This window comes from Corallococcus caeni (assembly GCF_036245865.1).
In the GTDB taxonomy this organism is placed as follows: Bacteria; Myxococcota; Myxococcia; order Myxococcales; family Myxococcaceae; genus Corallococcus; species Corallococcus caeni.
The window spans coordinates 57,672-261,630 of the sequence record NZ_BTTW01000012.1; the positions used below are offsets into that span (position 1 = coordinate 57,672).

Below are 203,959 nucleotides of genomic sequence, written 5' to 3' on the forward strand. Positions count from 1 at the left end.
GAGCAACTGCGCACGTCGTTGATCCGCTGCGGGACCGGCGGGGGACACGGCGGCTGGCGGTGGACGCAGCCGACGCCGGAGGAGGCCGCGCGGTGGTTCGACGCGTTCCGCGCGGGCTCCGTGCCGCTGGGCGCGGTGCTGCGCGCCCAGGGCTTCGGGTGAACGTCAGGGCGCCGTCGACCCCTTGAAGAGGAAGTCGTCGTCGAAGCCGCGCGAGACCAGGTTCCTTCCCAGGTGGAGCGTGCCGGAGAAGTAGCCAATGCCCACGAACGCGCCCTGCTTGTTCACCGCCACGTCCGTGAAGAACGGTCGCCCGGTCGAAGCGTACGTGTGCCGCCACTGCTGCTGGCCCTCGATGCGCTCCAGCCTCGCGGTGAAGAGCGTGTAGCCGGAGGCTGAGTCCGGCTGGATGGAGGCACCGCCCACGACCACGGCGTCGTCCTCGGCCATGGCGACCGCGCCCACGGCCTGCGGGTAGGCGCGCGCCCAGCGCTCCTCGCCTGCGCGGGTCCACGCGACGAGGAAGCCGGCGCCCGAGGCCGGGGGCGTCACCGTCTGACCCCGGAACGTGAAGGTGCTGCTGAACTGGCCTCCCATCACCACGCGGTTGCCGTGCACGGCGATGGCCGCGGCTCCTCCCGACGCGCCCACCAGCGAACGGGTCCACACCACCGTGCCCGAGGGGCTGACCTTCCAGGCCTCGGGGTCGGGATACCGGATACCGCCGAAGTAGAAGGCGTCCGTTTCATCCACCGCGACGCTGGCGCCGCTGCTCAGGTCCAACTGTTCCCGCACGGTCCACTGCGCGGTGCCGGCGGCGTTGAACTTGGTGAGGAAGGCGGTCACGACGTCCGTCACCATCGAGTCATTGGGGCCCAGGCCGAAGTCCACCGTGCGGAAGGCATTGCCCGTCATGGCGATGGCGTCCTGCGAGTCGGTGACCAGGTCCCGCGGCGAGATGTTGCCCGTGAAGTGCCGGGCCCACTGGAACTGCCCTGTCTTGCGCAGCTTCAGCAGGAAGGCGCCCGGAGGCTGCAGCCCCCCTCCCAGGTCGATGGACTCATTCGAGGTCCCCGCGACGAGCACGTTGCGCTCCCGGTCCACCGTGAGTGCCACCGCGTTGACGAAGTTCTGCCCGCCGGGAGGAAGCACGCCCTCGTAGGTGCGAGTCCACAAGAGCGCGCCGCCCGTCGTGTACTTCGCCACCGCGAAGCCGAAGCTGTCGGGGTTGCCTGAGCCGACGGGGCCCGCGCCCAGGTCCACGCTGCCTTGATAGAGGAACAGCGCGAGGATGTTGCCGTCGCGGTCGAAGGCCACCGCGTGGGCCTGGTCGGGCCGGCTGGAGCCCAGGTGCTTCACCCAGACGAGGCCCCCGCCGGTGAGCCCTGACTCCTGGGTCCCAGGGGAGGCCTCCGGCGCCTCCACGGGGCCGCACCCTCCGAGCGCCATCACCACCAAGATGCTCCCGAGAAGCCGCCAGCCCATCGCCCTGTGTGTCCTTCCCATGTGCACCCCCGGCTGTCCGCAAAGACAGACGGTGCGAGTTAGGAACGACCCGGACCCTGGGACACTGCCCCGGAGGGCAGTGTGGCTTTGACGCTTGAACAGTCGTCAGCGGCCGGAGAGCAGCTCGGTGCTGAAGGAGAAGCCGCCCAGCAGGTAGGGCATGGCGTTCACGCGGTTCTCATGCTTGAGGTACCAGCCGGCGATGAGCAGCACGGTGGGCTTGGTCATGAGGCCGCCCGGCTTCGTGTCAAAGGCATACGCGACGATGGGGCCCACGCGGACGTGCTGGTTGGTGGGCAGGCTGCGCCCGGGCAGCGGCTCCACCGCGGTGGTGTCTTCGTCGTAGCGGGGCCACACCGCGGACAGCCGGGCGCCCAGCGTCCACTGTCCGGCCAGCCAGAGCAGGTCCGTGTCGTTGGCCAGCACCCAGCCCTTGCCGGGCACCAGCGTGTCCAGCGTGGGGTCGTAGAAAGTGCCGCGCGTCCCGCCGTCGCGCAGTGACACGTTCCAGTACTCGATGGCCAGCTTCGTGCGCAGCGCCACGGACTTCACCTTCGCCTGGAGCATGGGCTCCACGAAGAAGTGGTGCCCGGAGGTGCCGTAGGCGGCGTCGTTGGTCTTGCTGCGCAGGTCGTCGTCGTAGGGCTGGAAGGAGTCCGGGTACGACTGGATGCTGCCGAAGGTGCCGAAGTACTGGATGTATTCGTAGCCGGCGCGGACGTTGAACATCGCCACGGGCTGCAGCTCCACCACGGGCCCCAGCTTGAAGAAGGCGGGGCTCAGCTTGAGGCTCGCGGCGGCGCTGGCGTACGTGTCGCGCAGGAGCATGGAGGGGCTGTCGAAGAGGCGCTTCTGGTAGACGAGCCGGTTCTGCGACTCCAGCCCCAGCGGGTTGTAGCGGACCACGTTGAGCGTGGTGAAGAAGACGCGGCGCTCGGGCAGGGACGGCTGCACCGGGGGCGGCACGTCCTCCGTGACGGGGGGCTGGGGCTGCTGCGCGGCCCCGGGCGCGCCCAGGCCCAGCAGGGCGAGCAGCGCGGCGCGCGTGAGCCCCTTCGACAGGGACGGGGAGCGGACAGACGTCGGGCGCTGCGGGTACACGTTCGCGGGCATGCGTCCTCTCGGCGGGAGTCCGCGAAGGAGGGCCCCCGGGCAAGGGCCCCGCGTCGCGGGCAGCGGGAGCGTCGTGCACCTGACGCACGCGCTTCAAGACGCACCAGGACGAAGCCCGCCGTGACACCCGGCGTCACCGGAGGTTCCAGGGCGCGGGCCGGCGTTCAGAACGTGAGCTGGAAGCGGGACAGGAGGGCGTTCTCCGGAGGCCGGTCGCCCTCCGGGGCGCCGCCCTCGTAGTTCGTGCGGTGGAAGTTCAGGGCGAAGCGCACGCGCCGGTTGAAGGCGAAGGTGGTGGCCACGCCGAAGCCCTTCGCGTGGCTCACGGACCGGGAGGGGTTGGCGAAGCGGGGGAAGGAGGCGTCGTCCAGGTCCAGCGCGTGGTAGCGCGCCGCCACCTCCAGCGCGCCGCCCTCCAGCGTCTTCGGGTTGAACGGCCTCGTCGGCCGGGCGCCCTCGAAGGAGGCCTTCCCTCCGAACACCCACGACACCGCCGTCTGCCACGCGTGGTGGTGCAGCCTCGCGCGCGCGTCCCCCCGCTGGACCTCCTGGGACGAGCGCACGTACTCCGCGAGGAGGCCGAAGTGCCCCCAGTAGAAGTGGCCCTGGGGCGCGAGCCGCAGGTGCAGGCCGTGCGCGGTGACGGTCTCCCCGGTGTCCGCGTTGCTCAGGTAGCTGAAGATGGTCTCCTGGCCCGTGCTGCGCGCGGGCGCGAGGCCGGTGTTGGTGTCCGTGCCGAACTGGAGGCCGCGCGTCGCCGCGATCCCCAGCCCCAGCCCCTGGAGGAAGGACGGCTCACGCCCCTTGAAGGGCAGGGCGAAGACGCGGGCGACCAGGTCGAAGCTGTCATCGATGTTGGCGTCGGTGCTGGCGCCGTCGGGGTCGCCGTTCACCACCGCCAGCGAGTACTGCCACCGGCCGCCTTCGCCCTCGCCGTGAAGCTCCAGGCCCTCGTCGCGGTTGGGGACCAGGTCCACCGTGAGCGAGCGCTCGATGAAGGGGTTGTCCATGTCGGACTGGAGCAGCTCCAGTCCGAACGGCGTCTTGAACCGGCCCGCGCGCAGGCGGACCCACTCCCCCGGACGGAAATCGATGTACGCGTCCTGGATGATGGACTGCCCATAGCCGAAGTCCGGCATGAGGCGGAAGTCGACGAAGCCGAAGAGCGTCCCCTCCAGGATGGGGCGCATGCGCCGCACGATGAACGTGTTGGTGCCGGTGCGGTCCGTGTCCGCCAGGTAGAAGCGCCCGTCACCCTGGAGCTGCCCGCGCAGCTTGAGCACGAAGGCCTTGTCCGCGGACGACAGCGTGAAGCCTTCTTCCGACACCTGGACGACCGGCGGCTCCGCGGCCTGGGCCCGCGCCTGGGTCGAAGCGAGCAGCAGGCGCGTGGCGGCTGCGAGGGCGGCGGTGGGGAAGGCGGACACGCGGGGACCTCTTGAGGGAGGGACGGGCGCCAGGGGCAGGAGGCCCCGAACCGGAGGGGCGCGACCGGGAAGCGGGCGGGCACGTTGGAGGTGGGAAAGTCTTGCTGTCAAGAATCGCAGGGAAGACCTGTTGTCACCTTCACTTGCCGGAGCCGGGGAGGTCTGGTTCATGCTGGGCGGCATGTCCGTGACCAAGCCCCGCGCCGCATCGATGTACGTCGACCTGGACCGCGACGCGTGGCGCGAGCTCCGGGACTCCACGCCGATGACGTTGACGGCGGAGGAGGTGGAGAAGCTGCGGGGGCTGGGCGACCGGCTGGACATCCACGAGGTGGAGGACGTCTACCTGCCGCTGTCGCGCCTCCTGCACCTGCAGGTGGCGTCGGCGCAGTCGCTGTGGGCGGCGCAGCAGGCGTTCATGGGGCACTCGGTGCGCAAGGTGCCGTTCATCATCGCGGTGGCGGGCAGTGTGGCGGTGGGCAAGAGCACCACGTCGCGCATCCTCCAGGCGCTGCTGGCGCGCTGGCCGGATCATCCGCGCGTGGCGCTGGTGACGACGGACGGCTTCCTGCATCCCAACCGGGTGCTCGCCGAGCGGGGCATCATGAACCGCAAGGGCTTTCCGGAGAGCTACGACCGGCGCGCGCTGGTGCGCTTCCTGGCGGAGCTGAAGGCGGGGCGCGAGGAGGTGACGGCGCCGGTGTACTCGCACCTCGTCTACGACATCGTGCCGGAGGAGGCGCAGTCCATCCGGCAGCCGGACATCCTCATCCTGGAGGGGCTCAACGTCCTGCAGACGGGGCCGGTGGAGGGCGGGCGGCTGCCGCAGACGTTCCTGTCGGACTTCTTCGACTTCTCCATCTACGTGGACGCGAACGAGACGGACATCCGCCACTGGTACGTGGAGCGCTTCCTGCACCTGTGGGAGACGGCGTTCCGCGACGAGCGGTCCTTCTTCCGGCGCTTCTCGGAGCTCACGCGCGAGCAGGCCATCGCGAGGGCCGCGTCGGTGTGGGCGGAGATCAACGGGCCCAACCTGGCGGAGAACATCGCGCCCACGCGTTCACGGGCGCGGCTCATCCTGGTGAAGGGCAGCGACCACAAGGTCCGCCGCGTGCGGATGCGCAAGCTGTAGCCGAGGGAGGACGGACATGGCGCCACGAATGGGGTTGCTCTGGGACGCGGTGGGGAACACGCCGCTGTTGCGCATTGGCTCGCTCAGCCGCCAGACGGGCTGTGACATCGTCGCCAAGGCGGAGTTCATGAACCCGGGCGGCAGCATCAAGGACCGGGCCGCGAAGGGCATGATTCAACGCGCGGAGGCCACGGGGCAGCTGAAGCCCGGCGGCACCATTGTCGAAGGCACCGCGGGCAACACGGGCATCGGCCTGGGGTTGCTGGGGCGCGAGCGCGGCTACCGGGTGGTGGTGACGATGCCAGACAACCAGGCGCGAGAGAAGTACGAGCTCCTGGAGGCGATGGGCGTGGAGGTGCGGCGGGTGCCGGCGGTGCCGTTCTCCAATCCCTCGCATTTCTTCCACCAGGCGCGGGTGCTGGCGGAGGCGAACGGCTGGGCGTGGATGAACCAGTTCGAGAACACGGCGAACGGCGACTTCCACTACGAGACGACGGGGCCGGAGATCTGGGAGCAGGCGGAAGGCAAGGTGGACGTGCTGGTGGCGGCGGTGGGCAGCGGCGGCACGCTGTCCGGGACGAGCCGCTACCTGAAGGAGAAGAACCCGGCCCTGCGAGTGGTGTTGGTGGATCCGCCGGGGTCGGGGCTCTACTGCCAGGTGCGCACGGGGAAGATGGAGACGGCGGGGAGTTCCATCACGGAAGGCATTGGCATCATGCGGCTGACGGAGAACTTCCGGCAGGCGCGCGTGGATGAGGCGATGCGCCTGGAGGACCAGGACATGCTGGAGATGCTCTACCACCTGGCGCGCGAGGACGCGCTGGTGGTGGGCACCTCCGCGGCCCTGAACGTGCGGGCCGCGTGGGCGGTGGCGCGCAAGCACCAGGGACAGGGCCTGCGCATCGTCACGTTCCTGTGCGACCACGGCAGCCGCTACGCCTCCAAGGTGTTCAACCCGGAGTTCCTCGCGTCGAAAGCGCTCACGGTGAAGCCGCTGCCGGCGGTGTGAGGCCTACTGGCTGGCGACCACCTTGAGGGTGGGCTCCGCGGGCGCCTCCTCCTTGGCGGTGAGGGACAGCTCCAGGCTCCGGGCGACCAGCGCCTTGAGCGCCCACACCTCTGGAATCGACTGGATGTAGACCCGGCTCACGCCAAAGGCGGCGGGGGACGCTTCGACCTCGAAGCCCGCGGCGAGCGCCTTCGCCTCCTCCACCGGGACCCAGGTGGCAAGGCTCTTGCGCTTGCCATTGCCGAAGAAGCGCACGAACCACTTCGTGGGCTTCTTGAACGACACGTTGAAGTAGCTCGCGGTGTCCCGGTAGAGGACGTCCTCCGCCGCGTGGCCGTTCTTGGTGCAGATGTCCCGGATGATGCCGAAGAAGGACAGCTCCTCCTCGGTGGTCTCCACCGGGGGGCGTGCCTTGTCGTCGCCCGGGGCGCGGGACTCCGTTTCGAAGGGCTTCGCGCTGTCGGCCTTCACGACGTTGGCGCCCTCCTTGGCGGTGGACGGCTCCACGCCTTCGTTCAACCGCTGGATGCGCTCCTTGAGCTTGTCGAGGAAGTCATCGCCCATGACGCGGAGGAGGGTGGGCTCGATGGCCTCCTTCGCGACCTCCGCGAGGCGTTCCATGACGGCGGTGGTCCGCTTCCCCTTGTAGATGTCCTCGGTGAGCCACTTGAGGAAGCCCTCGTGCTCGCCGGGGGACTTCAGGGCGGCGGACAGCTTGTCGATCATCCCCTGGCGGTAGCGGCTGTTCTCCGCGTCGGTGATGAGCGTCGTGGCGTTGAAGGACTCGCGGCTGAACTTGGAGAGGAACTTCGCGACCTTGGCCCAGTCCGACTTCGTGTCCTCCAGGGAGAACGTGAAGAAGGGCTCCGGGTCCATGACGTTGGGGTTCTCCAGGTCACCGAAGAACAGGTAGTGGCACCCATCCGTGATGATGCCGAAGTGGAGTTCCGGGAGCTGGGAGAGGTAGCGGGCCAGCTGCTGGGCGCGGGACTTCAGGTCCGTGCCCAGGGGCTTGGTCTCGATGACGATGAGAGGCTTCAGTCCCGTCTGGTCGAAGATGGCGAAGTCCATCCGGTCCGGGAGCTTCTTGCCGTCGCCCTGGACGAAGTCCGCCGAGTATTCCAGACGCACCTCCCGTGGAAGGCCGGGGTCGTAGCCAAGCAGCCGGATGAAGGGGACCACCAGCGCCTGCTTGGCGGTCTCTTCGTTGGTGATGAAGTTCCTGGAGTCCTGATAACGCTTGACCAGCTCCAGCAGTTGATTCGCGTCCACGGCGTTCCCCCCTGCGACCCGTCGAAGTCGGGCTCCGGGAACAACAATCCTGGGCAGTGTCTTTGTCCATACCTCCTTCGAGTGAGTAGGCGGTATGACGGCTCGGTCCGGCCAGCTTCTGCAATGGCTCCTATTGCTCTCGTTCGACGTGCTCACCGCCGCTAGAACAGGCAGTTATCGGTGCAGCGGTGTCCGCAGAAACAGGTGGATGGAGGCTCGGACGGGAGGCCTCCCTCTGGATTGAAATTGTCCCAAGCTGCCCGACAGTCGGAGAGGGTTCCCAAGACTGCGCCCACTACGTCCTCCGCAACGCGCTCACGCCCCGGCTTGCTGGAGGCGAGCTCCAGGTCGGTTTGAGGACACAGCGCCACGCGGTCCGGCTCCATGGGAGGGGACTCTCCCTCATTGGGGCAGGATGCAGACTCGAGCATCTTGTTGTCCTCGACGGTGGACGCAAGGCAGTCGATGCCGCCCTCGTCCACACAGGGGCGTGGCTCCAGTGCCTCGTCCTGCGCGGCGGTGGACGCGCAAGCTTCGGAGTGGCTCTCCTGCGCGCGGGAGTCCTCGGAGGGCGCATGCTCCCGAAGAGCAGGGGCGAAGGCGTCCAGCACGCCCTCGTCGCACGCCTTCAGCAACGCCGGCAGTTCGTGTGTCAGCGCCCGCACGTCGCGATCGCCCAGGGCGTGCATCGCGCAGATGGCCCACTGGCGCAGCGACTCTCCGCCCATGAGGAACTGCAGCCGGGCCGCGTTACCCCTCATGGCCCGCTGCAGCGACTGAATGAGGAGCAGGTGCCCGGGACGGGCCGCCGCGTGGGCCGCCAGTCGTAGCAACTCGAATTCCAACTGTGCGCAGCGTGCACCCGGCTCCCAGCGCGCCGCATCCCAGAGAGCGTAGCAGGTGGACTCCAACTGGCTCACCTGGGCCTCGGAGGCATTCGCACAGCAGTCGGCCAGCAGTTCCACCAGCACCTGCCGCTTGAGGCTGAAGTAGCCCTCCAGGAGCCGCCGGCACTCCTCCGAGCGCTCGTCATGCAGAGCCAGGCCCAGGTTCTCCAGCGTCAACGACTCATCGAGCGCCACCGCGCGCGTCTTCCGTCCGGAGCGCTGCACCACCAGGCCTCGCGCCGCCAGCCGTCGCAACGCCTCCCGAACGGTACCCCGGCAGCACCCGAACTCACGCGCCAGCTTCTCTTCCGAGCCGAACTGCCCCCTCGGCAGCATCCCCAGCGCAATCGCGCGCTCGAGTTGCTCCTCCACGTACGCCACGAGTCCCACCCGCACCATCACCATCCTCCTCGCCCAAGCCACGCCCATCCAACCAGATGGGTCTGACATGGACGCGAGCGCCCACGGTCTTCATCAACTGCCGGGACAGCGCGGGCTTGGGCCCGATGCGGCGAAAACCTGTCCGACAGTCGGACAGGTTCGCGCAAGAGCCCGCCCGGCAGGCGCCCCTGACCGTGGAACCCTGCTCACGAGGCGGCGGCGTTCCAGGAGTCGCTTCAATCCGTGGCGTTGGCGTGGATCGTGAATAGCAATTCCGACCTGATTCCCAGCAGCGTGGCCAAGGGGTTGCGCGGAACGATGCTCCAGGGAGGCCTCGGTGTCGGCCAACCGGAGGACGAGCAAGGACGGCTTCAGCGCACGAACGAGGTCGCGAACCCCTGAAGTGCCGCGGCGGTCGAGGTTGACGTTGAGGAGCCGGGTCTCGGAAGAATCCTTCGTTGCTCCAGGGAACCGCGCCCCCAGGAGAGCGGGCACGCTCGGCATACGGAAATCCAGAGGGGTCGTCTAGGATGCGCGCCTTCTCGCTTCCTTCACGGAGCTTCGATGGTGCGCACCCGGTTCGTAGGTCTCCTGGCGTTGCTGTTCGTCGCGGTCCCTTTCGTGTCGGGGGCGCAGGAGGCCGTGGCTCCGGCGGCGGTGGCCTCTGGTGACGAGGCGACGCATCAGGCGCTGCGCGCCATCAAGCAGGACATGGAGGACGCGCTCAACAAGCAGGACCTGGACCGGCTGCTGTCGCACCTGCACCCGGACGTCGTGTTCTCCACCATGAACAACGACGTCCTCGTGGGGAAGGACGCCATCCGCGCCTACTACGCGCAGATGCTGGGCGGCCCGAACAGCGTCGTGAAGAAGGTCACGGCGAAGTTCGACGTGGATGCGCTCACCCGCCTGTATGGCAACTCGGGCATCGCGTATGGCTCGTCCCTGGACCACTACATCCTGAACGACGGCACCGACCTGGTCATCAACGGGCGGTGGACCTGCACGCTGGTGAAGGAGGGCGACCGGTGGCTCATCGCCGCGTTCCACTACTCCACCAACGTGTTCGATAACCCGTTGCTCACCAAGGTGAAGAACGCGGCCCTGGGCTTCGGGGCGCTGGTCGCGGTCGCCGCGCTCGCGGCGGGGTTCTTCATTGGACGTCGGGGACGCCGGCCGGCGACGGCTTGAGCGCGAGCCGCATGGGCTGGCGCTGGCCGTAGGTGAGCGAGCGCCACAACCACTCGGCCGGACCGAAGCGGAATCGCGACAGCCACGCGTGGCTGAACGGAATCTGGAGCGCGAACACCCCCATCGTCAGCGCCACACAGGCGGATGGCGTGAGCTTGCCGACGAGCCCCAGCCCCCAGCCGTCGTAAAGGCAGAGGCTCACCACCGTCTGCAGCAGGTAGTTGGTCAGCGCCATGCGCCCCACCGGCGCCAGCACGCCCAGCCATCGGCGCCAGCGCTCCTTCTGGAAGAGCAGGGCGAAGGCTGCCACGTAGAACGCGGCGAGGCCCAGGTAGCCCAGCTCCTGGATGGCGGACAGGGTGAACATCCAGTGTGCTTTCGACGGGTCGAGCAGCCCCGCGAGGCGCAGGTGCTGCACCACCACCCCCGCGCCATTTCCCAGCACGCCCAGCACCAGCCCCCAGCCCAAAAGCTTCCGGTGCCAGGCGCGGTGGCGCTCCACGTCCTGGAGCAACAGGTGCCGGCCCGCCAGCAATCCCAGCAGGAAGCGGCCCAGGATGAAGATCATCCACAGCAGCCGCTTGAGCGTGGGCAGCATGTACTGGAGGAAGTGCGCGTTCGCGGCCTGCGTCGTCCAGAGCGAGTCGCTCTTGAGCCCCAACAGCAGCTGCCCTCGCGTCTGGGCCTCCATGGCCTCGGTGGCCTTCGCGGCGTCGGCCGCGGCCTGCGCGCCGTGGAGCAGGATGGGGCCGAAGTGCAGGAGCGCCGGCACCAGCAGCGGGACCACCACCACCGACAGGCCCACCCACATCCAGAGCATCCGGTCCGAACGGTCCCGGAAGAGGAGCAGCGCGAAGCCCAGCAGCGCGTACGTGGAGAGCACGTCTCCCGCCCACAGCGCGGTGAGGTGCACCACGCCGATGCCCAGCAGCACCAACAACCGGCGCGAGTACACCGGGACGACGGAGGCCCCTCGACCCTCGGCTCGCTTCAGCTGGATGGAGAACCCCAGCCCGAAGAGGAAGGCGAACAGCGTGACGAACTTCTGGTTCACGAAGAAGTGGTAGAGCGCCGTGACGGCCGCCTCGAAGGGCGGTGCAGCCAGCGCCTGGGCCTGCTCGCGAGGCATGAGCACGCGACCGCTGAACCACGCGAAGCTGTTCGACACGAAGACGCCCCACAACGCGAAGCCGCGCAGCACGTCCAGGAGTGGCAGCCGTTCGGAGGCGTCCACCGGGCGGGCGCTGGAGGCGGAAGGGACGGAGTCGGACATGCGTCCAGCAGATGCCTCCCTCCGGCTCCCGTCAACGCATGCACAGAGTCGTCCGCGGCGACCGCACCCCACGCACGGGTGTGACGACCGCGAGTGAAGGACTCAGGAGGTTTCGAGGACCGGCGCCTCGCGCAGGAAGGGCATGCGGCGCGGCAGCTTCCGGGCCCAGAAGGCCTCCACCGACCGGTGGAAGAGTCGCAGCAGCGCGACACCGGGCCTGCCCTCCAGGTTGGCAAGCTCCTTCGCGGAGCGGTCCAGCAGGGCGCGGGCGCGCTGGTACTCGCTCCGCGCCCACGTCCGTCCGGCTTCGGCTGCGAGCAGGGAGTCGAAGTCCTCCGGCTCATGCCCCTGGGCGCGCACCTCCGCCGCGACGTCAGCGGGGACGTTGAAGAGGCCCTGGGCCAGATCCTCGCGCAGGTCGCGCATCACGGAACACCAACCCAACGCCGCGAGCAGGGAAGGCGCCTCCTCCGCTCGCACCTGGGCATCCGCGACGTGCAGCATCAGGCCCACGGACAGCCGGAAGGTGTCGCCGAGTTGGTTCTGGAGTGTCGCCGCGTCCCACCAGCGCCCATCGCGCACCCGCTCGCGGTCCCGGCGCATCGTGCGCACCAGCTCGAACACCTGCTCGCGGGCCGTCGGGTCGGTCAGCTCCGTGAGCAGCACCCGGCCGAGTGGGGTCGCGGTGTCATGGAGCTCCGTCGCGGGAGCCGGTGCTCCAGTCTCCAGCGTGCGCAGGAGCGCGTCGATGGCGTCCAGCGGTTCGCCATCGACAGGACGATCTCCATCCAGCACGTCATCCACGAGTTGGAGGAAGCAGAACCCCACCCGCGCCCTGCGCGCCTTGCTCCAGCGCCCCAGGGATTGTTGATACAGCGCGAGCGCGATGAGACCGTAGCGCGGATGCCTGCGCGCGAAGCGGGACAGCTCGCGCGCGCAGAGGGCCTCCACCCGCACGGCTTCGACGAATGCTTCCTTCCGGACCCTGGGCGCCACGACATGCCACGTGCCCCAGGCGAGCAGCGCTCCCGCGAGCACGTCCACCAGGTGGTGCTCGTGGATGAGCAGCGTGGACGCCGCGATGGCCAGTGCCCACAGCGCGAACACGGTACTGGCTACCGGACCTGAACGTTCGCGGTAGGCCAGGGCCGCCGTGCACGCGAAGGCGACGTGGAGTGACGGCAGGTAGTTGCGCTCCAGGTTCATCGTGTCCGCGGCCTGGAAGACTGATGTCCACCCGCCGGTCACGGCGCGCGTCGGCCACGCCACCTCCACCGGCAGGACGAGGAAGCAGAGCGCTCCCAGCACCGTCTCCGCGCACAACGCCAGCGCGAAGGGGAGCAGCTGCCGCCAGGTCCGGAAGATGAACAGGGACAGGAGCAGCAGCACGTCCATGCTGACGTAGACGGCGGCCCACCCGGGCATGAACGGGATGTGCTGCTCGAACGGTAGGTCTACGCGCAGGCCACCGGGATAGAAGCCCGTCACCCAGCTCGCGCCGCCGTACACCGCGAGGAAGAACAGCGCGAAGCCGAACGTCATCGCGCCTGTGCGCTTCAACTCCTCCCGCGTGGGCCAGCCGAACAGTGGACCCTCCGCACGCGCTCCCTTCCCGGAGCTGGGCCTGCTCGATGGCGCACTCACTTCGTCTGCTCCGGGAACGGCCGGGGTCCCCGCCACATTGCCAGCCAGACCCGCAGGAAGGACGGCCGGGGGACGCGCTCATCCACGTAGCGGCCCAGGTAGAGCCAGGGCACCTGCGGGTGACGGTGGTGCGCCCGGTGGTAGTGGTAGTTGAGGAACACCCAGCGCACCGGCGCGGCGACCTTCAGGTCCCATGCGCCTTCGCGCACGTCCAGCGGCGACCACGCGTGGTCCGCGTACTGGAGCGAGCTCCAATTCACCGCGAACGCCGCATAGCAGAGCGCCCACCCCACGAGCGTCAGGTCCAGCGCGTACGCCAGCCCCGCCTGCACCGCCACCATCCCCAGCACCTCCACGCGGATGGCCGCGCCCGGCGCGTCCTCCAGCCGCCCCAGGTACGCGTCCGCGCCCGTTTGCTCCCCGTAGCGCGTGCCCGGGCCCCTCAACCTCCGCAGCAGCCCCGGCACGAGCGCGAACACCAACGCGCCCAGCGGCACGAACAACCAGTAGACGCCGGTCAGGATGACGTACCACTGCGCATACTTGAGGAAGCGGTGGTCGCCCGGGTGCAGGTAGTCGAACTGCTCGCGCGCCGTGCGGTTGTGCCGGTGATGCGTGAGGTGGAACGCGCGCTGCAACGTGAACGATGTGGGAAAGAACGTCGCCGCCAGCCGGCCCAGCCCGTCGTTGAGCCTCCGCGACGGGTGCAGCACGCCGTGCGTCGCTTCGTGCAACAGCGAGAACACCGTGTTGTTCACGTAGGAGAACACCCCGGCCGCCACCAGCCGCACCCAGAGCCCCTCCGCGTGCGACGCGGCCCACAGGCACAGGGCCCCCGTGCCCATCGCCGCGACGAGCAACAGCGCATTGAGCGCGGCGGGAATCGGCGGAGCGTCATCGGCGCGCATCGTCCCCGTCCTCGGGCAGGCCCACGGCGAAGTCGAGCAGCTGGCGCATCACCGGATCCGCCGTCGCCGTCGCGACGTTGAAGCGCATGCCGTCCAGCACGGACAGGTCCCGGCGCAGGAACGACGTGTAGAGCCACCGCGACACGCCGAGCACCAGCGCCGCCGCGCCTGGAACCGGCCCCCGCCGTGCCGCGACGGCGAGCCGCACCGACGTGCCTTCCGCCACCGGCGTCAGGCTCGCGAGCAGCAGGCCCCGCGTCCGGCCCAGGTCGCTCTTCACCGACATCAGCGTGCCGCCGTGCATTGTGAGCTCCACGCGGATGCGGTTGCCCGACAGCGCCTTCATCAGCCGGTCGCTCGCGCCCGTGCCGATGACGCGCGACGTGTAGCGCAGCCGCAGGGTGTACCGGTCCGGCGTCTCCCAGGTGGGCGTGTCCCACAGCTCCCGGTGGTGCACCGTGCGCAGGTGCTCCAGGTCGAAGGCGTTCGCCGCCAGCGGCAGCCAGGGACATCCCACCGTCACCGGAGGCCCCACGTTCCAGACGTGCTCCCCACCCGTCAGGTCGGGCGGGGGAAACAGCGCCTCCGCCCCGTTGAAGACCAGCACCCCTCCAAAGCGCTCCTCCACCGGCCAGGTCCGGGGGCCGGGCAGGGCGGACACGTCGCTGCGTCCCGGCGCGGCGCGGCAGCGGCCCCCTCCGTCGAAGCTCCAGTGATGCAGCGGACAGCGCAGCAGCTCGCCCTGGACGGTGCCGTGCTTCAGGTGGGCCCCCAGGTGGGGACAGTGCGCGGACAGGGCGTGGACGCGCCCCTCGTGGCTCCGGAACACCACCACCTCGTGGCCTCCCACCTGGACGCCCATCGCCTGGCCGGGGCGCAGGGCCGCCGAAGGGGCCACGAGGTACCAGGAGCGCGGGCGCGAGGGCCCGGGGAGGCGGTCCGGAGACACCCCGGCCGGGACGGGAACAACCATGCCCGGACCCTACCGGACCCGGTGTCTCCAGGGCCACGGGGGGGCCGGTGGAGGCTGGCTTTACGCTCGGGTTCCTGGTTAGTCAGGCGCTTGTGGAACCGGGCGCGTCGCCCCGACGGGGCGGGCCTGGGAAGGGACGTGTGAGATGGCAGGCGAAACTGCGGGCAGCGGTCGGGGCGGTTCGGCGCGGGGCGGCACGCTCCAGGTGGTGCAGTCCCTGGCGGCGCAAGGCGAGCCGGAGCGCGCGGCGCAGCTCTACGAGGAGCTGGGCGCGGCGCAGCGCGAACGCCTGCGCAAGGAGGCCGCGCAGGGGTCGGTGAAGGAGCGCCACTGGCTGGTGGACGTGCTGCGCCGGGCGCGCGACTTCACGGGCGCGGCGCGGCTGCTGGACGGCAGCGGCGACGACGTGTCGGTGGCGGACCTGTACGCGCAGGGCGGCCAGCACGTGGCGGCCGCGGAGGCGTACCTGCGCGCGGGCGAGGTGGAGAAGGCCGCGGCGGCCTTCGAGCGGGGTGGGGCGCTGGAGCGCGCGCTGGAGGTCTACCGGGGCCTGGGGGCCCGCGAGTCCATGGCGCACTGTCTGGTCCGCCTGGGTCGTCCCTTCGAGGCCGCGGACCTGTACCACGAACTGGGACAGGCCCACGCGGAGGCCGAGGCGCTGGGCGGCGTGCTCGCGGAGGATCCGCGCTACGTCGAAGCGGTGCTGCGCACGTGCAAGGTGCTGGACGCCGGAGGCTTCACGCACCGGGCGCTCGCGGTGCTGGCGGACGCGCTGAGCAGCTCCGAGCTCTTGCGCGCGGATCCGGTCCTGGTGACGGAGAAGGCGCGGCTGTTGCGGCGCATGGGCCTGGACGTGGAGGCGGAGGCGCTGCTCGCGCGGCTGGCCGCGGGCGCGACCGTGCCGGAGGCCAGCGGCTACCGCTTCCTCAAGGCCATCCCCATCTTCGGCGAGCTGACGCTGGAGGACATGAAGGACCTGTACCGGCTGGCGCGGCCCGTGACGGTCACGCCGGGCTCGGTGCTGCTGGAGAAGGGCTCCCCTGGCACGGGCCTGCTCGTGCTGCTGGAGGGCACGGTGGACGTCTTCTCCGGCAACGAGCCGAACGCGCGGCACCTCAACACGCTGGGGCCGGGCTCGTTCCTGGGAGAAATCTCCCTCGTGCAGGACGGCCCCGTGTCCGCGAACGTGCGCGCGAAGACGGCGGTGCGCGCGCTGCGCATCACCCGCGAGAGCTTCCAGCACTTCCTCACCACGCACGACGCGGCCTCGCTGCACATCTACCGGCTCTTCACGCAGAACCTCGCGGCGCGCGTGCGGGCGCTGAGCGGCTGAACGCGGGGAGGGCTCCGGTCCTCGTCCTTGCCGCCCCGCACCACCGCCCTGCCCGTGAGGAGGCGGGCGAGCACGGCGCGGGGGCCTTTCATTGGACCCGGGTCCATCCCCATCCTCCTGGACAACCCTCCTGTTCGGAAGGACGTCCCGATGGCTTCAATCGACGCACTGAGGCAACAGGCTCGCGCGAACTGGCGCACGTGGCTGGCGTGGGTGGCCACGCCCATCGCCGCGCTCCCGCTCCTGGGGGTGGGCGGCCTTCGCCGGGTCGGCCTCGTGGACGAGCTGGCCGCGGGGGCCGTGGGGCTGGGCCTGCTGTCGCTGACGCTCATCGGCCTGGGACAGCTCCCTCGGACGGCTGCCCGCCCGGCGGCCGGGAAGGCGTGGGAGAAGGCGCCGAGGGACTTCCCCATCTCCGGCGCGATGGTGCCGGAGGAGTTCGCCGCGTCGACGGCGTCCGGCCACTGACCTTCAGGGCCGGCGCTCGATGCCGATGGCGATGGAGGGGCCAGTGAGGGCCTCGCCGGTGCCGTCGGAGAGCGACACGATGCCCAGGCTGGCGGAGAGCACCGTGGTACCGGAGCCGCCGGTGCCCTTGAGGAAGCTGCGCACGCCCAGCTCGCCGAAGCCCCATCCGCTGGCGGAGCCCCCGCCCGCGCCGAAGAGGGAGAGGCTGGGCGTGAGGGGCACCTGGACCTCGCCGCGTCCGGAGCCGAAGCGGAACTGGTTGTCGCGCGAGAGGATGGCCGAGTTCCAGGCGATGTGGAACCCGTCGAGCGCCCCCAGCCGCAGCACCTGCTGGAAGGACGGCCCCGCGTTGGAGTCGCACACGGTCCGGCCGTTGATGGGCTCGTAGGTGATGGGGTCGTACTCGAACTGCGTGCCGCACTCCTTCTGACCGAACAGCGCGCCCGCGCCGAGACCGACCTCCAGGAAGGCGGTGGAGTAGGCCACCGCGACGTACGCGGAGCCCGGCGTGTGGCGCAGGCCCGTGCCCAGGCCGAAGCCCACGGGGTCGAACTGCGCGCTCAGCACCAGGGGCAGGTCGCCCGGGCGCCACGCGATGAACGCATCCAGCAGCAGGCCGCCCGCGCGCGCGGAGTTGCCCAGCCGCGTCTTCGCATCCAGCGCGAGGAAGGGCCGCGCATGGAAGCCGTAGCGCAGGCGCGGCACGCCCGGTTCGGGGAAGAAGAGGCGCGCGGTGACGGGGGCGTCCGTGACGACGGCGGTGTCCCCCACGCGCACGTTCTCCCCGCGGCCCAGGCGGGCGACGGCGGTGTCCTCGCGCGATTCGACGACCCGCAGCACCACCTCGCGGGAGTCCTGCGTGCGGATGCGGACGCGGGTGTCTTCCCCCAGGCCCGCCGCGTGGCCCCCGGAGAGCATCACGTCGCCATCGTTCACGGCGGTGACGGTGACCCGGGTGGAGGCGGGGGCCGCCGGGGCCTGGGTGGGCGGCGGCGTCTGGGTGACGACGGTGAGTTCACGCGTCGCGCCCAGCGCGGAGGCCAGCGAGTCCGGCCGGGGCTGCTCCGGCGTGGCGAGGGAGAACGCATGGGCCTCCTCGCGCTGCTCGATGGCGAGGAGGGACTGGCCCACGACGACGAGCCGCACGAAGCGCCGGCCCTCTTCGATGCGCCGCACGAGCTGGGGCGCCGCGCCGTCGAGCCTGAGCACGGCGATGCCGCCCCGCCCGAGGGCGGCGTAGGTCACGCCCTGGTGGACGACGGAATCGAGCACTGGGCCCAGGCCCAGCGTCTCCGCGGCAAGAGAGGCCGGGGACGCGGGAGCCTGGGCGACGATGACGGAGGCGAGGAGCGCGGAGACGAGCATGGCGGCTCGCTCTATATCGCTCCTGCCTCCCGGCGTTCCTGGCCTTCGGGTGACTAATCGACGAGCAGCCGCATCACGGGCGCCGGGTCCACCGCCACCATCAACGGCCGGGTGAAGCTGCTGAAGGACACCAGCGCCTGCCCTGGCGCGAGCCGGGAGACGCGGTTCCACAAGCTCTCGTCGATGCTGCCCACCGATTTCTGCATCCGGCTGATGACCGCGCCGTCGGTGATTTTATGGATGATGAAGTTGTTGAGCAGGGCCAGCACCTCGTTGGGCAGGTGCTGCGGCAGTTGCGTGACGAAGACGAGGCCCAGCCACCGCTTGCGGCCCCGCTTCGCGATGCGCGAGACCTGCTCGAACAGGACGGGCATCTGCGAGATGCGGCTGGCGGACAGGAACTCGTGGGCCTCCTCGATGATGATGAGCACCGGCGTCACCTCGCCGCCCTCGCGGTCGGCCTTCTCGTAGGCCTCCTCCTGCCGCTCCTGGATGCCGCGCAGGATGTCCGCGATGACCAGGTTGTTCAGCTGCGGCGAGTCCGTGTCCGACAGGTCGATGACGGACACCCGGCCGGGGCTGAGCATTGCGTCGTACTTCACGCCCGAGGACGTGCCCCGGTCGAAGATGTTGAGCCGCTTCAGCCGGTAGAGCTTGCTGGCCAGGGCCTTCCAGCTGATCTCCGTGCGGCTGCTCGCGGCGTACACCCGCTGCATCACCATGCCCGGATTGCTCCTGAACTCGCTGTAGAACTGCGGCCCGGAAGGCGCCGCGGCCGGTGTCTCTTCGGGCTCCTCGCCGAGCCCCAGGTCCCCCTGCGTCGCGGCGCGCCTGCGTGAACCCGCTCTGCTGCCCGTGCTGCGGCCCTCCGACCTGCCTTCGTCGCTGAGGCTGTAGATGTAGGCGCTCACCACGTCCAGCACGTGCTGGATGGTCATGTGCGGATAGCCGGTGGTCAGCTCGTCCACGTCCATCACCTGCCGCTGTTGCTCCGCGTCCCTGGAGTCGGTCGGGAAGATCTTGAAGTCCTGGAGCAGCAGCTTGGTGACGTCGTAGGCCTTGATGAACCGCTCGTGCTGCGCTTCGGACAGCTCCAGGATCTCCGCGAGGGCGTAGGGCGACAGGCTGGAGAAGTTCAGGGAGAAGCGGTGCAGCGCACGGTGCCGGGGGTTGCGCGTCTTGCGCCCGTCCAGGTGATGGATGTGCAGATCCTTCACGCCTTCCGCCTTGTACCCCCGTCGCCGGAGCGCCTCCAGCATCGCCTCATGGTTCGTGGGTTGATGGATATGGGTGTACTCACCCTCCACGTCGAACACGATGGTGGCGATGTTCGCGAGCTGCGCGCGGTGGATGAGCGTGGCGACGGTGGTGGACTTGCCGCCGCCCGTCGTTCCGATGATGCCTGTGTGCCGGGGCAGGACGGACTTGTCACGCGGGTTGAGGCGGGCCTCCATCCCCTCGTAGCCCACCACCATGCCCAGGCTCAGGTCCCCGCCCACGCCCAGCACGCGCGCGCTCTCCTTCTCATCCAGGATGAAGACGGGGCTCTGCGGGCGGGGCCGGAAGCGCGGCGGGTGCAACGTTCCCCGGACCTCCTCGCCCAGCAGCTCCACCTCGGCGCGGCCGTGATAGTCGAACGTGTACGTCAGCTTTTTGCCATGGGTGACCACGCCAATGGCCATGGACGAGTTCGCGGGCACGGCGTTGGGCTCCGCGAAGGGCCCGCTTACGACCACCCCCAGGTAGGAACGCCCATCCTCCCGGGACTTCACGCGCACCAGCGTCTGGGAGGCCAGCCGGGGCAGGTCCTCCTTCGTCGACAGCACGGTGATGAGGTTGTCGTGGCTGGAGGAGGTGTCGAAGTGGGTGAAGCCCACGGCGAATGCCAGCTCGGGGTCGGCCTTCACCGCCTCCTGGGCCTCCTTCTGCGCGGCGGCCAGTGCGTGGATGACCTCCGGCGGCGTCTCCTGGACGATGTTGTTCCTCCTGGGGGGAGGAGGCCGGTTCCCCGGCGGAGGCGCCGCGGGCGGCGTCTGCACGGGGTGCGCCTGGGGAGGCACGGCGGTCGCGGGCGCGGGGCGTGCACCGGCGGGGCCCGGGGGCCGGATGGCATTGCTGGCCGGGCGGAGGTTGCCGTTCAGCGGATGCGGCGCCTGCCCAATGCGGAGGGTGTTGCCATTGTGCGGCGGATACGGCCCCGGGTTGCCAGGGCCTCGGCCATTGTCAGACATGGATGTGTTCCCCCTCGGTGGGACTAGCGGCGCATCTTGCGGACGTTCAGGTACTGGAGGCTGGGATCGGCCTGGGCGTAGGCGTCCTGGACCAGGCCATGGAAGCCGTCCTCGCCAAAGACGCTGTGGCAGGTCATCGCGGCGACATCCAGGAGCATGGGGAAGCCCTGCTCCGGCCGCAGGATGCTGTCCGCCATGGCGACGCGCACCGCGAAGTGGACATGCTCCTGGTGCGCGTAGAACAGGCGGGGAGGGGAGTTGTTCGACGCGCGGTACAGGCCCATCACGACCTGCGGGCAGTACCTATGGACGAAGCGGCTCGCCTTCGCGAAGCCCTCTTCGTCATAGCGCCACCCTTCGAGGATCTCCTGTCCGTAGGACTCCAGCGTCTCGAGGATGGCGTACTCGCCCGTGTCGAGCGAATGCCCCAGCGTGAGGAACCCCCGGTGCTCGAGCTTGTCCGTGACGAAGACGAACTTCTGCTGCCGGTCGACGAGGTTCGCGAGCATCTCGAGCGAAGCGTCCAGGAGCCCCCGGTAGCCGGAGCCGGTGACAAGCTCGTACGCCAGCGGGTTCCCCAACCCGATGCGCCATTCCGCCTGGAGCCGCTCGGCCAGGATGGCCCGCTCCGCGTAGGTGCGGATCCCCCGGGTGGCCAGCTTCGACAGGCTGTCCTTGTTTCGCGGCGCCTTGCGCGAGCGAAGCTCCCGCCGCTCGACGTACTCGCGGGCCTGCTTGAAGGGATCGTCCATCTGGAACGTGACTTCCTTGCGGAAGAGCCGCTGGGAGAACGTTCCCGAAGAGCCGCCATAACCGACCGCGGCGATGCCCAACTGCGTGATGCCCAGCGCCAGCGTGTCGTGTGACACCGCGCGCCCGTTGACCGCCTCGACGTTGCCCCGGAACAGGTAGCCGTCGTGGACCGCTCGCAGCTGCGCCTCCGTGGCCTGGTAGACGCCCGCGCCACTGGGCGCGTGAGGGCCGGTCTTCAAGAGGGGCAGCAGCTGCTGGCGCACGGTGGCGCGGAGCACGTCCTCCTTGCGCATGGCGCCGCCAATCTGCTCCCGGAAGACCCGCATGATGTCTTCCAGGTCCAGCCCGTGGGCCCACCGCTCCAGGTTGAGCGTGTCGGCCAGGGTCTCACCGAAGGACGAGAGATAGTCTCCGTCCCCCGCGAGTTCGCTGTCATCCAGGGGATCCGCCATGGCTAACCCGGGTTCCTTTCACCCAGCACCGAGGACAGGACGAAGCGCGGCGCTCCCTCCCGTTGAGCCAGCACCCGCGCGTAGGTTTCAGCCTTCCTCAAGGGAAGGCCGAACGCGCGTTGAAGCCGGGCGGCCCGTTCCTCGCGCGGGCCTTGTTTCAGGACCTGCGTCGCGACGGCTTCGGGCGCAAGCCATTCAAAGGCAAGGCGGTCCGCGCGTTGTTCCACGCGCAAGACGTCCCCGGTGCCGATGTCGCCCAGGTCGTCCCGTTCCATCAGGTGGACCTGGGGCTTCATGGGAACGCCGTCCAGCGCGGAGGTCAGCAGTTGCTCCGGCGTGGGCTTCTCCTGGAGGTCGAGGACCGGAAGGATGTTGTCGCCAAAGAAACGCAGCGCCTTCTGGCGTGGAACCAGGTGGTCGAGGACGAAGTGCGCCAGCTCGTGCGCAGCCGTGAAGCGCTGCTCCTCGAGCGGGTCCTTGCGCGAGTAGAAGAGGAAGGCGGTGCCGCGCAGGGCCACGATGCACCCATGCATGTCCCGGTCGTCGCCTTCCGGCATGGACTTCCATCCGCGTCGGGAGAGGTAGGCACGGACGGTGTGCACGGTGACTTCATCCAGGGCCACGAAGCTGACCTGCAGGACCTTCTGCGCGTCCGCGACGATGGGGCGAGGGAAGGTCCCGGGTTCGGGAAGACTGGCCACCTGGAGGGCGTCCCGCAGCCAGCGTTCCCTCATGACTTCTTCTCGCGGTCGCGTGCGGCCAGGAGCACGGCGCGCGCTTCCGGCGCCAGCGGGCTGTTCTCCGTCGCGATGAGCGCGGCGGTGGCCTCCATGTCGCGCAGGACCCTGGAGAGCTCGAACCCGTCGATGCCGAAGTGCTCGGCGATCTGGTTCACGTGCTCGGAGAACGCCGCGCCTTCGGGCCTCCGGCACAGGGACACCCAGTGGAGCGTCTCCACCGTGCAGCCCAGCTTCTGGGCGAAGGCCTGGACCGACAGGTCCTCCAGGTCCCGGTACCACGCGAACACGGAGCCCAGCATGTCGGGTTCCCGCGCACCACGCTCGGCCGCTGCTTCCAGCCAGTCAGGATTCGTCATGGGTGTCCTCCTCCTTTCCGAGCCGCCTCAGCTGCTTGAGGAGGCGGTCGCGGTTCTGCTTCACCACCCGCTTGCGTTCGGGCTCGGGCAGCCCTGCCTTGCCCAGGGGGCGGGCCAGCTCCAGGGTGGAGCTTTCTCCCTGGAGGATGAGCCGGAGGACTCCCTGGTCCTGCTGCGTCAGGTTGCGGCGTTCGAGTCTCTTCAGGGCCAGGGCGGTTTCCACGGCTGCCTCCATCTCTTCATTCGGAGGCCTCGCCTGGAGTTCGATTACGTCCGCGAATTTTTGTTCGCGCAGGACCCGGCGCTGGTGGGAACGCCGTGAATCCAACACGTTCCGCCTGGCCACCAGCATCAGGTAGCTACGCAGCAGGGACTGGTCCCGGTCGTAGCCGTCAGGCCGGCCCAGGTACTCGATCACCGCCTCCAGGGCGCACGTACGGGCCTCCTCGGCTTCGCACTTCATCTCCGCGGTGAGGGTCTTCAACATGAACGGCACGAAGAGCTCGAAGACCTTCGCGTTCGCGACAGGCATCCGCTTCAAGACCTGATCGTGAAGCGCCCACTCCTCTTCCCTTGATGGGTAACTCATCCCCCGCACCTCATTGACATGCGCACGCCCGCTTTCGGGTTGGCTACGGTCCGTCTGGACTTTCGCTACAGCCCTGTAGAGTTCGACGGCGGAGCGTCTCCGTCCGAGCCGGGAGGTTGGCGGCAAGGAGGATCGGTGTCTCTACCTCTGAAGTGGTACTGCCTTTGAGGACAATGGGTCCTTCGCGATCCCCCTGGATCGGAAAAGACACCTGTTTCAATGCAACGCGGGCGGCTCTGCGTGTGGTTGGCAGGGCTCATCGGAAAAAGACACCCCGTGCGCGCACTCGGGCGACCAGCGACGAATGAAAGGTCGGGGCCGGACACACAGTCCGGCGAGCACCAAGCGAGACCCGTCATGTCTTCATGGAGTTGCCGTGTCGCGACAGCACAGCGTGAACTGGATGACGCGCTCCGCGTCCGTTACCAGGTCTTTGGCGAGGAGATGCGGATGCTGGGGCCCAAGCGCCCGCGTGCGCCGCGCGAGGCGGACTGCTTCGACACGCTCCGCACCACCGCCCATGTCGTCGTTTATTCAGACGCGGAGCCGGTGGCGACCGCCCGGCTGCTGATGCCCAACGCGGAGGTGGCCGCGTTCGCGGACACGCTCGTGGGGCTGGACATCGAGAAGAAGCTCGACCTGTCGGAGCTCCTCGCGCCGGGCCACGTGTTCGCGGAGACCACGCGCTACTGCGCCACCCAGCGCAGCCCCCACTCGACGGCGCTGCGCCTCCAGGCGGGCCTGTACCGCGAGAGCCGCCGTCGCGGCGTCACCCACTGGATCGCCGCGGCCAACATGGAGACGGACTCGCAGGAGGAGGCGGACCTCTACTACCAGGCCGCGGCGCGCCGGGGCTGGGTGAGCGGCGAGTTCCGCGTGCGGACCCGGGAGTTTCCTCCGCCGCCCACGCAGCCCCTGGCGCCCCGCCTCACGCCGGAGCAGCGCGCCCGGGCCCGCCAGGGCCAGTTGGAGTCGCTGCGCATGCCGCGCATCGTGTCGCTGTTCGCGGACAAGATGGGCGCGCGCTTCATCGGCCCGCCGCACTTCGACCCCGCCTTCAACCGCTTCACCGTGCCGCTCGTCGCCGCGCTGGATGCGATTCCCCAGCGGACGCTGGACCTCTTCGCCGCGCTGGACGCCGACGCCGCCTGACGCAAGGCCGGCGCGCTCCTTCCCCCCTTCACCTCAACGCAACACCCAACGGGCCTCCACGGGCCCCTGTCAGGAGACGTGTATGTGCAAGCAGCCCAGGCATGAGCAGACGGCGAAGACGGACTGGCTGGATTCCCTGCGGCACGAGGCGCGGATGCTCGTGCGCGAGCTGGACGCAACGCCGGGCGCCCAGCGCCTCTTCGAGGGGCGCATCCGCCAGGATGACTACGCCTACTACCTCATCCAGACGTATCAGTACGTGCGCTGGAGCACGGAGTTCCTCACCGAGTCCGGCGAGCGCATGAAGCGCGAGGGCCAGCACACCGCGCTCGCGGACCTGTTGCTCCAGAAGTCGCGCGAGGAGAACGGCCACGAGAAGTGGTTGCTCCAGGACCTGGCGGCGCTGGGCTGGACGAAGGAGCGGGTGGAGCGCGCGCCGGTCTGCTCCGCGGTGCGCGCCTACGTGGAGTGGAACCGCTTCACCACGCTGTCGGGTGTGCCCACCGCCTTCCTGGGCACGGCCTACGTGCTGGAGTACCTCTCCGTGAACCGGGCCACGGACGCCAAGGACCGGCTCATCGCGGACAGCGGCATCCCCAACATCCACAAGGCCGTCCTCTTCCTGCGCGGCCACGGCGCCGCGGACGGCGACCACGTGGCGGAGCTGGAGTCGGTGCTGCGCACGCTCACGTCCCCGGAGGAGCAGGCCGCGCTGCTGCTCTCCGCCCGCACCACGCGCGCCCTGTTCCCGAAGTTCTTCCGGGCGCCCTGAGCGCGACTCCGGACCTCCTCACCCCGGCTTCTGCCTCCAGGCGGCCTGGTAGAGGAGGTCCGTGCGGCTCTCGATGCCCAGCTTGGGGAAGATGTTGCGCAGGTGCGTCTTCACCGTGTTGAGCGTCAGGCCCAGGTCCTCGGCGATGGTCTCGTTCGTCCAGTTGCTGAGGACCCCCTGGACCACCTCCACCTCGCGCCGGGAGAGCTTCAGGCGCCACGCCTCCGGCATCGGGATGGCTCGCGAGCACTCCTGCAACACCAGCACCCAGGGATGGCTGCCGCGCTGCTCCGGCAGCTCCACGAACGTCACCTTCAGGTCGTGCTTCCCCCCGGAGCGCGTCCACGTGTCCACGCCCGGGACCCGCTTCGTCCCTGGCGCCCGGAGGCGGGTCAGGTGCTCTCGCAGCTCCTGGGGCAGCCGCGCGTCGTTCGCCTTCAGCTCCTCCGGGTACCAGCGCCGCAGGAGCTCCGTCGCTCCTGGCGTCCGCAGCTTCTCGTGCTCGGGGGGATCCATCACGACGCACTCGGCGCCCTGGTGGCGGAAGAGGGCGTCCAGCAGGTCGCCCCGCGTCGCCTCGTTCCCGAACAGCAGGCAGTTGCGCACCGTGTTCGTCAGGTAGGGCGTCAGGTCATCGAGGAGGGCCTGCTCCCGCTCGGAGAAGGGCAGGGTGTGCTCCCGGTACAGCGTGAAGCCTCCATGCCAGTCCTGCCGCAGGTCCAGCAGCACCGCCATCACGTGCTCCAGCGGCAGCCCCAGCTCCCGGCAGCGCAGGTACAGGAGGCTGCGCTTCAATTCCTTGTGCGACAGCCGGTTCGCGTCGGACGGCGGCGCGTCGGGCTGCTTCACCCCCGGCTCGCGCCCGAGCTCCACCGCCGCCAGCTCCGGGTAGTGGGCGAAGAGGATGCCCGGCGCCCCCAATCCCATCCATTCGTAGTCCCCGGGCCGCTCCGGCCTGGAGACGCACAGCGCCGCGTAGTCGCAGGGCAGGAGCCGCGCGAGGGTCCCCTGGGCCCGGCCCAGGACCTCGGTCAAGTCCAGGGAGCTGGAGAGCACCTGGGTCAGCTCGAGCAGGAGCGCCTGTTCGCGCGCGGTGAGATCCATTCGACGGGGCCTCCTTCCATCCGGTCCGTGCAAGGACATACCGGTGGTGAGGCCTGGGGGTCTGTACCCCGCAATGGGTAGGGATGGGCTTCGCTCACACGAAGCCCATCCACCCGTGGCATTGATTGCGATGTCTGTCGATGCCGGGGCGGCGCTAGTTGCCCGCGCTGCCTTCCACCGGCGGCGTGCCCGTGGTGGGGCTGGCGGAGCTGCCCATCTGCTTGTTCTGGTCCCAGGCCGGCGGCGTCACTTCCATCTTCGCCCCCTTGTTGCCCGGGGTCCCCGAGTTCGGGGCGCCCGGCTCCGCGGCGGCCGAGTGGTCGCTCGTGCTGTTGCTCCCCTGCTCGGTGGAGCCGGAGCCGCCGACGCCTTCATCCACGCTGCTCGGGGCCACCGCGTTGTCGTCGGCCTCGTCCGCCGGCTTGAGGTCCTCGGAGTCCGAGGTGCCCGCGGCGCCCGAGCCGCCCGTGGCCTTGTCCCAGCGCTCCGCGCTGTCCTGGGGCGCGTCCGTGGACGGCTCCTGCGCGGGCGGAGTCTCATGGTCGGTGTGGCTCTGCGCGAACGCCTGGCCGGAGAAGGCGAGTGCTGCCAGTGCTGCCATCAGGGGGAGCTTCATGGGTGGCTCTCCTTCGAAGAACGTGTGTGCTTCGAAGGTGGCGACCGTTGGGTGGGAAACAAGCGCTTGACGCATACCCGGCCCCCAGCCGCATCCCCGCTCGCAGGGCGGACAGGCGGCCTTCAGCCCGTCAGCGCGCGCGGGGGCACCGTGCCCACGGCCCAGGCGGTGAGCTTGCGCAGGAGCTCCGCGCGGTCCTCCGGCACGGAGAAGAGGTGATCCGCGCGCGGGTAGAAGGCGTAGGTGACGCGGCCCTCCAGCTTCAGCGGCGAGAGCATCTCGTAGAACTGGCGCTCGTGGTTGAAGGACAGCCCCATGCCCCCGGAGAACACGAAGCACAGGCTGACGCCGCGCTCCAGCAGGTGCTGGTAGTCCTGCGTCAGCTGGGAGCGCTCGGGGTACTCGCGCGTATAGACCTCGTCGGCCTCGCCGGCCTCGCGCAGCCGGGCGGGCAGCTTGCGCTTGCGCAGGAAGCGGGTCCACCGGCGGGGGCTCAGGTAGCGCAGGTGGAAGCGCAGGTGGTAGCCCAGCGTGCGGTACGTGTACCCGTCGATGAAGGCCGCGGCCACCACGCGCTCGTCGGCCACCGTCACCGCGTGCGCGCTGTCCACGCCGGAGCACAGGCCGATGAGCGCGAAGCGCTTCTGGCCCTTCTTCTGCTCCAGGTAGTCGAGCGCCGCGCGCGTCTCCTCTCGGGCGCGCTGGAACTCGTCGGAGCCGCCCTCGCGGCGCGGGCGGCTGTCGCCCAGGCCGGACAAGTCGAAGCGCAGCGTGGTGACGCCGCGCCCCGCCAGCTGCCGGGCCAGCTCCACCCACAGCCGGTACGGGCCCACGTGGTGGTTGAGCCCCACGTTGGACAGCACCACCGTGGGCGCCTCCGGCAGGACCTTCGCCGGGTCGGGCTCCGTGAGGATGCCCACGAGGCTCTGCTCGGGGCCGAAGGTACAGATGCGCTCGCGCATCACGCGGCCTCCTTCAGGAGCGTGGTGATGGTCTGCAGGATGCGGTTGGACAGGAGCGCGGACTCCTGGCCTCCCGCGCCCTCCTCGGGCACCAGGTGGTGCTGGAAGGGCAGCCCCGTCGCCTCCAGGCGCTCCTGGAGGCGCTGGTACTCGGGGCGGGGGGCGCCGGCCACCAGGTGCGTGCGCGTCGCGGGCCACGCGGGCAGCGCGGCCAGGTCCAGCGCGAGGATGTCGTCGCGCAGGGCGCGCGGGAACGCGAAGCCCAGCAGCTCCTCGCGCACCTCCAGCGGGCTCTCGGGCTGGGGAAAGAGCGTGCGGGTGGCCCGGCGCGCCTGGAGCAGCTCCAGCTCCTGGAGCCAGGCCTCGCCCCGCACCAGCGGCTCCCAGAGCACCAGCGCGGCGGTGGACAGCCCCTCCAGGGCGGCGCGCACCGCGAGCGCCGCGCCCAGGCGCAGGCCCACGAGCGCCACGCGCTGCACGCCCGTCACGTCCTGCAATTCATTGGCGGCGTGGCGGATGTCCTGGACCCACGTGGCCACGCGGCCCTCGTGGACCTCACCGGCCGAGTCCCCCGTGCCGTAGTAGTCGAAGCGGAAGACGTGGAAGCCTTCGCGCGCGAGCATCCCGGCCAGCTTCCGGAAGGCCCAGTGCGTCAACATGTACTCCTGGGCGGCGGGATGGCAGAGCACCACCCCGGTGGCGCGCTCGGCGCCCTGCGCGGGGTGGTGCATGCCGAAGAGCTGTCGTTCGGAGGTGCCGAAGAAGCAAGGCGTCACGGTCTGACCATTCTCCTCGGAGGGCCGCTCAGTCCGAGCGCCCCGGCAGGTTCCGCTTCAGCTTATTGAACAAGCGTTGCGCCAGGGGAACAGAAGTCTCCTGGGTGGCAGTCTTTGGCGGAGTGACGGGCTGCGTCCTGGCGGTGGTTGTAGCGGCCGGCGCTACAACCGCGAGCTGCGAGGCCACCTGCTCCAGCGTGTTGAGCAGCAGCGTGCGCGGGTGCAGCTCCTGGTTCAGCTCCTTCCGGACGCGCATCACCACCTGGAAGGACAGGAGCGAGTGCCCGCCGATGTTGAAGAAGTTGTCGTGCACGCCCACCTGCGCGATGCCCAGCACCTCCCGCCAGATGCGCGCCAGGTGCTGCTCCGTCGGCGTGCGCGGCGCGACGAAGGCGTCCTCGACGGGACGCGCGGTGCCCGCCGGGGGAGGCAGGGCCTTGCGGTCCACCTTGCCGTTCGGCGTGAGCGGCAGCGCCTCCAGCTCCACGAAGTGCTGCGGCACCATGTACTGCGGCAGCTGCGAGCGCAGGTGCTTGCGAAGCTCCGTGTCCGTGTAGGCCTGTCCCGGCTTCGTCACCAGGTACGCGACGAGGCGGCGGTCGCCGGGCCTGTCTTCACGCACGAGGGCGACGGCCTGGGCCAGGGAGGGATGCGAGGCGAGCGCCGCCTCGACTTCGCCCAATTCGATGCGGAAGCCGCGCAGCTTCACCTGCGAGTCATTGCGGCCCAGGTACTCCACCGTGCCGTCGGCCAGCCACCGGGCCAAATCGCCCGTGCGGTACATGCGCTCGCCGGGGCGGAAGGGATTGGCGAGGAAGCGCTCCTGCGTCAACTCCGGGCGGTGGAGGTAGCCCAGCGTCACGCCGTCTCCGCCGATGTACAGCTCGCCCGCGACGCCCACGGGCACGGGGGCCAGGTGGGAGTCGAGGAGGTAGAGCTGGGTGTTGGCGATGGGGCGGCCGATGCGGATGGAGGAGAGGGGAGGCTGCACGCGCCAGGTGGTGGACCAGACGGTGGTCTCCGTGGGGCCGTACATGTTCCAGAGGCTGGCGACGCGAGCGAGCAGCGCCTCGGCCAGCTCCCGGGGGAGGGCCTCACCGCCGCACAGGGCCTTGAAGCCCGGACGCGGCTGCCAGCCGGCCTCCAGCAGCAGGCGCCAGGTGGAGGGCGTGGCCTGCATGACGGTGACGGCGTTGGACTCCAGCGCGGCCTTGAGGAGCGCACCGTCGGAGGCCGTGTCACGCGAGGCGAGCACCACCTGGGCGCCGGTGGTGAGGGGCAGCAGCAGCTCCAGCACGGCGATGTCGAAGGAGAGCGTGGTGACGGCCAGCAGCACGTCCTGGGAGGAGAGGCCGGGGGCCTCCTGCATGGTGCCCAGGAAGTTCACCACCGCCCGGTGCGGCACGCGCACGCCCTTCGGCTTGCCCGTCGAGCCCGACGTGTAGATGACGTACGCCACGGCTTCGGGCGTGACGCCGGGAGCCTCGGGGGCGGTGTCCGCCTGCGACGTGGTGTCCTCGACGAGGAGGGCCTTCGCCGTGGTGGAGGGCAGGGTGCCCTGGATCGCGCGCTGCGTGACGATGAGCGACAGCTTCGCGTCCTCGACCATGAAGGCGAGGCGCTCGGGCGGGAAGCCGGGGTCCAGCGGGACGTAGCCCGCGCCCGCTTCCAGGATGCCCAGCAGGCCCACCACCATGTCAGGGCCGCGCTCGGTGAACAGGCCGACGAGGCCTCCGGGGGCGACGCCCTCCTGCTTGAGCGCGTTCGCCACCTGATGGCTGCGCTGCAGGAGCTGACGGTAGGTGAGCGTCACGGCGCCGGAGCGCAGGGCCACCGCGTCGGGCGTGGCCTGGGCCTGCGCGGCGACGAGCGTGTGGACGAAGGCGTTCCGGTCGAACGGCCTCTCGGTGGCGTTCCAGTCAACCAGCACGCGCTGCTTCTCTGTCTCCGGCAGCAACGGCAGGCGCGACACGGGGACTCCCGCGTCGGACACCGCGGCCCGCAGCAGCGTGCGGATCTGCTCGAGCATGCGGACGACGGTGTCCCGCTCGAACAGGTCGGTGTTGTAGTCCATGCCGCCGACGATGCCGTTCGCCGTCTCCTTCACCCAGAAGCTCAGGTCCAGCGGCGTCGCGTGCGCGTGCACGTGCACCTGACCGTAGGTGAGGTCGCCCAGGCCGGAGCCTCGGTTGCGCACGTCCTGGAAGGTGAAGAACGTCTGGAACAGCGGCGTGCGGCTCAGGTCGCGCTGCACACCCAGCTGCTGCATCAGCAGCTCGATGGGCATGTCCTGGTGGCCGAACGCCTCCATGCACGTGGTGCGCACGCGCTCCAAGAGCTGCCGGAACGTCAGCTCCGGCGCCAGCTGCGTGCGCAGGACGAGCGTGTTGACGAAGAAGCCCAGCAGGTCCTCGACCTCCGGATGCGAGCGGCCCCGGATGGGCGTGCCGACCACCAGGTCCTCCTGGCCGCTGTAGCGGTGCAGCAGCGTCTTGAAGGCCGTGAGCAGCACCATGTACAGCGTGGCGTTGGACTCGCGGCCCAGCTTCGTGAGCGCGTCCACCTCCGCGCTGGTGAGCACGAAGGGCTCGGTGCCGCCCTTGAGGCTCATCTGCGCGGGGCGCGGCTTGTCCGTGGGCAGCTCCAGCGCGGGCAGGTTCCCGGAGAGCTTTCCCTTCCAGTAGCGCGCCTGCCGCTCCAGCTCCTCGCCCTGGAGCCAGGCGCGGTGCCACTCGGTGAAGTCCGCGTACTGGATGGGCAGGGCGGGGAGGTTGGGCTCCTGGCCCCGGGTGAGCGCGGAGTAGATGATGTCCAGCTCGCGCAGGAACACGTCGAACGACCACCCATCCCAGATGAGGTGATGGGGCATGAAGAAGAGGACGTGCTCGGTGGCGCCCAGCCGGAACAGCGTCAGCCGGAACAGCGGCGGTGCGGTGATGGGGATGGACTCGTCCGCCAGCGCCTGGAGGCGGCGCAGCAGGTCCTCCTCGCGCGTGTGCGCGGGGACGGGCTCCAGGTCCACCGGTTCCAGCTCCACCGTCAGAGACGGGGCCACGTGCTGCACCGGCGTGCCCTCATCCCACCGCACGAAGGTGCGCAGGGACGTCTGGCGCTCCAGCAGCTTGTTGAAGCTGAAGCGCAGCGCGCCCACGTCCAGCGCGCCGTGGAGGCGGAACGCGGAGGGCAGGTTGTAGACGGCGGTGCCCGGGTTGAGCTGCTCCAGGAACCACAGCCGCTGCTGCATGAGGGACAGCGGCGCGGGCTCGGTGCCGACGCGGGGCGAGATGCGCTGCGCGGGGCTCGTGGCCCCGTCGTCGCCGCGCACCAGCCGGGCCAGCTTCTCCACGGTGGGGGCCTCGAACATCCGGCGCAGCGTGAGGCTGACGTCCAGGTCCCGGCTCGCGCGCGTGAGGGCCTGCGACGCCAGCAGCGAGTGGCCGCCCAGCCGGAAGAAGTCCGCCGTGACGCTCACCCGGCGCAGCCCCAGCACGTCCGCGAAGATGGCCGCGAGCTTCTGCTCCGTCTCGTCGCGAGGCGCGACGTAGGCGTCCTCCTGCGACTCCACCTGCGGCGACGGAAGGGCCTTGCGGTCCACCTTGCCGTTCGGCGTGAGCGGCAGCGCGGGCAGGGCCACGAAGTGCTGCGGCACCATGTACTCCGGCAGCCCCTGCTTGAGGTGCGCACGGAGGACTTCATCCAAGGGCGTCGTCTGCCCGGGCCGAGCGATGAGGTACGCAACGAGGCGACGGTCGCCAGGCCTGTCTTCACGCACGAGGGCGACGGCCTGGGCCAGGGAGGGATGCGAGGCGAGCGCCGCCTCGACTTCGCCCAATTCGATGCGGAAGCCGCGCAGCTTCACCTGCGAGTCATTGCGGCCCAGGTACTCCACCGTGCCGTCGGCCAGCCACCGGGCCAAATCGCCCGTGCGGTACATGCGCTCGCCAGGGCGGAAGGGATTGGCGAGGAAGCGCTCCTGCGTCAACTCCGGGCGGTGGAGGTAGCCCAGCGTCACGCCGTCGCCGCCGATGTACAGCTCGCCCGCGACGCCCACGGGCACGGGGGCCAGGTGGGAGTCGAGGAGGTAGAGCTGGGTGTTGGCGATGGGGCGGCCGATGCGGATGGAGGAGAGGGGAGGCTGCACGCGCCAGGTGGTGGACCAGACGGTGGTCTCCGTGGGGCCGTACATGTTCCAGAGGCTGGCGACGCGGGCGAGCAGCGCCTCGGCCAGCTCCCGGGGAAGGGCCTCACCGCCGCACAGGGCCTTGAAGCCCGGACGCGGCTGCCAGCCGGCCTCCAGCAGCAGGCGCCAGGTGGAGGGCGTGGCCTGCATGACGGTGGCGGCGTGGGACTCCAGCGCGGCCTTGAGGAGCGCACCGTCGGAGGCCGTGTCGCGGGAGGCGAGCACCACCTGGGCGCCGGCGGTGAGGGGCAGCAGCAGCTCCAGCACGGCGATGTCGAAGGAGAGCGTCGTGACGGCCAGCAGCACGTCCTGGGAGGAAATGCCGGGGGCCTCCTGCATGGTGCCCAGGAAGTTCACCACCGCCCGGTGCGGCACGCGCACGCCCTTCGGCTTGCCCGTCGAGCCCGACGTGTAGATGACGTACGCCACGGCTTCGGGCGTGACGTCCTGCGCCGGCAGCTCGGACTCGGGCTGCGAAGCGGTGTCCTCGAGGAGCAGGGGCTTCACGCTCGTGGACGGCAGGGACGCCACCAGGGCCTGCTGCGTGACGATGAGCGACAGCTTCGCGTCCTCGACCATGAAGGCGAGGCGCTCAGGCGGGAAGCCGGGGTCCAGCGGGACGTAGCCGGCACCCGCTTCGAGGATGCCCAGCAGGCCCACCACCATGTCCGCGCCGCGATTCGTGAAGAGGCCGACGAGGCTTCCGGGGGCAACCCCTTCCTGCTTCAGCGCATGCGCCACCTGGTGGGCGCGCTGGAGCAGCTGCTGGTACGTGAGCGTCACGTCCCCCGCGCGCAGGGCCACGGCGTCGGGCGTGGCGCGGGCCTGGGCGGCCACGAGCGTGTGGACGAAGGCCTCGCGGTCGAACGGCTTCGCGGTGGCGTTCCAGTCCACCAGCACGCGCTGCTTCTCCGCGGCGGGCAGCAGCGGCAGGCGCGATACGGGCACTTCCGCGTCGGCGACCACGCCGCGCAGCAGCTCTTCGTAGCAGGCCATCCAGCGGCGGACCGAGGAGCCGTCGAAGAGGTCGGTGTTGTACTGGCACTCCAGCACCACGCGGCCATGGGCCTCGGCCGCGTTGATGAAGAGGTCGAAGTTCTCGAAGTGGCGCGGGTTGCTGGCCAGGGTGCAGGTGAGGCCCTGGAACGCCAGCTGCTCACCCGTGACGGCCTGGTCCACGTTGAACAGCACGTTGACCAGCGGCAGGCGGCTGGGGTCGCGCGGTAGCGCCAGTTGCTTGAGCAGCGTGCCGAACGTGTACTCCTGGTGCTCGTAGGCATCGAGCATCGTGGTGCGCAGCTGCTTGAGCACCTGCGTGAAGGGCGCCTCCGCGGCGACGTTGCTGCGCAGGGGCAGCGCGTTCACGCAGTGGCCCACCAGGTCCTTCAGCCCCGCCACGGACTGGCCCGCGGCGGGGATGGCCACCACCACGTCCTCCAGCCCCGTCAGCCGGTGCAGCAGCGCCTTGAAGCCCGCCAGCAGCGTGGTGAAGAAGCTGCCGCCGTGGCGCGCGCCCACGCGCTTGAGCTGCTCCACGAGCGCGGGCTCCAGGACGTAGTCCTCACGCCGCGAGCTGTACGTCTTGGACGGCGGACGGCGCCGGTCCAGCGGCAGCTCCAGCACCGGCAGCGCGCCGGAGAACTGCTTGAGCCAGTAGCGCTCGTGCTCCGCGTACTCCGGCGTCGTGGCCAGCTGGGCCTGCGCGCGGGCGTAGTCGCTGAACGTGGGCGCGGGCGCCAGCGTGTGCGGCGCCCGCCGCGCGTGCGCCGAGTAGAACGTCGCCAGGTCGCGCAGCATCACCGCCATGGACCAGCCGTCGCACACGATGTGGTGCGCGGTCAGCGTCAGCAGGTGCTCCTGGGCGGACAGCCGCGCGAGGCGCGGGCGCAGGAGCGGCCCGGTCTCCAGGGACAGCGGCGTCTCCACCTCGTGGGCGACGAACTCGCGGACGCGGGCGTCGCGCTCGGAGGGCGGCAGCGCGTCCAGCGACACGACCTCCAGCAAGAGGGGCGTGGCGGCGGCGACGCACAGCGTGAGGCCATCCGCGCTGAACGTGGTGCGCAGCGCTTCGTGCCGCGCCATCAGGTCCTGGAGCGCGGCGCGCAGGGACTCGACGTCCAGGGAGCCGTGCAGCCGCACGGACATGGATTCATTGAAGGCGCACGAAGCGTCCGGACCCATCTGCACGCCGGTCCACACCTCGCGCTGGGGCTCGGTGGACGGCGCGGTGAGCAGCAGCGCGGGCCCGGCGAAGGGATCGAAATCGTCGGGCAGGTCCTGCGTGGGGGAGGCGGGGGTCTTCATCGGGTCTCACTCAGCTTGACGAACTTGCCGGGCACCGTGGGGTGCGGGACGAACCAGGCGGGGTTGCCCTGCGGATCACGCCCCAGGCGGGCGCCAGGGACGGGGGGCTGGTTGGAGTCGAAGGCCGCGGGGGCCTGCGGCTGGGGCCGGGCCGTGCCGGGCAGGAAGCCCGCGTCCTGCAGCTCCGTGACGCTGTCCTGGAACGCGGTGATGAGGCGCCGCAGGTCCGCGTCGGAGTGCGCGGTGGTGAAGAAGCACGGGAAGCCATCCCAGATGTGGATGCCCTTGTCGCGCAGCAGGCAGAACAGCAGGTCCGCGTTCGCGACGTCCGCCGTGACGAACGTCTTCCACAGCGACCCGAAGTGCTTGATGCGCAGCGGGGCGCCCACCTCGTCGAAGAACGCGTTGAGCGTGCTGGCCAGCTGGTCCGCCTTGGCGCTCACGCTGCGCTGGAGCTCCGGGCCCGCGGCCTTCATGTGCTCCAGCGCGGCCTTCGCGGCGGCGAGCGCCAGCGGGTGGCGCACGAACGTGCCGGCGAAGTACGTCACGCCCACGGTGGGCACGGAGTCGTCGCCGAACTGCCAGTGGCCGCCGTCCAACGCGTCCATGAACGGGCGCTTGCCCGCGATGACGCCGATGGGCATGCCGCCGCCCACGACCTTGCCGTAGGTGGCCACGTCCGCCTGCACGCCGAACACCGCCTGGGCGCCGCCCGGGTGCATGCGGAAGCCGGTGATGACCTCGTCGAAGATGTAGACGGAGCCGGACTTCTGCGTGAGGTCGCGCAGCTGGTGCAGGAACTCGCGCGGCTGGAAGTCCGGGCGGCGGCTCTGCACGGGCTCCACCATGATGGCCGCCAGCGAGTCCGCGCGGGAGCGGAGGATTTCGAGCGACTCCGGCGTGCCGTAGTCCAGCACGAGCACGTCCTGCACCGCGCCCGCCATGATGCCCGGAGCGGCAGGCACGGTGCGCAGGCTCTTGGTGCCACGCACCAGCACCTCGTCGAAGATGCCGTGGTAGCTGCCGGAGAAGATGGCCACGGTGCTGCGGCCGGTGACGGTGCGGGCGATTCTCAGCGCGCCCATCACGGCCTCGGAGCCGGTGTTGCAGAGCGCCGCGCGGTCCGCGCCGGTGAACTCACAGACGAGCTTCGCGACCTCGCCGGCCAGGGGGTGCATGGGCCCCAGCTCGTAGCCGTCGTCCACCTGCTTGTGCACGGCCTGGGTGATGAAGTCCGGCGCGTGGCCGAACATCACGGAGCCGAAGCCGTTGAGCGCGTCCAGGTACTCGTTGCCGTCCACGTCCCAGAGCTTGGAGCCCTTGGAGCGGTTCACGGCCAGCGGGTAGATGAGCTCCTTGATCAGCGGCCGGAAGCCCGTCACCACGCGCGGATCCGACAGCTGGCTCCGGTTCTCCTGGGCGGAGCGCTTGGAGCCCTGCGTCTTCGCCGTGTAGCGGCGGGTGAAGTCCTCCAGGAACGTCTGCTGCCGGGGCGTGAGCGCGTCCTTCGGCGCGAGGCTGATGCGCGCGATGGCGCCGAACGCCTTCTTCACGTCGTACTTCACCGGGCCCTTGAGGTCGGCCTCATCGGGCGCGGCGGCCGGGGTGGCCACCGCGGCGGGAGCGGACGGCGCGGGCTGGGCCTGCTCGGCCTGCGGCTGCGCGACGGGAGCCGGAGCAAAGGCCTGCGGGGCCACGGCCTGCGCGGGCTGACCGGACAGGAGCGCGAGCTGCTGGGTCATCAGCCAGAGCTGCTGCGCGACGACCGCCTGGAGGCTCCCGGCGGGGGCGGCCATCGCCTGGGCCTGGAACGCGGCGCCAGCGGAGGCGAACTGCGACGGGAACGCGGCACCCACAGGCGCTCCCTGAGCGGGCGCGGCCTGGACCGGGAACTGAGCGCCCGTAGACGCGGCGACCTGTGGCTGGCCGAGGATGTTCGCGGTGAGCTGCGCGGTCGGCGCGGCGGCGGCCACCGGCGCGGCCTCCGGAGGCATGCGGCCATCGAGGAACGCGGCGAGCTGTCCCAGTGACGGGACCTCCTCCAGCAACTGCCGGAACGTCACCTTCACGCCGAACTGCTTCTGCACCGCGAGCGCCGCCTGCGTGAGCACCAGCGAGTCGAGGCCCAGCTCCAGGAAGCTCGCGCCCGGATCCGCGTCGGCCAGCTCCAGGCCGCTCAGCTCCTCGAACAGGTTGCGCAGGGTGGGGACGAGACGTTCGGCACGGGGAACAGGGGCGGGACTCACGGCGGCTCCGGTGGAGGGTGTGGGGGCGGGCATGGCCGCCCGCTCGAGGTCGATCCAGTGGCGCTGCCGCTGGAAGGGATACGTGGGAAGGGTGACGCGCTGGCGCTGCTCGTCGGCGTGGAAGGCCCGCCAGTCCAGGGCCACGCCCCGGCGCCAGAGCTGGCCCGCGGCGTTCAGGAGAGCGTTCCAGTCGGCGGCGTCGCCGCTGGACTCGCCCAGGGACGTGAACACCCGCGAGCGCTGGTCGGCCGTGGCCTGCTGCCGCGCCAGCGTGGCGAGCGTCACGCGCGGGCCCACCTCCAGCAACAGGTGCTCGCCCCGGTCCCAGAGCGTGCGCAGCGCGGGCGAGAAGCGCACCGTGTCGCGCAGGTGCCGCGCCCAGTACTCAGGCGACGTCGCCTCGGAGGCCTTCAGCCACGTGCCCGTCGCCGTGGAGACGATGGGGATGCGCGGCTCCGACAGGCGCATGCCCTTCACCGTCTCCAGGAACGGCGCCACCGCGGCGTCCATCATCGGCGAGTGGAACGCGTGCGACGTCTGGAGCATCCGGCACGCGGTCCCCTCCGCCTCCAGCGCGGCCTGGAGGCGCTGCACGGCCTCCGTGGGCCCGGACACCACGCACAGGCGCGGCCCGTTGTCCGACGCGATGGCCAACCCGTCCTTCAGCCGGGGCGCCACCGCCTCCGCGGACAGGCGCACCGACAGCATGCTGCCCGGCTCCCGCGCCTGCATGAGCAGGCCGCGCTTCGCCACCAGGTGCAGCGCGTCCTCCAGCGTGAAGACGCCCGCGAGGCACGCGGCGACGAACTCGCCCACGCTGTGGCCCACGAGCGCGTCCGGCCGCACGCCCCAGCTCCACCAGAGCTGCGCGAGCGCGTACTCCACGGTGAACAGGGCCGCCTGCGCGAACGACGTCTGGCGCAGCGCCTCCGCGGCCTCGGGCGACTCGGGGTCCTTCGGGAAGAGCACCTCGCGCAGGTCGCGCCCGAGCAGCGGCTTGAGCACCTCCGCGCACGCGTCCACCGTGGCGCGAAAGGCCGGCGCGTGGCGGTACAGCCCGTGCGCCATGTCCGGATGCTGCGAGCCCTGACCCGGGAAGAGGAACGCCACCGGCGGCGTGGACTCCAGCCCCGGGGCCTCCGGCTCGGCCGCCGTCAGCGCCCGCACGGCCTCTTCATGCGTGCCCGCCACCACGGCGCGCCGGAACGGGAACGCCTTGCGCCCCGTGGCCAGCGTGTACGCCACGTCCGCGAGCGATTCCTCCGGATGCGCCTGGAGGTGCGCGGCCAGCCGCTGCGCCGCCTGCGTCAGCGCCGCGGGCGTCTTCGCCGACAGCGTCAGGAGCTGGCGCGGCTTCGAAGGACCGGAGACCGGACGCTCCGGCGCCTCCTCCACCACGACGTGCGCGTTGGTACCGCCCACGCCGAACGAACTCACGCCCGCGCGCAGGGGGCCCGTGCCCTCCGGCCACGCGGAGCGCTTCGCCTGCACGAAGAAGGGGCTGCGCGGGAAGTCGATCTTCGGGTTGGGCGTCTGGAAGTGCAGCGTCGGCGGCAGTTCGCGGTGCTTCAGCGCGAGCACCGTCTTGAGCAGGCCCGCCACGCCCGCCGCGGCGGTGAGGTGGCCGAAGTTGCTCTTCACCGAACCGATGGCGCAGAAGCCCGTGTCCGAGGTGTGCGCGCGGAATGCCTGCGACAGCGCCTCCACCTCGATGGGGTCGCCCAGCGGCGTCGCCGTGCCGTGCGCCTCCACGTAGCGGAGGGTGCGCGGGTCGATGCCCGCGTTCGCGTGCGCCGTCGCGATGGCGGTGGCCTGGCCCTCCACGCCCGGCGCCGCGAAGCTCACCTTGGCCGCGCCGTCGTTGTTGATGCCCACGCCGCGCAGCACCGCGTGGATGACGTCGCCATCCGCCTGCGCGTCCGACAGGCGCTTGAGCACCACCGCGCCCAGGCCGTCGCTGAAGAGGGTGCCGGTGGCGTTCGCGTCGAAGGGCCGGCAGTGCCCGTCCTGGGAGAGCATGCCGCCCTCCTGGTACAGGTGGCCGGACTTCTGGGGCACCGTCACGGACGCGCCGCCCGCCAGCGCCACGTCGCACTGGTGCGTCTGGAGCGCCCAGAACGCCTGCGCCACCGCGACCAGCGACGTGGAGCACGCGGTGTTGAGCGACAGCGCGGGCCCGCGCAGGTCCAGCTTGTGCGCGACGCGGGTCGCCACGTAGTCCTTCTCGTTGGCGACCATCGCCTGGAAGGCGCCCACCCGGCCCACGATGTCCTGCCGGGGCAGCACGTGCAGCGGCCCGTAGCTGTTGTTGTGCGTGCCCGCGAAGACGCCGATGAGGCCGGGGTAGGCTTCCGGCACGCAGCCGGCGGACTCCAGCGCCTCCCACGCCGTCTCCAGGAACAGGCGCTGCTGCGGATCCATCACCTGCGCCTCCTTCGGCGTGATGCCGAAGAAGGCCGCGTCGAACAGCTCCACGCCGTCCAGGACGCCGCGCGCCCGCACGTACTCGGGGGCGTCGCGCTCGGCGGCGGGCACCGACGGGTCCACCTCCTCGCGCGTGAAGGTGGTGACGGACTCCACGCCGCCCACCAGGTTCTTCCAGAACGTCTCCACGTCGGGCGCGCCCGGGAAGCGGCCCGCCATGCCGATGATGGCCACCGGCTCCGCGCCGCCCGCCGCCTGCTGGCGCTTCGCCTGCCGCGCCTCCGCCAGCTGCTTGAGCGACGGGCGCGACGCCTCCCCGCTCAGCGCCGCCGCCAGCTGCGCCACCGTGGGGGACTGGAACAACTGGACGATGGGGAGCTCCAGCCCGTGCTCCTGCCGCAGCCGCGCCACGCACTGGAGCGCGAGCAGCGAGTTGCCGCCCAGCTCGAAGAAGCTGTCGTGCACGCCCACCCGGTCGATGCGCAACAGCCGCGCCCACGCCTCCGCGAGCGTGCGCTCCAGCGGCGAGCGCGGCGCGACGAACGCCTGCTGCAGCTCCGGCCGCGTGGGCAGCGGGGCGGGCAGGGCGCGGCGGTCAATCTTTCCGCTCGGCGTGCGCGGCAGGGCCTCCAGCGTGACGAACGCGGAGGGCACCATGTAGTCCGGCACCCGCGTGGACAGGTGGCGCCGCAGCGTCCCGGCCGCGTGCTCCAGCGTGCCGTCCGGGACGACGTAGGCGACCAGCCGCTTGTCGCCGGGCACGTCCTCGCGCGCCACCACCGCCACCTGCTTCACCGCCGGGTGGCCGCCGAGCGCGACTTCAATCTCGCCCAGCTCGATGCGGTAGCCGCGCACCTTCACCTGGCCGTCGATGCGGCCCAGGAACTCCACGTTGCCGTCCGGCAGCACGCGCGCCAGGTCGCCCGTCTTGTACGCGCGCTCGCCGGTGCCGGGCTTGAGCGGGTGCGGCACGAAGCGCTCCGCCGTCAGCGCCTCGCGGTGCAGATAGCCCCGCGCCAGGCACACGCCCGCGAGGTACAGCTCGCCGGACTCCCCGTGCGGCACGGACTGCTTCTGCTCGTCCAGCACCAGGAGCTCGCAGCCGTCCAGCGCCTTGCCGATGGGCGGCAGCGCGGGCCACGCATCCGGGGCACCCCGGAGCACGTAGCTGGAGACGACGTGCGTCTCCGACGGGCCATAGTGGTTGTGCAGCGCGCAGCCCGGCAGCGCGGCGAAGAACGCGCGCAGGTGGTGCGTCACCTGGAGCTGCTCGCCCGCGGTGACGACCTCGCGCAGGGACGGCGGCACATTCTGGTGCGAGGTGGCGATCTCCGCCACGCTCTGCAGCGCGATGAAGGGCAGGAACAGCCGCTCCACGCGCTCCTCCGCCAGCAGCTGCAACAGCAGCACGGCGTCCAGCCGCAGCGCGTCCCGCACCAGCACCAGCGTCCCGCCGGAGCACCAGGTGCCGAACAGTTCCTGGAACGACACGTCGAAGGACAGCGGGGAGAACTGCAGCGTGCGCGTGCCCGGCCCCGCGATGGACTGGCCCAGCTGCCACGCGATGAGGTTGGCGAGCGGCCGGTGTCCCATGGCCACGCCCTTGGGCGTGCCCGTGGAGCCCGACGTGTAGATGGCGTAGGCCAGCCCCTCCAGGCTCGACGCGTCCACCGGCGAGGCCGGGGCGTCGGAGGCGAAGAGGGCAGGGGCTTCATCCAGGCACAGCACCGGCCCCGCGAAGGCGGGCAGGCCCGCGCGCAGCTTCGCCTGGGTGAGCAGCACCGGCGCCTTCGCGTCCTCCAGCATGAAAGCCAGACGCGGCGCGGGATAGGCCGGGTCCAATGGCAGATACGCGCCGCCCGCCTTGAGCACGGCCAGCACCGCCACCACCATCTCCACCGACCGCTCCAGGCACACGCCGACGAGCACGTCCGTGGTGACGCCCAGGCTCCGCAGGTGGTGCGCGAGCTGGTTGGAGCGGCGGTCCAACGCCGCGTATGTCAGCCCCGCGCCCTCGAACCGGACCGCCTCGGCGTCAGGGGTCCGGGACGCTTGCGCAGTGAAACGAGCCACCACTGTCTGCATGAGCGCTGCATCCACGGACATATCCCCCAGGGCCATCCGACCTTCTGGTTCCGAACGTTTGAAATAGAAGAGGATGGGAACGACGGACCAATGCAGTCCCCGAGCATGCCATGCCTGGAAAGGAATGATCGCGCCCGGGCAGATTCCTTACGGCCGGGCGGCCCCTTGGCCGCTCTCCAGCCTTCGCATTCAGAGAAAGCGCGAAAAGAACGCCAACACCCTGCGTGGATATTCTTCCGGCGCGGCCTGGAGGTAGTTCTCATGGCCCGCCCCCGGGACGCGCCACTTCTCCCAGGGGCCTTGACCCTGGCGCAGGAGGTCCTCCAGCGCGGCGTCCGGCACCCACGGGTCCATCGCGCCGGCCATCAGCAGGACGGGGCGGCCCGCCAGCGCGGCCATGTCCCGCGCGGGTTGGACGGCGTTCACGTCCACGCCCGCGCGCTTCATCACCCCCAGCGCCGGCCACAGGCCCAGGGGGCCCCAGTGTCCCAGCTCATCCTGGAGCGCCTGCGCGGGAGCGACGGCCGCGGCCTCCACCACCACGGCCTTGAGGCGCGGATCTTCCGCCGCCGCCTTCAGCACCGAGTAGCCCCCCAGCGAGAACCCGAGCGCGCCGACGCGCTTCGCGTCCACCTCCGGCTGTCTCGTGGCGAAGTCCACCGCCGCCCGCACCTGGGCCGCCTCGCGGTCCCCATAAGTCGAGACCGTTCCGTCACTCTCCCCATGGGCGCCCAGGTCGAAGAGCACCAGCCCGTACCCGGCCTGCGCCAGGAACCGGGCCTCGGGCAGCAACTGGGTGCGGTTGCCTGACAGGCCATGGACCAGGACGACGAGCGCCCCGTCGCGCGGCGGCAGGTACCAGCCCTTGAGCTGGAGGCCGTCGCGGTCCTGGAACGCCACGTCCCGCAGGCCGGCGAGCTCCGCTTCCCGCGGAGGGCTCCCCACCGGCTGCCGGGGCGGGTGCACCTCCTGGGAGATGTAGCGCGCGCTGCGCACCGCGACCCAGGCCGCCATCGCCAACAGGGCCACGCCCCCCAGCACCAGCCCGGCGACGAGCGGACGCTTCACGCGGACTCCCGCGCCACCCACGCGTCGATCTTCGCCTCCAGCACGTCCAGCGGCAGCGAGCCCGTCAGGAGCACTTCATCGTGAAAGGCCTTCACGTCGAAGCGCTGGCCCAGCGCGGCCTCCGCCCGGTCGCGCAGGGCGCGGATCCGCAGCTGGCCGACCTTGTACGCCAGCGCCTGGCCTGGCCACGCGATGTAGCGGTCCACCTCGTTGGTGACGTCCAGCTCCTGGCGCGGCGCGTTCTCCATGAAGAAGTCCAGCGCCTGCTTCCGCGTCCACCGCTTCGCGTGCAGGCCGGTGTCCACCACCAGCCGCACCGCGCGCCACATCTCGTAGGCGAGCTGGCCGAACTTGTCGTGCGGGTCGTCGTACAGGCCCAGCTCGTCACCCAGCGACTCGCTGTACAGCGCCCAGCCCTCGTCGAAGGCCACGTAGGACGTGTAGCGGCGGAAGTCCGGCACGTCGGGCTGCTCGGAGGTCAGGGACACCTGGAAGTGGTGGCCGGGCACGGCCTCGTGCAGCGTCAGGGGCACCATCTCCCAGACGGGCCGCGTCTCCGGCCGGTAGAGGTTCACCTGGAAGGTGCCCGGGCGCGAGCCGTCCGCGGAGGCCGGGAAGTAGAACCCCGTCGTCACGTCCGGGGCCATGGCCTCCGGGATGGGTTCGACGACGTAGGGCTTCCTCGGCATCGTGCGGAACAGCCGCGTGAGCAGCGGGTCGATGCGCTTCGCCAGCGCCCGGTAGCGCGCGAGCAGCGCCTCACCCGTGGGCTCGTAGAAGCGCGCCTCCGTGCGCAGCTTCTCGAAGAACGCCTGCCGCGTGCCGGTGAAGCCCGTGCGGGCCATCACCCCGTCCAGCTCCGCGCGCAGCCGCTGGACCTCCGCGAGCCCCATCGCGTGGATCTCATCCGGCGTCAGCCGCGTCGTCGTGTGCCGGCGCGCGAGCACCGTGTACAGCGCCTCGCCGTCCGGGAACTGCCACACGCCCACGGTCTCCGGGGCCGCGGGCAGGTACTCCGTGGTGACGAAGTCCAGGGCGCGCTTGAGCGCGGGGACCACGGTGTTCGCGATGGCGTCACGGCCCGCCTGCTGAAGCCTCCGCGCGTCCTCCGCCGGGAAGTCCTTGGGCATGCGGGTGAAGGGGCCGTAGAAGCCGCTCTGCGTCGGGTCCTTCACCACCTGCCGCTCCAGCTGCGGCGGGATGCGCTGGAGCACGATGCGCGGGTGGATGCGGTGCTGGCGCATGCCTTCGCGCATCAGCGCCACCACCTGATCCGCGTAGGCGCCGAAGCCCTCCAGCCGCTTCACCCAGTCCTCGTAGTCCCGCACCGTCTCGAAGCGGAGGGTGTCCGCCAGCTGGTACGCCGTCTGGAGGCCCGGCGGCTGCTTGAGCCCCTCCGGCAGGCCGCCCATCTGGTTGAGGGGCAGCAGGTGCCACTTCACCCCGTACTCTTCAATCCACGTCTCGTGCATCCGGCGGAACAGGTCCAGGTGCAGCCGGTCCGCGTCGCTGTCCAGCCCGGCGCGGTCCACGTCCTGGAGCCGGCGCAGCACGTCGTGGCTGTGCCGGTGATCCGCCTCCAGCGCGGCGAGGCTCAGGTCGTCCCACTTGTCGTTCCAGCGCCGGTCCCCCAGCAGCGACGCATAGGTGGGGTACTGCTGGAGGGAGTACTGCCACTCCGCTTCCAGCAGGGCATGCAGGGAAGCGGACATGGCGCCGCGCCGGGGGACGGACTCGGATGACATGGACGGACTCCGGAGTGGGAACCGCGACTAGACGAACAGCGTGGGATCGAACTCGTCCACGTTGACCGGCAGGAGCCGGGGCAGGGGACGCTGGAAGACGCGGGCGTTGAGCTCCAGGTCCACGACCTTCAGGCCCAGCGGGGTGAGCTCGCGGAACCTCTGGCTCACGTACTCGCGCAGGCCCAGCACGGCGACCTGGCGCTTCTCCTCCAGCAAGGGCTTGAGCGCCTCCGCGAAGTCCGCGCCGTCGTGGCTGGCCAGGCCCACCGCCGCTCCCGGGCGCTGGGTGCGGATGTTCTCCAGGAGCTTGAGGATGCCCAGGTCCACGACCTTCTGGTCCGGCCGGCCGTGCAGCAGCGCCACCTCACAGCCCGCGGACTTCAGCGCGCGCACGAAGCCAATCATCGCGTCCGGCAGCTGCTCTCCGCGTGCGTTGAGCACCACCACGCAGCGCACGGGCTTGGGGAAGTAGGTGTCGCAGAAGGCGACCAGCCGGTCGAACTGCACCCGGTCCTGGGGCTCGGGCTTGCGCCCGACGATGTTGGAGACGGCCCAGTCGACATTCTCGGCGTCGATGAGGACGTAGGATGCGGCGGCGGGACGGACGGATTGCATGGCGGGGACAATACGCGGGCTGCCGGCCGTTGTGGGTTTTCATCGACCCACGCGAATCCGTTGGAACTCCTCCAACAGCAGCTCCGACACGCGCCGCACGCGGGGAATCTCCAGCGCGGACCTCGCGCACACGAGGTGCGTCTGGCTCCGGGCGAACGGGCCCAGGTCCAGCTCCAGGGGGACGAGCCGCGTCGGGCGGGTGAAGCGGTGCGCCATGCGCGCCATCACCATCGCGCCCAGGCCGGCCTCCGCCGCCGCGAGCATCACCAGGTAGCTGTCCGCCGTGAAGGACGGGCTGAAGCCGGGGATCATCGACTCCAGCTGGGGGTTGGGCGGGACGGCTTCGAAGGGCGGCGCCCAGGCCACCCAGGGCAGCTCCTGGAGCGTCACCTTCCTCGGCAGCCGGGCCTTCAGGGCCCTGGACACGAAGACGCTGTTGGGGACCTCCAGCGTGTCCACGAGCTTGAGGTCCGCGCTGGTGGGAGGCCGTCCGCGCAGCGCGAGGTCCGCCTCGCCGCGCCCCAGGTCCAGGTACTGGATCTGCGACTGCACCTCCAGCCGCAAGCCCGGGTGCTTCTGCGCGACGAAGGCGGCGAAGGGGGCCACGAAGTCGAAGCTCAGGTAGGGCGTGGCCGTCACGCGCACGATGCCCCGGGGTGAGCTGTCCGCGGACTCCGCCGCGCGGTGCAGCTCCCCGGCCCACTCCGCCATCTTCTTCGCGGGCACCAGCAGCCGCTCCCCCGCGGACGTGAGCGCCGCGCCGTCCACGCTCCGGCGGAACAGCGCCGAGCCCACCGCGTACTCCAGCGCTGCCAGCCTCCGGCTCACCGTGGGCTGGCCGATGCGCAGCCGCCGCGCCGCCGCGCTGAAGCTGCCCGTCTCCGCGATGGCGAGGAACAGCCGGGCGTCGTCCCAGGAGATATCCATGAATGGATGGCATCATGCCGTTTTCGCCAATTTCCATCCACGGGCGCATCCCGCATCCTGCCTCCTGTCCCGAACGCCCGGTGCTCCGGGTCCGGCAAGAACAAGGAGTCCCCGCCATGAAGTCGTCCCTGCTCGCGCTCTGTCTGTCCGTCGTGGGTTTCACCACCGGCTGCGCCACGTCCTCCCACGGCGTCCAGAAGTCCGCGCTCGGCGTGACGCGGCCCGCGGACACGCTGCTCGCGCAGTTGGACGTGCCGGGCCCGGTGGAGCTGGAGACCGTGACGTCGTGCGACTGGGCCGTGGATCGGAGCGGCCTCATCAACCTGGACCACCCGACGGCGAAGGCGGCGCACCTGGAGGACGGGGACGAGCCCGTCCAGGTCTTCTTCCATGCGCTGCGCCACCCGACGCACGGGCTGTACATCGTGGACACGGGCGTGGAGACGGCGCTGCGGGACGCGCCCGACCGCTCGGCGATGCGCGGCATCGTGGCGAGCGCGATGCACATGGAGAAGATGACGGTGCTGGCCCCGCTGGGCGAGTGGCTGGCGAAGCAGCCCCAGCCGCTCTCCGGGGTCTTCCTCACGCACCTGCACCCGGACCACATCAGCGGCATGGCGGACGCGCCGGCGGGGACGCCCGTCTTCACCGGCCCGGGTGAGGCGGGCAGCCGCGCCTTCGTGAACCTGCTGGTGCAGGGCGCCACGGACCGCGCGCTGGAGGGCAAGCCGGCGCTGTCGGAGTGGAACTACACGGCCGACCCGAAGGGCCTCTTCGACGGCGCGGTGGACGTCTTCGGGGACGCGTCCGTGTGGGCGCTCTGGGTGCCGGGGCACACGCCGGGCAGCACCGCGTACCTCGTGCGCTCCACGAAGGGGCCGGTGCTGCTGCTGGGCGACGCCAGCCACACGCGCTGGGGCTGGGAGCACGACGTGGAGCCGGGCACCTTCACGCAGGACGGGCCCCGGAGCGTGGAGAGCTTCAAGAAGCTGCGCGCGTTCGTCGCGGCGCACCCGGAGGTGGAGGTGCGCTTCGGCCACCAGCACTGAGGCCCTCCAGGCCTCCGCGAAACGCGCGGCGGTACGCGAGGGGGCTGGTGGCGACGAAGCGCTGGAAGTGTTCGCGGAAGGTGGTGATGGATCCGAAGCCCACCTTCTGCGCGATGGCCTCCACGGACTGGCTGGTGGTCTCCAGCAGGTGTTGCGCGCGGCGCACGCGGGCGTGGAGGAGCCACTGGAGGGGCGTGGTGCCGGTCTGTTCCCGGAAGTGGCGGCTCAGGGTGCGCTCGCTCATCGCGGCCTTCCGGGCCAGGGCCTGGAGCGTGAGCGGCCGGTGCAGGTGGTCCTCCATCCAGTGCAGGAGCGGCTCCAGCGACGCGCCTTCGGGCGCGGGGGGCACGTGGGTGATGAACTGGGACTGGCCGCCGTCGCGCTCCAGCGGCATCACGGCCAGCCTCGCCGCGTCCGCCGCCACCGCGGCGCCATGGTCGCGCCGCACCAGGTGCAGGCAGAGGTCCAGCCCCGCCGCCGCGCCCGCGGAGGTGAGGAGCTGGCCGTTGTCGACGTAGAGGACGTTCGGATCCACCTGGATGGCGGGGTGGCGCCGGGCCAATTCCTCCGCGGCCATCCAGTGCGTGGTCGCGCGCAGCCCGTCGAGCAGCCCCGTCGCGGCCAGCAGGAACGCCCCCGTGCAGATGGACGCGATGCGCGTGCCCCGGCTGGCCGCCGCGCGCAGCGCCTTCAGGAGCGCGGGAGGGACGGGCGCGGAGAGGTCCATGATGCCGGGCAGGAAGATGGTGTCCGCGCGCGCCAGCGAACCCAGGCCATGGTGGGTCTTCACCCGGAACGCGCCCGCGTGGACCTCCGGGGTCAGGCCGCAGACGCGGACCTGGTAGCCGGGGCCGCCGAAGGGCAGCCGCACGTGGCGGAAGACCTCGGTGGGAATCGAGAGGTCGAAGGGCACCACTCCATCCAGCGCGACGATGGCCACGGTGTGCATGGCGGGAAGATGCCAGGACCGGGGTGTTCCCGCCAGGAGGGGCTGTGGCGGGAAGTCGTCGAAAGATGGCGTTTCCGCCACTCACGGCGCCGGGGGCGCGCATGGCATACGGGCGGGGTGCGTGACGGATGCACGGTGAGGGTTTCCGCGTGTTGATCTACCGCTTGCTGCTCCTGCTGAAGTTCGTGGGCGTGGTGCTGTACGGGGGCGGGCTCGTGGGGGCGCTGGCCGCGACGACGTCGCAAGAGCGCAAGCGCGCGGTGCACGCCATCGCGTCGCCGGGGCTGGTGGTGACGTGGACGGCGGGCTACCTGCTCACGCTCCAGTTCCAGCTCGCGTTGACGGAGGCGTGGATATCGGGCGGGCTGGCGCTGTCGCTGGTGTCGCAGCTGTCGCTGGTGGCCATGGCGTCCCGCGAGCGGCGCACGCTGGCGGGCGCGCTGATGGCGGCCGTGCCGTTCTTCCTCGTCCTGGTGTTGATGATCTTCCGGCCGCGCTGGCCTTGGGTGGACACATGAGTGCGCTGCGACAGCTGAGGTGGGTGGCCTTCCTGGAGGGGATGTCCTTCCTGGGGCTGCTCTTCATCGCGATGCCGGTGAAGTACCTGCTGGCGCAGCCGCTGGCGGTGCGGGTCGCCGGCAGCGTCCACGGGCTCCTGTTCCTGCTCTTCGTGTCGTCCCTGTTCCGCGCGGCGTCCGAGCACGGCTGGACGGCGCGCCGTTCGCTCGCGGCGTTCGGCGCGTCGCTGGTGCCGTTCGGGACCTTCGCGCTGGACCGCGCGCTGCGGCGGGAGGAGCGGGGAGGGGAAGGCTGAGGCCATGCTGGCGATGGCCTCACTCCGGTTCAAGCTTGAGGACTCTGTCGACAGCACCTCGCCGTGCCTTCCGCACGGCGAGCATCCAGTCCGCCCGGCCGGCGGGGTCCGGGGGCGCGGTGCTTTACGGACGGGCGGCCTCCTGGGTGATGAGCATCAGCTTCAGGGCGGGCTGTGCGCTGATGCCGGCGGCTCCGAGGTTGAAGCCGACGATGCGGGTCATCTCCGTGGTGTAGTTCGTGAAGGTCTGGTCGATGGACTGGGCCAGTGCTTCCGGGGAGCTGCTGGAGACGTCCTGTCGGAGCAGCTCCGACAGGACGACGCCCAACGTCGCCCCGATGCCGCTGGCCGCCTGAACGAGCGACCGCATGGTTTCCCTGTTGGCGCCAGCATCCTCGGCCCACCGGTAGAGGACGGAGTCCTCCGCATCCAGGATGCGCGCACGGTACGTGGTCCAGGCCTGAGCGGCATTGGCGGGGGATGTGGCCAGGTTCGAGAACAGCTCCGAGGCGGCTGCGTCCGCCGAAGGCTGCAGCGCGGAGGCGCCTGCCTGCCCGAGGACGAAATGCACCGCCGCTCCAGTGGCATGGATCTCCGCGAGGGAAGTGTCCCACTGGCAGTCATTGCCTAGGCATGCCTGCTTCGCGATCGCCCGGAACACCATGCCGGCGTCGCGCTCCGCCTTCTGATGCTCGAGCGCCGAGTGCATGGGAAGCGCGGCGTCCCGCGCGGCAAAGAAGTCCGCATAGGCCTTCGCCGCGGAGGTCGTCCCTGAATCCAACGCGAGGTCCAACGTGGAGGCTGCGTCCCGGGGAGCGCTCAGCAGCTCGGCTTTATTGAAGTACACGGAGCCCGGCGCTGCGTAGGCGCTGATACGCGCCTGCTGCGCGGCTCGCACCGCCATGCTGAGTGTCCGCAGCGCTCCCGGAATATCGGAGGACAGCCGAACCGCCCGGGCCCGCCTCGAGGTGAGTCGCAGGCGCAGGTCCACCGTGTCCACGTTCCCCGGCTCGACACCGTCGCGGACCATCTGGACGTAGACCTCCGCTTCAAGCGAGGTCTCCGTGCTCATGGGAGGCGCCGTGCGCACGTCCTGGCCGGGGGCGGGCTGCGTGGAGTCCAATAGGGCGGACGCCCGCGTCCGTCCGGTAGGGCCCACCGCTTCGAGGATGACGCGGACGTATGACTGATCCAGCTTCAGGCTGTATCCGCCCTGGTCGTCCACGTCCGCCTCGGCGATCACCTTCGCCTGGCCGTCGACCTCCAGGACGCTGGCCCGGACCTTCGCCGTCGCGGCGGTCGTGCCCGGGCCACCCCACGCGTCCTCCGCTCCGCTGAGCTCCTGGCTCGCCGGCCCTGACCCGTTGGTGATGCGTCCCCGGACCTCGACCTCATCTCCAGTTCTACAGGCGATCAGCATTCCGCACATCAGCCCGACCTGAACCACATTCCCAACGTTGCGCATCCGCATTCGTGGCCACCCCAGGGACGCTCCGGCCAGCGACCCGAGGGGCCTCTTCTAAGGGTGGGGCGAAGGAAAGCGAAACCCGTGGTCCAGATGCTTGCCTAGCGCAACGAAAAGGAACCCTCGGAGATGATCAGCAGCTCCACGCCGGTGTTCGTCCTGGCGCCAAATCCCGTCAGGGTGGCCGTGGCTCCGCCGCGCACCGCGGCGTCATAGGTGGTGAAGGCGTTGACCACCGCCTCCGACAGCACCGTGGCCGAAGCCTTGCCGGACTGCTCCAGCACCGTGCCCAGCGTGGTGTCGAGCGTCGCGCCCGCCTGTGCTCCCACGTTCACCGCGGAGTCGAAGGCGAGCTGGTTGCTGGTCGTGACGCCCAGGTACGCGCCCATCACGGACGCGCTGCCGCTGGTGGTGAGCTGCGCGTTGTAGTTCGTCCAGGCCGTCGCGGCGGCACTGGCCGACGTGGCGCTGGAGAGGTTCGTGCGCAGCGTCGTGGCCGCGGTGTTCGCCTGGGCCAGCAACGTGTCGGTGGCACTGGCGCCCTGGAGCACGGCCTTCACGGCGGCCTCCGTGGCGCGCGCCTCCAGCGCGGCGGCGGCCCGCACCGACGCGTCCACGACCGCGATCCCCGCGCCAGTGGACAGCCGCGCCTCCACCGCCATGCGGTAGGCCACGCTGGCCTCGCGCTCCGCCTGCTGGTCCTGCGCGTCGTTCACCTGGGGCGTGGCCGCGCGCACCTCCGCGAAGAAAGCGTCATACGCCTCCACCGCCTGCCCACCCGCGTCCAGCGCCGCGTCCAGCTTCGCCGCCGCGTCCAGCGACGCGCTGAAGAGCTGCTCCTGCGTGACGACCACTCCCGCGCGGGCATACGCCTTGATCCGGGTCGCCTGCGCCGCGCGCACCGCCGCGCCGAGCGCCTCCACCGACTCCGTCGCCGTCTCCTTGCGCTGGCCGCGCACCGCCGTCGCCTGCTCCACGTTCAGCCGCGTGCGCAGGTCCACCGTGTCCACGCTGTCCGGCGCGTCGCCGTCCCGCACCATCTGGACGTAGACCTCCGCCTCCAGCGACGACTCGCTGGTGATGGGCGGCGCCGTGCGCACCTCCTGCCCGGACAGCGGCGCCGTGGAGTCCAGCAGCGCGGAGCCCACCGTGATGCCGGACTTGTTCACCGCCTCGATGACCAGCCGCTGCCCCGCGTTGTCCAGCTCCAGCGTGTAGCTGCCATCCGCCGCGACGTCGGCCTCGGCCAGCGTCGTCAGGTCACCCGCCGCCAGCACGCGGCTGATCCGCACCGTGGTGGTGGCCGACGCCGTCCCGTCTCCCCCCAGCGCGGGCGCGCCGTCGACGAGCCCCTGCGACTGCTGGCCGCCGCCATTGGTCACGTGTCCCCGGACCTGCACCTTGTCGCCACCACAGGCGGCAAGCCACAGACCGACGACTGCACCCAGCACCACTTCACCCGCGCGACGCGTCCGCATGTGTTGAGAACCCCCGCCGGGCGCAATCCCGCCTCGGCATTGGATGGGGAATACACCCAGGGGTCACGCGGGATGCAAGCAGCCGTGCGTGCTGCCATCCCAGGCCGCCGTCAGCTCAGCTTTTCGAGCAGTCTCCCGAGCTCCGCCTGCTCCGCCGCGCTCAAGCGGCCAAGCCGCGCGCCGAACGCGTCCGACAGCAGCGCGAGGCCCCGCGACGTCACCTTGCGCCCGGCGGGAGTCACCTGAAGCCGATGCCGGCGCAGGTCCGCGGAGTCGATCTCCCGGCGCAGGAAGCCCGCCGCCTCCAGCCGCTTCACGTACACCGTCACGGTCGGCTTGGGCATGCTCAGGGTCGCCGCCAGCTCCGCGGGGTAGGGGTGCTCCTCCACCTGCGACAGCACGAACAGCTCCTTCACATCCAGCCCCAACTCGGAGATGTCGGCGGAGACACCGGAGATGACCGCCATCAGCAGGTTGTAGTTGAGCGACCAGATCTTCGCCGCGTCGATTTTCGACATGGGCCCTTGCGCGGAAATTGGTACAAAATTAAATCAGTTCAAGGCTGAACCAATCCGGCCTCCCCAAAACGGTAGCACATCCCCAGGAGCCCCCATGTCTCTGGACCACTACGTGACGCTCGGCCGCTCAGGCCTCCGCGTGAGCCCGCTGTGCCTTGGTGCGATGACGTTCGGTGAAGATCTCGGCTGGGGCACCAGCGTGGAGGAGTCCGAGCGGATCATCGACCGCTTCATCGAGCTGGGCGGCAACTTCATCGACACCGCGAACTTCTACACGAAGAGCCATTCCGAGAAGATCATCGGCGACCACGTCGGGCGGAACGCGGCCCTGCGCGACCGCCTGGTCATCGCCACGAAGTTCAGCGGGAACCTCTACCCCGGGGATCCGAACGGGGGCGGCTCCGGCCGCAAGTCCATCATCTCGGCCTGCGAGAACTCGCTCCGCCGCCTGCAGACCGACTACATCGACCTCTACTGGCTGCACAACTGGGACAAGCACACGCCCATCGACGAGACGATGGCCGCGCTCGAGGACCTCGTCCGGGCCGGCAAGGTCCGCTACCTCGGCGTCTCCGACACGCCGGCGTGGAAGGTCGTCGAAGCGAACGTCACCGCGCGCTTCCGGGGCTGGTCGGCCTTCATCGGGTTGCAGATTGAGTACTCGCTGCTCGAGCGCAGCGTGGAGCAGGAGCTGGTGCCCATGGCCCTGGAGCACGGGCTGGGCATCACGCCCTGGTCGCCGCTCAAGAGCGGCGCGCTCAGCGGCAAGTACACCCGCGCGAACGCGGGCCAGCTGAAGGGAGACCGGGGCGTCTTCCTCGAGCCCTACCTGAACGAGAAGACCTACACCGTCGTCGACGCGCTTGAGGCCATCGCCCGCGCGCATGAGAGCACTCCGGCGCGCGTGGCGCTGGCCTGGGTCATGGCGAAGCCGGGCGTGGGCTCCACCATCATCGGCGCGCGGCGCATCTCGCAGCTCGAGGACAACCTGAAGGCCGCCGACGTGAAGCTCACGGCCGAAGAGCTGAACCGGCTGGACGAGCTCACGAAGCCCACGTTCGGGTTCCCGCAGAGCATGGAGCCCATCTTCCCCGCCATCCACAACGGCGGGACCCGGGTGAACGGCATCCAACTGCCGGCCTCCCCCTTCGGCGTGCAGAAGGGCGACAAGGTCTACTGACCGCCGTCACCGCCGGGGCCGGGGCCGTGCGCCCGGCCCCTTCGCGGGGGAGCGGAACAGGCGCCGTGCCCGACAAGCCACTACCCGTCCACCGGGGAACAGCGCAGGTTTCCTCCCATTCACGGGAGCGGATCATGAAAGTCTTCGTGTTGGGCGCGACGGGGTACATCGGCGGGTCGGTGGCGGCGCGGTTGATGGCGGCGGGCCATCAGGTCCTGGGCACCGCCCGGACCCCGGACAAGGCGCGGGCGCTGGAGGCGCGCGGCATCCAGGCGACGGTCGCCTCGTTCGACGACCTGGATGCGCTCGCGCGGCTGGCGAGGGAAGCCGACGCCGTCATCAACGCGGCGTCCGCGGACGAGCGCAAGGTGGTGGAGGCGCTGCTCGCCGCGCTGAAGGGCTCCGGCAAGCACTTCATCCACACCAGCGGCTCCAGCATCGTCGCCACCGACGCGGGCGGCGAGCTGACGGCCGGCGTGCACGAGGAGGACACGCCCATCGAGCCCGTGCCGGAGAAGGTGGCGCGCATCTCGCTGGACAGGACGGTACTGGACGCCGCGAAGGACGGCATCCACACGAACGTCATCTGCCCGTGCCTCATCTACGGCAAGGGACTGGGCCTGAACCCGGACAGCGTGCAGCTGCCGCCGCTCATCCAGTACGCGCGGGAGACGGGCACGGCGCGCTACATCGGGAAGGGGGAGAACGTCTGGTCCAACGTGCACATCGAGGACCTGGCGGACCTCTACCTCCTGGTGCTGGAGCGAGCCCCGGCCGGGACGTTCTTCTTCGCGGAGAACGGTGAGGCGAACTTCCGGGACGTGGTGACGGCCATCGGCAGGAGCCTCCACCTGCCCGTGGCCAGCATGCCGCTTCTGGAAGGGGAGCAGCGCTGGGGCGTGGAGCTGGGGCGGCTGGCGCTCGCGTCCAACAGCCGCATCCGCGCGAAGCGGGCCCGCGCCCTGGGCTGGAAGCCGCACCGGCCCTCCGTGTTCGACGTGCTCGCGGAGCTGAAGTAGCCGCGGACCCGCTCCGGGCCCGCGGCCTTCTTCCGTCATGCGGCCTTCACGTCAGTCCGCCAGCATGAAGCCGACCTTGTACTTGCGGGCCTGCGCCGGGAAGCTGCGCGCCACCGCGTCCGCCACGTAGCCGGCGAGGTTGGGGAACACGTAGTCGCGCTCCACGGCGGTGTTCAGGCCCAGCCACGAGGCCAGCGTCCAGCCGTACTGCTCCACCGTGAGCGTGGGAATCCAGCGGCCCCGCTCGTCCGTGGAGCCGTCCAGCGAACCCGACAGGTCCAGGCTGGGGAAGGTGCCGTAGAGCGCCTTGCCCGCGACGCGGTTGCCCAGGACGATGGCGTGGCCACCCCAGGCGTGGTCCGTGCCGCTGTCGCCGTTCTCCAGCAGCGTCCGGTTGAAGTCGCTCATGGTGAAGAGCGTGGCCTGCGGCGCGTTGGAGCCGAACGCGGTCTGCGTCTCCAGCAGCGTCACCGCCTTCTGGAAGGCGTCGAGCGCGAAGTCCAGCTGCTCCAGGAGCTTCGGCTGGTCCACGTCCTCGTCATGGTGCGTGTCGAAGGAGCCGAAGCCCACGGAGAACACCTGGCGCTTGAGGCCCAGGCCCGCGTTGCTCACCGGCATCGCGCCCGCCACCAGGTCGCGCACCACCTGGTAGAGCTGCGTGTGCAGCGTCCACTTCGCGGTGTCCTCCGGCGGCAGCGTGGGCACGAAGTAGCCGTCGATGGCGTCGCGGGTGGCCTGGGGCAGCTGCGCCCACGCCGCGTCGCGCGCGGCGGCGCGGGCGGAGGCGAAGGTCTGCGCCGTGGTGAACACGCCCGCGTAGGCCGTCTCCAGCACGTTGCCGTCCTGCACCGTCATCACGTCCGCCAGCGCCGCCTGCTGGAGCAGGTCGAAGTCCGACGGCGGGGTGGCGACGGTGCGGAACGCGAGCGTGCCGTCCGGCGCCACCACCATGGGCTTGCGCTCCACGCCCGCGCAGAAGCGCGGCTTGCCTCCGAACGACGTCACCTCCGGGTAGTCCGGCGGCGTGCTGGTGTTGAGCACGTGGAGCTTGTCCGCCGCGCGGCCGCCCCAGCCCGTGACCTTGATGTCGGCGGTGACGGTGCTGGAGCCGGGGTTGGCCAGCGCGCTCGCCCAGGCGTCCTGCTGGTCGCTGTGGGAGAAGAGGTTCTCCGGCACGGCCGTCCCGCCCGCCAGGTAGTCCGCCTTGGTCAGCGGGAGTACCAGCGGCCCCACGTTGCACACGAACGCGGCGCGCCCCGCCTCGAAGTGCGCGCGCAGCTTCGACAGCGTCTTGGGCAGGGCGAAGGACCCGGCGGCCATGCCCGTGGGGTTGATGAGATCCAACTGGTCCGCCTTCAGCCCGATGGTGGGCCGGGCGGCCAGGTACTGCGCGTAGGCGTTCGTCTCCCGCGGGATGAGGATGTTGTTGCTGTCGTTGCCTCCCAGCAGGAAGACGCAGACGGCGACGCGGCTGCCGGAGTAGCCGTTGAGGGTGGCGGCGTGGGCGTTGCCCACCCAGCGGGGGAGGGCGGCGGCGGCGGCCAGGAAACCCAGGCCATGCGTGGCGCGCCGGAGGAACTGGCGACGGGTGGTGGTCATGGGGTTCACCGCTGGATCTGGAAGGAGGGGGAGAGCAACGTCAGGTAGAGCCCGAGCTTCTTCTTGCGGATGGCCGAGTTCGCCCGGCTGTCACCCATGGCCGTCAGCAGCTTCTGCTCCAGCTCCGGCGCCATCGTGCCGTGCAGCCAGTAGCGGCCCAGGTACGTGACCAGGTCCGCGTTGGTGGCGGGCAGCAGTTCGTAGTCCACGGTGATGCCCGCGTTGGCGGTGCTGCCCGAGTAGAGGAACTCGTGGAGGAAGTTGGCGCGCGCGGTGATGGTGGCCGTGTCCAGGATGGCGAACTCCGGCCCCACCAGGCCGTCCGCGCCCGGCAGCGGCGCGTTGGGCGGGTAGAAGCTGAAGACGGAGGGCGGGCGGGTCACCCACTGGTTCATCGACTTGCTCCAGTTGCTCAGCTTCAGCCCCGGGTCCTTGGTGGCCGTGTCCAGCGTGGGGTCCAGCCAGCGGACCACGTTGGTGACGAACAGCGCGGGCGAGCGCAGGTGGCCGAAGCCGGGCCGCAGGTTGAGGGGCGGCAGGGCGCCGCGCGCCTCGTCGTCCTCCAGGATGGCGCGCACCACCGCCTGGAGGTTCCCGCGCGCGCCGGTGCCGTCGTTCTTGAAGACGGTGGCCACGCGCTTGACGTAGCCGGGCGTCGGGTTGCTCGTCACCAGGTGCTGGATGAGCTGCTTGCTGATGAAGGGCGGGACGTTGGGGTCGTTGAAGACGTTGTTCAGGGCCTGCGTCAGGTGCGTGGTGATGCTCCCGCCCGCGGCCGTGAAGACGCCCCGCAGGAGCTCCTGGCGGCTCGTGTCGTGGTTGTCGTTGCAGGGCATCAACGGGTTCTTGTAGTCGGGCGTGTTGATGGCGGCGCCCTTGGCCGGACAGGCGGTGGCGTTCCACGTCCAGCCGGACAGCGTGTGCGCGAAGGCCTTCACCTGCTCCTCGCTGTACGCGCGCTGCCGGTTGCCGTTGACGTCCAGCGCCGGGGTTCCGTCCAGGTTCAGCTTGTCCGTGCCCAGCGTGAAGAGCTGGAGCATCTCCCGCGCGTAGTTCTCGTTCGGGTCAATGGGGTTGCCCTTCGAGTCGAAGGCGCGGTTGTTCGCCATGTCCAGGTAGCGGCCCATGGCGGGGTTCTTCGTCACCTCCTCCAGCAGCACGCGGAAGTCGCCGAAGGCGTGCTGCGACAGCAGGTTCATGTACCCCGCGAGCCCCACCTTGGAGTCCACGTACGGCGTCCTCGCGGAGTCCGGGATGCCGTTCTGGGAGACGACGAGGATCTGACTGAGCGCGAACGCCACGCGCTGGCGGAGCTGATCCTCCCCCGTCACCGCGCGCTGGAAGAACTGCGAGCCCAGGTCCTGCGCGCTCTCCCCGTCGAACGGCGTGGCGGGCTGGAGCGCGAACTGCTCCGTGAGCGACTGGGTGATGCCCACCGCCATCACGTGCTCCACGGTGCCCACGGGCGCGGGGGCCACGCCGCGCGCGAGCTTCGGGCCGAAGGACGCCTGCTCCAGGAAGCGGATGCTGTTCGCTTCGCTGGGCGTCTCCAGGGACTCCACGGCCTGTTCGGCACGGCCCAGGACTTCTTGTTCGGGGGGAGGGGACTCTGCTGCGGAAGGCCCGTCGGCCTGTGTGCAGGATGTGGCGCACAGGACGAGGGCCAGGGCGGTGCGACGAAGCATCCGGTACCTCCTGGTGACTACGGGGGGTGATCGACCCCGGCAACGCCGGGGCCGCGACGTCGCAAAAGATTCTAGGAGATAGGTAAATTCAATGAAAGCGGGCTTTTCTGGTAGTGCCGCAACCATGGGACGCCGGAGGTTTCGCGGGACGCTACCGGGAGCGCCGCGCGGGCTTCGGGCCGTGCACCAGCGTGGCGACGAGCGTCTTCACCAGCGCTTCGGCTGGCGCGCCCTGGAACCCGGAGCAGGTGAGCTTGAGGCTGATGATGCCGTGCAGCCCCGCCCAGAACACCTCCGCCAGCCGCTCCGCGGGTGTGGCCTCCAGGGCCCGGCCGTCCGCCTTCAGGTCCTCGAAGGCCCGCACCAGCAGGGCGAAGGACTTCGGGCCCGCGCCATCCTGCTTGTCCTGGAAGAGGTCCGCGGACAGCTTGGGGTCCTCCATGAAGATGAGGCGGTAGGTCTCCGGGTGCTTCAGGCCGAAGGACAGGTACGCGTCCGCCAGCCGTGACAGCCGCTCCGCGGGCTCCTTCACGGCGGCCGCCGGCTCCAGCACCGCGAGCAGCTCCTGGAAGCCGCGCACGCACAGCTCACGCGCGATGGCGTCGCGGTTCTCGAAGTGGAGGTAGAGCGTCGCGGGCGCGTACTCCACCGCGTCCGCCAGCTTGCGCATGGAGAGGGCGCCGAAGCCCTCCTTCATCACCATGTCGCGCGCCACCTGGAGGATGTGCTCCCGCAGCTCCGCCCGCTGACGCTCCTTGCGCTCCGTGATGCCCATGTCACGAGGTTAGGGCTTGACGAACCGAACGGCCAGCAATAGATGAACGGTGTTCACCGAACGGCGTTCAGAAAAATATCAGCCGTTCATTCCCGGGAGGACGACATGGAGACGGTGGCGTTGTTCGGCGCTTCGGGCGTCATTGGGCAGACCGTGGCGCGGACGCTCCAGGCGCAGGGCCGGCCGTACCGGGTGGTGGGGCGCTCGGAGGGCAGCCTGCGCAGGGAGTTCGGCGCGGATCCGCGGGCGGAGGTGGTGACGTGGAACCCGGAGGACCCGGCGTCCATCCGGGCCGCTGCGCGGGGCGTCCGGACGCTCATCTACATGGTGGGGGGGAACTACTGGCAGTTCCACCTGCACCCGGAGCTGATGCGCCGCACGCTGGACGCGGCCATCGCGGAGGGCGTGGAGCGGGTGGTGCTCATCGGCACGGTGTACCCGTACGGGATGCCGCGCACCGCGACGGTGACGGAGTCCCATCCGCGCGAGCCGCACACCTTCAAGGGCCGCATGCGCAAGGCCCAGGAGGACCTGCTGCTGGAGGCGGACGCGGCGGGCTCCATCCAGGGCACCATCCTGCGGCTGCCGGACTTCTACGGGCCGGGCGTGGAGCGCAGCTTCCTGTACCGGGCCTTCGTCGCCGCGAACCAGGGCAAGCGCGCGCCGCTCATCGGGCCGCTGGACACGCCGCATGAGTTCGTCTTCGTCAACGACGTGGGCCCCGTCGTCACCGCGCTGATGGACGAGCCCCGCGCGTACGGCCGCTTCTGGAACCTGGCGGGCGCGGGCGCCACCACGCAGCGCCAGATGGTGAAGGAGATGTACGCGCAGGCGGGTCACCCCCCGAAGACGATGACGATGGGGAAGACGCTGGTGCGGCTGGCGGGCCTCTTCGACCCGTTCATGAAGGAGCTGGTGGAGATGTACTACCTGCTCACGAACCCCGTGCTGCTGGACGACTCCGCGCTGCGCGGGCTGCTGGGCACGGTGCACAAGACGCCCTACGCGGAGGGCATCCGCCAGACGCTCGCGGCGCTGCGCGGGGAACCGGAGGCGAACGTGCGCCCGGTCCCCGCGACGACCTGAACCGCCGCGCTCAGGCGGGCCGTGGGGATGCAGGCCGCGCGCCGCCGATGCCGCGCTCCCGCGTGCGGGCGTTCGTCAGCCGCTGACGGTGGCCCCCGAGCAGATCGCTTCGGGTGAGGATGCCCACGACGTGCTCCGGCCGTGCGCGGGAGACGACGGGCAGGCGGCCCACGCCCTCGTCCATCATCAGGTCCGCCGCCTCGCGCAGCGAGTTGTCGTCGAAGACGACCGCTGGGGCCCGCTTCACCACGTCCTTCATCCGCCGTCCGGCGCTGTCCTGGCCGTCCAGCAGGTCCCTCCGGGTGACGACGCCCACGAGCGCCCCTTCGCGGGAGACGACGGGGAAGCCCTGGTGGCGGGAGCCCGCGGCCTCGGTCGTGAGCCACGCGCGCACCTCCTCCAGGAGCATGTCCGCCTGCAACGTCACCACGGGCTTGAGGCCGTGGTCGCGCACGAGCGCCTGGCCCAGCGCGTCCGCGCCCAGCTCCGTGGGGATGCGGACGCCGCGACGGGCCAGCTTCTCCGTCATGATGGAGTGACGCATGAGCAGCGCGGACACCAGGTAGGACGCCGCGCAGCCGGTGAGCAGCGGCAGCAGGCCCATGGGCTGCCGCGTGGTCTCGAAGGCGAACACCACCGACGCCAGCAGCGCGCGGGACGCTCCGGCGAAGAGGGCGGCCATGCCCACCAGCGCCGCGACGCGCACGTCCACGCCCAGGCCGGGGAACAGCTGCGTGGCGAGCAGCCCCAGGCCGGAGCCCAGGCCTCCGCCCAGCGTGAAGAGGGGCGCCAGCGTGCCGCCGGACGTCCCGCTCCCCAGCGCGACGGACCAGGAGATGAACTTGAGCGCGCAGAAGACGAGCATCGCCGTCCCCACGAAGCGGCCGGACAGGATGTCCTCGATGTTGGTGTAGCCCACGCCCAGCGTGCGCGGGGACAGCAGGCCCACCACGCCCACGACGATGCCGCCCAGCGCGGGCCACCACATCCAGTGCAGGGGCAGCTTCTCGAACGCGTCCTCCAGCCAGTACACCGCGCGCGTGCACACCACGGACGCGGCTCCGATCACCAGGCCCAGCACGCCGTAGAACACGAGCGCCGTGCCGGACGGCGTGGTCAGGTCCGGGATGGCGAACGCGGGCGCGCCGCCCACGAAGGCGATGCGCACGCCCGTCGCGGTCGCGGTGGCCAGGGCCACGGGGATGACGGAGCGGGGCTTGAACTCGAAGAGCAGCAGCTCCACGGCGAGGAGCACGGCGGACACCGGCGCGCCGAACGTGGCGGCCATGCCCGCGGCGGCGCCCGCGGCGAGCAGCGCTTTGCGCTCGTCCGCCGTGACGTGGAGCCCCTGTCCCAGGAGCGACCCCAGCGCGCCGCCCGTGGCGATGATGGGCCCCTCCGCGCCGAACGGGCCGCCCGTGCCGATGGCGATGGCCGACGACAGCGGCTTGAGCAGCGTCATCCGGGGCGGGATGCGGCTCTGGTTGAAGAGCACCTGCTCCATGGCCTCCGGGATGCCGTGGCCCCGGATGGCCCGCGAACCGTAGCGCGCCATCAGCCCCACGATGACTGCGCCCGCCACGGGCACGAGCACCACCCAGCCTCCCAGCGTGTTGTCGCCGGGAGACACCGGCTGCACGGACAGGCGCCCGAAGAAGGCCAGGTTCGTCACGAAGTGGATGAGCGTGCCCAGCCCCTGCGCCACCAGGCCGGCGGCGACCGCGAGCCCCACCGCCAGGACGCTGATGAACACCGTGCGCGAGTCCACCGCCACGGAGGCGGTGGGGGTGCGCAGGCTGGCGAGCGCGGGGCCCATCGACGGGGCCACGGGGAGGCCGGACCGTTCCTCCGGCCGCTCGCCCAGGCCCTCCTCGATGCGTTCAGCGTCAGGCTTCTTCATCCGTAGGCTCCTGTGTCTTGCCGCGCCGCTTCGGGCGCGAGGATTCGTCTTCGAAAAAGAGCGGGGCTTCGTCCCCGTGCAGCCCCAGCGCGCGCACCCAGGCGTCCAGTCCCTGGACCAGCCCCGCGCGCACGTCAGGCTCCAGGCCGCGCAGTCCGGAGATGAGCCGGGCCTGGGCCATGGGCGGCGCCTTGCGCACCAGCGCGCGGCCCCTGGGCTCCAGCGCGACCTCCACGCGGCGGCCGTCCTCGTCGGAGCGGCGGCGGCTCACCAGCCCCTGTTCAATCAGCTTCGTGACGACGACTGACACGCTGCTCTGGTGCGTGAGCGTGCGCTCCGCGAGCGCGTTGATGGAGCAGGGCCCGGACTCCGCCAGCTCCTGGAGGATGAAGAGCTGGGCGCCGCTGATGCCCACCAGCCGCTCGGAAGCACGAGCGGAGACCCGCAGCAGGCGCACCAGCCGCCGCACGCTGTCCATGGCCGCGCGCACCTCGCCCGAGACGTCCGCAGGCGGCGGCGTTCGATTTGAATGGGAGCCCATATATCTGCCCGCAACCTACGGGGCAGGGGGCACGGGCACAAGCGAAAGCGCCGGGGCTGCCCGGCTGCCTGGGGGCCGGCAGGAGGGCGGCGCCCGGCGAGGGGGCGTCACCCCGGGCTGATGACTGTCATTGAGGGGCCTTCCTGCGCGGAGGTGCGACGCCTTGGGTCGCGGCCGGAACCGGCGGGTCCGGGCGGTCGCGCTGGGCCAGGAGCCAGTCGCAGAAGAGGCGCGCGGCCGGGCGCAGCCGCCGGTGCGAGGGATGGACCACGAAGTAGCTGGCGCGGGTGGGCACGATGGGCCCGGCCAGCCGGATGAGCCGGCCGTCCGCGAAGTAGGGCGTGACGATCTTCTCGCGCGCCAGCGCCGCGCCCAGGCCCTGCACCGCCGCCATCAGCGCGCCGGTGGTGTCGCTGAAGCTGTAGCGCTCCTCGACGCGCACCCCGCGAACGTCCGCCGAGCGGAACCAGTCCTGCCAGCCCTGGCGGCTGAGGTCCCCGATGAGCGGGAGCTTCGCCACGTCCGCCGCCTCGCGCACGTGCTCGATGCCCGCGAGCCGCGGCGAGGCCACGGGGAACAGGGCGTCGTCCATCAGGGGCTGCGCGCTCAGGCCCGGCCACGGGGGCTGGCCGTAGCGGATGCCCAGGTCCGGCCCGCCCTCGTCGAAGCGGGTGAGCGCCATCTCCGTGTCCACGTGGATCCGGACGCGCGGGTGCAGGGCCGTGAAGCCTGACATGCGCGGCAGCAGCCACGCGTACGTCAGCGAGTGCACGGTGGTCACTCGCACCACGGAGTCCTCGTCCCGCGAGTGCTTGAGACTCCCGAGCACGTTGTCCATGTCCGACAGCGCGGAGCTGGCGGCGTCCGCGAGCTGGCGCCCCTCGGCCGTCAGCGCCACGCCCCGGGCATGCCGCTGGAAGAGCACGACCCCCAGCCGGTCCTCCAGCTTGCGGACGTGGTGGCTGACCGCGCTGGCGGTCAGGTGCAGCTCCTCCGCCGCGCGGGCGAAGTTCTGGTGGCGGGCGGCGGACTCGAAGGCCGCCAGGGCGGGGAGCAGGTCGGTGCGCAGGGTCATGGCCGAGCCTCAAATCTGGCTCATGTCTGACACGGAAACGATGCGCTTGTGAAGCGAGGGGTCCGGCGTGAAGAAGGGACCAGACAGAAGTCAGATTCCTTCCTCGCACGAGGGGGCCGCCATGAGCGCTTCCGTTCCCACCCATCCCCAGGCCGTGACTCCTACCTTCAACCGGGCGTGGCTCACGCCCCTGGAGTTGGGCGGGCTGGCCGCCATCTGGGGCGCGTCCTTCCTGTTCCTGCGCATCGCGGCGCCGGCCTTCGGTCCCATTCCCCTGGTGGCGCTGCGCCTGGTGCTGGGCTCGGCGGTGCTGATGCCCTTCCTCTGGCGCGCACGCTCGGCCTTCCGCCCCGCGCTGTGGCCCCGGCTGGCGCTGGTGGGCGTCATCAACGCGGCGGTGCCCTTCTCGCTCTTCGCCTGGGCCGCGCGGCAGGCCCCCGCGGGCGTCGGCGCCATCACCAACAGCATGGCGGTGCTCTTCACGGCCCTGGTGGCGTTCGTCTTCTACGGCGAGCGCATCGGGGGCCGGCGCGCGGTGGCGCTGCTCGTGGGCTTCTCCGGGGTGGTGGTGCTGGCCAGCGGCAAGGCCGCGGGCTCGAGCGTCGCCTGGGCCGCGGCGGCGGGGACCACGGGCGCGTTCCTCTATGGCATCGGCGCGAACCTGGTGCGCCGCCACCTCACCGGACTGCCGGCCGCCGCGGTCGCCGCCGCCACGCTGGCCTGCGGCGCGGTGCTGCTGCTGCCCTTCGCGGTGGCCACGTGGCCCACGGAGCCCATCGGCCCGCGGCCCTGGCTGGCGGCGACGGCGCTGGGCATCCTCTGCACCGGCCTGGGGTACGCGGTGTTCTACCGCCTCATCCAGCGCATCGGGGCGGCGCGCGCTGTCGTCGTCACCTATCTGGTGCCGCTGTTCGCGGTGGCCTGGGCCTGGCTGCTGCTGGGCGAGCCGCTGACGCCCACCATGCTGGTGGCGGGCACGCTCATCCTGGGCAGCGTGGCGCTGGGGCAGCCGCCCGCGGCGCCGAAGACGAAGTGAGGCGTCAGCTCCGCTCGAACTTCCAGATGCGGTAGCCGTCGCGGACCTGGGGCATGAACCGGCGGACGATGAACGCCGGGCCGCGCTTGCCGGCCAGCTCCAGCGAGCGCAGCGGGACGGAGGTGAATCCCGCGGCCGTGTAGCCCGCCTCCAGGAAGGGGGCCTCCGGCGTGTCCGTCATGTCCTGGAAGGACGCGCCCATGCTGGCGAGCACCGCGTGCAGGTCGCGGCTGTACTGGCGCTGGAAGGTGGCGCGCATCAGGTCGCAATACACGGCGTGGCGGGGGAACACCTGCGCGAGCACCGCGAGCATGTCCCGGCGCTGCGCGTTCGACAGGTACATGAGCACGCCCTCGATGATGACGTGCGTGCGCCGCGAGTCCTGGTAGGGCGCGAGCTTGCTCGCGAGCGACTCCGCCCCGAAGTCGATGGACAGGCGCTCGAGCGGGTTCTTCGCCTCCGTCACCGGGAGCTTCGCGTCCTTGAGCGTGATGATGGCGGGCTCGTCCACCTCCAGCCACCGGCCCCCGCGAAGCCGGTAGGCCCGCGTGTCGAAGCCCGCGCCCAGCACCACCACCCGCGCATCGGGAGCGCGGTCCAGCTCCTCCTGCACCCGCGCGTCGATGATCTGATGCCGCGCGGCGTTGCTGGTGTTGGCCTTGTGGAAGGACTGGAAGCGGGCCCAGACCTGCCGCGCCTCGTCATCCATGAAGCGGGAGGCGAAGGTGTCACCACACAGCGGCCGGGGCTGGCGTGCGTCCTCCGCCCGGCAGGCCAGGGTGTAATAGGCGGTCTTTGAAATGGCATTGGCCATGGGGAGGGCTCCTTGAAACCCGCGCGCAGCTTGCATGAGATACGCGCTTTCTCGAAAGGTGGGTCACGATGCGATTCGTGATGGCATTGAGCGTGATGGCCCTGGGGGCGGGCTGCGCGCATTCCCAGAAGCCGGCGGGTAGCGCTCCGACTGCCCAGCAGCTCTCGGCGGAGGCGGAGCAGGCCTATGCCTCGCTGGACTTCGAGCGGTGCGCGGAGCGCTTCCGTGCCTCCGGCGAGGCGGACGTGGAAGGGACGGACCGCGCGGAGTCCTTCTATCGCGCCGCGGGGTGTGCCTCGCTCGCGGGCCACGCGGACGCGGCCGTGGACGTGCTGAAGCGCGCGGTCCAGGGCGGCTACTACGACGCGGATCATCTCGAATACAACCCGGAGCTGGCGGCGCTGCACCCACTGCCCGCGTGGAGCGGCATCGTCGCGGCGGCCCGCGCCAACCTGGCGAAGGCGCCCGAGGCTCCGTTCCCCACGTTCACGCTCACGGGGCTGGATGCGTTCGGTTCGCGGAAGGTGGATCGGGAGACGGCCCGGCGCGTGCTGGGGCTGGAGATGGGCAAGCCCATCGTGCCCAGCTCCGCGGTCTTCAAGCAGAAGGAGGCGGCGCTCCGTGAGCAGTACGGCCTCCTCTACGCCCACGTGAGCATGTCCGTGTACTTCGCCGACGAGCGCAAGGGCACCGCCTTCGTGGTGATGGACATGGTGGACGCCGAGGACGCGGCCCGGGTGCGCTTCCTGCCCGAGCCCAAGGGCCACCTCGCGGATCCGGAGGGACTGGTCGCCCGGTGGAACGAGTACAATCAGCGCCTGCAGCAGCTCCAGGTGCAGGGCAAGCTCGATGAAAACTCCACCTGCAAGGTCACGCACTGCATTGGAGGGTTCGGCCATCCGGACCTCGTGGCCTTCGAGCCGGAGTTCCTCGCGAAGGTGCCCCAGCACTTGGACGCGCTGACCGCCGTCCTGCGCGAGGACGCGGATCCGAATAAGCGGAGCGCCGCCGCGCTCCTGCTGGCCTACGCGCCCACGGAGCAGGAGACGGTCCAGCGCCTGGTGCCCTTCATCCGCGACCCGGACTCCGGCGTGCGCAACAACGTGCTGCGCGTGCTGACGGCCACGCAGGAGGCCGCGACGCAGCCCCTGCTGGACGTCGCCATGGTGGCGGACGCGGTGTCGCTGCCGCACTCGAGCGACCGCAACAAGGCGACCTTCCTGCTCAGCTACCTGCTGGCGGACCTGTCGCCGGAGGCGCTGAAGGCCCAGCGGGCCGGGCTCATCCGCCAGCTGGGAGAGACGCTGGTCGCCATGTCCGCGCTCCAGCTGCCCATCAACCACGAGCCCGCGATGCTGGTGCTGAAGCAGCTCTCCGGTGAGAAGTACGAGACGGCCGACGAGTGGCGCGCGTGGCTCGCGCGTCAGCCGAAGACGGCGGGGTAGGGGACCCGTCAGTCCGCGACGACGACGGAGACGGGCGTGGAGAACTGCCGCACGACGCAGTCCTCCGCGCTCCCGTCCTCCCACGCCAGCATCGCGAACTCGGCCGGCGCGTCGAGCGCGACGATGGGGTGGTGCCACACGCCCCGGTGGTAGTTCACGCCCTGGCCGGGGCCGCAGACGAACGCGACGAGCCCGTCCAGGTCCGGCCCGCCCGAAGGCGCGGTGGGCGCGACGCACACCAGGAAGCGCGAGCAGCGCATGGGCAGGAACGCCTGGCTCGACTGGGGATGGTGTTCCAGCAGCTTCACGGTGAAGGGCAGCGGCTGCGGCACGGAGCGGAACACCGCGAGGTTGGGCTTCGCGCCCTCCCGGCCATTCTCCAGCCGCGCCGACCAGTCGAACCGCACCGCGGTGCCCTGGTTCGCCGAAGCGCCGCTCTTGAGTCCGGCGGACACGACGTCCCCGAAGGGCGCGAAGCCCTCCGGCGTCAGGGGCAGGGCGACGATGGAGCGGAGCGGGGCGGGAGCGTCCTTCATGGGAGGAAGACTATAGGGGCGCGTGCCCCGGGACGTCAGGCGGCGCCGGGCCGCGTTCCCGGCTAGGCTTCGCGTCCGGGAGGCCGCGATGCAGGCCAGGTGCGAGCAGTGTGGCACGCCACTTCCGGGCCTGGCGCCCGGCCATGTCCTTCTCACCTGCCGGGGCTGCGACGTGACGTACCACGTGCGCGACAACGGCAGCTTCCGCCGCGTGGGCGGCCCGGTCGGCTCGACGGAAGCCAAGCCGGTCGTGGCCCGGGGCTCGGTCTCCGTGGCGCCTCCCAACTTCCTCGTGGAGCGCGAGGACGGGGCGCTGCGCATCGGGTGGACCGCGCCGTCCTTCGACGCGATGTACGCGGTGCTGGGCATCCTCCTCGCGGCGGTGCTCTACGCCGTCCGGTTCCCCGACCAGGTCGCCGGCTTCGGGGTCCTGGAGTGGAGCTGTGTGGGCGGCGTCGTGCTCATGGGCCTCTACCCGGCCATCGCCCTAGCCCTCAACCTCACCTGGGTGGAGGTGAAGGGAGACACGCTGCGCATCACGTCGAAGCCGCTGCCCGTGTCCAGCGCGTCGGTCGTGGATGTGCGCACCCTGGACTCCCTCGCGGTGCACGCCTTCACGCGCAAGGGCGGCAAGGGGCTTTACGTCCTGCGTCGCTTCGCCCTGCGCGCGAGGACGCGGGACGGACGCACGCTCACGCTGGTGACGGGTTTCGAGAACGAAGGCGACGCCGCCTGGCTCGCGGACACCCTGCGCCGTCACCTGCGGTTGAAGGACGGCCCCTGGGGCGAAGCGGTCACCTCGGACGACTGAGCGGACGTGGGGAGGGGGCCGTCTGCCCTCAGTCCGCGAAGGAGTTGGGCTCCTTGCTGAACCCCTCCTTCCGGTGGTGCGTCAGCCGCTCCGAGCGCGAGGCGTTCTCCAGCGCGGCGATGACGGCCTTCTCCGCGTCCGGGCCCCACTCCTTCACCTTGGCGGGGTCCACGCCCTTCTCCTTCACGTACTTCTCCAGCGCGGCGGCGGCGACCCTCGCGCCCGACCCGGCGTTGACCGCGAGGTCGGTCATGATGGCGTTGCCATACTCGCTGGTGACGACGTCCTTGAGCTTCAGCTTCGCCGCCTTGGGTTTGCCCTCGGCGTCCTTGCCCGTCACGGACACCGACGTGTTGCGGGTGCCGGAGATCTTCCCCTCGTCGGCGTATTTGATCTGCGCCTGCTGCATGGCCGGGTCGGCGCCGGCGGCCATGAAGACGGCGGCCAGCTTCACGTCGGTGCGGATGGCCTCGGCCGCCGCCACGCCCTTGAGCACCGTGCCGTCCGGGCGGGTGAGCACCACGCCCTTGGCGTCGACGTCGAGGCCGAACTTGCCGAAGCTCTTCTCGTACTGCGCGGGGTCGGTCTTCTTCAGGTCGCGCATGAAACCGGCCAGCGTGCCGTTGCCGTCCTTGCCGAGCGTCCACTGGGTGAAGCCCCACGAGACGCGCCCGATGTCCCAGGTGTTCACCTTGCTGAAGGTGCCCTCCAGGCCGGAGATGGACGCGAGGATCTTCTGCCGGTCCTCGCTGATGCCGCTCTTCTCCAACTGGGACGTGACCTGGGTGGCGGAGTCACCCGACACGGCGCCGCCATCCACCGCGCTCCACGAGTTCGTGTACGCGGTCTCCCGGCCATCCCGCATGGTCACGGTGGTCCCGTTCACCGTGACCTCCGAACGGGTCTGCTTCACGGCGACCATGGGCGCGTAAGCGTCGACCCGTGCGAGCAGGCCGTCCTTCACCGTCTTCGCCCGGGCCTGCGCGTCGGTGACCTTCGCCTTCGCCGCGTCGAGCGCGGTCTTCTGCGCCTGACGGAACTTCTCCGCCTCGACAGGGTCCTTGGGCACCTTCGCCTTCTTCTGCTGCTTCTCCAGCTTGGAGAGCGCGCGCTCGGAGACCTTCACCGCCGCCTTGGCGTCGCGGAGGCCCTGGTTCGTGTCGATGTGGTCCTTCATCCACGCCTTGACCTTCTCGCCCTCGGCCTGGACGGCTGCGTCCGCGGCCTTGAGCTTCTCCTGGGCGGCCTTCTTCGCCGGCTCGGTGGTGGCCGCGTCGACGGCCGCCTGCGCCTTGTTGTGCGCCTCCACCGCCTTCTTGAGCGGGGCGTAGAGCTTCGCCTTCGGGGGCTTCCAGGTCGCGACGTTGCGGGGGATGAGGTCGTTGAGCTCGACGGCGTTCCCGCGCTGGATGGTGCCCTCGTCCTTGGACTTCACCTGGATGGCGTCGAGGTTCTTCTGGACGTCGCTGGCGGAGGCCGCGGAGGCCGTCGTGGTCGCGGCGGCCTTGGTGGTCGCCTGCACCGGCGCGGTGGGGGCGGCCGGCCCCTGGCGCCCGAGCGCCGTGAGCGCGCGCTTCAGGTCCGCGCCCTCCAGCTCCAGGTTGAGCGCGTCCTCCAGCGACGTGCCCGTCAGCTTCTCGTACTTCTTCGCCACCTCCTTGAGCTGGGAGGGGTCCAAGCCCTCCAGGGCCTCGAAGACCGCGGCCTCGTCGGTGCCCCAGATGTCATCCATCGCCGTCTTCAGCTTCGCCGCGGCGGCATCCGCGGCGCTGGTGGGCGCAGCGCGCTTCTGGGTCCCCGCGGCGGCGGACATCGGGTTGAAGGAGAAGCCCTGGTGGGAGGGGGGCCGCCCGCGAATCTGCTCCGCCAGCCGCTTGAGCGTCGCGCCCGAGGCGCCGCCCGCGACGGCCTTGAGGAGGAAGGTGCGCTCCGCGTCCGCGTCGGACCGGGGAGAGGCCTTGGTGCTGAGCCCGGCCTTCGCCAGGAGGGTCGACAGGTCCTTCTGCTGCGCGGGGCTGAGTCCGCCCAGGGCGGTGGCGATCGCGCCCGCGTCGGTCGGAGTCAGGCCGCTGGAGAGCGCCTTCATCAAGGCCTGTCGCGTGGGGCCCTCCGGGAGCGCGGAGAGCTGCTGCTCCATCTTCCGCTGCGCCGGGGCCTTCGCGCCCGCGGCGACTGGCGCGGCCATGGACGACGCGGCGCTGGAGCGGCGCGAGGGCGCCACGGTCGCGGCGGAGGGGGCCGGTGGGACAGGCGTGTCCACGCTCGGGACGGACGTCGGCGTCGGACCAGGGGAGCCGGAGATCTTGACCATGCGAGCCGCAGCCTAACGCACTGTCCGTGCGCCCGGCATCCCGCGGCGGTCGTGTCACAGGGGAGCGGAGGGAGCGAGCCCCGGGTTCCCGGTCGAGGAAGGGCCGGAGGAACGCGGCGCGACCCGCCTCCTTCCTGCCATCCCGAGCGCCCATCTCCACCGTGGGTGAAGGAGGCAGAGACCGTCATGGCGCAGGGGTACTCCATCAACATCGGTTTGAACGCGGTGGATCCGAATCATTACGCGGGCTGGGATGGTCAGCTGAAGGCGTGTGAAGCGGACGCCGAGGACATGATCAGCATCGCGAAGGCGCAGGAGTTCAGCCGCATCCGCCCCTTCCTCACGAAGGACGCCACGCGCGCGAGCGTGCTCGCGGAGCTGGGAGAGGCGGCTTCGGTCCTCCAGGCCGGAGACCTGTTGTTGTTCACCTACTCGGGGCACGGCGGCCAGCTCCCTGACATGAACGGGGATGAGGACGACGGCCTGGACGAGACGTGGTGTCTGTACGACGGGGAGCTCGTCGACGACGAAATCTACCAGGCGATGTCGAAGCTCAAGGCCGGCGTGCGGGTCTTCATGCTCTCCGACAGCTGCCACAGCGGCTCGGTGAGCAGCGTGGCCTATGCGGCCCTGCGCTCCAGCGGCAGCCTGCAGCTGCTGGCGGACTCGATGCGGAGCACGGAGGCCACGGAGCGGCACTTCAAGGAGATGCCGCAGGGCATCGAGCAGCGCACCTATCGCCAGAACAAGGCGATGTACGACGCCATCCTGAAGGGGCTGCCCAAGGACGACCCGAGGCAGACGCTCAAGGCCACGGTGCTGCTCATCTCCGGCTGCCAGGACAACCAGCTCTCCAGCGACGGCGTCTACAACGGCCTCTTCACGGCCAACCTGCTGCGCGTGTGGAACGGAGGGAAGTTCAAGGGCACCTACCCGACGTTCCACCGCCGCATCCTGCGCACCATGCCGCCCATCCAGTCCCCCGCGTACTCCATCATCGGAGTGCCGAGCCGCGAGTTCGAGCGGCAGATCCCGTTCCACGTCAGCTGAGCGGGAGCGACGCCGCTCCACGCGGCATCGCTCCCTTCACGTCAGCAGCAGCTAGTCCTTCGTGCAGACGACGTCGTCGACCTGGAGGTGATCGCGGTCGGCGACGCTGCGGCTCGGGTAGAAGAGCAGGCGCCAGTCACGCACGTTGCCGGTGAAGCGGAAGAACACCGGCTGCCACTCATCGCTGTCGACGGCGATGAAGTCCGTCTGCGGGCTCCAGCCGGCGCTCGAATAGAGGCGGTGGCGGATGGTGCCGTGGCCCCGCACCCGGTACGAACAGGAGTAGTTGCCAGTCGGCACGTTGAACTTCTCCAGCGAGAAGCGCTCCGCGACCTGGATGGGGACCACGAACTGCAGCGCCGCCGAGCCGCCGTGCACCGAGCTCGTGTAGCGCATGAGCCGCGAGGGCTTGATCTCCGTGCCCGGGTCCGTGATGCCGTTGTCGAGGCCGTACCAGAAGTCCGGGACGAAGTTGTTTCCGTAGTAGGGGATGGGGCGGGTGCTCCAGCTCTCGAAGCCACCATTGCGGATGATGTTCGCGGCGTGGTCGGCCGCGACGCAGCGCCGGGTGGCCGGGTCGCAGGCGGGCAGCGCGCCAAGGCAGTCGTAGGTCGTGAAGCAGGCCCCTTCGGCCAGCTCGCACACGCCCGTCGTGGGATTGCAGCTCGTCGCGGGGTTGCTGCACGTCACGCCAGCGCAAGGGTCGCCCTCGACGCAGAGGTGCCTGGAGGTGTCGCAGACAGGCGTCTCCGGAGTCCCCGCGCAGTCCGCGTGGCGCACGCAGCGGCCCTCCGCGGTCACGCACGTATGGGTCTCATCGCAGGCCTGCCACGCGTTGCAGTCCATGGCGTCATCGCAGCGGCCGGAGAGCGGCTGGCAGGTCGCGGTGGCATTGTCGCAACGCGCCCAGACCTCGCAGCTGACCTGATCACAAGGCTCGGGGGCCCGGACACAGCGGACGTCGTCGATGAGCACATGCTCGCCGCTGGTGTTCCGGACGCTGAAGATGAGCTCGAACGTCTCGTAGACGGCGTTGGCGAGGTTGAAGGTGTACGCCACCCGGGTCCACGCCTGGGGGTTGACGGAGGTGTACGACGAGTAGCTGGAGTAGTCCGTGCCGAAGAAGGCGTTGCGCACGTCGCCGGTCCCCCGAGCCTGGTAGCTGCAGGAGTAGCGGCCCGCGGGCATCGACTTCGCCACGGTGCTGAAGCGCCGGTGCGTGGAAGAGGAGTTGACCAACCGGACCGCGTTCACGCCCTCGAATGCCTGCGTCGTGACCTTCTGCACCACCTCGATGTTCGACGTGCTGCCGGACCACAGCGCCGGAAGCGCACCGGGCCACACCTCGAAGCCCCCGTTGTCGATGACGTTCACTTCGGTGGGCTGGCCTGCGTCCGGCGTCCCGGAGCCCGCATCCGGAGTCTCCGTGCCGGAGTCGGGCGTCTCGGAGCCGGCGTCGGGCGTCTCGGTGCCGGAGTCAGGAGTCTCGGTGCCGGAGTCGGGCGTCTCGGTGCCGGAGTCAGGAGTCTCGGTGCCGGAGTCGGGCGTCTCGGTGCCGGAGTCAGGAACCTCGGGGCCCGCGTCAGGCTCCTCGGTGCCTGCGTCCGGTACGGAGCCGCCCGAATCAGGCGTCTCCACGCTCGCATCGGGCCGGGACTGCCCGGCATCCGGCGTCTCCGCTGGATTTGAATCACCGCACGCGACCACACACACCAGCAGGGAAGTCAGACACACTCGAAACAACGTCAACGCGAGCCTCCGGTTTCAGGACTGGATCTTTACTACCACACTGTTCCGGGGTCTTTCCCTCCTGTGCCTGCCTCCGGGCTCAGCCCCCGGCCCTGGTGTGGCCTCCGCGCCCACCGGCAATGCCGCCACCGTCACGGTCGTCAACCCGGCACCGGGCCGGGAGACGTCCGCGCCCGCGACGTTCGGCGTGGCCAGCGAGGTGTCCACGCTGGCGTCGGACGTGCAGCCCATCTTCACGGCGACCTGCGCCACCAGCGGCTGCGCGTGCAGGCCTGTGGCCCGCTGCGTGGACAGAGCTTCCTCATCGACAAGATCCTCGCGACCAACAGCAGCCCCGCGTGCTCCGGGGGCGCCATGCCCAAGGGCAGCCCCCTGTCGGCCGCGCAGAAGCAGGCCATCATCGATTGGGTCGCACAGGGCGCACCCCGGTAGGGGGTGTGCTCAAGGACCACGATCCACGAGGGAAAGGGCCCGGGGGGCCACCGCCACCCGGACCGAAGCCTGGTGGATCACGAGCGTAGCGGCGACGAGCGCGGCCAGCGCACCTCCAAGCGCGAGCGGCCGCTCCCACCGGTTCCAGGTGCGGGCGGCGGCCTGGGGGCGCAGCTCCCGCGCCACGGCGAGCCGCAGGCGCTCCCGGGCCCGCGGAGAGGGCAGGGGGCCTTCCTCGCTCGTCTCCAGGTCGCGCTTGAGCGCGATGAACTCCCGCAGGCACGTCGCGCAGTCGGGCAGGTGGTCCTCGACGGCCTTTCGGGCTTCGGGGTCCAGGGTGCCGAAGTGGTAGGCGACCAGCTCGGGCGACACCGTGTCGCAGCTCATGGGTGCATCTCCTCGCGCAGCTGTTTCACCAGTTGGTGCATCCGGGACTTCACCGTGCCCAGCGGAAGGCCCAGGACGTCGGCCATCTCCACGTAGGACATGCCCTGGGTGCGCAGGGCATAGAGCTCGCCGAGCTCCAGGGGGAGCCTGCCCACGGCCTTGAGCAGCGCATCCCGGGCCTGCTGGTGCTCGAGGGCATGCTCGGGTCCGGGGCCTGGCTCCTCCGGTGAGTCGGCTTCCTTCTTCAAGGCCCGCGTCGCCCGGTGGGCGGACCGATGGCGGTTGAGGCAGAGGTGGCGCGCGACCTGGAAGAGCCACGCCCGGAAGCTTCGGGCGGCACGGGCTCCGGCCCGGTCGCGGAGGATCGCGAGGAAGGTCTCATGCAGGACGTCCTCCGCCTCGTGGGCATCCCCCAGGTGCTTGCGGATGAACCCGAAGAGGTGCCGTTCATAGCGCGCGTAGAGCGCATCGAAGGCCTTCAGGTCTCCGCCGAGCAGGGCTTCGTACAGTGCCTCATCCGAGAGCATGGGAGCCTGGGCGCTACGAAGCGGGCGCGCGGAACAGCCCCATCGCGCGGACGGCCCCGATGGACACGAACGTGCCGGCGATGACGAGGAGCACGAGGGCCAGCACCAGGGGATGGAGTGATTCCTCGCAGCCGAGGGCGGCGATCTGGAATTGCTCCGCGGGAGGGACGAGGTGCAGGTAGCGCAGGGAGTTCATCAGCCCCAGACAGAAGCCCAGCATGCCCGCGGCGCCCGTGGTGGCGCCCATGCCGACGAGCGATGAGAGGTAGCGCGGTTCGGGCCGGAACAGGAAGAGGATGCTGCAGGCCACCAGCAGGAACCCGAACAGCAGCGTCGGGTACATGGCAACGCCCCCCGCCACGAAGAACTCGAACATGCTTCCCTCTCCCGCGAGCGTCGCTCGCCATTGGATGCTGACGGGAGCGAAGGAACCGGTCGGCGGAAAAGGTTCGCGGGAGGGAAAAAAGAGCCCGTCCTGCCAGGCAGCCCCCTGGCTGCCGCGATGAAGAGGCGCAGGCGATGGCCACTGACGGCAGAGCGCCGGGCCATCATCAACCGCTGCTTAACAGCCCGTTCGGTCCTGGCCGCCTAGTTCCTGGAGGGCGCGCCGCGTAGTCCTTTCACCAGGCCCTGCTGCTCCAGTGAGCGCGACGCGCAGGGCACTGGCCCCGCGGACGTCGAGGCCTTCACGCGCGCCCAACACCCTGAGAGTGACCCATGTCCATCCCACTCGCCGGCGCGCCCGTGTCGCCGGCCTCGCGCTCCACGTCCTGGGGCGCCGTGTTCGCGCTCACCCTGTGCGTCTCGACGCTCGTCGCGTCCGAGTTCATGCCGGTGAGCCTGCTGACGCCCATCGCGTCGGACCTCCACCTGAGCGAAGGGCGCGCCGGCCAGGCAATCTCCGTGTCCGGCCTCTTCGCCGTGCTGACGAGCCTGTTCATCGCGTCCGCGGCCAGGTCCATGGACCGCCGGAAGCTGCTCCTGGGGCTCACCGCCGTGATGCTGGCTTCGGGCTTCGTGACCGCCCTGGCGCCGAGCTTCACCGTGCTCATGGTGGGCCGTGCGCTCATCGGCGTCGTCATCGGCGGCTTCTGGTCGTTGTCGGCGGCCACCGTGATGCGGCTGGTCCCCGAGGGCGAAGTGCCGCGCGCGCTGGGCCTGCTGAACGGCGGTAACGCGCTGGCCACCACCATCGCGGCGCCGCTCGGCAGCTTCCTGGGGCAGTACATCGGGTGGCGGGGTGCGTTCTTCGCGGTCGTCCCGCTCGCGGCGCTCACCCTCGTGTGGCAGTTCCTCACCTTGCCGCCGATGCCCACGGAGCGCACCGCTCCGCCTCCGAGCACGTTCGCCCTCCTTCGCCGCCCCCAGGCGCTGTGGGGCATCCTGGCGGTCGCGCTCTTCTTCATGGGCCAGTTCGCCCTCTTCACGTACCTGCGTCCCTTCCTGGAGACGGTCACGCGGGTCGGGGTGTCCACCCTCTCGCTGGTCCTGTTGGGGATGGGCACCGCGGGGCTCCTGGGCACGTATCTCATCGGGTTCCTCGTGGCCCGGCGGCTGTCGGCGGTGCTCATCGCCGCGCCGGTGGCGATGGCCGTCATCGCGGTCGCGCTCGTCGTCTTCGGTCAATCCCTCGCGGCAACGGCCGTCCTCCTGGTGGGGTGGGGCCTCATCGGCACGGCGGCGCCGGTCGCATGGTGGACGTGGCTCAGCCGCACGCTGCCGCGCGACGCGGAGGCTGGCGGCGGCCTCATGGTCGCGGCCATCCAGCTCGCCATCACGGTGGGTGCCTCGGTCGGAGGGCTGCTGTTCGACCGGAGCGGCTACCGGAGCACGTTCGGGGTGAGCGCCGCGCTGCTCGGGGGAGCCGCCCTCCTGGCCATCCGCGCGTCGAGGGGTGCCTGCGCTGGCGCTGACGAGGTCCGCATGGCGCCGCTGAAGAGCGTCACCTGAAAGCCAATCAACCCTGAGTGCATCCAAGGTGCGGCGCCTGTCTGGCAGGGGGCTCCGCGAAACGTTCGCAGAGGAAGTCGGTGGGCATTTGCGTACCGCACGCTCACCGCGAGCTTGTGAGGGTGGGAGCCGGTTTTATTGACGCTGATCAATGTCCGCGGCGTCCTGGGTTCTGCTTGCGAGCGCCCGGTTCCCAGTCCACGCTCGCGGGATGGAAAATCCTGCCTCTGAATGGAAGCTGCCGTGGGACGGAGGGTGTCGGTGCGGGAAGGTCCGCCTGCGTGTCACCCTGCCGCCGCTCGTCACCATGGCATGTCACTGCACCGGCTGTCAGCGCATGAGCTCCAGCGCGTTCAGCCTGACCCTGGCGGTGCCCACGCCCGGCTTCCAGATCCTCTCCGGAGAGCCGGTGGTGGGCGGGCTGCATGGGGCGTCGAAGCACATGTTCTGCGACTACTGCATGACGTGGATGTTCACGCGGCCCGAGGGCCTGGACAGCTTCGTGAACCTGCGGCCGACCATGCTCGACGACCGGAGCTGGTTCGTGCCGTTCATCGAGACCTTCACGGACGAGAAGCTGCCCTGGGCGACGACGCCCGCGGTGCACTCCTACGCGACGCTGCCGGAGTGGTCCGCGTACGAGGGGCTCGTCCAGGAGTTCGCCGCGAAGGGCGCGCGACCCCGCTAGCTTCGCCTGCCGGGCGGAGGCGCCTCAGGGCCTGCCCAGCAGCTCCATCGCGGCGGTGGTCAGCACGGTGACGCCGGTGCGCAGCGTGCGCTCGCGGTCCGGTGCGTAGAGGGGCGAGTGCGGGGAGGGCAGCGCCTCCTCCGTGCCCTTGGCGTCGGCGAAGCGCTTGGGCTCGGTGATGCCCAGCCACATCATCACGGCGGGCACGCCCGTGCGGCCGTACTCGGAGAAGTCCTCGCCGCCCATGACGGGCGGTGTCTCGCTGAGGTTCTTCTCGCCCAGCACCTTGCCCACCGCGTCCACCAGCCGCTTCGTGAGCGCGGGGTCATTGAAGGTTGCGGGCGTGCCCTCGGTGACCTTGACGTCGGGAGGGCGGGGCGCTCCGGAGGCCATCGCCTCCGCCTTGGCGATGCGCTCGATGCCGGCCAGCAGCGCCTTGCGGACCTCCGGCTTGTATGTGCGCACCGTGAGCTGCAGGCGCACCTCGTCCGGGATGATGTTGTGCTTGGTGCCTCCGTGGATGGCGCCCACGGTGATCACCCCCGGCTCCAGCGGGCTCTTCTCCCGGCTGATGAGCGTCTGCAGCGAGAGGATGGTGCGCGCCGCCATCACCACCGGGTCCACGGTGGTGTGCGGGTACGCGCCGTGCCCGCCCTTGCCGTAGAGGGTGACGTCCACCGAGTCCACGCTCGCCAGCGCATAGCCGGGAGTGAACCGCACCGTCCCCGCCGCGGCGGTGGCGACGGTGTGCAGGGCCACGGCGAAGTCCGGCTTGGGGAAGCGCTTGAAGAGGCCGTCCGCCAGCATCTGCCGGGCTCCCGCGCCAATCTCCTCGGCCGGCTGCCCCACCAGCATCAGCGTGCCACGCCACCGGTCCTTCGTCCGCGCCAGCAGCGTGGCCGTGCCCAGCCAGGACGTCATGTGCACGTCGTGCCCGCACGCGTGCATCACCGGGACATCCGCTCCGGCCGCATCCTTCGCCTTCGTCGTGCTGGCGTAGGCCAGCCCCGTCTTCTCCTCCACCGGCAGCGCGTCCAGGTCCGTGCGAAGCATCACCGTGGGCCCCTTGCCGTTGCGCAGCAGGGCCACCACGCCGTGCCCGCCAACCTTCGGGGTCACCTCGAAGCCGAGCTTGCGAAGGCGCTCGGCCAGCTTCGCCGCCGTCTTCTCCTCCTGGAGTGACAGCTCGGGTGTCTGGTGCAGGTCGCGGTAGAGCGCGTCCAGCTCGGGGTACAGCGCGTCCAGGCCGTCAATGGCAGTGGGGGAGGGCGCGGCCGCGAACACGGGGCCGCCGGGCAACGCCAGGCACGCGAAGAGCAGGGGAAGCAGGGGAAGCGTTTTCACCAGGGAGCCTCCTGTCCGTCAGGGATCCCCGCACTACAGCACGGACCGAGGCACCCGGGGGCTTCCCTCCCTCGGTCCAGAGCCCCCGCCCGTGAGGCCGGGCCCGCCGAGGACGGCACGGGCCCGACCGGCCACCAGGCCTTCGCGTCAGCGGTAGTAGGGCGAGAGCGCGGTGGTGATGCGCGCCAGCAGGTCCTCGGACTGCAACCGTTCCTCCCCCGTGAGCGAGGGAAGCTGCGCGGTGAGCGTGTCGCGGGCCTCGCGAAGCGTCGAGTACGCGGGCAGCGTCTGGAATTGCTTCAGGATGTCCACCATGGCGCGGCGGGCCGCGTAGCCGCGCACGCCGTCCACGTTGAAGAGGATGCCGCGCACATCCGCCATCACCGGCGCCGTGAACTGCGGCGTGGTGGGCGCGTTCGCGGTGAAGGTGCTGCCGCGCGACGACACCGGGTCCAGGTAGAGGCGCGAGAGGACGCGGCGGGCGAGCTCATCCGCGCGGGAGGCGTAGACCGCGGGCGCGCCCGGAGGCACGACGAGCGGCGGCCGCACCTGCGCCAGGATGTCCTGGTACGCCCGCACCTGCTCCGTCCCGGCCCTCACGAAGCCCAGGACCTGGTTGGTGCGGTTGCTGAGGGTAAGGTTGAGCCGGTTGGTGACCGTGGCCGTGGTGAGGAAGCTCTGCGCGTAGACGTTGAAGTCCGCCAGCGTGAAGCTGAACGGGTCGTTCGTGCGGTCATACTGGGCACAGCGCGGGTTGGTGAACCGGTCCTGATCCGTGCAGAACTCCCAGGTGGGCAGCTGGGAGTCCAGCCCGTAGAGGTATCGCACCGCCTGCACGTCGTAGGGGCCTGGCGCACTGTCCAGGACGGAGTCCTCGTCCACGACGTAGTCCATCACGGAGCTGCTGCGCAGGCCCGTGGGCGTGCCGTCGTACACGAGCGAGCCGGCGAAGTTGTGGCGCAGGCCCAGCGTGTGGCCAATCTCATGCAACACCACGTGCGTGAGGTAGGCCTCCACCTTCTGCTTCTTCGTCTGCGGAGTGACCGTCGTCAACGACGACGCGAGGCCGGCCTCCGGGTCTCCGAAGCGCTCGAGGACGTTCAGGTCGCACAGCGCCTCCGCCTTCATCCCGGACCAGGACATGCTCACGGGCGGGAGGGTCCGTGCCCGTGCGGCGGCGAACGCTCCGGGGTCGCTCTCGAAGCCCTCGTCCCCGAGCACCAGCCACAAGGCCGGCAGGTAGACGCTGGCGCCGCGCAGCTCGCTGGTGTTGGGGTTGATGCGGAAGTTCGCGAAGGCGTAGGGCACGCCCTCGTCCGGGTCGAAGATGAGGACGTTCTTGTCGTCATCCGCGAAGTCGAGCCCCGCGCCGCCCACCGTGACCTCCAGGACCTTGAAGCCGAACGCCTGGTTCCAACCCTCCACGCCGCGCTTGAGGGCGCCCACCAGGTCATAGGCCTGGAAGCGCGGGTCGGCCTGGATCGCGAGCACGGAGGGGGTGATGAACCAGGGGATGGGCTTCATCCCGGGGTGGATGTTCCACTTCATCGCCGGGGTGTCCGTCCAGCCACCGGCGTTGGTGATGAAGCTGGACGCTCCCGCGAAGTAGAGCGTCTGCTCGGGCATGGCCGTGGGCGTGTAGCCGGGCCCCTCCTTGTAGCGGCGCAGGGCGAGGCCGAGCGTGCCGGAGGCGCGGTAGCCATTGGGCTCCAGGTAATCCACGGCGAACGGCTCGGATGCCTCCGAGTAGCCCGTGAAGACCTGCTCGAAGGCGATGCCGTCGGTGATGGGATGGAAGCGCTGCGCGAAGCTCAGCTCCGTCTGGAAGCGCGTGGAGACGGACAACGCGTCCCCCATCACGCCGAAGCGATTGAGCCCCGCCGACGGATCGATGAGGATGTACTGGTCGGCGTTGCGCAGGCGGTTGAACGGGCCGTAGTCGGTGACGACGGGGTAGGCCTCCACCAGCACCTCTGGGTCGAACACGTCGCTGAGCCTCTTGCGGTCGTCCACATCTACGACGAAGAGCCGGCCGTTCTGTTCCTGGAAGGAGACCACCCGAGTGCCCAGGGACCGGCCAGCGCCGAAGATCACCCCTCCCGGATGCAGCTGCTTGAGGAACGCGGACAGGAACCACTTCTGGTTCAGCTCGCTGCGCTTGATGGCCAGGTAGAAGTGGGTGCCCGCGTCCTCCACGACGCCGGACAGGCGCTGCTCCACCTGCTGCCGCTGCTCCGTGCTCGTGGCCCGGGGCACCGCCACGAAGGCGTCCTCCAGGCTCACGGCCAGCGACGCCTCGGGGGCTTCCGTTTCAGTCACGGGCCCGGCGGTGTCACAGCCGCCGCTCGTCAACATCACCACCAGCGACGCGGCGCCCCACCAGCGGCGCCGCGAAGACCACGTCCGTCCAGGCATCGATTCACTCCAGGGGTTGGGGCGGCAACGCACCGCCAGTCGCACTGGAGGAACTGAATTTCGGGAGCGGCATGTCGGAAGGAATTCAGGCTTCGAAAGATGCCCTCCGCCACGCAATGACTTTCAACCCCGAGGCGCCGAGACCCTCGGGATGCCACGGCGTTTGAACGGCCTACTGCTTCGTGCCCGTGAAGACGTTATGGGTGGGCGTGTAGAACTCCCGGTAGGGACCGGGCTGACCCCCGATGGGATAGCAGCCCTGGTACATCACCGTGGTCCAGTCCAGGGTCAGGTGCTGCCCGGCGTCCCAGCTCCCCGTTCCCGTCTCGCCCGTGATTTCGTCCCCGATGAAGTAGTAGCGCCTGCAGTACTTGTTGTGCTCCGTGCTGGGCCCCGTGATGGGCTGGAAGCGCAGCGAGTCATCCGCCAGGACGTCCACGACGACCCACTCCGTGAACTGGGGGATGCCATGGATGCGGATCTGCGTGTCGCTGACCGCCTCGACCGTGAGGGTGAGCGTGGACGTGCCCGGGGTGGTGATGTCCCCTGACGTGGTCTCGTAGGCGTCCTCTCCCACGTAGGTGCCCGCGAGCAGCGCCGCGGCCGGAGCCCGCTTCACGGTCAGGGTGAAGACCGTGGACTTCGACGTGTCCGCCACGGACGCCGCCTGGACGGTCACCTCCATCTCCTGACGGGCGAACGGGGCCGTGTAGACGACGGACTCGCCCGTGGTCGCGGAGAGCGCCCCCTCTCCGGACAGGATGCTCCAGCGCACCTCCGAAGAATAGGTGCCGGTCCCGCTCACGGATGCCGTCAGCACGAGGGTGCCCTCCGATGCCACCAGGGACTCACCCGACACGGCCACGTCGGTGACCGTGGCCCCGGTCTTCGGCTCATCCCCACACGCCGTCATTGCAAAGACAGCCAGCAGCAACACGAAACGCAAGGACCGCATGCTCCCCTCCAGGGTGGGTTTCAGATGCGCCGGAACCTAACACGGTGAATCCGCGCGGCCAGGCCACCTCCAATACGCAACCTGCACGCCAACCTGGTCCTCGCGTCGGAGCGAGCCAGACGGGAAATCGAAGCGTGCTTCGGCAGCGGCGCGCTCGCGAGCGCGTGGAGCATCTTCGATGGCGAGGGCCATCACACTTCCACCGCCTGCGCTCCTGGACCCAGGTCCATGTGGCCACCGTGTCACTGCTGGATACGTTCTGAGCCCGGATCGCGCTTCCTGTCTCATGGAGTCATGCGCCCGGTGTATTGTTCGTGCATATGCACTGGCACTTGCACCTGAAGCGCGCGGCCCTGCTGGCTGTGCTCTTCGCGGCGTCCGGGCTCGCCGGAGTCGACGCGCACGCACAACAATGTGGCCCCGAAGCACCGCCCCCCGCCGTCCCTCTCAATGACCAGATGAGCGGCACGCGGGTCTTGCGCCGCCTCGTCCTCGGTCTCACGGGGACGACGCCCACCGTCGAGCAGTACGAGGCGATGGCGGCCGCGACCACGCCCGAGGCGCGGGAATCCATCCTGCGCTCCACGCTCGAGGCCGCGCTCGGCTCGCCGAAGTTCTACGAGCGGATGGTGAACTTCGGCCACGAGTGGCTCGCGGTGGGCGCATACACCACCGGCGCGGCGGGTGACGCCTACCAGGGCGACATGTCCGGCCACCTCTTCAAGTGCGACGCCAACACCGCGCACGCGGGCGCGTACTACGCCGTGCACGAGTTCGGCGATTCGAAGGACCCGGCCAGGCAGTGCCAGGACCAGGACGCCGACGGCAACCCCGCCGTGCCGGAGGTGCACCAGGTGGAGCCCTGGTGGGCGCCGGGCACCACCGTCACCGTGCTCGGCAAGGCCGGCTCCGACGTCACCCAGGTCACCGACAGCAAGGGCCAGCCGGTCGACTGCGGCCTCGCGAACGGCGGCTACTATGACCCCATGCTGCCCCCCGCGTGCGGCTGCGGCCCGAACCTGGTGTGGTGCAGCCCGCTCTACGGCCTCCAGGGCAACAGCAACCACGACTTCGGCATGCAGCGCCGGCACCCCTACGAGGAGCCCGCGCGCCTCTTCGCGCACCTCGCGTGGCACGACCGGCCGCTCTCGGACCTCATCCTCGGGAACTACTCGGTCGGCACCAACTGGCTGCGCGCGCTGTACGTGCGCTTCGGCCGGCAGATGGGCACCAGCGCGCTGGACACGAACACCACGTGGTGGCGTCCCGACGCGGACAACGCGCCGCGCGACCCGCTGCACCCCATGCCGAATGATCCGCAGGCGTGGCGCGAGTTCGTGGTCGAGGACCTGGAGCCCTTCCACCTCGCGCTCACCCCGGACCGGGCGCGCTCCGGCAGCATCGACCGCACCTACCGCTTCGACCCGCGCACCACGACCGACGCGCCCCAGGGCCTCCCCACCGCGGGCGTGCTCACCATGATCGGCTCGCTGTCGTCATTCCCTCGCGAGCGCGTCCGGGCCGCGCGCTTCCTCGAGATGTTCGCCTGCCAGAGCTTCTCGCCACCGCCCGCGGACGTGCACTTCCCGCCGCTGGAGGTGGACCCCGGCACCGGCGGCACGTGCCTGCACTGCCACCGGACGCTCGACCCCGCGGCGATCTCCTTCAAGCGCTGGGACTTCAACCCGGCCCAGAGCTTCTACGTCCCGTGGCCCTTCATGCCGGGCGTGGGCCGCTACCGCATCACCAAGGAGTGGCTGTCCGGGCAGTACCCGCACACCGGCACTTCGCCGGGCTACCGCTGGAAGAACGCGTTCGTCCCCAACACCCTTCTCACGCCCGTCACCCCCGAGCAGGTGAAGGCCAACCCCGAGGCGGTGCTGCTCGACACGATGCCCGACACGTACACGCTGCTCGGCGAGCACGGCGACGGCACCATGGGCCCGCTCGGCTTCGGGAAGCTCGTCGTGCGCTCCGGCGAGTTCGACCGCTGCGTCGCGCGCAAGATGTATTCGATGTTCATCGGCCGCGACCTGAACCCGGCCACGGAGAAGGGCTTCATCGACAAGCTCGCGCGGGAGTTCGTCGCGAGCGACCGGAAGCTGAGACCCTTCATCCGCTACCTCTTCGAACAGCCCGAGCTGCGGAGGGGCCTGTGATGAACACGTTGCGTTCGACCCTGATGGGCGCCGCGGTCGCGCTCCTCGCCGTGAGCTGCGTCGGGAAGATCTGGGACGCTCCCGGTGACTCGCCGGAGGACCCGGGCGGCGAGAACTGCGAGGCCGTGAGCAAGAACGACGAGATCCGTCTCGCGCTCGCGCCCGCGTGCCAGGGCTGTCACCTCACCGGCAACAAGCCCTTCTTCGCCTCGCTCACCGCCTTCGAGAGCGGGCTCGTCTACAACGAGAAGTACGTGAAGCGCGGCGACCCCGGGAACAGCATGCTCATCCAGCTGCTGAACGGCGTGGCCCCCGGCAGCTATCCCCAGATGCCGCCCGGGCAGCCCTATAACGAGCTTGTCAGCAGCGGCCGCGTCACGCTGACCGTCGCGCAGGTGGAGGACTGGATTCGGAACCTGCCGGCCACGCCCGCGCAACTGGAGGCCCCCGTGGCGGAGGAGTTCAGCGTCCGCCGGCTCACCGCCGAGGAGATGATCATCAGCCTGATGGATCAGCTCGGGCTCACCCTCGAGGACTTCGTCAGCACCACCGACCCCAACTGGCGCAACAAGCCGTACGTGGCGAACGGCGGCAAGTTCTTCATCTGGCCCGGGGACTGGGCCCCCGGCATCTCGGGCGAGTACGTCTCCGACTCGCGCAGCGTCGAGCGCTTCGAGGCGCTCGGCGGCGGCAATTCGCTCCTCTACCGCAAGCGGGACGTGGGCTTCGGTCCGTCCGCCGCGCAGACGCTGGTGCAGATGTCCCAGGCGTGGTGCGCGCGCGCCGTGGACAAGAAGAGCAACCCGGCGGTGCTGCGCTACGTGACGCTCGCCGACACCTCCAAGAGCAACCCGGACGCGGTGCAGAAGAACCTGCGCTCGCTCTACCTGCGCATGCTCGGCCAGCCGCCCTCGGACGCGGAGGCCCAGGCGCTGTACGAGCAGGTCTACCTGCCGCTGGAGGCGCAGAACACGCGCCTCGCCTGGATTGGCGTCTGCGCGGCGCTCATCCGTCACCCGATGTGGATCACCTACTGAGCGAGGACACCATGCCGAACACCTCTCGTCGCACCCTGCTCAAGTGGGCCCTCGGCGCGGGACAGCTCGCGCTCCTCGAGCGCGCGGGGCTCCTCGGTTCGAGCACCGCGCACGCCGCGGACGTCGACGTCCCCTCGCGCCTCGTGGTGCTCTACATCCCCGGCGGCTACCGGCCGGCGTACTACTTCACCCCGATGGAGGACGCGGACATCCCGCTCTGCGTCCCCACGCCCTCCAACCACAGCGGCGAGCCCGTCTTCTTCCAGGCGAGCCAGCTGGTGAACCTCGCGCCTCCGAACGGCTCCTACAAGCCGCTGCGGACGTGGCAGTCGTGGAACCCCGCCGACCCGGCCGCGCGTGGCAGCTACAGCCCGCTCATGTACGGCTACACGCACTTCGCGCTGGCGGATCAGCTCAGCGTGCTGCACGGCATCGACCAGGGCACCAACGACCACTCGAGCGCGTTCATCTCCTCGATGTGCGGTGTCGCCGGCGCGGACTACCGGGCGCCCGCCGTGCACTCGGTCATCGCGAACCACCTGTACGAGAAGTACCGCGAGAGCCGGCCGCTGCCCTTCGTCGTCGTCACCGGAGAGCGCGGCATGCCGGTGGGCATGGGGCTGCCCTCCCACGCCTCGCCCCTGCGCGTGCCGTCCATCGAGGCGCTCAAGCCGATGCTCTCGGCGAAGCCCTCGGACAACCCGTGGTGGACGGGGCTCGACGCGCGCACCGAGGCGCCCGAGCTGGATGCGCGCGGGCAGCCCACCGGGGGCACCCTGAAGACGACGGCCATCGAGCGCTTCTCGCTGACGCGCGCCCAGCAGCTCCTGCGCCGCTCGACGGCGAAGGTGGACAACTACCTGGAGGGGCTGCACGGCTCGCTGTCGTCGGTGTCGCGCGTGCTCGCGACGGACGTCGTGTCCGTGCTGGAGAAGACCAAGGGCATCGAGATGATGACCTCGAACCGCCCCGCGTACCTGTCGAGCTACCTGTCCAACCAGTCGTTCACGTACAGCTTCGGCCTCGCGAACTTCCACCTCACGGGGCTCGACCCGCGCATGGACCTGGCGCTGCGCCTGCTCAAGGCGGACCTCTGCACCTCGGTGCACGTCTCGCTGCAGCAGGACTTCGACACGCACAACGGCCTGGGCCATGGCTACAGCTGCGCGCACGGCCGCGGGATGATGGACAACGTCGCGCGCTTCCTCGGCGAGCTCAAGGCCGCGCCCGCGCCCGGCAAGCCCGGCAAGACGCTGCTCGACGACACGCTCGTGCTGGTGATGAGCGAGTTCGGCCGGAGCTGGGCCTCGCGGAGCAGCGACGGCACCTATTACCTGCCGGACGACCACCACCCCTACACGTCCATCTGCTTCGCGGGCGGGAACGTGGCGGGGAACCGGCAAGTGGGCTCGTACACCCCGCGCGGGCTCGGCGTCCCGGTGGACATCATCGAGGAGAACGGCCAGGCCTCGAAGCGCGTGCCCCGCTCCGCGGACGCGGTGACGACCGCGCTGCGCATCCTGGGCATGGAAACGCACGAGTTCTTCATCCCCGGCGGCTACGGCGAGGTCATGGGGCTCCGCAAGGCGTAGTCCCGACCGGGCGAGGGGATGGCGAACGGCGCGAGCGCGACCCAGGCCGCGGGGTGTTGAGGCCTACGCCGCCTCAAGACGGCCCGTGCTACTTGTTCTCGTCATTGGAGTTGGAGGACAGCGGAGGTCCTCCGCTGCCCTTCTTGGCCGCCCGGGCCAGCGACTTTCGGTTGCGTTCTTCTTCCTGCGCCTTCTTGAAATCACTGAACGTCTTCGCCTGGCGGCTCATGCCATCCACGAGCGTGAGGGTCGCGCGGGTGGTACGGGCCTCCCCGAACAGAGCGCTGTATCGAGGGTAGACGACGCTCATGAACCAGAGCATGGCGGAGAACTTCGCCTCCTCGGCCTCGTTCAAGCCGCCCAGCATCAGGAACTTCTTGGACGCCTCCAGGTTCTGCCGCAGGTAGTTCTTCTGGGTCAGCTTCGCCTTGAACACGTTGAATTCGTGCAAGGTGATGTCTGTCTTCAACCCCTTGTTCAGCACCCCGAGCAGCCCGCGAATCGTGTTGTCCAGCCGCGTTCCCGGGACCCGCACCCAGGACGCCTGTTCCCACTTCCCGGTGTGCTTATCCCGGGTCCACCCGCCCTCGGGGGCGACCCAGGTGGGTCCGATGTCGGAGTACCGCAAGAAGCCCGTGTCCTTGTTCTCGACCTGGAAGAACAGCGGAAAGCCACTCGAACCGGACGCCTCGATGGCCTCCGCATCCTTGCCGAGGTTCTGCGCGCAGGTGTCGAAGTACTCCATCAGCTTGGTGGGCCCCCCTGACTTGAAGCCGCACAACTGTTTGATGCGCTCGGCTCCCACCGGGGGCGCCAACCCCTGCACGGCTCCCGCCCTGTCGAAATAGATCGTGGGCACCCCCAGGTACATCAAGCGCTCCATCGAGCCACTTCTCATGCCCACCTGGATGACCTGGAACTCCTTGGAGAGCTGAAGCAGGAAGTTCATCTGCGCGCCCATGGGTCTTCCGGCGAAGGGCTCGCGCTTGAAGAAGTTGATGAGGTTGTGCGCCTTCCCACCCTTCGTGTACCCGAACGTTTCACCCTCACGGGTGAGCTCCTTCAGTTCGTCGCCGATGGGAACGAACAGGAAGGGCCTGTCCAGCTCCTGTCCCAGGATCTGGGTGAGGTTGCGGATGTATTTATAGAGGGTCAGGTTCGTGTGGTGCTGGGGCTTGCCGACGGAACCTTCGCCTTCCATGAAGATGGCCGCCTTCTCGTCCTGCTTGGCCCCCCGGATCCAGAAGAGGATGATCAGGAACCCGGTCTTGTCTTCAGCGGAGGTGAACTTCTGCCACGCGTAGCGCGGTTCCTGCCGCTTGTCGGTGACGTACTTCCCCACCAGCCCTTCCATGAACTCATCCAGGAAGGCCTTGTTGGCCTCTTCGTATTCCTGGGTGGAGTGCTCCACCAGTTGTCTCAGGGTGCTGGCCACCGCCAGGAAGCTCTTCTTGCGGATGCAGTCGACGATGTAGTCCGTCGACTTGCTGATGTAGGCATAGCTGACGCCGTCGATCCGCTCCGCCCTGTTCTCCTCATCGCCCTGCACCAGGCGCAGGAGCTCCTCATTGAGCCGCTGGGAGAAGGGGCCCGCCGTCAGCCTCGAATTCGACGTTTCCGGCTGGAGGCCCTCGTGCTCCAGCAGTGTCCGGGTCAGGGTCTTGACCGCCTTGGAGGGATCGTTCTCCGCGCCTGTCAGCGCCAGCGCGATGAGCCGGGGGTTGCTCTTGAAGAGGGCCTTGTTGGCGGTGACGTGGACGCAGGGCACCTGTAGACGCACGCTGAACGCGAAGGGCCTGGTTTCGATTTGGAGCGTCGGCGTGCTGTCCGAGTAGAAGCAGGCCACCACCTTCAGCCGGTCGTCGAGCAGGTTGAAGGAGCTGAAGTAGCCCAACCTCCGGAGGATCTTCTCCCGGTAGTCGGTATCGCTCTGGAACTCCTCGCCGTTGAAGTAGAGCAACCCATAGACCTTCGAATAGTCGGGGCTCTCGACGCGCAAGGCCTTGCTCAACTGCAAGGCATAGATGAGCCCGTAGGTGTCACCCTCCTGGAACAGGTGGTGGTTGATCATCAGGACGTTCATGACAAACCTCGGAGCCGCCAGGCGAGGGACGTGAGCAGCCCGGCGATGATGGCCTTGAGCAGGCCTCCGGGAACGAAGGGGAGGAAGCCCTTGTGGAAGCCGGCGAGCCCGGCACCGCGAAGAGCTGGAACAGAGCTACCTTCACGCAGCGTCCCATGCGTGTCCATCCACGCCAACGTCAATCACCGCTGGCCGTACCTGCGCTGGAGCTTCGCGACGCCGTAGCTCCACCCCTGGCGCCACAGGTCGGACGACGAACGCATCGACAAGAACTTCTTCGTCTTCCATCCGTTGCTGGGATGAAGAAGGCCCCACTCGGCGAAGCGGGACTTCGCCGAGCCCCCGCCACGGCAACGTCCAGGAAGCGACATCCGGGGCAGTCATGCCGCGCACCCTCCCGGAATGCCCCGCTCCACGTGACGTCTCGCGCCATCGCTCGTGACTCGTCAGCATTCGGCCACGTGGGTAGGGTGCGCGCCGCGGTACGCGGTTCCCCCCAACAAAGGAATGCCGATGAAGCTGAATGCTCTCGCGATGTCCGTCGTGACGATGCTGACGCTGGCCGTGGGCTGTGGTGTGGCGGATGAGAACGTGACGCAGGGCGAGCAGGTGACCGCCCAGGGCAGCACCTGTGCGATGGGCCAGCGCCTCTGCCCTACGTGTGATGGGAAGAGCACCTATTGCGCCACGATGTGCGGGGACTGCGCCGTCCCCATCGCCGCGCCCACCGTCGAGGCCGAGGGCCTCACCTGCAAGACGGGCCAGAGACTCTGCCCCACGTGCGACGGCACGGGCACCTACTGCGCCACGAGGTGCTTCGAGTGCGCTCCGCAAGTCGTGGCCAATCCGGACCCGTCCGTGTCCGCCATGGGCTCCACGAGCTGCCCGCCGCGCCAGTTCCTCTGCCAGCGCTGCGACGGCAGCTATCAGTGCGCCCCCGAGTGCGCGCCCTGCCTGTAGTCCGCGCCTCGTGACGCCCTGCAGTGCCGCGGCCGGCTCCACTCGCATGGGGCCGGCCGCCTGTGTCAGGGAAGTTGTCGCCTCGGCTGACGTGCCGAGCTGAAGACGCCCTGGGTCCGAGAGGGCATGTCAGACCGGTGATGTGGAATCTCCCCGGCGGGGGCGAGCGGCTCCGGGGAAGGCGGATCCCTCTGAGCAGCAGCGCCACGACATGAACCCCTGGAGGCGTGGGACTTGGAAACCCCTGGACGCAGATTCGGAAGCGCCGTGGTCATCGGCGGCAGCATGGCGGGGCTCCTGAGCGCGCGGGTGCTCGCGGACCACTTCGACAAGGTGACGCTGGTGGAGCGGGATGTCCGGGGGGAGGGGCCCGCCGCGCGCAAGGGTGTTCCGCAAGGGCCGCACATCCACGTGCTGTTGGACACGGGCCGGCGCATCCTCGACAAGTACTTCCCGGACCTGTTCGAGCAACTCCAGGTCCAGGGCGCCGAGTCCATCGACTCGAGTGGAGACCTCGCCTGGCACCACTTCGGGGTGTGGAAGCTGCGCCGCACCAGCGGCATCCCCGGGCTGCTGTGTACCCGGCCCCTGCTCGAGTGGAACGTCCTGCGTCGGGTGAAGGCGCGGCCCAACGTAGCGGTGCGCGAGGGCTGCTCCATCGAAGGGCTCATCTCCGACGAGAAGGGCACGGGGCGCATCACGGGCGTCCGGGTCAAGACACCCCAGGGCGAGGAGTCGTGGGATGCGGACCTCGTCGTGGATGCCAGTGGCCGGGGCTCGCGGATGCCTCAGTGGTTGGAAGCCATCGGCTACGCCCGCCCGGAGGAAGAGCAGGTCATCGTGGACCTTTCCTACACGACGTGCCTGCACGAGCCGCCGCCCCACTTCCAGAAGGAATGGAAGGCGCTCTTCCTCTATCCAAGTCCTCCCAAGGCCTGGCGCGCGGGGTTCATCTCACACGTCGAGGGAGGCCGGTGGCTCGTCACCCTCAATGGCTACTTCGGGGAGCACGCGCCCACCGAGTACGCGGGGTTCCTCGAGTACGCGCGCTCACTGACGCGTCCGGACCTGTACAACTACCTGAAAGAGGCCACGCCGATAGGGCCCATCTCCCAGCACAAGGTGAAGGACTGCCGGTGGCGGCACTACGAGAAGCTGCCCCGCTTTCCCGAGGGGCTGGTCATCCTGGGAGACGCCGCGTGTGCCTTCAATCCCCTCTACGGGCAAGGCATGTCGGTGGCGGGGCTTGGCGCCGAGTTGCTGGACACCTGCCTTCGCGAGCAGGCCGAACGAGGCGAGCTATCGGGCCTGGCGCAGCGCTTCCGCGAGCGGCTGCCTGAAGTCATCCGGCTCCCGTGGCTGTTGGGCACGGGCATGGACCTGCTGTATCCGCAGGCCGTCGGGAAGCGGCCCTTCGGGCTGGGCTTGTTGCACTGGTACATCCTGCGGCTGATGGAGCGCACGTCGACGGACGCACACGTCCATCGCCAGTTCTACCGGATCCTGCACCTGCACGCGGGGCTGGAGGCGGTTCTCCAGCCCTCCGTGGCCTTGCCCGTGTTGGGCCATGGCGTCATGTCGCTCCTCCGCCCTCTCGAGCGGCTGGCGAATACCGAGACACGGCCTCCGCCTCTCACGCCCCCGCGTCCAAGCCCTGTCCCGGTCCAGGAGTCCACGGGGTAGCGCTGTGGCCCGGGCCCTCGATGCGTCACGAGGGCCTCGTCTGGAGACGCGAAGGAGCCTGAAAACACCGAGGCCGGAAACCGCTGGGTCTCAGCGGCTTCCGGCCTCGGTCCTTCAGTGTCCCCGACGGGATTCGAACCCGTGTTACCGGCTTGAAAGGCCAGCGTCCTGGGCCTCTAGACGACGGGGACGTCGTCACTGCTTGAGTCGCGGGGGGCTCGAACCCCCGACCCTCGGCTTAAAAGGCCGGTGCTCTACCAGCTGAGCTAGCGACTCGCTATTCTTTTTTTGGCACCGACCGCGGATCCGCCAACGCTTCCGCGAGGCGCTTCCTACCAGCAGCGCCCGGGGAGTTCCACTGGCGATCGCAGGCGCTGCTTCCTGACACGCTCCGTCCTGGCCCAGGGGTGAACATCCGCCTGGCCAGTGCCCCTCCGCCCGTCAGCCTCCGGCGCTATACACAGGGCATGTCCCAGGACGTTCCCGAACCGCCCGACACCGAGGACGAAGAGGCAGGGGAGCAGGCCCCGTTCCGCCGCTACCTCACCCGGGCGGGCGCCGAGCGCATGCACCGCGAACTGCTCCAACTGCTCAACGAGGCCCGCCCCAAGGTCACCGCCGAGGTGTCCGCCGCCGCCGCGCAGGGCGACCGTTCAGAAAACGCCGAATACATCTACGGCAAGAAGCGCCTGCGGGAGATCGACCGGCGCATCCGCTTCCTCTCGAAGCGCCTGGACACGGCCACCATCGTCAACCCCGCGGAACAGGAGGACCGCTCGAAAGTCTACTTTGGCGCCACCGTGACCCTGGAGGACGAGGGCGGAATCCGCAGCACGTACCAGATTGTCGGCTCGGACGAGATCGACGCCTCCGGAGGCCGCATCAGCGTCGAGTCCCCCATGGGCCGCGCACTGCTGCGCAAGACCCCGGGCGACACCGTGGAGGTGCGGCGCCCCCGGGGTGAGATTGAGCTCACCCTGGTGGACATCCGCTACGACTAGGACACCCCATGCCCCGGACACCCGAGCTCAGCTCCCATACTCGCCGCACCTATTCGCGCCTGAGCAGCGCGGACCTGGCCGCGTCCGCGGGGGAGTCCCTGTCCCTGGACGACCTGGGCCTGGAGCCCGGTGGCGACCGCGTGGGTCTGGCGTTCGGCACCTACAGCCAGGAGGGCCTGGAGCACGCCCTCCGGGCCTACGGCTTCGCGCAGCGCCTGGAGGAGCGCGTGGGCCCCGTCGAGCTGCGCCTGTCCTGCCAGGATCCGTTCCAGCCGCGCATCACCGTCCTGAGCCGCCGCTACCACTCGGCCGTCGTGGACCTGTCCCTGCGCCAGGCCACGGGCGCGGAGGTCGGCTTCACCCGCTCGGCCGCGGAGGCGCCGCTGCTCTACGTGGACAGCCTCCTCTTGCAGCACCCGGGGCGGCCCTTCGACTGGAGCCGGCCGCCGCTGCCCGGACAGCTCCACCCCGGCCTGTCCCTGGCGCGCGACCTCCTGGAGCTGCTGCACCTCATGGCCCGCCGCATCGGCGCGGAAGGCGTGGCGCTGATGCCCGCGACCTTCTCCGCCGCGTGCGTCTACGAGCCACGCTTCACCTTCGTGGACGGCGCCGCGCAGGGGCACTTCAGCGCCCTTCGCCGCGCGGGCCGCGGCTGGCCCCGCTGGCTGTTGGCGTGGGCGGTGGAGCTGGGCTGCATGCGGGATGAACAGGGACAGCCGGCCCTCTTCACGCCCGCGCCGATGATCAGCCCCCTGTCCCGGCGGGTGGCCCGGCGGCTCGACACGCGCGGTTGGCAGCGGGCGTGGCGCTTCCACGCGAAGCAGGTGCTGTCGCTGGAGGAAGAGGCACTGCAGGCGCGCTTCCCCTGGGCCCGCATGCCCCCCGGCCCCCCGCCTGAAAGGGTGGTGGAGGTGCTCGGGTATGATCCGCTGGCGCCCGCGTCGCCGTACCAGGATGCCTGTGAGCCGGCGCCCGCTCCGCCGCGGACCGCGGCGACGTCCTGAGCGCCCGCTGTAGCGCCCTGTTCCGTCGGGAAGGGGCCGTGCTCTTTCGGACGGACGTTCCTCCTTCCCGACGGGAATGCGGCTGCTGCCCCCTCGTTCGGTGCCTATATTGAGAGGCGTCGGTCATCCACGGTCGTCGCTCGCCGTCAGCAATCGCACCCGAACCAGGTCAGGTCGCGAAGCCCTCGATGCGAAAGAACTTCATCCTCGACACGAACGTCCTCCTCCATGATCCCCGCAGCATCTACGGGTTCAAGGACAACAACGTCATCATCCCCATCTACGTCATCGAGGAGATCGATCAGTTCAAGCGCGATCTCTCCGAGCTGGGGCGCAACGCGCGACTGGTGGCGCGCTACCTGGACTCCTTCCGCGCGGAGGGTTCCCTGAAGGAGGGCGTCCCGCTGCCGCACGGCGGGATGCTCCGCGTGGCCTTCACCGACCGTTCGCTGCCGTCCTCCATGGCGGACAGCAACCTGGTGGACAACCGCATCCTCGCGGTGGCCCTGGACCTGATGGAGACCGAGCCGGAGACCCAGGCCGTCTTCATCACCAAGGACACCAACCTGCGCATCCGCGCCGACGCCCTGGGCCTGTCCGCCCAGGACTTCGACACCGAGCGCGTCGAAATCACCGACCTGTACACGGGCTTCACGGAGCTGCTCGTCCCCACGGAGATGGTGGATCAGCTCTACAAGCCCGGCGGCGAGGTGGAGGTGCCGGCCCAGGACCGGCTCTCTCCCAACCAGCTGGTGCTGCTCAAGGACGAGCTCAACCCGTCCCACACCGCCATGGCCCGCTTCAACGGCGCCAAGGCGCGGCTCGTGCCGCTCGCGCGCCAGAGCAAGGAAGGCACCTGGGGCATCCGGCCGCGCAACATGGAGCAGGCCTTCTGCCTGGACCTGCTGCTCAACGACGACATCAAGCTCGTGACCATCGTCGGCAAGGCGGGCACGGGCAAGACGCTGCTCGCCATCGCCGCGGGCCTGCAGAAGGTGACGGAGGAGGGGCTGTACCACAAGCTGCTGGTCAGCCGTCCCATCTTCCCCCTGGGCCGGGACATCGGCTACCTGCCGGGCAGCGTCGAGGAGAAGCTCAACCCCTGGATGCAGCCCATCTTCGACAACGTCGAGTTCCTCATGAACCTGAGCCGCGCGGACAAGAAGGCCGGGCGCGGCCACCATGAGCTCATCGACCTGGGGCTGATGGAGATCGAACCGCTCACGTACATCCGCGGGCGCAGCATCCCCAACCAGTTCATCATCGTGGACGAGGCGCAGAACCTCACCCCGCACGAGGTGAAGACCATCCTCACCCGCGTGGGCGACAACACGAAGATCATCCTCACCGGCGACCCGTTCCAGATCGACAACCCGTACGTGGACTCGACGAACAACGGGCTCGTGCACGTGGTCAACCGCTTCAAGAACGAGAAGATCGCCGGCCACATCACCATGGCGAAGGGCGAGCGCAGCATGCTGGCCGAGTTGGCGGCCAACCTGCTGTGAAGCGCTCAAGCCCCGCGCCTGCTAGAGACCTGTCATGACCCAGGACGGCACCGACAAGCCCGACACCCCCGGCGAGGAGAAGAAGCCACTCGTCGAGTACCCCTCCGTCTACGAGTACAAGGTGATGGGCAAGGCGACGGTCGAGGAGACGGCCGGCTTCGAGGAGCACGTGCGCTCGCTCTTCCGGCGGAAGATGGGGATGGAGGTGTCCCCGGACTCCATCCACGTGCAGCACAGCCGCAAGGGGAAGTTCGTGTCCCTGAGCGTGTCCGTGCTGCTCCTGTCCGAGGAGCAGCGCCGGGGCATCTACGAGGCGCTGCACGAGGATCCGCGCATCGTCTACTACCTGTGAGGCAGGCGGTGCGCGGGTGGATGCCGCAGGGGGGCCCGGACCCCGCCAGCGGCTGGAAGTCCGGCCAGGGTGCGTATATGAGGGTGGAATGAGTCCCGCCGAGCACTTCCCGCTGTACCACCCGCCGGGGGCGCAGCGCGCGTTCGGAACAGACGACGCCACGCGCCGCTTCGCCAAGGTGGCCCAGCTCGAACCGGGCTCGCGCGTGCTGGTGCTCGGCTGTGGTCCGGAGGGCGGCGCCGCCGTGCTGCTGGCCCAGGAGCTGAAGTGCTCCGTGGTGGCCGTGGACACGGAGGAGGCCCTGGTGTCCCCCGTGCGTGAGCGCGTGCGCTCCCAGGGCCTGTCGGATCGCATCGAGGTGCGCCGCGTGGCGCCGGACGCGCTGGGCATGCTGGACGGCCCCTTCCACGGCATCCTCGTGCCGGGGCGCGTGCAGTACCCGCTGGACGTGGCGCTGCGCGTGTTCCGCCCGCTCCTGGGCAAGCGCGGCCGCGTGGGCTTCACCTTCCCGGCGCGCGTGGGCCGCTTCACGCCCAAGCCCGTACTGGACTTCTGGGAGAAGCGCCTGGGCGCGCCGCTGCTGCTGCCGCGCGAACTGCTCCAGGCGCTGGAGACCGGCGGCTTCGAGCCGGAGTCCGTGGAGTCGCTGCACGACACGGAGCTGGACGCGCTCTACAAGGACATGGAAGCGCACCTGCCGGAAGCAGCCTCGCTGGAGAGCGCTGGCTTCCGCGAGGAGCTGGCCCTGCACCGCGAGCACAACCAGCGGCCGGGCGTCAGCTACGCGTTCGCGGTGGGACGGCGCAAGGAGCCGGGTGAGAAGCCCCCGGCGTCGCGCGACCGCGGCTGAAAGCAGGGGGCTTGAAGCGTGGGGGAGGGCCTGGAGCTTGCCGAGCCCTTCAACCGCCAGGACCTACTGCACGCCGTTGAAGTCGAGCAGCTCGATGGACTCGGGCGCCACGGACAGCGTGACCTGCTCGCGGTAGCCGGCCGCGTCGCCGCCGACCTGGAAGGGCATGGGGCGCGCGAAGCGGATGGTGACCTCGCGGGCGTGGAAGTCGTGCAGGCCTTCCGGAGCCCAGCGGCCGTTCCACAGGCGGGGCAGGTTCGCCAGCACCTGCGTGGGCGACACCTGGCCCAGGCGCAGCTGCAGGAAGCCCCGGCGGTCATTCGCGTGGGGGAACATGCGGAAGCCGTAGCCGTAGAAGGGCATGGTGCCCGCGGCGGCCATCATCAGCTTGCCCCGGAACAGCACCGCGCCCGGCTGAAGAGGAGCGCCCACGGCCTGTCCGTCCGCGCCCAGGCGGTAGGCCTCCGACGCGCCGTTGACCACTTCGCACTCCACCAGCACGGAGCTGGTGAGGTAGTGCGGCACCGTCTTGAAGGCCACCGCGGAGAAGTAGCCGCCACCGCCGGACATGACCCGCTTGAACATGCCCTTGCCCAGCGACTCCTTCACGGAGATGTAGTCGTTGAGCACCTTGCCATCCACGCCCAGGCCCGCGAAGGGCGCGCGCTGGCCGTCCACCTGCACCAGGTCCATGGTGCGCACGCCGGGCACTTCCGCCGCGCGGGCTCGCACCACGTCGTTGAGGATGCCGTCGCCCCGGGTGCTGGACGCGTTGACGAACGCCGCGATGCCGTTGCCCGTGCCCAGCTTGAGGATGCCGAAGCGCGGCGCCGTCTGGCCGGCGAACTTCCCGCGCGGGCCCACCTGCTGCAGCACTTCATTGACGAAGCCCATGAAGGTGCCGTCGCCGCCGCCCGTGAAGACGGTGGGGTAGCCCCGCTCCAGCACCGTCTGCGCGATGCGGCGCGCGTCCAGCGGCGAGCGCGACAGGAACAGGTCCTCTTCCGGCACCACGTGCGACAGCAGCTTGACCACCCGGGCATCCACCTTGCGGGCGTTCGCGTTCAGCAGCACCGCGACCTTCGGTTCGGCGGACGGAAGCGCCGCGGGCGAGCGGCGGAAGTCCGTGGAACGGAGGGGCTGAACCAGCATGGACGACTCCAGAGGGGCGGGGAGCGGTATGACAGCGCTGACGCGGTTCGGACTGTGCACTTTTCTCGCCAACCCCTGACGCGTGGCGTTAGCCGGGCGCCCTGATGTGATTTCGAGGGGTTGAACGGTCCGCTGGTGTCCAATATGCCCGCCCGGTTGCTACCGCGGGGTGACGGCAGTGTAGAGCGCGTTACGCACCCGTGGCGTGCGGATGGCGTTCAGGTGACGCGGCGCCTCCTGGACGCCTGGGGGCCTGCGCACTGCGCTACGCAGCGGCCGTCATCACCTTTGCGCTGGGTGCCCGGGCCTACGGGGAAACCCGTCCTCGCGTTTGACACGCCGGGGGGGGTGGTTACGTTGGGCATACATCGGGATTTCGCAGGAAAAACGCAGTCATTTCCAGAGGATGGGAACCGTGGGCAAGATTATCGGAATCGACCTGGGCACCACGAACAGCGTGGTGGCGATCATGGAGGGTCGCGAGCCCAAGGTCATCGTCAACGAAGAGGGAGCTCCCACCACGCCTTCGGTGGTCGCGTTCACGAAGGACGGGGAGCGCCTGGTCGGCCAGGTGGCGAAGCGCCAGGCCATCACCAACCCGGAGCAGACCGTCTACTCGGTGAAGCGCTTCATGGGCCGCCGGTTCGAGGAGACGACCGAGGAGGCGAAGCTCGTCCCCTACAAGGTGGCCCGGGGCCCCAACGGCGACGCTCGCGTGGAGATCGCGGGCAAGCAGTACAGCGCGCCGGAGATCAGCGCGCAGGTGCTGCTGAAGCTCAAGCGCGCCGCGGAGAACTACCTGGGTGAGAAGGTGACGGAGGCGGTCATCACCGTCCCCGCGTACTTCAACGACGCCCAGCGCCAGGCCACCAAGGACGCCGGTGAGATCGCCGGCCTCACGGTGCGCCGCATCGTGAACGAGCCCACCGCCGCCGCGCTCGCGTACGGCATGGACAAGAAGAAGGATGAGAAGATCGCCGTCTACGACTTCGGCGGCGGCACCTTCGACGTGTCCATCCTGGAGGTGGGCGAGAGCGTCGTGGACGTGCTCGCGACCAACGGCGACACGCACCTGGGCGGCGACAACATCGACCTGGAGATCATGAACTGGCTGATCAGCGAGTTCAAGAAGGACACCGGGCTCGACGTCAGCAAGGACAAGATGGTCATCCAGCGCCTGAAGGAGGCGGCGGAGAAGGCCAAGATCGAGCTGTCCAGCGCGATGCAGACGGACATCAACCTGCCGTTCCTCACGGCGGATGCGTCCGGTCCGAAGCACCTGAACGTGAAGCTCACGCGCGCCAAGTTCGAGCAGATGATTGGCCCGCTGGTGGAGCGTTCGCTGGAGCCGTGCCGCAAGTGCCTCAAGGACGCGGGCCTGGAGCCCAAGGACCTCAACGAGGTCGTGCTCGTGGGCGGCACCACGCGCATCCCCATGGTGCAGGAGGCGGTGAAGCGGCTGTTCGGCAAGGAGCCGAACCGCACGGTGAACCCGGACGAGGTGGTCGCGGTGGGCGCCGCGGTGCAGGCGGGCGTGCTCTCCGGCGAGGTGAAGGACATCCTCCTGCTGGACGTGACGCCGCTGTCGCTGGGCGTGGAGACGCTGGGCGGCGTGATGACGAAGCTCATCGAGCGCAACACGACCATCCCCACGCGCAAGTCGGAGACCTTCTCCACGGCGGCGGACGGCCAGACGCAGGTGGAGATCCACGTGCTGCAGGGTGAGCGCGAGATGGCGGGCGACAACCGCAGCCTCGGCCGCTTCCACCTGACGGGCATGCCCCCGGCGCCGCGCGGCGTGCCGCAGATCGAGGTGACGTTCGACATCGACGCGAACGGCATCCTCAACGTCAGCGCGAAGGACAAGGCGACGGGCAAGGAGCAGAAGGTCACCATCAGCCACTCGTCCGGTCTGTCGAAGGACGAAGTGACCAAGATGGTCGACGATGCGCGCAGCAACGAGTCCGCGGACAAGGCGCGCCGCGAGCTGGTCGAGGTGAAGAACCAGGCGGAGAGCCAGGCCTACGCCGCGGAGAAGATGGTCAAGGAGAACAAGGACAAGCTCACCCCCGACGTGGCGAAGGCCATCGAGGACGGTGTCGCGGAGCTCAACAAGGTCCGCGAGGGGCAGGACAAGGACGCCATCAAGGCGGCCCTCGAGAAGCTCCAGCAGGCCAGCTACAAGGCGGCGGAGGAGATGTACCGCGCCACCGGCGGCGCGCCGGGCGCCACGCCTCCTCCGGGCGCCGAGCCCTCCGCGGCTCCGGGCTCCAGCGCCCAGCCGTCCGCGAAGGACGACGTGGTGGACGCCGAGTTCCGCCAGTCGTAAGGCCGTGAGCCGCCCGCCACCTGGCGGGGGCTGAAGTCCGAGGGCCGGTGCTCCGATGAGGGGCGCCGGCCTTCGTCTTTTCGGACGGGTGTGCCGGACGCGGGATGAGGGCCGGGAGCAACCCCGCGATTTCACGCGGTCGCCGGTGGCGAGGGCACTGCAAGGGACGGGCGGGTTCCTCGCTGTCCTCCTCGAAGGTGTCCGCCCCATGTCCCGCATCGACTCGCTGCTGTCCGCCGTCCTCCCGGACGTCGCCGCCCCCGAAGTCACGTCTCTTCCCCCGGCCCCGCGCCAGGAGGCACCTTCACGGACGACGGCCGCTCCGGCCAACTCCGTGGAGGTGTTTCGGGGCGCCGGTTCGCCGGCCTCGAGTCCCGCGAGGGCAGCGCAGGTGGCGCCCCGGACGCGGGAGGGCAACGGCTTCGACTTCGGCGTGGGGGGCGCGTTCCCGCCGAAGCCCACGGGCTCCCTGCAGGAGCAGGTGAAGCAGGGGGCGCGGCTTTTGGAGCAGACCCAGGCCGCGGCCTTCAGCGTGGCGCTGGACAAGGGCCCCGCGATGGATGCCTACGCGCGCACGCAGCTGGGGCACCTGGACCCGAGCCCGCCCATCGCGGGCGCGCCCACGGCGCTCACGGACTACACGAGCACCATCCCCGGCGTGTCCGCGAAGGACGCCTTCGAGGCCTTCGTCAGCAACCCGGAGCTGCTCTTCGGCGCGGCGGGCATCTCGCTGCGGCCGGCGGCGAGCGCGCTGACGGATGGTGCCCGGCTGTTCCTGGAGGAGCAGGGGCCGCCGCCGGTGTGGGCGCCCATCACGGTGAAGCTCAACGAGACGGAGCGCGTCGTCCACATCACCACCCTGGACGGACACCCGCTGCGGGGCACCAACCAGTTCGTCTTCGACGACGACGGCGGCGGAGGCACGCGCATCCGACAGTACTCTGCCTTCCAGGGCAGCTCCCCGGCGACGTCGGTGGGCATGGCGCTGATGGATCCTATTGAACGGCAGCATGACATCTGGCGCAGCGTGCACGGACAACTGCATGAGATGCTCAAGCCGCGTTGACATACTGGGCCCACGGGGGAGGTGACGCATGACGACGCTCCAGACGACACCGCCGGGACATGACGTGGTCCTCTACGACAGCCACTGCCGCGTGTGCAGCGGCGCCGCGCGGGAGATGCGCAAGCTGGTGGGCGGGCAGGGCACGAAGCTGCTCTCGTTCCGCGACGAGGGCGTCCTGGACGCCTTCCCGGGGGTGAGCTTCGAGCGCTGCGAGAAGGCCATGCAGCTCATCCAGGCGGATGGCCGGGTCCTGGAGGGCGCGGAGGCCATCGTCCGCGCGCTGGGCCGGCGGCCGTTGGGGCGGCTGCTCTACGTGTACTACGTCCCGGGCTTAAGGCAGCTGGCGGACGCGGTGTATGGCGTGGTGGCCCGCTACCGCTTCCGCATCGCGGGTCGCGACTGCCCCGACGGCGCCTGCGCGGTGCACTTCAAATAGGGGGAGGGGCGCGGGTAGCATGCGTCCTTCCCCGCATCCTCCTGGCCCTCCGTGACTTCGCCTCCTCCCAACCTGCAGGCCGCCCAGTCCTTTCGCCGCTTCTTCGGGGAGCTGCGGGAGACGTACCTGGAGCGCGAAACGCTGTTCACGCAGATTGAATTGGCGCTGCTCTGCCGCGAGCACGTGCTGGTGGTGGGGCCGCCCGGGACGGCGAAGAGCGCGGTCGCCAGCGCCGTCCTGGGGCGCATCACCGACGAGGTGTCCGGGCTGCCGTCGCTGTTCTCCAAGCAGATCGCGGAGACGACGCTGCAGACGGACCTCATCGGCCCGGTGGACTTCAAGGTGCTCACGGAGACGGGCCGCACCGAGTACCTCACCGACGAGGGCATGCTGGGGGCGGTGCACGCGTTCCTGGACGAGGTCTTCGACGGCCGGGACATGCTGCTGCGCTCCATCCTCAACGTGATGTACGAGCGGGAGCTGAAGCACGGCCGCAAGGTGACGGCCGGCCGCACCGAGTGCGTGGTGATGACGAGCAACCGGTACCTCACGGAGGTGCTCGCGCGCTCGCCGGAGCTGCTCCTGGCGTTCGCGGACCGGTTGAGCTTCATCAGCTTCGTGCCCAAGGCCTTCGCCCGGCGGGAGAGCCGGGCCGCCATGCTGCACCGCTTCGTGCACGGGACGCGGCCGGACCTGCGCGCCACGCTGACGCTTCAGCAATTGGACCTGCTCCAGGACGCGGTGGCCCAGGTGAAGGTGCCGGGCCACGTGCTGGAGGGCGTGGAGATGCTGACGGACGCGCTGGAGCGCGCGCTCGTGGCGCAGGTGTCGAAGCTGCCGGACTACGTGCCCACGAAGTACTTCTCCCAGCGCTCGGTGGTGAAGGCGCTCTGGACGCTGAAGGCGGCGGTGGTGCGCGATCAGATCTACCGCCGTCCGGACCGGCCGCTCGAGGCGACGGTGGAGGACCTGGACGCGCTGCGCTGGTTCTTCCTCCTGGGCGGCCCGCCCGCGGCGGAGGCGGACGCGCTGCTCAAGGCGGCGGTAGACCCGCGTGAGCGGGCGCAGCTGGAGATCGTCCGGCTGGAGCAGCGCACCTTCGACGAGGTGCTGGGCAAGGTGCGCCAGGAGCTGGGCGGCGGCGTGGAGCGCGAGGCGACGACGCTCGCGGCCGCGGATGACGTGAACGCCGCGGAGGGCTTGAGCCGCAACTGGCAGGCGGGCGTGGTGTCCAGCACCGCGCGCGGCGTGCTGGGGAAGCTGGTGCCCGGACCGCGCCACGGCCAGAACCGGGCCCCGCTGCTGGTGGCGGCGCGCGCGCTGGTGGCGGCCCTGGAGCAGCGGCTGTCGCGGGGCATGACGGTGGGGCAGGGGGAGGGGCGCGGCGGAGTGTCGCTGCTCATCGCCATCCGCGACGTCCTGGAGCTGTGCCGCGCGGTGCCGGAGCTGAAGCCGGGCTACCCCGCGCTCTGCGAGGCGTCCGCGCGGTTCCTGGAGCAGGCGCTGGAGATGAGCGCGTCCGCGGCGGAGGGGCTCGCGTTCGAGGACAGCGTCAAGATGGAGTGGCTGGTCGGGCTCGCGGAGAACCTGGAGGAGGAGCTGGGCGTGATGGGCTCGCTGGCGTCGATGCTCAGCGAGGCCGTGCCCTCCCTTCACGAGCGGCTGCGCGACGCGGACCGGGACACGCGCCGCCGGGTGGTGGCCGCGCTCCGGCGCCGGGTGTCGGCGGCGTTCCCCGCGCAGGCGCCCCGCGGCCGCAAGGATCCGCTGGACGCGCTCGCCGCGGACTCGCGGCGCCTCACCCAGCTGGAGAACGCCCTGACGGCGTTGGACCCCTCGCAGGCCGGGTTGAAGCAGGAGCTGCTCCGGCCGCTGAGCCTCGCGTACGCGCGCGAGGTGCTGGGGGCGACCCCGTTCGAGCGCATCGAGCAGTACGGCCGCGCGGTGCAGGCGGTGGCGGAGAACCTGCGGCGCGAGGGCGTGACGGCGGAGCCGGTGCTCGCCGAGTGCCGCGACCTGATGGAGAACCGCCTCCGGGAGCACGCCCGCGTGCTGTCGCGCGAGGTGGCCAGCCCCCCACCGGCCCCCACCGCCGTGCTCAATGGCGACGCGTACACCTACTACCGGGGCGAGCTGTCCGCGCAGGCCCCCGACGGCGAGCTGTCCGCGCTGGTGGGCCTGGACGGCCAGCTGATGGCGGCGCGTCCCCCGTCGGCCTCGGCGTTCCTCTCCGACACGGTGCGCGCGGCGGTGGCCGAGGCGGAGCTGTCCTTCCTCCAGTCGCGCATCAAGTACCTGCGCAGCTGGTTGACGCAGCTGCTGTCCGCGCTGCCCGCGCCGGAAGCGCTCAACAGCCGTGCGGACGCGGAGCGCACCTTCGAACGGCTGGTGCGCAGCCGCTTCCCCCAGCTCACGCTCAAGGAAGGCGAGCTGGTGCGGCTCAAGGCCACCCTGGGCATGCTGGAGACGCTCCCGGGCGAGCTGGGAGAGAGCGCGCGCAAGCTGTCCACCCAGCTGCGCGGCATCGACGAGGACTTCGGGCGCTTCAGCCGGCAGGTGCTGGAGCGGCGGACCGCGCAGTGAGCGCCGGGGCCGTGCACGGAAGGCGGCGCTGAGGCGTGCTGGCGCGTCGGCTCACTCCCCTGCGGCAGCGCCTGGATGCGCTCCGCCAGCCCGTGGCGGCCCGCGGCGGCGCGTGGTCCTGGCCCTTCGGCCGCAAGCTGAAGGGGCCGGAGGACCTGGGCCTGCCGGTGCTCGTGGCGCTCGACCGCGAGCTGGACCGCGTGGGCATCCACACCGCCGCGGATGCCCGGCTGCTGCTCGCGCTGGGCACCCAGCGGGGCAGGGCGGGGGCGCTCGCGCAGGGGCTCTCGGCGCGCGCGAGCCAGGCCTTGGAGGAGTTCGAGGAGTGCCTGCGCCTGGTGGAGCGGGCGCACCGCTCCGGGGAGATGCCGCCGGGTGCATTGACGGCGCTCGACCGCGGCTTCGTGCGGCTGGCCCGCGCGGTAAAGGTGGCGGACCTCTTCGGCCGTCCGCTGGAGGCGCAGGGCGGGGACGATGCGCCGTTTGAAATCTTCGAGCGCCCGAACGAGACGACCCGGGAGCGGCCGCCGACCAACGCGCGCCTGGCCATCGCGGAGCTGCTGGCCGCCCGTGCTCGGGACAACGTCATCGACCTGGTGCAGAAGCGGCGCGACCTGGACCTGGCCCACGAGATGCTGCTGCGCCTGGGCACGACGGACGCGGACCGCGCGCGGAGCATGGCGCTGCGCAGCGACGTGGCGGAGGCGCGGGAGCGGGTGCGCGAGGTGCCGCCCACGCGGTCCCTGGAGGCGCTGGTGCGCGGCGTGCGGGAGTCCGCCCAGAAAGACCCTCGGGGCGCCTACCGTTCGTTGCAGGGCCTCTACGAGCGCGCCATCGAAGCGGGGGACGCGGAGCTGGCCTCGGCGGCGCGGCGCGCGCTGACGCCGCTGCTGCCCCCGGAGTCCCGGCTGACGCGGATGGTGGAGGAGGCGGAGGCGGGCGCGCGGCTGCAGTGGCTGGGGGAGGCGGACGCCGAGGCGGACTCCGGACGCGAGGCGGAGGACGCGCCGGACGAGCAGCTCGCGGACCTGGCGTTCTCCCTGAAGCCGGAACAGCTGGCCACGTTCGACCTGGCGGCCGGGTGCGCTCGCTACTTCGACGTGGAGGACGCGCTGTCGGAGGAGATCGTCGAGCAGGACGCCGCAGCGGCCCGGGCCGTCCCGCGCCAGGTGCCCTATCCGACGCAGACGATGTCGTTCGCCACGACGGGGAGCCTGGACGAGGTCCACCACTTCGTCATCACGGATCCGCGGCGCATCCTCCAGGACCTCGCGGCGCACCGGCAGCTGGTGCGCACCTACCTGGACGACGCGCCGCCGCCCAAGCCGCGCAAGGTGAAGCGCACCGCCGTGCGCGTCTACGTCTGTGACGCCTCCGGCTCCATGCACGGCGCGCGGGCTCGCTTCCGCGACGCGCTGATCATCGCGGAGCTCAACAACCTGCGCGTGAAGGCGCGGCGCGGAGAGAACTTCGACCCGCTCTACTTCAGCTTCTTCAACGACGTACCCACGGAGCTGGCCCGCGTGGACACCGCCGCGGAGGCGACGCGGCAGATTGAAAAGCTCTTCCGGGACTCGCCCGCGGAGGGGCAGACGGACATCTCGCTGGCTCTCCTGTCCGCGTTCGACTCCATCCGCGCCGCGCAGGGGCGCGACCCGTACCTCGCGCGCGCCACGGTGGTGCTGATCACCGACGGCGAGGACCGCGTGGACCTGGACCTCATCCGCCGCACCCGCGCGCCCATGGGGGCGCTGGACATCGCGCTGAGCTTCATCTCGCTGGGCGAGGAGAACCCGGACCTCAAGTCCCTGGTGCTGGAGCAGCGCGCCGCCGGAGGCCGCGCCTTCTACCACCCGCTCTCCGACGAGGAGATCCGCTGGGCGCGCACGGAGTTCGACACGCCCTGGCGCACGCTGCTGCCGCGCGACGTGCCGGCCTCGCTGGAGGCACTGGAGGCGCTGGCCCCGCACCTGGACGCGCTGGAGGCGGTGGCGGCCGGCCGCGCGCCCGGGACAGGCGTCGCCGTGGAGGCCTCCTTCGACGCGCTCTTCCCGTCCACGCCCCCTGCGCCCACCGTGCCGGAGGTGCCCGGCATGGAGCTGGTGGCGCGGGTGACGGACATCCTGGAGGCGGTGGGCGAGGCCGCGTCGCTCGCCCCCGCGGACCGGCGCGCGACGGAGAGCGTGGTGCTGCTGCAGCACCTGCTGTCCGTCTACGGACTCACGCCCGCGCGCTACCTGGCCGTGCTGTCCGGCGGCACGCGTCCGGTGGGCGAGGCGTTGGAACGGGTGCGGCTGCTCTGCCGCCCGTTCGGGTAGGCTTCGGGGCACGCGCCATGTTCGGCTTCCTCAAACGCAAGAAGACGCCTCCGGCGCCCGTGGACCCGCTGGCCACGTTCGACCGGCTCATCGAGGACCTGGAGCGCCAGGCAGCCGAGGTGCGCAAGTCCGCCGCCACGCTGCTGGCGCTCAAGGGCGAGCTCTCCCGCGGCGTGACGCGCTACACGGCCCGCCTGGGCGACATCGCCGGGCGGCGCCAGACGGCGCATGACCGGGGCGACGCGAAGGGCGTGGGCGTGCTGGAGCGCGACCGCGTGCAGACCGAGCGCCTGCTGGAGTCCACGCGCGAGTCGCTGCGGAGGGCGGAGCGGGACTCGGAGCTGCTGCTCGGCGCGGCCAGCGAGCTGGGCGAGCGCGTGGCGGACCTGCGCATCGAACGCGAGAGCGCCTCCGCGCGGATGGCCGCGGGCGGCGTCGTCACCGAGGCGCTGCGCGAACAGGTGGAGCGCTTCGACCGGGTGATGGCGCTGGAGGCCGCGCGCGACGAGGTGGAGAAGGCGCACGCCCTGGCGGACATCTACCGCGAGGAGCACCGCCCCCCCGCGACGCCCGAGCGCGCGAAGTAGGGGAGGGTGCCTAGTTGCGCCGCGCCGTCTGGTGCAGCTCCAGCACGATGTTGCCGCCCTTGAGCAGCCGCACCGCGCCGGACGTCTGGCTCACGACGAGCGCGATGCAGTGGGTGGTGGAGGTGATGCCCGCGGCGGCCGCGTGGCGCGCGCCCAGGCCCAGGGGGATCTTCACCGTGTCGTCGTTGGCGGACAGGTAGCGGCCCGCGGAGAGCACCACGCCGTCCTCGCGGATGACGAACGCGCCGTCCAGCACGGAGAAGTTCTTGATGGCGTCGCGGATCTTCGGGTCGAGCACGTTGCGCTCGGACTCCGACAGGCCCTGGAACGGGTTGATGGTGAGCTGCCGGCTCTTCTCCAGCACGGCCGTGTGGTCGCCAATCGTGATGATGGTCCCGATGGGGTGGCCCTCGAAGCCCTCCTGGCCAATCTGGAGCGCCAGCTGGATGAGCGCGTCCACCACCTGCGAGTTGAACTCCTCGCCCAGCTTCACGCCCTCGATGGCCAGCCGGTCGTCCAGCGACCCGCCGATGCGCATCTGCATCAGCGTGTCCGGCGCGCGGCCCACCTTGCCCGTCATGCAGAGCACGAGGTCGCCTTCCTTGAACGCCCCCTGCGACAGCGCGGACACGAGCGCCACCTTCACCCGCTCCGTGCGCGAGTAGTCGTACGCGGGGATGACGAGCGCGCGGAACTTCTTGTGCTGGTGCTCCTGCGCCAGCTTGTCCAGCGTCACCGCGTACACCAGCTTCTTGCGCGCGGGCTTACCCCGGAGGTCCTCCGGCGGAATCGGCGTGTCGCTGATGTAGAGGAAGTGGTCGACCTCGCTCTTGGCGGCCAGGGAAAGCGCCGAGCGCAAGAATTCCCGATCGAACTTCGTGTTGTCGCTCAAGGCGCCCCTCGTGCACCCACGTTTTGAAGCAGGTCAGCTTGACACTGGCTGCTGCATGAATAAAGCTTTCGGGCCCTTTTTTTCGGGGTCAGGCCCCCTCTACCCGTCCAACGGAGCCGCAGGCTGTGAACCAGAAAGATCTCAAGCGTTACAAGAAGATGCTCGAGGACAGCAAAGCGAGCCTGCTCGAAAGCGCGAAGAAGACCCTGGTGGAGGAATCGTCCTTCGACACGGACGACCTGCCTGACGAAATCGACCAGGCCGCCTCCGAGTACACCCAGTCCATGGTCTTCCGTCTGCGCGACCGGGAGAAGTTCCTCCTGCAGAAGATCGACGCCGCGCTCAAGCGCGTGGAGGACGGCACCTTCGGCATCTGCGAGCGCTGCGAGGAGGACATCTCCCCCAAGCGTCTGGATGCGCGTCCGGTGACGACGCTCTGCATCCGCTGCAAGGAAGAGCAGGAGAAGAAGGAGAAGTCCTACGGCTGAGGCCCTGGCTTCCCTGGACCGCACGGTGCTCCACGGCCCGTGCGGTCCACGTCTCCTGCCGCGAAGTGAAGTCGCGAAGTCGCTTCAGGCCGCCGCGGGCTGGATCTCCACCCGCAGCAGCTGACGGCCGATGAGGAAGTGGTCGCCGTTGTCGACGAAGGTCGGCCCCGCCAGGCGGATGAACGTGCCGTTGGACGAGCCCACGTCGCGCACCATCAGCCGGTCCCCCCGCACCTGCAAGAGCGCGTGCCGCCCGGACACGAAGCCGTCCGTGGGGAAGGCGATGTCGCCCTGCTCACGACCCAGCAGGTTGTCGCCGTCCTTGAGCGGGTAGGCCGCGCCGCGCAGGCCACCCTCCAGGAGCTGGATGAGCCGCAGCCGGTAGCCCGGATCCGGCGAGCCCCACACCTGCGTGCCGCCGGGCCCCAGCGCCGCGGCGGGGATGGGCTCCAGCACCAGGCGCTGCCGGCCCAGGCGCAGCTCTCCGCCGGCGGGCAGCTCGCGCTCGTTGCGCAGGCGCACGAAGACGCCGTTGGCGCCGCCCACGTCCTCGATGGCGAGCCTCGCGCCGGAGAAGAAGAAGCGCGCCTGCACGGGCATGATGAAGGGGTCGTCGTTGAGCGCGATGTCCGCCTGCTGGCCGCAGGTGAGGGTGTCGCGCTGCATGCGCACGAGCGACTCGGGGCCGCCGTCCGCCCGCACCACGCGGATGGACACCTGCGGGCGCGACGAGACGTGCGCCACGGCCATCACCATCGTCCCGGAGCGCAGCGCCGAACCACAGGCTCGGCACACAGTGGCATCCCGGGAATTCTCGGTGTCACAGCGGGGGCAATATTCCACGGCGTCCATGGGAGTTTCCCTTCTAGCAGGCCCGCGCCGCGTTGGGGGCCCGAGAAGCGCACGGCTTGCTCCCCACCCGAGGGGCATGGTGAAGTCCCGGCCCCACTGACTGGACGCTGACGTGTACTGCCCTTCCTGCGGCGCTGACGCCGAAGACTCTTCCCGCTACTGCCCCGCCTGCGGCGCGACGCTCCTGCGCTCGGCGGAGGGCGGCGACGAATACGTGGGCAAGACGATTGCCTCCAAGTACCGGGTGGAGGCCCTCATCGGCGAAGGCGGCATGGGCAAGGTGTACCGCGCCCGTCAGCTCGCGCTGGACAAGGTGGTGGTGCTGAAGGTGCTGCGCCACACGCTCTTGTCGGACGAGCGCACCGTCGCGCGCTTCCAGCGCGAGGCCAAGGCCGCCAGCCGCCTCAACCACCCCAACTCCATCAGCGTGCTGGACTTCGGCCAGGCCGACGACGGCGCGCTCTTCATCGCGATGGAGTACGTGGCCGGTCAGGACCTGCATCAGCTCCTCAGCCGCGAGTGGCCGCTGGGCGAGGCGCGCGTGGTGCGCATCGTCCTGCAAATCCTCAGCGCGCTGTCGGACGCGCACGGCGCGGGCGTCATCCACCGGGACCTCAAGCCCGAGAACATCATGGTGGAGCAGCGCCGCAACGAGCCGGACTTCGTGAAGGTGCTGGACTTCGGCATCGCGAAGATCACCGACTCGCAGGACGAGGGCCCGGCCCTCACCCGCGCGGGCTTCGTGTGCGGCACCCCCGAGTACATGTCCCCGGAGCAGGCGCGGGGCGCGGTGCTGGACCACCGCTCGGACCTGTACGCGGTGGGCGTCATCCTCTACCAGCTGATGACGGGCCTGCTGCCCTTCGAGTCCGATTCGGCGGTGGGCTTCGCCACCAAGCACCTCACCGAGGAGCCGCCCCCGCCCACGCGCCGCCGGCCGGACGCGCGCATCTCCCCGGGCATGGAGCGGCTGATCCTCCGCGTCCTGTCCAAGGACCCGGATGACCGGCCGGCCAACGCCGCGGCCTTCAAGACGGAGCTGCTCTCCGTCGACAAGGAGCGCCGCCGCGGCGGGGCCAGCGGTGCCAGCGACACCGGCGGACGCCGTCCCCAGGCCTCCGGCGTGCTGGCCCCCATCCCTCGCAGGTCGCAGGCGGCGCACAACGCCGCGCGCAACAACACGGGCTGGAACGACGTGACGGTGGAGGCCACCGTGCAGGGCCTGCCCAACTCGCGCACCCCGGTCTCCGAGGAGGCCACGCTCGCGCCCGAGGGCACCCGCACCTCCGTGGTCGCACCCGCCTCCAGTGGCGGCGACGGCATCATCCTCTTCTTCAAGGCGCTCACCACGGTGCTGGTGCTGGGGGCGGTGGGCTTCTTCGTCTACTACTTCGGCATCGGCGCGGGCAGCGGCTCCGAGGGGAACCAGTACGTGGCCCCCCCCAACGCGCCCCGGCTGCTCACGTCGGGCTCGGATCAGCCGGACTACCTGCGGCAGATCCCCAGCAACGCGCGCAACGTGGACAAGGCGCGCAAGCTGACGCAGGACGGGGACCGCGACGTGCTGGCCGGGGAGCTGGGCCGCGCGACCTCCAGCTACAAGGAAGCCTTCAACTTCAACCCGGAAGCGGAGCTGGCCCTCAAGCTGGGCGAGCTGTACTGGCAGCGCGACAACACCGACGAGGCCCGCGGCTGGTGGGTGCGCCACCTGACCGACATGCCCGACTCGCGCGCGCGTGCGTACATCGAGGTCCGGCTGGGCAGCCCGGTGGCGCGTCCCTCGGCGCCCTGAAGGCAGCTCCAGCGCCCGGCGCGGAACCGCTGGAATCAGGCCCGGCCCGGTGGGTCCGGGCCTCCTGCCCGTCAGCCCAGCGTCTCCACCTGCATGACGTGCTGGCCCAGGCGGACGCGGTCGCCCGGACGCAGGGGCCGCTCCGTCGCGGGCGGGATGCGCACGAAGGTGCCCAGGCCGCCGGACAGGTCGCGCAGCATCGCGCCCGTCGCGGTGGGGCTCAGCTCGCAGTGGCGGCCGGCGAGCCCCTCGTCATTCGGGTACGCCAGGTCGCAGTGCGCCTGTCCGATGGTGAGCAGCGCCGCGGCCGTCACCACCGCGCGGCCCGCCCTACCACCCATGTGCACCTCTTCCACGCCGTACAGCGCCTGGCCGAGCGGCACCGGCGAGCCGTAGGGGTTGGGGCGGCCGGGGACGGGCGGAGGGGCCTCCACGCGGCCGGTGAAGCGGAACAGCCGCTGGCCGGCGCTGAAGAGGGCGCGCGGCGCCAGGGGCTCCGTGCCGGCGAAGGTGACGTAGACGCCCGACGCGCTGGACTCGTCACGCACGAAGAGGGCGCCGTCCTTCACCAGGAAGGTCGCGTGCAGCGGCGACACGAAGACGTCGTCCGGGAAGAGGATGGCGCCGCGCTGGCGGCCCACCACGCAGCCGGTCACTGGCAGCTTGTAGCGCTGGCCGCGCGTCGTCCCGGCGATCACCGCCAGCCCGAAGCGCGACGCCACCGGCGCGGGCCTCGCCGTGGCGCCCGTGGGCGTGGGGGGCGTGCCACCCGGGACCGGGGCCGTGGCCCCCGTGCCGCCCCGAGGGGGCAGCGCGCTGTCCGGCACCGGGGGAGGCGGACGGGTGTTCGCGGGCGGAAGGGCAGGCCCGTAGCCTGCTCGCGGCGGGGGCGGCGGGGTTCCCGCGGGCTGCGCGGCCCGGCGGGCCTCCACCATCAGCCCCTGGGCGGCGGTGGGCGGCGGGGTGCGCGCGGAGGGCTTGAGCCCGGGCGGTACCGCGCTGGGATGCAGGGGCGGCGCGGGCGGGGCGAGCACCTCGCCAGGCCGCGTGAAGCTGGCGACGGCGGCGGGACGGCCGGGGCCCGCGGCCGGGGGCGGCGTCGCCGGCCGGGCAGGGGGCGCGGCCACCGGGCGGGGGGCCGCGGCGGCCTCTTCCAGCGCCTGGCCGCACAGCACGCAGGTGGCCGAGCGTGGCGGGTTGTAGCCGTCACAATTCGGGCAGACCACCGGGAGCGCGGACAACAGAAGCTGAGACATGGGCAGTGGGCCAATCTAGGGGGGCGTGAAACGCCGGGTCAATGAAAGCCTCGGACCCGTGTCCAAGGCGCCCGGGCTCCATCCAGGACCCGGCGGGGCACGCGATGTTCCAGGGTAACGTTGCCCCTGCTGTTTGAGGCAGTTACGATTGCCACCGCCTCGATGATTCGCCTGAACGACATCCTGCAGCGGGTTGCGTCGTACCACCCGGACCCCGACCTGGACATCATCAAGAAGGCGTACGTCTACTCGGCCAAGGTCCATCAGGGGCAGCTCCGCAAGTCCGGAGAGCCCTACCTGATTCACCCCCTGGAGGTGGCGGGCATCCTGGCGGAGCTGAAGCTGGACGAGGCGTCCATCGTCACCGGCCTGCTCCACGACACCATCGAGGACACGCTCGCCACCGCGGAGGAGCTCACGGAGCTGTTCGGTCCGGAGGTCGCCCAGCTGGTGGACGGCGTGACGAAGCTGTCCAAGTTCTCCGCGTCCGCGACGCTCTCCCAGGAGGAGAAGCAGGCGGAGAACTTCCGCAAGATGATCATCGCGATGGCGCAGGACATCCGCGTCATCCTCGTGAAGCTGGCGGACCGCACGCACAACATGCGGACGTTGGATCACATGTCCGAGGAGAAGCAGGCCCGCATCGGACAGGAGACGCTGGACATCTACGCGCCCCTGGCCAACCGCCTGGGCATCTCCTGGATCAAGACGGAGCTGGAGGACCTGTCCTTCCGCTACGTGAAGCCCCAGGAGTTCTTCGCGCTGGAGGAGCAGCTCAACAAGCGCAAGAAGGAGCGCGAGGCGTACATCGAGGACACCTGCGACCTGATGCGCGCCAAGCTCCAGGAGCGCGGCCTCAAGGGCGACGTCAGCGGGCGCTTCAAGCACGTCTACAGCATCTGGAAGAAGATCAAGTCGCAGGGCATCGACTTCGATCAGATCCACGACATCATCGCGTTCCGCATCATCGCGCCGTCCGTGCCCGCCTGCTACGAGGCGCTGGGCATGGTGCACCAGATGTGGAAGCCGGTGCCCGGGCGCTTCAAGGACTTCATCGCCATCCCGAAGCCCAACATGTACCAGTCCCTGCACACCACGGTGATTGGGCCGTTGAGCGAGCGCGTGGAGGTGCAGATCCGCACCGCGGAGATGCACAAGATCGCCGAGGAGGGCATCGCGGCGCACTGGGCCTACAAGGAAGGCCGCGCGCCCATCTCCAAGGACGACGAGAAGTTCGCCTGGCTGCGCCAGCTGATGGAGTGGCAGCAGGACCTCAAGGACCCCAAGGAGTTCCTGGAGACGGTGAAGGTGGACCTCTTCACCGACGAGGTCTTCGTCTTCACGCCCAAGGGCGACGTGCGCAGCCTGCCGCGCGGCGCGACGCCGGTGGACTTCGCGTACGCCATCCACTCCGACGTGGGCGGCCGGTGCGTGGGCGCCAAGGTGAACGGCAAGATTGTTCCCCTGCGCTACAAGCTGAAGAACGGCGACACGGTGGAGGTGCTCACCAGCCCTCAGGCGCACCCGTCCAAGGACTGGCTCACCTTCGTCAAGACGAGCCGCGCGCAGCAGCGCATCCGCGGCTTCATCAAGCAGCAGCAGCGCGACAAGAGCCTGCAGCTGGGCCGCGAGCTGGTGGAGCGCGAGTTCAAGCGCTTCCAGCTCAACTTCAACAAGCAGATGAAGTCCGGCGAGCTCAAGAAGGTCGCCGAGGAGCTGGGCTTCCGCGTCGAGGACGACCTGCTGGTCGCCATCGGCTACGGCAAGGTGACGCCGCAGCAGCTGGTGCAGCGCATCGTGCCGCAGGAGAAGCTGGCGCAGGCGGAGCCGCCCCCGCGCCCCTCGGACGGCAACGGGCCGGGCAGCGGCGCGGGGAACAACGCCTCCATGCTGCCGGGCCTGTCGCGCATGACGGACCTGGCCAAGCGGCTGGTGGGGCGCAACAGCCGCAGCGGCGTCCAGATTGGCGGCGTGGACGACGTGCTGGTGCGCTTCGGGCGCTGTTGCAACCCCGTTCCCGGGGACCCCATCGCGGGGTTCATCACCCGGGGGCGGGGCGTGACGGTGCACACGGTGGGGTGTGAGAAGGCCCTGGCCACGGACCCCGAGCGGCGCGTGGACGTGTCCTGGGACGTGAAGGGCGACTTCAAGCGGCCCGTCACGCTGCGCGTGCTGACGGCCGACCGGCCGGGCCTGCTGGCGGACATCACCAACACGTTCTCCAAGAAGAGCGTCAACATCTCCCAGGCGAACTGCCGGGCCACCGGCGACGACCGGGCGGTGAACACCTTCGAGGTCACCATCTCCGACCTCAAGCAGCTGACGGACCTGATGCGCTCCATCGAGCGGTTGACGGGCGTCTACTCGGTCGAGCGAATCTAGCCCGGTCCTGTGCTACAGCGCGCGGCGGACCCGCGGCCCCCGTCCTCCTGGACGGGGCCGCCTCAACGCGAGGTGTGCTGCATGGCGCGCAAGGCAATCCACTCGGACGACGCCCCCAAGGCGATTGGCCCCTACTCCCAGGCCGTGCAGGTGGACGCCGGGAAGATGACGTTCCTGTCCGGCCAGATTCCCCTGGACCCGAAGACGATGGAGCTCGTCCCCGGTGACGTCGTCGCGCAGGCCGAGCAGGTGATGAAGAACCTGAAGGCCGTGCTCGCCGCCAGCGGCCTGGACTTCTCCCACGTCGTGCGCTGCACCATCTTCCTCACCGACCTGGGTGACTTCGCCAAGGTGAACGAGGTGTACGGCCGCGCCTTCACCGGCTCCCCGCCGGCCCGCGCCACCGTGCAGGTGTCCGCGCTGCCGCGCGGCTCCAAGGTGGAGATCGACGCCATCGCGGTGTCCTGACGCGGACGACGGACCCACGCACCGCTGGAAACACGAAGGCCGTCGGTTCCCGCGCAGGGAGCCGACGGCCTTGTGTGCTTCAGGAGCGGGGGAGGGCTACTTCGCTTCCGCCGCCATCACGACGCCGGCCTTCTTCAGCTCCTCGTCGATGACGCGCTTGAAGGCATCGAAGGGCTGCGCACCCACCAGCGTGCGGCCGTTGATGAAGAAGGTGGGCGTGCCGTTGGCGCCCTTGGAGGCACCGTCCGCCATGTCCGCCTCGATCTGCTTGTCGAACTTGCCCGAGTCCATGGCGACCGTGAACTTGTTCATGTCCAGCTTCAGCTCCCGGGCGTACTTGTCCAGGCTCTCGCGGTCCAGCGCGCGCTGGTTGGCGAAGAGCTTGTCGTGCATCTCCCAGAACTTGCCCTGCTCGTTCGCGGCCATGGAGGCCTGCGCGGCGGCCTTCGCGTGCTGGTGGAAGGGCAGGGGCTGGTGCTTGAAGGCGAACTTGACCTTGCCCTTGTACTCCTTCTCCACCTGCTCGATGGTCGGCACGGCGCGGCCGCAGAAGGGGCACTCGAAGTCGGACCAGGCGACGATGGTCACGGGCGCGTTCTTCGGACCGCGGACCGGGGCGTTGCCGACTTCCACCTTCTGCACCTCCGGCTCGGCGGGCGCCGCGGGGGCGGCCGGAGCGGCGTTGACGTTGTCCTGGTTCAGCTTGGCGTAGAGGTCCTCCGCCTTGGTGCCGGCCGCGAGCGCCTTGTCGGCCTTGGCGATCTCCTGGTCGATGAGGGGCTTGAAGGCCTCGAAGGGCTGCGCGCCGGAGAGGAAGCGGCCGTTGATGAAGAAGGCCGGCGTGCCGTTGGCGCCCACCGCCATGCCCGCGGCGGAGTCCGCGTCGATCTTCGCGGAGAACTTGTTGGAGTCCAGGGCGGCCTTGAACTTGTTCACGTCCAGGCCGATCTCCTGGGCGTACTTCTCCAGGTCACCGCGCTCCAGGGCGCGCTGGTTGGCGAAGAGCTTGTCGTGCATCTCCCAGAACTTGCCCTGCTCGTGGGCGGCCATGGAGGCCTGCGCGGCGAGCTTCGCGTGCGAGTGCATGGGCAGCGGCTGGTGGCGGAACACCACGCGCACGTCCTTGCCGTAGGTCTCCTTGATCTTGTTGATGGTGGGGACGGCGCGGCTGCAGAACGGGCACTCGAAGTCGGACCACTCGACGATGGTCACCTTCGCGGTGGCCGGGCCGACGACGGGGGAGTCCGCGGGGACGTCCACCTTCTTCGCGGCGGCGGGGGGCTCCGCCTGCTGCTGGCCGCGGGCCGGGGCGCGCTCGAGGCCCTTCTCGATGGTGCGCGCGTACACCTGCGACGGGGCGACGCCGCTCTTCACCAGGCCCTCGGCCTTGGAGAGCTCCTCGTCGATGAGGGCCTTGAAGTTGTCGATGGGCTGCGCGCCGGAGAGGAAGCGGCCGTTGATGAAGAAGGCCGGCGTGCCGCTGGCGCCCAGCTGCTGGGCCAGGGCCGCATCCTTGTCGATGGCGGCACCCAGGCGGGAGTCCGCCATGTCCGCCTTCCACTTCGCCACGTCCAGGCCGATCTGCTTGGCGTAGCCCTCCAGGCTCTCCCCATCCAGCTTCTTGTTGTTGGCGAAGAGGAGGCTGTGCATGTCCCAGTACTTGCCCTGCTCACCGGCCGCGAGCGCCGCGAGGGCCGCGGGCCTGGCGTGCGGGTGGAAGGACAGCGGGTTCTGGCGCATCACCACGCGCAGCTTGCTGCCGTAGTCCTTCTGGAGCTGCTCGACGGTGGTGTTCGCGCGGCTGCAGAACGGGCACTCGTAGTCGCTGAACTCCACCAGGGTGACGAGCGCGTTGACGCTGCCCTTGGAGGGGGCGCCATCCACGGGCACCTTGAAGACGGTGGGGTCCACGGCGCGCGCGGGCTTGTTGGCCGCCTGCGCGACAGTGGGCGTGTTGCCGGGGGTGGCTTTCGAGCCGCTGGCGGCACGGCCGCCAACGAACCCGAGCACCAGGCCGACCAGCAAGGCCACGATGACATTGGGCTTCATGGGTTGGGAATGCTCCTGCGCCATAGGTCCGACTCCGGGCCCCAAGCGGGTGTCTGGGTAGGGAAAGGGCGGGGTACTTAACAGAGGGAATTCCAGACACGCAAGCCGCGATGACCGCCTGCGTCCGCCACGAATCCAGAGGCCTCGAAGGGGCGGACAACGACGCTGGGAGGACCAAAATTCCCTCTCACGGCGCGCATCGTGCCACTTTGGCGGTCAGGGTTTCGTGACAGGATGCGCGGCCATGGAAGCCGGTGTGCGCGTGGATACGTCCGGGGCCCTCTGCCCCGTGCCCATCCTGGAGATCGCCAAGGCGATGCGCCGCCTTGCGCCCGGGACGCTGGTGGAGCTGCTCTCCACCGACCGCGGGCTGGAGGCGGACCTGCCCGCGTGGTGCGACGCGACGGGCAACGAGCTCGTCCGCATGGAGCGCCGCGGCGCCCACTATGTGGGCTGGGTGCGCAAGGCGGGGTGAGCGTCCGTGGGGCGCGGGCCTACAGCAGCTGAAGGACGCGGTCCTCCAGACGGCGGCCGCGGCTGACGCCGAGGATGAGGACCTGGTGCTGGAGGAGGTGGCCGACGGTGCGGCTGATGACCTCCTCCGCCTTGTGGGCCTGTCCGTCGAAGCGCACGCGCAGCACGTCCGGGCCCTCCATGCGCGCGTCGGTGACGCCGGGCATGGAGGTGATCTCCGGGATGATGACGTCGCCCCGGGCAATCTGGACGCGGAACTCGGCGCCCTGGCCGGTGAGCTCGGACATGGTGCCCGCCTGCGCGAGCGAGCCCTTGTCGAGGATGGCGGCGGCGTCGCACAGCTCCTCCAGCTCCTGGAGGTTGTGGCTGGAGACGACCACCGTCTGTGTGCCCTTCATGTCCTTGATGACCTGGCGCACCTGCGCGGCGATGCGCGGATCCAGGCCGGCGGTGGGTTCGTCCAGGAGGACGAGGGGCGGGCGGCCCATCAGGGCCTGGGCCATGGCGGCGCGCTTGGCCATGCCGTGGCTGAGCGCCTGCGTCTGGACCTTCCAGGCCTCCATCAGGCCCACCTTCTCCAGGGCGCCGCGGGCCTCGTGCTCCGGCTGGGGCAGGTCCGACAGGCGGGCCCAGTACATGAGCAGCGCGCCCACCTCCCAGCCCGGGGGCAGCACCGCGTCCTGGGGCAGCGCGCCCACGCGGCCCTTGAGGGCGCCGGGCGCGGTGGGCGACACGCCCATCACCTGGAGCGAGCCCTCCGACGGGTAGAGGTAGCCGCACATCATGGAGAAGGTGGTCGTCTTGCCGGCGCCGTTGGGCCCGATGAGGCCGAAGACGTCGCCCTTCTGGACCTGGAGGCTGACCGCGTTGACGGCGACCTTGGGGCCAAAGCGCTTGGAGACGTTGGACAGCTGGATGGCCAGGTCGCTCACAGGTCCCTCGCGCGCAGGACGCCGTAGGCGCCGAAGAGGAAGACGGCCGCGAAGGCGGCGTAGGCCGCGCCGCTGACGGCGAACTCGGCGAGCCTCGGGTGCAGCAGGTTGGTCGAGTAGTAGGACGGGGACAGGTAGCGCAGGAAGCGCAGCAGGTTCTCCTCGCCCACCGCGCGCCCCACGGAGTCCATCAGCCAGAAGACGAAGAGCAGGATGAAGTTGAAGACGAGGCTCACCGCCGGGCTGCGGAAGAGGCTGGAGCACAGGGTGGTGAGGGCCACGTAGGCCAGCGAGAAGACGATGGTGGCGCTCCAGAACTTCAGGAGGTTGAGCACCAGCACCCCGAAGGCGAAGTCGTCGTTGATGATGCGCGCGTAGACGAAGATGGCCAGGTCGATGATCAGCACCAGCCCCACCAGCAGCGTGGCCTGGGAGAGGAACTTGCCCAGGAGCACCGACGAGCGGCGCGCGCGCACCGTGAGGTAGCGCATGGAGCGCGGGCCCACCTCGCCGCTCACCTGGTCGAAGCCCATCAGCGCGATGTAGGCGGGCAGGAAGAAGAGGGTGATCTTGAAGACGATGAGCACCACGATGGGCACCTTCGCCAGCGCCTCCATCATCGCGGCGTCGTTGCTGGCGAGGAAGCCCAGCACGCCCTGGTGCAGCTGCTCCGCGGCCTGCGTGGCCATCTCCGCGTCCCCGCCGGACTCAGCGAGCTTCGCGTTCACCTGGGCCTGCAGCTCCCGGGTGACGAAGCCCACCACCAGCAGCACCAGCGCGGAGAACATGCTGTAGAGCCCGAGCAGCACGATGGCCCGGCCGCTTCTCACGGCCCGGCGCAGCTCCGCTGCCCAGATCACCAATGTCTCTTTGAGTCCGTCCAAGGTGCACAGGACCCTACTGGACCTCCGGTCACCTTCCCAGGTTTCTCCCTGACGAAGGCAGCAGTCGAGGAGGCAAGCCGTGGACAGCGCGCCCTCAGCGACTAGGATCCCGGCGGTCTGCTCCCTGCCCCCCAAGGAGAGCCCCGAAGCATGACGAAGCGCCGCCTGCTCGCAGCCCTGCCGCTGTTCCCCCTCACGCTCCTCCTGGGTGCCTCCGCGCCCAGGACGGACGCGAACCCCGCGCCGTCACCCGCCGCCTCGACGGACGCCCAGACGCTGGCGCGGGCCGTGAGCGCGCTGGGAACGGACGCGGGCCCCTCGGGCGCCCGCGCGCTGGTGGAGAAGGTGGAGGCCGAGCAGCGCGCCCAGGCGGGTACTCCGGACTCAGGGACCGCGAGCGTCGCGCAGGCTCCGGTCGCCCCGGATTCCGGGACCGCCCCCGACGTCGTGGTGGCCCAGGAGGCCACGGACACGCGCCCGGTGGATGCCCGCGCGCTGGCGGAAGCGCTGGCCGCGAAGGACGCGGCCGCGCTGGAGCCCGGAATGGTGCCCCCGATGCCGGTGCCCTCGCGGGAGAAGGCGCCGCCGTTCAGCAAGCTCCAGGGGCTGCCCCGCGCGCAGGACCTGGTGGCCCGCGCGAAGCTGGAGGGCAACAAGCTGGTGGTGAAGGGCGGCAAGAGCGCGCCGGATCAGGTGCTCACCATCGACCCCGGCCTCCAGGCGTCCCTCACGAAGATCATGCAGAACTACCAGGTGCCCTACGGCGCCGCGGTGGTGCTGGAGCCCTCCACGGGCCGCGTCCTCGCGATGGCGGAGCACTCGGAGGCGAAGCCGGAGCTGCGCGGGCTGGCCGTCCGCGCGGTGTACCCCGCCGCGAGCATCTTCAAGATCGTCACCGGCAGCGCGCTCATGGAGGCCGGCGTATCCCCCGAGACCGAGGCGTGCTTCCACGGCGGCAAGCGCCGGCTGAACGAGCGGCAGCTCGAGGACACCGAGCGCGACGGCGCCTGCTATTCGCTTGCGCTGGCCATGGGCAAGAGCGCCAACGTCATCTTCGCCAAGATGACCAGCAAGCACCTGAGCGCGGACGCACTCAAGCGCATGGCGGCGCGCCTGCGCTTCAACCGCGAGATCCCCTTCGCCCAGCCGCTGGACGTGTCGCTCGCGTACATCCCGGAGGACGGCTTCGCGCTCGCCAACACCGGCGCGGGCTTCGGTGACGTGTACCTGTCCCCGCTGCACGGCGCGCTCCTGGCCGCGATGGCCGCCAACGAGGGCCGCTGGGTCGACCCGGTGCTGGTGGAGCCGGAGCCCTTCATGCCGCTGCCGGAGCCGGAGCCCGTGCTCACGCCCACCGCCGCGCACGGGCTCACGAAGATGCTGGAGGAGACCGTCACCCACGGCACCGCGCGCGGCGTCTTCCGCGAGCGCGGCTTCCAGGTGAAGGACGCCGTGGGGAAGACGGGCACGCTCGCGGACCGCGAGCCCTTCCGCGACTACTCGTGGTTCGTCGGCTTCGCTCCCAAGGACCACCCGCGCGTGGCCGTGGCCGCGCTCATCGTGAACGACCCGAAGTGGCGCATCCGCGGCTCCTACCTGGGCCGCGAGGCCCTGCGCCTGGCGCTGGAGCGCATCCCCGCGCCGGTGGAAGTGACGGCCCCCGCGGGCGCCGCCGGCAAGCACTGAGGCGGCCGTCAGGACAGCGGACGCGGGGTGAGCTTCACCAGCTCCGTGTCCACGAAGCCCTGGAAGAACTTCAGCGCCTCCAGCTCCTGGAGCGGCGACACGTGCACGATGGCCGCCACGTCCCGCCGTCCGTCGATGCGCGACAGCAGGTAGCGCTCTGGTGACGTGAGGGGCAGCGTCTTCAGGTGCGCGGGCGTCACCATCAGCGCCGGCACCCGCGACGGCTCCATCAGCGCCTTGCGCAGCTCCGTGAGCAGCCTGCCCTCCGCGTCGCGCAGCAGCTTCGCTGTGTGCTCGGTGGGGGCAATCTCATGCGCGCGCCGGGCCAGCGCCTCGCCGTCGCGCAGGTTGCCCGCGTCCAGGAAGAGCTGTGCGGCCTGGAGCACCTCGTCGGAGGAGGACTCGGAGCCGATGACGCCGCCCGCATTCAGGTCGTCGTCGTCATCGTCCTCCACCACGACGACGGTGTGCGAGCCGGGCTCCGGGGCGGGCAGGGGCGCCTCGTCCGACACGCGCAGCGCGTCCTGCCGGTAGAGCGCGTACAGCCGCTGGTAGAGGAAGAAGTCCGTGGCGTGCAGCGCCAGCGCGATGCCGTCGATGCTCAGGCCGTCCTTCGCCAGCTGCACGATGCGCTCGTCCATGCTGCCGGCCTTGCGGTCCGTCAGCTTGCGCTCGTCCACCTCCAGGCGCACGCGGCCGGAGGGGAACACCGCGCGGATGGCCTGCCACGCCGTCTCGCGGAACTCGCCCTCGCGGCTCACGTCCAGCAGGTCCACGCTGACGTCCAGGCCCTCCAGCTCCGGCGCGGCGTCCGTGGCGCGGAAGTCGAAGCCGCCTTCCTCCCAGGTGAAGGCGTCCAGCAGCATCTCCCGGAACTTGTGGGAGAGCACCGTGCGCACGGTGGCCTCCGACACCGTGCCCGTCATGATCAGGATCTTCCCCAGCAGGATGTGCGTCTCCGCCTGCGTGGCGAACGCGCGCTCCAGCTGGTCCTCCGTCAGGTGGCCCTGGTTGATGAGGAACTGACCGAAGTACTCGCGCGGCTGGTTGGAGCTGGCGGTGATGACGTGGCCGTCGCGCAGCAGGAGCTGCTTGCGCACGTCTCCCCGCTCCACGTTCAGGGTGCCGGTGGCCCGGCGATTCCCGAGGTGGACGACCAGGTCCTTGAGGGGCATCGTCGAAAAATCACCACACACGCCGCGCATCGAGCGCCCATCCTGCAACGCATGCGAGTCGATATCTACTCGAAACCCGGGTGTTCCCTCTGCGTGAAGGCCGTCGCCGTGGTCGAGCAGGTACAGACCCGGCTGCCCTTCGAGCTCTACGTCACCGACATCCTCCAGAGCCCGGACCTCTTCGAGGCCTGGCGTTACGACATCCCCGTGGTCCTCATTGATGGGGTGCCTGCCTTCAAGCACCGCGTGGACGCGGAGGCGTTGGAAGCCCGGATCCGCGAGGTGATGAATGGCATACCCATTGCTAAAACCGTGGGCCAGGATGGGTAACGAAGTGCCCTTCCCTAAGAAATCCGGGGGGATACGAAGGGCGCAAAAGTGACGAGGCTGTAAATCTGGGCGGGCGGGAGGGGTGGTGGGGCAGAAAATGCTGGAAAGGAGGGGACGACAGTGGGCGTGAAGGGCAAGCGAGCGGGAAAGTCGGGCCAGCCTCCTACGGTGCTGCTGGTGGAGCCGCGTGCGGAGGACCTGGAGCGCACCCGGGCGCTGCTGGGGGAGGCGGGCTTCCGCGTGGTGCCCCTGACGCGCTTCGACGCGGCGGTGCCCCTCTTCGAGGTGATCCGCCCGGACGCGGTGCTGCTGGCCGCGCAGCCGCCGGACTTCGCGGCGGTGCAGACGGCGCGGCGCCTGCGTCAGGTGGGCAAGGGCACGGTGCCGATGATGTACCTGGTGGATTCGCACGACCGGGACGCGTGGCGCTTCTGCGTGGAGAAGGGGCAGTGCGTGGACGTGGTGCCGCGCACGGTGGACGGCGCGGAGCTGTCCATGAAGCTGCACGCGCAGATGCGGCTGAAGCAGTCGGTGGAGCGCGCGGCGGCCGGTGAAGAGGCCGGCACGGCGCTGGCGCTGCATGACCCGGTGACGGGGCTCTACAACCGGCCGTTCCTGCTGGCCCTCATCGGGCTGGAGGCGCGGCGGACGGAGCGCTACGGCGGGACGTTCTCGGTGGTGGCGGCGGAGGTGACGGGGTGGAGCGCGCTTCGCAAGGAGCACGGCAAGAGCATGGCGGAGCGGCTGCTCGTCTACAGCGCGGTGGTGCTGGGACAGACGGTGCGCGAGGCCGACGCGGTGGCGCGGGTGGGCGACAGTCAGTTCGCCATGCTGCTGCCGGGCACGCCCGCGGAGGCGGTGCCGGAGGTGCTGGCGCGGGTGGAGGCGCGGTTCGAGGCCGCCCGTTTCCAGATGGAGGGTCGAGTGGTGCGCACGGCGCTGGAGCTGGGGGCGGTGAGCTTCCCGGACACGGTGGGGGCTCCCACCCAGTTGCTGGGCGCGGCACTGCAGACCTTGAGGCGTACACGCGAGCTTCGGCGGGCGGCCGGTCCAGCCCGTCTGATGTCGGTTTGATTCAGTTCACGAGGGTTTGATGCACAGGGCGAGCGGAGGCGTGGGGATGGATCGGATCGCGGTGCTGGTGGTCGATGACGAGGAGTCGGTGCGCACGTTCCTGTCCGAGCTGTTGGGCAGCTCGGGGTACCAGGTGCGCTGTGCCTCGAGCGGTTCGCAGGCGCTGGAGATGCTCTCTGGTGGCTCGTTCGACGCGGTGCTCCTGGACGTGGTGATGCCGGAGATGAGTGGCCTGGAGGTGCTGCGCCGCTACCGGAGCACGGGTGGCACAGCCCCGGTCATCGTGCTGAGCGCGCTGTCGGGCGCGGATGATGCGGTGCGCGCGCTGAAGATGGGCGCGTCCGACTATCTGGCGAAGCCCTTTGGCAACGACGAGCTGCAGGACGTGCTCGCGCGCGCCCTGGGGACCCGCGTGCCGGAGCGCCAGGCGACCGCGCCCGCGCCCCGCGTGGTGCTGACGCCCGCGGAGGCCGCGGCGGAGGCCCGCGTGCTCATCTCCACGTCGCCGGCCATGCGCCGCGCGCGTGCGCTGGTGGAGCGCATCGCGGACACGGACGTGCCGGTGCTGCTGCTGGGTGAGTCCGGCACGGGCAAGGAAGTCATCGCCCGTGAGATCCATGCGCGCAGCCAGCGCCATGGCCGGCCGTTCATCAAGGTGAACTGCGCGGCGCTGCCGGGGGAGTTGCTGGAGAGCGAGCTGTTCGGCCACGAGCGCGGCGCCTTCACGGGCGCCACGGCGGAGAAGCCGGGCAAGTTCGAGCTGGCGGATCAGGGCACCATCTTCCTGGATGAGATTGGCGAGATGGCCATCCGCCTCCAGGCGAAGCTGCTCCAGGTGCTGCAGGACGAGGAGTTCTTCCGCGTCGGTGGCAAGAAGAGCGTCCGCGTGGACAGCCGCGTGGTGGTGGCGACGAACCGCGACCTGGAGAAGGAGATCGCGCTCGGCAACTTCCGCGAGGACCTCTACTACCGCCTCAACGTCGTGGCCATCCGCCTGCCGCCCCTGCGCGAGCGCCGGGAGGACGTGGTGCCGCTCACCGACCACTTCCTGAAGAAGTATGGCAAGGGCTTCATGACGAACGTGTCCGAGCTGCCCTCCGAGGTGCTCCACGCGTTCACCGACTACGAGTGGCCGGGCAACGTGCGCGAGCTGGAGAACATGGTTCGCCGGCTGTGCGTGCTGAAGGACCCGACCCTGGTGCTGGACGAAATCCACGCCGGCGGCCGGACCCCCGCGAGCGCCCCGTCGCTGCCCACGTCGTTCGGGGGCGGGGACGAGTTCATCCCGCCGCCGTCGCGCCACGTGGACGAGGCCGCCCGCGTCTTCGCGGCCCCGCCGTCCTCGCATGCGGCGGTGTCGAACTCCGGCGTGCAGGTGCTGGAGATGCCCTCGCGCGGTGTGATGATGACGCCGGCCCCGGTGGCGGAGGCCTCGCCGTTCAACGCGGTGGCGCCGCAGCGGTACGCGAACCCGTTCGACGCGCCGCAGCCTCCGCCCCCGCCGCCTCCGGCCGGGGAGCTGTCGCTCAAGGACATTGGCAAGCGCGCGGCGATGCTCGCGGAGCGCGAGGCCATCCTCGCGATGCTCCAGCGCACCGCGTGGAACAAGCGCCGCGCCGCCGGCAAGCTGCGCATCAGCTACAAGGCGCTGCTCTACAAGATCAAGGAGTGCGGCATCATCGACCCTCGCGCGAGCGCGGAGTTCTAGAAGCCGGCCTTGAAGACGTGAGACGACGGCCCTTCTTCCGGATGACGGGAGGAGGGCCGTTCACTTGGGCGGGCCTTGCGCGGAGCGGCCGTTGCCCGGTATCGCGGAGGGCATGACGGCTCCGCTCCTGCTGCTCGGCTGTGGCTACACGCTCACGCGGTTCGCGGTGGCGGAGGCCCGTGCGGGCCGCGAGGTGCTGGCCACGACCCGGGAGGCGTCCCGCCGCGCGGTGCTGGAGGGCGCGGGCGTCCGGGTGGTGTCCCTCGATGAGGCGCTGTCGCGAACCGCGGGCGCGCACGTCGTGAACTCCGTTCCACCGGACGCCGGGCTGGATGTCCGCTTCGCGCAAGCGCTGTCCCGCTCGCGTCCGTCGCGGCTCATCTACCTTTCCTCCACGGGCGTCTATGGCTCCGCGCGCGGGCGCGTGGATGAGTCCACGCCGGTGGATACGACCTCCGCGACCTCCCGCGCCCGGCTGGAGGCGGAGGCCCTCTTCCTGCCATTGGGTGCGAGCGTCCTGCGCATCGCGGGCATCTACGGCCCCGGGCGCGGCACGGCCGGACGGCTGAAGGCGGGCACGCTGCGCATCCCGGAGTCGGGTGGGGGGCGGCTGTCGCGCATCCACGTGGACGACCTGGTGGAGGCGGTGCGCGTGGTGCTCGAACGCGGCGCTCCGGGCGAGGTGTACTGCGTGGCCGACCGTCGGCCCGCGACGCAGGAGGAGACGGCCTCCTGGCTCTGCCAGCACCTGGGCCTCCCCATGCCGCCGCGCGTGCCCCTGGCGTCGCTGCACGAGTCCCTGCGCGGCGACCGTGCCATCAGCGCCGCGAAGCTGGAGGCCCTGGGCTGGACGCCGCGCCATCCGGACTTCACCACCGGCTTCCTCGCGGCGATGGAGGAGGAGGCGCGCGGCTCAGCCCTGCCCGGGTGATTCCGACCGGAGGATCTGCTGCAGGTCGAGCTCCGACCAGTCCAGCTCCTGCTCCACCTGCTGGAACGCCGCGTCCCCGATGGTGCCGTCCGCCCGGAGGTCCGCCAGGCGCTTGCGCCCCGCCGCCATCGCGGCGCGCACCATGTCCGCGTCCGCGGTGGGCGGACCCCACGGGGAGCTGGGGCCCGCCTGCGTCCCCGGGCCCGCGTGCGAATGATCCTCGAGCGTCTGCCGCGCGCGCCGCAGCTGCAACTCGTACCGCCGCCGGACCAGGGTCGCCAGCTCCGTCGTGCCCGGTGCGTCCTGCGTGGCTTCCAGGCCCGCGCGCAGCGTCTCCACCCGCGCGAGCCGCACCTCGTGGTCCACCTCGCCGTCGTCGTCCAGCTTCAGCCGCGTCATCAGGGGCCGCAGCGTCATGCCCTGCACCACGAGTGTCCCCAGCACCACGGAGAAGGACGTGAAGAGGATGAGGTCCCGGTAGGGGAAGGCCGCGACCCCGTCGTGCCCCGTGGGCAGCGCCAGCGCGGCGGCGAGCGTCACGATGCCCCGCATGCCGCACCAGCCCACCAGCACCGCCGCGCCGGGCGAGAGCGTGACGGCGGTGGACTTCGACTTGCGCTGCCTCCAGCGGGTGAACGCCCCCGCGCCCATCACCCAGGCGAAGCGCGCGAGGATGGCCGCGCCCGTCACGACGCCCGCGATCGCCCCGTACTCCAGCCACGTCTCCCGGTCGAAGCGCGCGACGATGGTCTTCAGCTGGAAGCCCACGAGCACGAAGGCCAGCACGTTCAGCACGAACGTCGCCACCTCCCACACCGCGTAGGACGGGATGCGGATCCGCGCGGGCGTCAGCGTGGAGGCCGTCCGGGAGATGGTCATCGCGTAGACGACCGTCGTGAGGATGCCGGACAGGTGCAGCCGCTCGGCGATCATCCACACCGCGAACGTGCTGCCGAACTGCGTGATGACCGCCGTGGACACGTCCTCCACGAGGAAGTTGATGCGCAGGCTCACCCACGACAACACGACGCCCAGCAGCAGGCTGCCCACCGTGACGATGAGCAGCGTGGGCACCGCGCTCCAGCCCAGCACGCCGCCCGCGGCCACGGCCCCCAGCGCGAGCCGGTAGATGAGCAGGGCGCTCGCGTCGTTGAACAGGCTTTCGCCCTCCAGGATGACGAGCAGCCGGTGTGGCGGCTTCAACTGCTTCAGCACCGCCGTGGCCGCCGCCGCGTCCGGAGGCGCGACGATGGCGCCCAGCGCGATGGCCGCCGCCCAGGGCATGGCCGGCACCCTCCACCGCACCGCCACCGCGACCGCGATGACCGTGAGCACCACCGCGCCCAGGGCCAGCCCCGCCACCGGCCGCCAGTTCGCGCGCAGGTCGCGGGGGGAGGCATCGAACGCCGCGTCCAGCAGCACCGGCGCGACGAACAGGGTGAGCGCCAGCTCCGGATCCAACACCAGCTCCGGGCTCCCCGGCACGAGCGCCAGCACCGCCCCCGCCAGCGCCACCAGCGCGGGGTAGGGCGTGCCGAGCCGCCGGGACAGCGCCGCCAGCCCCGCGCCTCCCAGCAGCAGCCCGATGACGATCTCGAACACCAGCATGAGGGCCTCGTGGAGCAGTCCACCTGGGACTTCCCCCGCGACCTAGCGCAGGAGGGGCGGTCGCGGACAGTGGCGAATTCCGGACGGCGGAAACGGGCGTCCCGTGGGAGACCGCCCGCGTCATCAGCGGATCTCGATGGATGCCATCAGCCGGGGGCGGGGCGCACCTTTGCGAGGCGGGGTCCGCCAGTGACAGGCTTGCGCTTTCGGGCCGCGTGGAAGCGCGCGGCCCGCGAACCCAGTCCGATGGGGGAACCGAAGATGTCCAGGTCGTTGCTGTTGGCGTCGTTCAACGAGGGCGTCCACCGTTCCATGGCCGGCAATCACGAGGCCGCGGTCCAGGCGTTTGATCAGGTCCTCGCCGTGGATCCGCGCCACTTCCCCGCGCTCACCGCGAAGTCCTTCGCCCTCAAGCAGCTGGGGCGCACCGAGGAGGCCCTGAAGGGCTTCCAGCGCGCCATCGAGCTGGATCCGACCGCGGCGGACCCCTTGCGCGAGGCCGCGCTCTGCCAGCTGGAGCTGGGCGAACCGGAGGCCGCCGCCCTCCTCATGGAGCGGGCGGTGCAACTCAACCCCACCCCGGGATACCGCGAAGCCGCCGCCATCGAGGTCTACGCGCTGGGTAACGCGCTCTTGACCCAGGGCCGGCGGCCGGACAAGGCCCGCTACCGTCTGGCCCGCCAGGTCTTCGAACTGGCGCTGGAGCTGTCGCCCGCCTACGTGGAGGCGGCCAAGGCCCTGGCGGACGTCTGGGAGCACCTGGGCGACCCTACCCAGCGGGAGCACTACACCCAGCTGGCGACCCGGCTGCGCCCCGCCTCCTCCTGAGGCCGCTCGTATCAAATTTTTACAAATGCGGAGGGAAAGGGCGGCACGCCGGTGTTGAATGCCGAGCGGCCCCCCCACCAGGAGAACCCTTCGCATGATCGTGATGCTCGAGCCGGATTCCCCCGAATCCGTCGTGAACGCCGTCCTCCAGCTTGCTTCGCAGTACGAGGGCGTCACCCCGCGTGCCCACGTGGTCCAGGGCGCCGAGTCCACCATCACGGAGCTGTACCTGCTGGGCTCCACCGCGCAGGTGCCGCTGGAGCCCTTCCAGCAGCTGCCCGGCGTGCGCCAGGTGGTCCGCGTCTCCCAGAAGTACCGCATCATCGGCCGGCACGGCGGTCAGCGCACCACTGCGGGCTTCGAGTACAACGGCGTCACCTTCGGCGACAACTCGGTGAACCTCTTCGCGGGTCTGTGCGCGGTGGACTCGCCGGAGAGCGTGGACGCGATGATGGCGGCGCTCGCCCGCTGCGGCATCACCACCACGCGCATGGGGGCGTACAAGCCGCGCACCAACCCGTATGAGTTCCAGGGCCTGGGCGCGAAGTGCCTCCCCTACGTCTTCGAGTCCGCGGGCAAGCACGGCATCAAGGTCATCGCGATGGAGGTGACGCACCCGCGCCACATCGACGAGATCAACGAGGCGCTGAAGAACGCGGGCAACCCCACGGGCGTGATGCTCCAGGTGGGCACGCGCAACGCGCAGAACTTCGAATTGCTCAAGGTGATTGGCCAGCAGCGCACCTTCCCGGTGCTCTTCAAGCGCGGCATGGGCATCACGCTGGAGGAGTCCCTCAACGCGTGCGAGTACGTGGCGAGCGAGGGCAACCCCAAGATCGTCTTCTGCCTGCGCGGCGTGAAGACGCACCTGGGCGACCCGCACCGCAACATGGTGGACTTCGCGCACGTGCCGGTGGTGCGCCGCCTCACCCGCATGCCGGTGTGCGTGGATCCCTCGCACGCCATTGGCCGCGCGGAGGCCCCGCCGGATGGGCTGCCGGACATCTTCCACGCGATTGGCCAGGGGCTCATCGCGGGCGCGTCCATGGTGCTGGTGGACTTCCACCCGACGCCGGAGAAGGCGCTGTGCGACGGGCCGCAGGCGCTGCGCCTGGAGCAACTGGGCGCGCTCCAGCGCTACACGAACATCGTTCGCGCCGCGTACACGGAGGCCGTGAAGAACGGCGACGGGACGCAGGCTGGCGCCAAGGCCGCCGCCGCCGTCAGTCGCTGAGCGCGTAGCTGCCCAGCACCCGGAGCGACGTGCACGCGCTCCGGGCCTCGCTCAGGGCCGCCTTCACCGGCGCGGAGTCCGCCGCGCCGTCCACGTCCAGGCACCAGCGGTAGTCCCAGGCGCGCACGCCACCGGGCCTCGACTCCAGCCGCGCGACGTTCACCCCGTGCGCGGCGAAGGCCGTGAGCACGCCCGCGAGCGCGCCGGGCCCGTTGTCGAGCGTGAGCACCACGGACGTCTTCCACCGCGAGCCGAGATGGGGCGGCACGGCCGGGCCCACCGCGAGGAAGCGGGTGGCGTTGTCCGGCGAGTCCGCGATGTCCTCCGCCAGCACGGTGAGGCCGTAGAGCTCCGCGGCGGTCCGGCTGGCGATGGCGGCCGTGCCCTCCAGGGCTTCCTGTGCCACGCGCCGCGCGGCCACGGCGGTGTTGGCTTCAGGCACGGGCTGGAGGTGGTGCTTCCTCAGCCAGCCTCCGCACTGCGCCAGCGCCTGGGGATGCGACAGCGCGCGCGTGAGGCCCTCCAGCGTGCGGCCCGGCGGCGCGAGCAGGCAGTGGCGCACGCGCAGGCGCAATTCGCCGGCGATGGGCGGGGTGAACTCCAGGAGCAGGTCCACCACCTCCGCCACGGGCCCCGCGAGCGCGCTCTCCAGGGGGACGACGCCGCCGTCCACCGTGCCCCGGGCCACGGCCTCGAAGACGTCGCGGAAGGTGGGGCAGGGGATGCGCGCCACGGAGGCGCCGAAGAAGGCGCCCGTGGCCTCGTCGCCGTACGCGCCGCGCTCGCCCTGGAAGGCGATGCGGCGGGGGGCGGCTTCAGCCATCGACGGGCTCCGCTCGCGGGTAGGTCCCCAGCACGCGCAGCGACGACGTGAGCGGGCGCAGGTCGTCCAGCGCGGCCGTCACCGCGGCGGACGCGGCGTGGCCCTCCACGTCCAGGTAGAAGCGGTACTGCCATGGCGCGCCCGGGATGGGGCGCGACTCCAGCTTGGAGAGGTTCACTCCCCGCTGCGTGAGCCGCTGCAGCACCTGGCCCAGCGCGCCCGGGCGGTGCTCCAGCACGACGAGCAGCGACGTCTTGCACGGCACGTCCGGCGCGAGCGGCGTGGGCTGGCGCCCCACCTCCACGAAGCGAGTGAAGTCCGAACCGGGCTGCAGGTCGCGGGCGAGCACCACGAGTCCGAAGCGGCTGGCCGCGGACTCGCTGGCTATGGCGGCCACCGTGACGTCGTTGCGGTCCGCGACCATCTGCGCGGCGACGGCGGTGTCCGGCCCCAGCACGGCGCGGGCCCCGGGCACGTGCGTGCGCAGGAAGTCCTCGCACTGCGCCAGCGCCTGCGGATGGGACAGCACCTCGCGCAGGTCCTCCAGCTTCGCGCCCTTCACTCCCAGCAGCCGGTGGTCCACCTGGCTCACCACCTCGCCGGTGATGACGGCGTCGCCCGCGGCGAGCACGTCGTAGACCTCGTTCATGCTGCCTGCGGTGGTGTTCTCGATGGGCAGGAGCAGCAGGTCCTGCGCGCCCTGCTTCAGGGCCTCCACGGCCCGCCGGGCGGTGTCGAAGCCGGTGAGGAGCACGCCGCCCGGACGGTGGCCGTAGCGCTGGCGGGCGGCCAGGTGGCTGTAGGAGCCCTCGACGCCAAGGTAGCCCACGCGCAGGGGTGTGGTGTCCAGCCGGGTCACCAGCGCCTGCTGCCTGGCCACGGACATGTCCAGGATGACGCGGTAGAGGCGCTCGACTTCGTGCGGGTCCAGGCCGCGCTCCGCTGCCCGGCCGCGCAGCTTGCGCAGCAGCAGGTCCTCGCGCTGCGGGTCCCGGAAGGGCCAGGCCGTCACCAGCTTGGCGCGCGCCACGTCGTCGGCCAGGGCCATGCGCCGCTGGAGCGCATCGAGGATGTCCTCGTCGATGCGTTCAATCTGCGCCCGCAGGGTCTCCAGGTTGGGGATGTCCGCCATTGCCGGAACATAACAACTCGCGTCGGAGGAGCGGACTTCTCTGGGGGGCCCGTCACATTCCCAGGCGCCGGGCGAGCTCCGGAGGCACCGGGTAGACGGACTCCTTTGGCAAGAGGCGCGTGGCCTGGTCCGCGCGGCCGTCATCCAGGTGCTTGCGCAGCTTCTGGACCAGGGGCGTGAGGTCGGTGATGGACACGGTCCAGTCATCCACGAAGCGCTGGATGACGGCGCGGCTCAGGCCCACCTGGATGCTGTCGTGGGGCAGGCCCGCGCCGCGCAGCGTGCGCTCCGGATCCCACTGGACGTGGACGGGCGCGGACTCGAAGGCCTTGCGCCACGCGTCCGGCGAGCCGTGGGGCTTCGGCTCGTAGCCGGTGAGGACGGCGCTGGCCAGGGCCTCCTCCCAGCCGGAGCGCTTGATGCGGACCGCGAGCGTGCGCTCCTGGCCGCTCTTGCGGCCAAAGTTGGAGCGGTGCATGAGCCACAGGAAGCTGGGTTTGATCCACGTCATCCGGCCCACGGAGAACGGCGGGCCGAACTTCTGCTGCTTCACGGCCACGTCCGCGATGGCGTCGGAGTAGGCCTGATACATCACGATGGTGGCTCGGTCGAAGTCGGCGCGGACTTCGCGGGCTGCGCTCATGGGCGGGCTCTGGGCTTGGCTTTCGGCTTCGATGCTGGGGTCTTGGGAAGCTTCGTCTTGCCCATCTTGAGGACGAGCTCGAAGTGCTCGGCGGGGGTGGGCGTGACGCTGAGGCGGCTGCGGGTGATGAGCGGGAAGTCCTTGAGCGCGGGCGTGGCCTTGATGGTGGCGAGCGTCACCGGCGTGGTGAAGGCGACGACGGGGCCCACGTCCACGGAGGCCCAGTCCTCGCCGGGAGCGGTGGGGTCGGGGCCCGGCTTGGAGAGGACGCACGCCACGCCGACGACGGCCTTGTCCTCGTTGGAGTGGTAGTAGAGGCAGAGGTCCCCGGGCGTCATGGCCCGGATGTTGTTGCGCGCCTCGAAGCTGCGCACGCCCGTCCACTCCGTCCTGCCGTCCTCCTCCAGCTTCGCGTACGCGTAGACGGAGGGCTCGCTCTTGATCAACCAGTACCGCGGAGTCGCCATGGTGGCGCACCCTAGCTCAGCGCCGTCGCGAGGACAGCGGCCCTGAGTACGCCTCGCACCTGGCGGCCTCGTGGTCCGTAAATCCGTCACGCTCCACAGTCCCTCGGTTTCCATCTCCCTGGACCCAGGCGATGAAGCAGCCATTGGAGATGATGCAGCGTCGCTTGTCTGGAAATCGCTTTCACCTCCGGGACTGAGTGATGGAAAGCAGCCCGTATGAACGGGCACTCGTTCCCTCCAAGGAACGGAAAGGCAGCCTCAGGCCCCATGCCGTTATATCCTTCAGACATGCACGCGCATCCCTTTACCGCAGTGGTTATGGCCATGGGACTGGCCTGCACGCCTGGCACCTCCTCGGGAATCATGGCCGACGCCGGGACTTTGGGACCCGCGGCGAGGATCCATGCGCCAGAGTCGGCGCCCACGTCTCCATTCAAGACGTCCATCGTCGTTCCGAACCGTGAAGCGCCCTATGACCTCGAGGCGCTGAACAAGCTGGATACCGACGGGGACGGCGTGCCGGACGGGGACGACAACTGCCCGAACACGGTGAACGTAGACCAGGCGGATAAGGACAAGGATGGATTCGGGGACGTCTGTGAACCCAAACCGATTGGCGTCGACACCGCCACGACACTGAGCGTCAGCCAGTCACCCGCCCGGGTGGGCCAACCCTTGACCATCACGCTCAACGTGCGGAATGTCGGAACCGCCACGGCAAGGTCCGTCGTGGCCACCCTGACCACTGGCGTCGAGTTCTCCTTCGGATCGCTTGCTGCCTCACAAGGGAAATGCTCCCACGACGAGTGGGGCAACTTGCGCTGTCAGTTGGGCGACTTGTCCGTGGGCGCATCCGCGGCCGTCAACGTCGTGTGCACCCCACGGTCGACTGGAAGCCCGAAGCTCGAGGCCTTGGCCATCACCGATGTCCTCGATCGGGATGCCAATAGCGGGAATGACACCCCGTCCCTTCGCCTCACCATTCTTCCCTGAACCCAACCCAACACCTCTCACCGTCAAGGCCAACCAAGCAGGCGCGCTTCAAAAGTTCGCCATGGCTTTAGTTTTGCTTTGCCGGGTGGAAAGTATTTACAGGGAGCTTGCGATTGGAATATCAGACGCCCGCCAGACTTCTGCCTCTGCTGCTGGCAGTGTAGGCCGCAAGGCGTCAGCGGCCCACATCACGGGGCATCGCTTGCATATGAAATGCAAGAGGGGGAATCAAATCAATGCAGTCAATTTCCCGCCGCGCCGGAGCGCCCGGTGTTCTCCGCCGTCCGCGACCTGTCTTCAGTCCAAACCGTGGCTACATCCTCGCCGCCTTGATCGGGATCAGTGGATGCAATGCGTTCGAGCCCTCATCGAATCCTGACAATCATCCGTCAGAAGGAGCGACGACCGCCAGCCAAGGGCAGGCAGTGGTGGTCCCCCCTGCGGTAGGAGTGAGGTACTCCGGCAGGCATTACGAGGTCGAGGTTCTCGCGGCCAATGGAGAAAATGGCATTCTTGGAGTGAGCGCGGGTCCCTCCATCAATGACAACGGGCGGGTGGCCTTTACGGCGAGCGTGTCCGGAGGACAGGCGGTCTTCTACTCCGATGGCTCTCCAGATGCCCCTGTCGTCAGTCTGGTGCCCGCTGCACCGGTCAATGTCACTCCGGGTTGGATTGCGTCCTCGCGAACCTTTTTCGATCACGTTCAGCTCACCAATGATGGCTGGGTCCTTGCGCAGGATCGCGTATCATCGGGCGCTTATTTCCAGCGGCGCTGGGACACTGCGTCTCCCGATACGAACGTGCTCATGGCGCGGAGCGGGGAGTCTGGAAGCAACTTCAATTCGCTCCAGAGCCGCGCCAGCATGAACAACCAGCAGGTGATTGCCTTCGCAGGCCTGGCCAACAACAGCGCTACGAACATATTGGGGACGGGGATGTCCCCGAGCTATACGACCGTCTCCACGCCTACGTTGGCTCGACCGATGATCGCCGATGATGGCCGCATCGTGAGCAGAGAGGGTAGTGCGGCGCAGGCAACCATTCGTGTCCGCAACGCTACCCTGGGAACGGTCGTGGACCTCACATCCCCGACGTTCTTCTCGGAGGTGGGTGATCAACCGGGCATCAGCGATGATGGAAGCATCATCGTCTTCCAAGGCGTCCCGACCACTGCGGGCGTCACCTATCTCCAGACGACTCCTGGGCCAGGCATTTTCGCGAGTATCCGAGATCCGGGAGGAACCTACCGGACTACACGGGTCGTCGGAACCGAAGGGGAACTGGGCCTCAACCCGACGGGTTCGGCTCCAGAGAAGATTTCGTTCAACGCCTATGGAACGGGCCGAATCGCTGTCGTCCACAACGAGATGGGCGACCCGGGCATCGACGACGACAGTTTCGTGGTCATGTTCCCCGCGAAGCCAGACAAGGCCAGCTTCCATGGCGAGTTCAACGCGAACATGGGGCTATGGACCGTGCGCGTCGACCTTCGGGAGCGCGACGAAAACAACCGATTCCGGACCCGCATTTCCCGCCCAGTGCCTGCTGTACAGATTGGGACCACGCTGGGAGACCGCACCGTTACCGCCTTCGACCACTGGGATTCGATTGCGAGCGCGAAGAACATGGGGGGACTCCGCGCATGGTGCATCGGGGTGACCACCGCCTGGCCTTCCGGGTGACCACTGGCAGCGGAGACCTGCTACTTCGCCTCACGCGGCTCGACAGCGACGACGACGGGTTGATGGACCACTGGGAGTCACGTGGAATCGACTTCAACCAGGATGGTCAGATTGACCTTGATCTTGCCGCACTCGGCGCGAATCCAGTCAGGAAAGATGTTTTCGTGGAGGCGGACTACATGGTCAAGCCGATAACGAATGAATCCTACCGCCCCGATACGGTCGGCCTGGAGGCGGTCGCGAAGGTTTTCGGAAAAAGGCGAGTCGCTCTTCATGTTCTCGTCGATGACGGAGACAGCATCAGCCACGCAAGCAGTATTTCATTCGGGCGGGAGGATAAGGATGGCATTCCGCTCCCGGCGCCCTATTTCGAAGACATGAAGTTCGGCGCCGCGCCCTCCCTGTGTGGGACAGGGCATTTCGGGAAGCCTGCGGAGCGCGCGAGCCCGAACTGCCAGAACATTCTGGGGGCTCGGCATCTTGCCTTCCGCTACTTCATCTTCGGAGAGGCGATCAGCGACGAGCCTCGTGCAAGCGGCATCGCGGAGTTCCTCGGAAACGATGGTTTCATTGCGACCCATGACCGCAACGCACTCAAGAGCCTCGTGGGCGATCCGACTCTCTCCTGCTTCAATGGCACCGAGCAGCGGAGGTATTGCGGCATTCGTGAGTTCGAGATGGGAACACTCACCCACGAGTTGGGGCACATGCTCGGCCTGCTCCACGGTGGAGACGACCTCCAGAACTGCAAGCCCAACTATCTGAGCGTCATGTCCTATACCCTCCAGTTCCGGCATGCCTGGGGGGACACGAGGCGCCCTCTGGGCTTCTCTGATGTGGCGCTACCCATCCTTACCGGTGAGTACCACTTCCTGGACGAGGCCCACTTGAACGAAGCCATTGGCATTGAATACACTGGCGAGCCTCGGATGGTGGTGCACGGAACAGACACGGGCGATGTCAAGGTAGTCCCTGCCGTAGGCGCCATCAACTGGGATGGCCAGGGCGGGATCTCCACGGGGACCGTTGAGCAGAACCTCAACTTCATCAGCAGGCTGGGGGATGCCTGTCCCGCACAGGCCGCTGGCACATCCCAGCCAAAGTCCTCTCTGGTAGGCTACAACGACTGGGATTTGATGCGGTTCGAGTTCGATGCCACTCGTCAGGTCCTGACCAACGCCGGTACCCCTTGGCACCCAGAGGATGAAAGCCCTCTGGATATCGCATCGCTCAATCTGTTCGATACGGATGGCGACGGGATTGCCGATGGTGAAGACAACTGCCCAAACACGCCCAATTCCTCCCAGGCGGACGCCAACGGCGACGGCTTCGGAGACGACTGCCAGCCTCAGCCCCTTCCTTACGACACGGAAGTTGCTCTGACGGCTTCGCCGTCGCCGGTGGTCGCTGGACAGCCCCTCACGTTGACGCTCACCGTCAACAACGTTGGGTCGGCCTCTGTGGCGGCGGTCATCGCGACGACCCAGTTGCCTCCTACGGTGAGCTTTACGTCCCTGACCGCATCCCAGGGAAGCTGCTCCCGCGATGGTTTGGAGAACATCCGATGCACACTGGGGAGTATCGGTGTCGGGAACTCGGCCACTGTGACAGTCGTGGGCGCTACCTCCACGGCCGGTACGTTGAAGTTCGAAGCGTTCGCCCTTTCGGACCTTCTCGACCACGATGCCAATGGCGGAAATGACACCGCGCTGTTGACGGTGAACGCCACGCCTCAACTTTGAGATCGTCTCGGTACATCCGAGTCCACCAGGGTTGATTTCGTTACCGACGTGAATACTCGTGCCAGCCTTGCAGCGCGAAAGGCTGGCACTCCTTCTCCCAGGACCTTCTGAGTTACCTCTCCAGAGACAGCCTCTCTTGCTGCGGCAGATGGTCGTACAGGGTCTGTGCGTGCCCAGGTCTGCGGCGCTGATCACCCCACGTTTGTCTTGCTGAACACCCGCAGCGCCTCCGCCACGCTCCAGGCCTGGGCGAAGCAGCCTCGCGGACGGTAGGGCTCCGTGGCGTCGAAGATCTCCGATATCTGCCCAATCCCCGCGTGTGACAGGTGGGTCTCCATTCCAGACAGCAGGGCCCGCGCGGCCTTCAGGTCCGGAGCCACCTTCAACGTCGCATCAACGTAATGCCCGATGAGCCAGCCCCACACCGTGCCCTGGTGATAGGCCGCGTCGCGGGTGCGGAGGTCGCCGTCGTACGTCGGCTTGTAGTCCTTGCTCCCCGGCGCCAGGCTGCGCAGCCCCACTGGCGTCACCAGCTCCCGGCGCACCACCTCCAGCACCTGCGCCCACCGCTCGCGCTTCAACACCGGGTGCTTCAATGAGATGGCGAAGACCTGGTTCGGCCGCACGTTCGCGTCCTCACGGCCGTCCTCTCCGTCCACCACGTCGTAAAGACAGCCGCCCGCTTCATTCCAGAAGCGCTGGTTGAAGCTGACCTGCGCCCGCTCCGCCGCGCCCCGGTACGGTCCCGCGTCCTGTCCCAGCCGCTCCGCCCAACCCGCCATCAGGCGCAAGGCATTGAACCAGAGCGCGTTGATCTCCACCGCCTTGCCCCGGCGCGGTGTCACCACCCAGCCGTCCACCTTCGCGTCCATCCAGGTGAGCTGGTAGCCCTCCTGGCCCTGCCGCAGGAGCCCGTCCGCCGGGTCCACGCCGATGTGGAAGCGCGTGCCCTTCTGGTGGTGCGCCACGATGTCCTGCAACGTCGGGAACAGGTCGCGCAGCAGGGACTCGTCCCCCGTCTCTTCCAGGTAGCGGTCCACCGCGTGGAAGAACCAGAGCGTCGCGTCCGCCGTGTGGTAGACGCCCTCGTTCTCTCCGTCCGGGAAGTAGTTCGGGATCAACCCGTCCCGCACGTAGTGCTCGAACGTGCGCAGGATGGCCGCCGCCTCGCGGTAGCGCCCCGTGGCCAGCGTCAGCCCGTCCAGGCTGATCATCGTGTCCCGGCCCCAGTCCGTGAACCACGGGTAGCCCGCGATGACGCTCCTCGCCTCCAGCCCCATCGACCGCGCCCATGCGGCGTCCGCGGGCCTTGGCGGATCGATGATGAACTGGTCCGCCGCCAGCACCAGCCGCGCCGGCACTCCCGTGCGCCCATGCTCCGGGGCCTGCTCCAGCAGCCGTTGCTGTCGCAGCAGCTCCCGCTCGAAGACCTCCGCGGGCTTCCGCTCCAGCAGGTGGACCGGCTTCTCCGTCGTGAGCCCGAGATAGAGCGTGCCCCCGGGCTTCAGCGTCGCGGCGAAGTAGCCCGGCGAGTGCTGCACCTCCGTGAAGTCATACCCGCGCGCCTGCTCCACCCGCAGGTGCTGCGGCTTCGACGTCTCCGCCAGGTTCACGAACGGCGTGGGCCCCTCCGAATACAGCCGCATCCGCTGCCGCGGGCCGTCCTCGCCGTTGCGCAGCTCCACCAGCGGGCCGCGCAGCGTGACGATGGGCTCTCCCGCGTCCTTCAACAGCGGCCCGTCGTGCGGGCGCAGCACCGGGAACGGCCGCAGGTGCAGCGTCACCTCCGGGCCGGACAGGTGTTGCCACTCGAGGAACACCGTGTCCTCGCCGTGCACCATCACGACACGCCGACGCAGCCGCGCGCCCCCCACCACGTACTCCCAGACGGGAATCAGCCCCTCCAGGTGGAAGTGCCGCAGGTGCTTCGCTCCATCCTCTTGCGCGCTGCCGTCCGTGTGCTCCTCGGAGGTGAGCCGGTAGCGCTCCCCGTCCACCAGCGCCGTCTCCTCCAGCCTCGCCATCAACACCGTGCGGCCCAGCTTCTCCAGCGTGGGGATGAACAGGCCGTGGTAGCGGCGCGTGTTGCAGCCCACCACCGTGCCGGAGGCGTAGCCCCCTCGGCCGTTGGTCAGCAGCCACTCGTGTTTCACGCCAGTGCTGAAGTCGGCGCCGTCCTGGAAGTCGAACGACAGACGGGGCAGGGCAGGGGCAGGTGCATTCACGCCTTCGTCTCCTCGTGCGTCAACATGAGCGCGGTGTGTCCGGGCAACGGTCGTCCTCCTGCCTGCTCGCCCCCGTCACGCAAGAGGTCCGAAGACGCCCCCTGGGCGGAGACTCGCGGGAGGGGTAGGAAGCAGGAACCCGTCGGACCTCACTCCTGAAGGCAATGCGCATGGCGCTCGTGAAGAGGTTGCTCATGGAAGCCCGCACCACACAGCGCACCCTCCCGCTACCGTGCTCCGGGCCGTGGGGAGGACAGCCGGACAGCCAGGCGCTCCCCAGTGTCGCCAGCACGCAGCAGTTCCTGCACCCGGAACCATTGCGACAGCCCTCCAAGCACCGCACTTCACCCAGAGCCTTCGGGAGTGGCGCCCCGATTTCCCGAGGAGACGCGGCGTGGCCATCCTGAAGTCAGCGGGCATCAGCGGCCGCCAGCACGGGCTGGCGGAACAGATCTTCTCCCGCGCCGCCGGCGCACCGCTCGTGCCGGGCAACGACGTGCAGCTCCTGCGCGACGCGCGCGAGAACTACCCCGCGTGGCTGCGCGCCATCCAGCAGGCCCAGCGCTCCATCCTCTTCGAGAACTACATCATCGAGGACGACGAGGTGGGCCGCGGCTTCGCGGAGGCGCTGGCCGAGCGCGCCCGTGCCGGCGTACAGGTCCGCGTCCTCTATGACTGGCTGGGCTGCCTGGGCCCCGCGTCCCACCACTACTGGCGCTCCCTGCGCGACGCGGGCGTGGAGGTGCGCTGCTTCAATCCCTTCCAGTTCGACCGGCCCCTGGCGTGGCTGGGCCGCAACCACCGAAAGACGCTCACCGTGGACGGCGAGGTGGGCTTCGTCTCCGGCCTGTGCGTGAGCCACAAGTGGGTGGGCGACGCGCAGAGGGGCGTGGCCCCGTGGCGCGACACCGGCCTGGAGATCCGCGGCCCCGCCGTGGCGGACCTCGTGCGTGCGTTCGCCCAGGGCTGGAGCACCGTGGGGCCTCCCCTGGATGAGGAGGGCTGCCTGTCCGCTCGCGCCTCCACGCCCATGGGCGACGTGGCCCTGCGCGTGGTGGCCGGGGTGCCCTGGAGCGCGGGCCTGTTCCGCGTGGACCAGCTCATCGCGTCGCTCGCGCGCCAGCGGCTGTGGCTCACCGACGCGTACTTCGTGGGCACCGCCACCTATGTCCAGGCGCTCCGGGCCGCGTCGCGCGATGGCGTGGACGTGCGGCTGCTCGTGCCCGGCAGCAGCGACATCCCCGCGCTGCGCCCGCTCACCCAGGCCGGCTACCGCCCCCTGCTGGAGGCCGGCATCCGCGTCTATGAATGGAATGGCACCATGCTCCACGCCAAGACGGCCGTGGCGGATGGCACCTGGGCGCGCGTCGGTTCGTCCAACCTCAACCCCGCGAGCTGGCTGGGAAACTCTGAAATCGACGTCGCCGTGGAGAACGCGCCCTTCGCCCAGCAGATGGAGGCCATGTACCTCCAGGACCTGGAGCACGCGACGGAGGTGGTGCTCAGCGGCAAGGCGCGGCGCTTGAAGGCCGCGCCCCCCCTGCCGCGCTCGCAGCGGGGCGCTCCCGGCCGGCGGGGCAGCATGAGCCGCGCGGCCGCGGGCGCGGTGCGCCTGGGCAACACCGTGGGCGCCGCCGTCACCAACCACCGCGAGCTGGGCCGCACCGAATCCAAGGTCGTCTTCGGCGCGGGCGTGGTGCCCCTGGCGCTCGCGGGCGTGGCCCTCTACTGGCCCCACGCCGTGGCCGTGCCGGTGGCGCTCCTTGGCGCGTGGGCAGGCATCGCCCTGTGGAGCCGGGCCGTGCGCCTGCGCCGCCAGGAAGAAGCCCGGGCCTCCGAACAGCAGCCGCTGCCGGAGCCCGAGGTGCCGCCGCTCCCCGCCGCGAAGCCGCAGGCGCTTCCGGAAGCTCCCGCCCCCCGCGCGCCGGAGGCCGGGCCGCACCAACCCTGAAGAAAAGGGGAGGGGAGGGCCCGGACATGACAAGGGCCCACGGGCCGGGAGCGGGGGAGGTCTGGCTTCCCACTTCGCTGATCCGGCCCGAAGGCCCGTGAATCCTTACAGCGTTTCAGCCTGTCGGCCGCGGCACTAGGCCTGCTTCGCGACGCCCGTGGGCTCCGCCGCCTTGCCATTGAAGAGCGCGCTGCCCCCGTACAGGGCCAGGCCGACCATGCCCAGCACGCCCGCTTCGATGCTGTTGCCCATCGAGGCCCCCATCAGCCCCACGATGCTGGTTCCGAGCATGAAGACCACCCCCACCGCCCCTGCCACCTTGCCCATCCGCTGTCCCCCTCTGGACTGAATTGGACCCCTGAACCACTACCGCTGTTCGACGCACACCTCCTCTTCAAGGCGCGTGCCAGGCCTTTGGCATGGGGTCCTCGGGGGAGGTGCGAAATGGAGTGGAAGGTGTGGGGCGCACGTTGGGCAATCCTCTTCCACCCCGTGGAAGCGATCGGCAGAAAGCACAGGGGAGAACACCGGGGTAGGACCGGAATTTTTCCCGGATGCGCCCATGTGCGCCTGATGTGGCACCCCGTAACCCACTGCATTCCAAGGGTTTTCCCTCCCCCAAGCCGCTGGCACACGCGCTGCTAAGAGCCACCGCCAGGAGCGAGCCACCCGGCCCTTCAGGGCGTGTGAACGGTGGCCCGCGCGGACATCAGTCGAACGAAGGAGAGCGGAAGATGGGAATGCGGCGCACGGGGTTCTGGACGGTGATGGGGATGCTCCTCCTGTCGGGTTGTGCTCACCAGCAGACGCTGAAGGTCGACAACGCGGAGCAGCCCTACCGCATCGGCCGCGAGGACGTGCTCGACGTGAGCGTCTGGCGCGATCAGGAGCTGTCGCGCACGGTGCCGGTGCGTCCCGACGGCTTCATCTCCATCCCGATGGTGGGTGAGATTCAGGCTGCGGGCAAGACGCCCACGGAGCTGGCGGAGGCGCTCAAGTCGGGCCTCCAGGCGTATGTGCAGGAGCCGCGCGTGACGGTCATCGTCCGCGAGGTCAACAGCAGCCGCGTCTTCGTGACGGGTGAAGTGGCCCACCCGGGCGCCTACCCGCTGCGCGGCCGCGTGTCGCTGCTGCAGGCCATCGCGCTGGCCGGCGGCTTCACGGACTTCGCCAACTCCGACGGCATCGTCGTCATCCGCACGGACGGCAAGGGCGGGCAGATCCCGGTTCGCTACAGCGACCTGGTCTCCCCCGAAGGCGAGAGCGTCATCCTGCGGCCGGGTGACACCGTCGTCGTCCCGTGAAGCGGGGCGGGCGCGAAGACTCCAAAGACAGACATCCGGAAGCAGCGAACGTGGGCGTGGGTATGGACGGGAGGGCGGCGGTGAGGGGCAACTGGAAGCGGGCAGTGATTGCAGGCTGTCTCATCGCCGCGCCGGCCGCGCAGGCGGCCACCATCCTGGAGCCGCGGCTGCGCCTGACGGCGGAGGAGCGCTTCGACAACGACATCCGTCTGGGGTCTGGCGGCACCAACGGGCAGTTCATGACGAAGCTGTCCCCGCGCCTGGGCCTGGACGTGAAGAACGAGCAGGTGACGCTCGACTCGTTCTACGCCACGGACCTCCTCGCGCGGCACGGCTCCGGCAAGACGACGGTGGACCACCGCGCGGGCGTCGGTTTCCGGGACGTGCTGTCCCGCCGGCTGCGGCTGGACGCCAGCGCCAAGGTCTTCCGCGTCACCGACCCCACGTCGCTGCCGCGTGACGGCCTGGCGCGCTCCACGGCGCCCACCTTCTACGCGACGACGAAGGTGGGGCTCACGGGGCGCGTCTCGGAGCGCATGGATGTCCGCGCCGGCTACGCGTTCGAAGCGACGCGCATCATCGAGCCGGGACGGGTGGCGGGCTACGCGCACACCCCGTCGGTGGAGCTGTGGTACCGCACCACGCGCCGGCTGTCCCTGGGCGCCGAGTACCGCTACCAGGGCTTCCTGTACGCCGGCGACTACAGCCAGGCGCACGGCGCCGCCGCGGCCCTGCGCTACCGGCTGACGCGGCCCACCACGCTCACCCTCCGGGGCGGGCCGGTGCACTACCAGCCGTCGGACGTGTCGCGCGGCGGGTGGCTGCCCCGCGTGGCGCTGGAAGTGGTTCGCGAGGGCGAGCGCAGTGACTTCGGCTTCGCCATGGGCCACGACCTGGTGGGGGCCAGCGGGTTTTCCGGCGCGGTGTGGGCGGACTACGCGTCGGTGATGGGGGCGCACCGGTTCTCGCAGAAGCTGTCGGCCTTCGGGGCGGCCAGCTTCTTCCGGAACGGGACGGCGCCCGGTGAGAACTACACGGAGTGGCGCAACACCACGAACGTGTCGCAGGGCTATGCGGTGGGTGGAGGCGTCGAGTACCGGCTGAGCCGGAAGCTGGCGCTGCAGGGGGCGTTCGACCGCATCGCGCAGGTGGGTGCGGCGGATGTCGCTGGGGCGGGGGACCTGACACGCAACGTGTTCGCCCTCCGTCTGGTCATGACAGCTTGGTAGGCAACTTTCGAGTTCGAGGCATGGAGGAGCGGATCATGGAGCGTGGGATGACGGCGGACCAGATGCTTTCGGCGCTGTGGCGCCGCAAGGCCCTGGTGGGGGCGATCGCTGCAGCAATCTTCGTGTTGGGCGCGGCCATCGTGATGACCCGCCCGAGCATTTATGAAGCGTCCGTGGTGGTGCGTGTGGAGCCGCAGCGCCCCGGCGAGGAGATGGTCCAGCGCACGGTGAGCGAGCTCATCGAGCAGCGGCTGGTCACCGTCCGCCAGGAGTTGCTGGCGCGGCCGGTGCTCCAGAAGGCCATCGAGGAGATGAACCTCTACCCGGAGCTGGTCTCCGAGAAGGGCGTCGAGGCGGCGGTCGAGCAGATGCGCAAGGACCTCACCGTGCGCGTCGAGGGTGAGACGGCCTTCGAGCTCACCTACGCGGGCCGCGACCCGCAGGTGGTGGCGCAGGTGGCCAACCGGCTGCCGGCCATCTTCTCCGAGGAGACGCTGAAGATCCGCCAGACGCAGGCGGCCCGCGCCACCGACCTCTTCACCGAGGAGATGGTCGCCATGGGCAAGGCCGTGTCGAACTGGGAGGGGAAGATCTCCAAGTTCAAGGTGGACCACCTGGGCGAGCTGCCCGAGCAGATGGAGATGAACATGCGCGGCCTGGAGCGCATCAGCGCCCAGCTGCAGACGAAGTCCGAGGAGCTGCGCACCGCTGAAGCGCGCCGCTCCGACCTGGCCCGCGCCCGCAACGCCGCGGACAGCGAGGCCGGCCGGCTGGAGGCGGCGGAGAGCGGCCTGTCCCGCACCCTCACCCAGGCCAAGACGCAGTGGACGCCGGACCACCCGGAAGTGAAGCGGATGGAGCGTGAGCTGGGCGACATCAGCACCCAGCGCAAGGACGCGGAAGGGCGCATGTTCGCCGAGCGCAACGAGCGCACCCGCGTGTCCACGCTCATCACCAACATCCAGAAGGACATCGTGGACCTCCAGAAGCAGGCCGAGGCGTACCAGGCGCGGCTGAACAACACCCCGCGCTGGGCCCAGGAGCTGGCGGTCATGAACCGGGACTACGAAATCGCCCGCACCAAGTACCAGAGCGTGGTGAGCCGCAAGGTGGAGGCGGAGATCGCCCAGGAGCTGGAGGCCAAGAGCGCCAAGAGCCTGTTCAACGTCATCTCGCCCGCCGGGGTGCCTTCCTCCCCGGCCCGCCCGGACCGCATGAGCGGCCTGCTCATCGCCGCCCTGGTGGCCCTGGCCCTGGGTGTCCTCACCGGCACCGTGCTCGAGATGCGCGACGACAGCCTGCGCGACGGCACCGAGGTCCGCGAGCGCATCACGCTCCCTGTCCTGGCGGTGGTCCCGAACATGCAGGGCAAGACGGAGAAGCGGATCTTGATGCCGATGGCTGGGAGCAAGAACAGCGTCTCCTCGCCGACGTCACTGAATTAATTGCCGCCCCCTTACGGAAAGGATTGGAGAACTCAGATGGATTCGACGATGGAGCGGGCCGGTAACTTCCTCCCCCGCGTGGATGACAGCGCGGCTTCCAGCAACGCGGTGGACCGCCGGGTGGTGACGCTCACCGCCCCTGCCTCCGCGGCCGCCGAGCAGTACCGCACCCTGTACTACCGCCTGGAGCGGATGCGCGAGCAGCGTCCGATGAAGGTGGTGGCGCTCACCTCCGCGATGCCCGGCGAGGGCAAGACGGTGACGAGCGTGAACCTGGCCCTGGCCGCCGCCCGGGCGAACCCGGAGCGCCGCATCCTGCTGGTGGACGCGGACCTGCGCCGGGGGCAGGTGGCCCCCACGCTGGGCATGCGCAACAAGCAGGGCCTGGCGGAGCTCCTGGCCGGTGAGTGCGACGTGCGCGACGTGGTGCGCCGCTTCAACTCCACGCGGCTGGCGGTCATCCCCGCCGGCGCCACGCCGGAGGAGAGCACCCAGGTGCTGGCCTCCGCCCGCATGAAGCAGTTCCTCAAGGCGGTGCGCGAGGGCTTCGACGAGGTGTACGTGGACCTGCCGCCCACGCTGCCGTTCGCGGACGCGGCCATCCTGGGCCACCAGATGGACGGCGTGCTGATGGTCATCCGCGCCAACGTCACCCCCTCCAAGGTGGTGAACCAGGCGGTGGAGCAGCTGGCGGGCGCGGCGCTGGTGGGCTGCGTGCTCAACGGCGCGGAAGTGAACGCGACCCCGTACCTGAAGAACTACGTGAAGAAGTAACGGTCAGCAGTCGAGGTGGAGTGTTTCGAAGGCCCGACCCGCTCCTCGCGCCGATGAGGTGCGAAGGGCGGGGGGCCTGGAGCGGCGGCGGGTCGGGGTTGGAGGAATCACGTGCTTCGCGTTTTCCATCACTACTTTTCAGCCAAGAAGTTGACGTTCTTCCTTGCCGAGTCCTCGGCGATCGCGCTGGCCTGTGTCGCGGGTGCCGCGGCCTGCGCGGCCCTCTTCGCGCCCCTGGGTTCCACGCCCCCGTTCGCCACGATGTGGCCGACGCTGGTGGGACTGGGCCTGGCCTTCGTCGTCACCTTCCAGTTCACGCTGTACCTGTTGGACCTGTACGACCTGCGCATCGCGGCCGAGGACCGGACGCGCGGCTACCGCTTCCTCAAGGCCGCGGGCGTCACCGCCATGGTGGCGGGCGGGGTGATGCTGCTCTTGCCGCTGGCCCTGCCGGTGGTGCTGCCTCCCGGGACGCTGCTGGGCGGCGCGATGGGCGCCCTGGCCGGCACCCTGGTGGTGCGCGTCTCCATCCGGGCGCTGGTGGGGGAGCCCGACGCGGTGCTCGTCGTCGGTGACGGCCTCAAGGCCCGCGCGGTGGCGAGCGCGATTGAAGATGGCGGCGAGGGGTCCTTCCGCGTGGTGGCCCTGGTGGACCCGCGCAAGGTGGAGGAGCCGCTGGACGCGATGGCGTCCCGCCTCAACGCCTCCTACGTGGTGCAGGCCGCGGACGACATGCGCGGCGCCAACTGGGTGGACTCGCTCTTGCGCTGCCGGCTGGACGGGCGGCGGGTGTACGACGCGGCGGGCTTCTGCGAGCGCGTGCTGCGCCGCATCCCGGTGCAGTTCCTGCGCGCCAGCGACTTCGCCTTCGCGGATGAGATGACGGTGTCGCCCATGCGCCGGGCCTTCAAGCGCGTGTTCGACGTGGCGGTGGCGTCGCTGCTCCTGCTGATGGCGTCGCCCTTCCTCATCCTGGTGGCGCTGGCCATCAAGCTGGACTCCAAGGGCCCCGTCTTCTACCGGCAGGACCGCGTGGGCCTGGGCGGCAAGGCGTATCCGCTCTGGAAGTTCCGCAGCATGCGCACCGACGCGGAGAAGAACGGCGCGGTGTGGGCGCGCTCCAACGACGACCGCGTCACGCGGGTGGGCAAGTTCATCCGCAAGACGCGCATCGACGAGATTCCCCAGGTGTTCAACGTGCTCTTGGGCCACATGAGCTTCGTGGGCCCGCGTCCGGAGCGTCCCGTCTTCACCGAGCAGCTCAAGCAGCAGATTCCGTTCTACGGCGTGCGCGAGGCGGTGAAGCCTGGCATCACGGGGTGGGCGCAGATCCGCTACCCCTACGGGGCCTCCGTGGAGGACGCGCGCAACAAGCTGGAGTTCGACCTGTACTACGTGAAGAACGGGTCGCTGTTCCTGGACGTCGGCATTATCTTCCACACCGTCCGGCACGTGCTGTTGGGGCGGGGTGCTCGGTAGCCTGGTTGAGAAGTGAGTGATTGTGACCATCCGCGGCCTCCGGTTGTCGGGGGAGGCCGGGATGCCAAGGGTGGGGCCATGGATTGGGACGGGCGAGGGGGTCGGAACATGGTGGGCATGGATGTGGATGCGCCGTTGTCGGAGTCGTGGAGCCAGGACGACGCGCGCAACAAGGCGCAGAACGTCGAGCGCAACGAGCTGCTGCAGGCCCCGAAGCACCGCCCGACGCGCATCGTCGCGATGGGCGGCGGCACGGGCCTCCCCATGGTGCTCAAGGGGCTGGCCCGCCGCGCGGCCCCCAAGGGTGGCCAGCCCGGCGTGGACATCACCGCGGTCGTGGCGATGAGCGACGACGGCGGCAGCTCCGGCCGCCTGCGCCGCCAGCACGGCGCGCTGCCACCGGGCGACATCCGCAACTGCCTGGTGGCGCTCGCGGGTGGCAAGAGCGCGCTCAAGGACGTGTTCCAGTACCGCTTCGGCGGCGCGCGGGGCCTCGCCGGCCACGCGGTGGGCAACCTGCTCATCGCCGCGCTCGCGGAATTGAAGGGTGACTTCCTGGAGGCGGTGCGGCTGTCCGGGGAGCTGCTGGGCGCGCAGGGCCAGGTGCTGCCCAGCACGCTCGCGTCGGTGCAGCTCGTCGCGCAGATGCACGACGACACGGAGGTCGTGGGCGAGCGCAACATCTGCCGCGCCCAGGGCCGCGTGCGCCGCGTGTCGCTCAGCCCCCGCTCGCCGCCCCCGGTGGACGGCCTGCTGGAGTCCATCTACACGGCGGACCTCATCGCCATCGGGCCGGGCTCGCTGTACTCGAGCGTGCTGCCCAACCTGCTGGTGGACGGCGTGGCCCAGGCGCTGAAGGAGACGCGCGCCCTGAAGGTCATGGTGGCCAACCTGATGACCCAGCCGGGTGAGACGGACGGCATGAACTGCCTGGACCACGTGCAGGCCGTCATCGACCACGTGGGGCCGGTGCTGGACGCGGTGCTCGTCAACGGCCGGGCGCCGTCCGACGAGTCCATCCAGCGCTATGCGCGCAAGGGCTCCTACATGGTCACGGCGGAGACGCGGGAGCTCTTGTCCTCCGGCGTGATTCCGGTGCAGGCGGACCTGCTCAAGGAGGGGTCCAAGATCCGACACGACAGCCGCAAGGTCGCCGCCTGCCTGCTGAAGATGGCGCGCAGCGGGTTGTAGGCCGCCCTGGCCATCACCACCTTGGGGCCCGCGAATATGGAAGCCATCAAACTGCAAGCCGGCCCGCAGGTCGTGGAAGTCAACGACCGGGCGGCCTTCATGACCCTGGAAGCCGAGTGGAACCAGCTGGTGGAGACGACCTCCAACGAGCTGTTCTACCGGCACGAGTTCCTGCGGCTGTGGCTGGACAACTTCGCCGCCGGGGCGCGCATGCGCGTGCTGCTGCTGCGCGGCGAGGACGGAACGCTCACCGGCGCGCTGCCGCTGGTGGAGGAGCGCACCTCCCTGTACGGCGTGCCGGTGCGCCAGCTCACCTCCGCGGCCAACGCGCACTCCTGCCGCTTCGACGTGCTGGCGCGTGAGCCGGACGCCGCGGCGCGGGCCTTCCTGTCGCACCTGCGTCAGACGGGCGGCTGGGACGTGCTGCGGCTGACGGACGTGCCGGACGGCGGCGTGGGCTTCCGCCTGCTGGAGGCCGCGAAGCAGGGCGGCCTGCCTGTGGGCGAGTGGGAGTCCCTGCAGTCGCCGTACGTGCCGCTGCCCGCGAAGAAGGACGCGTACTTCGCGTCGCTGCCGTCCAAGTTCAAGGCCAACTGCCGCCGCCGCCGCCGCAAGCTGGAGGAGAAGGGGAAGGTCACCTTCGAGCGGGTCTCCGGCGGGCTGGACCTGGAGGGCACCCTGGAGGAGGGGCTGCTGCTGGAGCAGAGCGGCTGGAAGGGCGCCAATGGCACGGCCATGGCGCAGGACGCGAAGACGCGGGGCTTCTACACGGAGCTGGCGCGGGACTCGGCCTACCGCGAGCGGCTGGCGCTGTACTTCCTGCGCCTGGACGGGCGCGCGGTGGCGTTCCAGTACGGCCTGGAATACGGCGGGCGCTACTTCCTCTTGAAGCCCGGCTACGACGAGAGCCTGAAGGAGTGCAGCCCGGGGCAGCTCCTCATGGAGGAGGTGCTGGGGCACTGCCTGGAGCGCGGGCTGACCGAGTTCGATTTCCTGGGGCCGGACATGGTGTGGAAGCGCGACTGGACGGATCAGGTCCGCAGGCACACCTGGCTCTACGTGTTCAACGACACCGCCTTCGGCCGGGCCCTGTGCGCGGCGAAGTTCCGGTGGGTACCGGCTGCGAAAGAGGTGGTGGCGAGATGGAAGCGGTGAAGACGTCCGACAAGCTGTTCGTTCCGTCCCTGCCCACGCTGTGGCCGGGCATGCTGATGGCCCCGCCGCGCCCGGGGGCGCTGCCGCCGTTCTCGTCGCCCAACGCGCGGTACTTCTACTTCGCGCGCAACGCCGTCTGGCTGACCATGAAGATGCTGCGCCTGGACGGCGGCGAGGTGCTGATGCCCGCCTACCACCACGGCGTGGAGGTGGAGGCCGTGGTGGACGCGGGCGCGACGCCGCGCTTCTACCGCGTGGGCAGCCGCTGGGACGTGGACGTGGCGGACGTGGCGAAGCGGATCACTCCGAAGACGCGCGCGCTCTACCTCATCCACTACGCGGGCTTCCCGGGGCCGGTGGACGCCATGCGCAAGCTGGCGGACGAGCACGGCATCCCGCTGATCGAGGACTGCGCGCTGTCCCTGCTGTCGTCCGACGGCGCGACGCCGCTGGGCACCACGGGCGACGTGGGCATCTTCTGCCTCTACAAGACCCTGCCGGTACCCAATGGGGGTGCGCTGGTCGTCAACGGCAAGCGCTCGTACAGCCTGCCGGAGCCGCCCGCGCCGCCGGTGGCGTCCACCTTCAGCCACACCATCTCCGCGCTCCTCCAGAACCTGGAGCTGCGCGGCGGGGCGGTGGGCCGCGGCCTGCGCGGCCTGGTGCGCTCGGTGGGGCACGGCACGGTGAAGGCCGCGAGCATCGAGCGCGTGGCCACGGGCACGCAGCACTTCGACCGGCGGCACGTGGACCTGGGCATGAGCCCGCTGACGAAGCGGATTGCCCTGGCGCAGGACCTGGAGGGCATCGTCGAGGCGCGGCGCCGCAACTACTTCCTCCTGCTGGGTCGGCTGCGCGACGTGTCTCCGCCGCTCTTCAACCAGCTGCCCGCGGGCGTCAGCCCCCTGTTCTACCCGATGGTGGTGCAGGACAAGGAGACGCTGCTGGCGAAGCTGCGCGAGAAGGGCATCGACGCCATCGACTTCTGGAAGCGCTTCCATCCCGCGTGCGACCCGACGGAGTTCCCGGAGGTGGCGCAGCTGCGGCGCACCATCCTGGAGATCCCCTGCCACCAGGACCTGTCGCCGGAGGTGATGGGGCAGGTGGCGGAGGTGGTCCGGGAGGCGCTCAAGTCCGAGCGCCGTCCGAGCAAGCGCGCGTCGTGAGGGAACAGGAGCTGGCTCCCGGGTTGCAGTGGTCCCCGGGGGCCGGAGCAGTGCTTCGGGAAAGGCATCGGGGTGACGCGGTGATCCGCGAAGACGAGTTGACGTCGGGTCCAAGGTTGACGCCGCGGCTGGACGTGGCGGCGGTGGGCAGTGCCTCGCAGCTGGCGGGGATGCGGGCGGAGTGGAACTCGCTGCTGGACGCGAGCAACGCCGGTCCGTTCAACGCCTGGGAGTGGCTGTACCCGTGGTGCCGGCGCATCGCGCCCGAGGTGCGGCCGCTGGTGCTGACGGCCCGCGACAGGCTGGGCACGCTGGTGGGCCTCTTGCCGCTGGGGCTGGAGCACCGCTGGGTGAACGGCATGCGCGTGCGGCGCCTGGGCTTCCTGGGTGAGACGCACGTGGGCAGCGACTACCTGGACGTGGTGGCGCGCAAGGGCCGCGAGGCGGAGGTGGCCCGGGCGTTCTTCAACGTGCTCCAGGGGCTGCGCGATGAGTGGGACGTGCTGGACCTGACGGACCTGCGCGAGGGCTCGACGACGCTCGGCGTGGCGCGCGAGGTGTTTGGCGACGTGCGCGTGTCGGAGCGCTACGTGTGCCCGTACGAGACGCTGGTGCCGGGAGAGCCGTTCGACGCGTTCCTCAAGCGCACGGGCCGCCGGGACAACTACCTGCGCCGGCGCAAGTGGCTGGAGAAGCAGGACGGCTACCGCATCGAGCGCACGGACGCGCCGGGCCAGCTTGCCGGGCCGATGACGGACTTCTTCCGGCTGCACGCGCTGCGCTGGTCCTCGGACGGTGGCTCCCAGGGCATCAAGGGCGCCGGCGTGGAGGCCTTCCACCGGGACGCGACGCAGTGGCTGGCGGAGCGGGGCCGGCTGCGGATGTACACGATGAAGGTGGGCGGCCAGGCGGTGGCGTCCGTCTACGGCATCCTGCATGGCCAGACGTTCGTGTACTTCCAGTCCGGGTATGACCCGGCGTGGCGCAACCGCAGCGTGGGCCTGGTGCTGGTGGGCGAGACGTTCAAGGACGCCATCGAGATGGGCCTGACAGAGTACGACTTCCTGCGAGGCACGGAGACGTACAAGTCCGACTGGGTGACGAAGCAGCGCCAGACGGTGTCGCTGCGCGCCCACGGCGCGGGCTTCGCGGGCGAGTGGTTCACCCGCTCCGAGGAGTGGGCCCGTCAGACGCGCAACGCGGTGAAGGGCGTGCTGTCGGACGAGCTGGTGGAGAAGGTGCGCCGCTTCCGCCGTCGCAAGGCCGCGGTGGATTGACGCCCGGAGGCGCACCAGCGGATCCTGGCGGGTGCCATGGAGAAGCTGCGCTGCGCCATCCTGGATGATTATCAGGGCGTTTCGATGAGGCTCGCGGACTGGTCGTCCGTGAGCGCCCAGGTCGAGGTGACGGTGTTCCGCGAGCACTTCTCCGGTGAGGGGGAGTTGGTCGCGGCGCTGTCGCCGTTCGACATCCTGGTCGTGATGCGGGAGCGCACGCCGTTCCCGAAGGCGCTGATTGAACGATTGCCACGGCTGCGATTGCTGGTGACGTCGGGGATGCGGAACGCGTCCATCGACCTGGCGGCGGCCACGGCGCGCGGCGTGACGGTGTGCGGAACAGCGAGCGCGACGGAGCCTCCCGTGGAGCTGACGTGGGCGTTGATCTTGGCGCTCGCGCGGAACGTGGTGGGGGAGAGCACGGCGTTCCGGCAGGGCGGCCCGTGGCAGCACTCCGTGGGCGTGGACCTGCATGGGAAGCGGCTGGGGCTGCTGGGCCTGGGGAAGATTGGGAGCCGGGTGGCGCGCGTGGGCGCCGCGTTCGGGATGGACGTGGTCGCGTGGAGCCCGAACCTCACGGATGCGAGGGCCGCTGAAGTCGGGGTGACGCGGGCCCCGTCGAAGGAGGCGCTCCTGGAGACGAGCGACTTCGTGTCCATCCACCTGGTGCTGGGGGAGCGCTCCAGAGGGCTGGTGGGGCGCGCGGAGCTCGCGAGGATGCGGCCCACGGCGTACCTCATCAACACGTCCCGCGCGGCCATCGTGGAGCAGGCGGCGCTCGTGGAAGCGCTCCAGCAGGGTGTCATCGCGGGCGCCGCGGTGGATGTCTTTGAAACGGAGCCGGTGCCCGCGGATGATGTCTTGAGGACGCTGCCGAACCTGCTCGCGACGCCGCACCTGGGCTACGTGTCCCAGGGGAACTACGCGACGTACTTCCGTGAAGCCGTGGAGGACCTCCGCGCATTCCTCGATGGCGCGCCCATCCGCAGGCTGGGGTGAGGCTCAGGGGAGATTGTCTGGATAGCTGGTGAAGAGCGCATCGAAGAGCGTTGTCTTCGGAGGCGACTTCCGGCCCACGAAAACGGGCGCTGGATGGTTGGCGATGTCAGGGGGCAGCAGGCTCAAATCCATCGTGGACTCCATGAGCCTCGCAATCGTGACCGCTGGCTCTACCGCAGGAGGCTCCAGGTCGAGCTGTCGGAAGATCCGGCGCTCGCCGTACTCAAACTGGACCCGGTACACGGTGTAGACGGGCGCGATGATGCTTGCGCAGCCGACGTAGACCCAGTGCACGCCAGAGCGCTCGGGAGTACGCCTGGGATAGATAGCGCACCAAAAGGATGCGTCCCTGGAAGTGGTGATGTTCCCGACGCCGTTCTCTGGAAACGTTGTTCTGAGTTGTTCGATCAGGACGTCCCAAGCGCCAGGCTCTTCCAACTTCGTCTGCCAGAGCTCATGGAGCCGCTGTTCCTCGGGCGAAAGTTCCTGATTGGGGTCTTCCTGCGAGGGCCAATAGGTCCGCGCAATCTCCAGCAGTTTCTCAATGGATGGAACCATGGGCTACAGACCTCCACGGGTGGTTGGCCCCGTAGGTGTCACCACCACGGGCTTGATGCCCGAGGCGCACGCCTTTGGGACACGAGCGCCCGTGATGGCGGCGTTGAGCGTGATTTCGTAGAAGGTCCTGAACTCTTCGCAGGCCACGCTGATGGGAGTGGCTGGCGTGGCCGCGGAAAGGGTTGCCCTTGCGGCTTGATTGGCACAGCTCGCCGAAAGGCTTCGCGCCTGTTCAGTAGAGATGAATCCCTGATCGTCATTGGCGATGGGCATTTCCACGCCGAACCTGCAGAGGAACATTTCCCCCGTATCGCGGGCGATGCCGACGTGGAGGCACGCTGCCCGCCAGCCGCCGGAGTCCTTGCCGTTCCACTTCACCACGTCATGAAAGACGAAGTGACGGGGGCGCAGGGCGCCCTCCACATACGTCGCGGAACCGCCTGTCGCGCAGGCGGATGACAACGCGACGCCGCACAGCGCGACAGCGGCCTTCCAGAAGCCTGATGCACCCATGGCCCACCTCCAGGGGTGACACACCTCGCGGGCCGGTGGTCCGGCCCCTCACGACGTACAGCCTACCGCTACGGCTGCGCGACCTCCGCGCGCAGCTGGGCGATGGCGGGGGCCAGCTGTGGCGGCTGCATGTTCTTGGGCACTTCCACCGTGAAGCGTTCAAAGTGCGCCAGTGCTCCTGCCTTGTCGCCCCGGCGCAGCGACAGGCTGCCCAGGAAGATGAGCGCCTCCTGCGCGTCCGGCCACGTGTCCACCAGCTCCGTGAGTTCCTGCTCCGCGCCCTGGAGGTCGCCCTGCGACGCCGCGCGCAGCACGCCCCGGTGCACCCGCAGCTCCACGTTGAACGGATCCACCGCCAGGCCCTTCAGCGTCACCTTCAGCGCTTCCTCGAACTGCTGCTGGCGGATGAGCTCGTGGCTCAGCATCGACGCGGCCTCCACGTCGCCCGGGTTCGACGCCAGCCGCTGACGCGCCTGCTCCAGCTCGTCGTCCTGCTGGGGCATCTCCTGCTGCTGCTGCTGCATCTGGGCCATGCCCGGCGGCGTCACTCCCGTGCCCATCTGGCCCTCCTCGCGCGGCTTCTGCTCCGACACCAGCAGGTAGCCCAGCCCGCCGAAGAAGACGACCACGCCCGCGCCCCACATCGCGCCCACCATCTGCGGGTTGCGCGACGCCCAGCCCGTGGGCGCTGGCACGTTGCGCGCGGGCGCCTTGTCTCCCGCCGCCTGCCGCTTCTGGTGCTCGTCCTTCGCGCGCAACGCGGCGGCCGCTTCCTTCTCCAGCCGCGCCTTCTCCGCCGTGTAGTGCTCCGCGGTGAAGTGGTGCTTCTCCGCCTCCAGCGTGCGCAGCTGCTCGATGAGCGACTGCGCCCGCTGCGCCAGGTCGTCCACCGTGCCGTCCGCCTTCGGCGACGGGTCCGGCAGTGCGCTCCCCGTCTTCATCTTCATGTAGAGGAGCCACGCGGCCGCCAGCACGAAGGCGACCGACAGGACGATGATTCCGGGCAACCAGTTGGTGGGCTCGGGCTGCATGGCTTAGCGCTCCAGCTCCCGGCGCACGGCCTGGAGATAGGGGTCCGCGTCGTCGGTGGACGGCGCGGGAGTGGAAGGGGAGGGGGCCGGCGCGGCTTCCGCTGGCGCGGCGCCCTCGGGCAGGGGCTGACGCTGCTTCAGGATGACGAAGAGGCCGCCCAGCACCAGCGCGACGGGCCCCAGCCAGACGAACCAGTTGAAGCCCTCCGCGCGCGGCTCCAGCAGCACCCACTCGCCGTAGCGCGCCACGAAGTAGTCGACGATCTCCGTGTCCGTCTTGCCGTCCGCGACCAGCTCGCGCACCTTGTCCAACTGCGCGCGCGCCATGGACGACGGGCTGTCCGCCACCGACAGGCCCTGGCACACCGCGCAGCGCAGCTTCTTCGCCAGCTGCTGCACCCGCGCCTCCTGGACCGGCGCGAGCGGATCACTCGCGGCCTGCTGCGGCGCAAACTGCCCCGTGGCAAGGCTCAGGGCGAGGGTCAACGAGACGAGGACGGCATTCATCGGGGGCTCCAGCGGGGGCCGTCCCTAACTACCGCCCCCTGACGGGTATTGCACAGGGAAACCTGGGCCGCCCGCCCGCCACCCGGGCAGCCCTTCCGTGTGTCGCTGAGAGGCCTAGCTCCGGTAGCCCGAGTCGGGCTCGGTCTCCAGGTCCTGGTCCGGGTCGTAGGGGTCGTCCTCCGGGGGCAGCAACCCTGGCGGCTCGTCGCGGCCCAGCGCGTGGCGCACGGCATGGAAGCCCACCGCCCCCAGGCCGACGAGGAACGCGAACGGCCCCACCGCGAGCTTCACCCCCGCGAGCGCCCAGAGCAGGCTCACGCTCACCGCGCCCACCGGCACCCACCGCAGCAAGGCCGGGCGCTCCACGTCCGGCCGCAGCGCCGCGAGCACGAGCAGCGACAGGAGCGCCAGGAGCGGCAGCTCCGACAGCGGCAGGTCCCAGCCCGAGCGCGACGCGACGCCGCCCCCCTGGCTGTAGAGCGAGTCATCCGAGGGCCGCGTCGTGGGCAGCACGCGCAGCTCCGGCGGCGCGCCACGCACGCTCCCCGGCACCGGCGCGTTGTCCGGCAGGCTCGACCCGTCCGCCATCACCTTCCCCCAGGGAAGGAACAGCGCCACCACGCACACCACCACCCCCGCCAGCGCCAGCACCCGGGGAAAGCCCAGCAGCGAGCGGAGGTCGAAGTCGCGGCCCACGCCGTCCGGCTCCGCGATGACCAGCCGGTACTGCTCCACGGCGATCAGCACCGTCCCCACCGCCCACAGGGGCAGCAGCAGGTTGAAGCCCGACAGGAGCCGCAGCGTCAGGGCCAGGAGCAGCAGCGTGAACGCGGCGGGGACCTCCGGCCGCATCAGCACCAGCGGCACGTGGTCCACCCAGCCCGGCGCGTTGCCGTCGCGGCGCAGCTCGCGCGCGACCAGTGCCACGCTCCCCACGAGCGTCAGCAGCGTGCCCAGCACGCCCACGCTGGGGAAGAAGGGGAGGATGGACAGCACCAGCGAGAACGTCACCAGCCCCACGCCCACCACGCTCTGCGAGTGGCCCGGCACGTCCTTCAGCCAGCGCGGGCCGGTGTACGGATCCTCGTACGCGTCCGGCGGAGGCTGCGCCCTGGCGCCACGCGGAGGCGCGGCGCCGGCGCGGCCCTGCTGCCGGGCGTCCTCCTCCTCATCCAAAATCTCCGCCGCATAGGCCGGCTCGCTCATGGGGCGGCTGGGGCGCTGGCTCTTCGCGCTGCTGGCACGCGGCGGCGGGGCCGGGCGGGCCGGCATCTTCGCGCCGCAGTTCTCGCAGTAACTCAAGCGGACGTCCGCCGCGCTCTCACCGCACTCGGGGCACTGCATGGGGAGCCCACCTCGCTGGCGCAGGGGAGGGGGAGGCCCCTGCGAACGACGCCGACAGCAGGGACTTACTACGGATTCCAGGCCCCCCGCGAGGCGGCCCCGGGGATGCGGCTCCGACGCCGGCTCCCGGGTGCCTGCCTTCCAAGCGGGCGGCGTTGACTCAGGGCTGCCGCGCGGCTTCCGCGGTGGGGCCGGCCACGGGCTGGTTCAGCTCCTTCACCCGGGTGGCCAGCGTCTGCGGATCAATGGGACCCACGTGCTTGCCGCGGATGATGCCCTGCGCGTCGATGAAGTACGTCTCCGGCACGCCCGCGACGCCGTAGTCCACCGCCATGCGCGAGCGCTCGTCCATCAGCTGCGGGAAGCTGGCGCCCATGCGGCGCAGGAAGTCGAGCGCGTTGGGCTCCGTGTCCTCGAAGACGACGCCCATGAACACGGCCTGGGCGCCCAGCTCGCGCGCGCCCCACTCGAGCACCGGGTGCTCGTACTTGCAGGGGCCACACCACGACGCCCAGAAGTTGATGACCACCGGGCGGCCCTTGAGGTCCGCGAGCTTCACGGGGTCGCCGCCGTCCAGCGGCTTGAGCACGAAGTCCGGCGCGGGCGCGCCCTTCAACATGAAGGGCACCTCGTGCGGGTCGCGCCCGAAGCCCTGGAAGAGGACGAAGAGCAGCGCCGCCCCGACGGCGGTGAACACCAGGGGAAGCCGCCAGCGCTTCATGCCGCACCCCGCTCGGCGTCCGTGCCCGGCAGGGGAGGCGCCGCGCCCACCGGCGCCGCGTCCGTGCGCAGCACCGCCGCCCGGCGGGAAGGCCATACGGCGATGAGCGTGCCCAGCAGCAGCAGCGGCAGGCTGTACCAGATCCATCCCACCAGCGGGAACACCCAGACGTTGAAGCTCGCCGTGCCCGTCGTCTCGCTGAAGGCCATCAGCGACACGTACAGGTCCTCCTTCGGCGACTCACGCACCGCGGGCGTGCCCACGGGGTCCGTGCTGCGCTCGTAGTAGTTCATGCGCGGGCGCAGCTCCGACACCTTGCCGTTGGGCGCCGTGACTTCCAGGCGCGCGGCGACGAAGGTGCGGTGGGGCTCCTCGCCGCTGGACAGGCCCACGTACTTCAGCTGGTAGCCGTCCAGCATCATCGTGCCGTCCTTCTTCAGCGTGCCGGACGTGTGCTTCACGTACGCGCTGGAGGCCGCCACGGCGACGATGATGAGCACGATGCCCAGGTGCACCACGTAGCCGCCGAAGCGCCGGCGCGCCTTGCCCGTCGCGGTGGTCAGCGCGGTGACGAAGCCTTCCTTGCGCTCCGTCATGCGCACGCGCACCGGCACCGCCAGCTCGCGCAGCGTGATGACGGTGACGAAGCCGCCCAGGCCGAACGTGAGCAGCGGGTACACGCCGCGGAGGCCCGCCGCGTAGCAGGCGATGGTGACGACGATGCCCACCGCCGCGGGGATGAGGAACTGCCGGCGCAGCGCGGCCTTGTCCGGCGTGCCCCAGGGCAGCACCGGGCCCACGCCCATGAGGAAGAGCACCGCGATGCCGCCCGGCACCGCCATCTTGTTGAAGTACGGCTCGCCCACGCTCACGCGGATGCCGCGCACGGCCTCCGACACCAGCGGGTAGAGCGTGCCCAGCAGCACCGTGAAGGTGATGGCCACGAACACCAGGTTGTTCACCAGGATGCTCGCCTCGCGCGACACCAGCGACGTGAGCCGGCCCTCCGGCGCCAGCAGGTGGCCGCGCGTGGCCAGCAGGCCAATGCACACCACCAGCAGGATGGCGATGAACACCAGGAACGTGGGCCCGATGTCCGACTGGGTGAACGAGTGCACCGAGTTGAAGATGCCGGAGCGGGTCATGAACGTGCCCAGGATGGTGAGCACGAACGACGCCAGCGCGAGGCTCAGCGTCCACAGCTTCAGCATCCGCTTGCGCTCCTGCACCATGGTGGAGTGCATGAACGCCGTCGCGGTCAGCCACGGCAGGAAGGACGCGTTCTCCACCGGGTCCCACGCCCAGTAGCCGCCCCAGCCCAGCACCGCGTACGCCCACCAGGACCCCAGCACGATGCCCAGCGTGAGGAACATCCACGCGATGAGCGTCCAGCGCCGCAGGGGCGCCATCCACGCTTCACCAATCTCCCCGCGCAAGAGGCCCGCCACGGCGACGCCGAAGGGCACCGTCATGCCCACGTAGCCCGCGTACAGCATGGGCGGGTGGATGATCATCAGGAAGTGGTTCTGCAGGAGCGGGTTGGGCCCCGGGCCGTCCGCCGGCACCGGCGACACGGCGCCCCAGGGGTTGGCCGGGCCCGCGATGAGGAAGGCGAAGAAGACGCCCACGGCCAGCATGGTGCCCAGCGCCAGCTGCATGTAGCGCGCGTGCTCCTTGCGGTGCACGAAGGCGAACGCCGCCACGTACACGCCCATGATGAGGCCCCAGAAGAGGATGGACCCCTCCAGCGCGCTCCACAGCGACACGATGGTGTAGATGAGCGGCGTCGCGCGGCTGCCCACCTGGGCCACGTACTTCACGCTGAAGTCGTGGTTGATGAGCGCTTCCACCATCACCAGGTTGCTGCCCACCATGCACGCGGCGAAGCCCCACACCGCGCGCAGCACCCAGGGGTAGCTGGCGTCGTTGCGGCGCATGCCGCCCACCAGCCCCAGGATCGCGCCGAACGCCGCGAAGGCCAGGCCCGCGAGGACCAGCCCATAGCCCAGCATTCCGTTCACGGCGCCCCCGGCGGCGTCACGGTGGCGGTGGTGGCGCCCTCGGCCAGCGTGTCCTGCCACTTGCGCGGGGACTCGCCCTCCTTGGGAGCGCGGTACTCGTTGGAGTGGTTCACCATCAGCCGGTTGGACGTGAAGACGCCGGACTTGTCGTAGGTGCCCTCCACCACGACGCCGATCTTCTCGCGGAACATCTGCGGGGGCGTCTCCAGCGAGCGCACGTGCACGCTCTTCGCGTCCGCGCTCGGGCCGTCCGCCACGCGGAAGTCCAGCGTGGTGTGGCCCTCGTTCCACTGAATGCTGCCCGGCTGCACCACGCCGCCCAGGCGGATGGTGGCCGTGTAGGCCTTGTCGCCGTTGGAGATCAGCTCCGACGGGCTCCAGTAATAGACGAGGTTGTCGCCGATGTTGCCGAAGGCGATGAAGCCAAGGCCGGCGCCGGCGAAGAGCAGGGCTCCCAGCGCGATGAGACGGTTGCGGTTGACGGGCGTCATGGGCTCACTCCTTCGAAGCGGCGGCGGCGCGCGGACGGCGCGCCCAGAGGGACACCGAGTAGAGCACGAAGGCGGCCACGGAGATGCCGTAGCACGCGCCCACGTACCCCCAACCACCCTGGACACGGCCACTGCCCACCTGGGCCAGCAGCATCAGCGACGTCAGCGAGGTCATGTTCAGGCCACCTTCGAGGAATGGGTCGCGCGCAGCGCGGGGTCGTCCGTGGGCAGCGCCTCCGGCAGCGCCACCTCCGCCTGCCGCTCCGCGAGCGCGATGCGGTAGCGGTGCACCATGAAGACGATGAGCAGCGCCAGCATGCCGAACGCCGACACGCGCAGGGGCAGCACCATCTGCGGGTCCACCGTCTTGGGGCTGGACTGCACCTGGTGGAGGCTGCGCCACCAGCGCACGGAGAACCACACGATGGGCAGGTTGATGGCCCCGATGATGGCCACCACCGCGCTCCACACCGCGCGCTTCTCCGGGTCCTCCACGAAGCGCCGCAGCACCAGGTAGCCCGTGTAGGACACCAGCAGGATGGCCTCCGACGTCAGGCGCGGGTCCCAGGACCAGTACACGCCCCAGGTGGGGCGGCCCCAGATGGAGCCCGTAATCATGCCCAGCGTGCCGAAGAGCAGGCCGACCTCCGCGGAGGCCTCCGCCATCGCGTCCGTCTTCCACGACTGACGCAGCAGGTACGTCACCGCGGCCACGAAGTTGATGAACATGGCCATCATGGCCATCCACTGGAGCGGCACGTGGACGTACATGATGCGCTGCACCTCGCCCATCTCACGGTCGGGCGGCGCCCACGCAAGGCCCAGCCACCAGCCCGCGCCCAAGAGCGCCAGCGTCAGCGCCGGCAGGCCAAACTTGACGAACTTGTTCATCCTTCAGTCCTCGATGACCCGGGGAAACAGCACGAAGCCCACGCCCCAGTAAATCAGATTGAACCCCAGCAGCAGCCCCTGCCAAGAGCCCAGCTGCTGCATCGGGTCACCCTGGAGTACGAGCGTGGTGCCCTTGGCAGCGGAGAGGAGGGCCGGGATGACGAGCGGGAACAATAGCAGAGGCAGCAGAACATCCCGGGCTCGCGCATTGCTGGAGATGGCCGCGTAGACGGTCCCCGGGGCGCTGAGCGCCAGGCTGCCCAGGACCAGGATGCCCGCCAGGTCACCGACCCCCGTGACGATGCGCACCCCGTACAGGGCCACCATCACGGGCACCAGCACCACCGCCAGCGCCAGCAGCAGCAGGGCGTTGCCCAGCGCCTTGGAGAGGAAGATGGCGCGCGCGTCCGCGGGGGCCAGCCGCACGCCGTCCAGGCAGGCGTTCTCCGTCTCCACGCGGAAGGACTCGCCCAGGGACAGGACGCTGGCGAAGAGGATGGCCAGCCACAGGTAGCCGCCCGCGTTGCGCTCCAACAGCTTCGTGTCCGGGCCCAGCGCGAAGGAGAAGAGCAGCAGCGTGGCCATGGCGAAGAACACCAGCGCGTTGAGCCGCGCGCGGGTGCGCCATTCGATGAGCAGGTCCTTGCGCAACAGGACGAGCGTCGTCGCCAGCAGACCCGGGGGACGCTTGGGGTTCGTGGGGCTCATGCCGCCACCGCCCGGCCGTCCTGCAGGTGCAGCCGTTCCTCGCAGAGGCTCAGGCCCTGTTCGATGAGGTGCGTGGCCAGCACCACGGTGGTGCCGCCCGCCTTCAATTCCGCGATGACGCCCTCCATGTCCTGGATGCCGGCGGGGTCCAGTTCGCCGAAGGGTTCATCCAGCAGCGCCAGGGCCGGGGCCTTCATCAGGAGCCGCGCGATGGCCAGGCGCTTGCGCATGCCCGCGCTGAAGCCGCGCACCGGGCTGTCCGTGCGGCGGGTGAGGCCCACCTTGTTGAGCAGCGCGTCCGCGACGTCCTGCGGCGCGTCCACGCCCAAGAGGCGCCCCAGCACCATCAGGTTCTGCTGCGCGGTGAGGTCCTCGTAGAGGAAGCTGGCGTGGGACAGGAGCGCCACGTCGCGGCGCACCGCCTCGCGATCCAGGACGGCGTCCCGGCCCAGCACCTCCACCCGGCCCGCGGTGGGCCCCAGCGCGGTGGCCACGAGGCGCAGGAGCGTCGTCTTCCCGGAGCCGTTGTGGCCGGTGAGCAGCAGCGAACGGCCGGCGGGCAGCGCGTAGGTGAGCCGCGCCAGCGCCCACCTTCGCCCATAGCGCTTGCTCACGTCGTGGAGGGCGAGCGCGGGCGCTGATCCAGAGGGGGGAGGGGGCATCGGCGGGTCGTTTCGTAGCCTTAAAAGCCTCTGTTCACCAGTGAAACCCCTGGGGTCGCCCGCCGGAGGACAAGAAGTTTTTACGCCTGCTTCTTCCTTCGCTTTCGCCGGGGGACTGAAAGGTTTTCGCCACGGGTGGGCGCGCGACTGCCCTGGTACACCCAGGTAGGACCCCTCCAGGGGCGTACATGCCCCCGGGGACGCGGGGTTTCACGGGGTTACGGGGGATTTCCATCACCTTCCTGCCCTGGCATCCAGCATGCACACACGCGGGCGGGGCCCGGTCCACAGGGGGGAGCGGGCAGACGGCGAAAGCCGCGAGGGAGGCGTGATGGCTGGGAAGGTGTTGCGGCGGGCGGCGAAGGCGGCGGCGGCGGGTTTCTTCCACTACAGCGGGGTGCGCAAGGCGATGGCGGCGTACCGCCGTTCGCAGTCGGGGGGCCGGCGCATCCTCATCGTGAGCTACCACCGCGTGGTGAGCGACTTCACGGGGGAGCTGCAGCGCTCCATCCCGGGCCTGCTCATCTCCCAGGAGACGTTCCGCCGTCACCTGGAGGAGGCGAACGCCGCGGGCTACGAGCTGGCGAGCATCGGTGACGCGGTGGACGTGATGGAGGGCCGGCGCACCGCGAAGAAGGACCTGTTCGTGGTGACGTTCGACGACGGCTACCGCGACGTGTACCGGTACGCGTACCCGGTGCTCAAGCAGATGGGGGTGCCGGCCATCACCTACCTGCCCACGGCGTTCATCAACACGGACAAGCGCTTCAACCACGACCGGCTGTTCCACCTGCTGCGCTGCGTGCAGGAGCGGAAGTTCCGCCCGGACTACGACACCATGCCCACCCCGTCGGTGCAGCTGTTGGGGCCCATCCTCACCGGGCGCAAGACGGCGTCCGCGGCGCTGGACGACTTCATCGGCGAGCACCCGACGCGCGTGCTCACGGGCATCATCGACTCGCTGGAGCAGCAGCTGGGCGGCGGCGCGGACCTGGTGCCGGAGCAGGGCGACGTCATGAACTGGGACGAGGTGCGCCAGATGGCGCGCGACGGCTTCGAGTTCGGCGCGCACACGCTGGGCCACACGGTGCTGACGCTGGAGCCCACGGAGGTGGTGGAGAAGGAGATCGTCGAGTCCAAGCAGACCATCGAGCGCGAGGTCGGCGTCCAGGTGAAGGACTTCGCGTACTGCAACGGCTGGTACTCGGATGAGATGATCCGCGTGCTCAAGCAGAACGGCTTCCGCTCCGGCGTCACCACGGAGGACCTGCCCAACCGCGTGGGCGGCGACCCGTTCGCCTTCAAGCGCAAGGTGATGTGGGAGAACTTCAGCCTGGGGATGATGGGGGACTACTCGTCCACGCTCACGGTGTGCCAGTTCGATGACTGCTTCGGCGTGCTGGGCATGAGCCACCCGGTGCTGGGCCACCGCCCGCACATCCTGGCCCCGATGAACACCTCCAACGTGCTCGTCGAGGAGCTGGACGCCGCGCTCGCGAAGGCGACGCCGGTGGACGTCGTGGACGTGACAGCGCCGGTGATTGCGTCTGATCCAGCGGTTGCGCCGGGCACGGCGGGTGCGCAGGTCGTGGTGGCGCCGAACGTGGCCCTTGCCTCGGAGGCGGCGCAGCCGGAGGAGCTCCAGTGAGTGCGTCACCCAAGCCGGCCCCGTCCCCGTCGTTCCTGGGGCGGGCTGGCCCGTTGGTGTTGGCCCGGTTGTTCACCGCCGGGCTGACGCTGTCCATTCCCCTCGTGCTCGCCCGGGTGCTTCGCCTGGACGAGTACGGGACCTACTACCAGCTGTTCCTCATCGCCACGACGCTGTCGTACGTGCTGCCGTTCGGCGTGGCGCAGAGCCTCTACTACTTCCTGCCCCGCGCGGAGGCGAAGCGGCCCTACCTGGGGCACGCGCTGCTCTTCGTCACGGGCGCGGGCATCGTGGCGGCGGGGCTGGTGTGGGCCTTCCTGGGCCACGTGGCGGCCTACTTCAACAACCCCGCGCTGATGGACCACCGCGCGGCGCTGGCGCTCTACACGGCGTTCTTCCTGGGCAGCTACCCGCTGGAGATTTCGCTCACCAGCCAGGGGAAGACGAAGGCGTCCGCGGTGGTGTACCTGGCGTCGGACGCGGTGCGCTCCGGCGTGATGGTGCTGCCTCCGCTCTTGGGCTTCTCCCTGCACGGGATGATGATCGCGGTGGCCTGCTTCGCGGGGCTTCGCTACGTGGCCACGTGGGTGGTGTCGCTGCGCGGGTCCACGGGTCCGCTGGTGGACTGGAAGCTGTTCAAGGAGCAGCTGGTGTACGCGGCGCCGTTCGGTGCCGCGATGTGCCTGGCCATCCCCCAGCAGAACGCGCACATGTACGCGGTGGCGGGCGTGGTGGCCCCCGCGGTGTACGCGCTCTACCGGGTGGGCTGCTTCCAGCTGCCGGTGGTGGACCTGCTCTACACGCCCACCAGCGAGGTGCTGATGGTGCGCCTGGGGGAGCTGGAGCGCGAGGGCCGGCTGGAGGAGGGCGTGGAGGCCTTCCGGGAAGCGGCCGGCAAGCTGGCGTACGTGTTCCTGCCCTTCGCGGCGTTCCTCTTCGCGGCGGCGCCGGAGTTCGTGGGGGCCATGTTCGGCCAGAAGTTCCTGCCCGCGGTCCCCATCTTCCGGGTGAGCGTGATGGGCGTGGTGCTGGCCATCCTCCCCATGGACGGGACGCTCCGGGCCCGGGGGCAGACGCGCGCCATCTTCGCGTCGTACCTGGTGAAGGCGGTGGTGACGGTGCCGCTGCTGTGGTTCGGCGTGAAGCACTTCGGGATGATGGGCGGCATCGCGTCTTGGGCGCTGGCGGAGGTGGTGGGCAAGGGGATGCTGCTCATGCGCGTGCCCCAGGCGCTGTCCACGCCGGAGCGCAAGCTGGGCTTGAAGGACGTCATCCCGTGGCGGGAGCTGGGGCAGGCGTCGCTGGCGGCGGTCGCGGCGGGCGGGAGCATCTTCCTCCTGCGCACCGGCGTGCACGACACGTGGATGAACCTGCCCACGGGCTTCCTGTGGCGGGTGCTGCCGCTGGCGGTGGCGGGGCTGCTCTTCGTCGTGGGGTACGTGGTGGGCCTGTACGCGCAGGGCGTTCGCCCGTGGAGTGCGCTGCAGTCGCTGCGTCCCCGCCGGGCGGTCTGATCCACGGTCGGGAATTGAACGCGTGGGGGGCACTTCCCTCCCCACGCGTGGGTACCTACCTTCCAGGCGTCACGGAGTACGGGCGGGCGAGGAGAGGCGTGATGGGATTCGACGCGATGACGTTGTACCGGCTGGCACATGGTCTCAAGCAGCGCGGGGTGCCGTTGCTGCCGGCGGTGTTGCGCAAGGCCATCTACTACCTCCACAGCTCGTACATCCCCGAGGACGCGGAGCTGGGCGAGGGGACGCAGCTGGGCTACGGCGGCATCGGCGTGGTCATCCACAAGGCGGCGAAGGTGGGCCGCCACGTCCTCATCTCCCAGCAGGTCACCATTGGCGGGCGCTCCGGGCTGGAGGGCGCGCCGGTGATTGGCGACTACGTGCGCATCGGCGCGGGAGCCAAGGTGCTGGGCAACATCCACGTGGGCGACTTCGCGGTGATTGGCGCCAACGCGGTGGTGGTGAAGGACGTGCCCTCGGGTGCGGTGGTGGCGGGCGTGCCGGCGAAGGTCATTCGCCAGGACCCGGATCCGCTCACCACGTACCAGCGTGAGATGGGCCTCCTGCCCGCGCGGACGCCGCCGAAGCTCACCCAGGTTCCCCGGCCCTCCGCGCAGGCTTCCGCGCGCTAGGCACTGGCTACTTCGGAGAAGAGGGCTTCCTTCATGCGCGTGCTGCTCGTCGGGGACTACCCGCCGCCGTACGGGGGCGTGGCCATCCACGTCCGTCAACTCCATCAATTCCTTCGCGACCGCGGGGTCGAGGCGAAGGTGCTCGACATCGGGAAGGGTGGCCGGCCGGCTCCGGACGTCCTCCCCGTGCAAGGCGCCGCCGCCTTCGGCCTGCGGCTCGCGGGATTCACCTCCGCGGGCTGGACGGTCCACCTGCACACCAGCGGCAACAACCCGAAGGCGTGGGTGCTGGCGGCGCTGGTGGGCAGCATGCCCGGGCCTCGTTCGCCGCGCGTCATCACGCTGCACTCGGGGCTGATTCCTGACTACCTGGCGGAGTCGCAGGCCCGGCGCGTGTTCGCGCGCACGGCGCTGGCGGGCTACGCGCGGGTGGTGGCCGTGTCCCCGGCGGTGCGCGACGCGGTGGTCGCGTGCGGTGTGCCGGCGGAGAAGGTCCTGGTGCATCCGGCCTTCTGCGCGTCCCAGGTGCTGCCCGGCCCGGTGACGCCGGAGGTGGAGGCCGCGCGCGAGCGGCGCCGTCCGCTGCTCGCGATGGCGCACCACCCGTCGCCCGTGTACGGGCGCAAGCAGATGTTCCGCGCGTTGAAGCTCGTCGCGGAGACGCACCCGGGCGTGGGCCTGGCGCTGTTCGGCCCGGGCACGCGCGCCGAGGAGTTCATCCGTGACGCGCGTGAGCTGGGCGTGGCGGGCTTCCTGGAGGACCTGGGCGAGCTGGAGCACGCGAAGGCGCTGGGGCTCCTGTCCCAGAGCGACGTCTTCATCCGGCCCACCACGCACGACGGGGACTCCCTCTCCGTGCGCGAGGCGCTGGCGCTGGGCGTGCCGTGCGTGGCCAGCGACGTGTGCGCGCGGCCGGAGGGCACGCGGCTGTTCAAGGCCGGGGACGAGCGGGCGTTGGCGCAGGCGGTGCGCGACGCGCTGACGGCGGGCCCGGCGAAGGTGATGGCCCCGGATGCGGGGCCGGTGATGCTGGACGTGTACGCGGAGTTGCTGCCGTCCGGCATGGCAGGTGCAGGAACCGTGAACGCGGCGTGACGGAGTGGGACGGGGTTGGGGCGCCTTCGGGGACGGGGCGCGCTTCAGGGACTTCAGCACTGAACTTTTGACTTCAGGAGTGGACGATGCGGCGCAGTGAAGAGATGGACTTGTCGAAGCGGGCCCTTCGCGGGCGGGACCTGGTGGTGTTCTCCAACGACTGGGACGGCGACCCCCTGTCGAAGGTCCACATCATGCGGATCCTCTCGCGGGACAACCGCGTGCTGTGGGTGAACAGCATCGGCAACCGCGCGCCCAAGGCGAACGCGCACGACGCGCAGCGGATCATCAAGAAGCTGAAGACGTTCACCCAGGGCATCCGCGAGGTGGAGCCCAACCTGCACGTGCTGGCGCCGCTGGCCATTCCCTTCTACGGCTCGGAGACGGTGCGCCAGGCGAACCGCCACCTGCTGCGGCTCCAGGTGCTGCGCGCGATGAAGCAGCTGAAGTTCGAGCGCCCCATCTCCTGGAGCTTCCTGCCCGCGTCCGCGCCGGTGTCCGGTACGCTGGGCGAGGACTTCGTCGTGTACCACTGCGTGGACGAGTTCTCCGCGTTCAGCGACACGAACGGCAAGCACATCGCGGAGCTGGAGGAGCGCCTCTTGCGCCGCGCGGACATGTGCATCACGTCCGCGGAGCGCCTGTACGAGAACAAGAAGCGCATGAACCCGCGCACGGTGCTGGTGCGCCACGGCACGGACTTCTCGCACTTCGTGAAGGCGTGCGACCCGGAGACGAAGATTCCGGAGGACATCGCGAAGCTGCCCAAGCCCATCATCGGCTTCTTCGGCCTGGTGGCGGACTGGATTGATCAGGACGCCATCATCGCGTGCGCAAAGGCGCACCCGGAGGGCTCGGTGGTCATCGTGGGCAAGACGACGCCGGACTGCGACGACAGCCGCCTGCGCGCCGTTCCCAACATCCACATGCTAGGGCGCAAGCCGTACGCGGACCTGCCGGGCTACAACAAGGCGTTCGACGTGGCGCTCAACCCGTTCGTCATCAACGAGCTGACGCTCAACTCCAACCCGCTGAAGGTGCGCGAGTACCTGGCGTCCGGCCTTCCGGTGGTGTCGTCTGATTTGCCGGAGGTCCGCAAGGTGGGGCTGTGCCGCATCGCCACCACGCCCGAGGACTACGTGAAGCAGGTCAACGCGGCGCTGGCGGACAACCCGGGCCCGAACCGGGAGCGCGCGGAGAAGATCTTCCACGAGAGCTGGGAAGCGCGCGTCGCGGAGATCCGCCAGCACGTGGGTGAGGCGATGCTCGCGGCGGGCAAGAAGCTGTAGGTCCGGTCCGGTACCGGGCGACAAGGGGGCGCGGGTCCGGGGCGTGTCAGCGCACCGGGCATCGCGCCTTCGTCATTCACGCGGGTCGTCCGCGCGGCCCGTCACGCGGCGCTCCAGCAGGGCGTAGCGGCGGGCAAGGCGGGTGTAGTCAGCGGGGCGGATGGGCGTGCGCTCCCGCGTGCGCACCAGGTCCTCCTTCGCGTCCAGGTAGTCACGCGCGGGCACGCCGCAGGTCTCCTCCAGCAGGCGCGCGGCCTCGGCGTCCGGCAGGGAGGGGGCGATGCCCAGGCGCTCGTGCATCAGGCGGCGCAGGGCGGTGTCCAGCTCCGGCAGCAGCTCCGCCTCCACCTTCGCGCGGCGCATGAGCCAGCCCAGGGAGCGCACGTATTCGCGCGAAGAACGGTGCCGCTCCACGCGCACGGGGCGCGGCGCGCCGAAGCGCGTGCCCCGGGAGACGACGTAGACGAGCCCCACGGCGAGGCTCTGCGCGATGAAGACCCAGAGGCCCTGGGACAGGGGCGGGCGCGTGATGACGGCGTGGTGGAACTCGTCGAAGCGCAGGGGGCCGCGCGCGGCGAGCGAATCCCAGAAGCGCAGGTTGTCGAGCAGCTCCAGGCGCCGGTTCTCCGCGAGGTCCGGGCCCGCGACGACGTAGACCTCGCCCTGGCCCAGGCCCCAGCGCCACACCACGCCCGCGGCGCCCAGCCCCGCGAGCGGCACCGCGTCCTCGTGTTCCACCCGCAGGCTCCGGTCCCGGGCCACGCGGAGGAGTGACAGGTCGCGCAGCGCGCCCGCGGGAAGCCACACGTCCACGGTGACGCCGGCGGGGTCCACCCATTCGGAGGCAAGGCCCTGGTGGTTGGTGCCGGGCAGCGCGCCCGTGGCGATCCGGAGCCACTCCTCCATGCCCGGCTGGTATTCGCCCAGCGCGTGCGGAGACAGATACACGAGCGTGCCGCCGCCCCGGACGAAGCGCTCCAGCGCGGCGACCTCCTCCTTCGTCACCGGCCGGGCTTGCGGCGCGGCGATGATCAGCGTGCGCGTGCCGGAGGGGAGCGACTCCAGCGAGGAGGCCTGCGCGCTGACGTCGCGTCCGCGTTCCTGGAGGTAGACGAAGAGGGCCTTGAGGCCCAGGGGGCCCGGGTTCGTGATGGAAGGCACGGGAGAGTCCGGCGGGGCCTCATGCGAGGCAAGGCCCACCGCCAGCGCCACGGCGATCATCAGCCCCAGGACGACCGCGACGCGCGCGTTCCTCACGGCTGGCCCTCCGCGAGCGTGCCGTGCAGCTGCTCCACGGACTCCACGAAGCGCGCGGCTTCCTCCCGCGACACCGGCTCCAGCGAATAGAAGGCCTGGTCGTACCAACCCACCAGCCGTTCCACCTCGCTCGTCACTCGCGCCGGGGCTCCTCGCGTGGGCAGCTCCGCGGCGAGTTCGCGGTTCGTCTTCACGCGGTCCGGCCGAGCCAGCTTGCGCTGCTCCAGCGTGGACAGCAGGCCCAGCAGGCCCTCGCGGATGGCCTCGCGCGCGTCCTCCGTCTCCAGCGCGGTGCGCGCCCGGCCCAGGTGTTCTCCGGGCGTGTCCAGCTCCAGGGGCGCGGCTTCTCCTTCCGCTCCCGGCGCGGCGACGGGCTTCCTGCTCCGGCGCCACCGCACCCGCAGCACGCCGAACAGCACCACCGCCAGCGCCACGCCCAACATCACCGCGCGCGTGGCCACCGCGAAGCCCTGCGCACCCCTGGATTCGAAGAGGCCTTCCAGCCAGGTCTGCAACTCGCGCAGCAAGCGTGTCAGCAGGTCGCTGTTGCGCTGCCGGGCCCTCGCGAACTCCGGCCGGTCGAGGATGGCGCGCAGCCGCTCGGGCTCGCTCGTCGCGTCGGTCGCCACGGCCGGTTCCGCGTCCAGGGCGCACACGGCCTTCAGGTACACCGTGAGCTGCCGGGCCCGGTCCGGCGCCGTCTGTCCGGAGGTCCCGGGCGGCAGGGGCACGCCGTCCAGGGCTTCCACCAGCCGGTTCACCTCCGCGTCCAGCTCCTGGGGCCGGGAGCGCGCCGTGTCCTCGAGCCGGCGCGACACGGCCTCCCGGTCAGCGCACGGGGGCAGGGCGGCCAGCAGGAGGAGCAGGGGCAGGGCGGGCACGGGGCGTCAGGGGGACTGCGTCACCGGCTCCGAGGTCGCGATCCGCCGCTCCAGGTCCAGGCCCTCGCGGCGCACGCGCATGTCCACGTAGAAGAACGCCGACACCACGAAGCTCAGCGGCGTGAAGAACGACTGTCCCACCACCTGCAACAGCTCCGCGGGGACGAGCAGCGCCTGCGGGATCGCCGCCTGCGCCGCTGGATCCAACAGGTTGCCGCCATAGGCGAGCCGGACGATCCACGCGGGCAGGCCCGACACCAGGCTCACCGCGATGAGGATGCCGCCCACCACCGTGGACAGCACCATGGCCCGCACCGCGCCCCGGCCAAAGAACCCCGGCTCGACGCGGCCCTTCAGCAGGGCCCCGGAGCGCTTGAAGGCTGCCCACGCGCCCACGTCCTCCATGGCCAGCACTGGCGGCAGGAGCATGAAGCGCAGGAAGTACCAGAGCACCGCCGCCAGCGCGCCCAGGCCCAGCACGATGGCGCCGATGATGATCAGCGCGATGCTCAACGCCGTGCCGCCGCCAGAGCCCTTGCCGGTGACGGCCGCGACCACCCCCAGCCCCATGACGATGGAGCCGGGCAGACACAGCAGGGCCGTCACACCCACGGACCACAGAATCGACAGGAGGTACGTCCCGGTCAGCGTCCCCAGGCGCGACACCGCCCGGCGCAGACCGTCCGAAGGCCGCACGGGCTCCCCCAGCTGCGAGGGAATCACGTACCGGGCCGCCGCCGTGGTGGCGATCCAGAAGTTCCAGACCAGGAACACATACAGCACGATCATCAACCCCAGCGCGACGCCGGACTGGGTCAGCGCCTGCGTGGGGTCCGTGCCCGCGGGAGCCTTGCCCAGTCCGGGCAGCACGCCCACCGTGCGCGTCATCGCGACGGTGAACGCCTTGACCGCGATGTAGTTGAGCAGGTCGAACCCCAGGCACAGCACGAACAGGGGCTTCAGGTGCGCGCGCCAGAACGTCGCCGCACGGTCGATGATTTCTCCGATGGCGAGGGGGCGCAGCTCAACGGAGGTCGGGGAGGGCGTCACGGCCGCGCAGCATAGCGCCGCCTTCACCGCCCGGGCTCATCCATCACGAGCCATGCCCGGCCCGGCTCGCGACTCAGGGCAGGGCTCGGGCTTCGAAGTCCTCGCACTCAGCCGCGAGGCGGCACGCATGTGTCCAGCAGCGCCCGGGCCGCGGCGCGCGGATCCTCCGCCTCCAGCACGGCGGAGATGACCGCGACGCCCCAGGCCCCCGGCACCTCCCGAGCGCGCTCCGCCGTCATCCCGCCCAGCGCCAGGGCAGGGCAGGGCAGCCGCTCCGAAAGCGCCCTGAACCCACGGGGCCCCAACGTGTCGCGCGTGTCCCCCGGCTTGGAGCCAGGCGCGAACACGGGGCTCACCAGCGCCAGGTCCGCCCCCACCGCGGCTTCCGCCTCGCGAGCGTCGTGCACCGCCACGCTCACGAGCCGGCCCTCCGGCAGGAACGGGCGCACGTCGCGGGGCGAAGGGCCCGACGCCGGCAGGTGCAGATGCGCGCCCACGAGCAGCGCGACATCCAACCGCCCGTTCACGAACAGCGCCCGGCCCCGGCACACCTCCGCCAGAAGCCGCGCCTCCTCCAGGAACACCCGCCCGGAGGCCTCCGGATGACGGTGTTGCACGGCGACCTCCGGCCCCGCCTCCAGCGCCTGCTCCAGCGCGGTCAACAGCCGCGCCCGGGGCAGCCGCCAGTCCGTGATGACCACGAGGCGGGGCAGGGCAGTCACCGCTACTCCACGAGCCCTTCGATGGGGCTGGACGCGGAGCCGTACGCCTTGCGCGGGATGCGGCCCGCCAGGAACGCGTCGCGGCCGGCCTCCACCGCCTTCTTCATCGCCACGGCCATGCGCACCGGATCCTTCGCGCCCGCGATGGCGGTGTTCATGAGCAGCGCGTCCACGCCCAGCTCCATCGCGATGGCCGCGTCGGAGGCCGTGCCCACGCCCGCGTCCACGATGACCGGCACCTTCACCACCTCGCGGATGAGCCGCAGGTTGTGCGGGTTGCGGATGCCCAGTCCGCTGCCGATGGGCGCCGCCAGCGGCATCACCGCCGCGCAGCCCGCGTCCTCCAGCTTGCGCGCCGTGATGGGGTCGTCGCTGGTGTACGGCAGCACCGTGAAGCCCTCCTTCACCAGGATGCGCGCCGCCTTCACCGTCTCCTCGACGTCGGGGTAGAGCGTCTTCTCGTCGCCCAGCACCTCCAGCTTCACCCACTTGCTCATGCCCAGCTCTTCCGCCAGCCGGCAGGTGCGCACCGCGTCCTCCGCCGTGTAGCAGAGCGCCGTGTTGGGCAGGAGGCGCATCTTGTTGCGGTCGATCCAGTTCATCAGCGACGCCTCGCCCGTCGCCTTCAAATCCAACCGGCGCACCGCCACCGTGACGAGCTCCGCGCCCGACGCTTCGTGGCACTGCTTCATCACCTCGTGGCTGGGGTACTTCCCCGTCCCGACGATGAGCCGCGAGGTGAACGTCACCCCCGCCAGCGTGAAAGGCTTGTCCGCGATGCCGCTCATGACCGTCTCCTCTCCAGGGCCTGCGCTCACCCGCCACCGACGAAGGTGACGATCTCCACCCGGTCCCCGTCCTGGAGCCGGTGCTCGGGGTGACGGGCGCGGCGTACCACCTCCGCGTTCACCTCCACCGCCACCCCCGGGCCGCTGCCCAGCTCCAGCAGCGCCAGCAGGGACGAAAGGGTGCTGCCCTCCGGCAGCGTCCGCGCTTCTCCGTTGACCCACACGTTCACGGCCTCACGGCTCCTTCCGGCCCCCTTCGGACGGGACCCGCCGGTGCCAGTACAAGGGCGGTTCTGCCCTGTCAACGCACAGCCTCCCCCACGCAACAGGCCTGCTACAGCGCACCAAGACGGATTTTTCGCGCCCGATTGCGTTTTGTTCCGCTTCCCCAGCAGGCAGGGGGCCAGGCCCTGCCTCATGCGCTGGCCGCCCCTGTTCATGCCTTCGCGTGGCGACAAGCGCTGTGCAGGTACGAGGGGAGCGACCAGTTTCTGCCCAACGCCGGGGAACAAAAACCACCGGCCTTCAGAACACACTCACAGGGGGCAGTCACATGCGGAAGCTCATGATTGCGGTCACGGCGGTGGCGGGGCTGACGATGGTCACCGGCTGCAAGAAGGATGACGTCCAGGAGCAGCGCGAGGACGTCGCCGAGGCCCGTCAGGAAGCGGCGCAGGAGACGGCGGAGGCGCGTCAGGACGAGAGCAAGGAGCTGGCGTCCGCGCAGCAGAACGCCAACGAGGACGTCGCGGAGGCGCGCCAGGACGCGAACGAGAAGATCGCCAGCGCCAACGAGGACGTCCGTGACGAGGAGAAGGACCTGGCCGAGGCGCAGGCCAACCGCAACGAGGACCTGGCCGAGGACCGCGCCAACCGGAATGAGGACCTGGCCGCGGGCGGCTCCGGCATGGCCGGCACCACCGCCGCCGCCGCGGCGACCACCGTCAACGGCCGCGTGATTTCCAAGTCCGGCGACACGCTGACGCTGGTGGACAGCAGCAACAAGGAACTGAAGATCAAGACCAACGACAAGACCGCGCTGATGGACAACGGCAGCCGCGCGGTGAAGCTGGACGACATCAAGGAAGGCTCGCAGGTGCGCGCCTCCTACGTGATGGACGGCAAGGACATGGTCGCTCGCGACGTCACCCTGGTGGCGGCCGTGAAGAAGATGGACAAGTAATCCCCGCGCCTCACGCGCACCTGTCCAACACGGACTGGGGAAATACTTGAAGGCGGCGGCTCCCACCCTCGCGGTGGGGGCCGTTTCCTTTTTAGTCGGGGAAACACCCGGTGGGGTCGGATGGGGATGTCTGACCCGGGTGGTAGGACGCGGGCGTGAGGTCTTCCTCATGCCTTCCCGCCCCCGGGAAGCGCTTTCCCGTCAGGAGCGTCAGCCACGATGGCCACCCATCCCCCCGCGTATTCCGCGTCCCGGCCCTTCATCCTCTTCACCACCGGGGCCACGTCCTATGAGCTGGTGCGCTACCTGGGGTCGCGCGCCGGAGGGGAGCTGCTGCTCGCCCGCCGGCACTACGCGCGCACGCCGGGCGGACTGGTGCTCATCAAGCGCCTGCGCGACGTGACGGATGACGTGGCGCGGGCGCGGCTGCGCGAGGAGGTGAAGCTGCTCATGCGGCTGTCCCACCCGGCCATCGCGCCGGTGTACCTGGTGCGGGTCCACGACGGGGCGCCCCACCTGGTGACGGAGTACGTGGACGGGCCGTGCCTGGAGACGCTGTCCAGCTTCGCGGCGCTGCGGCGGCGGCCCTTCTCGGAGGCGTTCGCCGCGTACGTGGGCGCGGAGGTGGCGGACGCGCTCCACCACGCCCATGCGCTGGAGGACTCGCGCGGCCTGCCCGTGGGGGTGGTGCACCGCGACGTCAGCCCCCGCTCCGTGCGCGTGGACGTGCACGGGCGGGTGCGGCTGGCGGACTTCGCGCTCGCGTGGTCGCGGCTGCCCGGGCGCGTGGTGACGGAGCCGGGGCTCGTGCGCGGGGACGTGGCCTATGCCTCGCCGGAGGCGCTGGAGGGCCAGCCGCTGGATGGCCGCGCGGACCTGTTCTCCCTGGGGATGGTGCTCCTGGAGCTGCTCACCGGCCTGCACCTGCTGGACCTGGAGGACGTGGAGCGCGCCGCGCAGCAGGCCCAGCCCCTGCCCGGGACGCGCGGGCTGTGCGCGGAGACGCCCAGCTGGCTCCCCGCGCCCCTGATGGCCGCGCGCATGGCGTGCCTGACGCCCGCCCACGTGGAGCAGGCCACGCGAGGCCTGTCGCCGGGCATGCGGGCGGTGCTCCAGCGGGTGCTCCAGCGCGACCGCGACCTGCGCTTCCAGACGGGCGCGGAGCTGCGGGACGCGCTCCGGGGCCAGCTGAACGCGGAGGGACGGCCCTATGGCCCCCCTGAAGCGCTGCGCGAGGTGGCGGAGGTGCGCACCGACGCGCTCGTGGGCCCCCTGGGAGAGGCGGAAGCCGGGCTGCCGCTGGAGGACGACCTCTGGGACGGCTGCGACGACGACGGCGCGGACTGGACGTGAGGCCCCCTTCCGGACGCCCCGGGGTGCTTGTCATCGCGGGAGGCCGTGGCGAAGACTGCTGGCATGGGTGACGTGAAGGAGCTGCACCGCCGGTGGTGCATCGCGGACGGGCACGCGGATTCGCTGATGTGGAACCGCGACCTGTGCGAGCGGTCGACGGAGGGGCACGTGGACTTCCCCCGCCTGCGCGAGGCGGGGGTGAAGCTGCAGTGCTTCACGCTGGTGACCCGGGGCTTCCCGTTCATTGGCGGCTTCCCGCTGTTCGCCGCGTGGCGCAAGTGGCCCCGCGAGGCGCGCGGCGGCGAGTGGTCCCGCGCGCTCTGGCAGATTGAGCAACTGGACGCCTTCTGCACCCGCTCCGGGGACACCGTGCGCGTCGCCACCACCGGGGCGGGGCTGGAGGACAACCTCGCGAACGGGCGGCTGTCGGCGGTGCTGGGCGTGGAGGGCGGCCACGCGATTGAAGGCCAGGTGGAGCGGCTCGCGGAGCTGCACCGGCGCGGCGTGCGCTTCATGGGGCTCACGCACCTGTCCAACAACGACCTGGGCGGTTCGTCCTTTCCCATGATGGGCAACCGGGGGCTGACGCCGCTGGGGCACCAGGTGATGGAGGAGATGGCCCGCCTGGGGATGAGCGTGGACGTGGCGCACGCGTCCGAACAGACGCTCACGGACCTCTTCGCGCACCCCACGGTGCGCTACTTCTGCTCGCACACCGGCGTGCGCGAGGCGGGCGGCGGCTGGCGCAACCTGTCCGACGCGGCGCTGCGCACCATCGCCCGGCGCGGCGGCGTGGTGGGCATCATCCTGGCGCCGGTGTACCTGGGCGGCGACACGTGGGACGACGTGGTCCGCCACGTGGAGCACGCGGTGGACGTGATGGGGGAGGAGGGGGTGGGCGTGGGCTCGGACTACGACGGCATGGTGGCGCTGCCCCGGGGCATGCGGGACGTGACGGACCTGCCCCGCCTCACGGAGGCACTGCTCAAACGACACCCGGAGTCCTGGGTGGAACGTGTGATGGGTGGCAACTTCCGGCGTTACTTCCGCGAGACGCTCGGCGGCGGTTGACAGCGAAATACCTGTCGAAAAGAGTCGCCGCCACCCATGAACCGTCTTCCCCTCGCGCTCCTGTCCCTCGTCGGTTTCTTCCTCCTTTCCGGCTGTGGCGGGCCGGGCTCGGGCGACTCGTGTGACGGCGGCGACTACGTGTGCCAGGACGACGCGCAGGCGCTGGAGTGCCGCAACGGCGTCTGGCGTCCGCTGGCGTGCCGTGGACCGCTGGGGTGCCGCGAGCTGGCGGACAGCGTACGGTGCGACACGTCCCTCAACCAGGAGAACGACGGCTGCGCCACGGACGCGGAGGGCAAGGGCGTGTGCAGCCCGAACAGCGCCGCGCTCCTCACGTGCCGGCAGGGCGTGCTGGTGAAGACGGCGGATTGCTCGTCCTGCGCCGTGCAGGACGGGCAGGCCGTCTGCCAGCCCTGACTTCAGCGCTCCGGTTCCCCGCTGGAGGATGGCGGTGGGGCGCCGGGGGGCGGCGCGGGCAGGTAGCCGCCCGCGGCCATGCGCTTCGCGGACCGCTCGTACATGGCCGGTGAGAGGCCCTGGACGCCGGTGCCGTCAATCCACCGGTTGTAGAAGTTGAACAGCGCGCAGACGGAGACCGCGTCGTAGACGGCCTCGTCCGTCCAGCCGGCCGCCTTCAGGCGCTCCACGTCCTCGCGGCGCACGTCTCCGGGCGCGTCGTTGAGTCGGTCCACGAAGGCGAACAGCGCCTTCTCGGCCTCCGGGATGGGGGCCGTGCTCACATCGTCCAGCACTGCCTGGACATGCTCCGTGCTGCCCAGCAATTCCGCCGCGACCGCGGCGTGGGAGCCCGTTCAAAACACGCAGGCGTTGCGCCGCGACGTGTACGCGGCGATGAGCTCCCGCAGCCCGGCGGACAGCGGGGACGGGCCGCGCATCACCTCGTGGGTGAAGGCGGACAGCGCGTCCGTCATGCGCGGCTTGAACGCGAACAGGTGCCAGATGCCCGGCGGCGTCATGCCCCCGGCGCGGGCCATGGCGATCAGCTTCCCGTAGTGCCCGTCGGACTCGTGCGACTCGACGTCGGGCAGGTACATGGCTTCCGGGGCGGGGGACTTCCTCATCGCGCACTTCCCTGGCTTTGGACGGGGACGGCCATCAGGCCAGTGACGCGAGGAAGCTGTCCAGCACCGTGTTGAAGGCGTCCGGCTGTTCCTGGTTGGGCAGGTGCGCCGCGCCGGGGATGACCTCCAGCCGCGCGCCCTGGACCAGGTCCGCCATCTGCTTCGCCTTCGCCAGGGGCGTCACGGTGTCGTGCTCGCCCACCACGACGAGCGCGGGCCCCGCGTAGCGCGCGAGCAGGTCCTTGCTGTCCAGCCGCAGCGCCATGCCCCGCTGCGCGGCGGCGATGGACTCCGGCGCCACGGCCAGTCCCAGCTTCGTCACCTCGCGGCCCACCGGGGACTCCGGCCCCGCGTGGACCAGCTTGGGGACCAGCCCCTGGACGACGGAGGCGGTGCCTTCCTTCAGCGCCTGCTGGGCGGTGGCCTCTCGCTTGTCCCGACCGGCGGCGTCGTCCGCGGTGCACTGCGTGTCCGCCAGCACCAGCCCGCGCACCCGGCCCGGGTCCTCGCGCAGGAGCGCCAGGGCCGCGTAGCCACCCATGGACACGCCGCCCACCACCGCCGCGTCGATGTTCAGCGCGTCCAGCAGCGCGAGCGCGTCCTGCGCCAGCATCCGCATCTCCGTGGGGCCTTCACCCCGCTGGCTCTGCCCGAAGCCGCGCAGGTCCGGCACGAGGAAGCGGTAGCGCCCGGACAGCGCGGCCACCTGCCGGTCGAACGCGGAGCCATCCAGCGGGAAGGCGTGCAGGAGCAGCACCGGCAACCCCTGGCCCACGTCCCGGTAGTGCAGCGAAACCCCATCCATGGCGACCGTCAGCATGCGTCCTCCCCTCGGACCCTCGAGGCCGTCCGGGTGCGGCGTCAGATCCACTTCTTGTACTTGAACCAGCCCACCAGCCCCACCGGGAAGCCCACCATCGTCACCCACATGGCGGCGTACCAACCCGGGTGCGTCAACTGTTCGAAGTTCTGCCCGAAGAACCCCACGATGAAGGACAGGGGCAGGAAGAGGGTGGCGAAGATGGTGAGCTGCTTGCTGATGTCGTTGGTGCGGTTGGCCACCATGGACAGGTAGCCGTCCATCACGTTGCCCACCACGTCGCGGCTGGAGTCGATCTGTTCGTACAGCCGGACGAGGTGGTCGTAGACGTCGCGGAAGTACAGCGTCGTCTTCTCCTGAATCTGCGGGATGCCCCGGCGCGACAGCATGCCCACCACGTCCCGCTGCGGGGACAGCACGCGGCGCAGCGTCACCAGCGCGCGCTTGAGCTGGAAGATGCGCTGGAGCTGCTCTGGCTCCGGCTGGGCGAAGATGGCGTCCTCCAGGTCGTCCAGCCGGTCGCTGAAGTCGTCCATGATGGGGAACTGCGCGTCCACGAGCGCGTCCGTGAGCAGGTAGAGGATGACGTCCACGCCCCGGCCCAGCGTGCCGGCGGGGTCGTCCCGCACGCGCCGAACGACGGCCTCATGGCTGGGCAGCTTCAGCGCGTGCACGCTGATGAGCCAGTCCTGCGCGAGGAAGAAGTGCTGCTCGTGCAGCGTGAGCTCCGTGACGTCCGACCCGCAGCTGAAGCCCTGCATCACGATGAACTGGTGGTGCGGGTACTCCTCCAGCTTGGGCCGCTGGTCCAGGTGCAGGCAGTCCTCCACCGCCAGGCGGTGCAGCTGGAAGCGCTCGGCCAGCCGGCCCATCACCTCCGCGTCCGGCTCCAGGACGTCGATCCACTTGGGCCCTGGCCGGTCGAGCAGCTCCTCACCCCCCGAGACAGCCCTGCCGTCCTCCCACAGACAGACCTGGATCATTTCCGTGGACTCCCCGGCCCACCTGTCGGGCCCGGGACGCTTGCTAGAACTCCCCGGACGCGATGTCGAGCGGTAGAGTGGGGGCAACGTGTCCGCTGCCGCCGAGAATCCCCCGCCGGCCTCCCTGACCCCGAGGCTCGAACAAATCCTCCAGTCGCTGCCCGACCGCGCCTTCGCGGCGCGGCTGCGCGCGGTGTATCTCGCCGCGGCCCAGGCCATCTCCCGGCTGAGCGACCTGGACCTGGTGAAGTACGAGACGCCCGTCGTCGACGCCAGCCCCGACCTGTCGCTCTGGGAGGAGATGGCGCCCGTCATCCGCGACACGGTGATGGACGTCAACGCGCTGCTCAACGTCATCCGGGAGCAGTTCCCCGGCGCGCCCCAGGCGTCCGTGTCCAGCAAGGGCCCCGGGGACGTGCCCGGCATGCTCCAGGAGGGCATGGCGAAACTGGCCCAGAGCATCACCCAGCTGGGCGAGGCCATGCGCAACCCGTCCGTGGTGAGCGACCGCTGGCAGCTGCTGGCGGAAATCCAACGTTTCCGGTCCGAATACCGCGAACAGATGAGCCAGCTCGTCTTCGAGTCCGCGAGCACCTTCGGCGAGGTGTCGCGCGCCCAGGTGGTGCCCGGCTACGAGGCGGAGGTGAAGGCGGCCGTCACCGTGCGCGCCATCACGTCCGACCTGTCGCGCATCGTCGCGGCGCGGCTCAACAAGGTGCGTGACGCGAAGCCGGAGGAGGTGCTGTGGAACGCGCAGCAGCTCCAGACGGAGCTGGACGCCTTCGGCCGCACCGCCGCGTACCGGAACCTGCGCGCGCAGGACAAGCGCCACATCGTCGAGGCCCGCGCGGAGATCGGCGCGCTCGCGCTCGAGTCCGCCCCGGAGCAGGGACGGCTGCTGGCGGTGACGGAAGGCCTGGACGCGCTGGTGCGGAGCCTTTCCGCGGTGAACCAGCGCCAGCTGCTCGTCCTCCACGACCGCGAGGTGTGGGCCGCGTGCGGCGTGCGCCTGGAGCGCGCGCTGTCCCAGTCGAAGAAGGACCCGGTCGCGTCCGCCAAGGCGCTGGCGGAGGCCGCGGCCAGCGCGCAGTCGCTCTATGGCCGGGACGCGACCATGGACGCGTTCCTGCGCAAGGCGCGCAAGCTGAAGCTCGCCACGCTCACGGGGCCGGAGCTGCTCTCCACCATCGAGTCCTTCCAGGCCCAGCTCGCGCAACTGGACGTGATGTGACGACCGTCAGAGCGAAGGTCGCGGAGCCGCGCCCCCTGCGGCAGGCGGACCTGTCCGGCGTGCAGGGCGTCTTCACCGATGTGGACGGCACGCTGACGACGGGCCACAAGCTGCGCAGCCAGACGGTGCGCGCCCTGGAGCAGCTGTCCGCGTCCGGCCTGCGCGTGGTGCTGGTGAGCGGCCGGCCGGCGGGCTGGGGCGAGGCGTGGGCCCGGCAGCTCCCCGTGGACGGCGTCGTCGTTGAGAACGGCGGGCTGTTCTTCCTCAAGGACGTCAGGGGGAAGCTGCGCAAGGTGTACCTGGAGCCGCCGGCCCAGCGGGTGGCGAACCGCCAGCGCCTGGAGAAGGAGGTCCAGCGCGTGCTCGCCCAGGTGCCCGGCGCGCGCCTGTCCGTGGACAGCCGCTACACGGAAGTGGACCTCGCCGTGGATTACAACGAGGAGGCCCGGCTGGGCGACGCGGGCGCGTCCCGCATCGAGTCGCTGCTCCAGGCGCGGGGCGTGACGGCGGTGCGTTCGTCCGTCCACGTCAACTGCTGGCTGGGCCGCTTCGACAAGCTCTCCGCGTCGCGGCGTTTCGCCAGGGTGGCGTGGGGCGAGAAGCTGGAGCCCGCGGACGGCCGGTACGTCTATGCGGGGGATTCTTTCAACGACGCTCCGATGTTCCAGGCGTTCAAGCTGGGCGTGGGCGTGGCCAACGTGCGCGCGGTGCTGGACCGCATCGATGCGCCGCCGGCCTTCATCACCCGGGCGCCCGAGGGGCGGGGCTTCGAGGAGCTGGCGCGTGCCCTCCTCGCCCGCCGCCGGACGGTCCGCAGTCGAGGAGTTTCAACGTGAATGTCGTGAAGCTGGAGCTGGCCCGGGGCCTGGGGCGTCACCTGCGCGCGGGGCACCCGTGGGTGTTCCGCAAGGCCCTGGAGCACATGCCGCGCATCCCCGCCGGCAGCGTGGTGGACCTGACGGAGAACGGGAAGTTCGTCGCGCGCGGGTACTATGACCCGCACTCGGCCATCGCTGTCCGCGTGCTCACGCGCGACTCGCGCGAGACGGTGGACTCGCGCTTCATCACCCAGCGCGTGCAGCGCGCCCTGGCCGCGCGCACGGCGCTCATCGACCTGAAGGACACGGACAGCTACCGCCTCATCCACGGCGAGGGCGACGGCCTGCCCGGCGTCGTGGTGGACCTGTACGCGGGCTGGGCGGTGATGAAGCTGTACTCCGCGGGCCTCACCCCCTACCGCCCCCTCATCGTGGAGGCGCTGAAGGCGGGCGTCCCGGGCCTCAAGGGCATCCTCGGCCGTGACGAGGTGGGGCGCGACGACGTGGAGGAGGACGACGGGCGCGGCAGCGGGAAGATGCTGTGGGGCGAGGAGGCCCCGGAGCTCATCCCCATCCGCGAGCGCGGCGCCATCTTCCTGGTGGACGCGTGGAAGGGGCAGAAGACGGGGTTCTTCCTGGATCAGCGGGAGAACCGCCACCTCATCCGCCGGCTGGGGCAGGGGAGGGACGTGCTCAACTGCTTCAGCTTCAGCGGCGGCTTCTCCGTGAACGCGGCGCTGGGCGGCGCCAACAGCGTCTTCTCCGTGGATCAGGATCCGGAGGCCATCGCCCTGGCGCGGGAGAACTTCACCCGCAACGGGCTGCCGGCGGCGAAGCACGACTTCCTGGCGGCGGACGTGTTCGCGCTCATCCAGTCGTTCAAGGAGGAGGGGCGCACGTTCGACCTCATCATCCTGGACCCGCCCGCCTTCGCGAAGAGCCAGCGCGCGGTGGAGGCGGCCGTGGACGGTTATGCGTCGCTCAACCGGCAGGCCCTGGCGCTCTTGCGTCCCGGCGGCCTGCTGGCCACCGCGTCGTGCTCCGCGCGCGTGACGGGGGACATGTTCATGGGCGCCGTGCGCGAGGCAGGCTTCAAGGCCGGCGTGGACCTGGCGCTGGTGGAGGAGCGCTACCAGCCGCCGGACCACCCCGTGCGCCTGCAGTTCCCGGAAGGGAAGTACCTCAAGTTCTACGTGATGCAGTCCGTGTAGCGGACCGCCCGGAGCCGGGGCGCGCCTGTCATGAGGCGCGCCTCCAGGGGACAACGGGGGCCGCTCAGGTGCCGAAGACCTTGTGGGCCACGCGGTCCAGCACGTCCTTGCCCCAGACGACGCTGGCCTTGCCCAGCCGGTCCAGGTCGCGGGTGAACTCGCGGCCGTCCGGCACGACTTCGTAGGTGCGGGTCAGGAAGAGGCTGCCGCTGCCGGGCTCGAAGTCGACGTTGCCGCCGCCGGTGTCCGTGCCCTCTTCCTGCTGCTGCCGGAAGCCCTCGATGATGCCGGGCTTGGGCGGTTCACGGAACCGGTAGATGAGCGCGCTGCACTTGAGCGCGGGCGGGGACTCGACGTGCTCGAAGGCGTACTGGCCCTCGCCGTTGAGCATGCCGCCCAGTCCCTGTTCGTTGAGGCCTTCGCTGACGCCGGCGCCCTGGGACTGGAGGTACCACTTCACCAGCTGCCGGGCCGCGTCGCGCGTCATCGGTCCGCCCGCGGGCGGCGCCGGACGCGCCATGCCCATGGTGGACAGGAGCCACTGCAGCTTGCTGGTAAAGGAGCTGATCACTTCGCGGGGATGACGCGGTCCGCGACGCGGTTGAACACTTCGTCGCCCCACACGAGGCTGGCTTCCACGAGCCGGTCGACGTCTTCCTTGAACTGCTGCTCCGACGGCACCACGCCGTACGTGCGGCTCAGGAAGAGGGACTTGTTCTCGGTCTCGTAGTCCACCTTGCCGCCGCCGGCGTCCGTGCCCTTCTTCTCTTCGTCACGGAAGCCGTCGATGACGCCCGGCCGGGGCGCGTCGCGGAAGCGGTAGATGAGGGCGCTGCACTTCAGCGCCCCCGAGTCCTTCACATGCTCGAAGTAGACCTGCGCGTCGCCAAGCGCGGCGCCGCCAAATCCCTTCGCGTTCAGCCCGGAGGCCTGCGCATCGCCTCCGTGGGCCCGGATGAATGACTGCACCAGTCGCTGGGCTTCTTCGAGCGTCATACGTGCAGTCATACCAGTCCGGACCCGGGATGAGAACTAGCCGGCGCGGGCCTGGTCGAACGGGACGCGCTGGTTGAGGTACGTGTCGTTGATGTTGTGCGCGCCCGAGAAGATGCTCTTCTCGGAGAAGTAGCGGATCTTCGCGTCCTTGCCCGCGTGCTTGAGCAGGTCCAGGGGGCCCTTGCCGCTGGTGCCCAGACCGAAGAGGCCCGGCACGGGGTCCTTGTCGTTGACGTAGTGGACGTACTTGGGGCCGTCCGGGTAGGTCGCCGCCGCGGCGCCGAAGGTCTCCACGGAGACCTTGCCCAGCTTCTCCTGCACCTGCGCGGGGGACATCCCGTCTTCGATGCGCAGCCGCTTGGCCACGTCGTTCAGCGCGCGGCTGGTGATGAGGCCACCCTGGCTGTGCGCCATCAGGTGCACGTCACGGCCGGCCTTCAGCTCGGTGTAGAGCGAGTCCGCCAGCGTGTCCACGGCCGGGTTCTTGCCCTTGTCCAGCTTGTCCGTCACGCACTGGCCCAGGTCCTTGAAGAAGCCCTCGGTGGAGTTGTGGATGCCGATGGTCTTCTGGCCCGTCTTGTCCGCGATGGCCTGCATCGTGGTCTCCTGGCCCGCCTTGTCCGTCATCATCCCGTTCACGTAGATGATGGTGCCGGGGCTCTTCACGCCGCCCTTGGGCTCGTAGGCCGGGATCTGGCTCAGCGGGGTGCTCGCGTCGAACGCCTGGCCGCCCTTGCCCATGATCTTGCCGTCATAGGCCTTGTCCTTCGCACCCGCCGGGGCGGTGAACACGGCCGCGGGGGCCGCGGTGCGCACCGCGCTGTTCGTCGCCTTCGCGTCGAAGCCGTCCTTCACGGTGTTGGCCGGCTTCGCCGTCGCGGGGGCGACCGGCTTGGCCGTGGGGGCCGTGTTGGTCGTCCCCGTCGTGGTGGTGCGCGCGATGTTGTTGTTGGAGGTGCGCCCGATGGTTCCCATGGCTTGAGGCTCCTGCGGATTTTTGAAGGGGGAAGGGAAAGCTTGTTGCGTTGATCCATTCTCACCCGAAGCGCCGAAAAGTTGCGAGCAGGTCACGGAATGTGTGCAACGCGCTGCGTTGCGCGCGTCTGGCCAGGGTGGGGCGGGAGGGGGCGGTTAAGGTGGGGGCATGGTCCAGAAAGGTCAGTTCCTGGAGCGCTCCACGCTCATCCCGGTGGGTTCGGACGGAGCGGTGATGGAGGGCACGGTGCACCGGGGGCAGAGGTCGCCGCCGCTGCTCATCCTCCCGCCCCGGCCGGAGGAGGGGGGCGGGATGGATCACGTCGTGGCGGCGGAGCTGGCCTTCGCGGTGGCGCGGGCGGGCTTTCCCACCCTGCGCTTCAACCACCGGGGCGTGGGGGCCAGCCAGGGCGTCCGGGGCACCGGCGGGGCGCTGGTGGAGGACGCGGAGGCCGCGATGCGGGTGGCGCTGGAGAACGCGGGCACGTCCGCGCTCGCGGTGGCGTCGCTGCACGGTGGGGCCCGGGTGGCGCTGGCGCTCCAGGAGCGGCACCCGGCGGTGGGCGGACTGTGTCTGGTGGCGCCGGATGTGGATCCGCTGTCGCTCGTGCGACTGTCATGTCCGCTGCTGGTGATTGTGGGGGCGGAGGACACCCGGGTGCCCCGGGCGGCGCTGGCCGCCGCTGTCGCCGAGGCCGGGGGGGATTTAGAGGTCATCGACGATGCCGGGGCGACCTTCCATCGCAACCTTCCCCAGGTGGGCCGGGCGGCGGCGGCGTGGCTCCAGCGGCTGGCGGGCGGGTAGGGCGGGGGCGTGCAAACCGTTGGACTTCTTCACGTTTCTTCATCCCCGGCGCCTTGCACGGCCGGCCGGGGGGCGGACAGACTGGAAGTGCAGACCCAATCGTCCCGCCGTGCGTTCGTAGTGGGTCTTCGAGGCGTCTTCGTTCAAGGAGTGTCCCGATGCGGATGAGGCGATGGAACGTGGTTCTCGCGGCGCTGGCCCTGTCGGCCTCGGCGTGTGCTTCCGCGTCGCGGGAGCCGGAGGCCCCGGCCGGGCAGGACCTGGCGGCCGCGGAGGCGGAGGTGGCCCAGGCGGTGGCGCAGGGCTCGGATGACGTGGTGTCCGGCGCCATCGTGGTGGACTTCAAGGACGGCACCACGAAGGAACAGTTCGACGCCTGGGAGCAGGCGTGGGGCGTGGACCTGGAGTTCAACTCCCTGGAAGGCCCCGAGACGGGCGTCACGCTGGCGGTGGGCGTGGACGACGTGGAGGACGTGCTCCAGCGCATCCGCCAGAACCCGGCGGTGGAGTCCGCCGAGCCGCTGATGCAGGTGCGCACCAGCTACACGCCGAACGACCCCCAGTACGAAGCCCAGTGGAACCTCCGGATGATCGACATGCCGAAGGCCTGGGACGGCAACCGGGGCAAGGGCGTGGTGGTGGCGGTCATCGACACGGGCATCGCCTACGAGGACCACGACGATTTCAAGCAGGTGCCGGACCTGAAGGGCGTGTCGTTCGTGAAGGGCTATGACTTCGTCAACGACGACGAGCACGCCAACGACGACCACGGCCACGGCACGCACGTGGCGGGCACCATCGCGCAGGCCACCAACAACGGCGAGGGCGTGGCGGGCGTGGCGTTCGACGCGACGCTGATGCCGCTCAAGGTGCTGAACCACTTCGGCAGCGGCACCTCCGCGGACATCGCGGACGCCATCCGCTTCGCGGCGGACCACGACGCGAAGGTCATCAACATGTCGCTGGGCGGGGGCCTGTACTCGCAGGTCATGGCCAGCGCGGTGGACTACGCGCGCAAGAAGGGCGTCACCGTGGTGGCCGCGGCGGGCAACACCGGGCGCGGCCGGGTGGAGTTCCCCGCGGCGTACCCGGGCGCGGTGGCGGTGAGCGCGGTGGGCCCGTCCGGCACGCGCGCGCCGTACTCGTCCTACGGCAAGGAGCTGGACATCGCGGCGCCCGGTGGCGACAAGCGCCAGGGCGACTCCGGCGGCATCCTGCAGAACACCATCGACCCGCGCGACCCGTCGCGCTCCGTCTACGCCTGGTACCAGGGCACCAGCATGGCCGCCCCGCACGTGGCCGCCGTCGCCGCCATGCTCTACGGCGCGGGCGCCACCACGCCGGACGAGGTGGAGCAGGCGCTCTACGCCGGCGCGAAGGTGGCGGAGAACCAGGCCTGGTCGGAGGAGTACGGCCACGGCGTCCTCAACGCCAGCGCGTCGCTGCAGGCCTTCAACAAGGGCGCCTCTCCCCACTGGCAGCCGCTGGCCTGGGCCGCGGCGCTGCTCGCGCTGGTGCTGCTCACGCTGCGCGGCCGCGAGCGTCCGGGCTACCTCAACGTGTTCTTCCGTCCGGCGTTCCTCGTGCCGCTGGTCCTCTCCACGGTGGGCTTCTTCTTCCTGCGCACCTGGTTCGCGGGCGCGGCGGGCGCGGCACAGGATGTGGTGAGCGTGGCGTCGCTGCCCATCCCGGACTGGCAGCGCATCATCTTCGGCCGCGGCACGGTGAACCCGCTGTTCTACAGCGCGCTCATCCCGCTGGGGCTGTCGCTGCTGGCCATCCCGTGGCGGGGCTTCCGGCCGGCGGTGGGCGGCCTGGCGTTGGGCTTCGCGGGCTTCCTGGCCTACGCGGCGTGGGCGGGCGCTCCGGCGCTGGCGTGGATGCCCTTCACCTTCCTGGCGAAGCCGTGGCTGGGCTTCAACACGGTGGTGTGCCTCGTCATCGCTCGCGCGATGCTCAAGCGGGAGGACGCGTGAAGCTCTCCGGCACGGTGCAGTACCAGGACCTGGAGGGCGGCGTGTGGGTCCTCAAGGCCGACGACGGCCGGACGTACCAGCTGGCGGGCGGCGACCGGAAGATCAAGAAGGACGGTCAGCGCATCTCCGCCGAGGGCGACATCCAGCGCGACACCCTCACCGCCGCCATGGTGGGGCCGGTGTTCCACGTCACCTCGTACAAGGCGGACTGAGGGGGCGCCCGGGGTGAGCGCCCCGCGAGGGCCTCACCCCGCGAGGGCCCGGCGCGCGGACCGCCGCTCCGTCACGGCCTTCTGGAGGTGGCGGGCCAGGCGGGAGATGCCCACGTCGATCTGCTCCGGCGTGAGGTAGCTGCACGACAGCCGCAGCTCGTGCTCGCCGCCTTCGCCCAGGTAGAAGTAGCGCATGGGCGTCCAGAGCACCTGGAAGTCGCGCGCGGACTCCTCCAGCAGCGCCTCGTCCACTTCGATGGGGAGCTTCATGACGAGGAAGAAGCCCCCGTCCGGCACGTTCCACGTCACGTCGCGCGCCCAGGCCTCGCTCCGGGGGAAGTAACGCTCCAGCGCCTGGAGCGTCGCGTCCATGTTGTCCTTGTAGAACCGGATGGCCTCCTGGTTCGCCTCCAGGAGCCCGCCGCCGTTCAGCACCAGCATGCCGCCCACGATGGCCTGGCACAGCGACGACGTGTTCACGGTCAGCAGGCTCTTGATCTTGGAGAACTCGTCCGCGAGCAGGTGCGTCTTGCCGTCCTTGCCCGTGACGCGTTGATCCACCACCGCGTAGCCCAGGCGCAGGCCGGGGAACGCGGACTTGGAGAACGAGCCCAGGTAGATGACCTGCTGGCGCTCATCCATCGACTTGAGGGTGGGCTTGCGCGAGCCCTCGCGCGAGAAGAAGCCGTAGGGGTTGTCCTCCAGGATGAGGAACTGCTCGCGCGCGGCGAGGTCCAGCAGGCGCTGACGTGACGCCTCCGGGAGGCTGCGGCCGGACGGGTTGGCGAAGTCCGCCACGAGGTAGAGCGCGCGGGGCCGCTTGCCCTCCGCGCGCAGCGCCTGGACCTTCGCCTCGAGCGCGTCCAGGTCCAGCCCGTCCTCGCGCTCAGGCACCGGGGCGACCGTGATGTCCAGCAGCCGCGCCGCGCCGGTGATGCCGATGTAGCAGGGCATGCCCACCAGCAGCACGTCCTCCGGCCGGGAGAACAGCGCGCGCAGGGAGAGGAACATGCCCTCCTGGCAACCGACGGTGACGACGATGGACTCCGGCGCCACGAGGATGCCCTCGTCCTTCTCCAGCATCCGCGCGAGCAGCTCTCCGATATGGCCGTTGGTCCGGCCGTACTGGAACAGGAGGCTGGTGACCTTCGCCTCGCTGAGGCCCCGCTCCTCGCGCAGGTAGCGCTGGTAGGCGTCCAGGTACGTGGCGATCTGCCGGGAGTCGTAGAACTTCTCGTTCGGCCTGCCGGGCGCGAAGGAGATCGCCGCCGGGAAGCGGATCGCGATCTCGTTCAGGAAGTTCATCACGTCCAGGAGCGGATCGGCCAGCGAAGCGTGGAGATGGTCGGGGGTGAGCATGGCGGGCGGGGACGATAGAAGGCCATGGCCCACCAGTGCCAGGGCCCCCCGGGAATCGCCGCCGTTCGCCCCTCAGCGCCGGGGCTTGCCCTTGCCGGGGCCATGTGCCTCCGACTGCCGGAGCCGCTCCTCCTCGTAGGCCTCCATGGGCACCTCGCCCCGGCGCGCGGCGTCGCGAAGCTGTCGCAGGGCCTTGCGCTCGGCCTGGAGCGCCGGATCCGCGTCCTTGCCCAGCGGCTCCACCGGGTGCTGGACGTCGTAGACGCTCAGGGACACGCCGCGCCCATCCAGGAGCCCCAGGGCCACCAGGGACAGCGTGGCCACCGTCACCCAGGGCAGCAGCTGCACGGCGAAGAGGGGCACGGGCTTCGTGGCGCGCACCGCCTCGTCATCGGGCAGGGTTCCGCGTCCCCAGACCGAGGGGAAGTGCCGGGACGCGGCGCGCAGGCCCAGCAGCGCCGTCCATCCCACCAGCGCCAGCCCCAGCACGGCGCGCCAGTCCGTCACGTCATCCGTCGTCGCGTCCTTCGCGAGCCCCGAGTGCGTGGCGACGAGGAACAGCACCGACGACACGATGTTGTTGGCCGCGTGCGCCGCGATGCCCGGCCACAGCGAGCCGGTGCGCAGGAAGAGCCAGCCGAACAGCAGCCCCAGCTCCGCCCGCGCGAGGAAGCCCACCGGATCCAGGTGGAACGCGCTGAACACGACCGACGTGATGATCAGCGCTCGCCACGGCGAGGCCGGGGCGGGCGGCGTCAGGGCCCGCTGGAAGAGGCCCCGGAAGAAGATCTCCTCGCACAGCGGCGCGGCCACGGACACACCGCCCAGCAGCAGCGCCAGCTCCACCGGCGTCTGGCCCTCGAAGAGGCGCGAGGCGTCGAACAGCTCGCGCAGCCACGCGGGGGCCACCCGCTGCGCGAGGAACTGCACGGGCACCACCACGGCGAAGAAGTTGGCCACGCCCAGCAGGAAGCCGAACAGCGCGGCAGGGCCCAGGAAGGGCGTGAGGCCCACGTACGCGGCGGGCCGGTACCCCGAGCGGCGCAGCATGATCCACGCGAGGCCCAGGAAGAGGAACACCTCCGTGAACCACACGCCGAAGGCGGGGTTGAGCAGCTGGGTCAGCGCCCCCAGCGTCACGAAGAGGCCGAAGGCCAGGGCCGCGGCGAGCACGGGGTGGGGCGGCGACAGCGGCGCGGGGGCCTCCGCCGGCCGCGGGTCGCTGGAAGGGGAGGCTTCGTCCACCGTGTCGTCTCCTGCCCCCTCTTTTTTCCGCCAGGCGGAAAGAGGGGTGGGGTGCCGCGTTCGCTTCGAGGCGCTGGGGGAGCTGCTCTCAGGCCCGGTGGAGATAGCCGCGGATCTGCTCCGCGAGCGGGTTCTTCCGGGGCAGCTCCGCCGCCGCGGCCGGGTCGCCCAGCCGCAGCTTCTTGTCCTCTTCCACGAGGATGCGCTGATCCAACAGGTACTCCACCGCGTTCTCCAGCGTCGTCTTCGCCAGCGACTCGGCGGCGGTGATGCGGCCGGCGTTGTACTCGAGGCGCCCCGTCTCCAGCGCCAGCTTGACGAACGTCTTGCGGTCGGTGGCCACGCCCGCGGCCACGTCCGGCAACGTCATGGCGGTCAGCAGGTAGGCCTCCAGGAAGTCGCGCAGCAGGTCCGCGAGGAACTCCAGGTCCGGCTGCGCGTGGGCCTCCGGCGCGCGCGTGAGCGTGTCGCCCTCGTGGATGACCAGGCCCATGCGCACGAGCTGCTCGACGCACTCGGCGAAGATGGTGTCGAACGACGCGCCCACCCGGTAGATGAACTCCACCTTGAAGAGGCGCGACAGGAACAGCGCGCGGGCCTTCACGGTGTCGTACGGCGCGGGCGTGCCCGCGAGCAGCGCGTTGGCCACCAGGCTGCGCGCGGCCACCAGGTTCATCAGCGTGTTCTTGTAGAAGGACATCTCCGGGCGGCGCGCATCCTCCACCTGGTAGCTGACCTCGCCGCGCGCCTCCTTGGTGCGCACCATCTCGTCGGAGATGAACTCGCGCATCGCGTCCTGGATGGGGCCCAGCGTCTCCGGGTTGCTCGGCGCGTTGGCCAGCTCCTTGGACAGCCGCGCGCCGTCCTCGGAGGCGATGCGGCGCAGCAGGCTGATCCGGTCCGTGAGTTCGCGCTGGGTGAGGCCGCGGCGGCGGTGGGCCAGCAGCGACGCGCTCACCAGCGCGTGCGGCGTGACGGTGGACACCTTGCTGATGCCGTACATCACGCGGTTGCCCAGCGCGCGCACCAGGCCCTTCTTCTGCTCGTCCGTCACCGGCTCCTGCGGCGACAGGCCACGCGCCTTCATGAACTCCACCAGCGACAGCGGCTCGTCGAAGGTGAGGTGGATGCGGCCGTAGCGCGCCGCCAGCACCTTGGGCGCGCTCAAGAGCGCCTTCAGGTCCTCCGGCTTCTTCTCCCCGCCGGCCAGCTCCTTGGAGTAGCTGCCGGACTCCACGACCTTCTCGTAGTCGATGGAGACGGGCACGAAGTAGAGGTCATTGCGCGCGCCGTCCAGCACCGCCTCCACCTGCCACGTGAGCATGCCCAGCTTGGGCGTGAGCAGCTTGCCCGTGCGCGAGCGGCCGCCCTCGGGGAAGAACTCCTGGTGGATGCCGTCGTGCACCAGCTTCTTGATGTACGCCTTGAAGGACGCGGCGTAGACCTTGTCGCCCTTGAACGACCGGCGCAGGAAGAACGCGCCGCAGCGGCGGAACAGCGGGCCCAGCGGCCAGAAGGACAGGTTCGCGCCCGCAGCGACCAGCGGCGCGGTGTAGCCCCGGTTCCACAGCACCCAGCTCATCACCAGGTAGTCCACGTGGCTCTTGTGGCTGGGGCAGAGCACCACCGGCGCCTTGCCCGCGGCCTTGAGCGCGCGGTGCAGCCCCGCCTCGTCCACGCCGATGCCGTCGTAGATGCGGTTGAACACCCACTCCAGCATCGGCGCGATGAGCGCCAGCACGGACGGGTTGGGCCTGGACGCGATGGCCTCCAGGTTGCGCTTCGCCTCGCGCTGCACGCTCGCGGGCTTGCGGCCCGTGGCGGCGGCGTGCTCGTCCAGCACCTTGCGCAGCTGCCGGTCGCGCAGCGTCTCCTCGATGAGCCGGTCCGTCGGCTTCTGCGGCGGGCCGAACACCGCGCGCGTCTCACGCGCCAGGTACACGTGCAGCGTGCTGCGCACCTTGCGCGCCAGCACCTCGTCGCTGACGCCCGGGTTCTCCTCGATGAAGCGGCGCAGGTCGATGGGCTCTCCCACGCGGAACTGCGCGCGCTTGTAGTTGCGGAAGAAGGCCACCATGGAGTGCACGAAGCCCGGCGCCTCGGGGCTTCCGAACACCACGTCGCGCCAGCCCGGCTTGAGCTTCGCGGCGCGCTTCTCCCAGACGAACAGCTCCGGCACCAGGAACACCGGCCGCTCGGAGCCGCGCGCCAGCCGGACCAGCTCGGGGAAGGGGTCCTCGCGCGTCTCCTTGCCGGAGGCGTGCAGGAGCGCCGTGCGGCGCAGGAACACCAGGCCGCTGCCGCCCTGCTCGCGGGCGTAGCGGAAGCGCTCCTCCACCGCGCCGTCCTGCGCCGTCTGGCGCCAGGGCCGGGTGAACCACGGACGTAGGTTCACCACCGCGCGGATGGGCGGCATGGCCCGGCGGACCATGGCCCACGCGATGTAGAGGAAGTTGATCCACGCGGTGGTGCGCATGACGTGCACCACGAAACCCCGGGCGCTGAGCGCGCGCAGCTCGTTCTCGGCCTCGGGGGGGAAGTGCACCCCGTCGAAGTACCGCGCCCCGAGCACCCGGGACATGGGACCGAATTCCTCCTTCAAGGCTTCTCCTTGCGTCGCGGTCTGCGCCAGCGCGGTGTCCATCGCAGCCCCCCAGGCTACATGTTTTCCGGCGTCGGGATGCCCAGCAAGGTGAGCCCCGCCGCCAGCGTGATGCGCGTTGCGTCCGTGAGCGCCAGCCGGGCCGCGCGCATCGCGTCATTCCCCTCCACGAGGATGCGCTTGTCGCGGTCCTTGTTGCCGGCCGTGTAGTAGCGGCTGTACGCCGCCGCCACGTCCAGGAGCAGCCGCGCCACCAGGCTGGGCTCGTACTGCTCCGCCGCCGCCTTCACCGTGTCCGGCAGCCGCATCAATTCGCGCACCAGGGCCTGCTCCTCCGGGAGCGTGAGCAGCGCGGGGTCGTACGCCGTGGGCACGCCGCCGCCCTTGCGCAGCACGTTCGCGCTCCGGGCGTGCGCGTACTGGAGATAGGGCCCCGTGTGCCCCTCCAGGCTCGTCACCTCGTCCCAGTCGAACGTGTAGTCGCTGGCGCGGTTGTGCTTCAGGTCGCCGAAGACGATGGCGCCCAGGCCGATCTGCTCCGACAGCGCGTCCGCGTCCGACGTCTCCAGGTTGCCCTGCGCGACGTTCTCCTTCACGCGCTGGAGCACGCGCTCCTTCGCCTCGTCCAGGACCTGATCCAGCTCCACCACCTGGCCCTTGCGCGTGCTCATGCCGTGGATGCGGCCGAACGGCACGTGCACGCACTTGTCCGCCCACGGCTGCCCCATCTCCTTCAGGGTGCGGAACACCTGGCGGAAGTGCAGCGCCTGGTCCTGCGCGACGACGTAGAGCGACTTGTCGAAGTTGAAGCGCGCGTAGCGGTCCTCGGCGGCGGCCAGGTCGCGCGTGGCGTAGAGCGTGCTGCCGTCGTTCTTCTTGAGGAGCACGGGCGGCTCGCCGTCCGCGTAGGGCATGTCCACGATGATGGCGCCCTGGGACTCCTTCGTGCCGGGCTTCTTCGCGATCTGCTCGATGACCGCGTCCATCTTGCCCTGGTAGCGGCTCTCGCCCTCGATGTGCTCGAAGTCGATGCCCATGCGCGCGTAGACGCGCTTGAAGCCCTTGAGGCTCGTCTCCCGGAACTGGTTCCAGAGCTTCATCGCCTCCGGCTCGTTGGCCTCCATGCGGCGGAAGAACTCGCGGGCCTTCTCGTCGAAGGCGGGGTCCTCGCCGGCGCGCTTGTTGGCCTGGACGTACACCTGGACCAGGTGCGCCATGTCGTCGATGCGCGCCGGGTCGCCGTACTCCTGGAAGCCCACGGCCACCAGGCCGAACTGCTTGCCCCAGTCACCCAGGTAGTTGACGCCCTCCACGCGCCAGCCCAGCGCGCGGTACAGGTTCGCGATGCAGTGGCCCAGGAACGTGGTGCGGATGTGGTGGAAGCCAATGGGCTTGGCGATGTTGGGCGACGAGTAGTCGATGACCACCGTCTTGCCCTTGCCGTCCTCCGCGTCGCTGCCGTAGGCCACGCCCGCCAGGCGCACGCCGTCGATGACCTCCTGGGTGAAGGGGAGGGGAAGGAAGCGCGCGTTGACGTACGGGCCCACGGCCTTCACCTCCAGGCCCGGGACCTGGAGCGTCTGCGCGAGCTGCGCGGCGATGGCGGGGGGCGCCTTCTTCTGCGCCTTGGCGAGGGGGAAGGTGGCGAAGCTCAGGTCGCCGTGCGCGGGATCCGCGGGCTTGACCTGGGGCTCGATGTCGGCTGCGGGGACACCCAGGGCCCCGGCCAGGGCCTGGGCGAACGCTGCGCGGTAGCGGCTATAGACGGAAGTGCTCATGGACCGCGCGGATACTACCCAAGGCGGGGCGCCTTCCAGCCACCTCTTCTGTGGGGAAGGCGCCGGAGCGTCGTTCAGGTCACGGCGGGGCCGCGGCTCTTGGGGCGCACCACCGAGGCCACGGTGTCCAGCAGCTTGGGCAGCTTCAGCGGCTTCTCGAAGTACCCGTCGATGCGGTCCGGCCCTTCACCCGAGGTGAGGGACGCCACGTCGCTCGCGCCTGAGATGATGTAGACGACCACGTCCGCCAGCGACTCCGTGGTGCGGATGTAGTGGAGCACGGAGCGGCCGTCCTCCCCGGACAGCCGCAGGTCCAGCAGCACCATGGCCGGCCGGATGTGGGACAGGATGGAGCGAGCCTCGGCGGCGCCGGACGTGGCCATCACCCGGTAGCCCTCCTGCTCCAGCACCTGCTCCAGCACCTCGCGGCAGTCCACGTCGTCCTCCACCAGGAGGATGCCGCCCGCCTTGGGCGCGGCCTGGTTCACGTCCGGGACGCTCACGGCGCTCGCGAACAGGGGCAGGACCATCTGGAACGTGCTCCCCTCGCCCAGCACGCTGGACGCGTCCACGCGGCCGCCGTGCAGCGCGACGATCTTGGCGACGAGCGGCAGGCCCAGGCCCGCGCCCGGCGGACGGGGCATGCCCGGCTGCGCGCGGTAGAACGAGTCGAAGACGTGCTCCAGCGCCTCGGCCGTCATGCCCTGGCCGGAGTCCTTCACGGTGAGGATGCCCAGGCCCTCGCTGGACGACACGCTCACCTCGACGACGTCGTCCGTCTCGCTGTGGTGGATGCCGTTCTCCACGAGGTTGTGGATGGCCTCGGAGATGCGCTCGCGGTCGCCGCGGACGAACACCTCCGGGCAGGGGGGAATCACCACGCGCACGCGGCTGTGCTCCGCGACGGCGCCCAGCCCGCGCACCACCTCTTCCGCCACGGCCTTGAGGCCGAAGGGGCGCTGGTTGAGCTGCATCTTCCCGGACGACAGCCGGGACATCAGCACCAGGTCGTTCACCTGCTGGAGCAGCCGGTCCGCGTTCCGGTCGCAGATCTGCACCGCGCGGCGCTGGCCGTCCGTCAGCGCGCCCAGCTTCTCCCGGCCCAACATGGCCAGGTAGGCCTTGATGGTGGTGAGCGGGTTCTTCAAGTCGTGGGACACGTTGCCGAGCAGCTCCTCGCGGTTCTGCTCCAGGCTCTTGAGGCCCGCGATGGCCGTCTGCAGGTCCTTGTTGCGCCGGGCGCTGTCGTCGCGCAGCCGGGCCACCTCGTAGGCGGCGGTGAGCTGCGACGCCAGCGACTGCATCAGGACGTCGGACGCCTTGCGGCGCGCGCCCAGCACCACCAGCACGCCCGTCACGCCCTGCGGCCCTTCCAGGGGTACGGCGACGGTGTCGTCCTCGCGCAGGAGCAACTTTTCGGTGAAGCACCGGCCCACCACGCCCTCGCCCGGGACGGCGGCGGTGACGCGCTCGTCGTAGCGTCCGCGCACGTGCTCCACGTGCAGCTGGTTGCGCGACGGGAAGTGGCGCGCGACGTAGCAGACCTTCGGCTTGAGCAGCGTGTGGAGTGTCTGCAGCTGCGCGCGCAGGGCCTCCGTGGGGCCCGCGTTGTCGGTGAGCTGCCGGCCCATCTCCAGCAACGCCTGGGCGGCGGTGTCGGTATCCACGGGCGGAGGCGGCTTGGCCGTCCGCTTCGGGGGAGCCTTCTTCGCGGTGGTGGCGGGGCGCAGCTGAACCACCTCTGCGAGCTGCGGACCCTTCTTCTTCGATGGCACGCGTGAATCCTGCTTCATGTCACGCGTGGGAGGGAACCTCACCGGAGCCCGGCGCCTTCCACCAACGCCGAGCGTGTCAGGTGTCCGACAGCCTCCCAGCCCCGCCGTCCGGGCCTACATGCCTGGGACGGCCGGGCGCCTGCTCACGGCCGGCGCTGGACGCGGCCGTCCTTGTCCAGGCTGTAGGGCTCCACGAGGGCGGCCTGCACCTTGTCCTGATAGCCCTGCACGCCGAAGCCGCTCTCCGCCAGGGCCGCCAGCGCCACGGTCTGCACGCGGCGCGCGGTGTCCTCGTTGGTGAGCAGCTGGAGCAGGGGCTCGCGCGCCGGCTCGTACTTCAGGGGCCCCAGGACGTTGATGGCGGCGATCTTCACGTCGTCGGACATGTCCTCCAGGAAGGGGAGGACGGCCGGGGCCACGCGCGGGTCCTGCTTGCCCAGCACGTGGTGGAGCAGCACGACCTTCTTCTCCGGGTCGCGCGTGTAGCGGGAGGACAGGTGTTGGAGCGTGTCGGCGATGACGCCCATGAGCGCGTCCTCGGAGAGCAGCTCCTGGAGGATGCGCAGCGCCCAGGACGTCGCCTGATCGCTCGTCTTGAGGAAGGCGCTCACGGGCGCGACGGCGTCCTGGCCGAAGTGCTTGATGAGCTCGAAGGTGTGCTCCTTCTCGTCCGCGTCGGTGGTGAGCGGGTCCACGGTGACGGTGAACCGGCTGAGCAGCACCGTGACGGCCTCGGGGTACTTCATCTCCCCCAGCTGCTGCAGGGCCTTCTGCCGCGTGGACGGCTCCCCGTACTTCTGGGTCACCTTGGACTTGAGCTTGAGGGCTTTTTCGGGGCCCGAGCCGCCCGTGAGGAAATCGAAGAGACCCATAGGTACGTACCCGCTCCGGATTCGGAAGGTGGAGGCGCCATGTAGGACGGTGCGCCTTCCAGGACAAGAGGCAAGACAACTACAACGAAAGCTCCCGGCGCACGTCGCCCCGGTAGGCCCGCGCCAGCGTCTCCGCGGCGGCCCGGACCTCGTCCGTGGCCTCCTCGGGGACCTTCACCTGGAGCAGCAGGTACATGTCGCCCGGGGTACCTCCCCGGAGCGACGGGACGCCGCGCCCCTTGAGGCGCATCTTCCGGCCGGACTGCGAACCCGCCGGGACCTTCAGCGTGACCTCGCCCTGGAACGTGGGCACGCGCACCTCGCCGCCCAGCAGCGCCTCCGACACCGTCACCGGCAGGTCCAGGTAGAGGTCGTCACCCTCGCGGCGGACCAGCGGGTGCTCGGCCACCTCCGTCTCGATGTAGAGGTCCCCCGGAGGCCCCCCCTGGATGCCCGCCGCGCCCTGGCCCGCCAGCCGCACCTTGGAGCCGGTGACGACGCCCGCCGGAATCTTCACCGTCAGCCGGGTCGTCTCCTCCTTGATGCCGCTGCCGCCGCACTGGGAGCAGGGCTCCGGGGCCTTCCCGCTGCCGCGGCAGGTGGGGCACACGCCGGACCCGCCGAACACGGCCCCGCCCCGGCGCGCCCGGCCCGTGCCGTTGCACGTGGGGCACGTCACGAGCTTCCCCGTGTTCCCCTCGCCGTGGCACTTGGAGCAGCGGCCCGGGCGCTGGAGGGACAGGGTGCGCTCGGTGCCGGTGACGGCCTCCGCGAGGGACACCTGCACGCGGGTCGTCAGGTCGTCGCCGCGCTCGGCCGCCGTGGAGCGGCTGCCGCCCCGACCCCGGCCGAAGAGGTCGTTGATGTCGAACCCGCCCGCGCCGCCTCCGCCAGCCCCCGCGCGCCCGAAGATGTCGTTGAAGAGGTCCCCCAGGTCCACGCCCTCGGTGCTGAAGGGGATGCCGCCGCCCCCGCTGCCCCCGGCCGCCTGGGCCGCGCGGTACTGGCGGTAGGCCGCGGCCTTCTTCTCGTCGAAGCCAATCTTCTCCGCGTCCTCGCCGAACTCGTCGTAGAGCGCGCGCTTCTTCGGGTCGCCCAGCACCTCGAAGGCGGTGTTGATGCGCTTGAACTTCTCCTCCGCGCCCTTGTCGCCAGGATTGACGTCGGGGTGATGCTGGCGCGCGAGCTTGCGGAAGGCCTTCTTGAGGTCGTCCGCCGAGGCCGTCCGTGGCACGCCCAGAATCTGGTAGTAGTCGTCAGCCATAGGTTTTTGAGGGTGGTGCAGTACCCGACAAGGGAGAACGTAACCAGCGGGGCGGTGAGCGCCAGCACGGGATGTCCGGACAGGGCCGCGATGGTTACAGTCGCCGGAACATGAGGAAGGCCATGCCAGCACCGCGCCCCCGCCGGACGGCCCCCTTGTGGCTGGCGTGCGGGCTGCTTCCCGTGGCTCTGGGGGTTGCCCTGGGGTCCTGGGCGACCGCCCATGCCGCCCCCCCGCCGCCCGCTCCGGCCGTGGAAGAGGGCAGGGTGGTGGACCGTGTGGTGGCGGTCATCGAGGGCCAAGTGCTCACCCAGAGCGAGCTGGAGATGGAGGCCCGGGTGGCGCTGATCCAGCGGGGGGCCGTGCAGGCCGCCGCCCTGCCGCTGGATGAGCAGACGCTCCGGGGGGCCCTGGAGCTGTCCATCAACCAGCGCCTCCAGGTCCTGAGCGCGGACCGCCTGCAGGCCTTCCCGGCCGAACCGGCGGAGGTGGAGGCCCGACTGGACGCCTTCCGAGCGCGGCTGGGCGGAGAGGCGTCGCTCCAGCGCTTCCTGGACCGGCACGGCGTGGACCGCGACGCCCTGGTGGCCGTGCTGGCACGGGGGCTGCGGGCGGAGCGAATCCTCGACAGTCGGGTTCGGTTGAAGGCACAGGTGAGCGAGGCGGAGGTTCGTCACCACTATGACGCGCACCGGGACCTGTACCCCGGTGAGTTCGACCAGGCGGCGCGCACGGCCATCCGCGAGGAGCTGGTGCGGGCGCGCTACGGAGAGCTGGCGGCCCAGGCCCTGGCTGAAGTACGCAGGTCGGCGCAGGTGCGGCGGGTGGCGCCCTTCGCACGGGAGGCACGGCGATGAGACGGCTGCGGGAGGACGGCACGCCCGACAAGGGGAAGGGCTTCCTCATCCGGCAGATGACCGTGGATGACATGCCGGCGGTGATGGCGCTGGAGAAGGCGTCCTTCAAGAACCCCTGGTCCACGGAGCTGCTCGGGCGCGAACTCCAGCATGACTGGTCCACCATCCTCCTCGTGGAGGAGCCGCGCCCCGAGGGCGGCGTGGAGCTGCTGGGCCTGGCCATCTTCTGGATCGTCCACGACGAGGTCCACGTCCTCAATGTCGCCACCGCCCCCGTGCACCGCCGCCGGGGCGTCGCGCGCGTCGTGATGGAGGAGGTGCTCCGCCGGGGCGTGGCGCGGCGGTGCTCCCTGGCCACGCTGGAGGTGCGCCGGGGCAACGAGTCCGCCCTCAACCTCTACCGCTCGCTGGGCTTCCGGCCGGTCGGCATCCGCCCGAACTACTACGTGGACGAGGGCGAGGACGCGATCGTGATGGTCCTCGACTTCTAGGGGCGTAAGGGAGTAGAGCGTCCGGCCGTCGTCGCAGTCCCAGGTTTTTCGGGTGTGAGGGGAATGCACCCGGGTCCTCTGGCCGGTTCTGGCCCAGGGGCAAGCCATGCTTGACACCCGGGGGGCCCTCCCTATACTCGCGGGCCTTTTGTGTAGCCTGTAGGTAGATATGCTCCGCTCCGTGTAGCCGGAAGCGGGGTCCCCATCGAAGAAGAGGTTTCAGTGCCGACCATCAGCCAGCTCGTCCGCAAGGGCCGCGAGAAGCTCAACATCAAGGGCAAGAGCCCTGCCCTGAAGGAGTGCCCCCAGAAGCGCGGTGTGTGCACGCGCGTCTACACCACGACCCCGAAGAAGCCGAACTCGGCCCTCCGCAAGGTGGCCCGCGTGCGTCTCACCAACGGCATCGAGGTCACCTCCTACATCCCCGGCGTGGGTCACAACCTCCAGGAGCACTCGGTGGTCATGATCCGCGGTGGCCGTGTGAAGGACCTCCCGGGCGTTCGCTACCACATCATCCGCGGCACGCTGGACTCCGTGGGCGTTGCCGGTCGCAAGCAGAGCCGCTCCAAGTACGGCGCCAAGCGCCCCAGCTAGTCCGGTTCTCCCGCGCGTCGTTGGCGCGGAACACCTTCGCGGTACCTGAAGCAGTGTTGGACGCTGGCCCCACACCCTGGGGAGTGTCCCTGGAAGTTCCAAGCAGTCGTTCTTGAAGCCCCCTGAACAAGGCTTTCCTCAAAAGCGAGGAGAGTGGGGCGTAAGGGAAGAGATGCCTCGTCGTCGCGTAGTCGCCAAGCGGAAGATTCTCCCGGATCCGAAGTTCCAGGACCGGCTCGTCACCAAGTTCGTCAACGACCTGATGCGCAAGGGGAAGAAGTCCATCGCGGAGGGCGTGTGCTACGGCGCCTTCGCCCTCATGGAGGAGCGCGCGAAGGAAGACCCCCTCAAGACGTTCAAGAAGGCCCTGGACAACGTCAAGCCCGTCCTCGAGGTGAAGAGCCGCCGCGTCGGTGGCGCCACCTACCAGGTGCCCGTGGAAGTCCGTCAGGACCGCCGCGTCGCGCTGGGCATGCGCTGGATCATCTCCTACGCCAAGGCGCGTGGTGAGAAGACCATGCAGGAGAAGCTGGCCGGCGAGATCATGGACGCCGCCAACAACCGCGGGAACGCGGTGAAGAAGCGTGAAGACACGCACAAGATGGCGGAAGCCAACAAGGCCTTCGCTCACTACCGCTGGTAGGTCCCGAAAGGGGCTTCGCGGTTGCCGCCCGGATGCGCTGCCAGCGTCCGGGCGGTTTTGTTTGTCAGCCCTGGCAGCAGTCCAAGAGACGTCCGGAAGGAACCGAGTCATGGCCCGTGAGTTCCCCCTCGAGCGCTACCGCAACATCGGCATCATGGCGCACATCGATGCCGGCAAGACGACCACCACCGAGCGGATCCTGTTCTACACAGGCGCCATCCACAAGATGGGCGAGGTGCACGAAGGCACCACCACCACGGACTGGATGGTCCAGGAGCGCGAGCGCGGCATCACCATCACCTCCGCGGCCATCAGCGCCTTCTGGGAGCGGACCGGCCAGCGCTACCGCGTGAACATCATCGACACGCCGGGCCACGTGGACTTCACCATCGAGGTGGAGCGCTCGCTGCGTGTGCTCGACGGTGCCATCGCGGTGTTCGACGCGGTCAACGGCGTGGAGCCGCAGTCGGAGACGGTGTGGCGCCAGGCGGACCGCTACAAGGTCCCGCGCATCTGCTTCATCAACAAGATGGACCGCGTGGGCGCGGACTTCGAGATGTCCGTTGGCACCATCAAGGAGAAGCTCGGCGCGCGTCCCGTGCGCATGCAGCTGCCCCTGGGCAGCGAGGACAAGCTCAAGGGCGTCATCGACCTGGTGCGCATGAAGGCGCTGGTGTTCCAGGACGCGGAGCAGGGCAGCCGCTTCGACGTCGTGGACATCCCGGAGGACTACCAGGAGGCCGCCACCGCCGCGCGCGGGGAGCTGCTGGAGGCCGCGGCGGAGCAGGACGACGCGCTCACGGAGAAGTTCCTCAACGGCGAGGACCTCACCGAGGAGGAGGTGCGCGGCGCCATCCGCAAGGGCTGTGTGGGGCTGAAGCTGTTCCCGGTGTTCTGCGGCTCGGCGTTCCGCCACAAGGGCGTGCAGCCGCTGCTGGACGCGGTGGTGGACTACCTGCCCAGCCCGCTGGACATCCCGCCGATCCACGGCAAGACGCCCAAGGGCGAGGACGCCATCCGCGAGACGCGCGACGACGCGCCCTTCAGCGCGCTGGCGTTCAAGATCATGAACGACCCGTCCTTCTCGTCGCAGACGCTGACGTTCCTGCGCGTCTACTCCGGGAAGCTGGAGGCGGGCACGGCGGTGTGGAACTCCGTGAAGGGCAAGCGCGAGCGCGTCAGCCGGCTCGTGCAGATGCGCGCGGACAAGAAGGACGAGCTCACGGAGTGCTACGCCGGCGACATCTGCGCGGTGGTGGGGCTGAAGCTCGCGACCACGGGCGACACGCTCTGTGACGACAAGCAGCAGATCGTCCTGGAGCGCATGGAGTTCCCCGAGCCGGTCATCGACATCGCCATCGAGCCGAAGTCCACCGCGGACCAGGACAAGATCATCCAGGCCCTGCAGCGGCTGGCCATGGAGGACCCGTCCTTCCGCGTGCGCTCCAACGAGGAGACGGGCCAGACGCTCATCGCCGGCATGGGCGAGCTGCACCTCGAAATCATCGTCGACCGCCTCCTGCGCGAGTTCAAGGTGGACGCGAACATCGGCAAGCCGCAGGTGGCCTACCGTGAGACGGTGACGGCGACGAAGGAGGCGGAGGGCAAGTACATCCGCCAGGCGGGTGGCAAGGGGCAGTACGGCCACATCAACCTGCGCGTGTCCCCGAACGAGCCCGGCAAGGGCTTCGAGTTCGTCAACAGCATCACCGGCGGCGCCGTCTCCAAGGAGTTCGTGGACGCCGCGCGCGACGGCGCGAAGGAGGCCATGCAGAACGGCCCCGTCGCGGGCTACCCCATGGTGGACGTGAAGGTGGAGGCCTACGACGGCTCCATGCACGACGTGGACTCGTCGGAGATGGCGTTCAAGATCGCCGGCTCCATGGCCTTCAAGGACGCGGTCCGCGCGGCGAACCCGGTGCTCCTGGAGCCCATCATGGCCACGGAGGTCGTCACCCCGGAGGCCGCCATGGGCGACGTCATCGGCGACCTGAACGGCCGGCGCGGGAAGATCCTGGGCATGACGCCCCGGCCTGGCGGCGTGCAGGCCATCCAGGCGGAGGTGCCCCTGGCCGCCATGTTCGGGTACTCGACCGACCTGCGCAGCAAGAGCCAGGGAAGGGCGACCTACACCATGCAGTTCAAGCACTACGCACCGGCGCCCAAGTCAGCGCTCAACCCGAGCTACTGACGCCCCGGCCGAAGGGGGAGCCGCCGGGCGAATTCTGTTGACGTTCCAGCGGCTTTGAAGCACACGCAGCACCCTTCGGAAGTTCTCTCGAAGTCCTATACCGCCGGGGTTGCACCGGCGGCGTCGTGAGGAGCGGTTCATGTCCAAGGAAAAGTTCGATCGCAGCCTGCCCCACGTGAACATCGGAACGATTGGGCACGTGGACCACGGCAAGACGTCGCTGACGGCGGCCATCACGAAGGTGCTGGCGAAGACGGGCGGCGC

At 70.1% G+C, this 203,959-nt stretch carries 178 protein-coding genes and 2 tRNA genes (1 of these 180 running past the window's edge); 84 read left to right on the forward strand and 96 right to left on the reverse strand.

Translation table 11 applies throughout. The features are described 5' to 3' along the window. Positions 1-162: the 3' end of an AAA family ATPase gene (locus AABA78_RS35585; protein ID WP_338269918.1), read on the forward strand. 1,134 nt of this gene lie to the left of the window's left edge; the window shows 162 of its 1,296 coding nt (coding positions 1,135-1,296); the start codon falls outside the window, past its left edge; it ends in the stop codon at positions 160-162. Between the two features lie 3 nt (positions 163-165). Here AABA78_RS35585 and AABA78_RS35590 read toward each other — a convergent pair whose 3' ends face one another. The 3 genes from AABA78_RS35590 to AABA78_RS35600 all read right to left on the reverse strand — a co-directional run bounded on the left by AABA78_RS35590 (position 166) and on the right by AABA78_RS35600 (position 4,046). Then, entirely contained in the window at positions 166-1,485 is a 1,320-nt protein-coding gene (locus AABA78_RS35590) for a hypothetical protein (protein WP_338269919.1), read from the reverse strand. A gap of 126 nt (positions 1,486-1,611) precedes the next feature. Then, the gene (locus AABA78_RS35595) at positions 1,612-2,619 is read right to left on the reverse strand and encodes a hypothetical protein (RefSeq protein ID WP_338269920.1); all 1,008 of its coding nucleotides are present in this window, start codon (positions 2,617-2,619) and stop codon (positions 1,612-1,614) included. Positions 2,620-2,783: 164 nt separating this feature from the next. Then, entirely contained in the window at positions 2,784-4,046 is a 1,263-nt protein-coding gene (locus AABA78_RS35600) for an OprO/OprP family phosphate-selective porin (RefSeq protein WP_338269921.1), read from the reverse strand. Positions 4,047-4,227: 181 nt separating this feature from the next. Here AABA78_RS35600 and coaA point away from each other — a divergent pair, with 181 nt between their 5' ends. Then, positions 4,228-5,181, forward strand: coding sequence for a type I pantothenate kinase (gene coaA / locus AABA78_RS35605; protein WP_171420342.1), 954 nt, complete (start codon positions 4,228-4,230; stop codon positions 5,179-5,181). Between the two features lie 16 nt (positions 5,182-5,197). Further along, positions 5,198-6,190 (forward strand): cysteine synthase A, encoded by a 993-nt coding sequence (locus tag AABA78_RS35610; protein ID WP_338269922.1) that lies wholly within the window; start codon positions 5,198-5,200, stop codon positions 6,188-6,190. Positions 6,191-6,193: 3 nt separating this feature from the next. Here the strand turns inward: AABA78_RS35610 and AABA78_RS35615 are convergent, their stop codons facing one another. Both AABA78_RS35615 and AABA78_RS35620 read right to left on the reverse strand, forming a co-directional pair. Next, positions 6,194-7,462 (reverse strand): type I restriction enzyme HsdR N-terminal domain-containing protein, encoded by a 1,269-nt coding sequence (locus AABA78_RS35615; RefSeq protein WP_338269923.1) that lies wholly within the window; start codon positions 7,460-7,462, stop codon positions 6,194-6,196. Positions 7,463-7,623: 161 nt separating this feature from the next. Next, entirely contained in the window at positions 7,624-8,754 is a 1,131-nt protein-coding gene (locus AABA78_RS35620) for a FadR/GntR family transcriptional regulator (protein ID WP_440588523.1), read from the reverse strand. A 540-nt stretch (positions 8,755-9,294) separates the two neighbouring features. Here AABA78_RS35620 and AABA78_RS35625 point away from each other — a divergent pair. Further along, the gene (locus tag AABA78_RS35625) at positions 9,295-9,921 is read left to right on the forward strand and encodes an SgcJ/EcaC family oxidoreductase (RefSeq protein WP_338269926.1); all 627 of its coding nucleotides are present in this window, start codon (positions 9,295-9,297) and stop codon (positions 9,919-9,921) included. On the opposite strand, the gene AABA78_RS35630 is transcribed toward AABA78_RS35625, so the two are convergent. The 4 genes from AABA78_RS35630 to AABA78_RS35645 all read right to left on the reverse strand — a co-directional run bounded on the left by AABA78_RS35630 (position 9,884) and on the right by AABA78_RS35645 (position 14,719). After that, a complete protein-coding gene (locus AABA78_RS35630) occupies positions 9,884-11,194 on the reverse strand; it encodes a DUF418 domain-containing protein (protein WP_338269928.1) in 1,311 nt (436 codons plus the stop codon). The two genes, AABA78_RS35625 and AABA78_RS35630, sit on opposite strands and share 38 nt — an antisense overlap. A gap of 102 nt (positions 11,195-11,296) precedes the next feature. Continuing rightward, complete coding sequence (locus tag AABA78_RS35635) at positions 11,297-12,754, reverse strand: phosphatase PAP2 family protein (protein WP_338269929.1); 1,458 nt, start codon at positions 12,752-12,754, stop codon at positions 11,297-11,299. Between the two features lie 80 nt (positions 12,755-12,834). Then, on the reverse strand, positions 12,835-13,746 hold the full coding sequence (locus tag AABA78_RS35640; RefSeq protein WP_338269931.1) for a fatty acid desaturase: 912 nt from the start codon (positions 13,744-13,746) through the stop codon (positions 12,835-12,837). Continuing rightward, positions 13,733-14,719, reverse strand: coding sequence for a Rieske 2Fe-2S domain-containing protein (locus AABA78_RS35645; RefSeq protein WP_338269932.1), 987 nt, complete (start codon positions 14,717-14,719; stop codon positions 13,733-13,735). The genes AABA78_RS35640 and AABA78_RS35645 overlap by 14 nt, the downstream gene beginning before the upstream one ends. A 145-nt stretch (positions 14,720-14,864) precedes the next feature. Between AABA78_RS35645 and AABA78_RS35650 the strand changes: the two genes are divergently transcribed. Both AABA78_RS35650 and AABA78_RS35655 read left to right on the forward strand, forming a co-directional pair. Then, positions 14,865-16,052, forward strand: coding sequence for a cyclic nucleotide-binding domain-containing protein (locus AABA78_RS35650; protein WP_338269934.1), 1,188 nt, complete (start codon positions 14,865-14,867; stop codon positions 16,050-16,052). A gap of 150 nt (positions 16,053-16,202) precedes the next feature. Next, positions 16,203-16,520: a hypothetical protein gene (locus tag AABA78_RS35655; RefSeq protein WP_171420340.1), complete on the forward strand. Its 318-nt coding sequence runs from the start codon at positions 16,203-16,205 to the stop codon at positions 16,518-16,520. A 3-nt stretch (positions 16,521-16,523) separates the two neighbouring features. Here the strand turns inward: AABA78_RS35655 and AABA78_RS35660 are convergent, their stop codons facing one another. The 6 genes from AABA78_RS35660 to AABA78_RS35685 are packed head-to-tail and all read right to left on the reverse strand — an operon-like array spanning position 16,524 to position 22,958. Next, positions 16,524-17,885, reverse strand: coding sequence for a hypothetical protein (locus AABA78_RS35660; protein WP_338269935.1), 1,362 nt, complete (start codon positions 17,883-17,885; stop codon positions 16,524-16,526). A gap of 53 nt (positions 17,886-17,938) precedes the next feature. Beyond that, positions 17,939-20,116, reverse strand: a complete 2,178-nt coding sequence (locus AABA78_RS35665) for an ATP-binding protein (protein WP_338269936.1) — start codon at positions 20,114-20,116, stop codon at positions 17,939-17,941. 23 nt (positions 20,117-20,139) lie between these two features. Continuing rightward, on the reverse strand, positions 20,140-21,321 hold the full coding sequence (locus AABA78_RS35670) for a hypothetical protein (protein WP_338269937.1): 1,182 nt from the start codon (positions 21,319-21,321) through the stop codon (positions 20,140-20,142). A gap of 2 nt (positions 21,322-21,323) precedes the next feature. Then, positions 21,324-22,055 carry an ImmA/IrrE family metallo-endopeptidase gene (locus tag AABA78_RS35675; protein ID WP_338269938.1) on the reverse strand — a complete coding sequence of 244 codons (732 nt, stop codon included), beginning with the start codon at positions 22,053-22,055 and terminating at the stop codon, positions 21,324-21,326. After that, the gene (locus AABA78_RS35680) at positions 22,052-22,417 is read right to left on the reverse strand and encodes a hypothetical protein (RefSeq protein ID WP_171418029.1); all 366 of its coding nucleotides are present in this window, start codon (positions 22,415-22,417) and stop codon (positions 22,052-22,054) included. Before AABA78_RS35680 ends, AABA78_RS35675 begins: the two co-directional genes overlap by 4 nt. After that, complete coding sequence (locus tag AABA78_RS35685) at positions 22,404-22,958, reverse strand: RNA polymerase sigma factor (RefSeq protein WP_338269939.1); 555 nt, start codon at positions 22,956-22,958, stop codon at positions 22,404-22,406. Before AABA78_RS35685 ends, AABA78_RS35680 begins: the two co-directional genes overlap by 14 nt. Before the next feature lie 405 nt (positions 22,959-23,363). Here AABA78_RS35685 and AABA78_RS35690 point away from each other — a divergent pair, with 405 nt between their 5' ends. Next, a complete protein-coding gene (locus AABA78_RS35690) occupies positions 23,364-24,158 on the forward strand; it encodes a GNAT family N-acyltransferase (protein WP_338269940.1) in 795 nt (264 codons plus the stop codon). Positions 24,159-24,240: 82 nt separating this feature from the next. Then, on the forward strand, positions 24,241-24,930 hold the full coding sequence (locus AABA78_RS35695) for an iron-containing redox enzyme family protein (RefSeq protein ID WP_338269941.1): 690 nt from the start codon (positions 24,241-24,243) through the stop codon (positions 24,928-24,930). Between the two features lie 18 nt (positions 24,931-24,948). Here AABA78_RS35695 and AABA78_RS35700 read toward each other — a convergent pair whose 3' ends face one another. From AABA78_RS35700 to AABA78_RS35745, 10 genes are all read right to left on the reverse strand, one after another. Further along, entirely contained in the window at positions 24,949-26,034 is a 1,086-nt protein-coding gene (locus tag AABA78_RS35700; protein ID WP_338269942.1) for a helix-turn-helix transcriptional regulator, read from the reverse strand. 154 nt (positions 26,035-26,188) lie between these two features. Further along, the gene (locus AABA78_RS35705; protein WP_338269943.1) at positions 26,189-26,650 is read right to left on the reverse strand and encodes a hypothetical protein; all 462 of its coding nucleotides are present in this window, start codon (positions 26,648-26,650) and stop codon (positions 26,189-26,191) included. Positions 26,651-26,772: 122 nt separating this feature from the next. After that, positions 26,773-27,612, reverse strand: coding sequence for an alpha/beta fold hydrolase (locus tag AABA78_RS35710; protein WP_338269944.1), 840 nt, complete (start codon positions 27,610-27,612; stop codon positions 26,773-26,775). Continuing rightward, positions 27,612-28,388 carry an alpha/beta fold hydrolase gene (locus tag AABA78_RS35715; protein ID WP_338269946.1) on the reverse strand — a complete coding sequence of 259 codons (777 nt, stop codon included), beginning with the start codon at positions 28,386-28,388 and terminating at the stop codon, positions 27,612-27,614. Before AABA78_RS35715 ends, AABA78_RS35710 begins: the two co-directional genes overlap by 1 nt. A gap of 28 nt (positions 28,389-28,416) precedes the next feature. Then, entirely contained in the window at positions 28,417-34,872 is a 6,456-nt protein-coding gene (locus AABA78_RS35720; RefSeq protein WP_338269947.1) for a non-ribosomal peptide synthetase, read from the reverse strand. Beyond that, positions 34,869-41,615, reverse strand: coding sequence for an amino acid adenylation domain-containing protein (locus AABA78_RS35725; RefSeq protein ID WP_338269948.1), 6,747 nt, complete (start codon positions 41,613-41,615; stop codon positions 34,869-34,871). The genes AABA78_RS35720 and AABA78_RS35725 overlap by 4 nt, the downstream gene beginning before the upstream one ends. A 201-nt stretch (positions 41,616-41,816) precedes the next feature. Further along, on the reverse strand, positions 41,817-42,695 hold the full coding sequence (locus AABA78_RS35730) for an alpha/beta hydrolase (RefSeq protein ID WP_338269949.1): 879 nt from the start codon (positions 42,693-42,695) through the stop codon (positions 41,817-41,819). Further along, positions 42,692-44,440 (reverse strand): DUF885 domain-containing protein, encoded by a 1,749-nt coding sequence (locus AABA78_RS35735; RefSeq protein ID WP_338269951.1) that lies wholly within the window; start codon positions 44,438-44,440, stop codon positions 42,692-42,694. The genes AABA78_RS35730 and AABA78_RS35735 overlap by 4 nt, the downstream gene beginning before the upstream one ends. 27 nt (positions 44,441-44,467) lie before the next feature. Then, complete coding sequence (locus AABA78_RS35740) at positions 44,468-45,055, reverse strand: NYN domain-containing protein (protein ID WP_171420609.1); 588 nt, start codon at positions 45,053-45,055, stop codon at positions 44,468-44,470. A gap of 39 nt (positions 45,056-45,094) precedes the next feature. Beyond that, positions 45,095-45,982, reverse strand: a complete 888-nt coding sequence (locus AABA78_RS35745) for a LysR family transcriptional regulator (protein ID WP_338269952.1) — start codon at positions 45,980-45,982, stop codon at positions 45,095-45,097. A 116-nt stretch (positions 45,983-46,098) separates the two neighbouring features. On the opposite strand from AABA78_RS35745, the gene AABA78_RS35750 reads away from it, so the two are divergent. Next, on the forward strand, positions 46,099-47,031 hold the full coding sequence (locus tag AABA78_RS35750; protein ID WP_338269953.1) for an MBL fold metallo-hydrolase: 933 nt from the start codon (positions 46,099-46,101) through the stop codon (positions 47,029-47,031). Here the strand turns inward: AABA78_RS35750 and AABA78_RS35755 are convergent. Next, positions 46,964-47,980 carry a GlxA family transcriptional regulator gene (locus AABA78_RS35755; protein WP_338269955.1) on the reverse strand — a complete coding sequence of 339 codons (1,017 nt, stop codon included), beginning with the start codon at positions 47,978-47,980 and terminating at the stop codon, positions 46,964-46,966. The genes AABA78_RS35750 and AABA78_RS35755 overlap by 68 nt on opposite strands. Before the next feature lie 149 nt (positions 47,981-48,129). On the opposite strand from AABA78_RS35755, the gene AABA78_RS35760 reads away from it, so the two are divergent. Both AABA78_RS35760 and AABA78_RS35765 read left to right on the forward strand, forming a co-directional pair. Beyond that, the gene (locus AABA78_RS35760; protein ID WP_338269956.1) at positions 48,130-48,498 is read left to right on the forward strand and encodes a hypothetical protein; all 369 of its coding nucleotides are present in this window, start codon (positions 48,130-48,132) and stop codon (positions 48,496-48,498) included. After that, positions 48,495-48,794 (forward strand): DUF3817 domain-containing protein, encoded by a 300-nt coding sequence (locus AABA78_RS35765; protein ID WP_338269957.1) that lies wholly within the window; start codon positions 48,495-48,497, stop codon positions 48,792-48,794. Before AABA78_RS35760 ends, AABA78_RS35765 begins: the two co-directional genes overlap by 4 nt. Before the next feature lie 124 nt (positions 48,795-48,918). Here the strand turns inward: AABA78_RS35765 and AABA78_RS35770 are convergent, their stop codons facing one another. The 3 genes from AABA78_RS35770 to AABA78_RS35780 form a co-directional block, all read right to left on the reverse strand. Further along, positions 48,919-50,223, reverse strand: a complete 1,305-nt coding sequence (locus tag AABA78_RS35770; protein ID WP_338269958.1) for a hypothetical protein — start codon at positions 50,221-50,223, stop codon at positions 48,919-48,921. Positions 50,224-50,360: 137 nt separating this feature from the next. Then, positions 50,361-51,737 (reverse strand): hypothetical protein, encoded by a 1,377-nt coding sequence (locus AABA78_RS35775; protein WP_338269959.1) that lies wholly within the window; start codon positions 51,735-51,737, stop codon positions 50,361-50,363. A 110-nt stretch (positions 51,738-51,847) separates the two neighbouring features. Next, the gene (locus AABA78_RS35780; protein ID WP_338269960.1) at positions 51,848-52,255 is read right to left on the reverse strand and encodes a MarR family winged helix-turn-helix transcriptional regulator; all 408 of its coding nucleotides are present in this window, start codon (positions 52,253-52,255) and stop codon (positions 51,848-51,850) included. A gap of 94 nt (positions 52,256-52,349) precedes the next feature. Between AABA78_RS35780 and AABA78_RS35785 the strand changes: the two genes are divergently transcribed. Both AABA78_RS35785 and AABA78_RS35790 read left to right on the forward strand, forming a co-directional pair. Continuing rightward, entirely contained in the window at positions 52,350-53,435 is a 1,086-nt protein-coding gene (locus AABA78_RS35785) for an aldo/keto reductase (RefSeq protein ID WP_338269961.1), read from the forward strand. Between the two features lie 134 nt (positions 53,436-53,569). Further along, complete coding sequence (locus AABA78_RS35790; RefSeq protein ID WP_338269962.1) at positions 53,570-54,454, forward strand: NAD-dependent epimerase/dehydratase family protein; 885 nt, start codon at positions 53,570-53,572, stop codon at positions 54,452-54,454. 51 nt (positions 54,455-54,505) lie between these two features. Here the strand turns inward: AABA78_RS35790 and AABA78_RS35795 are convergent, their stop codons facing one another. The 3 genes from AABA78_RS35795 to AABA78_RS35805 all read right to left on the reverse strand — a co-directional run bounded on the left by AABA78_RS35795 (position 54,506) and on the right by AABA78_RS35805 (position 58,513). After that, positions 54,506-56,053 carry a DUF1501 domain-containing protein gene (locus AABA78_RS35795; RefSeq protein WP_338269963.1) on the reverse strand — a complete coding sequence of 516 codons (1,548 nt, stop codon included), beginning with the start codon at positions 56,051-56,053 and terminating at the stop codon, positions 54,506-54,508. Between the two features lie 5 nt (positions 56,054-56,058). After that, positions 56,059-57,738 carry a DUF1800 domain-containing protein gene (locus AABA78_RS35800; protein ID WP_338269964.1) on the reverse strand — a complete coding sequence of 560 codons (1,680 nt, stop codon included), beginning with the start codon at positions 57,736-57,738 and terminating at the stop codon, positions 56,059-56,061. Positions 57,739-57,889: 151 nt separating this feature from the next. Continuing rightward, positions 57,890-58,513 (reverse strand): TetR/AcrR family transcriptional regulator, encoded by a 624-nt coding sequence (locus AABA78_RS35805; RefSeq protein ID WP_338269965.1) that lies wholly within the window; start codon positions 58,511-58,513, stop codon positions 57,890-57,892. Between the two features lie 105 nt (positions 58,514-58,618). Between AABA78_RS35805 and AABA78_RS35810 the strand changes: the two genes are divergently transcribed. Next, positions 58,619-59,599, forward strand: coding sequence for an NAD-dependent epimerase/dehydratase family protein (locus AABA78_RS35810; RefSeq protein WP_338269966.1), 981 nt, complete (start codon positions 58,619-58,621; stop codon positions 59,597-59,599). A 10-nt stretch (positions 59,600-59,609) separates the two neighbouring features. On the opposite strand, the gene AABA78_RS35815 is transcribed toward AABA78_RS35810, so the two are convergent. The 3 genes from AABA78_RS35815 to AABA78_RS35825 all read right to left on the reverse strand — a co-directional run bounded on the left by AABA78_RS35815 (position 59,610) and on the right by AABA78_RS35825 (position 63,115). After that, positions 59,610-61,499, reverse strand: coding sequence for a chloride channel protein (locus tag AABA78_RS35815; protein ID WP_338269968.1), 1,890 nt, complete (start codon positions 61,497-61,499; stop codon positions 59,610-59,612). After that, entirely contained in the window at positions 61,486-62,040 is a 555-nt protein-coding gene (locus tag AABA78_RS35820; protein ID WP_338269969.1) for a MarR family winged helix-turn-helix transcriptional regulator, read from the reverse strand. The genes AABA78_RS35815 and AABA78_RS35820 overlap by 14 nt, the downstream gene beginning before the upstream one ends. A 127-nt stretch (positions 62,041-62,167) precedes the next feature. Beyond that, on the reverse strand, positions 62,168-63,115 hold the full coding sequence (locus AABA78_RS35825; protein WP_338269970.1) for a LysR substrate-binding domain-containing protein: 948 nt from the start codon (positions 63,113-63,115) through the stop codon (positions 62,168-62,170). Positions 63,116-63,236: 121 nt separating this feature from the next. On the opposite strand from AABA78_RS35825, the gene AABA78_RS35830 reads away from it, so the two are divergent. Beyond that, a complete protein-coding gene (locus AABA78_RS35830) occupies positions 63,237-64,151 on the forward strand; it encodes a DMT family transporter (RefSeq protein WP_338269971.1) in 915 nt (304 codons plus the stop codon). Positions 64,152-64,155: 4 nt separating this feature from the next. Here AABA78_RS35830 and AABA78_RS35835 read toward each other — a convergent pair whose 3' ends face one another. Continuing rightward, complete coding sequence (locus AABA78_RS35835) at positions 64,156-64,965, reverse strand: class I SAM-dependent methyltransferase (protein ID WP_338269973.1); 810 nt, start codon at positions 64,963-64,965, stop codon at positions 64,156-64,158. Between the two features lie 68 nt (positions 64,966-65,033). On the opposite strand from AABA78_RS35835, the gene AABA78_RS35840 reads away from it, so the two are divergent. Further along, entirely contained in the window at positions 65,034-66,410 is a 1,377-nt protein-coding gene (locus tag AABA78_RS35840; RefSeq protein WP_338269974.1) for a HEAT repeat domain-containing protein, read from the forward strand. An 8-nt stretch (positions 66,411-66,418) separates the two neighbouring features. On the opposite strand, the gene AABA78_RS35845 is transcribed toward AABA78_RS35840, so the two are convergent. Further along, positions 66,419-66,946, reverse strand: coding sequence for an ureidoglycolate lyase (locus AABA78_RS35845; protein WP_338269976.1), 528 nt, complete (start codon positions 66,944-66,946; stop codon positions 66,419-66,421). Between the two features lie 88 nt (positions 66,947-67,034). Here AABA78_RS35845 and AABA78_RS35850 point away from each other — a divergent pair, with 88 nt between their 5' ends. Beyond that, complete coding sequence (locus AABA78_RS35850; protein ID WP_338269978.1) at positions 67,035-67,757, forward strand: hypothetical protein; 723 nt, start codon at positions 67,035-67,037, stop codon at positions 67,755-67,757. Positions 67,758-67,785: 28 nt separating this feature from the next. Here the strand turns inward: AABA78_RS35850 and AABA78_RS35855 are convergent, their stop codons facing one another. Further along, entirely contained in the window at positions 67,786-70,068 is a 2,283-nt protein-coding gene (locus AABA78_RS35855) for a hypothetical protein (protein WP_338269979.1), read from the reverse strand. 186 nt (positions 70,069-70,254) lie between these two features. Here AABA78_RS35855 and AABA78_RS35860 point away from each other — a divergent pair, with 186 nt between their 5' ends. Continuing rightward, complete coding sequence (locus AABA78_RS35860; protein WP_338269980.1) at positions 70,255-71,118, forward strand: caspase family protein; 864 nt, start codon at positions 70,255-70,257, stop codon at positions 71,116-71,118. A gap of 51 nt (positions 71,119-71,169) precedes the next feature. Here the strand turns inward: AABA78_RS35860 and AABA78_RS35865 are convergent, their stop codons facing one another. After that, positions 71,170-72,756, reverse strand: a complete 1,587-nt coding sequence (locus AABA78_RS35865; protein ID WP_338269981.1) for an invertase recombinase-like protein — start codon at positions 72,754-72,756, stop codon at positions 71,170-71,172. A 375-nt stretch (positions 72,757-73,131) separates the two neighbouring features. On the opposite strand from AABA78_RS35865, the gene AABA78_RS35870 reads away from it, so the two are divergent. Next, positions 73,132-73,299, forward strand: a complete 168-nt coding sequence (locus tag AABA78_RS35870; RefSeq protein WP_338269983.1) for a hypothetical protein — start codon at positions 73,132-73,134, stop codon at positions 73,297-73,299. Positions 73,300-73,308: 9 nt separating this feature from the next. On the opposite strand, the gene AABA78_RS35875 is transcribed toward AABA78_RS35870, so the two are convergent. From AABA78_RS35875 to AABA78_RS35885, 3 genes are read right to left on the reverse strand one after another with little or no spacing between them, the layout of a single operon-like run. After that, positions 73,309-73,686 (reverse strand): anti-sigma factor family protein, encoded by a 378-nt coding sequence (locus AABA78_RS35875; RefSeq protein WP_338269985.1) that lies wholly within the window; start codon positions 73,684-73,686, stop codon positions 73,309-73,311. Beyond that, on the reverse strand, positions 73,683-74,213 hold the full coding sequence (locus AABA78_RS35880) for an RNA polymerase sigma factor (RefSeq protein WP_338269986.1): 531 nt from the start codon (positions 74,211-74,213) through the stop codon (positions 73,683-73,685). The genes AABA78_RS35875 and AABA78_RS35880 overlap by 4 nt, the downstream gene beginning before the upstream one ends. Before the next feature lie 13 nt (positions 74,214-74,226). Then, positions 74,227-74,589, reverse strand: coding sequence for a hypothetical protein (locus AABA78_RS35885; RefSeq protein WP_338269987.1), 363 nt, complete (start codon positions 74,587-74,589; stop codon positions 74,227-74,229). A 341-nt stretch (positions 74,590-74,930) separates the two neighbouring features. Here AABA78_RS35885 and AABA78_RS35890 point away from each other — a divergent pair, with 341 nt between their 5' ends. Together AABA78_RS35890 and AABA78_RS35895 are read left to right on the forward strand one after the other, a co-directional pair. Beyond that, complete coding sequence (locus AABA78_RS35890; RefSeq protein WP_338269988.1) at positions 74,931-76,163, forward strand: MFS transporter; 1,233 nt, start codon at positions 74,931-74,933, stop codon at positions 76,161-76,163. Between the two features lie 211 nt (positions 76,164-76,374). Further along, the gene (locus AABA78_RS35895; protein ID WP_440588522.1) at positions 76,375-76,851 is read left to right on the forward strand and encodes a GFA family protein; all 477 of its coding nucleotides are present in this window, start codon (positions 76,375-76,377) and stop codon (positions 76,849-76,851) included. 24 nt (positions 76,852-76,875) lie between these two features. On the opposite strand, the gene AABA78_RS35900 is transcribed toward AABA78_RS35895, so the two are convergent. The 3 genes from AABA78_RS35900 to AABA78_RS35910 form a co-directional block, all read right to left on the reverse strand. Then, positions 76,876-78,195 carry an amidohydrolase gene (locus AABA78_RS35900; protein WP_338269991.1) on the reverse strand — a complete coding sequence of 440 codons (1,320 nt, stop codon included), beginning with the start codon at positions 78,193-78,195 and terminating at the stop codon, positions 76,876-76,878. A 147-nt stretch (positions 78,196-78,342) separates the two neighbouring features. Further along, the gene (locus AABA78_RS35905; RefSeq protein WP_338269992.1) at positions 78,343-80,610 is read right to left on the reverse strand and encodes a zinc-dependent metalloprotease; all 2,268 of its coding nucleotides are present in this window, start codon (positions 80,608-80,610) and stop codon (positions 78,343-78,345) included. Positions 80,611-80,782: 172 nt separating this feature from the next. Next, the gene (locus tag AABA78_RS35910; RefSeq protein ID WP_338269993.1) at positions 80,783-81,565 is read right to left on the reverse strand and encodes a hypothetical protein; all 783 of its coding nucleotides are present in this window, start codon (positions 81,563-81,565) and stop codon (positions 80,783-80,785) included. A gap of 476 nt (positions 81,566-82,041) precedes the next feature. Here AABA78_RS35910 and AABA78_RS35915 point away from each other — a divergent pair, with 476 nt between their 5' ends. From AABA78_RS35915 to AABA78_RS35925, 3 genes are read left to right on the forward strand one after another with little or no spacing between them, the layout of a single operon-like run. Beyond that, positions 82,042-83,724 carry a hypothetical protein gene (locus AABA78_RS35915; RefSeq protein WP_338269995.1) on the forward strand — a complete coding sequence of 561 codons (1,683 nt, stop codon included), beginning with the start codon at positions 82,042-82,044 and terminating at the stop codon, positions 83,722-83,724. Further along, positions 83,724-84,761: a hypothetical protein gene (locus tag AABA78_RS35920; RefSeq protein WP_338269996.1), complete on the forward strand. Its 1,038-nt coding sequence runs from the start codon at positions 83,724-83,726 to the stop codon at positions 84,759-84,761. The genes AABA78_RS35915 and AABA78_RS35920 overlap by 1 nt, the downstream gene beginning before the upstream one ends. 11 nt (positions 84,762-84,772) lie before the next feature. Continuing rightward, entirely contained in the window at positions 84,773-86,353 is a 1,581-nt protein-coding gene (locus AABA78_RS35925; RefSeq protein WP_338269998.1) for a DUF1501 domain-containing protein, read from the forward strand. Positions 86,354-86,441: 88 nt separating this feature from the next. Here the strand turns inward: AABA78_RS35925 and AABA78_RS35930 are convergent, their stop codons facing one another. Both AABA78_RS35930 and AABA78_RS35935 read right to left on the reverse strand, forming a co-directional pair. Further along, positions 86,442-88,436, reverse strand: a complete 1,995-nt coding sequence (locus AABA78_RS35930; RefSeq protein ID WP_338269999.1) for a hypothetical protein — start codon at positions 88,434-88,436, stop codon at positions 86,442-86,444. A 182-nt stretch (positions 88,437-88,618) separates the two neighbouring features. Then, positions 88,619-88,807 carry a hypothetical protein gene (locus AABA78_RS35935; RefSeq protein ID WP_338270001.1) on the reverse strand — a complete coding sequence of 63 codons (189 nt, stop codon included), beginning with the start codon at positions 88,805-88,807 and terminating at the stop codon, positions 88,619-88,621. A gap of 142 nt (positions 88,808-88,949) precedes the next feature. Between AABA78_RS35935 and AABA78_RS35940 the strand changes: the two genes are divergently transcribed. Further along, the gene (locus AABA78_RS35940; protein ID WP_338270003.1) at positions 88,950-89,396 is read left to right on the forward strand and encodes a hypothetical protein; all 447 of its coding nucleotides are present in this window, start codon (positions 88,950-88,952) and stop codon (positions 89,394-89,396) included. A gap of 234 nt (positions 89,397-89,630) precedes the next feature. After that, entirely contained in the window at positions 89,631-91,079 is a 1,449-nt protein-coding gene (locus tag AABA78_RS35945) for an FAD-dependent oxidoreductase (RefSeq protein WP_338270004.1), read from the forward strand. Between the two features lie 118 nt (positions 91,080-91,197). Here the strand turns inward: AABA78_RS35945 and AABA78_RS35950 are convergent. Next, positions 91,198-91,270 (reverse strand) — tRNA-Glu (locus AABA78_RS35950). Positions 91,271-91,282: 12 nt separating this feature from the next. Further along, positions 91,283-91,355 (reverse strand) — tRNA-Lys (locus AABA78_RS35955). A gap of 191 nt (positions 91,356-91,546) precedes the next feature. Between AABA78_RS35955 and greB the strand changes: the two genes are divergently transcribed. From greB to AABA78_RS35980, 5 genes are all read left to right on the forward strand, one after another. Then, positions 91,547-92,080, forward strand: coding sequence for a transcription elongation factor GreB (gene greB / locus AABA78_RS35960; protein WP_338270006.1), 534 nt, complete (start codon positions 91,547-91,549; stop codon positions 92,078-92,080). Between the two features lie 8 nt (positions 92,081-92,088). Beyond that, positions 92,089-93,084 (forward strand): deacetylase, encoded by a 996-nt coding sequence (locus tag AABA78_RS35965; RefSeq protein ID WP_338270007.1) that lies wholly within the window; start codon positions 92,089-92,091, stop codon positions 93,082-93,084. 188 nt (positions 93,085-93,272) lie between these two features. Next, a complete protein-coding gene (locus AABA78_RS35970; RefSeq protein ID WP_338270009.1) occupies positions 93,273-94,592 on the forward strand; it encodes a PhoH family protein in 1,320 nt (439 codons plus the stop codon). A 34-nt stretch (positions 94,593-94,626) separates the two neighbouring features. Next, positions 94,627-94,944, forward strand: coding sequence for an HP0495 family protein (locus tag AABA78_RS35975; RefSeq protein ID WP_171420164.1), 318 nt, complete (start codon positions 94,627-94,629; stop codon positions 94,942-94,944). Between the two features lie 88 nt (positions 94,945-95,032). After that, complete coding sequence (locus tag AABA78_RS35980; RefSeq protein WP_338270010.1) at positions 95,033-95,794, forward strand: SAM-dependent methyltransferase; 762 nt, start codon at positions 95,033-95,035, stop codon at positions 95,792-95,794. 63 nt (positions 95,795-95,857) lie between these two features. Here the strand turns inward: AABA78_RS35980 and AABA78_RS35985 are convergent, their stop codons facing one another. After that, positions 95,858-96,946, reverse strand: coding sequence for a diacylglycerol/lipid kinase family protein (locus tag AABA78_RS35985; RefSeq protein ID WP_338270011.1), 1,089 nt, complete (start codon positions 96,944-96,946; stop codon positions 95,858-95,860). Positions 96,947-97,361: 415 nt separating this feature from the next. On the opposite strand from AABA78_RS35985, the gene dnaK reads away from it, so the two are divergent. The 6 genes from dnaK to AABA78_RS36015 all read left to right on the forward strand — a co-directional run bounded on the left by dnaK (position 97,362) and on the right by AABA78_RS36015 (position 106,265). Continuing rightward, on the forward strand, positions 97,362-99,275 hold the full coding sequence (gene dnaK / locus AABA78_RS35990; RefSeq protein ID WP_338270012.1) for a molecular chaperone DnaK: 1,914 nt from the start codon (positions 97,362-97,364) through the stop codon (positions 99,273-99,275). Positions 99,276-99,483: 208 nt separating this feature from the next. Continuing rightward, a complete protein-coding gene (locus AABA78_RS35995; RefSeq protein WP_338270013.1) occupies positions 99,484-100,341 on the forward strand; it encodes an SRPBCC family protein in 858 nt (285 codons plus the stop codon). 28 nt (positions 100,342-100,369) lie between these two features. Continuing rightward, the gene (locus tag AABA78_RS36000) at positions 100,370-100,777 is read left to right on the forward strand and encodes a thiol-disulfide oxidoreductase DCC family protein (RefSeq protein ID WP_171422097.1); all 408 of its coding nucleotides are present in this window, start codon (positions 100,370-100,372) and stop codon (positions 100,775-100,777) included. A gap of 51 nt (positions 100,778-100,828) precedes the next feature. Next, a complete protein-coding gene (locus AABA78_RS36005) occupies positions 100,829-103,360 on the forward strand; it encodes an AAA family ATPase (protein ID WP_338270014.1) in 2,532 nt (843 codons plus the stop codon). 35 nt (positions 103,361-103,395) lie between these two features. Next, positions 103,396-105,678 (forward strand): vWA domain-containing protein, encoded by a 2,283-nt coding sequence (locus AABA78_RS36010; RefSeq protein WP_338270015.1) that lies wholly within the window; start codon positions 103,396-103,398, stop codon positions 105,676-105,678. Between the two features lie 17 nt (positions 105,679-105,695). After that, complete coding sequence (locus AABA78_RS36015; RefSeq protein ID WP_171420983.1) at positions 105,696-106,265, forward strand: PspA/IM30 family protein; 570 nt, start codon at positions 105,696-105,698, stop codon at positions 106,263-106,265. Positions 106,266-106,275: 10 nt separating this feature from the next. On the opposite strand, the gene AABA78_RS36020 is transcribed toward AABA78_RS36015, so the two are convergent. Beyond that, entirely contained in the window at positions 106,276-107,157 is an 882-nt protein-coding gene (locus AABA78_RS36020; RefSeq protein WP_120529591.1) for a DNA integrity scanning protein DisA nucleotide-binding domain protein, read from the reverse strand. Positions 107,158-107,282: 125 nt separating this feature from the next. On the opposite strand from AABA78_RS36020, the gene AABA78_RS36025 reads away from it, so the two are divergent. Further along, positions 107,283-107,645: a TraR/DksA family transcriptional regulator gene (locus AABA78_RS36025; RefSeq protein WP_120529590.1), complete on the forward strand. Its 363-nt coding sequence runs from the start codon at positions 107,283-107,285 to the stop codon at positions 107,643-107,645. A gap of 84 nt (positions 107,646-107,729) precedes the next feature. On the opposite strand, the gene AABA78_RS36030 is transcribed toward AABA78_RS36025, so the two are convergent. Next, positions 107,730-108,497, reverse strand: coding sequence for a double zinc ribbon and FHA domain-containing protein (locus tag AABA78_RS36030; RefSeq protein ID WP_207050422.1), 768 nt, complete (start codon positions 108,495-108,497; stop codon positions 107,730-107,732). A gap of 112 nt (positions 108,498-108,609) precedes the next feature. Between AABA78_RS36030 and AABA78_RS36035 the strand changes: the two genes are divergently transcribed. Beyond that, positions 108,610-110,289, forward strand: coding sequence for a serine/threonine-protein kinase (locus AABA78_RS36035; RefSeq protein WP_338270017.1), 1,680 nt, complete (start codon positions 108,610-108,612; stop codon positions 110,287-110,289). Between the two features lie 71 nt (positions 110,290-110,360). Here the strand turns inward: AABA78_RS36035 and AABA78_RS36040 are convergent, their stop codons facing one another. Beyond that, positions 110,361-111,545, reverse strand: coding sequence for an FHA domain-containing protein (locus AABA78_RS36040; protein WP_338270018.1), 1,185 nt, complete (start codon positions 111,543-111,545; stop codon positions 110,361-110,363). Between the two features lie 162 nt (positions 111,546-111,707). Here AABA78_RS36040 and AABA78_RS36045 point away from each other — a divergent pair, with 162 nt between their 5' ends. Then, positions 111,708-113,927 (forward strand): RelA/SpoT family protein, encoded by a 2,220-nt coding sequence (locus tag AABA78_RS36045; RefSeq protein ID WP_338270019.1) that lies wholly within the window; start codon positions 111,708-111,710, stop codon positions 113,925-113,927. Positions 113,928-114,008: 81 nt separating this feature from the next. Continuing rightward, on the forward strand, positions 114,009-114,395 hold the full coding sequence (locus AABA78_RS36050) for a RidA family protein (RefSeq protein ID WP_120608341.1): 387 nt from the start codon (positions 114,009-114,011) through the stop codon (positions 114,393-114,395). Positions 114,396-114,491: 96 nt separating this feature from the next. On the opposite strand, the gene AABA78_RS36055 is transcribed toward AABA78_RS36050, so the two are convergent. Then, positions 114,492-116,444: a DsbA family protein gene (locus AABA78_RS36055; RefSeq protein WP_338270020.1), complete on the reverse strand. Its 1,953-nt coding sequence runs from the start codon at positions 116,442-116,444 to the stop codon at positions 114,492-114,494. Positions 116,445-116,688: 244 nt separating this feature from the next. Here AABA78_RS36055 and AABA78_RS36060 point away from each other — a divergent pair, with 244 nt between their 5' ends. After that, positions 116,689-116,919, forward strand: coding sequence for a sulfurtransferase TusA family protein (locus AABA78_RS36060; protein ID WP_120606216.1), 231 nt, complete (start codon positions 116,689-116,691; stop codon positions 116,917-116,919). A 19-nt stretch (positions 116,920-116,938) separates the two neighbouring features. On the opposite strand, the gene AABA78_RS36065 is transcribed toward AABA78_RS36060, so the two are convergent. Both AABA78_RS36065 and AABA78_RS36070 read right to left on the reverse strand, forming a co-directional pair. Then, positions 116,939-117,850, reverse strand: coding sequence for an ATP-binding cassette domain-containing protein (locus AABA78_RS36065; RefSeq protein ID WP_171420631.1), 912 nt, complete (start codon positions 117,848-117,850; stop codon positions 116,939-116,941). Then, positions 117,847-118,710, reverse strand: coding sequence for an ABC transporter permease (locus tag AABA78_RS36070; RefSeq protein ID WP_370469505.1), 864 nt, complete (start codon positions 118,708-118,710; stop codon positions 117,847-117,849). The genes AABA78_RS36065 and AABA78_RS36070 overlap by 4 nt, the downstream gene beginning before the upstream one ends. A 174-nt stretch (positions 118,711-118,884) precedes the next feature. Here AABA78_RS36070 and AABA78_RS36075 point away from each other — a divergent pair, with 174 nt between their 5' ends. Beyond that, positions 118,885-120,420: a penicillin-binding transpeptidase domain-containing protein gene (locus tag AABA78_RS36075; RefSeq protein ID WP_338270022.1), complete on the forward strand. Its 1,536-nt coding sequence runs from the start codon at positions 118,885-118,887 to the stop codon at positions 120,418-120,420. 8 nt (positions 120,421-120,428) lie between these two features. Here AABA78_RS36075 and AABA78_RS36080 read toward each other — a convergent pair whose 3' ends face one another. Further along, a complete protein-coding gene (locus AABA78_RS36080) occupies positions 120,429-121,625 on the reverse strand; it encodes a DUF4388 domain-containing protein (protein ID WP_338270023.1) in 1,197 nt (398 codons plus the stop codon). Between the two features lie 21 nt (positions 121,626-121,646). Between AABA78_RS36080 and AABA78_RS36085 the strand changes: the two genes are divergently transcribed. From AABA78_RS36085 to AABA78_RS36100, 4 genes are all read left to right on the forward strand, one after another. Continuing rightward, on the forward strand, positions 121,647-121,925 hold the full coding sequence (locus AABA78_RS36085) for a glutaredoxin family protein (RefSeq protein ID WP_338270024.1): 279 nt from the start codon (positions 121,647-121,649) through the stop codon (positions 121,923-121,925). Positions 121,926-122,045: 120 nt separating this feature from the next. Further along, the gene (locus tag AABA78_RS36090; protein WP_171417194.1) at positions 122,046-122,999 is read left to right on the forward strand and encodes a diguanylate cyclase domain-containing protein; all 954 of its coding nucleotides are present in this window, start codon (positions 122,046-122,048) and stop codon (positions 122,997-122,999) included. Positions 123,000-123,045: 46 nt separating this feature from the next. Beyond that, a complete protein-coding gene (locus AABA78_RS36095; RefSeq protein ID WP_338270025.1) occupies positions 123,046-124,707 on the forward strand; it encodes a sigma 54-interacting transcriptional regulator in 1,662 nt (553 codons plus the stop codon). Positions 124,708-124,819: 112 nt separating this feature from the next. After that, on the forward strand, positions 124,820-125,638 hold the full coding sequence (locus AABA78_RS36100; RefSeq protein ID WP_338270026.1) for an SDR family oxidoreductase: 819 nt from the start codon (positions 124,820-124,822) through the stop codon (positions 125,636-125,638). Here AABA78_RS36100 and AABA78_RS36105 read toward each other — a convergent pair. Further along, complete coding sequence (locus tag AABA78_RS36105) at positions 125,621-127,246, reverse strand: Na+/H+ antiporter (protein WP_338270027.1); 1,626 nt, start codon at positions 127,244-127,246, stop codon at positions 125,621-125,623. The two genes, AABA78_RS36100 and AABA78_RS36105, sit on opposite strands and share 18 nt — an antisense overlap. Positions 127,247-127,507: 261 nt before the next feature. On the opposite strand from AABA78_RS36105, the gene AABA78_RS36110 reads away from it, so the two are divergent. Both AABA78_RS36110 and AABA78_RS36115 read left to right on the forward strand, forming a co-directional pair. Continuing rightward, positions 127,508-128,074, forward strand: coding sequence for a tetratricopeptide repeat protein (locus AABA78_RS36110; protein WP_338270028.1), 567 nt, complete (start codon positions 127,508-127,510; stop codon positions 128,072-128,074). 94 nt (positions 128,075-128,168) lie between these two features. After that, the gene (locus tag AABA78_RS36115) at positions 128,169-129,308 is read left to right on the forward strand and encodes a 3-deoxy-7-phosphoheptulonate synthase (RefSeq protein WP_338270029.1); all 1,140 of its coding nucleotides are present in this window, start codon (positions 128,169-128,171) and stop codon (positions 129,306-129,308) included. Here AABA78_RS36115 and pheA read toward each other — a convergent pair. Genes pheA through AABA78_RS36135 form a run of 4 tightly spaced genes read right to left on the reverse strand, consistent with a single transcriptional unit; the run spans position 129,298 to position 132,373 of the window. Then, the gene (gene pheA / locus AABA78_RS36120; protein ID WP_338270030.1) at positions 129,298-130,131 is read right to left on the reverse strand and encodes a prephenate dehydratase; all 834 of its coding nucleotides are present in this window, start codon (positions 130,129-130,131) and stop codon (positions 129,298-129,300) included. The two genes, AABA78_RS36115 and pheA, sit on opposite strands and share 11 nt — an antisense overlap. Next, positions 130,124-131,263, reverse strand: coding sequence for a bifunctional chorismate mutase/prephenate dehydratase (locus AABA78_RS36125; RefSeq protein WP_338270031.1), 1,140 nt, complete (start codon positions 131,261-131,263; stop codon positions 130,124-130,126). Before AABA78_RS36125 ends, pheA begins: the two co-directional genes overlap by 8 nt. A 52-nt stretch (positions 131,264-131,315) precedes the next feature. Beyond that, positions 131,316-131,906, reverse strand: a complete 591-nt coding sequence (locus tag AABA78_RS36130) for a DUF4291 domain-containing protein (RefSeq protein ID WP_338270032.1) — start codon at positions 131,904-131,906, stop codon at positions 131,316-131,318. Beyond that, positions 131,903-132,373: an EVE domain-containing protein gene (locus AABA78_RS36135; protein WP_338270033.1), complete on the reverse strand. Its 471-nt coding sequence runs from the start codon at positions 132,371-132,373 to the stop codon at positions 131,903-131,905. Before AABA78_RS36135 ends, AABA78_RS36130 begins: the two co-directional genes overlap by 4 nt. Before the next feature lie 288 nt (positions 132,374-132,661). Here AABA78_RS36135 and AABA78_RS36140 point away from each other — a divergent pair, with 288 nt between their 5' ends. From AABA78_RS36140 to AABA78_RS36150, 3 genes are all read left to right on the forward strand, one after another. After that, entirely contained in the window at positions 132,662-133,366 is a 705-nt protein-coding gene (locus AABA78_RS36140) for a thrombospondin type 3 repeat-containing protein (RefSeq protein WP_338270034.1), read from the forward strand. Between the two features lie 449 nt (positions 133,367-133,815). Further along, positions 133,816-135,048: a hypothetical protein gene (locus tag AABA78_RS36145; RefSeq protein WP_338270035.1), complete on the forward strand. Its 1,233-nt coding sequence runs from the start codon at positions 133,816-133,818 to the stop codon at positions 135,046-135,048. Beyond that, entirely contained in the window at positions 135,009-136,790 is a 1,782-nt protein-coding gene (locus AABA78_RS36150; RefSeq protein WP_338270036.1) for a hypothetical protein, read from the forward strand. The genes AABA78_RS36145 and AABA78_RS36150 overlap by 40 nt, the downstream gene beginning before the upstream one ends. Before the next feature lie 191 nt (positions 136,791-136,981). On the opposite strand, the gene AABA78_RS36155 is transcribed toward AABA78_RS36150, so the two are convergent. Then, on the reverse strand, positions 136,982-139,015 hold the full coding sequence (locus AABA78_RS36155) for an amylo-alpha-1,6-glucosidase (RefSeq protein ID WP_338270037.1): 2,034 nt from the start codon (positions 139,013-139,015) through the stop codon (positions 136,982-136,984). A 394-nt stretch (positions 139,016-139,409) separates the two neighbouring features. On the opposite strand from AABA78_RS36155, the gene AABA78_RS36160 reads away from it, so the two are divergent. Beyond that, entirely contained in the window at positions 139,410-140,966 is a 1,557-nt protein-coding gene (locus AABA78_RS36160; protein WP_338270038.1) for a phospholipase D-like domain-containing protein, read from the forward strand. 135 nt (positions 140,967-141,101) lie between these two features. Here AABA78_RS36160 and AABA78_RS36165 read toward each other — a convergent pair whose 3' ends face one another. After that, positions 141,102-141,293 (reverse strand): hypothetical protein, encoded by a 192-nt coding sequence (locus tag AABA78_RS36165; protein ID WP_338270039.1) that lies wholly within the window; start codon positions 141,291-141,293, stop codon positions 141,102-141,104. 407 nt (positions 141,294-141,700) lie between these two features. Between AABA78_RS36165 and AABA78_RS36170 the strand changes: the two genes are divergently transcribed. The 10 genes from AABA78_RS36170 to AABA78_RS36215 all read left to right on the forward strand — a co-directional run bounded on the left by AABA78_RS36170 (position 141,701) and on the right by AABA78_RS36215 (position 152,985). Then, the gene (locus tag AABA78_RS36170; RefSeq protein WP_171421651.1) at positions 141,701-142,270 is read left to right on the forward strand and encodes a polysaccharide biosynthesis/export family protein; all 570 of its coding nucleotides are present in this window, start codon (positions 141,701-141,703) and stop codon (positions 142,268-142,270) included. 62 nt (positions 142,271-142,332) lie between these two features. Beyond that, positions 142,333-143,499 (forward strand): hypothetical protein, encoded by a 1,167-nt coding sequence (locus AABA78_RS36175; RefSeq protein WP_338270088.1) that lies wholly within the window; start codon positions 142,333-142,335, stop codon positions 143,497-143,499. A 35-nt stretch (positions 143,500-143,534) separates the two neighbouring features. Then, positions 143,535-144,944 carry a GumC family protein gene (locus AABA78_RS36180; RefSeq protein WP_338270040.1) on the forward strand — a complete coding sequence of 470 codons (1,410 nt, stop codon included), beginning with the start codon at positions 143,535-143,537 and terminating at the stop codon, positions 144,942-144,944. 36 nt (positions 144,945-144,980) lie between these two features. Then, on the forward strand, positions 144,981-145,718 hold the full coding sequence (locus tag AABA78_RS36185; RefSeq protein WP_338270041.1) for a CpsD/CapB family tyrosine-protein kinase: 738 nt from the start codon (positions 144,981-144,983) through the stop codon (positions 145,716-145,718). 111 nt (positions 145,719-145,829) lie between these two features. Next, a complete protein-coding gene (exoE, locus tag AABA78_RS36190) occupies positions 145,830-147,197 on the forward strand; it encodes a polyisoprenyl-phosphate hexose-1-phosphate transferase ExoE (RefSeq protein WP_171421654.1) in 1,368 nt (455 codons plus the stop codon). Positions 147,198-147,305: 108 nt separating this feature from the next. Continuing rightward, the gene (locus tag AABA78_RS36195; RefSeq protein ID WP_338270042.1) at positions 147,306-148,388 is read left to right on the forward strand and encodes a gluconeogenesis factor YvcK family protein; all 1,083 of its coding nucleotides are present in this window, start codon (positions 147,306-147,308) and stop codon (positions 148,386-148,388) included. A gap of 36 nt (positions 148,389-148,424) precedes the next feature. After that, positions 148,425-149,543, forward strand: a complete 1,119-nt coding sequence (locus AABA78_RS36200; RefSeq protein ID WP_338270043.1) for a GNAT family N-acetyltransferase — start codon at positions 148,425-148,427, stop codon at positions 149,541-149,543. After that, positions 149,531-150,709, forward strand: a complete 1,179-nt coding sequence (locus AABA78_RS36205) for a DegT/DnrJ/EryC1/StrS family aminotransferase (RefSeq protein WP_338270044.1) — start codon at positions 149,531-149,533, stop codon at positions 150,707-150,709. The genes AABA78_RS36200 and AABA78_RS36205 overlap by 13 nt, the downstream gene beginning before the upstream one ends. 80 nt (positions 150,710-150,789) lie before the next feature. After that, positions 150,790-151,986: a GNAT family N-acetyltransferase gene (locus AABA78_RS36210; protein WP_338270045.1), complete on the forward strand. Its 1,197-nt coding sequence runs from the start codon at positions 150,790-150,792 to the stop codon at positions 151,984-151,986. A 36-nt stretch (positions 151,987-152,022) separates the two neighbouring features. After that, the gene (locus tag AABA78_RS36215; RefSeq protein WP_338270046.1) at positions 152,023-152,985 is read left to right on the forward strand and encodes a D-2-hydroxyacid dehydrogenase family protein; all 963 of its coding nucleotides are present in this window, start codon (positions 152,023-152,025) and stop codon (positions 152,983-152,985) included. A gap of 3 nt (positions 152,986-152,988) precedes the next feature. On the opposite strand, the gene AABA78_RS36220 is transcribed toward AABA78_RS36215, so the two are convergent. From AABA78_RS36220 to ccmA, 12 genes are all read right to left on the reverse strand, one after another. After that, positions 152,989-153,543: a hypothetical protein gene (locus AABA78_RS36220; protein ID WP_338270047.1), complete on the reverse strand. Its 555-nt coding sequence runs from the start codon at positions 153,541-153,543 to the stop codon at positions 152,989-152,991. A 3-nt stretch (positions 153,544-153,546) separates the two neighbouring features. After that, positions 153,547-154,056 (reverse strand): hypothetical protein, encoded by a 510-nt coding sequence (locus tag AABA78_RS36225; protein WP_338270048.1) that lies wholly within the window; start codon positions 154,054-154,056, stop codon positions 153,547-153,549. A 68-nt stretch (positions 154,057-154,124) separates the two neighbouring features. After that, positions 154,125-155,087 (reverse strand): tetratricopeptide repeat protein, encoded by a 963-nt coding sequence (locus tag AABA78_RS36230; RefSeq protein WP_338270049.1) that lies wholly within the window; start codon positions 155,085-155,087, stop codon positions 154,125-154,127. Between the two features lie 3 nt (positions 155,088-155,090). Continuing rightward, entirely contained in the window at positions 155,091-155,594 is a 504-nt protein-coding gene (locus AABA78_RS36235) for a cytochrome c-type biogenesis protein (RefSeq protein ID WP_338270050.1), read from the reverse strand. 114 nt (positions 155,595-155,708) lie between these two features. After that, the gene (locus AABA78_RS36240) at positions 155,709-156,938 is read right to left on the reverse strand and encodes a zinc ribbon domain-containing protein (RefSeq protein ID WP_338270051.1); all 1,230 of its coding nucleotides are present in this window, start codon (positions 156,936-156,938) and stop codon (positions 155,709-155,711) included. Between the two features lie 160 nt (positions 156,939-157,098). After that, entirely contained in the window at positions 157,099-157,659 is a 561-nt protein-coding gene (locus AABA78_RS36245; RefSeq protein WP_171418981.1) for a TlpA family protein disulfide reductase, read from the reverse strand. Beyond that, a complete protein-coding gene (locus tag AABA78_RS36250; RefSeq protein ID WP_338270052.1) occupies positions 157,656-159,680 on the reverse strand; it encodes a heme lyase CcmF/NrfE family subunit in 2,025 nt (674 codons plus the stop codon). Before AABA78_RS36250 ends, AABA78_RS36245 begins: the two co-directional genes overlap by 4 nt. After that, positions 159,677-160,171, reverse strand: coding sequence for a cytochrome c maturation protein CcmE (locus AABA78_RS36255; protein WP_338270053.1), 495 nt, complete (start codon positions 160,169-160,171; stop codon positions 159,677-159,679). Before AABA78_RS36255 ends, AABA78_RS36250 begins: the two co-directional genes overlap by 4 nt. Before the next feature lie 4 nt (positions 160,172-160,175). Further along, a complete protein-coding gene (locus tag AABA78_RS36260; protein WP_171418988.1) occupies positions 160,176-160,346 on the reverse strand; it encodes a hypothetical protein in 171 nt (56 codons plus the stop codon). Between the two features lie 2 nt (positions 160,347-160,348). After that, on the reverse strand, positions 160,349-161,062 hold the full coding sequence (ccsA, locus tag AABA78_RS36265; protein WP_338270054.1) for a cytochrome c biogenesis protein CcsA: 714 nt from the start codon (positions 161,060-161,062) through the stop codon (positions 160,349-160,351). A 3-nt stretch (positions 161,063-161,065) separates the two neighbouring features. Continuing rightward, positions 161,066-161,770 (reverse strand): heme exporter protein CcmB, encoded by a 705-nt coding sequence (locus AABA78_RS36270; protein ID WP_171419001.1) that lies wholly within the window; start codon positions 161,768-161,770, stop codon positions 161,066-161,068. Then, on the reverse strand, positions 161,767-162,432 hold the full coding sequence (ccmA, locus tag AABA78_RS36275; RefSeq protein WP_338270056.1) for a heme ABC exporter ATP-binding protein CcmA: 666 nt from the start codon (positions 162,430-162,432) through the stop codon (positions 161,767-161,769). Before ccmA ends, AABA78_RS36270 begins: the two co-directional genes overlap by 4 nt. A gap of 409 nt (positions 162,433-162,841) precedes the next feature. Between ccmA and exoL the strand changes: the two genes are divergently transcribed. The 5 genes from exoL to exoP all read left to right on the forward strand — a co-directional run bounded on the left by exoL (position 162,842) and on the right by exoP (position 168,610). Then, positions 162,842-164,080, forward strand: a complete 1,239-nt coding sequence (gene exoL / locus AABA78_RS36280; protein ID WP_338270089.1) for a spore coat polysaccharide deacetylase ExoL — start codon at positions 162,842-162,844, stop codon at positions 164,078-164,080. Beyond that, the gene (locus tag AABA78_RS36285) at positions 164,077-165,594 is read left to right on the forward strand and encodes an oligosaccharide flippase family protein (RefSeq protein ID WP_171421159.1); all 1,518 of its coding nucleotides are present in this window, start codon (positions 164,077-164,079) and stop codon (positions 165,592-165,594) included. Before exoL ends, AABA78_RS36285 begins: the two co-directional genes overlap by 4 nt. A 101-nt stretch (positions 165,595-165,695) precedes the next feature. Further along, entirely contained in the window at positions 165,696-166,226 is a 531-nt protein-coding gene (locus AABA78_RS36290; protein ID WP_171421160.1) for a serine O-acetyltransferase, read from the forward strand. 33 nt (positions 166,227-166,259) lie between these two features. Next, positions 166,260-167,321 (forward strand): glycosyltransferase family 4 protein, encoded by a 1,062-nt coding sequence (locus AABA78_RS36295; RefSeq protein ID WP_338270057.1) that lies wholly within the window; start codon positions 166,260-166,262, stop codon positions 167,319-167,321. Positions 167,322-167,407: 86 nt separating this feature from the next. Continuing rightward, positions 167,408-168,610 carry a spore coat polysaccharide biosynthesis glycosyltransferase ExoP gene (exoP, locus tag AABA78_RS36300; RefSeq protein ID WP_120529628.1) on the forward strand — a complete coding sequence of 401 codons (1,203 nt, stop codon included), beginning with the start codon at positions 167,408-167,410 and terminating at the stop codon, positions 168,608-168,610. Positions 168,611-168,682: 72 nt separating this feature from the next. On the opposite strand, the gene AABA78_RS36305 is transcribed toward exoP, so the two are convergent. The 6 genes from AABA78_RS36305 to thiS form a co-directional block, all read right to left on the reverse strand. Continuing rightward, complete coding sequence (locus AABA78_RS36305; RefSeq protein ID WP_338270058.1) at positions 168,683-169,867, reverse strand: DUF4350 domain-containing protein; 1,185 nt, start codon at positions 169,865-169,867, stop codon at positions 168,683-168,685. Continuing rightward, complete coding sequence (locus AABA78_RS36310) at positions 169,864-170,748, reverse strand: DUF4129 domain-containing protein (protein ID WP_338270059.1); 885 nt, start codon at positions 170,746-170,748, stop codon at positions 169,864-169,866. The genes AABA78_RS36305 and AABA78_RS36310 overlap by 4 nt, the downstream gene beginning before the upstream one ends. A 6-nt stretch (positions 170,749-170,754) precedes the next feature. Further along, positions 170,755-171,798, reverse strand: a complete 1,044-nt coding sequence (locus tag AABA78_RS36315) for a hypothetical protein (RefSeq protein ID WP_338270061.1) — start codon at positions 171,796-171,798, stop codon at positions 170,755-170,757. A gap of 107 nt (positions 171,799-171,905) precedes the next feature. Then, positions 171,906-172,520: a thiamine phosphate synthase gene (locus AABA78_RS36320; protein WP_338270062.1), complete on the reverse strand. Its 615-nt coding sequence runs from the start codon at positions 172,518-172,520 to the stop codon at positions 171,906-171,908. Between the two features lie 2 nt (positions 172,521-172,522). Then, positions 172,523-173,308 (reverse strand): thiazole synthase, encoded by a 786-nt coding sequence (locus AABA78_RS36325; protein WP_120552339.1) that lies wholly within the window; start codon positions 173,306-173,308, stop codon positions 172,523-172,525. 26 nt (positions 173,309-173,334) lie between these two features. After that, positions 173,335-173,538 carry a sulfur carrier protein ThiS gene (gene thiS / locus AABA78_RS36330; RefSeq protein ID WP_120530083.1) on the reverse strand — a complete coding sequence of 68 codons (204 nt, stop codon included), beginning with the start codon at positions 173,536-173,538 and terminating at the stop codon, positions 173,335-173,337. 335 nt (positions 173,539-173,873) lie between these two features. Between thiS and AABA78_RS36335 the strand changes: the two genes are divergently transcribed. The 4 genes from AABA78_RS36335 (at position 173,874) to AABA78_RS36350 (ending at position 177,332) form a co-directional block, all read left to right on the forward strand. Beyond that, entirely contained in the window at positions 173,874-174,491 is a 618-nt protein-coding gene (locus tag AABA78_RS36335; protein WP_338270063.1) for an SPFH domain-containing protein, read from the forward strand. A 219-nt stretch (positions 174,492-174,710) separates the two neighbouring features. After that, positions 174,711-175,844, forward strand: coding sequence for a serine/threonine-protein kinase (locus AABA78_RS36340; protein ID WP_338270064.1), 1,134 nt, complete (start codon positions 174,711-174,713; stop codon positions 175,842-175,844). A gap of 63 nt (positions 175,845-175,907) precedes the next feature. After that, positions 175,908-176,915: a dipeptidase gene (locus tag AABA78_RS36345; RefSeq protein WP_338270091.1), complete on the forward strand. Its 1,008-nt coding sequence runs from the start codon at positions 175,908-175,910 to the stop codon at positions 176,913-176,915. A 36-nt stretch (positions 176,916-176,951) separates the two neighbouring features. Further along, positions 176,952-177,332, forward strand: coding sequence for a hypothetical protein (locus tag AABA78_RS36350; protein WP_338270065.1), 381 nt, complete (start codon positions 176,952-176,954; stop codon positions 177,330-177,332). A 2-nt stretch (positions 177,333-177,334) separates the two neighbouring features. Here AABA78_RS36350 and AABA78_RS36355 read toward each other — a convergent pair whose 3' ends face one another. Genes AABA78_RS36355 through AABA78_RS36370 form a run of 4 tightly spaced genes read right to left on the reverse strand, consistent with a single transcriptional unit; the run spans position 177,335 to position 179,800 of the window. Beyond that, positions 177,335-177,667 (reverse strand): carboxymuconolactone decarboxylase family protein, encoded by a 333-nt coding sequence (locus AABA78_RS36355; RefSeq protein ID WP_338270066.1) that lies wholly within the window; start codon positions 177,665-177,667, stop codon positions 177,335-177,337. Between the two features lie 60 nt (positions 177,668-177,727). Further along, entirely contained in the window at positions 177,728-177,997 is a 270-nt protein-coding gene (locus tag AABA78_RS36360) for a carboxymuconolactone decarboxylase family protein (RefSeq protein ID WP_338270067.1), read from the reverse strand. A gap of 34 nt (positions 177,998-178,031) precedes the next feature. Further along, positions 178,032-178,817 (reverse strand): alpha/beta fold hydrolase, encoded by a 786-nt coding sequence (locus tag AABA78_RS36365; RefSeq protein ID WP_338270068.1) that lies wholly within the window; start codon positions 178,815-178,817, stop codon positions 178,032-178,034. 41 nt (positions 178,818-178,858) lie between these two features. Then, a complete protein-coding gene (locus AABA78_RS36370; RefSeq protein ID WP_171420976.1) occupies positions 178,859-179,800 on the reverse strand; it encodes a magnesium transporter CorA family protein in 942 nt (313 codons plus the stop codon). 88 nt (positions 179,801-179,888) lie between these two features. On the opposite strand from AABA78_RS36370, the gene AABA78_RS36375 reads away from it, so the two are divergent. From AABA78_RS36375 to AABA78_RS36385, 3 genes are read left to right on the forward strand one after another with little or no spacing between them, the layout of a single operon-like run. Continuing rightward, positions 179,889-181,031 carry a hypothetical protein gene (locus AABA78_RS36375; protein WP_338270070.1) on the forward strand — a complete coding sequence of 381 codons (1,143 nt, stop codon included), beginning with the start codon at positions 179,889-179,891 and terminating at the stop codon, positions 181,029-181,031. Further along, positions 181,028-181,867, forward strand: coding sequence for an HAD-IIB family hydrolase (locus tag AABA78_RS36380; protein WP_338270071.1), 840 nt, complete (start codon positions 181,028-181,030; stop codon positions 181,865-181,867). Before AABA78_RS36375 ends, AABA78_RS36380 begins: the two co-directional genes overlap by 4 nt. Then, the gene (locus AABA78_RS36385; RefSeq protein WP_171437591.1) at positions 181,864-183,060 is read left to right on the forward strand and encodes a class I SAM-dependent methyltransferase; all 1,197 of its coding nucleotides are present in this window, start codon (positions 181,864-181,866) and stop codon (positions 183,058-183,060) included. The genes AABA78_RS36380 and AABA78_RS36385 overlap by 4 nt, the downstream gene beginning before the upstream one ends. 64 nt (positions 183,061-183,124) lie before the next feature. Here the strand turns inward: AABA78_RS36385 and AABA78_RS36390 are convergent, their stop codons facing one another. The 3 genes from AABA78_RS36390 to AABA78_RS36400 are packed head-to-tail and all read right to left on the reverse strand — an operon-like array spanning position 183,125 to position 185,031. Further along, on the reverse strand, positions 183,125-183,631 hold the full coding sequence (locus tag AABA78_RS36390; RefSeq protein WP_338270072.1) for a hypothetical protein: 507 nt from the start codon (positions 183,629-183,631) through the stop codon (positions 183,125-183,127). After that, on the reverse strand, positions 183,628-184,056 hold the full coding sequence (locus AABA78_RS36395) for a hypothetical protein (protein ID WP_043321345.1): 429 nt from the start codon (positions 184,054-184,056) through the stop codon (positions 183,628-183,630). Before AABA78_RS36395 ends, AABA78_RS36390 begins: the two co-directional genes overlap by 4 nt. Positions 184,057-184,092: 36 nt before the next feature. Continuing rightward, on the reverse strand, positions 184,093-185,031 hold the full coding sequence (locus AABA78_RS36400) for an alpha/beta fold hydrolase (RefSeq protein ID WP_338270074.1): 939 nt from the start codon (positions 185,029-185,031) through the stop codon (positions 184,093-184,095). A 169-nt stretch (positions 185,032-185,200) separates the two neighbouring features. Between AABA78_RS36400 and sglT the strand changes: the two genes are divergently transcribed. The 3 genes from sglT (at position 185,201) to AABA78_RS36415 (ending at position 188,024) form a co-directional block, all read left to right on the forward strand. Beyond that, entirely contained in the window at positions 185,201-185,836 is a 636-nt protein-coding gene (gene sglT, locus AABA78_RS36405; RefSeq protein ID WP_338270075.1) for a type IV pili motility protein SglT, read from the forward strand. A 158-nt stretch (positions 185,837-185,994) separates the two neighbouring features. Beyond that, positions 185,995-187,812 (forward strand): S8 family serine peptidase, encoded by a 1,818-nt coding sequence (locus tag AABA78_RS36410; protein ID WP_338270076.1) that lies wholly within the window; start codon positions 185,995-185,997, stop codon positions 187,810-187,812. Beyond that, on the forward strand, positions 187,809-188,024 hold the full coding sequence (locus tag AABA78_RS36415) for a DUF5818 domain-containing protein (RefSeq protein ID WP_171420230.1): 216 nt from the start codon (positions 187,809-187,811) through the stop codon (positions 188,022-188,024). The genes AABA78_RS36410 and AABA78_RS36415 overlap by 4 nt, the downstream gene beginning before the upstream one ends. A 33-nt stretch (positions 188,025-188,057) precedes the next feature. On the opposite strand, the gene AABA78_RS36420 is transcribed toward AABA78_RS36415, so the two are convergent. The 7 genes from AABA78_RS36420 to AABA78_RS36450 form a co-directional block, all read right to left on the reverse strand. Beyond that, on the reverse strand, positions 188,058-189,383 hold the full coding sequence (locus tag AABA78_RS36420) for an aminotransferase-like domain-containing protein (RefSeq protein WP_338270077.1): 1,326 nt from the start codon (positions 189,381-189,383) through the stop codon (positions 188,058-188,060). A gap of 72 nt (positions 189,384-189,455) precedes the next feature. Next, the gene (locus AABA78_RS36425) at positions 189,456-190,628 is read right to left on the reverse strand and encodes a CPBP family glutamic-type intramembrane protease (protein ID WP_338270078.1); all 1,173 of its coding nucleotides are present in this window, start codon (positions 190,626-190,628) and stop codon (positions 189,456-189,458) included. A gap of 88 nt (positions 190,629-190,716) precedes the next feature. Beyond that, a complete protein-coding gene (locus AABA78_RS36430) occupies positions 190,717-193,272 on the reverse strand; it encodes a 1-acyl-sn-glycerol-3-phosphate acyltransferase (protein WP_338270079.1) in 2,556 nt (851 codons plus the stop codon). A gap of 14 nt (positions 193,273-193,286) precedes the next feature. After that, a complete protein-coding gene (gene argS, locus AABA78_RS36435) occupies positions 193,287-195,008 on the reverse strand; it encodes an arginine--tRNA ligase (protein ID WP_338270080.1) in 1,722 nt (573 codons plus the stop codon). Between the two features lie 74 nt (positions 195,009-195,082). After that, positions 195,083-196,783, reverse strand: coding sequence for a hybrid sensor histidine kinase/response regulator (locus tag AABA78_RS36440; RefSeq protein ID WP_338270081.1), 1,701 nt, complete (start codon positions 196,781-196,783; stop codon positions 195,083-195,085). 143 nt (positions 196,784-196,926) lie between these two features. Then, positions 196,927-197,655 (reverse strand): HEAT repeat domain-containing protein, encoded by a 729-nt coding sequence (locus tag AABA78_RS36445; protein WP_338270082.1) that lies wholly within the window; start codon positions 197,653-197,655, stop codon positions 196,927-196,929. Positions 197,656-197,734: 79 nt separating this feature from the next. Then, positions 197,735-198,919 (reverse strand): DnaJ C-terminal domain-containing protein, encoded by a 1,185-nt coding sequence (locus tag AABA78_RS36450; protein WP_338270084.1) that lies wholly within the window; start codon positions 198,917-198,919, stop codon positions 197,735-197,737. Between the two features lie 266 nt (positions 198,920-199,185). Here AABA78_RS36450 and AABA78_RS36455 point away from each other — a divergent pair, with 266 nt between their 5' ends. The 6 genes from AABA78_RS36455 to AABA78_RS36480 form a co-directional block, all read left to right on the forward strand. After that, a complete protein-coding gene (locus AABA78_RS36455) occupies positions 199,186-199,776 on the forward strand; it encodes a hypothetical protein (protein WP_338270085.1) in 591 nt (196 codons plus the stop codon). Next, positions 199,773-200,267: a ribosomal protein S18-alanine N-acetyltransferase gene (gene rimI, locus AABA78_RS36460; RefSeq protein ID WP_171421775.1), complete on the forward strand. Its 495-nt coding sequence runs from the start codon at positions 199,773-199,775 to the stop codon at positions 200,265-200,267. The genes AABA78_RS36455 and rimI overlap by 4 nt, the downstream gene beginning before the upstream one ends. A gap of 222 nt (positions 200,268-200,489) precedes the next feature. Beyond that, a complete protein-coding gene (gene rpsL / locus AABA78_RS36465) occupies positions 200,490-200,861 on the forward strand; it encodes a 30S ribosomal protein S12 (protein WP_014395857.1) in 372 nt (123 codons plus the stop codon). Between the two features lie 172 nt (positions 200,862-201,033). Continuing rightward, entirely contained in the window at positions 201,034-201,504 is a 471-nt protein-coding gene (rpsG, locus tag AABA78_RS36470; RefSeq protein WP_014395858.1) for a 30S ribosomal protein S7, read from the forward strand. A gap of 109 nt (positions 201,505-201,613) precedes the next feature. After that, positions 201,614-203,695 carry an elongation factor G gene (fusA, locus tag AABA78_RS36475; RefSeq protein WP_338270087.1) on the forward strand — a complete coding sequence of 694 codons (2,082 nt, stop codon included), beginning with the start codon at positions 201,614-201,616 and terminating at the stop codon, positions 203,693-203,695. Between the two features lie 139 nt (positions 203,696-203,834). Then, positions 203,835-203,959 (forward strand): GTP-binding protein (locus AABA78_RS36480; RefSeq protein ID WP_233588040.1); only part of this gene is annotated, 125 nt, incomplete at its 3' end.

Bases quoted from the DNA above. Each gene is read 5' to 3' on its own strand.
- AABA78_RS36115 (WP_338270029.1), top strand. From the start codon at position 128,169: ATGATCGTGATGCTCGAGCCGGATTCCCCCGAATCCGTCGTGAACGCC.
- AABA78_RS35710 (WP_338269944.1), bottom strand. From the start codon at position 27,612: ATGCGCGAGCGCATCTGTACCTTCGGCCCCGAGCAGAGCCTCGTGGGC.
- AABA78_RS36325 (WP_120552339.1), bottom strand. From the start codon at position 173,308: ATGAGCGGCATCGCGGACAAGCCTTTCACGCTGGCGGGGGTGACGTTC.
- AABA78_RS36340 (WP_338270064.1), top strand. From the start codon at position 174,711: ATGGCCACCCATCCCCCCGCGTATTCCGCGTCCCGGCCCTTCATCCTC.
- AABA78_RS35875 (WP_338269985.1), bottom strand. From the start codon at position 73,686: ATGAGCTGCGACACGGTGTCGCCCGAGCTGGTCGCCTACCACTTCGGC.
- AABA78_RS36130 (WP_338270032.1), bottom strand. From the start codon at position 131,906: ATGAGCGCAGCCCGCGAAGTCCGCGCCGACTTCGACCGAGCCACCATC.
- AABA78_RS36255 (WP_338270053.1), bottom strand. From the start codon at position 160,171: ATGACGCCCGTCAACCGCAACCGTCTCATCGCGCTGGGAGCCCTGCTC.
- AABA78_RS36095 (WP_338270025.1), top strand. From the start codon at position 123,046: ATGGATCGGATCGCGGTGCTGGTGGTCGATGACGAGGAGTCGGTGCGC.
- AABA78_RS36220 (WP_338270047.1), bottom strand. From the start codon at position 153,543: ATGGTTCCATCCATTGAGAAACTGCTGGAGATTGCGCGGACCTATTGG.
- AABA78_RS36230 (WP_338270049.1), bottom strand. From the start codon at position 155,087: ATGCAGCCCGAGCCCACCAACTGGTTGCCCGGAATCATCGTCCTGTCG.
- AABA78_RS36050 (WP_120608341.1), top strand. From the start codon at position 114,009: ATGGCGCGCAAGGCAATCCACTCGGACGACGCCCCCAAGGCGATTGGC.
- AABA78_RS36240 (WP_338270051.1), bottom strand. From the start codon at position 156,938: ATGCAGTGCCCCGAGTGCGGTGAGAGCGCGGCGGACGTCCGCTTGAGT.
- AABA78_RS36225 (WP_338270048.1), bottom strand. From the start codon at position 154,056: ATGGGTGCATCAGGCTTCTGGAAGGCCGCTGTCGCGCTGTGCGGCGTC.
- argS (WP_338270080.1), bottom strand. From the start codon at position 195,008: ATGAGCACTTCCGTCTATAGCCGCTACCGCGCAGCGTTCGCCCAGGCC.
- AABA78_RS35700 (WP_338269942.1), bottom strand. From the start codon at position 26,034: ATGGATCTCACCGCGCGCGAACAGGCGCTCCTGCTCGAGCTGACCCAG.
- AABA78_RS36180 (WP_338270040.1), top strand. From the start codon at position 143,535: ATGGAGCGTGGGATGACGGCGGACCAGATGCTTTCGGCGCTGTGGCGC.
- AABA78_RS35895 (WP_440588522.1), top strand. From the start codon at position 76,375: ATGGAAAATCCTGCCTCTGAATGGAAGCTGCCGTGGGACGGAGGGTGT.
- AABA78_RS36410 (WP_338270076.1), top strand. From the start codon at position 185,995: ATGCGGATGAGGCGATGGAACGTGGTTCTCGCGGCGCTGGCCCTGTCG.
- AABA78_RS35930 (WP_338269999.1), bottom strand. From the start codon at position 88,436: ATGAACGTCCTGATGATCAACCACCACCTGTTCCAGGAGGGTGACACC.
- AABA78_RS35740 (WP_171420609.1), bottom strand. From the start codon at position 45,055: ATGCAATCCGTCCGTCCCGCCGCCGCATCCTACGTCCTCATCGACGCC.
- AABA78_RS35925 (WP_338269998.1), top strand. From the start codon at position 84,773: ATGCCGAACACCTCTCGTCGCACCCTGCTCAAGTGGGCCCTCGGCGCG.
- AABA78_RS36165 (WP_338270039.1), bottom strand. From the start codon at position 141,293: ATGGGCAAGGTGGCAGGGGCGGTGGGGGTGGTCTTCATGCTCGGAACC.
- AABA78_RS36150 (WP_338270036.1), top strand. From the start codon at position 135,009: ATGGTGCATCGGGGTGACCACCGCCTGGCCTTCCGGGTGACCACTGGC.
- AABA78_RS36445 (WP_338270082.1), bottom strand. From the start codon at position 197,655: ATGGGTCTCTTCGATTTCCTCACGGGCGGCTCGGGCCCCGAAAAAGCC.
- exoL (WP_338270089.1), top strand. From the start codon at position 162,842: ATGGCGGCGTACCGCCGTTCGCAGTCGGGGGGCCGGCGCATCCTCATC.
- AABA78_RS35980 (WP_338270010.1), top strand. From the start codon at position 95,033: ATGAGTCCCGCCGAGCACTTCCCGCTGTACCACCCGCCGGGGGCGCAG.
- AABA78_RS36125 (WP_338270031.1), bottom strand. From the start codon at position 131,263: ATGGCGGACATCCCCAACCTGGAGACCCTGCGGGCGCAGATTGAACGC.
- AABA78_RS35850 (WP_338269978.1), top strand. From the start codon at position 67,035: ATGCAGGCCAGGTGCGAGCAGTGTGGCACGCCACTTCCGGGCCTGGCG.
- AABA78_RS35680 (WP_171418029.1), bottom strand. From the start codon at position 22,417: ATGACGAATCCTGACTGGCTGGAAGCAGCGGCCGAGCGTGGTGCGCGG.
- AABA78_RS36395 (WP_043321345.1), bottom strand. From the start codon at position 184,056: ATGACGCTCGAAGAAGCCCAGCGACTGGTGCAGTCATTCATCCGGGCC.
- AABA78_RS35750 (WP_338269953.1), top strand. From the start codon at position 46,099: ATGAAGTCGTCCCTGCTCGCGCTCTGTCTGTCCGTCGTGGGTTTCACC.
- AABA78_RS35830 (WP_338269971.1), top strand. From the start codon at position 63,237: ATGAGCGCTTCCGTTCCCACCCATCCCCAGGCCGTGACTCCTACCTTC.
- AABA78_RS35910 (WP_338269993.1), bottom strand. From the start codon at position 81,565: ATGCGGTCCTTGCGTTTCGTGTTGCTGCTGGCTGTCTTTGCAATGACG.
- pheA (WP_338270030.1), bottom strand. From the start codon at position 130,131: ATGGCTGAAGCCGCCCCCCGCCGCATCGCCTTCCAGGGCGAGCGCGGC.
- AABA78_RS36135 (WP_338270033.1), bottom strand. From the start codon at position 132,373: ATGGCGACTCCGCGGTACTGGTTGATCAAGAGCGAGCCCTCCGTCTAC.
- AABA78_RS35840 (WP_338269974.1), top strand. From the start codon at position 65,034: ATGCGATTCGTGATGGCATTGAGCGTGATGGCCCTGGGGGCGGGCTGC.
- AABA78_RS35790 (WP_338269962.1), top strand. From the start codon at position 53,570: ATGAAAGTCTTCGTGTTGGGCGCGACGGGGTACATCGGCGGGTCGGTG.
- AABA78_RS36400 (WP_338270074.1), bottom strand. From the start codon at position 185,031: ATGGGAACCATCGGGCGCACCTCCAACAACAACATCGCGCGCACCACC.
- sglT (WP_338270075.1), top strand. From the start codon at position 185,201: ATGGTCCAGAAAGGTCAGTTCCTGGAGCGCTCCACGCTCATCCCGGTG.
- AABA78_RS35735 (WP_338269951.1), bottom strand. From the start codon at position 44,440: ATGTCATCCGAGTCCGTCCCCCGGCGCGGCGCCATGTCCGCTTCCCTG.
- AABA78_RS35820 (WP_338269969.1), bottom strand. From the start codon at position 62,040: ATGGGCTCCCATTCAAATCGAACGCCGCCGCCTGCGGACGTCTCGGGC.
- AABA78_RS35590 (WP_338269919.1), bottom strand. From the start codon at position 1,485: ATGGGCTGGCGGCTTCTCGGGAGCATCTTGGTGGTGATGGCGCTCGGA.
- AABA78_RS35855 (WP_338269979.1), bottom strand. From the start codon at position 70,068: ATGGTCAAGATCTCCGGCTCCCCTGGTCCGACGCCGACGTCCGTCCCG.
- AABA78_RS35890 (WP_338269988.1), top strand. From the start codon at position 74,931: ATGTCCATCCCACTCGCCGGCGCGCCCGTGTCGCCGGCCTCGCGCTCC.
- AABA78_RS35720 (WP_338269947.1), bottom strand. From the start codon at position 34,872: ATGAAGACCCCCGCCTCCCCCACGCAGGACCTGCCCGACGATTTCGAT.
- AABA78_RS35775 (WP_338269959.1), bottom strand. From the start codon at position 51,737: ATGCGGACGCGTCGCGCGGGTGAAGTGGTGCTGGGTGCAGTCGTCGGT.
- AABA78_RS36110 (WP_338270028.1), top strand. From the start codon at position 127,508: ATGTCCAGGTCGTTGCTGTTGGCGTCGTTCAACGAGGGCGTCCACCGT.
- AABA78_RS35795 (WP_338269963.1), bottom strand. From the start codon at position 56,053: ATGACCACCACCCGTCGCCAGTTCCTCCGGCGCGCCACGCATGGCCTG.
- AABA78_RS36170 (WP_171421651.1), top strand. From the start codon at position 141,701: ATGGGAATGCGGCGCACGGGGTTCTGGACGGTGATGGGGATGCTCCTC.
- AABA78_RS35880 (WP_338269986.1), bottom strand. From the start codon at position 74,213: ATGCTCTCGGATGAGGCACTGTACGAAGCCCTGCTCGGCGGAGACCTG.
- AABA78_RS35905 (WP_338269992.1), bottom strand. From the start codon at position 80,610: ATGCCTGGACGGACGTGGTCTTCGCGGCGCCGCTGGTGGGGCGCCGCG.
- AABA78_RS36360 (WP_338270067.1), bottom strand. From the start codon at position 177,997: ATGAGGAAGTCCCCCGCCCCGGAAGCCATGTACCTGCCCGACGTCGAG.
- AABA78_RS35845 (WP_338269976.1), bottom strand. From the start codon at position 66,946: ATGAAGGACGCTCCCGCCCCGCTCCGCTCCATCGTCGCCCTGCCCCTG.
- AABA78_RS35620 (WP_440588523.1), bottom strand. From the start codon at position 8,754: ATGGTGATGGTGCGGGTGGGACTCGTGGCGTACGTGGAGGAGCAACTC.
- AABA78_RS36245 (WP_171418981.1), bottom strand. From the start codon at position 157,659: ATGAAGCGCTGGCGGCTTCCCCTGGTGTTCACCGCCGTCGGGGCGGCG.
- AABA78_RS35920 (WP_338269996.1), top strand. From the start codon at position 83,724: ATGAACACGTTGCGTTCGACCCTGATGGGCGCCGCGGTCGCGCTCCTC.
- AABA78_RS35860 (WP_338269980.1), top strand. From the start codon at position 70,255: ATGGCGCAGGGGTACTCCATCAACATCGGTTTGAACGCGGTGGATCCG.
- AABA78_RS36055 (WP_338270020.1), bottom strand. From the start codon at position 116,444: ATGAAGCCCAATGTCATCGTGGCCTTGCTGGTCGGCCTGGTGCTCGGG.
- AABA78_RS36215 (WP_338270046.1), top strand. From the start codon at position 152,023: ATGGAGAAGCTGCGCTGCGCCATCCTGGATGATTATCAGGGCGTTTCG.
- AABA78_RS36290 (WP_171421160.1), top strand. From the start codon at position 165,696: ATGGGATTCGACGCGATGACGTTGTACCGGCTGGCACATGGTCTCAAG.
- AABA78_RS36030 (WP_207050422.1), bottom strand. From the start codon at position 108,497: ATGGACGCCGTGGAATATTGCCCCCGCTGTGACACCGAGAATTCCCGG.
- AABA78_RS35640 (WP_338269931.1), bottom strand. From the start codon at position 13,746: ATGCGCGCCGATGACGCTCCGCCGATTCCCGCCGCGCTCAATGCGCTG.
- AABA78_RS35645 (WP_338269932.1), bottom strand. From the start codon at position 14,719: ATGGTTGTTCCCGTCCCGGCCGGGGTGTCTCCGGACCGCCTCCCCGGG.
- rpsG (WP_014395858.1), top strand. From the start codon at position 201,034: ATGCCTCGTCGTCGCGTAGTCGCCAAGCGGAAGATTCTCCCGGATCCG.
- AABA78_RS36235 (WP_338270050.1), bottom strand. From the start codon at position 155,594: ATGAATGCCGTCCTCGTCTCGTTGACCCTCGCCCTGAGCCTTGCCACG.
- AABA78_RS35940 (WP_338270003.1), top strand. From the start codon at position 88,950: ATGAAGCTGAATGCTCTCGCGATGTCCGTCGTGACGATGCTGACGCTG.
- AABA78_RS35810 (WP_338269966.1), top strand. From the start codon at position 58,619: ATGGAGACGGTGGCGTTGTTCGGCGCTTCGGGCGTCATTGGGCAGACC.
- AABA78_RS35630 (WP_338269928.1), bottom strand. From the start codon at position 11,194: ATGTCCGACTCCGTCCCTTCCGCCTCCAGCGCCCGCCCGGTGGACGCC.
- AABA78_RS35815 (WP_338269968.1), bottom strand. From the start codon at position 61,499: ATGAAGAAGCCTGACGCTGAACGCATCGAGGAGGGCCTGGGCGAGCGG.
- AABA78_RS36140 (WP_338270034.1), top strand. From the start codon at position 132,662: ATGCACGCGCATCCCTTTACCGCAGTGGTTATGGCCATGGGACTGGCC.
- AABA78_RS35985 (WP_338270011.1), bottom strand. From the start codon at position 96,946: ATGCTGGTTCAGCCCCTCCGTTCCACGGACTTCCGCCGCTCGCCCGCG.
- AABA78_RS35965 (WP_338270007.1), top strand. From the start codon at position 92,089: ATGCCCCGGACACCCGAGCTCAGCTCCCATACTCGCCGCACCTATTCG.
- rimI (WP_171421775.1), top strand. From the start codon at position 199,773: ATGAGACGGCTGCGGGAGGACGGCACGCCCGACAAGGGGAAGGGCTTC.
- AABA78_RS35935 (WP_338270001.1), bottom strand. From the start codon at position 88,807: ATGTCGCTTCCTGGACGTTGCCGTGGCGGGGGCTCGGCGAAGTCCCGC.
- AABA78_RS35835 (WP_338269973.1), bottom strand. From the start codon at position 64,965: ATGGCCAATGCCATTTCAAAGACCGCCTATTACACCCTGGCCTGCCGG.
- AABA78_RS36080 (WP_338270023.1), bottom strand. From the start codon at position 121,625: ATGCGCGGCGTGTGTGGTGATTTTTCGACGATGCCCCTCAAGGACCTG.
- AABA78_RS35885 (WP_338269987.1), bottom strand. From the start codon at position 74,589: ATGTTCGAGTTCTTCGTGGCGGGGGGCGTTGCCATGTACCCGACGCTG.
- AABA78_RS35650 (WP_338269934.1), top strand. From the start codon at position 14,865: ATGGCAGGCGAAACTGCGGGCAGCGGTCGGGGCGGTTCGGCGCGGGGC.
- AABA78_RS36175 (WP_338270088.1), top strand. From the start codon at position 142,333: ATGGACGGGAGGGCGGCGGTGAGGGGCAACTGGAAGCGGGCAGTGATT.
- AABA78_RS35675 (WP_338269938.1), bottom strand. From the start codon at position 22,055: ATGAGGGAACGCTGGCTGCGGGACGCCCTCCAGGTGGCCAGTCTTCCC.
- AABA78_RS35780 (WP_338269960.1), bottom strand. From the start codon at position 52,255: ATGTCGAAAATCGACGCGGCGAAGATCTGGTCGCTCAACTACAACCTG.
- AABA78_RS36045 (WP_338270019.1), top strand. From the start codon at position 111,708: ATGATTCGCCTGAACGACATCCTGCAGCGGGTTGCGTCGTACCACCCG.
- AABA78_RS36270 (WP_171419001.1), bottom strand. From the start codon at position 161,770: ATGAGCCCCACGAACCCCAAGCGTCCCCCGGGTCTGCTGGCGACGACG.
- AABA78_RS36075 (WP_338270022.1), top strand. From the start codon at position 118,885: ATGACGAAGCGCCGCCTGCTCGCAGCCCTGCCGCTGTTCCCCCTCACG.
- AABA78_RS36430 (WP_338270079.1), bottom strand. From the start codon at position 193,272: ATGGACACCGCGCTGGCGCAGACCGCGACGCAAGGAGAAGCCTTGAAG.
- AABA78_RS35660 (WP_338269935.1), bottom strand. From the start codon at position 17,885: ATGCTCGTCTCCGCGCTCCTCGCCTCCGTCATCGTCGCCCAGGCTCCC.
- AABA78_RS35690 (WP_338269940.1), top strand. From the start codon at position 23,364: ATGTCTTCATGGAGTTGCCGTGTCGCGACAGCACAGCGTGAACTGGAT.
- AABA78_RS35765 (WP_338269957.1), top strand. From the start codon at position 48,495: ATGAGTGCGCTGCGACAGCTGAGGTGGGTGGCCTTCCTGGAGGGGATG.
- AABA78_RS36085 (WP_338270024.1), top strand. From the start codon at position 121,647: ATGCGAGTCGATATCTACTCGAAACCCGGGTGTTCCCTCTGCGTGAAG.
- AABA78_RS36350 (WP_338270065.1), top strand. From the start codon at position 176,952: ATGAACCGTCTTCCCCTCGCGCTCCTGTCCCTCGTCGGTTTCTTCCTC.
- AABA78_RS35670 (WP_338269937.1), bottom strand. From the start codon at position 21,321: ATGGCGGATCCCCTGGATGACAGCGAACTCGCGGGGGACGGAGACTAT.
- fusA (WP_338270087.1), top strand. From the start codon at position 201,614: ATGGCCCGTGAGTTCCCCCTCGAGCGCTACCGCAACATCGGCATCATG.
- AABA78_RS36295 (WP_338270057.1), top strand. From the start codon at position 166,260: ATGCGCGTGCTGCTCGTCGGGGACTACCCGCCGCCGTACGGGGGCGTG.
- AABA78_RS36040 (WP_338270018.1), bottom strand. From the start codon at position 111,545: ATGTCTCAGCTTCTGTTGTCCGCGCTCCCGGTGGTCTGCCCGAATTGT.
- AABA78_RS36345 (WP_338270091.1), top strand. From the start codon at position 175,908: ATGGGTGACGTGAAGGAGCTGCACCGCCGGTGGTGCATCGCGGACGGG.
- AABA78_RS36000 (WP_171422097.1), top strand. From the start codon at position 100,370: ATGACGACGCTCCAGACGACACCGCCGGGACATGACGTGGTCCTCTAC.
- AABA78_RS35805 (WP_338269965.1), bottom strand. From the start codon at position 58,513: ATGGGCATCACGGAGCGCAAGGAGCGTCAGCGGGCGGAGCTGCGGGAG.
- AABA78_RS35800 (WP_338269964.1), bottom strand. From the start codon at position 57,738: ATGCTTCGTCGCACCGCCCTGGCCCTCGTCCTGTGCGCCACATCCTGC.
- AABA78_RS36370 (WP_171420976.1), bottom strand. From the start codon at position 179,800: ATGATCCAGGTCTGTCTGTGGGAGGACGGCAGGGCTGTCTCGGGGGGT.
- AABA78_RS35770 (WP_338269958.1), bottom strand. From the start codon at position 50,223: ATGTGCGGAATGCTGATCGCCTGTAGAACTGGAGATGAGGTCGAGGTC.
- AABA78_RS35785 (WP_338269961.1), top strand. From the start codon at position 52,350: ATGTCTCTGGACCACTACGTGACGCTCGGCCGCTCAGGCCTCCGCGTG.
- AABA78_RS35595 (WP_338269920.1), bottom strand. From the start codon at position 2,619: ATGCCCGCGAACGTGTACCCGCAGCGCCCGACGTCTGTCCGCTCCCCG.
- AABA78_RS36195 (WP_338270042.1), top strand. From the start codon at position 147,306: ATGGTGGGCATGGATGTGGATGCGCCGTTGTCGGAGTCGTGGAGCCAG.
- AABA78_RS35755 (WP_338269955.1), bottom strand. From the start codon at position 47,980: ATGCACACCGTGGCCATCGTCGCGCTGGATGGAGTGGTGCCCTTCGAC.
- AABA78_RS36450 (WP_338270084.1), bottom strand. From the start codon at position 198,919: ATGGCTGACGACTACTACCAGATTCTGGGCGTGCCACGGACGGCCTCG.
- AABA78_RS35625 (WP_338269926.1), top strand. From the start codon at position 9,295: ATGGTGCGCACCCGGTTCGTAGGTCTCCTGGCGTTGCTGTTCGTCGCG.
- AABA78_RS35695 (WP_338269941.1), top strand. From the start codon at position 24,241: ATGTGCAAGCAGCCCAGGCATGAGCAGACGGCGAAGACGGACTGGCTG.
- AABA78_RS35975 (WP_171420164.1), top strand. From the start codon at position 94,627: ATGACCCAGGACGGCACCGACAAGCCCGACACCCCCGGCGAGGAGAAG.
- AABA78_RS35825 (WP_338269970.1), bottom strand. From the start codon at position 63,115: ATGACCCTGCGCACCGACCTGCTCCCCGCCCTGGCGGCCTTCGAGTCC.
- exoP (WP_120529628.1), top strand. From the start codon at position 167,408: ATGCGGCGCAGTGAAGAGATGGACTTGTCGAAGCGGGCCCTTCGCGGG.
- AABA78_RS36060 (WP_120606216.1), top strand. From the start codon at position 116,689: ATGGAAGCCGGTGTGCGCGTGGATACGTCCGGGGCCCTCTGCCCCGTG.
- AABA78_RS36015 (WP_171420983.1), top strand. From the start codon at position 105,696: ATGTTCGGCTTCCTCAAACGCAAGAAGACGCCTCCGGCGCCCGTGGAC.
- AABA78_RS35970 (WP_338270009.1), top strand. From the start codon at position 93,273: ATGCGAAAGAACTTCATCCTCGACACGAACGTCCTCCTCCATGATCCC.
- AABA78_RS36205 (WP_338270044.1), top strand. From the start codon at position 149,531: ATGGAAGCGGTGAAGACGTCCGACAAGCTGTTCGTTCCGTCCCTGCCC.
- AABA78_RS36420 (WP_338270077.1), bottom strand. From the start codon at position 189,383: ATGCTCACCCCCGACCATCTCCACGCTTCGCTGGCCGATCCGCTCCTG.
- AABA78_RS36100 (WP_338270026.1), top strand. From the start codon at position 124,820: ATGACGGCTCCGCTCCTGCTGCTCGGCTGTGGCTACACGCTCACGCGG.
- AABA78_RS36105 (WP_338270027.1), bottom strand. From the start codon at position 127,246: ATGCTGGTGTTCGAGATCGTCATCGGGCTGCTGCTGGGAGGCGCGGGG.
- AABA78_RS35705 (WP_338269943.1), bottom strand. From the start codon at position 26,650: ATGAAGCTCCCCCTGATGGCAGCACTGGCAGCACTCGCCTTCTCCGGC.
- AABA78_RS35655 (WP_171420340.1), top strand. From the start codon at position 16,203: ATGGCTTCAATCGACGCACTGAGGCAACAGGCTCGCGCGAACTGGCGC.
- AABA78_RS35995 (WP_338270013.1), top strand. From the start codon at position 99,484: ATGTCCCGCATCGACTCGCTGCTGTCCGCCGTCCTCCCGGACGTCGCC.
- AABA78_RS35610 (WP_338269922.1), top strand. From the start codon at position 5,198: ATGGCGCCACGAATGGGGTTGCTCTGGGACGCGGTGGGGAACACGCCG.
- AABA78_RS36335 (WP_338270063.1), top strand. From the start codon at position 173,874: ATGATTGCGGTCACGGCGGTGGCGGGGCTGACGATGGTCACCGGCTGC.
- AABA78_RS36365 (WP_338270068.1), bottom strand. From the start codon at position 178,817: ATGCTGACGGTCGCCATGGATGGGGTTTCGCTGCACTACCGGGACGTG.
- ccmA (WP_338270056.1), bottom strand. From the start codon at position 162,432: ATGCCCCCTCCCCCCTCTGGATCAGCGCCCGCGCTCGCCCTCCACGAC.
- greB (WP_338270006.1), top strand. From the start codon at position 91,547: ATGTCCCAGGACGTTCCCGAACCGCCCGACACCGAGGACGAAGAGGCA.
- AABA78_RS35745 (WP_338269952.1), bottom strand. From the start codon at position 45,982: ATGGATATCTCCTGGGACGACGCCCGGCTGTTCCTCGCCATCGCGGAG.
- AABA78_RS36260 (WP_171418988.1), bottom strand. From the start codon at position 160,346: ATGACCTCGCTGACGTCGCTGATGCTGCTGGCCCAGGTGGGCAGTGGC.
- coaA (WP_171420342.1), top strand. From the start codon at position 4,228: ATGTCCGTGACCAAGCCCCGCGCCGCATCGATGTACGTCGACCTGGAC.
- AABA78_RS36185 (WP_338270041.1), top strand. From the start codon at position 144,981: ATGGATTCGACGATGGAGCGGGCCGGTAACTTCCTCCCCCGCGTGGAT.
- AABA78_RS35665 (WP_338269936.1), bottom strand. From the start codon at position 20,116: ATGTCTGACAATGGCCGAGGCCCTGGCAACCCGGGGCCGTATCCGCCG.
- ccsA (WP_338270054.1), bottom strand. From the start codon at position 161,062: ATGAACAAGTTCGTCAAGTTTGGCCTGCCGGCGCTGACGCTGGCGCTC.
- AABA78_RS36200 (WP_338270043.1), top strand. From the start codon at position 148,425: ATGGAAGCCATCAAACTGCAAGCCGGCCCGCAGGTCGTGGAAGTCAAC.